Here is a 219,761-nt window from a genome sequence, read left to right on the forward strand (position 1 = left end):
AAAGTTTGATGCTCAATGAATTAAACTTCGTAATGAATTACGTGTTCACTCTTGAGACTTGGTATTCATTTTTCGTCCTAGGACGTCAAGAATCCGTATCTTCGAGTGCCCACACAGATTGTCTGATAAATTGTTAAAGAGCAGGTGCGACGCGGCTTTCAGCTCACCGTCGCGAGGTGGCGTATATTACGCTTTCCTCTTTCAGAGTCAACCCTGAATTTCAGGATTTTTCTCTTCAACCGACCGACTGTTTGTGTGAAGTGATTCACATCCGCCGTGTCGATGGAGGCGCATTATAGGGAGTCGGTTCAGGAAGACAAGCGGAAAAATGCATTTTTGTTTTAACCGCTCATCTTTTATCCATAACGCTTATTTTTGCTGCTTTTTTATCGCCGATGGCAGGTCAGCAAGGCTGTTTAACACCCAGTCCGCCGCGTTTTCTGCTTCTGCCGTGACCGGTTTGCCCGTACGCACCAGCACTTTTGTCCCGACATTTGCCGCCGCTGCCGCCTGCATATCTTCCAGCTTGTCTCCCACCATATAAGAAGCCGCCATATCGATATGCAGGAAATCACGCGCCGAGATAAGCATTCCTGGATGCGGCTTGCGGCAATCACATACCTGACGGAACTCTTCTATGCTGCCCTGCGGATGGTGAGGACAATAATAGATGCCGTCCAAATCAACATCGCGATCCGCCAACGACCAGTCCATCCATTCGGTTAACGTTTCAAACTGCGCCTCAGTGAATTTGCCGCGCGCGATTCCGGACTGGTTCGTCACCACCACCAACGCATAGCCCATTTTTTTTAGCTCGCGCATCGCGTCAATAACGCCGTCTATAAACTCAAATGCATCGATTTCATGTACGTAGCCGTGATCCACATTAATGGTGCCGTCACGGTCGAGAAAAATTGCGGGTACAGACTTTGCCACCTTTTATAGCTCCTGAGTAAAGCAAGTGGCGCTAGTATCGCATGTTTCAGCAGGCAAGAAAGTGCTCATCGTATAAAGCCTGATTGATTTAGACGTCTGGATGCCTTAACATCCATTCTGTTGACGGCGTTGACCGTATTAGGCAGACGAAAATGCCTCCGCTCATTTCATTACGATAATAAAGAATCAATGATTAAACTTTCGAATATTACCAAAGTGTTCCAGCAGGGGACGCGCACCATTCAGGCGCTAAATAATGTCAGCCTGCACGTGCCTGCCGGGCAGATTTATGGCGTCATTGGCGCCTCCGGCGCCGGTAAAAGTACGCTTATCCGCTGCGTTAACTTACTTGAACGTCCTACTGAAGGAAGCGTAATGGTCGGCGGTCAGGAGCTGACAACGCTTTCAGAGTCTGAGTTGACCAAAGCTCGCCGTCAAATCGGCATGATTTTCCAACATTTTAACCTGCTCTCTTCCCGTACCGTGTTTGGCAACGTCGCGTTGCCGCTGGAACTGGATAACACACCAAAGGAAGAGATCAAACGCCGTGTCACAGAGCTGCTGGATTTAGTCGGTCTTGGCGACAAGCACGACAGCTATCCGGCAAATCTTTCCGGCGGTCAGAAACAGCGTGTCGCGATTGCCCGCGCGTTAGCCAGTAATCCAAAAGTGTTGCTGTGCGATGAAGCCACCAGCGCGCTTGATCCCGCAACGACCCGTTCGATTCTGGAATTGCTGAAAGATATCAACCGTCGTCTGGGGTTGACGATTCTGCTTATCACTCATGAAATGGATGTCGTGAAACGTATCTGCGACTGCGTTGCCGTTATCAGTAATGGCGAGCTTATTGAGCAGGATACGGTCAGCGAAGTCTTCTCGCATCCTAAAACGCCGCTGGCGCAGAAGTTTATTCAGTCCACTCTGCACCTGGACATTCCGGAAGATTACCAGGCGCGTTTGAAAGCGTCGCCGGAAACTGACAGCGTGCCGATGCTGCGCATGGAATTCACCGGACAGTCTGTGGATGCCCCGCTGCTTTCTGAAACCGCGCGTCGTTTCAACGTGAACAATAATATTATCAGCGCGCAGATGGATTACGCGGGCGGTGTGAAGTTCGGCATTATGCTAACGGAAATGCACGGCACACAAGAAGAGACGCAAGCCGCAATTGCCTGGCTGCAGGATCACCATGTGAAAGTAGAGGTACTGGGTTATGTCTGAGGCAATGATGTGGTTACTGGTTCGTGGCGTCTGGGAAACGCTGGCGATGACCTTTGTCTCCGGTTTCTTCGGTTTCGTGATTGGCCTGCCGGTCGGCGTATTGCTGTATGTTACGCGCCCGGGGCAGATTATGGAGAACGCCAGGCTGTATCGCTCCCTCTCTGCGGTGGTCAATATTTTCCGCTCAATTCCCTTTATCATCCTGCTGGTGTGGATGATTCCTTTTACCCGAATAATTGTCGGCACCTCCATTGGTTTGCAGGCCGCGATTGTACCGCTGACCGTTGGCGCCGCGCCTTTTATCGCCCGTATGGTGGAAAATGCGTTGTTAGAGATCCCTGCCGGGCTGATTGAAGCCTCGCGAGCGATGGGCGCCACGCCGCTGCAAATTGTACGTAAAATCCTTTTACCGGAAGCGCTGCCTGGTCTGGTGAATGCGGCAACCATTACACTGATCACCCTGGTCGGTTACTCCGCAATGGGCGGCGCTGTCGGCGCAGGCGGCCTCGGTCAAATCGGCTATCAGTACGGTTATATTGGATACAATGCTACCGTGATGAATACGGTGCTGGTATTACTTGTCGTTCTGGTTTATTTAATTCAGTTATCCGGCGATCGCATCGTCAGGGCTGTCACGCATAAGTAACGTTAAACACAACACAAATACTCATTAAGGAAATAAGCATGGCGTTCAAATTCAAAACCTTTGCGGCAGTGGGTGCTCTGATTGGTTCTCTGGCACTTGCGGGTTGCGGTCAGGATGAAAAAGATCCGAATCATATTAAAGTCGGCGTAATCGTTGGCGCAGAGCAGCAAGTTGCCGAAGTCGCGCAGAAAGTCGCGAAAGAAAAATACGGCCTGGACGTGGAATTGGTGACCTTTAATGATTATGTTCTGCCTAATGAAGCGCTGAGCAAAGGCGATATCGATGCCAATGCCTTCCAGCACAAACCGTATCTGGATCAGCAAATCAAAGATCGCGGCTACAAACTGGTTTCTGTTGGTAAGACTTTTGTCTATCCCATTGCAGGATATTCCAAAAAAATCAAATCTCTGGATGAGCTCAAGGACGGTTCCCAGGTCGCTGTGCCTAACGACCCGACCAACCTTGGTCGTTCCCTGCTGCTGCTGCAAAAAGTAGGGCTAATTAAACTGAAAGACGGCGTCGGTCTGCTTCCTACCTCGCTGGATATCGTGGAAAACCCGAAAAATCTGAAAATTGTTGAGCTGGAAGCGCCGCAGTTGCCGCGTTCGCTGGATGACGCGCAGATCGCGTTAGCGGTCATCAATACGACATACGCCAGCCAGATTGGCCTGACGCCAGCGAAAGACGGTATCTTCGTTGAAGATAAAGATTCTCCGTACGTTAACCTGATCGTGACGCGTGAAGATAACAAAGACGCCGAGAATGTGAAAAAATTCGTTCAGGCTTACCAGTCTGATGAAGTGTACGAAGCCGCAAATAAAGTTTTTAATGGCGGTGCGGTGAAAGGCTGGTAAGTTTTAGGCTGATTCCACAATCTGTAATATTATTCAGGACGGGCTATTGCCCGTCTTGTCATTTATGCAAGCTCCTGATTCAATATCTGGCAATTAGAACATTCATTGAGGAAATATTATGCGTGCTTTACCGATCTGTTTATTGGCACTCATGCTGGGCGGTTGTTCCATGCTAAGCAGATCCCCTGTTGAACCCGTTCAAAGCACCGCAACCCCGCCAAAAGCGGAGCCGGAGAAACCTAAAGCGTCGCGTGCCGCTCCCGTCAGGATTTACACCAATGCTGAAGACTTAGTCGGCAAACCTTTCCGCGATCTTGGCGAGGTTAGCGGCGAATCCTGCCAGGCAACAAATCAAGACTCTCCGCCTAACATTCCAACTGCGCGCAAGCGTATGCAGATTAATGCCTCTAAAATGAAAGCCAACGCCGTCCTGCTGCACAGCTGTGAAATTACCAGCGGCACGCCAGGCTGCTACCGTCAGGCGGTTTGTATCGGGTCCGCCCTGAATATTTCGGCGAAATGAGCAGCTTTCAGTTTGAACAAATCGGCGTTATTCGCTCCCCCTATAAAGAAAAATTCGCCGTTCCGCGCCAGCCTGGTCTGGTCAAAAGCGCCTGCGGCGAACTGCATCTGATAGCGCCTTACAACCAGGCCGATGCCGTTCGCGGCCTGGAAGCTTTCAGCCATTTGTGGGTGCTTTTCGTTTTTCATCAGACGATGGACGGCGGCTGGCGGCCGACAGTTCGTCCGCCCCGTCTTGGCGGTAACGCCAGAATGGGCGTTTTTGCCACGCGCTCCACGTTCCGCCCCAATCCGATTGGCATGTCGCTCGTTGCGCTAAAAGGTATCGAGTGCCGGAAAGAGAGCGTAATTCTGAAATTAGGCAGTCTGGATCTGGTGGATGGCACGCCGGTGGTGGATATCAAACCGTATTTACCGTTTGCCGAGGCCTTACCGGACGCCGCCGCCAGCTATGCGCAACAGGCGCCGATAGCTGAAATGCCCGTGAGTTTTACCGCTGAGGTGGCTCAACAGCTTACGACGCTGGAAAGGCGTTATCCGCAGCTACGGACATTTATTTGCGATGTGCTGGCGCAAGATCCTCGCCCGGCTTATCGTAAGGGTGAAGAGACGGGCAAAACCTATGCCGTCTGGCTGCATGATTTTAACGTGCGCTGGCGTGTGGTTAACTCGGGATTTGAAGTGTTTGCGCTGGAACCACGGTAATTTCACGCCCTTCTCTTTTGACATCTCTTGCACGCTGGTAAACTAAATCACTTTTTTTGTATCAGGCTCACATTGAGCCTGTTCGATCGTTCAACTGGAACCGTAACAACATGCGTACTAGCCAATACCTGCTCTCCACTCTGAAGGAGACACCTGCCGACGCCGAGGTTATCAGCCACCAGCTGATGCTGCGCGCCGGGATGATCCGCAAGCTCGCCTCCGGGTTATATACCTGGCTGCCGACCGGCCTGCGCGTCCTGAAAAAAGTCGAAAACATCGTGCGTGAAGAGATGAACAACGCCGGTGCTATCGAGGTGTCGATGCCAGTCGTTCAGCCAGCCGACCTGTGGCAAGAGAGTGGTCGTTGGGAACAGTACGGTCCGGAACTGCTGCGTTTTGTCGACCGTGGCGAGCGTCCGTTCGTACTCGGCCCGACCCACGAAGAAGTTATCACTGATCTGGTGCATAATGAACTCAGCTCTTATAAGCAGTTGCCGCTGAACTTCTTCCAAATCCAGACCAAATTCCGTGATGAAGTGCGTCCGCGCTTTGGCGTGATGCGTTCGCGCGAATTCCTGATGAAAGATGCTTACTCTTTCCACACCTCTCAGGAGTCGTTGCAGGAAACCTATGACGCCATGTACGCCGCGTATAGCCGTATCTTCAGCCGTATGGGGCTGGATTTCCGCGCGGTACAGGCCGATACCGGTTCTATCGGCGGCAACGCCTCGCATGAATTCCAGGTGCTGGCGCAAAGCGGCGAAGACGATATCGTTTTCTCTGATGTTTCTGATTACGCGGCTAACATTGAACTGGCAGAAGCTATCGCGCCGCAAACGCCGCGCGCAGCGGCGACGCAGGAAATGACTCTGGTCGATACGCCAAATGCCAAAACCATCGCGGAGCTGGTGGAACAATTCAACCTGCCAATTGAAAAAACGGTAAAAACGCTGCTGGTGAAAGCGGTGAAAGACAGCAAGTCTCCGCTGGTGGCTCTGCTGGTTCGCGGCGATCATGAACTGAATGAAGTTAAAGCGGAAAAACTGCCGCACGTTGCCAGCCCGCTGACCTTCGCTACTGAAGAAGAGATTCGCGCCGTGATTAATGCCGGCCCTGGCTCCCTCGGCCCGGTCAATATGCCGATTCCGGTCATCATCGATCGTACCGTTGCCGCCATGAGCGATTTTGCCGCTGGCGCTAACATCGACGGTAAACACTACTTTGGTATTAACTGGGATCGCGATGTGGCGACGCCTGTTGTTGCCGACATCCGTAACGTAGTCGCCGGCGATCCGAGTCCGGACGGTCAGGGAACGTTGCTTATCAAACGCGGTATCGAAGTGGGTCACATCTTCCAGTTAGGTACCAAGTACTCAGAAGCGCTGAAAGCCTCCGTTCAGGGTGAAGATGGCCGTAACCAGATCCTGACAATGGGCTGCTACGGTATCGGCGTAACACGTGTCGTTGCCGCGGCTATCGAGCAGAACTTTGACGAGCGCGGCATTGTATGGCCTGACGCCATTGCGCCTTTCCAGGTCGCTATTCTGCCGATGAATATGCACAAATCCTTCCGTGTGCAGGAGCTGGCGGAAAAGCTGTACAGCGAATTGCGCGCGCAAGGCATTGAAGTGCTGATGGACGACCGTAAAGAGCGCCCGGGCGTGATGTTTGCCGATATGGAGCTGATTGGTATTCCACATACTATCGTGATTGGCGATCGCAACCTGGATAACGACGATATTGAGTATAAATACCGTCGTAGCGGTGAAAAATCGCTGATTAAAACCGGCGATATCGTTGATTATCTGGTCAAGGCGATTAAAGGCTAAACGACATTTTGTTGGGATTGCCCGGCGCCATCCGGCAGATATGTAAAGGCCTCGCACCCTGCGAGGCCTTTTATTAGTGAGTGCAATCTTTACCCGGCGCAAACTTCACATTTTTATCAGCTATTAGCGTTTTTACCGGCTCGCCCGTGTCCGGATTCGCGGCTAACACAAAATGCCCTTCTACCGTCAGCAGCACCGGTTTTTCCGCTTCACCTTTCGCCGCCAGATAGCCGCGCTCAAGCTGGGCGTTACTGGCGACCGGCAGCCGTTTTCCGGTCGCGCAATCGGTAAAGGTCGCCGCATCGGCCCTGTATACATACATACCACGCAACGGCATTGGCGTTACCGGCAGGCTGGCGGTAACAGGCACCAGCGTATAATTAAGCTGCGAAGCCACCGGATTGCCTTCTCTGTCGAGCATCTCCAGCGCATTGCCTTTCGCGCGATAATACGATTTCTCGCCATTGCTGTCGGTTAACACCAGTTTATCCGCCGTCCGCGCCCAGGTACCGTATGACGCAAAAGAGGAAGGTTCTTCGCGCACGCCCTGATAGCGCTCGTTCATCACCCATGTGCCGTCTTTTTCCAGAAACAGTGACGTTTCAATACCTTCACAATCCGCACAGGGCAGCACGCCGCGCCAGCTTTGCTGCATGGGTTTTAATTCCGCCGCCTGCGCAGGTTGCAGGGCGTCAACTTCCGCACGGTTATTACACCCTATCAATGCAAATAGCGTACAGGCTGCCGCTACTGACAATATTGCTGTTCTCACCATAAAATCCTTATGAAATTGCTATTCCTGCCCGTCAATCCAGTGGACGACGAACTTTGCCGCGAAGCGCCTTTACAGAAGATTTTTGCGCCTTTGAGGACAAGCGGCGCTCTTTCGAGGCACGCGTCGGACGTGTTGCGCGACGGCTTTTTTGCTCCGCGGTTAATTCTTTTATGACGGCAACCAGCCTGGCGATAGCCGCTTCCCGGTTGAGCTCCTGGCTCCGGAACTCCTGCGCCTTAATGATAATGACGCCATCATCGCTTATCAGATGGTGGCTGGCCGTCAGCAAACGCTGTTTATAATACTCTGGCAGGCCAGAGGCCCGAATGTCAAAGCGCAAATGAATCGCGCTAGAGGTCTTATTTACGTGCTGACCACCCGCGCCCTGCGCGCGAATGGCCGTAATTTCCAGCTCATTATCGGCTATGGAGACCGTCCGGGAGATGGCAATCATGAGGGCTGTTGCCAGGCGGTTAGCTGTATTTCCAGATTATTCCGAGCATCAGAAAGCCAGATTGCGCCGTCCTGAATCGTCGCCTGTAGCGTCATGGTACGATCGGCAAATTCACTGAGCTGCGCCAGCTGCCCGTCATCCAGATACCAGACGGACAGGTTAGCGAACTGCGCGCACTTGCTTTGATGCTGCTGCCACCAGATTTGCGCCGCCCGGGAGTTATAAGCAAAGAGCGCGACATCGCTCGCCTGAGTACAGGCTTTCTTAATACGGCGCTCATCCGGCAGCCCCAGCTCTATCCAGAGATCGATGCCCAGATGATCGTTGCGCAGCCAGGCCTCCGGCTCATCTTCCGCGCTGAGCCCACGTGTAAACTGCAACCGTTCATCAGCATATTTTATCCATGCCAACAGGCGCAGCATCATGCGCTCCTGCGTTTCAGAAGGGTGACGCGCCAGCGTCAATGCCGCATCCAGAAACCGGTTGCGATCAAGGTCAGCCACATTGACGACGGCTTTATAAATTGTCGCTTTAAGCGCCATGAGAAAACTCCTTTCGAATCAGGCGCCCATTGTAGCGAAAACCGCGCTAAAAGGCTGTTAACGAATCTTTTACCCACTCGCGTCAGGCGCTGATATTGCGCAAATGAGTATGGTATAGTCACCTTGCTAAACAAGATTTAACTTCGTAGGCTTAGACTTGCATCCACGGTTAAGTCAGAATGCTGACAGGAGGGCATGTGGAAAAATATTGTGAGTTAGTACGCAAGCGGTATGCGGAAATCGCCAGCGGAGACTTAGGGTATGTCCCGGATGCGCTGGGTTGTGTATTGAAAGTGCTTAATGAAGTGGCGGCAGATAGCGCCCTTTCAGAGTCGGTCAGGGAAAAGGCAGCTTATGCTGCCGCGAACTTACTGGTGAGCGATTATGTCAATGAATGAAACGTATCAACCCATTAATTGCGATGACTACGATAGTCTTGAGCTTGCCTGCATGCATCATTTAATACTGACGCTAACGTTAAAAGATGGCGAGGTTTTGCAGGCAAAAGCGAACGATTTGATCTTACGTAAAAACGTAGAATATCTGCTTGCCGAAGTTTCCGGCGAGTCTTGTGAGCTTCGTCTCGATAAAATCGCCAGTTTCAGCCACCCGGAAATTGGTACCGTGGTAGTTAGCGAATCCTGAGTATTTTGTTGCCGGATGGTGGTGCAAGCACCTTATCCGGCCTACGTTCCATGCGATACGTAGGCCTGATAAGCGCAGCGCCATCAGGCATGCCAAACCAGACTCACCCCTTCTTTATCTTCTGCTGCTCCCTCACGCGTCACAAAAACACCCGCAGCCGCAATCAGCGTTTCGCCGTAAAACAACAGCGGCGTGGTGTCTCGTCGCCAGGGCGGGATCCCCTGCTCCTGCCAGATTTTCTTTAATTTACGTCCACCGTTACGCCCGACAATATGTAACACGCCTGGCGCTTTAAAACGAATGCTGACGGATTCTTCCTCTCGCGGTCGGCGCAGTTCGCCGCCAGGAACGAGCTGTACCGTCCCTAAGCCGGCAGGCAGCGCCAGCGGTGTTTGCCAGACGGGCCAGGCGACCGTCGTTTCGTGTTGTCCGGCCACGGATTTAATCCACCACAGTTGCGACTGATAACGGCGAATCTCGTGATCGCCAAAACGTAAACAGGGAGAGGCATCGTCGCGCGCCAGCGCCACCTCCTGCCAGATACGTTCCAGCGCGTCGCGAGAGGGCATCGGCGCATTACGCATCGCCAGCCAGCGACGCAAAATCGCCGCCCGCCGCACATCGCTCATCGACATTAATGGAGAGAGCCGCAATGTTCCCTCCGTCGTGATACAGTCCGTAAGATCGCTGGCCAGAAGCTCGTCCAGCAGCCTTTCTTGCTCGGCGCAGAGCGTCGCGCTACGGGCTACCGCCGCAGGAAAATGCGGCCAGCGCTGCTGTAAGAGCGGAAGCGCGCGCAGGCGTAAAAAATTGCGATCGTAGGCGTCATCCTGATTGCTTTCATCTTCAATCCAGCATAAGCCATGCCGCACAGCCCACTGTTCCAGCGTCTTCCGCGTTTCTCTCAACAGCGGGCGAAGAAGCAGAGTTCCGGCAAAAGGCGAGCATTCTCCCATCGCGGAAAGTCCGGCCGGACCGCTGCCGCGCTTTAACGCCAGCAGGAATGTTTCACACTGATCGTCAAGGTGCTGCGCGGTTGCCAGCACTTCGCCAGGCAATAGCGTCTGTGCGAACGCCCGGTAGCGCGCTTCACGCGCATGGGCCTCGATACCCAGGCCATTATCTGCCAGCGTCACCCGCTCCACTACCAGCGGAACCTGCCAGCGTGCGCATACGGTTTCGCAATGCCGCACCCAGCTATCAGCATGAGGGCTTAAACCGTGATGAATATGGATAGCACGCAGCGTAACGTCAGGGTGGCGTTCTCGCCACAACACCAGTTGATGCAGAAGCACCGTAGAATCCAGGCCACCGCTAAAGGCAGCCAGAATACGGCGAGAAGAGAGTAACGAGGTATTCAACGTGAGAGTGGTCATGATCCATGCTTATAGTGACTTAGCCCGGCAACGTTACCTGGCGAGCGTCTTAATGACAAGCCTTACTGCTCATACAGCTCAAGCGGTAAACCGTCCGGATCGTTGAAAAAAGTAAAGCGCTTCCCGGTATACGGATCGATGCGTATCGGTTCGCACTTAACCTGATGCTTTTCCAGATGCGCAACGGCGTTTTCCACATTTTCCACGCTGAAAGCCAGATGGCGCAGGCCGCAGGCTTCAGGTCGGCTTGGACGCGCCGGAGGGAAGGGAAAAGAGAAAAGCTCAATCACATACTGCCCGTTTAGCGCCAAATCGCCCTTCCATGAGTCACGCTCTTCCCGCCAGGCTTCGCTTAGCAGATCGAACCCCAGAATATCGCAATAAAACGCCTTGCTCACCGCATAGTCTGTCGCAATGATCGCGATGTGATGAACCTGTTTTAATCCCAGCATAGCGTCTCCTTTATTGATTATCAGTACGTTACTCGTCACATTCCCGTCAGGCAAGCTAACAGGCGTGTTTTAAGACTCGTACCTGGTAAACCCCGTCTTCATTCCGTTTCGCGCCGTGAATATCCGTTTCAAAACCGGGATAATGCTGGCCAATCGAGCAGAGCATCAGCAGAAAATCGAGCACGGCCCGACTCTGTTGCGTGATCCTCTCGCCGGGCATCAACAGCGGAACGCCTGGCGGATAAGGCAGGAGCATATTCGCGGAAACGCGCCCTGGCAGTTGATCGAGCGCCACGGTTTCCACCTCGCCTTTGATCTGACGCTGCCAGGCCTGGTGCGGGGTCATGATCATCTCCGGTAAAACCTCGAACGCCCGCAGCATCAGCCCCGGAAGATCGTGCTGGCGGATCAGTTTATGGATCCCCTGCGCCAGATCCTGAATGCGCATATTGCGATAAAAATCCGGATCTTCCGCATACAGATCCGGCAACATATTTTTGACGCGCAGGTTAAGATCGTAGGCGCGTTTAAATTCCGTCAGTCCGCGCAGCAGCCCCATCGCACGGGTCTTATCAATCCCTATGCTGAACAAAAACAGCAGATTATACGGCCCGGTTTTTTCCACCACTACGCCTCGCTCATCGAGGAACTTCGCCACCAGCGCGGCGGGTATCCCCTCTTCGCTCATGTTGCCCTGTTCATCCATCCCCGGCGTCAGGATTGTCACCTTAACCGGATCGAGAAACATATGATCGTCATCAGCATCGGTGAAGCCATGCCAGGTTTCTCCCGGCGTGACCGGCCAGCATTCGGCCTCATCAACCTCTTCCGGCTGCCAGATATCAAAGAACCAGCTATCGGACTCTTCACGTAACCGCTGTACCTCTTTACGAAAATGGAGCGCCCGCTCCACCGAACGATTAATCAATCTTTTCCCTGGATTGCCGCGCAGCATCGCCGCCGCGGTCTCGATAGAGGCGACAATGGGATAGCTCGGCGATGTGGAAGTGTGCATCATAAACGCTTCGTTAAACGTCTCTTCGTCATATTCCCCTTTGATATGAATAAGCGACGCCTGCGAAAAAGCCGCCAGCATTTTATGGGTGGATTGCGTTTCGAAAATCACTTTTCCGGGCACCCGATCGCCGCTCATCCCGCTTTTCCCCTGGTAGATCGGATGGAAATGGGTATAGGGTACCCAGGCGGAATCAAAATGGATCGAGGGAACGTCCAGCATCTGCTTGATCCAGTTAGTGTTATACAGCAGACCATCGTAAGTAGAATTGGTGATAACCGCATGAACCGGCCATTGCGCCTGCGAGGTTTCCGCCACCTTACGCGCAATGCTGTCGCGGGTAAATTCACGCTTAGGAATACCGCCGAGAATACCGAGCGCATTGCGCGTCGGCTTCAACCAGAGAGGCACCACATCGCTCATCATCAGCAAATGCGCCAGCGATTTATGGCAATTACGATCAATAAGTAGCGTACTTCCCGCAGGCGCGGCATACATACCGACAATTTTATTCGAGGTCGACGTACCGTTCGTCACCATATAACTCTGCTCGGCGCCAAAAGTACGGGCGATATACTCTTCCGCTTCCAGATGCGGCCCGGTGTGATCCAGCAGCGATCCCAGTTCAGTCACCGAAATCGACACATCAGCTTTTAAGGTATTGCCGCCAAAAAAGTCATAAAACAGACAGCCTGGCGGGCTTTTCTGATACGCCGTTCCTGCCATATGACCCGGCGTACAAAAGGTATATTTTCCTTCTTTGGCGTAGGTAAACAGCGCTTTGGTAAACGGCGGCGTAATATTATCGAGATATTCGTTTGTATATTGATGAATGCGCGTCGCGATATCTTCAGCCAGCCCCAATGCATACTCAAAAAACCACAGCGCCATGCGCATATCGTGAACGCTAACGTCCAGCGTGGAGTTGGTATTGATAAAGGCGTAGAGAGGAAGGTATTCATTTAGCTGGTTGATTTCGCTACAAAGGTCGAGACTGTATTCATCCCAGTCAAAAATAACGCCGCAGATGCGCGGGTTATGTTCAATAAACTTCAACAAGTCAACGCTATTTTGCGGCCAGATAATTTGAAATCCCAGGGATTGTAATGCACGCTCAAGCTCCTTGATGGGTTCATCTTTATAATAAACCCCGTGCGGCCCCATAATGGCGATGATGTTCATGCTTTCTCCTGAAAAAACCTGAGATAAGCATAGTAACAATCCTGCCGATGCAAAGCACCGACAGGATTTATCTTATTACAATGCGTTCCATGCATCGGCCCAGGCAATCCCTACGCCGGGCTCATAGTAGGCAGGCGCAACATTACACCATGAGCCTTCCGGGAACGGTTTGCACTGGTACAATGCGCCATTATTGTTGACGATGTCGCCCGGATTCCATTTCTGGCTGCTGCTCCAGGCAGGGTAGCTGGTGGTCTTATCTTCGTCATCCGCAGCGGCGGCCTTCGCTTTCACATTCAGCGTATAAACCGCAGTGCTGGAGAGCGTACCGTCGCTAACGGTCAGATTCACCACATACTGGATGTTCTGAGTGACATCCGGCGCGTTGAAAATCACAACGGCTTTATCCTGGCCGCTCAGCGTTTTGCCATCCTGCGACATCCAGGTATAGGTGAGCTTGTCGCCATTCGCGTCGGTCGATCCTTCCGCGCTGAGTGAAACCGGGCTACCGGCTTCCACCGCCCCGACCGGCCCGGCAATACGCGCGACTGGCGCCACGTTTTCATCCGTCACTGGCGCCGGAGTTGGCGTGACATCCGGTTCAGTGGTTCCGTTATCATCGACGACATTAACGTTGAAATAATGCTGTACACATTTCGTGTAGTCACCCTCTTTAAAGGCGGTATACGGCGTCTGATATCCCACTAACTGGCAGGAATAGGTTTTACCGTCCGCAGTATCGGCGCTCCAGCCCCAGTCTTGTTCCCAATAGATCGGTAACGCGCCAGCGCCGCCTTCATCGAACTGCTTCATCTTTTTACAGCCCAACACTTCGTCCGCCGGCACCGGCACTTTCAGGTAGTTGGCAAACTCTTTGTAGTAGGCGATACGGTTAAGCGACTGCGCATTCTCATCTGCGCCGCCGCACTCCACGCCGCCATTGATGATTTGAATGGTGACGCCGAAACCTGATACCAGGCCGTTTGCTTTATCGCGATCGTTTGGCTGCCAGGTACCGTCAATCACATGTAGCATAGACGGCTTCGGCGGCTGCGGATACACAAAGAAGAAGACGGCGCTCGCCAGGTTCATCCAGGTATCCGCCACCAGCTCGGGTTTATCCAGCAGAGGGCGAACGTCACCATACATCGCGTCAGAGAAAGGCCCATAGTTGTAGTTATAAGAAAGCTGTTTTGCCCCGCGACCAAAATAGCTGAGGAAATCGCCGTCCTTATCTTTACCGCACGGCCAGGTCTGGCCCTGCCATACATCCGGGTTACATTCGCCGTTGTAGCCGCCTTTCTGCCCTTCTGTCCAGCCGACTTCGCGCAGATAGACCAGCGCCTGACGCCATTCCGGAATGTCACGCCAGCTTTCGTGACCGCCCGTCTCCTGGGCAAAATGCGCAAACATAGTAGCCAGGGTTTTACGGCAGATAGCGTCGCTATCGCGTCCATCGGTGTAGGTACCACAAACCGCCGGGAATTTACCTATCGCTTTCAGGAAGTTAGAGTAAGTGTATTCCGGTGCGCGCATCGGGAACAGATAATCCCAGTCGGCCTCTTTCAGAATACTTTCAACGCGTTTTACGTTTGCCGGGTTAGCGGCGCGCCCCGGTTCGATTTGTTCGACCGCGCTGTTATCTAACGTCTGGATAGAGGATTTCACTGCCTCCATTAACGGAAAATCCGTCAGCGCTTTCTCTTTCGCCGCCAGATCGCTGGCGTTAATGGTCATTGGCTCACTACTGCTAAGCAGCGGCGCGGCCTGCGCACCGGATAAGCTCAACATGATCCCTGCCGCTACGGCGCTGAGCGCCAGTGTTTTTTGCAATCCCATAATTTTCTCCTTGAAGGGTAGTTCACTGCCTGCCCTGGCCACACGCCTGGCAGTTGATACAGTGTCAGGGAGAACATGCCGTTGCGTTTAATCACATCAACTCATCGGCGTCTCATTTTTCCTCGTCCAAAAAAAAGAGGCCGGATTATCCGGCCTCCTGAGAAAAATGAGGTAAATGATTAGGCGTAACCGTAGCTCATCAAACGCTGGTAACGACGGTTTTTTAAATCATCGGTGCTTAACACATCGAGATCGGCTAAATCTTCCAGCAGCTGCGCTTTTAGCGATGCCGCCATCGCTTCCGGATTACGGTGCGCGCCGCCCAGCGGCTCCGGAATGATGGAATCGATTAGCTTCAGCTCTTTCAGACGCGGCGCGATGATGCCCATCGCTTCAGCAGCCAATGGCGCTTTGTCGGCGCTCTTCCACAAAATAGAGGCGCAACCTTCCGGGGAGATAACGGAATAGGTGCTGTATTGCAGCATATTCACTTTATCACCCACGCCAATCGCCAATGCGCCGCCGGAGCCGCCTTCGCCAATCACGGTGCAGATGACCGGTACGTTCAGACGAGACATCTCACGCAGGTTGCGGGCGATGGCTTCAGACTGACCACGCTCTTCCGCGCCCACGCCAGGGTAAGCGCCCGGGGTGTCGATGAAGGTGATAATCGGCATGTTGAAGCGTTCAGCCATTTCCATCAGGCGCAGCGCTTTGCGGTAGCCTTCCGGCGCAGGCATGCCAAAGTTACGACGAATTTTTTCTTTGGTTTCACGACCCTTCTGATGACCAATGATCATCACCGGTCGCCCTTCCAGACGCGCGATACCGCCGACGATGGCTTTGTCATCCGCATAGGCGCGATCGCCCGCCAGCTCATCAAACTCATCAAACGCCAGACGGACATAATCCAGGGTGTACGGACGCTGCGGATGGCGCGCCAGTTGGGCTACCTGCCATGCGCCGAGATCGGCGAAGATTTTGCGCGTCAGTTCTACGCTTTTTTCGCGCAGGCGATGGACTTCTTCATCGATATTAATATCCAGTTTCTCATCCTGGCGGCTTACCGCAGTCAGAGAATCGATTTTCGCTTCCAGCTCTGCTATCGGCTGTTCAAAATCAAGGAAATTCAGACTCATAGTATTCCTGTATTAGTCAAACTCCAGTTCCACCTGCTCCGAACCAATGAGGCCACGCAGATCGTTAAGTAAACGATCGCTCGGAGAGACACGCCACGTTGCGCCAAAACGCAGCCGCGCACGCGCATCCGCCCTCTGATAGTAGAGATGTACTGGAATGGTCCCCGAGCGGTGGGGTTCCAGAGACTGACGGAGTCGGTTTAAAAGCTGGTCATCAATTTGCCTGTCCGTCAGCGAGATAGCAAGCCCGCGAGCGTATTTTTCGCGAGCTTCGTCAATATCCATCACTTCGCGGGCGGTCATTTTAAGCCCCCCGCTGAAGTCATCAAAGCTGACCTGTCCGCTGACGATAAGTATGCGGTCTTTTTCCAGCAACTGCTGGTATTTATCCAGCGCGTCGGTAAATAACATCACTTCCAGACGCCCGGAACGGTCATCCAGCGTACAGATGCCGATACGATTGCCGCGCTTGGTGACCATAACCCTTGCGGCAATCACGAGCCCCGCAGCCGTGGTGACTTTACCACGTTCTGTCGGATGCATGTCTTTGAGCCTTACCCCGCCGACATAGCGCTCAATTTCTTTTAAATACTGATTGATAGGGTGGCCCGTCAGGTACAGCCCCAACGTTTCACGTTCCCCATCTAACACCACCTGCTCCGGCCACGGCTGGCAGCTGGCATAGGATTGCTCGATTTGCTCCGGCTCTTCCGCCAGTACGCCGAACATATCCGCCTGACCGATAGCTTCCGCTTTGGCGTGCTGGTCGGCGGCTTTCAGCGCATCGCCCAATGAGTTCATCAGCGCGGCGCGGTGCGGCCCCAGGCGGTCGAACGCCCCGGACATGATCAGCTTTTCCAGCACCCGGCGGTTGAGCTTTTTGGTGTCGGTCCGCGCGCACAGATCAAACAGCTCGCGGAAATAGCCGCCCTGATTACGCGCGTCGATGATCGCTTCGATCGGCCCTTCGCCGACGCCTTTGATCGCGCCGATGCCGTAGACGATCTCGCCCTCATCGTTAACGTGGAAATGGTACAATCCGGAGTTAATATCCGGCGGCAGAATTTTCAGTCCCATCCGCCAGCACTCGTCCACCAGGCCGACGACCTTCTCGGTGTTGTCCATATCGGCAGTCATCACCGCCGCCATAAATTCAGCCGGATAGTGCGCCTTTAGCCATAGCGTCTGGTAAGAAACCAGCGCATAAGCGGCGGAGTGCGATTTGTTAAACCCGTAACCGGCGAATTTCTCCACCAGGTCAAAGATTTTCATCGCCAGTTCGCCGTCGATACCGTTCTTTTTCGCGCCCTCTTCAAAAACGGAACGCTGTTTGGCCATCTCTTCCGGCTTTTTCTTACCCATCGCACGACGCAGCATATCCGCGCCGCCGAGAGTATACCCGGAAAGTACCTGGGCAATCTGCATCACCTGTTCCTGATACAGAATGATGCCGTAAGTCGGCTCCAGTACCGGCTTCAGGCTTTCATGCTGCCACTGAACGTCCGGGTAAGAGAGTTCTTCACGACCGTGCTTACGGTCGATAAAGTTATCTACCATCCCTGACTGCAACGGGCCGGGACGGAACAGGGCCACCAGTGCGATCATATCTTCAAAGCAGTCCGGCTGCAGACGTTTGATCAGATCTTTCATGCCGCGCGATTCAAGCTGGAAGACCGCCGTGGTTTCCGAGCGCTGCAGCATGTCGAAGCTTTTTTTATCGTCCAGCGGAATGGCGGCGATATCCAGCGGCGGCTCGCCGTTTTTCTCGCGCCGCTTGTTGATCATCTCCAGCGCCCAGTTGATGATGGTCAGCGTACGCAAACCGAGGAAGTCGAACTTCACCAGCCCGGCATATTCCACGTCGCTTTTATCAAACTGGGTAACCGGATGCTTGCCCTCTTCATCGCAGTACAGCGGCGCAAAGTCGGTAATTTTGGTCGGCGCAATGACCACGCCGCCAGCGTGTTTACCGGCGTTACGCGTGACGCCTTCAAGCTTACGCGCCATATCGATCAGCGCTCTGACCTCTTCGTCCGCCTCGTAAATTTCCGGCAGTTGCGGTTCCGCTTCAAAGGCTTTTGCCAGCGTCATGCCCGGATCGGGCGGCACCAGCTTCGAGATACGATCGACAAAACCGTACGGATGCCCCAGCACGCGGCCCACATCGCGGATAACGGCTTTCGCCGCCATCGTACCGAAGGTGATAATTTGCGATACCGCATCACGCCCGTACATGTCTGCGACGTGCTCAATCACCTGGTCGCGTTTCTCCATACAGAAGTCAACGTCGAAGTCAGGCATCGAGACACGTTCCGGGTTCAGGAAACGTTCGAACAGCAGGTCAAATTCCAGCGGATCAAGGTCGGTAATTTTCAGCGCGTAGGCCACCAGCGAACCGGCCCCGGAGCCACGTCCCGGCCCTACCGGCACGCCGTTATCTTTTGACCACTGGATAAACTCCATCACGATGAGGAAGTAGCCAGGGAACCCCATCTGGTTGATAACTTGTAGTTCAATATCCAGACGCTCGTCATATTCCGGGCGACGCTTTTTGCGCTCTTCTTCGTCCGGAAACAGGAAAGCCAGACGTTCTTCGAGCCCCTCTTTCGATTTTTTGACCAGATAATCTTCGGTGGTCATATCGCCGGTCGGGAACTGCGGCAGGAAATATTCACCCAGACGCACCGTTACGTTGCAGCGTTTGGCAATCTCCACCGTATTTTCCAGCGCCTCCGGAATATCGGCGAACAGTTCGCACATCTCATCGATGCTGCGCATATATTGCTGCGGCGAGTAATTGCGCGGACGCTTAGGATCGTCAAGCGTGAAACCGTCGTGGATCGCGACACGAATTTCATGGGCGTCAAAATCATCGCTTTCAAGAAAACGGACATCGTTTGTCGCGACAACCGGCAAACCACGTGCCTCAGCCAATTCAACCGCAGCATGGAGATAGGTCTCTTCATCCTGTCTGCCGGTACGGATCAGTTCCAGAAAGTAGCGATCGGGAAAATGCGCTTCATAGAAAGCAACGCACTCCTCCACCAGCGCCTGGTTGCCGCGTAGCAGACAGCGGCCTACGTCGCCCATGCGCCCGCCGGAAAGCAGGATCAAACCTTCTTTAAGCTCTACCAGCCAGTCGCGCTCGATAATCGGGCCTGCCGCGCCGTAGCCGCGCTGATACGCTTTCGAGATCAGCAACGTCAGGTTCTGGTATCCCGTATTATTCGCCGCCAGTACCGTCAGATGAGTCAGCTCATCTCCCAGCAGTTCGTTGTGAACGTTAAAGTCCGCCCCGACGATGGGTTTAATGCCCGCGCCATGACCCGCTCCGTAGAACTTCACCAGACCGCAGAGGTTGGTAAAATCGGTGATCGCCAGCGCAGGCATACCTAATGAGGCCGCCTTTTTCACCAGCGGCCCGGTCTTCGCCAGCCCATCGATCATAGAGTAGTCGCTGTGCACCCGCAGGTGAACGAAACGTGGTTCAGACATCTTCAGATTTCTCGATACAAGAATCAGGACACAAGTCCCAGAGCGCGTTTAACAGGCGCAAAACTGCGTCGGTGGTGCGCCGTCGCGCCATACTGTGCCAACTTTTCCAGATGAAAAGCGGTTGGATAGCCTTTGTGCTGCGCAAAGCCATACTGAGGAAAAACGATATCCAGCGCCGCCATTTCTGCGTCGCGGGTGACTTTCGCCAGAATAGACGCCGCGCTAATCTCCGCCACGCGGCTGTCGCCTTTCACCACGGCCATTGACGGCACAGGCAGCGCCGGACAGCGATTGCCGTCGATCAGCACATATTCTGGCGCAATATGCAGACCAGCGACAGCGCGCTGCATGGCGAGCATGGTGGCGTGCAAAATATTCAGCTCATCAATTTCATGCGCTTCCGCGCGTCCCAGACTCCAGCTTAACGCCTTTTCTTTAATCTCGTCATACAATGACAGACGACGCTTTTCAGACAATTTTTTGGAATCATTCAGACCGACGATCGGACGAGCCGGATCGAGGATCACGGCGGCGGTCACTACGGCGCCCACCAGCGGGCCACGGCCCACTTCATCCACACCCGCCACTAAATGGGTGTGTGGATAAACAAATTCGATCATTGTGCTAACTCCAGGACGGCATCTGCCGCCTGCTCATCGGCATTACAGCGGATCTGCTGATGCAATTCACGGAAGGTATCGTGCATCGCATGGCTGGTTTTACCGTTCGCCAGTAGCGGCAACAGCGCTTCGGCGAGTTTTTGCGGTTCGCACTCTTCCTGCAACAGCTCTTTGACTAATTCTCTTCCCGCCAGCAGGTTAGGCAAAGACACATACTCCGTTTTTACCAGACGTTTCGCCAGCCAGAAAGTGAAGGGCTTCATACGATATCCCACTACCATCGGGCATTTTGCCAGCATACACTCCAGCGCCGCCGTGCCTGAGGCCAGCAGAGCCGCGTCGCTGGCGATCATCGCCTCGCGCGCCATGCCGTCCAGCAAATGAACGGCGAGATCCGGTGCAACCTCCGCTTTAATTTTTTCAAACTGCTCGCGGCGTTTCGCGTTCACCAGCGGCACTACCACTTCCAGATCGGGATAGCGCTGTCGCAGCAATTGTGCGGTTTTCAGGAAGTCGGCGCTGAGCATTTCCACTTCCGCGCCACGGCTGCCTGGCAGTAGCGCCAGACAATGGGCGTCATGCGGGATACCCAGCACGTCGCGCGCCGCATTTTTATCCGGGTCCAGCGGCATGGCATCCGCCATGGTGTGACCGATAAAGCGGCACGGGACGTTAAATTTATCGTAAAACGCTTTTTCGAAAGGCAGAAAAGCCAACACCATATGAGTGGATCTGCCTATTTTGAAAACGCGTTTCTGTCGCCAGGCCCAAACGGACGGGCTGACATAATGAATGGTCTTAATCCCTTGTTTTTTCAGATTACCTTCGAGGGTAATGTTGAAGTCAGGGGCATCAATCCCGACAAAAACATCGGGCTTGAGTTCGGTAAAACGGCGGGTCAGATCGGCGCGGATATGCAACAAACGGCGTAAACGACCGAGCACTTCAACAATGCCCATGACCGCCAGCTCTTCCATTTCGTACCAGGCTTCACACCCTTCGGCCTGCATACGCGGCCCCGCAACGCCCACAAAGCGGGCGTTGGGTACGCGCGCTTTCAGCGCACGAATTAAGCCTGCGCCAAGAATATCGCCGGACGTTTCACCGGCGACCAGGGCAATCGTTAAAGGACGCTGTGCCGCCATTAACGAATCGGACCGCGCGTTGAACGCTCAAAGAACTCGGTAAACGCCTTCACTTCCGGATGCTTTTCAGCAAGTTCAGCGATTTCCAGCTTCGCTTCGTCGAGCGTTTTACCACTGCGGTACAACAGTTTGTAGGCATTACGAATCGCCACCAGCCCTTCACGGCTAAAGCCGCGACGCTTCAGCCCTTCGATATTTACCCCGAACGGCGTCGCATGGTTACCCTGCGCAATCACATACGGAGGGACATCCTGCGCCACGCCGGAGCAGCCGCCGACCATCACATGCGCACCGATAATGCAGAATTGATGAACTGCCGTCATACCGCCGATGATCGCAAAATCATCGACTGATACGTGCCCCGCCAGCGTGGCGTTGTTGGCGAGGATACAGCGATTACCTACCGTACAATCATGTGCGACATGCGCATTGATCATCAGCAGGTTATCGCTACCCACCTTCGTCAACCCACCGCCCTGCACTGTACCACGATGAATGGTGACGCTTTCGCGGATGCGGTTACGATCGCCAATTTCCACACGGGTCGGCTCACCCGCATATTTCAGATCCTGGTTCACTTCACCGATGGAGGCAAACTGATAAATCTCGTTGTCGCGGCCGATTTTGGTTTGACCATTCACGACCACATGAGACTTCAGTACGGTTCCCTCACCAATTTCGACCTGCGGCCCAACAATACAAAAGGGACCAATGTGGGCATTAGCGCCAATTACAGCGCCGTCCTCCACAATGGCGGTAGGATGAATAAAGGCGGATTTATCAATCACGAATCAGGCCTCCCGGCTACGAGCACACATCATGGTTGCTTCGCACACGACTTTACCGTCGACCAGCGCAACCCCTTTAAAGCGGGTCAGGCCACGGCGCGTTTTCTCGAAAGTGACTTCCATGATCATCTGATCGCCTGGCACAACCGGACGCTTAAAGCGCGCTTCATCAATACCCGCGAAATAATACAGTTCGCCAGGTTCCAGTTTACCAACGCTTTTAAACGCCAGAATACCGGTTGCCTGCGCCATCGCTTCCAGAATCAACACGCCTGGCAAAATCGGTTTGCCCGGGAAATGCCCCTGGAAAAACGGCTCGTTGACGGAGACATTTTTCACCGCACGCAGAAAACGACCTTCTTCAAAGTCCAGCACGCGATCGACCAGTAAAAACGGAAAACGGTGCGGCAGAAGCTCTAAAATCTCTTCAATCTGCAGAGTATGAGTGTTAGTAGTCAAAATACTCTTCCTGTCCAAATATACAAAAAGGCAATAATAACACGGCCTGCCGCAATCGTATGAATGTGACAGGCCGGAAAAGAATGGCAACTACAAGGCGGAACGTTAGTCTTGTTGATTAACCTTGCGCTCAATCGCTTTGAGACGCTTGCTCATATCATCAATGTTCATCACCAGTGCAGCAGTTTTACGCCATACTTTGTTGGGTTGCAGCGGAATGCCTGAGGAGTAGACGCCCGGTTCCGTGATGGGACGCATCACCATACCCATGCCAGTTACCGTGACTTTGTCGCATATTTCCATATGCCCATTGATCACGCTGGCGCCGCCAATCATGCAGTAACGGCCAATCTTCAGGCTACCCGCCATAATGACGCCACCGGCAACTGCCGTATTGTCGCCAATCACGACGTTATGTGCAATCTGGCACTGATTATCAATAATCACGCCATTGCCAATAACAGTATCATCCAACGCGCCACGGTCAATGGTGGTACAAGCGCCGATCTCGACACGATCGCCAATAATGACCCGGCCCAGTTGTGGGATCTTCACCCAGTTGCCACGATCGTTAGCGTAGCCAAAACCGTCCGCGCCGATCACCGTACTGGACTGGATCAGGCAATTCTCACCGATCTGAATGTCGTGGTAAATCGTTACGTTCGCCCACAAGCGTGAACCCGCCCCGATTTTGCTATTTTTTCCGACGAAACACCCTGCGCCGATAACCACGTTATCGCCCAGTTGTACGCCAGATTCAATCACCGCATTCGCGCCGACTGAAACATTGCTACCCAGCGTTGCCGTCGCATCAATCACGGCGCTTGGCGCGATATTCTGCGCGGGCTGCGGCGTAGTATCTAAAATTTGCGCCATGCGCGCGTAGGTCAGGTAGGGATTTTTAACTACCAGCGCCGCGCTCTTAGCAAAAGGAAGATCGTCCTGCGTCATGACAACCGCAGAAGCCTGGCATAAACCTAAGTGTTCACGGTACTTAGGATTTACCATAAACGTAATGTGGCCTGTTGTTGCAGATTGCATGGACGCAACGCCGGTGATGACGATATCGCCATCACCGTGTAATTCTGCATCCAACTGTTCTGCTAAGTCAGCCAGTCGAATTGAAGGCATTACTTATTTAACCTGTTTCAGTACGTCAGCGGTGATGTCTTTCACATCGCTGCTGTTGTAAGCAACGGTGTTTGCGTCTACCACCAGATCGATACTCTGGTCGTTAGCCACTTTTTTCACTGCAGTCTGGATACGAGTCACCAGTTTGTTGCGTTCTTCGTTGGAACGACGAGCGCGATCTTTCTCAAAAGCCTGCGCTTTTTGCGCGAAAGTCTGGCGCTGAGACATCACGTCTTTTTCCAGCTTAGTACGATCGCTACCTGCTTTCATGGATTGCAGACGCTGCATTTTAGATTGCAGATCAGTTTCCATTTTTTGCAGTTCAGCCGCACGGCCTTTAAATTCGTTTTCCAGTGTATTGGATACACCCGTCTTCTGCGCAACCTGTTGGAACAGATTACCCATGTTGACGATTGCAATTTTGTCAGCAGCCTGTGCGGACGTTACCATCGCCAAACCAAGACCTGCAGCTAATAACCACTTTTTCACAATAAACTCCTTACCATCCCATTTGCACCCGAAGGTACAGCTCTTTGCGTGGCCTGGCGATCCCTGGGGGCATCGCCAAAAGTCATCGCTACACTACCAATGCATTCCTTTGCAGTGAACAATTACCAAGTTTTACCAATGTTAAACTGGAACTGCTCGGCTTTGTCTCCATCGTACTTTTTAAACGGCTGGGCGTAGGAGAAGACCAACGGCCCCAATGGGGACATCCATTGTAATGCGATACCCGCGGACATACGGATGTTGCTCGGATCGCTGTAGTCCGGATAACCAGAATACTGGCTGGAATCCCAGTTAGTATCCCAGACGGTCCCCATATCCCAGAAGAAAGAAGTACGGACCGAATTAGCATATTTCTCGCTGATAAACGGCGTCGGCGTGATAAATTCCAGGCTGGCGACCGCCATCGCGTTACCCCCTACCGCATCATCCGACTTACACATATCTTTTGCGCCGTCCTGCGTCGCGCAATCGTAGTCTTCATCAGCATCGTAATTTTTAGGGTTATAGGGATAATAGACCGCCTTAGGACCAATGGTATTGGACTGGAAGCCACGAACGGTACTGGAACCACCGGCATAGAAGTTCTCATAGAACGGCATTTCTTTACCGCCTAAACCATCGCCATAACCAAAGCGGGTACGGCCCAGAATGACCCACTTATGATCGTTATCGATCGGTACATAGGTCGCGGTATCCAACGTCGCTTTATAGTATTCGTTATCCGATCCCGGAATCGTCACCTTACCCGTCAGGTTGATACGCGTACCTTCCGTCGGGAAGTAACCACGGTCTAGTTTGTTGTAGGTCCAGCCGTAGTTAAAGGTGAAGTCATCAGTGCTAAAACTATTATCCTGATCATTAGTACTCGGATACTGACCCATTGATGCCAGATAACGCCACATTGCAACCTGCGGTTCCATATTGGACAGGGAGTTATGCACATACCCTAAACCAGCACGCAACGTGTTGTACTCGTTGATGGGGAAGCCAAGCGTCACGTCCGTACCGTAACTCTTGTTGGTATAGTCGGACAGGTCTGCATCGTCCGCCTGGAAGTCGTTATAGAAGATACGACCACCGAGGCTCACGCCATCAACGGTAAAGTATGGGTTAGTAACGGACAGTTCGCTGTAGGTCTGGTAGTCGTTTTTGGTGCCGTTAATCCCCACGGAATAACCGGTACCTAACCAGTTGTCCTGCTGAACGCCGGCCTGGAAGCTCACGCCGCTTTCTGTACCGTAACCGATACCGAAGTTGAAGCTACCGGTGTTGCGCTCTTTCACCTTGTACACCACATCAACCTGATCCGGGCTACCCGGAACGCGCTGCGTGTCGGTGTCGACGGTTTCAAAGAAGCCGAGACGGTTCAAACGCTCTTTCCCCTGGTCAACCAGGTCGCTGCCCAGCCACGCCCCTTCCATCTGGCGCATTTCACGGCGCAGAACGGAATCTTTTGAGGTATCGTTGCCTTCAAAGCGGATCTTACGCACGTAGAAACGGTTGCCCGCATCGACGTTTACGCGCAGTTTTACGGTTTTGTCAGCATCGTTAATTTCAGGCTGTGACTGCACGCGCGGATAGGCGTAACCATAGCGACCCAGAAGCTTTTTGATGTCATCTTCCATTTTGGTCACTTTGGTGCCGTTATAGAGCTCGCCCGGTTCAATTTTCGTCAGTTTCTCAATTTCAGCGGAATGTCCGGCCAGGTTACCGCTCACCTGAACCCCGGAAAGCTTGTACTGATCGCCTTCGGTGATATTGACGGTGATGTAGATCCCTTTCTTATCCGGCGTCAGACTCACTTGCGTGGAGTCAATATTGAAACGCGCGTAGCCTCGATCCAGATAGTAGCTGCGCAAGGTTTCAAGGTCGCCCGCCAGCTTCTGTTTCTGGTATTTACGATCGCCGACGACGTTCCACCACGGCACTTCGTCACGCAACTGGAAATGAGAAATGAGTTCTTCGGTGCTAAAGGCATGGTTACCGACGATGTTGATCTGTTGGATCTTCGCCGATACGCCCTCCTGGAACACCAGTTTAAGATCAACACGGTTGCGCGGCAGCGGCGTGACGACCGCCTTAACGCTGGCGCTGTATTTACCTACGCTATAGTAAAAGTCTTCCAGACCTTTTTCGATATCAGACAGCGTGGTGCGATCCAGAGACTCGCCAACACGTACGCCAGACGCTTCGAGGTTTTGCTTGAGCATGTCATCTTTCACCGACTTGTTCCCGGAGAAAGTGATGCTGGCAATGGTCGGACGTTCTTTTACCTGAACCAGAAGGGTATTACCATCGCGCAGGACGCGGACGTCCTCAAAGTTGCCGGTGGCGAACAGAGCGCGAATGGTGTTACTGATATCTTCATCATTAACCGTGTCGCCTGTGCGCACCGGCATACTGAGGAGAGCCGCACCAACGGCGACTCGCTGCAGGCCTTCGAAATGAATGTCCTTCACTACGAACCCTTCAGCACCGTATACGGTGGCGCTGCTGAACAGCAGCGACGCTATGAGCAACTTTTTCATCGCCATCGTTATTATGCGTTCTTCCTAACTAACTCTCTTACAACCGAGAGAAATCATTGAAAAGTGCAAGCCCCATTAACAACACCAGCAAAATCGAGCCAATGCGATAACTAAAGTCTTGAACCCGCTCGGATACCGGCCCGCCCTTAAGCTTTTCAATCGCCAGGAACAGCAGATGACCCCCGTCAAGAACGGGCAGCGGAAACAGGTTAATTATCCCTAAGTTCACGCTGATTAGCGCAAGGAACATCAGGTAATAAATCACCCCGAACTCCGCTGACATCCCAGCCCCCTGAGCGATAGAAATCGGCCCACTGAGGTTGTTCAGTTTCACATCACCGGTTATCAATTTACCCAGCATACTGACCGTCAGCTTCATCAACTGCCACGTCTTATCCGTGGCTTCGAGGATGGCGCTAAAAGGCCCATACTGGCGTATAGTCTTGTACTCTTCCGGCAGAGGAATAATTTTAGGCACCACGCCTGCAAACCCTTCCGCCTTTCCGTTAACCGATTTCGTATCCGGCGTTAACGTCAACGACAAGGCGCTCCCCTGCCTTTCAATCTCTAACGCTAACGGCTTACCGGGATTATCGCGTACAAACGTCACGAATTTCATCCACTGCGTTAACGGCTGACCATCGACTTTAACGATCCTGTCGCCCGCTTGCAAACCCGCTTTACTGGCTGCGGAATTCGCCTGCACTTCTGACAGTACCGGTTCAATCTGTGGCCCGCGGGGCCGAATCCCTAAAGAAGATACAGGATCTTGCTTATCAGGCTCAAATGCCCAGTGACGTAAATCAAGCGTTTTGTCCTGCCGCTGGTCGCTGCCAAACGGCGCGACGCTCACCGTCGTCTGCTGATCGCCAATTTTGGACACCAGTTGTAAACGCACGGCATCCCAATCAGGGGTTTCGATACCATCAACGGCTTTAAGTTCCGTACCAGGCGCAATTTGCGCCTGCGCAGCAATCGAGTTGGGCGTTATTTCGCCAATGACCGGACGAACGCCAGGGACGCCGATGATAAAGACCAGCCAGTAAGCAAAGATAGCAAAAATGAAGTTCGCAACCGGACCTGCGGCAATAATTGCGGCGCGCTGGCCCACCGTTTTGTTATTGAAGGCGTGACGACGCAATTCCGGCGCTACCGGTTCGGCGCGCTCATCCAGCATTTTGACGTAGCCGCCCAGCGGGATCAGGGCGATGACATACTCGGTACCGTACCGATCGGTACGACGCCAGAGCGCTTTACCGAAGCCGATGGAAAAGCGCTCAACTCGCACACCGCAGCGCCGGGCAACCCAGAAATGACCAAATTCATGCACAGTGATCAGCACGCCCAGTGCGATGATGAATGCAGCCAGATTCCAGAGAATACTCAGCATAAAACCTTCCGTTAGAGCGTCCTGAACACCAGTAACAACAGGCAAGCAAAGACCGGTACGGCAGCCGTCAGGCTGTCAATTCGGTCCAGAATGCCGCCATGGCCTGGAATCAAGTGGCCGCTATCCTTAATTCCTGCTTCGCGCTTAAACATACTCTCGGTGAGGTCGCCCAGTACAGAAGCCAGAGCCGCCACCACAGAGCAAATCAGCAAGATAACAGGCGCAACATTCAGATTCGCCCACATACCGTAACCCCATGAGATCACGGCAGCCGTAGCAAGCCCGCCGATAAACCCTTGCCAGGTTTTACCCGGGGAAACCTTCGGCGCCAGCTTATGTTTGCCAAATAATTTACCAAACATATACGCGCCAGAGTCCGCTCCCCAGACCAGGATCATGACATAGAGTAGCCATATTGCGCCACTGTAATGATTCTCGTCATAGTGCCAGGCGCGCAGCGCCAGCATGCCCCAGAAAAATGGCACGATAGTTAACAAACCGAAAATGAGACGCAATGTTTTTGAGTTGCGCCAGATTGCCGCCGAACCGGGATAAAATAGCACCAGCAGTAGCGCGACAACCCACCATCCTAACGATGCCCAAAGCGACATCTCAACCAGCGGTTGACGAATGTTGTGATGATACTCAGGCAACAAAAATAGCATCAGCGCCAATAACAGACCACACAGCACCGCCAGCCAAACCCGCTGTGAACGCGCGGCGAAACCGCTTAACTGTCCCCATTCCCACGCGGCCAGCATACAGACAACCAGCGTAATAATGGCGAACCCCACCGGCGGCAATAAAAAAAGCGCAGCGATGACCGCGGGTATTAACACAAAAGCAGAAATCAGGCGATACTTCAGCAAAAGCAACCCCCATCAGGCTTTGTCATCACCAGGCTCGGTACCGCCGAAACGACGCTCTCGATTAGCAAAGGCATGCAGCGCACCTTCAAAGTCTTGTTCATCGAAATCGGGCCAAAGAACATCCGTAAAGTAAAGTTCGGCATAGGCAATTTGCCAAAGCAAAAAGTTACTAATGCGATGCTCTCCCCCAGTCCTAATTACTAAATCCACAGGCGCCAGCTCATGCATACAGATTTGCTGGCCTAGTCTCTCTTCATCAATCTGATCGGGGCGCAGCACTCCAGCCTGCACCTGTTCCGCCAGTTGTCGGACTCCCTGGACAATATCCCAACGTCCGCCGTAATTCGCAGCGATATTCAGCGTTAGACCCGTATTATGGGCGGTAAGCGCTTCTGATTTGCGAATACGTTCTTGTAAACGTGAGTTGAATCGGCTGATATCGCCGATAATACGCAGGCGAACGTTATGGCGGTGCAGGCTTTTGACTTCGCTATCCAGCGCCCACACAAACAGCTCCATTAACGCGCTCACTTCCTGCGCCGGTCGGTTCCAGTTTTCACTACTAAAGGCATACAGCGTTAACGCATCAATACCGTTATTGGCAGCAAAAGAGACCGCTCGCCGGACGGACTTCGCCCCGGCTTTATGCCCAAAGGCCCGGATCTTCCCTTGCTTTTTCGCCCAGCGACCATTGCCATCCATAATTATTGCAACATGACGGCAGCCATGCGCTGGCAAATTTTCGCTTACTGGTTGAGTTGCAGACAACATAACGCGTTTTTTGTCCCTGAAAGGATTTAGCGGTACTCAGGAATACTGAAGCCTTTATACACATTCTCTTCGGTCCGCTTCGCGGATGGCTGCGCGTCATCGCCCCTGTCGTGCGCTGTCTGCGCACGCCGGGAACGTATTCACCTGCCGTCCCGATGCGTCCTGAATGATTTTGTGTATCCACAAAAAAGCCGTGTAAAACCACGGCTAACCTGACCGAAAAAAGCCAAAAACCTGCGATCAGGTGGCGCAGACTATATCACCGAAGCCCAACGCTAACAAATAGCACGATCTTCTGTCGCGGGATAATCGTCAGCGTGAGAGCCGTATCACTTGTTTTCTGGCTACTTCACGCGCGATGGCGTCAACCTGCAATACGTCCTCAACGCTTGCCGGTTCCTGTAAATCCATCCTCTCCAGCACCGCTAAATTGAGCCCGGCGATATCGGTAAAACGAATCTGTTGCGCCAGAAACGCGGCAACGGTGATTTCGTTTGCCGCATTGAGCGCCGTCGTTGCCGCCTGACCTTGCTCAAACGCCTCCATCGCCAGCTTCAGGCATGGATAACGCTGATAATCTGGCGCGCTAAACGTCAGCGCGCTGAGTTTGCAAAAATCGAGCGGCTGCGCGCCGGACGCGACGCGATTCGGCCATGCCATCGTATGCGCAATAGGCGTACGCATGTCAGGTTCTCCAAGCTGCGCCAGGACGCTGCCGTCCTGATAACGCACCATCGAATGAATGACCGATTGCGGATGGATCAACACTTCCATCTGACGTGCGCTGGCATTAAATAACCAACGCGCTTCAATGTATTCCAGACCTTTATTCATCATGGTGGCGGAGTCGACGGAGATTTTCCGCCCCATCGACCAGTTCGGATGACGACATGCCTGATCTGGCGTCATCGCTGCCAGATCGCACATTGGCGTTTCACGAAACGGGCCACCAGACCCGGTAAGCAAAATCGACGTTACGCCATTTTGCTCAAGGTCAGCGTATCCCAGATTATGCTGAATAGATTGCGGCAAACTCTGAAAAATCGCGTTATGTTCGCTATCGACGGGTAAAAGCCGGGCGTTGCTGCGTTTTACTTCGTCCATAAACAGCCGCCCGCAGGTCACCAGCGATTCTTTATTCGCCAGCAGAATCGTCTTCCCTGCGCGGATCGCCGCCAGGGTCGGCAGTAAACCAGCCGCGCCCACAATGGCCGCCATCACATGCCCGACCTTATCAAGCGCCGCCATCTCACAGGCAGCCTGCTGACCGCTCAGAACCTCGGTGCGACTGCCATGCTGCTGAAGCATTATTTTGAGCTGTTCTGCGCTCGACGTATCGTCCATCACGGCATAACGCGGCGAGAACTCCAGGCACTGCTCCGCCATGCGGGCGACATTTTTACCCGCCACCAGCGCGATAACGCGGAAGCTATCAGGATTATGGCGCACCACGTCCAGTGTGCTGCAACCAATAGAGCCGGTCGAGCCCAGAATGGTTAATTGCTTCATGAAACGTCCAGAAGTGTTGAAACGGAATAAAAAGCAAAACGCCGCACAGGAGACCTGATAATGTCTTCTGCGCGGCGCTTTGTACACCACTCATCCGCCAGGTTTAGCGGTGGAATGAGTTTATATCTGCGTACAGATCAATCAGAACTGCATCAGTTCTGCTTCTTTATCTGCCAACGCCGCATCAACTTTCTTAATTGCCGCGTCGGTCATTTTCTGTACTTCTTCCTGAGAGCGACGATCGTCATCTTCACTGATCGCTTTATCTTTCAGCAGAGCTTTTACTTTATCGTTCGCATCACGGCGGACGTTACGAACGGCGACACGCGCCTGCTCCGCTTCGCCACGGACAATTTTCGTCAGATCTTTACGACGTTCTTCGGTCAGCGGCGGCAGCGGAACGCGAATGTCGGTGCCTGCAGAGCTTGGATTCAAACCGAGGTCTGACGCCATGATCGCTTTTTCAACGGCTGGCCCCATAGAACGGTCAAACACGTTAATTTTTAAGGTACGGGAGTCTTCTACCGTTACGCTTGCCAACTGGCGCAGCGGGGTCGGAGTGCCATAGTATTCTACGACAATACCATCCAGCAGGCTGGGAGAAGCACGACCCGTGCGCACTTTGCTGATTTGGGTTTTGAACGCTTCAACGCATTTTTCCATGCGTACTTCAGCATCTTTTCTGATATCGCTAATCACGTTACGAATCCTTGAAAACTAGTCTCAGTCAGACCAGACGGTCACACAATACAAAGATGTGCTAAGTATAGTCTCGTTTAATTTCTGCCAGGTAATAAGACCCGTCAATAGAACAGAATCTTACCCGTATTTGGCGCTCACGGGAATTATTCCGTGATTAACGTCCCTTCTTTTTCGCCCATCACCACACGACGCAGCGCGCCCGGTTTGTTCATGTTGAAAACACGAATCGGCAGTTTGTGGTCACGAGCCAGCGTGAACGCCGCCAGATCCATCACTTTCAGCTCTTTATCCAGCACTTCGCTGTAGGTCAGCTGATCGTACATGGTCGCGGAAGGATCTTTTGCCGGATCGGCAGTGAATACGCCATCCACTTTGGTCGCTTTCAGTACGACATCCGCTTCAATTTCGATCCCGCGCAGACAGGCCGCAGAGTCGGTAGTGAAGAACGGGTTACCCGTACCTGCAGACAGAATCACAACACGGTTATTACGCAGCAGGCTAATAGCCTCGGCCCAACTGTAGTTGTCGCATACGCCGTTTAAAGGAATTGCCGACATCAGGCGGGCGTTCACATAGGCGCGGTGAAGCGCATCACGCATTGCCAGGCCGTTCATGACGGTGGCCAACATGCCCATGTGGTCGCCCACAACGCGGTTCATCCCCGCTTTTGCCAGACCTGCGCCACGGAACAGGTTACCACCGCCAATCACCACACCAACCTGAATACCCAGTTCAACCAGTTCTTTGATCTCCTGAGCCATACGATCCAGTATGCTTGCATCAATACCGAAGCCTTCCGTACCCTGCAGAGCTTCGCCGCTTAATTTAAGCAGAATGCGTTTATAGACGGGTTTTGCATTGGTAGCCATGTTTCTTTCCTGAGACTGTCAACGATTGATATGAGTTAATTCCGGCGACATTGTACGTCGCATTTCAGCGCAGACGCCAGGCGTCGGCTGATTTTACAAGAGAGGCGCAAAAAGAAGCCGCCCTCAGGCGGCTCCTCAGGAAAATCAGGACTGCTTAGACATCGCAGCAACTTCTGCTGCAAAGTCAGTCTCGACTTTCTCAATGCCTTCGCCCACTTCAAAGCGGATGAAGCCAGTCACGTCAGCGTTGTGCTCTTTCAGCAGTTGGCCAACAGATTTGCTCGGTTCCATGACGAAAGGCTGACCAGTCAGAGAAACTTCGCCGGTGAATTTCTTCATGCGGCCTTCAACCATTTTCTCTGCGATTTCTTTCGGCTTACCGGACTGCATCGCGATGTCCAGCTGTACCTGGTACTCTTTCTCTACCACGTCAGCAGACACGTCTTCCGGCTTAACGAATTCCGGCTTGCTTGCCGCAACGTGCATCGCCAGCTGTTTAACCAGCTCTTCGTCAGCGCCTTTAGCGGCAACCAGAACGCCGATGCGCGCACCGTGCTGGTAAGAACCCAGAACGTCGCCTTCCAGGGAAGCTACGCGACGAATGTTGATGTTCTCGCCAATTTTCGCTACCAGAGCAACGCGCTCTTCTTCGAACTGCGCTTTCAGGACTTCTACGTCAGTGATTTTGCCAGCAACAGCGGCGTCCAGCACTTTGTCAGCAAATGCCTGGAAGCCAGCATCTTTAGCCACGAAGTCAGTCTGGCAGTTAACTTCCAGAATGAAAGCGACGTTACCGTCGATTTTGGTTTTGATTACGCCGTCAGCAGCCACGTTGCCTGCTTTTTTCGCCGCTTTGATAGCACCGGACTTACGCATGTTTTCGATTGCCAGCTCAATGTCGCCATTCGCTTCAGTCAGCGCTTTTTTGCAATCCATCATGCCTGCGCCAGTACGCTCACGCAGCTCTTTTACCAGGGATGCGGTAATTTCAGCCATTCTAAAATCCTCGAAAGATTTGATCTGCCCGGCATCAAACCGCACAGATATAAAAGTGAAAAAGGGGGCCATATACAGGCCCCCTAACCAAACGTGATACTACCTGGTCTATAAGGGCTCTCCCCTTCATATTTCGAGCCGCAGGTGCGTTGCCTTCACTCGCTCATCCCGGTCACTTACTGATGTAAGCTCCCGGGAATTCTCGAGCTTGCCGCCTTCCTGCAACTCGAACTATTTTAGGGAGTTATCAAGCCTTATTACTCGGCTTCTACGAAGCTTTCTTCCGCCTGGGAAGCCAGATCCTGAGAACGGCCTTCACGAACGGTTGCAGCGACAGCGCCCAGGTACAGGCTAACAGCACGGATTGCGTCATCGTTACCCGGGATAACGAAGTCAACGCCGTCCGGATCAGAGTTGGTATCAACGATAGCAAATACCGGGATACCCAGGTTGTTCGCTTCTTTGATAGCAATGTGCTCGTGGTCAGCATCGATAACGAACAGAGCGTCCGGCAGACCGCCCATGTCTTTGATACCGCCCAGGCTGTTTTCCAGTTTCTCAAGCTCACGAGTACGCATCAGCGCTTCTTTCTTGGTCAGCTTTTCGAAAGTACCGTCCTGAGACTGAGTTTCCAGGTCTTTCAGACGTTTGATGGACTGACGAACTGTTTTCCAGTTAGTCAGCATACCGCCCAGCCAGCGATGGTTCACGAAGAACTGGTCGCAGCTGTTAGCAGCTTCTTTCACCGCTTCGCTTGCAGCGCGTTTAGTACCAACGAAAAGGATTTTACCTTTACGAGCAGAGATCTTGTTCAGTTCAGCCAGAGCTTCGTTGAACATCGGTACAGTTTTCTCAAGGTTGATGATGTGAACTTTGTTACGCGCGCCGAAGATGAAAGGCTTCATTTTCGGGTTCCAGTAACGGGTCTGGTGACCAAAGTGAACACCAGCCTTGAGCATGTCGCGCATGGAAACAGTTGCCATGATTTAAAACCTCTATAGATTAAGTTGGGGTTATGCCTCCACGTATCCCATATTACCGACCCCAAAGGGCACCCCGGAATATGTGCCGATACGTGTGTGTTGTTACACAAAGTGAGATTTGTCGCTCCCGTCCATCGTGTGTAGTCTTCGAATGGATCGGAAGTCCGGCGCGCTTTATACCACAAATACGCCACCGACACCAATAATTGTTGGCACTCAATGCTGAATTGAACGATGAATTTCGTGTTACAAGCAGGCGGCAAATTTTTGCATCCCCTGGAGCTTACGGCTAATAAGTGACTGGGGTGAAAAAATGTCGCCAACGCACCTGTGGCACGAAAGGCGAAGTTCAGAATGATTCTCAATTTGGCAGGGTACACCCCTGACTGATACCATTGTCAGCACTTACACAATTATTGCCGAAATCATCGGCACTGATGGACAGAATTCATGGCTATCTCTATCAAGACATCTGAAGACATCGAAAAAATGCGCGTCGCGGGCCGTCTGGCAGCCGAAGTGCTGGAAATGATCGAACCGTATATCAAACCGGGCGTCACCACCGGCGAACTGGACCGTATCTGTAACGATTACATCGTTAACGAACAACACGCGATCTCCGCCTGCCTCGGCTACCACGGCTATCCGAAATCCGTCTGTATCTCTATTAATGAAGTGGTGTGCCACGGCATTCCGGATGACGCTAAACATTTGAAAGATGGTGATATCGTCAACATCGACGTGACCGTGATTAAAGATGAATTCCACGGCGATACCTCGAAGATGTTTATCGTCGGCAAACCGACCATTCTGGGCGAGCGTCTGTGCCGCGTCACGCAAGAGAGCCTGTATCTGGGCATCAAAATGGTGAAACCGGGCATCCGCCTGCGCACCATTGGCGCCGCCATCCAGAAATATGCCGAAGGCGAAGGTTTCTCCGTGGTACGTGAATACTGCGGACACGGTATTGGTCGCGGCTTCCATGAAGAACCGCAGGTGCTGCATTATGATGCAGACGATGGCGGCGTCGTGTTGCAGCCTGGCATGACCTTTACCATTGAACCGATGCTGAACGCCGGGGATTACCGTATCCGCACCATGAAAGACGGCTGGACGGTAAAAACCAAAGACCGCAGCTTGTCTGCTCAGTACGAGCATACTATTGTGGTAACGGAAAACGGCTGTGAAATTCTGACGCTGCGTAAAGATGACACCATCCCGGCGATCATCACACACGACGAATAATGTTTTGCCTGATGGCGATGCCTTCGCATCTTATCAGGCCTACAAATTACACCTTTACTCAAAATCATTCGAGTTGCCTCAAGGCGGCAAGAGAGTGAATCTTCAGGAGCGTACATAAGTACGTGACTGGAGTGAACGAGCGCAGCCAACGTAGAAGCAACTTGAAGGATGAAGAGTAAATACGTAGGCCGGATAAGGCGTTCACGCCATTATCCGGCTTTTTAATGGGTGGCGCATATGAATACTCTTCCTGAACAGCACGCGAATACCGCACTCCCCACCCTCCCTGACCAGCCGCAAAACCCTGGCGTCTGGCCGCGCGCTGAACTGACCGTCGCCGGTATCAAAGCCCGCATCGACATCTTTCAACACTGGCTGGGCGAGGCATTTGACAGCGGCATTTGTGCTGAACAGCTTATTGAAGCCCGAACCGAATTTATCGACCAGTTGTTGCAACGCCTGTGGATTGAGGCCGGTTTCGGTCAGATTGCCGATCTGGCGCTGGTCGCCGTCGGCGGCTATGGACGCGGCGAACTGCATCCGCTTTCCGATATTGATCTGCTCATTTTAAGCCGCAAAAAGCTGCCCGATGAACAGGCACAAAAGGTCGGCGAACTGCTGACTTTATTATGGGACGTCAAGCTGGATGTCGGACATAGCGTACGTACGCTGGAAGAGTGTCTGCTGGAAGGTCTGTCTGATTTAACCGTTGCGACAAACCTCATCGAAACGCGCCTGCTGATCGGTGATGTCGCTCTGTTTCTGGCACTGCAAAAACATATTTTCAGCGAAGGTTTTTGGCCGTCCGACAAATTTTACGCCGCCAAAGTAGAAGAGCAGAACCAGCGCCACCAGCGCTATCACGGCACCAGCTATAATCTGGAGCCGGATATTAAAAGCAGCCCCGGCGGCCTGCGCGATATCCATACATTGCAGTGGGTCGCCCGACGTCACTTCGGCGCTACCTCGCTCGATGAGATGGTGGGATTCGGCTTTTTAACCCCGGCTGAACGCGCGGAGCTCAACGAGTGCCTGCATATCCTGTGGCGCATTCGCTTTGCGCTACATCTGGTGGTCAGCCGCTACGATAACCGCCTGCTATTCGACCGCCAGTTAAGCGTCGCTCAACGCCTTAACTACAGCGGCGAGGGCAATGATCCGGTTGAGCGGATGATGAAAGACTACTTCCGGGTTACGCGCCGGGTGAGCGAACTTAATCAGATGCTGCTTCAGCTATTTGACGAGGCGATTCTGGCGCTGCCTGCGGATGAAAAACCACGTCCTGTTGACGATGAGTTTCAACTGCGCGGCACGCTCATTGATCTGCGTGACGACACGCTGTTTATCCGCGAACCGCAAGCGATCCTGCGCATGTTTTATATGATGGTGCGCAATAGCGCGATCACCGGCATCTACTCTACGACGTTACGCCATTTGCGCCACGCCCGCCGCCACCTGAGCCAACCGCTGTGTTACATCCCGGAGGCGCGCACTCTGTTTCTTAGTATGCTGCGCCATCCCGGCGCGGTCAGCCGCGGCCTGCTGCCTATGCATCGCCACAGCGTACTGTGGGCTTATATGCCGCAGTGGTCGCACATCGTCGGACAAATGCAGTTTGACCTGTTCCACGCATACACGGTGGATGAACACACCATCCGCGTAATGCTCAAACTGGAGAGCTTCGCGAAAGAAGAGACGCGCCAGCGCCATCCGCTATGCGTCGATCTCTGGCCGCGGCTTCCCCATCCGGAACTGATCCTGATCGCCGCGCTGTTCCACGATATTGCGAAAGGACGCGGCGGCGACCATTCGGTACTGGGCGCGCAGGATGTACTCACCTTCGCCGAACTGCACGGTTTGAACTCACGCGAAACGCAACTGGTCGCCTGGCTGGTGCGCCAACACCTGCTGATGTCAGTCACCGCCCAGCGCCGCGACATCCAGGATCCGGAAGTCATCAAGCAGTTCGCCGAAGAGGTGCAAACCGAAACACGGCTGCGTTTTCTGGTCTGCCTGACCGTCGCGGACATCTGCGCGACCAACGAAACCTTGTGGAATAGCTGGAAACAGAGCCTGCTGCGCGAGCTGTACTTCGCCACTGAAAAACAGCTCAGACGTGGAATGCAAAATACGCCGGATATGCGTGAGCGCGTGCGTCACCATCAGCTTCAGGCGCTGGCGCTGCTGCGAATGGACAATATTGATGAAGCCGCGCTGCACAAAATCTGGACCCGCTGTCGCGCTAACTATTTTGTTCGTCATAGTCCAAATCAGCTCGCCTGGCACGCACGCCATTTATTGCAGCACGATCTGAGCCAACCGTTAGTGTTGCTCAGTCCGCAGGCCACGCGCGGCGGAACCGAAATTTTTATCTGGAGTCCGGACAGACCCTATCTGTTTGCCGCCGTCTGCGCCGAGCTGGACAGGCGTAATTTAAGCGTCCATGACGCGCAGATCTTTACCACTCGCGACGGCATGGCAATGGATACGTTTATCGTTCTGGAACCAGACGGCAGCCCGCTGGCGGCGGATCGCCATGACGTTATTCGCACCGGTCTTGAACAGACCATTACGCAGCGTAGCTGGCAGCCGCCGCAGCCGCGTCGGCAACCGGCAAAGTTACGGCACTTTACGGTCGAAACGGAAGTCAATTTTTTGCCCACCCATACTGACAGAAAATCATTCATGGAATTGATCGCGCTCGATCAACCTGGTCTGCTGGCCAGGGTCGGACAAATTTTTGCCGATCTGGGAATTTCGCTTCATGGCGCCCGAATTACAACCATTGGTGAACGAGTAGAAGATTTATTCATAATCGCCACAGCGGATCGGCGCGCGCTTAATAATGTGCTGCAACTTGAGGTGCAACAACGGTTGACAGCGGCCCTCAATCCAAACGATAAAGGGTAGTGTGTTTATTTATATGAAAGAGTTTAACAATGCAGCAGTTACAGAACGTTATTGAGACCGCTTTTGAGCGCCGCGCCGATATTACGCCGGTTAATGTAGATACCGTGACCCGAGAGGCGGTAAACCAGGTCATTTCTCTACTTGATTCCGGCGCGCTGCGTGTCGCAGAAAAAATCGACGGTCAGTGGGTCACTCACCAGTGGTTGAAGAAAGCGGTTCTGCTCTCTTTCCGTATTAACGATAACCAGGTTATCGACGGTGCGGAAAGCCGCTACTTCGATAAAGTCCCGATGAAATTCGCTGATTACGACGAAGCGCGTTTTCAGAAAGAAGGCTTCCGCGTCGTTCCGCCTGCAGCCGTTCGTCAGGGCGCATTTATCGCCCGCAACACCGTGCTGATGCCGTCTTACGTTAACATCGGCGCCTACGTTGACGAAGGCACCATGGTTGATACCTGGGCGACGGTGGGTTCCTGCGCGCAGATTGGTAAAAATGTTCACCTTTCCGGCGGCGTGGGTATCGGCGGCGTACTGGAGCCTCTGCAGGCTAACCCGACCATCATTGAAGACAACTGCTTTATTGGCGCGCGTTCTGAAGTCGTGGAAGGCGTCATTGTCGAAGAAGGTTCCGTCATTTCCATGGGGGTATACCTCGGCCAGAGCACCAAAATCTACGATCGCGAAACCGGTGAAGTTCACTATGGCCGCGTACCGGCGGGCTCCGTGGTCGTTTCCGGCAACCTGCCGTCAAAAGACGGTAAGTACAGTTTGTACTGCGCGGTGATCGTGAAAAAAGTCGACGCCAAAACGCGTGGCAAAGTGGGCATTAACGAATTATTGCGCACTATTGATTAAGCGAGTGAAAAGCGGGGGCGACAGCCCCCCTTTGCATTACGGCGAATGCGGTAACACGGTTTCCGGCGCAATCTTTGCCGCAAATGCCGAAGCCAACGCAGTCAAAACGACATAACCGGCAACCAAAGTCCAACTGTTATCATAGACTGCGCTTAACGCTTTAGCGATAAACGGCGTGAATCCCCCTGCCACAACCGCCCCCAACTGAGCGCCAATTGATGAACCGCTGTAGCGTACAGGCGGATGAAACAGTCCGGCGAAAAAAGAAGGTTGCACGGCATTCAGTGAATTATGACCAATGTTAATAAGCAGAACGTAGCCCATTGTCATCAGTATGAGCGAACGGCTTTCCAGCAGCCAGAAAAAGGGAAAAGCCATTGCCGCGACAAAAAGCGCGCCGAAAATATACACCTGACGGCAGCCACGCCGATCCGACATGATGCCAAATAGCACGTGCATGGGATACGCCAGCAGACAGGTGAACATTACAATGTACAGAATAGTCAGGCTGGCAATCCCAAGCTGCGTCGTCGCCCAGGAAACCGCGAAGACGGTGGCAAGAAAAAAGGGAACGCTTTCCGCAAAACGTAGAATTATAATCAGCAAAATGCTGCGCCATTGTTCTCGTACCACTTTGACCACCGGCCTTTCTTCTTTTTGCTGCATATGCTTAATGGCCTGCTGCTTTTTAAACGCACGGAAGACAGGCGTCTCATCCAGACGATGACGCATATATAATCCAGGCAGCACCAAAAGCGCACTGAGCAGAAAAGGAATACGCCATCCCCACAATAACAACGCATCCTTCGGTAATTGGGTCACGACTATAAATGCGCCTGTCGCCAATAATTGTCCCGTGAGTCCTCCTGTTTGCGATAGCGCGCTTAACCGCCCCCGGTGCTTTCCAGCAGCATATTCCACGACCATTAACATGGCGCCTCCCCATTCGCCTCCAACCATAAATCCCTGCAGAAAACGCAGAATAACCAGTAAGGCAGGCGCCAGCGCGCCAATACTGGCGTAAGAAGGCAGGCAACCGATGAGAAACGTGACCGCGCCCATCCCACCTAACGTGATTAATAACGTGTTTTTACGCCCAAGCGTATCTCCCCTGTTGCCAAAAAATAGCGCGCCCAGCGGCCGGGAAATAAATCCCACGCCGAAACTGGCAAAAGAAGATAACGTTGCAGTCAATGGGCTGGCGCCAGGGAAAAAAAGCGGGCCAAATACCAGCGCGCTTGCCAGGCCGTATAATAGAAAATCATAATATTCAATGGAGTTTCCTATCCAGGCGGAAATCACCACCCGGCGAATAGTAGCATTATACGTTCCGGACATAGACTCCGCCTCTCAAGGTTATCGACCACTACCTCCGGTCAATTTTCCACACTGACCTCAAACGCTTTCTCTATAAACGGAATATCGCGTTGAATTACTTAAACTATCAATAACCACCGTCCTTTTACTCATGACGTTGCCGAGACGTCTTCTGCGATCAACCGCGCTTTTTTTGTATCCATTGGTGGCGAAAAACCAACTTTTCGTTAATTATTCAAAAGTTATAGTGTGATGAAGGATACCGCTATGTATGACAATCTAAAAAGTCTGGGCATTACCAATCCTGAGGAAATCGATCGTTACAGCCTGCGGCAAGAAGCCAATAACGATATCCTGAAAATCTATTTTCAAAAGGATAGAGGTGAATTCTTTGCTAAAAGCGTGAAGTTTAAGTATCCACGCCAGCGCAAAACGGTGGTCGCCGATGGCATCGGTCAGGGTTATAAAGAAGTACAGGAGATTAGCCCTAACCTACGCTATGTGATTGACGAGCTGGACCAAATCTGCCAGCGCGACCGCTCAGAACTCGATCTCAAACGTAAGATCCTCGACGACTTGCGCCACCTGGAAAGCGTCGTCGCGAATAAGATCAGTGAAATCGAAGCCGATCTGGACAAGCTTACCCGCAAATAAAAAAGCTGCCGGGGCTTCATTTCGGGCCCCTCTCACTCTGCTGCTCCCTCTCATCCGCCTCACGGCTACCACCATTTTTCATCACTATGCCTCACAGCGGCTCAATACATATCATTTCGTTATCCTGCTGTATTTATTAATAAAAATAAAAAGCTATGTTCATCCTCCCTATTTATGGAGGTTATATGACTCAGGAAATCACGCTAACATGTTATTCGCTGCCTGCGGCCCCCGGACTGGATAACATCAAATTTGAAAAGGGGCGCGAGCACGACCGCCAGGCGCTGGGATTTATTCTGCCAGCGAATACGCAGCTGCAAATCCGCCAGCCAAATAACAACGCCGGTAACGCCAGACTCCGTCTGCTGTGCAATGACTCAGCGTGTGAGAAATCGCTTACGCTGAACGGCAACTGGCAAACGATCAGCACAACGGTCGATTCCGTTCCCTTTATTGATACCCTCTTTTTTGCGCAGGGCGGCGAGTTTTCGGTGATCTACCGACAGCCAACCAGCAATAAAAATTTGCCACACTGGCGTAAGGGGCAATCCGAAGACACTTTTTTCCAGACCTGGGAAGAACAGGCGTCGCCTTTTGCCCTGCTGGAACTGGACCGCGTGCGTTTTCTGCTGCCCTGGGCGGATCGCGCTAATGTCATCAACGCCGGTATCACCGCGCTGGATGCGTACTATACGCGAGTGATCGACGCCTATAATGACTGGACTGGTCTCAGCGATAGCCCTGCTTCGCCGCTTAATCAAAATGTCGCTAACCGCTATTTTATTAAAGCGGATAAACACGGCGTCGGCGCGGCTTATTATCTCCCCTGGTGGTGCGCGCAAACGGCTGCAACATTAAGCCAGGGGTGGATCGATAATGTCGCCACGCAGTGGACGATTCTGCATGAAATCGGTCACGGCTATCAGGGCGTCTTTATGAATGACGTCGACCTGCCAGTCGGTGAGGTGTGGAACAACATTTACGCCGCGTTTTTCCAGCAGCTTAACCTGAACCAGGGGAACCATCTTTATACCGACGGCTGGCTCTATGATTACGGGCGGCAGTCTGAGCAGGAATTGCAATTCATTACCCATCTGCGGAATCGCACGCCGATTAGCGCCTGGGGCGTCCGACCCCGTCTGCAATTTCTGATGCTGATGTTATTTAAAGGCGGAACAGAAGCCTTCCGGGTGTTTAACCAGAACTACCGCGCGCTGGGTGCTGGCGAAAACTTTTTGCCCTGCGAGCATCGCCTGACCGATCTGCTGGCGGACGCCATCGCCACAGCCTCAGGTTATGACGTCGCGCCGTTTATTCAGCTGTGCGGCTTACCGGTCGATGCGTTCACCCGCGAGCAGATCGCCGCACAGGCGGTAAAACCCGTCTGGCCGCTTTACGATCTGCTGCCGGAGCGCGAATGGGAAAGCGTGCGCCAGCAGTTGGGACTGGACTCTTTTGTCTGGCTGGTTGAAAACGCCGAGCTGGCGGCGCTGAACAAAACGGGAACGCTCACGCTAACGCTGAATATCGATCAGCCGGAGCAACTTTATGGACGCGCCTTAACGCTACACGACAACGCCGGCAACACGTATACATTGCCCGTCAACGACAGTACGCTCACGTTAACTCCCCTGCCCATTGGCATTTACCATCTCACCCTGCCCAAAGGGCGATCGCAGAAATACCGCCCAGACACGGACTATGTGGTTATCCGCGAAGGGGAAAACGCGCTTACCGTTAATTTCACCGCCTTGCAGGACAGCGCCGCGCATAATGAGCAGTTGATTTTCCTCGGCTACGGCGACATGCCCTTCGCCCGTTTAGCCGTGGATCATGAGGCCAGACAATTAGTTCTGGACATCACGAAAGCCACGCCGCACAGCTACTTCGCGAATACGTTATACGCCAGCATAACGGTGTTAACCGCCAGCGGCGAAAAGGTTTTTGAACGTAAGATGAACGGAACAAACTGCGCCACCGAAAAAATTGTGGTACCGTTTAGCGACCACTACCACCTTTATCTTTATCATGCCGAGCCTGGCCGCCTGAAAGCCTCGCCGGGCTATCTGACATTGGTCTCGTCGACGAAATATCAGTTACTGCGTCTTGATAGCGAAGGGCTTTATCATTTTTCGCTCAACAACGATCCTGCCGCAGATCTCCAGGCTATGTTTATCCATCGCGCAGATGCTATCCGCGCCTGCCCTTCATTGATGGCGCAACCTTATGCCGCTTGCAAAAACGATCTCTGGCTGATGCTCTCCCACATTGAAGAGCCGACCCGTAGCGCGTTAATGCGCGACAGCGTTGATGTGCTGCCGACGGATAACAGCGAGCCGGGCGAAGGCATCGGTAAAGGCGTGACGTTGCAGTTACGCGGACAAGGCGACAGAACGTTTTGCCAGCTTGCTTACGATAATCGGCAACAGCGTATGACAATAGAAACACTGGCCGGGCAGCCTCATCCCTACTATACCGCGACATACAGCACGCTCACGGTGAAGGAGGAGTCCGGCGAGGTTATCTATAGCCGTCATTATGATGTCACCACCCACTATTCAGCCGATAGCGATACGGTTGTTTTGCAAGCGGGAATGTACATTGAGCTCTTCCATGACGAACCTTACCGTTGCAACGCCATCAATGAAACGACCGGGCAAAACGTCACGCTGAAAAAACACAACCGCTGGCGCGTGGTGAGCGATGGGCTGGAGGTCGACTCACCGGAACAAACGGAAGAGAAAAATACCTCCGATGCTGCCGCATTATATGGCGATAAATTCAGCTGGCAGCTTATTGGCAAGGAAGAAAATGGTTTTGCCAGTATGGAAATAGACATCCGTGCGCAACAATTTATCTTTACCGCATACCCAATTGTGCCGCATAGCGACTTCGCAACGGAATATGCGGCAGTGACGATTTATAATACGCGCGGTACGGTGGTTTACCGTCAGTCGATAAAAGGTTCAGTGCAGCTTGGCGGCTATACTGACGTCTGCGGGCTGGATGAGGATTATACGATTGAGGTCTTTCATGCCGAGGGCGCAGACCAGTCGGTTATCCGCAACCCGCTCAATGGCGAAAGCTGGCCGCAGCCGCAACACGTGATCTGGCAGGTCACGGCGCGGGGATTGCAGCGCCTGACCACGAATTAACCCCACCCCATCACAGCGTCTTCGGGCGCTGTGAGATTACGTTGTCGGATGACGGCTTTGCCTAATCCGGCCTACCTCTTCGCCCAATCTCCCTGCTCTGGTCAGCGAAGCGCTGCCGGACTTAACGCTGTTCATCCAGCTGTAGCGCCACATACAGCAACAGCCGATCGTCAAAATTTCCCAAATCCAGCCCGGTCAGTTCCGAAATACGATTTAGCCGATATTCCAGCGTGTTACGATGAATAAACAGTGCCTTAGAGGTCGCCAGCGGCTGGACATTATGGCGAAACCACGCCGTCAGCGTCCGACGTAATAATCCGTTGTTATCCATCGCTTTGAGTTTTACCAGCGGGCGCGCCAGCTCATTGGCCTGCCAGCCGCCACGCAGGCTATCTAACAGAACCGGCAGCATCAAATCCTGATAAAAATAGCTGCGGCTTTCTGGCATCCGCTGTTTGCCGACCATCATCGTGGTGCGCGCCGTGCGGTATGAGCGTGCAATACTGCCCGGCCCGGTAAAGTAATTGCCCAGCGCCACGCGAAAACGTAGCTGACCATTCTCTTTCATTCGCGAGATAAGCTGCTCTACGCGCTTACGATGATCTTCAGCATCCCAGCGACCAAACGAGTTTAAGGCGGGTTTGAGCACCACCATCTCGGTGAGAGACACAATGGCTATCAGGTTGTTACGCTCCGGCGTGGTAAGCGCATTCTGCAACTGCTGAAGTTCCGCCATTGCGCTATCGACGCCAAGCTGGCCGCTGTCGACTTCCACCACCGCCGCCACACGCGGTTGGTTCAAATCGATCCCCAAACGCTGCGCCCATTCCACCAGCGCCGGCGTATTTTCTTCGGCCTGAATCAGGTTCATCACCAGCTCTTCGCGCAAACGGCTATCCTGCGCCAAAAGGTGCATTAACCGCGACTGCTCCAGCATCATTTCGGCAGTCATACACACCAGTTCGCCATATTTACGCAGATGCTCTGGTTCGCCGGTGAGACCGATCACGCCGACAATTTCGCCCTCAAGGCGTAAGGGAAGATTAATCCCCTGACGTACCCCGTGCAGGTGTCGCGCCACGGCGTCGTCGATATCCACAACCCGGCCCTGCGACAGCACTAACAGCGCGCCTTCGTGCAATTCACCAATACGTTCCCGATCGCCGCTGCCGATAATACGCCCGCGGGCATCCATTACGTTGATATTGGTATCGATGATGCGCATAGTGCGCGCCACGATATCCTGCGCCATTTTGGTATCAAGATGCCAGCCAGCCATAAATCCCTCCTGTGAGCAGAGCACAAGCATAAGGAAGATGACAAGTCTCGACATTGTGCAAATGCACAAAACGGTGCAAATAAGTATGGAGTTGTGGGGGGTTTCACAGAAAAGTGTTGCCCCCTTCCATGGCGGAAGGGGGACAAAGGTGATTACTGCATCAGCAAATAAATAGAACTATCACCACGCTGAATATTCAGCGCCAGCACCGACGGCTTGCTGTCGAGAATTTTACGCAGCTCGGCGATATTTTTCACCGGCTGCTGGTTAGCGCCGATAATGACATCGCCTTTTTTGAGGCCAATTTGCGCGGCGGGTGAATTCGCTTTCACGCTGCTCACCACAACGCCTTTATCCTGGCCTTTATTGCTCATTTCAGCGCCTTCAATCCCGCTGAAGATGGTGCTGGAATCAACCTGACTCTGGCTGCTCTGCTGCAGTTCCAGATTAACCGTAATCGCTTTACCTTCACGCAGCAGACCGAGGCTGATTTTGCTGCCGACCGGCATAGTGCCGACCTGAGCGCGCAGCGCCGCAAAGCTGCTGATCGGTTTACCGTTCAGCGAGGTAATGACATCCCCGGCTTTGATACCCGCTTTCGCCGCGGACGAATTCGGCATCACCTGGCTGACGAACGCGCCACGCTGGGCGTCGACTTTCATCGCTTTCGCCAATTCGGAATTCAGCTCAGTCCCCATGATCCCCAGTTCGCCGCGTTTCACCTGGCCGTATTCCACCATCTGCGACGTCAGGTTTTTCACCATGTTACTGGGGATAGCGAAGCCGATACCGATGTTGCCGCCGTCCGGCGCCAGAATCGCGGTGTTAATACCGATCAGCTCACCGTTCAGGTTCACCAGCGCGCCGCCGGAGTTACCGCGGTTAATCGCGGCGTCGGTCTGAATAAAGTTCTCGTAATTTTCTACGTTCAGGCCGCTACGCCCCAGCGCCGAAACGATACCTGACGTCACCGTTTCGCCCAGACCAAACGGGTTACCAATAGCGACGGTATAATCCCCCACGCGCAGCGCGTCGGAGTCCGCCAGCTTAATCGCCGTCAGGTTCTTCGGATTCTGAATTTGAATCAGCGCGATATCAGAACGTGGATCTTTGCCCACCACTTTAGCATCGAATTTACGTCCATCGCTAAGCTGTACTTTAATCACGCTGGCGTTATCAACCACGTGGTTGTTGGTAACGACGTAGCCCTTCGCGGCGTCAATAATTACGCCGGAGCCCAGCGCCATGAATTTCTGTTGTTGACCGCCGTTGCCGCCGTTACCGCCGCCCTGGCAGAACGGAGAATTCTGGAACGGAGAACCGTCCTGGCAGAACGGGGAGTCATCGCCAAAGAACTGCTGGAAATTACGCGGCATACGCGGCGTATTCACCGTGGTGCTACCTTCTACATTAATACTGACCACCGATGGCATCACTTTTTCGAGCATCGGTGCCAGGCTTGGCATCTGCTGGGCAGTCATTGCTGAAGAGGACGTTTCAGCCGCCGTGGCAGACAGAGGCGACAATGCCAAACCTAAACTCAGAGCCAGTGCACTCATTGCTAATGTGGTTTTTTTCATGTGTTTCAATCTCGATTAACAGGTAACGCAAAATTGCTGTGTACGTCAGATTCATTTTATAACGCGAAGTTCCGGAACAAAGTTTCTGGAAAAAGTAAAAATTTATTGTCCATCTTTACAAAAGTCCATTTACTGTTCGACCGCCATCAAACGCCGATATTCATCCCATGCGTAAAGGTCAGTCATCCCGCTGATATAATCCTGAATCAACCGACAGCGATAATAATATTCCAGTACCGGGTACTCCGCCGAATCCGTAGGTAATTTACTGACGACTTCCACGTAGGCCAAACGATGGCGCGTAGAAAGTTTCTGAAATAAGCGCGATTCTATGGGGAAGCGTTTCAACCGTTCTTTTTCCACCAGCTCGCGAAAGTCGTTAAGCGACAAACTTAATAGCGGCTGATAGATATCTAATAACCCGCTGATCACCCGGTATCCCTGTAGTTCAAGCTGTTCTACATCCGGATGGCTAAACACATGTTCAACCGCCACATTCTTATAGAGTTCAAGCAGGCGGCTAAAACCGCTGGCATCTTCCAGTAACGCCTGATTGAAGGTACCGGCAAAAATCTGCGGCAAATTATCAATAAAACGCTGAGCGGCATAGGGCACCAGTTTATTTAATGTATTTACCCGTAAATACATAAAAAACTGATCTTCGGTACTGCGGCTTAATGTATTGGCGCGTGATTTTTCCCACGCATTTCCTACCACCAGCTCAAACAGCGAATCCTTCTCATGGTGGCCCCACGCGTGATATAAATGGTGGTAAAGCTGCTCAACGCTAAAGATTCTTTTCTCTACCGCATCTTCAAGATCGGCGACACAATAAGAAATATCATCTGCGGCTTCCATAATCCACGTTAATGGAAAGCGACTGTAAGGCGCTAACTGCAGTTCTTTACGTAACCTCGCAATATACTTCTCTTCAGAAAGATAATAGCCCGGTTTCTTCATTAAATAGCGATGGGAATCCGGCACCGGCCCTCGCCACCATGCCGGACGGGTATATTTTAAAATTCCGCCAACCTGCGCCCAGGTAAGATTCATCCGCATGAGCGTATGTACCAGACGAATTCCCTGTGCATTGCCTTCAAAATGGCAGATATCCTGACGTACCTTGCGGCGAATATCGTTCAGATTTTCTTCGCCTTCCTGTAACCGTAGCGAGGAAACCACACAGCGATCATGCGTGAGCGGCTGACTTTCCGCATCTTCCGGATGCAGCCGCTGACGAAACCAGTCATTGATCGCCGCCTCGCCAAAATGACCGAACGGCGGATTACCGATGTCGTGCATCAGGCAGGCCATTTCCACAATACTTTCAAAGGGACCGGTCAGCGCGTCCAGGCCGTACTCCTCCAGTCGGTTTTGCTCTTTCAGGCGGCTTAAAATCTCTTTCGCGATATAACGCCCCACCTGCTGCACCTCCATCGAATGCGTCAGGCGAGTACGTACTGCGGCATTGCGCTCCAGCGGGAAAACCTGCGTTTTTTGCTGCAAACGGCGTATAGCCGGAGAGTTGATAATCCGCCCGCGATCGCTTTCAAAAATCCGCAGGATCTCATGTTCCGTCTTTACGCCCTGCGGTGAACGATAACGACGATGCCAGTTAATTTTATTTCGGAAATCGATCGATGCCATATTCTCTCCCCGCCTGAGAAATGCGCTTCCCCATAAGCGCATGATAAACTATGCCCTCAAAACTGACTTATCGCGAGTAAATCTATGAAAATCGGCATCATTGGCGCAATGGAAGAAGAAGTTACGCTGCTGCGTGACAAAATTGACAACCGTCAGACGATTACGCTGGGCGGCTGCGAAATTTACACCGGCCAGTTGAACGGCACCGAAGTGGCGTTGCTGAAATCTGGTATCGGTAAAGTCGCGGCGGCGCTGGGCGCAACGTTGCTTCTGGAGCACTGCAAACCGGACGTGATCATCAATACCGGTTCCGCAGGCGGTCTGGCGTCCACGCTGAAGGTCGGCGATATCGTCGTCTCTGACGAAGCGCGTTACCACGACGCTGATGTGACCGCTTTCGGCTATGAATACGGGCAATTACCGGGCTGTCCGGCCGGATTTAAGGCCGATGATAAACTGATCGCCGCCGCAGAATCCTGCATCAGAGAGCTGAATCTGAACGCGGTACGCGGCCTTATTGTTAGCGGCGACGCGTTTATTAACGGCTCCGTCGGGCTGGCAAAAATTCGGCATAACTTCCCCGACGCGGTCGCCGTAGAGATGGAAGCCACCGCTATCGCACACGTCTGCTATAACTTCAACGTGCCGTTCGTGGTGGTACGCGCTATTTCTGACGTGGCCGATCAGCAATCGCACCTCAGCTTTGACGAATTCCTCGCGGTGGCGGCGAAACAGTCGACTCTGATGGTCGAGACGCTAGTACAGAAACTGGCGCATGGCTAAGCAAATGTTCAGGGCGCTGGTCGCCCTGCTGCTTACGCTCCCGGTGTGGCTTTACGCTGCGCCGCGCGTCATTACCCTCTCTCCCGCCAATACGGAGCTCGCTTTTGCCGCCGGGATTACGCCCGTTGGCGTCAGCAGCTATTCCGACTACCCGCCCGAAGCGCAAAAAATAGAACAGGTCTCTACCTGGCAGGGAATGAATCTGGAACGCATTGTGGCGCTGAAGCCGGATCTGGTCGTCGCCTGGCGCGGCGGTAATGCGGAACGCCAGGTAAACCAACTGACGTCATTAGGTATTAAGGTCATGTGGGTGGACGCGGTAACCATCGAACAGATCGCCGACACGCTCCGTCAACTGGCCGCCTGGAGCCCGCAGCCGGAAAAGGCTCAGCAGGCAGCGCAGACATTGCTAAACGAGTACGCCGCTCTCAACGCCGAGTATGCCGGTAAAGCTAAAAAGCGCGTCTTTCTTCAGTTTGGCATGAATCCTCTGTTTACCAGTGGTAAAGGGTCTATTCAACATCAGGTTTTGACGACCTGCGGCGGAGAAAACGTCTTTGCTGACAGCCGCGTGCCGTGGCCGCAAGTCAGCCGTGAGCAGGTGCTGGCAAGGCATCCCCAGGCCATTATCGTGGCCGGAAAAGCGGGCGAAATTCTCAAAATTGAACAATACTGGGGAAACCTGTTAAAAATTCCGGTTATTCCGCTTAACAGCGACTGGTTTGAACGCGCAAGCCCGCGTATTATCCTCGCCGCAAAACAACTCTGTAATGCGCTTTCACAGGTGAATTAGAGCCTGTCTTACCAGGCTCCCAGTGGGGATTCGACAATGCTCGTCTATTGGCTGGATATTGTAGGCACGGCTGTATTTGCTATCTCTGGCGTGTTGCTGGCCGGGAAATTACGTATGGACCCGTTCGGCGTCCTGGTGCTCGGCGTCGTTACTGCCGTCGGCGGCGGGACAATCCGCGATATGGCGCTGGATAACGGCCCGGTATTCTGGGTTAAAGATCCTACCGATTTGGTCGTCGCCATGGTCACCAGTATGCTGACCATCCTGCTGGTTCGCCAGCCAAGACGTCTGCCGAAATGGATGTTGCCGGTACTGGATGCGGTCGGGCTGGCGGTGTTTGTCGGCATTGGGGTGAATAAAGCCTTCCTCGCTGAAACGGGGCCATTAGTGGCAGTCTGTATGGGCGTGATTACCGGCGTCGGCGGCGGGATTATTCGCGATGTTCTGGCACGCGAGATTCCCATGATCCTACGCACCGAAATCTATGCCACGGCCTGTATTATCGGCGGGATTGTTCACGCCACCGCGTTTTATACGTTTTCAGTACCGCTGGAAAGCGCCAGCATGATGGGTATGGTCGTCACGCTGTTCATTCGGCTGGCGGCCATTCGTTGGCATTTGAAATTGCCGACGTTTGCACTGGATGAAAACGGACGTTGATATTGTTTTGCTCGATGGCGCTACGCTTATCGGGCCTACAGGAAAGATGTTGTAGGCCGGATAAGACGCTCGCGTCGCCATCCGGCACAACGAACAGCAATCAAATGCTGAAGGAAGAGCCACACCCGCAGGTACTTTTCGCATTCGGGTTGGTTACAATGAAGCGGGAACCTTCCAGACCTTCGGTATAATCCACCGAACCACCCACCAGATACTGCAAACTCATCGGGTCAACCACCAGGCCAACGCCCTGTTTTTCGATGGTCATATCCCCTTCGTTCACCTGATCGTCAAAGGTAAAACCATACTGGAAGCCGCTGCAACCGCCGCCGGTGATATACACGCGCAGTTTCAGATTCGGGTTATCTTCGTCAGCGATAAGACTTTTTACTTTATTCGCTGCTGCGTCGGTAAACTGCAGCGGCAGCGCTACGTCATCACTCATATTTTGCTCCAAACGACATCGGTAATTGGATAAATTTTCACCCAATATTGGCAGTCATTATCTAATACCCTGGTAATTCGTTCAAGTATTCTCGCCCGCAGGCGCATTCTGGTTTTTCGCCGCCTGTTCCGCATCCTGCTTCGCCAGAGTGCGCGCCAGGATGGTTGAGTATAACGGTTTCCCGCCCAAAAACTGGGCTAATAGTGTCGCGCCAAGACAGGTGATAATCATTGGCAAAATGAGCTGATAGTTATCGGTCATCTCCAGCACCAGCACAATCCCCGTCAACGGGGCGCGCACCGACGCCGCCATCAGCGCCCCCATCCCGGCAATCGCAAAGGTACCGGCCTCCAGGTGATACTGCGGGAAAAGCACTGCCGCCGCCATACCGAAGGCCGTACCAAGCAGCGTTCCCAGCGCCAGCATCGGGGCGAAAATGCCCCCCGGCGCGCCGGAAGAAAAGCAAAGCAGCGTCGTGACCACCCGGGTAATAAAGATGAACAGCAGTAGCCCGACGCTAAAATTACCTGCCGCGGCGATAGGAATAAGGTTAAATCCGCCGCCTGCCGCTTCCGGCTCAATCAACCCCAGAATACCGCACAGGCCGCCGATCGCGCCGCCCATAAGCACCCATTTTTTAATTTCGCCGCCATGAAAGCGCTGAAACATATCCTGGGTACGCAGCACCAACGAATTAAATACCGGCCCGACGCAACCAAAAATAATACCGAGGATAAGGTATAACCACAGCGTGTTAACCGGCGCATCAGACAGTTTGCCGACTTCAATAATCGGCGCTTCGCCGTTAAATATGCGGAACACAATGCTCGACATGATGACGCCGGTAAACACCGCTTTAATCGAAATCAGGTTGTAGCGAAACTGCGGGCGCATCTCTTCAATAATAAACAGGATACCCGCCAGCGGCGCGTTAAACGCCGCAGAGAGCCCCGCCGCCGCGCCGGTCGCCAGCAACGTATGCCGCGCTTCGGCGCTGCGCATACGAAAAACATCCAGCACCATGCGCCCCAGGTTGCCCCCGATTTGTACCGTTGGCCCTTCGCGCCCTAATACCATTCCTGCGCCCAACGTCCCCATCCCGCCGATAAACTTCACCGGCAACACGCGCCACCAGCGCACCGGACGTAACTCCTCCAGCGCGCCTTCAATTTCCGGGATACCCGAGCCGCCGGCTTCCGGCGCAAATTTTCGCACCAAAAAGTAGCCGACCATCGCCAGTAACGCCGAAAGGATAAAGGCCAGCGGCCAAAGCAAAAACGCATGGTCCGCGACCTGAACCAGCGCGCCAATGCGCATGTTTTGTACCCAGGAAACCGCCTTTTCAAAGGCGACGCCAACCAGTCCGGTAAGCGTGCCGACAACGGCCGCCATGAACAGGATGGCCAGCGGCGTTTTATCCCGCTGCATTAACCGGCGAATCTGATCTCTGCGCCGTAAGCGCACAATTTGCTGAGCTAAAAAGGTGGAAGTGTCTGTTTTCATCAGAAGATCATTAATTGGTAATACAAATCTAAAGTCGGCATTCTACTCGCCAACGCCGTGAAAATCCCCTGCAAATCGTATTGTTTCAAATGCGTAAAACTTTCATAACCTTCTCTGAATAACTTAGAATAGCGGGTATTCACTTTTTCTACGAACCAGGAATCTTTCCATGAGTAAGTCTGAAAATCTCTATAGCGCGGCCCGCGAGCTGATCCCCGGCGGTGTGAACTCCCCTGTTCGCGCCTTCACTGGCGTGGGCGGCACCCCGCTGTTTATCGAAAAAGCGGACGGCGCGTATCTGTACGATGTCGATGGCAAAGCGTATATCGACTATGTCGGTTCCTGGGGGCCAATGGTACTGGGGCATAACCACCCGGCTATCCGCAATGCGGTGATCGAAGCTGCGGAGCGCGGTTTAAGCTTCGGCGCGCCAACCGAAATGGAAGTGAAAATGGCGGAACTGGTCACCAACCTGGTGCCGACCATGGACATGGTGCGCATGGTGAACTCCGGTACCGAAGCGACGATGAGCGCTATTCGCCTGGCGCGTGGTTTTACTGGCCGCGATAAGATTATCAAATTCGAAGGCTGCTACCACGGCCACGCAGACTGTCTGCTGGTCAAAGCCGGTTCTGGCGCGCTGACGCTCGGTCAGCCGAACTCACCGGGCGTGCCGGCAGATTTCGCGAAACATACGCTGACCTGCACTTATAACGATCTGGCGTCAGTGCGCGCGGCGTTTGAACAATATCCGCAGGAAATCGCCTGTATCATCGTCGAGCCGGTGGCGGGCAATATGAACTGCGTCCCGCCGCTGCCGGAATTCCTGCCAGGTCTGCGCGCCTTGTGCGATGAGTTCGGCGCGCTGCTGATTATCGACGAAGTGATGACCGGTTTTCGCGTAGCGCTGGCCGGAGCCCAGGATTACTACGGCGTCGTGCCGGACCTGACCTGTCTGGGTAAAATCATCGGCGGCGGGATGCCGGTAGGCGCGTTTGGCGGTCGTCGCGATGTAATGGATGCGCTGGCGCCAACGGGCCCGGTTTACCAGGCGGGCACCCTTTCCGGCAACCCGATTGCGATGGCGGCCGGTTTCGCCTGCCTGAATGAAGTCGCCCAGCCCGGCATTCATGAAACGCTGGATGAGCTCACCACCCGTCTGGCGGAAGGGCTGTGCGAAGCGGCGCAGGAAGCGGGGATCCCACTGGTCGTCAACCATGTCGGCGGCATGTTCGGGATTTTCTTCACCGACGCTGAGAGCGTAACCTGCTATCAGGACGTGATGGCGTGCGACGTTGAACGCTTTAAGCGTTTCTTCCACCTGATGCTGGAGGAAGGCGTGTATCTGGCGCCATCGGCGTTTGAAGCGGGTTTTATGTCGGTCGCACACAGCATGGACGACATTAATAATACCATTGACGCCGCACGTCGGGTGTTTGCGAAATTGTAAAGGATGAATTGCCGGGTGACGATTACCCGGCCTACATTCTACGCCGTAGGCCGGATAAGGCATTTATGCCGCCATCCGGCAAACTCAGCGGCTCTGTTTACGTAGCAAATAGATAAAGTACGGCGCGCCAATAAAGCTTGAAAGCAGTCCCGCCGGGATCTGATACGGAAATAGCGCCATCCTGCCGCACCAGTCGGCAAAGACCAGTAAAACGCCCCCTGCCAGCGCCGAGATGACCATATGCGGCATCGTCCGGCGAAAACCGAGCATCCGCGCAATATGCGGCGCCATCAGTCCAACGAAACTCAGCGGCCCAATGGTCATCGTCGCAGTTGCCGTCAAACAAGCCGCCAACGCCAGCAGCGCGATACGCGACGGCGTAAGCGCCATGCCCACCGCGCGCGCGGCATCGCCGCCCAGTGGCAAAATCGTTAACCAGCGGCGACACAACGGCACAATTGCCAGCAAAATCACCATCACGATCGCGGTTCGCGTAACCTGCCCGCCAGTGGCGTTATAGGTAGATCCTGCGATCCAGGTCAACACTTCCGCCATCCGCGGGTCGCCGCTCGCCTGGAGCATCATTAGCAGCATGGTAAACGCGGTGCTGAGCGCCATCCCCGCCAGCAACATCCGTTGTGGCGAGAAACCGCCGCGTCCGGCGGCTAACATAATAATCAGCAGTGTCGCCGCCGCGCCCAGGCTTCCGGCGGGCAGTAGCCAACCGAAGGCATTCCCCGGCACCAAAAACAGCATCAACACCACGCCAAACGCGGCTCCGGAACTGATCCCCAGCACTTCCGGACTGGCCATTGGATTACCGGTCAGACGCTGAATAATGCAGCCCGCCACCGCCAGCATGACGCCCGCCATTAACGCCGCCAGTATCCGCGGCCAGCGCCACGGCATCAGTTCCTCAAGCAGCGTTCCGCTCGCCCACGTCCAGCCGTGCGCGTCGCGACCAAAAGAGAGCGCGACCCATGTTGCCAGTAGCAGGAGCGCGCCACCGGCAACGGCAAAAGCGAGGACATGCCGACGTTCCGCCGCCACACGATCGCTGGCGTTCATATCCGGCGCGCTCATGCTTTTAAGCCGCGGCAGCAGCCACAGGAGCAGCGGCGCGCCGATTAGCGCCGTCACTGAACCGGTGGAAACTTCCATCCATACGCGGGTGAGCCAAAGGATAATCTGATCGGATAGCCACAAAATAAGCGCCCCAATGAGCGGCGCCAGCATCAGGCGCGCCAGCAGACGTCTTGCGCCAAGCATTTTCGCCAGCAGCGGCGCAAACAGGCCGATAAAACCGATAATGCCCACCGCGTTGACCAGCAGCGCGCTCAACACAATCGCCAGCGACAGCGCCGCCAGACGCGCTAACGACAGCGCCAGACCCAGATTACGCGCAACGCCGTCATCCAGCCCCATCAGCGTCATAGGACGTAACAACAATAACGTGAGCATCACACCGCCCAGCAACTGCGGCCACAGACGCTGCACGCCGCTCCAGTCGGTTTGCGTCAGCGTTCCGGTGCTCCATAAAAACATGCTTTGCAACTGATCGTGGTGGAAAATCACCAATAGCTGGTTGATAGCCCCACAATAGAGGCTGACCACCAGCCCGGCGAGGATCAGGGTCACTGGCGACAGACGTTTGCCCCACGCCACGCCGAACACCAGCGCGCCGACGATACAGGCTCCCGTCAGGGCGGCAAACTGCGTCGCCAGCGCGCCGGGAATCGCCCATAGCGTAGTCACCGTGATCCCCAATTGCGCGCCGGTCGCCACGCCCAGCGTGGTCGGTTCCGCCAGCGGGTTACGCAATACTTGCTGGAACAGGACGCCTACCAGCCCAAGCCCCGCGCCCACCAGCAGCGAAATCGCCAGTCTTGGCAGCAGGCTGTAATGAAAAATCATCTGCTCAATGATGTCGATATCCGGTGACCAGATAGCCTGTTGCCACTGGCTGCGCGGTAGCGCAACGGAGAAGTTAACCCATGTCAGCCAGCAGGCGGCAACAAACAGCGCCAATAACAGCAACGCCGGATGGCGGCTTCGCCTTATCCGGCCTACAAAGCGCCCGAACCGTAGGTCGGATAAGGCGCTTTTCGCGCCGCCCTCCGGCATTTCACGTTTTCTGCTCACGCTTTGCCTCCCAACACGTTATCCAGGATGCGGACAAAATGCATCGTGGAGAGGGTCGCGCCATAGAACCAAACGGCGGGCACCCGGTGAAAGCGCCCGGCGCGGACAAACGGCATGGCCTGCCACAGCGGCGTTGCCATCAGCGCGTTCATATCGGTGCTATTCCCGTGATCGAAGCAGATCACATCCGCTTCTTTATACATCGCCAGCCGATCGATGCTGACCGCCGTACTGCCCCAAAAGTTGGTTTCACCCTGCCAGGCATTGACAATGCCATACTCGTCCAGCACCTCCTGGAACAGGCAATTCGGGCCGAGCACCAGCATATGCCGCGGATCGATAAGCGTCGTCATCAGTAACGGACGCCCCCCACGGCGGATAAAGTGCGGCTTCTGGCTGGCGATGAAGCGATCGTATTGCGCCAGATGTTTTTCTGCCGCAGTTTCCAGATTCAGCGTCTGCGCCAGTTCAACCAGCGAGCGTCGGGCCACCGCCAGCGGCTTTTTGCCGTCGCTAAAATTAAACCCGCGCCCCGGCGCGATCCGCGCCAGTTTCTCCGGCGAGGGTCCGTACCCTGCCGACCAGACCATAAACGACGGCTTCATCTCTGTCAGCAGTTCGAGATTGGGTTCAGTGCGAAGACCCACATCAATCACCGAATCCGGCAACGGCGGTTCGCTAACCCACAGCTTATAATTTGGCACGTCCGCCACGCCATAAGGCGTAATACCGAGCGCCAGCAGCAGCTCAACCGGCAGCCACTCCAGCGCCACAATCCGGCGGGGATCGATAGCGGCAGCCTGCGCCGTATTCATTTGCCACAGCAGCGGCGAGAGCGCCATCGCCGTTAATAAACGGCGGCGAGTAAGAGGATATAAATCACGCATTAATACACAAAACTCACAGGTGCCGCGCCCGCTGGATGCGGAAGGATACCCATCGGGATACCGTAAATCTGCTCCAGCGTGTCACTGCGCATCAGTTCCGCAGGCGTTCCTTGCGCAATCATTTCACCGCCGCGTAGCGCGACTAAATAATCACAGTAGCGGGCCGCCATGTTGATATCGTGCAGCACCGCAACCACCGTCAGCCCGCGCTGCTGGCTTAAACGATGCACCAGCGCCAGCACGTCAACCTGATGGGCGATATCCAGCGCTGACGTCGGCTCATCCAGCAGCAGACAACGGCTGTCCTGCGCGACCAGCATGGCAATCCACGCGCGCTGGCGCTCGCCGCCGGAAAGACTGTCTACCAGACGATGCGCCAGCGGTTTTAAGCCGACCAGCGTAATCGCCTCGTCTACTTTTTCCCGGTCCGCGACGCCAAAGCGCCCCAGCGCGCCGTGCCACGGATAGCGGCCAATCGCTACCAGTTCGCGCACCGTCATTCCTTCCGCCTGCGGCAATTGTTGAGGCAGATAGGCAACTTTGCGGGCAAACGCCTTGCTGCTCCAGCTCGCCAGCGGCTGATTGTCGAGCAGAATATCCCCTTCGGAAGGCGGCTGATGGCGGCCCAGCATTTTTAACAGCGTGGATTTACCGGAACCATTATGGCCGATAAGTCCGGTGACGCGACCTGCGGGAAACGTTAACGAGAGAGGGTGTAAAAGCGTGCGGCCCGGCACACGAAAGGCGACGCTTCGCAGCGCAAAGGTGGTATCGGAATGAATGTGGTTTTCCTGCATCGCAGCCAACTTGTAAAACGGGCACGGCAAGCCGTGCCCAAAAAGAAATTAGAAACGGAAGGTTGCCGTTGCAACGACCTGACGTTCTGCGCCCCAGAAACAGCCGTAGGTCTGGAAGCAGCTGGCGACGTATTCGCGGTCGAGCAGATTATTAACGTTAACCGCAATGCTGGAGCCCGCCATACCAAAACGCGCCAGATCGTACTTGACGACCGCATCCATCACCGCTGCGCTGCCTACCTTGAAGCTATTGGCCGGATCGCCGTAACTGGAACCAATAAAACGACCGCCTGTTCCCAGCGTTAAACCTGACAACGGACCGTCGTTGAAGGTGTAATCGCCCCACAACGACGCCATATGTTCAGGCACCTGCTCTGGCGTATTCCCTTTCAGATTAGTGTCTTTCGTGTATTCAGCATCAGTATAAGTGTAAGACGCCGTCATATTGATGTTAGCCGTCAATGCTGCTTTGGCTTCCAGCTCTACACCTCGCGCACGAATTTCGCCTGCCGGCACCTGCGCTAATGGGTTGGTTGGATCGGCGGTCAGGTTATTGGTTTTGGTCAGCTGATAAACGGCACCCGTAACAACAACCGGCATGTCTTTCGGTACATATTTCACCCCTGCTTCATATTGCTCGCCTTTTGACGGCTTGTAAGAAACGCGTGGGGTGCTCCACAAATCGAAGGCGCTTGGCTCGAAAGATTGGCTATAGCTGAAGTAAGGTGAAATTCCATTATCGAATACGTAGTTTACGCCACCGCGCCAGGTGAACTGGTGGTCATTACGTTCAATATATCCTTCTGTCGGCGTAGTGGAATTCTGACGCACCGTTGTCGCTTGTTTAGACCAGTCATAGCGGCCGCCGAGAGTAAATACCCACTTATTCCATTCCGCCTGATCCTGAACATAGAGGCCTGTTTGTTTACTTTCGTTCATCTGGTACGGCTCAGCGCCGCCGAAAGCAAAGTATTCAGGATGGTAATTGTTATAGAGATCGATTGACGGCGCGCTACCAAACGTCGCGTTAATATCATTACGCATACGCATGAAATCGACACCCGTCAGCAACGTATGATCAATATCGCCGGTCGCGAATTTACTTTGCAGTTGTGTATCTACGCTGAAATTCTGTAAACGCTCGTTGTCAACGATAGTACCGCGGTTAAGCGTATGGCCGTCCGCCGCAATCCCCGTGCCATAGACGCTTTTTTGCGCGGTTTTCATTTCGACAAAACGTAAATTCTGGCGCACGGTAAAAGTGTCGTTGAAGCCATGCTCGAAACTGTATCCCACCATTTTCTCGTTACGAGAATAGGTGTTGTTTGACGCCCCTTCGTTGAAATCCGTTGGCAGACGTTTACCATTCGGTAACGGTTCAACCGTTCCCTCTTTCGGCAGCCAGCCGTAGTAGCCGGTCTCTGGTTCGTTCTGGAAATAAGAAAGGAACGTAAAATTCGTTTTCTCATCCGGACGCCAGGTAAAAGAGGGCGCAATCGCATAGCGCTGCGACTCAGAGCTCTTTTGCTGTTCGTTTGTCGAACGCGCCAGTCCCGTCAGACGATATGAGAACTCACCGTTGTCATCCAGGGAATCACTAAAATCAAAACCGGTCTGGAACAAATTGTCCGTCCCCATTTTGAATTGAATTTCTTTCAGCGGCTCAGTAGTCGGCCGCTTGCTAACCATCGAAATGATACCACCCGGGTTGCTCTTACCGTAGAGAACGGACGTTGGGCCACGCATCAACTCAACACGCTCAAGCATGTAGGGATCAATAACCGCATCGTTGTAGAAGTTCCCCTGCAATTTCAGGCCATCCAGATAGTTGTTCTGGCTCAGGCCGACGGAAGAGAAGCCACGGATAATCACGAAGTCATAGGTATTGGAAGCGCCGCGACTGCTTACCGTTACGCCCGGCGTGTAACCCAACGCTTCTTTTACTGACTGGAATTGATGCATCTGCATCTCTTCGTTAGTGACCACCGAAACCGACTGTGGCGTTTTTTCGATAGGTGTATCAGTTTTGGTGGTAGTGGCGGAACGCTTCGCGGCGATGGTCGGAGCCGGTCCCCAGGCACTTTCCTGCGCGGCAGGCGCTGCGGTTACGGTAATGGTTTCTTCTTTCGGTTGAACCGCCGCCTGTGCATAGACAGACATGCCGCTAACCGCTGTGGCTACTACAACTGCGATTTTACGCAGTGAGGAGTTTGGCTGAGCAGTTTTAAGACGCGCCATTGGTATATCTCTGATGAAAGTGAATGATAACGTAAACGATAATTATTATTATAACCGCAGCATGATAGGCGAAATATCGTCGCAATGGCAAGCGATACGCGGCCCTACGAAAACTAAGGGGTTAAGAAATAACCAGATGAAAAGGAAGGGTTAATAAATTAGACTGAAATGTTATTTATGGAGGATTTGCCGGATGGCGACGTAAGCGTCTTATTCGGCCTACGTCGCACATAATGGGGTCGTAACGGTGTAGACCGGGTAAGCACAGCGCCACCCGGCACTATTACCGTGATTAATTGCCGCCGAACATCTCCTTAATCCAGCCGGCAACGCCGTCGCTCTTCTCTTCTTTCGGCGGCTGTTGCTGCGCAGGCTGCTGCGGCTGAGACGACTGATCGAACGGATTGCCTGACGGCTGCTGTTGCTGCTGCATCATCTCGCCCTGCTGGCACAGCGTATTTGGATCGTCCGTCCAGACCGGCAGAGTGCGCATACCGCCGCTACAGACAAAATTACCGTCGTAATCAACGCCCATATCCACCACATCTTCCGGCGGCGTCAGAACTAAAGGCGTCGGCGTCTGGTTCGCCAGATAGCGCTGGTAAATCGCCATCGCGCCGCTGGCACCGTACAATTTCGTCGGCTGGTTGTTATCACGGCCTACCCAGGTGATAGTCACCTGGCTGCCGTCAATCCCGGCAAACCAGGTATCGACATTGTTGTTTGTCGTCCCGGTTTTACCCGCCAGATGTAGACCCGGATATTTCGCGCCAAGCTGACGCCCCGTACCACGCTGGACGACCTGCTGCATTGTCCAGAGCGTCAGGTAAGCCGCCTGTGCCGGTACGGCGCGTTCAGCTTGCGGATAACTTTGGTACAGCACCTTACCATCTTCCGCAATAACCGAACGCAGCGCTGATAACGGCGCGCGATTTCCGCCGCTGGCGATAGTCTGGAACGCCTGCGCCACTTCGATCGGCGTCAGGTTCAGCGCCCCTAACAGCATCGCCGGAACCGGATTGAGCTGATCTTTCGGCACGCCGAGCTTCGTCCAGGTATCGGTTACCGCCGGTAAACCTAACGCCATCCCCAGATTGACCGTCGGTACGTTCATTGAGCGAGTTAACGCATCCACCAGCATCACTTTCCCGCTTTCGCTGTAGCGACGATCGTCGTTCTGCGGCGACCAGACCTGACCATTCGGCTGGCGCAGAGAAATCGGCGCATCGGCAATCCAGGTGTTCAGACGGTATAAGTTCGGCTGACTTAACGCGGTCAGATAGGTCGCCGGTTTCGCCAGCGACCCGATGGAACGGCGCGCCTGCATGGCACGGTTATAGCCGGCATACTGCGGCTCCGCCCCGCCAACCATCGCGCGCACCTCGCCGCTAAAGCGATCCACTACCACCATCGCGGTTTCCAGATCGCTCAATTTACGCTGCTTCTTCAACGCCGGAATGCCTTCGACAACGGCTTTTTCTGCGGCATCCTGCGCCACGGAGTCAAAGGTGGTGAAGATCTTCACGCCGGAGAGATCTTTAATTTTATCCCCCAGCTTCGCCTGCAGTTCCTGACGAACCATCTGCATAAACGCTGGCTGCGGTGAAATAACGCCGCCGCGCGGCTGTACGCCAAGCGGACGCGCGCTCAGCATGTCATAGAGTTCCTGATCGATGATTTTCTGCTGCTGTAACAGGCGTAACACCAGGTTACGACGCTCCAGCGCCAGTTTCGGGTTGCGCCACGGGTTATAAATCGACGCCCCTTTTACCATCCCCACCAGTAACGCCTGCTGATCGAGGCTCAGTTCCTCTACCGGACGACCAAAGTAATACAGGCTCGCCAGAGGAAAACCGCGAATTTCATTGTCCCCGCTTTGACCGAGGTAGACCTCATTCATGTACAGCTCAAGAATACGATCTTTACTGTAACGGGCATCCATGATCAGCGCCATGTAGGCTTCATTCGCTTTACGCCAGTATGATCTTTCGCTGGAGAGGAACAGGTTCTTCACCAGCTGCTGGGTCAGCGTACTGGCCCCCTGCACCGTACGTCCCGCCGTCAGGTTGGCCAGTACCGCACGCCCGATAGAGTAAAGACTAATGCCATCATGCTCATAGAAATGACGGTCTTCCGTCGCCAACAGCGTATCGACCAGCAGATCCGGGAAACCACTGCGCGGGACGAATAAACGCTGCTCGCCATTTGGCGAAGAAAGCATGGTGATAAGCCGCGGATCGAGACGGAAGAAGCCAAACTGGCGGTTGTTATCCAGATTGACGATGGTTTCCAGACGCCCGTCACTGAACGTCAGCCGCGCGCGCACCTGCCCTTCTTTGCTGTCCGGGAAGTCAAACGGACGACGGATCATCTCAATGCTATTGGCCTGCACGGTAAATTCGCCGGGACGGGTCATCTTCGTCACCAGACGATACTGCGTCGCTTCCAGCAATTTCACCATCTCGTTTTTGCTGACAGGCATGTCTGGCTCAAGGTTCACCATCCGGCCATATACCGCCGCCGGAAGCTGCCAGACCTTGCCATCAATACGGCTGCGGATTTTTTGATCCAGATAGACGCCGTAAATGGCGAACAGCACCACAAAAACGATAAACAGTTTTAGCAATAACCACAGCCAGCCGCGCTTGCCACGAGGCTTACGCCCTTTGCCCTTACCTTTACGCGGCATCGGTTCTTCATCCTCATAGTCATCATCATAATCGTCGTCATGCTGCCGACGACGGCTCACCTTTTGTTTCACAGGACGTGACGGTTTCCCCTTACGTCCAATCGGCTCGCGGTCATTCCCCGCCATGCTTTTTCTCCGCAACATACAGGCGCAAAGGCCCGATTCTCTATTCTTCAGCCAGACGACAGAAGAAGAAATCTCTCAATTATTACCGCTCTTTCGCCGGATGCGGCATAACGCCTTATCCGGCCTACAGTTACATTACGAATACTTCTTCGTGCGCCGCGTTGGGGCGGTATTCGCCGGATCGTCCGGCCAGACATGTTTGGGGTAACGGCCCTTCATCTCTTTTTGCACTTCGCGATACGCCCCCTGCCAGAAAGCGCTTAAATCGCGCGTAATCTGTAGCGGTCGCTGCGCTGGCGAAAGCAGTTCCAGCACCAGCGGCACGCGGCCCTGAGCGATGGTTGGGGTCTTCGCTTCGCCAAACATTTCCTGCATTCTGACCGCCAGTGCGGGCGGGTTATCTTCATGATAACGAATCGTTATTCGGCTTCCCGTCGGCACAGTGTAATGCCCAGGCAGTTCACTATCCAGACGTTGCAGCATGGCATAGTCAAGCAGTCCCCGTAACGCCTGAGCCACATTCAGAGATTTCAGACTCCGTAACGACTGTACGCCTGTCATGTGCGGCAGCAACCAGTTTTCCAGAGTCGCCAGCAGCGACGCCTCATCCACGGCAGGCCAGTCATATTCCGGCAGCCATTTCGCCGCACAGTGTAGACGCAGACGGAACTGCTCCGCTTCCGGCGTCCAGTTAAGGACGGCCAGACCTTTATCGCGGATGCCGTTCAGCATCGCCTGATGAAGCTCCTCTTCAGACGGCTTCGCCAGTGGCTGAACGTTAACCGTCAACTGTCCAATACGCATTCTGCGCCACGCTTTCAACGTTCCCTGCGCCTCGTCCCATTCAACGGTGTCAGACTGACGCAGTAAATCAGGACACGCCTGAATCAGCGAGGCAATATCCAGCGGCTGCGCCAACAATATTCGGGCGTCCGGCGAGGCGCTACCTTGCAGTAACAGCGGCGCGATCAGCCATTCATGACGTCCCAACGCGTCATCCGCATCTAGCATCGCGCCCATACCATTGGCTAACTGATAGCGCCCTTCCTGACCACGACGCCGCGCGATGCGGTCGCTAAACGCTCTGGCCAACAGCGGCATAATAAGCGCGCTATCCGGCTCGCCATTACGCACCTGCAGCCGTTTTAAAAGCTGCTGGCTACGCTGCTGCCAGCCCGGCTGTCGCCGCGAAAATAGCCCGCTTAAATCCGTACCACCGCCGCGCGGCGGGTCCTCAAGGATGGCCGCGAGCATGGCGGCGGTGGCGGCACTATCGCCCTCGCCGGCGTTGACTAACATCGCCGCCAGGCGCGGATCGTTACCTGTTGCCGCCATTTTCTGCCCGCGCGCGCTTAACCGCTCGCCCTCCAGCGCGCCTAACATCAATAATAAACGGCGGGCGGCCTGAAGATTCACCTCCGGCGGCCTGTCCAGCCAGAAAAGCGATGCCGGATCGTGACATCCCCACTGCAACACTTCCATCAACAAACCGGAGAGGTCGCTGTGTAAGATTTCCGGATCGCTTTGCGCCGCCGCCCGCTCCGCCTGTTCTTTGGCCAGCAGATGTAAACAGATTCCCGGCGCCAGTCGTCCGGCGCGCCCCGCGCGCTGCGTCATTGATGCCTGACTGATACGCTGCGTAACCAGCCGCGTCAGTCCCGTTCGCGCGTCGAATCGCGCCACGCGCTCCTGAGCGCTATCGACGACCAGACGAATCCCTTCAATCGTCAAACTGGTTTCGGCAATGTTAGTCGCCAACACCACTTTACGCATCCCGGCGGGGGCGGGAACAATCGCTTTGCGTTGCGCTTCCAGAGACAATGCGCCATACAGCGGACAAAGCAGGACATCGCTCCCTACCCGCGACGCCAGATGTTCATGAACGCGCTGTATTTCGCCTACGCCAGGTAAAAATAGCAGCAGCGAACCGTTTTCATTGCGCAGCAGTTCCGCTGTCGCCATCGCGACGGCTTCATCAAAACGCAAATGCGCCGCAAGCGGCTGATAACGTCGCTCCACGGGAAACGCGCGTCCCTCCGAGACGATCGTCGGCGCATCAGGCAGTCGCTGACAAAGCCTGTCGTTATCCAGCGTCGCAGACATGATTAACAGCCTGAGATCGTCACGGAGCCCTTGCTGGATATCCAGCAACAGCGCCAACGCTAAATCCGCCTGTAAACTGCGCTCATGAAATTCATCCAGTATCACCAGCCCCACGCCGCGTAATTCGGGATCGCGCTGAATCATTCTGGTCAATACGCCTTCGGTCACCACTTCCAGCCGGGTACGCGGCCCCACGCAGCTTTGCGCGCGCATCCGGTAACCTACCGTTTCGCCAGGCTTTTCATTCAACGCTTCCGCCAGACGCTGCGCGACATTACGCGCCGCCAGACGACGCGGTTCAAGCAGGAGAATTTTTCCAGCAACCGGACCTTGTTGCAGGAGTTGCAACGGCAGCCAGGTGGATTTCCCCGCCCCGGTAGGCGCGGACAACAAAACCTGCGGCGCGGTTTTTAGGGCTGTCAACAATTCAGGCAATACGGCGGCAACGGGCAATGACGTCACAAACGGCTCCACGGGGTTAACTTTCTTTGCGCCGCATTGTAGCATCGTGTTAATCCATAACCGAGTATCCCTATGTCTGAGCCAAAACGGCTGTTTTTTGCGATTGACTTACCCGACGACGCGCGCGCGCAAATTATCGCCTGGCGCGCCACCCATTTTGCCTCTGAAGACGGACGCCCCGTGGCAGCGGCGAACCTACACCTGACGCTGGCCTTTTTAGGCGACGTCAGTAACGATAAGCAGCGCGCGCTTGCGCAACTGGCCGGACGAATTCGCCAGCCGGGCTTTACGCTACATCTGGATGACGCCGGTCAGTGGCTGCGTTCGCGCGTGGTGTGGCTGGGGATGCGCCAGCCGCCGCGCGGGTTGTTGCAGTTGGCTAATATGCTGCGCGCGCAGGCCGCCCGCAGCGGTTGTTACCAAAGCCCGCAGCCTTTTCACCCGCATATTACGCTGCTGCGCGACGCCAGCCATGCGGTGGCTATCCCGCCGCCGGGCTTTTGCTGGTCATTTCCGGTCACGTCGTTTGCGCTTTACGCCTCTTCGTATGGGCAAGGCCGTACCCGCTATGACGAGCTGCAGCGCTGGACGCTGGGCGAACAATAATGAAGGAATGTCGATGCTATTCTCCCCCCCTTTACAACGCGCTACGTTGATTCAGCGCTATAAACGTTTTTTAGCCGATGTGATCACCCCTGACGGTACGACGCTTACGCTGCACTGTCCTAATACCGGCGCGATGACCGGCTGCGCCACGCCAGGCGATACCGTCTGGTATTCGACATCAGAAAATACTAAACGCAAATATCCGCATACCTGGGAATTAACTGAAACGCAATCCGGCGCATTCATTTGCGTGAATACGCTGCGGGCGAACCAGCTAACGAAAGAAGCGATTCAGGAGAATCGCCTGCCGGCGCTGGCGGGGTACAATATTCTGAAAAGTGAAGTCAAATATGGTGCCGAGCGCAGCCGTATAGATTTTATGTTACAGGCAGATTTCCGCCCGGACTGCTATATTGAAGTGAAATCGGTCACGTTAGCGGAAAAAGAAAACGGTTATTTTCCCGACGCCATCACCGAACGAGGGCAAAAACATCTTCGGGAGTTGATGGGCGTTGCGGCGGCAGGTCATCGCGCGGTGGTGGTGTTCGCGGTGCTGCACTCCGCCATTACACGTTTTTCACCCGCACGTCATATCGATATAAAATACGCGCAGCTATTGAGCGAGGCTCAGAATAAAGGCGTGGAAGTTTTAGCTTATAAAGCAGAACTTTCAGCCCAAAAAATGGAACTGAACGAACCAGTACCCATAACGTTGTAGTGGAATAACAGCCTGATTATTAAGTATTCTGGCCGCGTGCGTAAATACGCTTTTCCTCACAGGGTTGTCAAGTGTTACGTTTAGATAATTGCTATCCGGAAAAGCATCTGCTATTTATAGCGACCTGATTTTCCCCCGAACATGGGGATCGATAGTGCGTGTTAAGGAGAAGCAACATGCAAGAAGGGCAAAACCGTAAAACATCGTCCCTGAGTATTCTCGCCATCGCTGGGGTGGAGCCGTACCAGGAGAAACCGGGCGAAGAGTATATGAACGAAGCCCAGCTATCGCACTTCAAGCGTATTCTTGAAGCATGGCGTAATCAACTCCGGGATGAAGTCGATCGCACTGTGACGCACATGCAGGACGAAGCCGCCAACTTCCCCGATCCGGTCGATCGCGCCGCGCAGGAAGAGGAGTTTAGCCTGGAGTTACGTAATCGTGACCGTGAGCGCAAACTGATCAAAAAGATCGAGAAAACGCTGAAGAAAGTGGAAGATGAAGACTTCGGTTATTGCGAGTCCTGCGGGGTGGAGATTGGTATCCGCCGCCTGGAAGCGCGTCCAACAGCCGATCTGTGCATCGACTGCAAAACGCTGGCTGAAATTCGCGAAAAACAGATGGCGGGTTAATCCCGTTCGTTTCTACCCTATTTATGACAGGCGGGAGTTTTCCCGCCTTATTCTTTATTGCCCGCAGCATGACTGACTCACACTATATTGGCCGTTTCGCGCCGTCGCCATCCGGCGAACTGCATTTCGGCTCGTTAATCGCCGCCCTCGGCAGCTATCTACAAGCCCGTGCGCAACGCGGAATTTGGCGCGTTCGCATAGAGGATATCGACCCCCCACGTGAAGTTCCCGGTGCCGCAGCGACCATTCTGCGCCAGCTGGAACATTACGGCCTGCACTGGGATGGCGAGGTCTTATGGCAATCACAGCGTCATGAGGCTTATCGCGAGGCGCTGGCTTGGCTTCACGAGCAGGGGCTGAGCTACTACTGCACTTGCCCCCGCTCGCGCATTCAACGTCTGGGCGGTATTTACGACGGCCATTGCCGGACGTTATACCACGGGCCGGAGAATGCCGCCGTCAGAATTAAACAGCAGCATCCGGTGATGCGTTTCCATGATGCCTTGCGCGGCGACATCCAGGCTGACCCACAGCTGGCGAGCGAAGATTTTATTATCCACCGCCGCGACGGACTGTTTGCTTATAATCTGGCCGTGGTGGTCGACGATCATTTTCAGGGGGTGACGGAGATCGTCCGCGGCGCAGATTTAATCGAACCCACTGTCCGACAACTTTCGCTGTATAAACAGTTTGGCTGGCGTGCGCCAGGCTACGTGCACCTTCCGCTGGCGCTCAACGAACAAGGCGCTAAACTTTCCAAGCAAAATCATGCCCCTGCGCTTGCGACAGGCGATCCGCGCCCGGTACTGGTCCAGGCATTGCGCTTTTTAGGCCAACGCGACGTCGTAGCGTGGCAGGAGATGTCTGTTGAGGAGTTGCTGCGCTTTGCGGTGGCGCACTGGAGGCTTACAGCCGTACCCACATCGGCTAATGTAAATCCGGCATTCTCAAATGCGTCTCGCTGAGCTATGATTAGCCGCTATTTTTGCTCATCGTCTTTCGCATTGCTGCGGCGTTAATGATGCTTACAGCCCAGGTCGCGTTGCTCTCTTACGCCCGTCTGCCGTAATGCGAAAGACATAGAGTAAGTTGATCTTATTAATGTATGACACTACCGAGGTGCGCTATTTTTACCCGAGTCGCTAATTTTTGCCGTAAGGTGTTAAGCCGCGAGGAGAGCGAGGCAGAACAAGCCGTCGCCCGTCCACATATGACGATTATCCCGCGTGAACAGCACGCTATCTCCCGCAAAGATATCAGTGAAAATGCCCTCAAGGTACTGTACAGGCTGAACAAAGCGGGCTATGAAGCCTACCTGGTCGGCGGCGGCGTCCGCGATCTCCTGCTCGGCAAAAAGCCGAAGGATTTCGACGTGACCACCAACGCAACACCGGATCAGGTGCGGAAATTATTCCGCAATTGCCGTCTGGTGGGGCGTCGTTTCCGCCTGGCTCACGTGATGTTTGGCCCGGAAATTATCGAAGTGGCAACGTTTCGTGGTCATCATGAAGGCAGTGAAAGCGACCGTACGACCTCCCAGCGTGGGCAAAACGGTATGCTGCTGCGCGATAATATCTTCGGCTCTATCGAAGAAGATGCCCAGCGCCGCGATTTCACCATTAACAGCCTTTACTACAGCGTAGCGGATTTTACCGTGCGCGATTACGTCGGCGGGATGCAGGATCTGCAAGAAGGCGTGATTCGCCTGATCGGCAATCCGGAAACGCGCTACCGCGAAGATCCGGTTCGAATGCTGCGCGCCGTGCGTTTCGCTGCGAAGCTCAATATGCGTATCAGCCCTGAAACGGCTGAGCCAATCCCGCGTCTGGCAACCTTGCTAAACGACATTCCTCCCGCGCGCCTGTTCGAAGAGTCGCTGAAGCTGTTGCAGGCGGGGAACGGTTTTGAAACCTATCAACAACTGCGGGAATACCACCTCTTCCAGCCGTTGTTTCCTACCATTACGCGTTATTTCACCGAAAACGGCGACAGCGCAATGGAACGCATCATTGCGCTGGTGTTGAAGAATACGGATAACCGCATCCGTAACGAAATGCGCGTTAATCCGGCATTTTTGTTTGCCGCCATGTTCTGGTATCCGCTGCTGGAGATGGCGCAAAAAATCGCTCAGGAGAGCGGTCTGGCCTATTACGACGCTTTCGCGCTGGCCATGAATGACGTGCTGGATGAAGCCTGCCGTTCGCTGGCGATCCCGAAACGCCTTACCACGCTTACCCGTGATATTTGGCAGCTTCAGCTACGGATGTCGCGACGCCAGGGCAAACGCGCCTGGAAGCTGATGGAACATCCCAAATTCCGCGCCGCGTTTGATTTGCTGGAGCTGCGCGCTCAGGTGGAAAATAATACTGAGCTGCAACGTCTGGCGCAGTGGTGGGCCGAGTTTCAGGCTTCCGCGCCGCCGGAACAAAAAGGGATGCTCAACGAGCTGGACGACGATCCTGCTCCACGCCGCCGCCGTTCACGTCCGCGCAAACGCGCGCCGCGCCGCGAGGGAAGTGCGTGACTGTCGTTTATATCGCCATTGGCAGCAACCTCGCCTCCCCTTTGGAGCAGGTTAATGCTGCCGTGAAAGCGATCGGTGAAATCCCTGACAGCCGAATCGTGGCCGTTTCCTCGTTTTACCGCACACCGCCATTAGGCCCACAGGATCAACCCGATTACCTGAACGCCGCGGTGGCGCTGGATACCACTCTCGCCCCCGAAGAATTGCTTAACCATACCCAGCGCATTGAGCTGCAGCAGGGCCGTGTGCGTAAAGCTGAACGCTGGGGGCCGCGAACGCTGGATCTCGACATTATGCTGTTTGGCGATGAAGTCATTAACACTGAGCGCCTGACGGTTCCGCACTACGATATGGAAAACCGCGGCTTTATGCTGTGGCCGCTGTTTGAAATCGCCCCGGAATTGCTCTTCCCAGGCAATACTCCGTTAAAAAACTATCTTGCTGCTTACCATCCTCACTGTCCCGCCCTCTGGTAATTTCGCTGTTAAAATAGCCGTTAAAAACTGTAAAATTATTTATACTAAACTATGAACTTAAAACAATTAATCATTCAATCAATAAATTAAATTTCATTTAATTTAAAATTAAATATTATTTAATTAAAAAAACCACTTACAAACAAAAAACCCCAATCAATTGAAAAGTAAGGAAATAATACCATTCTAATTTAGTTAGTTAAACCTCTAAGTTTCCAGATTACATCAAAAACCAAAAAAAACAATATAAAAATAAAATATCATCTTTACGATGAATTTTTAATAAAAAACAATTCACTCAACGGATTTTACAATGGAAAATAATGTCTGTATAAATCCCCACGAGTTCATAATTTTATTATGAGCTCACAACTAATTTTTTATAAGGATATTTTATGAATACGAAGTTACTGGCCCTTTCTGTCATCTTGTCCGCAAGTGTGTCCACATCTGCATTTGCATTGGATGGCGGTCAACTGAACTTTGCGGGTCTGGTAAGTGATAATACTTGCGATATGCACGTTGACGGAGGCGCGCAGGATAAAGACATTCAGTTATCAACAGCCTCTGTTGCTGAAGTCAATACTGCAGGCGACGTGAACCTCGCAACCCTCGGCGCAAAACCGAAGCTGTTCTCAATTACTGTCGATTGCAGTAACTCAGGAATGGATCTCACAGCGAAGCCGAACGCCACCATGGTGATGAGTTCACTGTTCTACAGTAACAGCCGCGGCACCCTGAATAACGATACCAGCATTAACAACCCATCAAGCGGTGTAAATCTGGCAATCCATAATGTTAAGGCTGATGGTACCTTCAAGCAGGTAAAAGTAAATGATCCTGCTGATGAATATACCGCTACTTTTAATACTAGCGGTGTAGCAAGCTGGGACTTTGCTGCTTCCTATGTGACACAAAACAAGACACTGGTACCGGTTGTTGCTGGCTTTGTAAAAAGCAACGCCGCTTACACTATTACTTATCCGTAATATTTACTTGTTATAAAGCGTCAACGAAAGGAAATAGTAGATGCTATTTCCTTTAATATCTATTCCGTTCACGGAGGAACAATAATGATTAAAGCACACGCTTTTACACTCGGGTTAATCAGCGCGATAGGCATGTTAGGTAGCCAGTACGCGGCTGCTGATATCGTGCTTTCGGGTACGCGTATTGTATATAAAGAAGCACAAAAAGAAGCCGTCATTCGCATGGAAAATAAAGGCGAAAGGCCGCTGTTAGTACAAGCCTGGCTGGATACTGGCGATGATAACGCCGACCCTAGCACGCTAAATGTCCCCTTTACCGTTGTTCCTCCCGTTTCGCGTATTGAAGCAAAGCGTGGACAAACGGCAAAGATCACCTACACCGGCAACAAAGCTCTCGCTAAAGACCGAGAAACGGTTTACTGGTTTAACGCTCTGGAAATCCCCCCAAAAGTCAGTGAGCAAGATGCCAAAGGGAAAAACCTGCTACAGCTAGCATTTCGTACCAGAATTAAACTTTTTTACCGTCCGGACGGGCTGGAAGGCTCTGCGGCTGAAGCCCCCAGCAAATTAACATGGCGCGCACAGCAAAAAGACGGGCACCTGGTTATTCACATGAGTAACCCTACCCCTTATTTTGTCTCATTTAACTCTATCAATATTATCTCTGGCGGCAAAAAATATGAAGTACAGCCATCAATGTCAGAACCGAAGAGTGAAATGGATTTATTGGTAAAAGGGTTAAACAGCAAACCGACAGGCGCCACTCTGGAATATCATGCAATTAGCGATTTTGGCGGTGGAATAAAGGGCAAGGCCAATCTTTAATATTTTCAATTTTAATGTTTCACTGTGGAATTGTTATGTCGTATGCACCGAGTCATATTAAGTTTAAATACCTTGCTCAATTTGTTGCGTGCTGTACAACACTCGCGTGCAGTCATACAGTCCTGGCCGATGGGGAGAAGGTTGAATTTGACCAAAGCTTTCTAATGGGGCGCCAGGCAAATAGCATCGATTTAAGTCGTTATACACAAGGCAACGCTGCTCTACCTGGCACTTATGACGTCAGTATTTTTGTCAATGATAAATCCAACAGCAGTAAAAAAATTGAATTTATCGATATGGGTAAAGGCCAAAGCGCCCAGGCTTGTTTAACGCCGACCATGTTATTACAGCTTCATATTCGTCAACCCGAACGTAAAGATAACAATGAAGCCGTTTTGCGTAAAAGCACAGGGGATGGGGAAGACTGTCTTAATCTCTCCACCCTGATTCCCTTCTCATCTGTGCGTTACGATATGAGTGAACAACGCCTGGATATCACCGTACCGCAAGCGTTCGTTATGGCAGGGTATACCAATTATGTTGACCCTTCTCTGTGGGATGACGGTATCAATGCCGCCATGCTCTCATATAATCTCAATGCCTGGCGTAACGAGAACAACGGCATAAACAACGACAGCTTCTACGTGGGTTTAAATGGCGGAATTAATCTTGGCGGGTGGCATTTCCGTTCGCAGGGCAACTACTCGTGGGACAATAAAGGTAATAGATCCTTTGATTTCCAGAATCGCTATGTACAACATGATATTACCTCGCTTCGCTCACAGATTGTCTTAGGCGAAACAAGCACGTCAGGGGATGCATTTGACTCCGTTCGTTTTCGGGGCGCTCGCCTGTACAGTGAATCACGCATGTTGCCTAGCGCATTAGCCAGCTATGCGCCCGTTGTACGTGGTGTTGCGAAAAGTAACGCTAAAGTCACGATCACCCAAAATGGCTACAAGATATACGAAGCAACCGTCCCTCCTGGGCCATTTGAAATTAACAACCTGACGCCTTCGGGCTATGGTGCCGACCTGGACGTCACCGTCGAAGAAGCCGACGGTTCAAAACACACCTTCAGCCAGCCATTTTCATCGCTAGTGCAGATGATGCATCCCGGTGTAGGCAGTTGGGATATCAATATTGGACAGGTCAATCAGGATGAGTTAGTCGATAAACCCGGCCTCGCCCAGGGGACATTTTATTATGGGCTGAACAATACCTTTACAGGTTATACCGGCTTTCAGGCCACGGACAATGGCTTCTACGCTGGATTGCTAGGTGTCGGTATGAATACTGTTCTCGGGGCGGTTTCTATCGATATTACGCAATCACATGCCGACATTCCCGACGATAAAAGTTACGAGGGGCAGAGTTACCGTGTTGCATGGAATAAATTTTTCGCACCCACAAATACATCGCTCAATATTGCGGCATATCGCTATTCAACCAAAAACTACCTTAGCCTGAATGATGCGCTATTGCTGATTGATAACGCGAATAATCCGACGAATGGTGATTACCACAGCATGTTGAGTGACAGACGCCTGAAAAATCAGTTCAACGTCAGCCTCAACCAAAGTTTGCAGAACGGTGACACAAATTATGGTTCATTATATTTAACGGGTACATGGAGCGACTACTGGGTTTCCAATAACACACAGAGCAGCTTCTCTTTTGGTTATAGTAATTCATTCAACTGGGGCAGCTACAGCGTCAGTCTGCAACGCAGCTACAACGAAGATGGCGATGAAGACGATTCAGTCTATGTCAGCCTGTCGATTCCGTTGGATAGATTATTCGGCACTGAACCCGACGCAGGTGGATTCCGCACGCTCAATACCAGTATGAGTAATGATTTTGATGGCACGAGCCAATATAACGTCAGCGCTAATGGCAACAGTGCGGATAATAAATGGAACTACAGCGTAGGCACCGGATACAACCTGGCGAAAGAGAGCCAGGATATCGCCACGGTCAACACCTTTGTGGGTTACGAATCCCCCTGGGGCACACTCTCTGGTTCTGCCTATGCCAGTAACAATAGTTCTCGTCAGTATTCATTAAGCACCGATGGCGGCTTTGTCTTGCACCGCGGTGGGTTAACCTTTACCAGTGATAGCTTTACCTCCAATGACACGCTGGTTGTCGTTAACGCTCCGGGTGCGGAAGGTGCCAACCTTAACTATGGCAACAGTACCATTGACCGTTTTGGTTATGGCGTGAGTAATTCCCTTTCTCCTTACCGTGAAAACACGATTTCTCTCGGCATTAGCAATCTGGAAAACGATGTTGAGCTAAAGAGCACAAGTACAACGCTGGTGCCAAGGCAAGGGGCCGTTTTGTTCAGTAAATTTGAGACCGATCAGGGGCGTTCTGCCATCCTGAATCTGGTACGCAGCGACGGGTTACCCGTGCCTTTTGCCGCAGAATTGGTTACATCAAAAGGAACGGTCATCGGCGCAGTAGGGCAAGGTGGCGTCGCTTTTGTGCGTGGTATTGATGAGCAGGGGGAACTCACGGTGAATTGGATAGAGAAAAATCAATCGCGCGCCTGTCGGGTTCGCTACCAACTGCCTCAAACTATGCCGGAAAAAGGGAAGCCACTGGTCCTCAATACCGTGATGTGCTCAATGGAATAAATCTCAAGGAAAGATGATGAAACTGCATTTGTATAAGCTCTTTCCGCTTGCGGGAATATTGTTCTTAGGGAGTGGGCACACCGCTGTTCGGGAACAGCAGTTGAGCGTTGATTACACCGCCACCATTGAAGAAACGACTTGCGTGATAACGATAACCGCCGTAGGAAGTACAACACTAACCAGCAGTGGCAACGCCGCTTATATCCTGACCCTCCCGGAAATGGGGGTACTGGATATCAGCAACCGCACCAGTCTCTCGGAGGGCAATTTTCGGCTTTTGCCAACAGAGTGTAATAACAATATTAGTTCGCTAACAATGACCATCACTGGGACCACTAGCGTAAGCAGTTATTTAATTGACGGTGACACAGGGGTAGCAAATGCCGCCGAGAATATTGCTCTGGGATTTAAACCGATGGGCAGCGATGATGGAAGCCGCGTAAAGGTCGATGGCTCACAAAAAGTCACCTGGACTAACGATCAGGTTAAGAACGGCTATGATCTCAGCGCCATGATCCGCCGCTCGAACAGCAGCGCAGGTCCGCTTCCTGGAGAGTTTTCCGCCAAAGCCACCTTTGTATTTACCTATCAATGATGAGGGCGAACACAATGTTTAACCTGCGCTTTTCATGTTTGCCGCTATTATTTATCGCATTTATCGAAATGAGCATGGCGGGCAGTAATTCACTAGAGCTCACCGTAAAGACAACTGTGGCGCCAGGAACCTGCACCATGCAGCTTTATGACAATAACCACTCGCCAGGCTCAACGATTAATATTGGTGATGTTTATATTCCTGAGGTCATTAATAAATCCAAAGCGGTTCCCTTCTCGCTGGTATTTAGTGACTGTACCGGCCTGGCGAAAGAGCAGGCGATAGTCATCATGACCAGCACCACAGGTTGCGATGGCGTTGGTGGTAGCGGTAATAGTTATAAAAATGCTTTAAGCGGCGCAGGGGCGGCATCGGGCGTATCCGCAGAGGTATGGACCACGGAAACACCGCAGAGTACCGGGAGCAAGCAACTTACGTGTAAAGCAGCCCCACAAAATATCGTCGATGTCAGCGGTGCGAGAGATCAAAACACCGTCGTCTGGCCGCTCAGCACGCGCATCGTGCCTGAGACGGGCAAAACGACCAACGACCTACAGCCCGGTTCATTTGCGACCCAGGCCGTTTTCACGGTTCAATATGAGTAATATGCCAATGACACGATACCTCCCTTTTCTGATCGCTGGCGCGCTTGGCGTATCGACAAATAGTGTTGCAAACGAAAACGTCGAAATTAAGGCTAATATTCTTAATAGCAGCTGCGAAATCACACTTGAGAATAATGGGTCCATTGATTTAGGTACGGTAGATGGCAGCTATTTTGTCAACCAGGGCACGCCCGATGATATGCAAAGTGGTGGCCGCGCTTTTTATATCACACTAAAGTCATGTTATATGGTTGGTAGCACTACCCCGAGTAAAATTACTTTTCACTTTACACCGTTATCGGGAAATTTCTCCCGTTACTCTAATCAAATATTTGCTAATGAGACCGCCAGCGGCCCACAAAACGTAGGCGTCATAATATTGTCAACATATGACGCCCAGAATATTTTTAATGTTCTGAATACTGATGGCACGCCGCGCAGCATTTATGATGTTAGCGCAACAGAATATGAAAATACCCGTTACCCGTTTTATGCCAGGATGCAAAAAATTGTACCCGGCCAGTCAATCACCAGCGGAGCCGTATCCGCCAGCGTGCTTGTGGGAGTAACCTATGAATAAATATGTTATGCGATATACCATAACCGAGCATAAACAGTAACATATCATGGATGATAATAATATGAAGAAGATTCTTTACCTGTTTTTTTTACTGCTGTTTACACAAAACTGCGCAATAGCGCAAAATACGTTCGTTTACGGTGGTAATGTTGATGGTTCCGGGAAACGCGGCCCTGACAGGGATGGTTCGCAAACGTACACCTACAGCACCGGCAATACGCTGGTCTTTTCCAGAACATCAACGCTGGCCCCTGCCAATATTAAACTTGATTTAGGTGGCGCTTACTGGCGCGGCGCAACGGTTGGGTTGCTTTACTGTACGCGGAGTTCAAAAGGCTCAGGAGGCCCTCTTACGATTACATCTGGCATAGTGGATTCTGGTTATAGTTATGGCGGACATAAACTATTTAAAACCAATCTCACTGGGTTGTATTATACGTTTCACGTCACTGAGCTCCATGGATTTCACGTATCCTCAAATATTACTGAGTTTTATCTCGGCGAACAAAATTCGTTTAATGTTACCCTGACCGATGATTACGGCTGGTGTAACAATAGTTCTACCGGTAAAACCCCAGAATATGTTGATACCCAAGGCGCATTAAGTCTGATGGGACAAATTGAGTTCTTCACCGATGCTACTTTCGACCCTGCTGGTGGTGAATCCATCACGCTATTAACGACTGAAGATTATGTTTTTCGGGTTAAAAATGAAAACCCAGGCAGTGGCATTAGTAGTTATAATGATAAAATAATCACCAACCTGGTGGGGGTCAACGTAACGCTGCCTACCTGTATGACGACGCCGGTACTGAGCGGTTCAACCGTTAGCGGTTCCACCGTAAAACTGGGCTCATACAGCCCAAATAGCATTATAAATGGCGCTACCCCAGTCCAGTTTGCTATTGAGCTGCAAAACTGTATTCGTATTCATAATATTGAAGTCAAAATGGCTAGCTCAGTTACCGGGGTGGATACTTCTCTGTTAGGGAATACCATTGCCAGTAATGCCGCTCAGGGCGTTGGTGTAGAGATCAGCGGCCTGGCTAACGCGGTAAGCCCACAAATGGTATTAATCCCCAATGACAGCAACTCAATTTATAAAGATTATGAAGATGAAGAGGCTGGCTCCAATGGGATTTATGGTGATGGCGGTTCTGGAAGTACCACCTCACAAACCCTCCACTTCCAGGCATTATTAAAACGCGACGGTAACAGCACGATTACTTCTGGGGAGTTTAAAGCCACTAGCGTTTTCACCATCAGCTACCCATAACCTCTTTCTTCCCCGGCAGGCAAACTGCCGGGATTTCCCTACAAAAAGCTAACGTCTCCCCCTCTCTTCCCCTACAATGCGGCCATTCTATTCATCAATATTATGGCCGGAGAGGTTATGAGCAAACCCACTACTATCGCTGTGCTGCAGAAATGCAAACAAGAGAAAAAGCGCTTCGCGACGATTACCGCCTACGACTATAGCTTTGCCAAACTGTTCGCAGACGTTGGCATCAACGTGATGCTAGTCGGCGACTCGCTGGGCATGACCGTGCAGGGGCACGACTCCACCCTGCCGGTGACCATTGAAGATATCGCCTACCACACCCGTGCGGTACGCCGCGGCGCGCCCAACTGCCTGCTGCTGTCCGATCTGCCGTTTATGGCCTACGCTACGCCGGAACTGGCGTTTGAGCACTCTGCCACGGTGATGCGTGCCGGTGCCAACATGGTCAAAATCGAAGGCGGCGCCTGGCTGGTTGATACCGTGAAAATGCTCACCGATCGTGCCGTTCCGGTCTGCGGCCATCTGGGGCTGACGCCGCAGTCGGTCAATATTTTTGGCGGCTACAAGGTACAGGGCCGCGGCGACGCCGGACAAGTGCTGCTGGATGACGCGCTGGCCTTAGAAGCCGCTGGCGCACAGCTGCTGGTGCTGGAGTGCGTGCCGGTTGAGCTGGCAAAACGCGTGACCGAAGCACTGTCGATTCCGGTGATCGGCATCGGCGCGGGCAACGTCACCGACGGTCAGATCCTGGTGATGCACGATGCGTTTGGCATCACCGGCGGCCACATCCCGAAATTTGCGAAAAATTTCCTTGCCGAAGCTGGCGACATGCGCGCCGCCGTACGGCAGTATATGGCTGAAGTGGAGTCCGGCGTTTATCCGGGCGAAGAACACAGCTTTCACTAATTTTTCTAACCGTGCCGGATGGCGACGCGACGCGTCTTATCCAGCCTACAGATCCTCAATGGATGTAGGCCTGATAAGCGCAGCGCCATCGGGCAGGATCATCAAGCAACTCAAGGAGTCTTGTTGTGCTAATCATTGAAACCCTGCCGCTGCTGCGCCAGCATATTCGTCGTCTGCGTCAGGAAGGTAAACGCGTCGCACTGGTTCCCACCATGGGCAACCTGCACGACGGCCATATGAAGCTGGTCGATGAGGCAAAAGCCCGGGCTGATGTGGTGATCGTCAGCATTTTCGTCAATCCGATGCAGTTTGACCGGCCGGACGATCTGGTGCGTTATCCGCGCACGCTGCAGGAAGACTGTGAAAAGCTGAACAAACGCAAAGTCGATTATGTCTTTGCGCCAGCCGTTGAGGAAATTTACCCGCAGGGGCTGGAAGGCCATACGTACGTTGATGTTCCCGGCCTCTCCACCATGCTGGAAGGCGCCAGCCGTCCAGGTCATTTCCGCGGCGTCTCGACCATCGTCAGCAAGCTGTTCAACCTGATCCAGCCGGATATCGCCTGCTTTGGCGAGAAGGATTTCCAGCAACTGGCGCTGATCCGCAAAATGGTGGCGGATATGAGTTATGACATTGAGATCGTCGGCGTGCCGATTATTCGCGCCAAAGACGGTCTGGCGCTCAGCTCACGTAACAGTTATCTGACCGCAGAGCAGCGCAAAATTGCGCCAGGTCTACACAACGTGATGAATAGCATCGCTGAAAAACTGATTGCGGGTAATCGTGAGCTGCAAGAGATTATTGCCATTGCCGAACAGGAATTGAATGAAAAAGGCTTCCGTGCCGACGACATTCAAATCCGTGATGCCGACACGCTGCAGGAGCTGACGGAAACCAGCAAACGCGCAGTGATTCTGGCCGCCGCCTGGCTGGGTCAGGCGCGTCTGATCGATAATCAAAGCGTTACATTAGCCCAGTAGACAGGGGTTAAAAATCGGGCAATACTGCCTGAGAATTTCCAAAGCAGGCCACAAGCGCCTGCTTAGTCAAGATAAACGACAGGGTATAGATGTTATGATTCGCACCATGCTGCAAGGCAAGCTCCACCGCGTAAAAGTCACGCAGGCGGACCTGCACTACGAAGGTTCCTGTGCCATTGACCAGGATTTCCTCGATGCCTCCGGTATTCTGGAAAACGAAGCGATTGATATCTGGAACGTGACCAATGGGAAACGTTTCTCAACCTATGCGATTGCGGCTGAACGCGGCTCCAGAATTATCTCGGTGAACGGCGCGGCGGCGCACTGCGCTGAGGTTGGCGACATTGTGATTATCGCCAGCTTCGTCACCATGTCTGATGAAGAAGCGCGTACATGGCGGCCGAAAGTGGCCTATTTTGAAGGCGACAACGAAATGAAGCGTACCGCGAAAGCCATTCCGGTCCAGGTTGCCTGATAGTCCTTACCCCTGCGGCTGGTTGCTGATCAGCCGCGACATCGTTTCCAGCGAATCCGTGCGCAGAATATACAGCCTTTTGAGCAGCATCGGATTATCTCCCGGCTTCACCTTCCCTCTCACCGTGGTGACCGCCAGATGGAAACCGGCGTCTTTTGCTGCTTTGATCGCGGTCGCGTTATAGCCGCCAAAGGGATAAGAAAGATAAAATACGTGCGGAGTAAACTGTGCGAGCGCCCGCCGCGAGCGTTCAAAATCAAACAAAATATTATGGTAGCTGCGGCTATATAAAATCGGACGACGATGCCCGTCCACCCGATGTAAAAAGTGGGTATGTGACTGAAAATCAAAAACATCGCTTATCTTGCGCAATTCGGACACGCTCATAAATTGCAGCGACATGGGATTCCATTTTTGCGGATGGCGCTTAATACGCGATGAGATAATAAATGCCGTCGCTTTCATATCGTACTGCTTTAATACCGGATACGCATAGCGACTCACCGATTTAAGGCCATCGTCAAAGGTGATAGCCACCGCGCGCGCCGGGAAATTAGCGCGGTTATGGATGTAATCCTCCAGTTGGTACATCGTCAACGTGGCATAGCCGCGATCGCGAAGCCAGGTCATTTGATTGCTGAATGCCCGAACCGAAGTCGTGGTGGACGTATGGCGAAAACGGGTATTCTCTTCATCACGTAAGATGTGATGATAGGTCAAAATCGGAATGCCGTTGTCTTCCTGCGCATCCATGGCGCTGACATAAGCCAGCCTGTCGCCAATACGAATCTGATACCAGGTTTGATGTAGCCTGCCTTTCAGCTTGCTAATAATGGGGTAACGCAAATTATCCACTAATACGCCAAACGGGGCGCTACTGATGTCCGGCGCGTTATACACCGGCGTGTCCTTCCAGGTCACCAGATTCTGATTGCTGAGCGGCTTGTTAAGATCGCCCAGCCCATCTTCCACTTTTTGTTTTCCCTGCACGGATTCCAGATGGCCTTTATCGATAAACGCCACACCGAAGCCAAATTTAAAGGCATAATAATCAGCCGCAACAGGCGTTACGGAAAGAATTTGTCCGGCGCGGATATTCCCTACGGTCACCATTTTATCGCCAATCTGCGACCAGATGGCGGCGTCTTTCGTCGTTTGCATATAACGAGCGGGCAAGGCAGCCAACACATTACCGGAGAAAAAGAACAGCAAGATAAGGACAACGCGCATAACCATATATCATAACCGAGGCGAAAAAACGCCGTTATTGTAGCAAAAGCGTCGTCAATGGTATTGATCAAAACTCATACAAATCATGCAGCAATACAAAAGGCGGATTTTTCTGCTGCTGATGCCAGAGACTGGTGACATCCGGTGCGCCAAGCGCGACAATCTGGTCGCGAAATGCTGAACTGCTCATCGACTCTCGCAAAGGAAGCATTTCCTCTATCAATGAATAGCTGACACCTGAAATAACTTCACATTGAGAATGTTTATGGCTCATCAGCGACGCTACACGATAAGGCGCCGCGCCGGAAATGTCGGTTAAAAATATCACGCCTTCACCGGAGTCGGTGGCATGGAGGGCATCACACATCATACGGCTCAGCATGTTTGAGCTCAGGCCGCGCCAAAAATTGACCGCCCGGCATTGCGCCAACGGACCATTTTTTCTCTCCAGGCGATCAAGCATATCCTGTGCGCGATCGTCATGGCAGGTAATCACCCAACCTAACATAGCCTACCTCCTTAGCAGTCAAGTAGTTTATCAGGGTTACCAATCAGGAATGATGACAGCCGTCAAAAGTCTCCTCCTCCCTCCTGGAGAAGAGGAGAATCGTATCAGCTACGTAAACCGCGCCCACGCTGGATCAGCGACCAGCACAGCAGGTAGAAAGCGGCGATAAAGATCACCAGTACGCCAAATGTGGTGACCAGCGGCACATCATGGATACCCAGGAAGCCGTAGCGGAAGCCGCTGATCATGTAGACGATCGGGTTCAGGTGCGACAACCCTTGCCAGAACGGCGGCAGCAGCGTCAGCGAGTAAAATACCCCGCCGAGGTAGGTTAGCGGCGTCAGCACAAAGGTCGGGATCAGGCTGATATCGTCAAAGGTTTTCGCAAACACGGCGTTCAGCAGTCCGGCCAACGAGAACAGAATCGCGGTCAGAATCAGCGTTAGCGCGACAAATACCCAGGAATGCACCTGGAAAGGCACGAAAAAGAGCGAAATCGCCGTCACCAGAATCCCCACGCACAGCCCGCGCGCTACGCCGCCGCCGACAAATCCGGCGATGATCACGTGCGTTGGTACCGGCGCGACCAGCAGTTCCTCAATATTGCGCTGAAACTTGGCGCTAAAAAATGACGACGCGACATTCGCGTAGGAGTTAGTAATAACCGCCATCATAATCAGGCCCGGCACAATAAATTGCATATAACTAAAACCATGCATTTCGCCAATGCGCGAACCGATCAGGTTACCGAAAATAATAAAATAGAGCGTCATCGTGATGACAGGCGGCACCAGAGTTTGCACCCAGATCCGCATAAAGCGGTGGATCTCTTTCGCCCAGATGCTTTTAAGGGCAACCCAGTAAAGCTGCATCATGCGCGATCTCCTTGTTTTTCATGCACCAGAGACACAAACAGTTCTTCCAGACGGTTGGCTTTATTACGCATACTTAATACCTGAACCCCCTGCTCGCTCAGTTGGCTAAAAACGCTGTTAACTCCCTGCTCGCGTAACACTTCCACCTCCAGAGTCGAGGTATCCACCAGACGATATTGATAACCCGCAAGCTTAGGCAGCGGGCTTTTTGGCGCTAAATCCAGAATAAACGTCTCCGATTTCAGCTTTGAAAGCAGATTTTTCATGGAGGTATTTTCCACCAGCTCGCCGTGCTGAATAATACCGATATTGCGGCACAGCATTTCCGCCTCTTCCAGATAGTGGGTGGTGAGAATAATCGTGGTGCCTTTGGCGTTTAAGTCTTTCAGGAATCCCCACATCGAGCGACGCAATTCGATATCGACGCCCGCCGTCGGCTCGTCGAGAATCAATAGTTTAGGTTCATGCATCAATGCGCGGGCGATCATCAGGCGGCGTTTCATCCCACCGGACAGCATCCGCGCGCGTTCACTACGTTTTTCCCACAGATCGAGCTGTTTTAAATACTTTTCGCTACGTAAAACCGCCTCTTTATGTTCCACGCCGTAATAACCGGCCTGATTCACTACGATCTGTTGCACCGTTTCAAACGGGTTAAAGTTAAACTCCTGTGGCACCAGTCCAAGCTGTCGCTTAGCGTTAACCACGTCTTTTTCCAGGTCGTAACCAAAAACATTAACGCGCCCGGACGTTTTATTAACCAATGAGCTGATAATACCGATGGTGGTCGATTTCCCTGCTCCATTTGGCCCCAGAAGCGCGTAAAAATCCCCCGCTTCGACCTGCAAATCTATGCCGCGCAGCGCCTGAACGCCGCCGGGATAGGTTTTTTTAAGTTGTTGAAGTTCCAGCGCAATGGTCATAAATTCTCACTTACTTTACGTTCTTACACTTTATATATGGTTTAAATAACTACGGAGTTGCCCTATATTAGCCCAACGCACTTATTTGGTTACAGGTCGTTAACTTCCATGAAAGACATAGATACACTCATCAGCAACAATGCACTATGGTCAAAAATGCTGGTGGAAGAGGACCCCGGATTTTTTGAGAAACTGGCGCAAGCGCAAAAACCGCGCTTTCTATGGATTGGATGTTCCGACAGCCGCGTTCCCGCAGAGCGTTTAACCGGGCTTGAACCGGGCGAATTGTTTGTTCACCGTAATGTGGCTAACCTGGTTATTCACACCGATCTGAACTGTCTCTCCGTGGTTCAGTATGCGGTAGATGTTCTGGAAGTTGAGCATATTATCATTTGCGGCCACTCCGGTTGCGGCGGTATCAAGGCTGCGGTAGAAAACCCTGAGCTGGGCTTGATTAATAACTGGCTGCTGCATATCCGCGACATCTGGCTTAAACATAGCTCGCTGTTGGGAAAAATGCCCGAAGAGCAACGTCTGGACGCGCTCTATGAATTGAACGTCATGGAGCAGGTCTATAACCTGGGGCATTCCACCATTATGCAGTCAGCGTGGAAACGCGGGCAGAATGTGACCATTCACGGCTGGGCGTACAGTATCAATGATGGCCTGCTGCGCGATCTTGACGTCACCGCCACCAACAAAAAAACGCTGGAGAACGGCTATCATAAGGGTATCTCCGCCCTAAGTCTGAAATACATTCCCCACCAATAAGCCATTAGCTATAGGCCGGATAAGTCGCTTTAGCGACGCCATCCGGCATTTCTGCTCTTACTCGTCCAGCAGCACCACTTTACCAACATACGGTAGATGGCGATAACGCTGGGCGTAGTCGATACCGTAACCGACTACAAATTCGTCCGGAATCGAAAAGCCAACGAACTCAACCGGCACGTCCACTTCGCGACGAGACGGTTTATCCAGCAGCGTACAAATCGCCAGCGATTTCGGCTCGCGCAGGCCCAGGATTTCACGGACCTTCGACAGCGTATTACCGGAATCAATAATGTCTTCGACAATCAGCACGTCTTTACCGCGAATATCCTCATCCAGATCTTTGAGGATTTTCACGTCGCGGGTGGTGGACATGCCGCTACCATAACTGGAGGCGGTCATAAAATCGACTTCATGAGGAACCTGGACTTCACGGCACAGGTCCGCCATAAACATAAATGAGCCACGCAACAGACCTACCAGCACCATTTCACTGCCGCTGTCTTTATAACGTTCGGTAATCTGACGACCCAGCTCGGCAATACGTGCTTTGATCTCCGCTTCGGGGATCATGACTTCAACAGTATGTTTCATATTTATAACCATATGATTTAAAAACAAATCACTCAATGCCGGTGACTAATAACGCCGCATTGACGCGCAAGGCACGCAGTATAACAGCAAACGTATTCATTCGCGGCATTTGATAAGAAAGCTCATTTTGTGATGACGATCACACATGTTAATTCCTATACTTAATTGCTACTAAAAAATTAACAATTTGGGATGGTGTCTTTTTATGGCAGAAAATAACGCACGATCGCCACGATTACTCGTGACGCTGACGGCCCTCTTTGCAGCACTTTGCGGGCTGTATCTTCTTATCGGAGGTGTCTGGCTGGTTGCTATTGGCGGTTCCTGGTACTACCCCATCGCGGGCCTCGTGATGCTGGTTGTGGCCGGATTGCTATGGCGCAGTAAACGTGCCGCGCTGTGGCTGTATGCCGCCTTGCTGCTGGCGACAATGATTTGGGGCGTGTGGGAAGTCGGGTTCGACTTCTGGGCGCTCACGCCGCGTAGCGATATTTTGGTGTTTTTCGGCATCTGGCTAATATTGCCGTTTGTCTGGCATCGGCTGGTGGTTCCTTCCAGCGGCGCAGTGGCGGCGCTGGTCGTGGCGCTGCTGATTAGCGGCGGCATTCTGACCTGGGCTGGCTTCAACGACCCGCAGGAGATCAACGGTACGCTTCGCGCCGACGCCACGCCCGCCGCAACAAGCTCGTCGATCGCCGACGAAGACTGGCCGGCCTATGGACGTAATCAGGAAGGCCAACGCTATTCGCCGCTGAAACAGATCACTGCGGATAACGTTCACCAACTGAAAGAAGCGTGGGTCTTCCGCACCGGCGATCTGAAACAACCCAACGATCCGGGCGAAATCACCAACGAAGTGACCCCGATTAAAGTCGGCGATACGCTCTACCTGTGTACGGCTCACCAGCGTCTGTTCGCACTGGACGCCGCCAGCGGTAAAGAGAAGTGGCATTTTGATCCTCAGTTGAAGACCGATTCGTCTTTCCAGCATGTGACCTGCCGCGGCGTCTCTTATCATGAGGCCAAAGCGGATACCGCCTCGCCGGAGGTCATCGCCGACTGTCCGCGCCGCATTATCCTCCCGGTCAATGACGGTCGCCTTTTCGCGGTGAATGCCGAAACCGGCAAGCTGTGTGAAACCTTCGCCAATAAAGGCGTCCTGAATCTGCAAACCAATATGCCGGACACCACGCCGGGACTGTATGAACCGACGTCGCCGCCGATTATCACCGATAAAACGATCGTCATTGCCGGTTCGGTCACGGATAACTTCTCTACCCGCGAAACGTCCGGCGTTATCCGTGGTTTTGACGTTAATACCGGTAAGCTACTGTGGGCCTTCGATCCGGGGGCGAAAGATCCGAACGCGATTCCAGCCGATGAGCACGCTTTTACCTTTAACTCGCCGAACTCCTGGGCGCCTGCCGCCTATGATGCGAAACTGGATCTGGTCTATCTGCCGATGGGCGTGACCACGCCGGATATCTGGGGCGGTAACCGCACGCCGGAGCAGGAACGTTATGCCAGCTCCATCCTGGCGCTGAATGCCACTACCGGGAAACTGGCCTGGAGTTATCAGACCGTCCATCACGATCTGTGGGATATGGACCTGCCGGCACAGCCGACGCTGGCGGATATCACCGTTAACGGTACCACCGTTCCGGTTATCTATGCGCCAGCGAAAACCGGTAATATCTTTGTGCTCGACAGACGTAATGGCGAGCTGGTCGTGCCCGCTCCGGAAAAACCGGTCCCACAGGGCGCGGCAAAAGGCGATTACGTCGCCAAAACTCAGCCGTTCTCTGATTTAACCTTCCGCCCGAAAAAAGATCTCTCCGGCGCGGATATGTGGGGCGCGACCATGTTCGACCAACTGGTGTGCCGCGTTATGTTCCACCAGTTGCGCTATGAAGGTATCTTCACTCCACCGTCCGAGCAGGGGACATTGGTATTCCCTGGCAACCTGGGGATGTTTGAATGGGGCGGTATTTCCGTCGATCCAGACCGTCAGGTCGCTATCGCTAACCCGATGGCGCTGCCGTTTGTCTCGAAGCTGATCCCACGCGGCCCTGGCAATCCGATGGAGCCGCCGAAAGACGCGAAAGGTACCGGAACAGAAGCGGGTATTCAGCCACAGTACGGCGTACCGTTCGGCGTCACGCTGAATCCGTTCCTTTCGCCGTTTGGCCTGCCGTGTAAACAACCGGCCTGGGGCTATATTTCCGCGTTGGATCTGAAGACCAATGAAATCGTATGGAAGAAACGTATAGGGACGCCGCGCGACAGTATGCCGTTCCCGATGCCGGTTCCGGTGCCGTTCAACATGGGGATGCCCATGCTCGGCGGGCCAATCTCAACCGCCGGTAACGTACTGTTCATTGCCGCGACCGCCGACAACTACCTGCGCGCTTATAACATGAGCAACGGGGAAAAACTGTGGCAGGGACGTTTACCCGCCGGAGGCCAGGCAACGCCGATGACCTATGAGGTAAACGGTAAGCAGTACGTGGTCGTTTCTGCCGGAGGCCACGGTTCGTTTGGTACGAAGATGGGCGACTATATCGTGGCCTATGCTTTGCCTGACGACGCGAAATAACCATTAATGCCCGGCGTATGCCGGGCATTGTGCCGGGTGGCGGCTTCTCCTTACCCGGCCTGCGTCGGAGACAGCGATTAGACCGTAAATCCTAACATCATTCCCGTATCTTCATGTTCTAACAGATGACAGTGCGCCATATAGGCATGTTCCTTCGGCGCGTCGTGATCGAACTTGACCAACACTTCGCTGATACCGCCCTCAACGCGTACCGTATCCTTCCAGCCCGTTCTGTGCGCTGCTGGCGCTTTGCCGTTCTCTGACAGAATACGGAACTGCGTGCCGTGAATATGGAAAGGATGCAGCATCATGTCGCCCACGCCGGAAATCACCCAACGTTCATGTCGGCCTTTTTGCGCCGCGAACATCGGTTTGTTCATATCGAAGACCTGGCCGTTAATAAAGTTAGCGTTATGGAAGTCGAATTTTCCGCCGTGATTCATATTGCCCATCGCGCCATGATTCATCCCACTGTGATCCATGTTGCCATGATCCATCTCGCCATGCCCCATATTGCCGCCCTGCATATGCGCGTTCATGCTGTCATGATCCATGCCGCTCATCGCCTGAGCGCCATATTTCTTCATCAGCATTTGCATCCCCATCATATCAAGACGCGGGTCCATCGACAGTTTCAGGTTGCGCACCGTCAGCCCTTCCAGCAACGGCAACGCCGGCATCGTCGTCAACGTATCCGGCAGCGTACCGGAGGCGGTAATCCGCAGCGGCTGGATACGCATCACCGGATGCGGTTTATCAAACGGAGCGATCGCCATTCCCATCTGGCTGACCGGCAGGGTCACCAGATCAAAGGCTTTCCCGTCGCTGATATCCACCAGCACTTCAAAACGCTCGCCCATTAATAACGGCAGTTCGGTGACTTTCACCGGCTCCGCCAGCAGGCCGCCGTCGCTGGCGATCACATAAAGCGGGCGATTATCGCTGGCGGCGATATTCAGCGAACGCGCATTACAGCCATTTAGCAAGCGCAGACGTAGCCAGCCTTTCGGCGCGGAATGCTGCGGATAGATAGCGCCATTGGTCAGCAGCGTATCGCCAAACCAGCCGACGGCGGCGGTCATAATATCCAGTTGATAATCAATCTGACCATCGGCGGAGAAGCGTTTGTCCTGAATGATCACTGGCACATCGTCGATGCCCCACTGTTTCGGCAGGCGCAATTTGCGAATCTCGTCATCTTCAATCAGCACCAGCCCGGCAAGGCCCATCGCCACCTGGCGCCCGGTTTTGCCGTGTTTGTGCGGATGAATCCAGCAGGTCGCGGCGCGTTGCTGCGGCGTAAACGTCACCGTGCGGGTTCCGCCTGCGGGAATAATCCCCTGCGGGCCGCCGTCGACGATGCCCGGAATCTCCAGACCATGCCAGTGAAGCGTCGTGTCTTCGGCCAGTTGGTTATGGATATCAACGGTCACGCTTTTTCCTTTGTGAAGCTGTACCGCTGGCCCCAGCAAATTACCGTTGTAGCCCCAGGTTGTCGCGTTCTTACCGGCGAATGTCGACTGTCCGGCTTTAACAATTAACTGCATACGGTTGCTCGCATCTGCCGTTAACAGGTCAGGAATAGGCAACGCGGGACGTTCGGCGGCAAAAGCGGCGCGGCTCCACAGCGGCAGCGCTGATGCAACCCCCAGCGCCACTGAATATTTTAAGAAATCACGGCGTAACATAATCATTTCCTTATAATGAACAGGCGGGTGTCTAAGCTTAGACCCTGCCCTAACGGGAAGGTCAAGCCAGCAACACGTCTTTACCATTCCTGACAGCAATACAATAAGAATGAAAACGCCGCGACCAATCCTGATAATAAAAGTCGTCGCTACGTTCTCAGTATGCTAACGTTGACTTTCCCTGATGCCGTGGTAGAAGCAATGAAGACGTTTTTCAGACCCGTGTTGTTTGGCAGCCTGATGGCCTTATGCGCAAATAGCTATGCGCTTACTGAATCCGAAGCTGAAGATATGGCCGATTTAACGGCGGTTTTCGTTTTTCTGAAAAATGACTGTGGTTACCAAAATTTACCCAACAGTCAGATTCGCCGTGCGCTGGTCTTTTTTGCCCAGCAAAATCAGTGGGACCTGAGTAACTACGACACCTTCGATATGAAATCGTTGGGCGAAGACAGCTACCGCGATCTTAGCGGCATCGGTATTCCGGTCGCTAAAAAATGCAAAGCTCTGGCCCGCGATTCTCTGAGCCTGTTAGCCTACGTTAAATAATCCTCCGCGATCCTATTGCTGAAATAATGACCGTGCATCCACGGTCATTGTTAGCTATGATGTTGCGCCCTTTTTTTACGGGTGTTAACAATGGAGGTATCAGCCAATGGCCGAAAATACGATGTGGCATGAAACGCTACACGACCAGTTTGGTCAATACTTTGCCGTAGACAACGTTCTGTATCATGAAAAAACCGATCACCAGGATTTAATCATCTTTGAAAACGCCGCTTTTGGCCGCGTGATGGCGCTGGACGGCGTGGTACAGACCACCGAACGCGACGAGTTTATTTATCATGAAATGATGACCCACGTCCCGCTGCTGGCGCACGGTCATGCGAAACACGTTCTGATTATCGGCGGCGGCGACGGCGCAATGCTACGTGAAGTTACCCGGCATAAAAACGTCGAAACCATCACCATGGTGGAGATCGACGCTGGCGTAGTCTCGTTTTGCCGCCAGTATTTACCCAACCACAATGCCGGCAGCTACGACGATCCGCGCTTTACGCTAGTAATCGACGACGGCGTGAATTTCGTCAATCAGACCCATCAGACCTTTGATGTGATCATTTCCGACTGTACCGATCCGATAGGCCCCGGCGAAAGCCTGTTTACCTCCGCCTTTTATGAAGGCTGTAAGCGTTGCCTGAATCCGGGCGGCATTTTTGTCGCCCAGAACGGCGTGTGCTTCCTGCAACAGGATGAAGCGCTCGACAGCCACCGCAAGCTGAGTCATTACTTCAGCGATGTCGGCTTCTACCAGGCGGCGATTCCGACCTATTACGGCGGCATCATGACCTTCGCCTGGGCGACGGACAACGACGCTCTTCGTCACCTGTCGAGCGAAATTATTCAGGCGCGTTTTCATGCCGCCGGCCTCAAATGTCGCTATTACAACCCGGCTATTCATGCCGCTGCATTTGCGCTACCGCAATATCTACATGACGCACTGTCCGCACAGTGATGTTAAGGAGGTGATAAAAATTGAAAAAGCTGAAACTGCATGGCTTTAACAATCTGACGAAAAGCCTGAGTTTTTGTATTTACGATATCTGCTACGCCAAAACCGCAGAAGAGCGCGATGGCTATATCGCCTATATCGATGAACTCTATAACGCCAACCGACTGACCGAGATCCTGTCGGAGACCTGCTCCATTATCGGCGCGAACATCCTGAACATCGCCCGTCAGGATTATGAACCCCAGGGCGCCAGCGTCACGATTCTGGTGAGCGAAGAGCCGATCGACCCGAAACTTATCGATCAAACCGAACATCCCGGCCCGCTGCCGGAAACCGTGGTGGCGCACCTCGATAAGAGCCATATCTGCGTGCATACCTATCCGGAAAGCCATCCGGAAGGCGGGCTTTGTACCTTTCGCGCCGACATCGAAGTGTCAACCTGCGGGGTGATTTCACCGCTAAAAGCGCTCAATTACCTGATCCACCAGCTAGAGTCCGATATTGTCACCATCGATTACCGCGTGCGCGGCTTTACGCGCGACGTCAACGGTATGAAGCACTTTATCGATCATGAGATTAATTCTATTCAGAATTTTATGTCGGAAGATATGAAGTCGCTGTATGACATGGTGGATGTAAACGTGTATCAGGAAAATATTTTCCATACCAAGATGCTGCTTAAAGAGTTCGATCTTAAGCACTACATGTTTCACACCAAACCGGAAGATCTCACTGAAACCGAACGCCAGGAGATCACCGCCGCGCTGTGGAAAGAGATGCGCGAGATTTACTACGGCCGCAATATTTCTGCGGTCTGATTCACCACTGGCAGCGCCTGACGGCGCTGTCACTCCGGCTGCACCAGCGTTAGCGCAAAAGCGCGCCCTTTCAGTTCAACCTGCGCTGACGGCGGCAGATTGACGTCGGTAATCACATCATTAAAGCGCTCAAGCGGCACCACATTAAAGAGCGAATGCGCGCCATACTTACTGCTGTCCGCCAGCAACACTTTGCGCTGCGCATTAGCAATAATCTCCTGTTTAAGCCCGGCCTTATCTTCCGTTGGGGTCGTCACGCCCGTTTTTACCCCCCATGAATTACAGCTCATAAACGCGATGTTCGGATACACGCTACGCAACAGCTTACGCCCATGCTCACCGATACAGGACTGACTGCTGTCATCGATACGACCGCCGACAATCGTCACTTCAATTTGCCGGAACTCAGCTAAAAACAGCGCAATATGCAGATCGACGGTGATGACCCGCAGCGGAAGATGGGTTAAGCATTTCGCCAGCTCCATCATTGTCGTACCGGCATCCAGCACGACGGCATCGCCAGCATTCACCAGCGATGCGGCAACGCGTGCGATCGCCCGTTTTTCAGCAGGCGATCGCAGTTGTTTTTCATTGGTGGTGGGCTGGGCGGGTTCAAAACGCCGCAGCGCCACGCCGCCATGACTACGGCTGATCACGCCCTGCTCATCCAGCTTGATCAAATCGCGACGGATAGTGGCTGGCGATGCGTCAACCGCCTCAACCAGCTGTTCTACCGTAACCAGCGTATGGTTTTTCAGATACGCCACAATGAGATCCAGACGGTGTTGTCCTTTCATAACAGGGAATTATGCCAGTTGCATTGCCAGTTTGATCGATACGGCCATGCTCTCAGATTTTGCTTTTCCCGTCCAGGCGATATCAAATGCGGTGCCATGATCGGCAGAGGTCCGAATAAACGGCAGCCCCGCGGTGATATTCACGCCATCATAAAAGCCAAGCAATTTCAAAGGAATATGTCCCTGGTCATGATACATCGCCACCACCATATCATACTGCCCCTCATAAGCCTGGAGAAATACAGTATCCGGCGGGCACGGCCCATAAACGTCCATACCTTTTGCGCGGGCATCGGTAATGGCTGGCGTCAGGATACGCGTCTCTTCATCGCCAAACAGGCCATTCTCGCCCGCATGAGGATTCACGCCTGCCACGGCGATACGCGGTTTAACGTAACCCACACGCTTGAGGAAAGTATCAGCAATACCAATCACCGTTTCGACACGCGTGGTACTTAACGTATCAAGGAATTTACGCAGCGCGATATGCGTTGAAACGTGAATCACTTTTAGTTTATCGGTGTAAAGTACCATCGCGTAATCGCGGCTATGGGTCAGGGTCGCGAGCAGCTCGGTATGGCCCGGATAGTTGTGCCCCGCCAGGTGCAGCGCCTCTTTATTCAGCGGCGCGGTAGCAATAGCCTGTACGTCGCCCCGTAACGCTAACTCGGTGGCGCGCTTCACGCAGCGATACGCTAAATCCCCCGCCTGCACCTGAACTTTCCCGGCCTCCAGCGCCTCCGGCTGCGCCAGCGGCTCATCAATCACATGAATGATGCCGGGCGCAAAACGCGCTTCGGCGACCCGGTCAATGGCCCGTAACTCGACGTTCGGCGTGATGCCCTTCGCCTGTAAACGTTTCAACGTTGCGAGGCATCCAATAACCACCAGCGGCGCGCCGTTGAGACCGTCTTCGCTTAGCGCTTTAACAATAATTTCCGGCCCAATGCCCGCTGGATCGCCCATGGTAATGGCAACGGTTTTAGTCTCCACAATACATCTCCTCAATATAATAAAGCGCGTCACACAACGTACTGTCTGAACCGAATCCGCCCGCTTTGGTAATGACCGGCAGATCGTCAATTTCGCTGTTTACAAACGTTCCACAGGGAATACAGGGCGCCACCTCGCTCTGAATGCGATAACCTTCAGCGCCAAGTGCGCCGGCGACGGCGGTAGCGATATCGCCGCCGGTCAGAAACAGCCCGCCAATCCGCGCCTGCTCGATAATGTTTAACGTGACGACGCCAAGCCGCTGGCTCAGTCGCTCGCCCAATTGCTGACGGCTCATCGCGGATTTTTCGCACAACGCGTCGATTAACTGTCGATCTTCTGCGCGACGGCTGGTGCGTAAAATCGTATGTCGATGCTGACTTAACAGCGCGCAGGCCTGTTCTACGACAGACGCGATTTCCTGCTCCGCGCGATCCGACACCATGCGCGCGGCATCAATATCCACGACCTCCGCACGTCCCCGGCACAGCGCATTATCCACCTGACGTCGCGTGGCTTCGCTCATCGAACCGGCCACCACCAGCACCGGCAGCCGCTGCCGGTCTTGCATAAAAAGTTCAACCGGCAACGCATTCGCCAGACCAGCTGCGCCGACGAGCAGCGGCATCGACGGTTGTTCGCACGCCGCTTGCGCAATCAACGTCAGGTCCCGCTCTTCCACCGCATCCACGACGATAATCCCTTCGCCCTCAGCCGCATAAGCCGTAAGTAAGGCGCTTAACCCGCCGCGTCGGACATCCTGCAAAAAGACTTCATACACAGGGATCTCACTTTGCAACGCCACTATCTCGGCAATGCGGGAAGAGACAATGGGCGTTTTCGGATCGCTGGCAAATTCGGTTTCCAGTAGCGGGACGCCATTAACCAGACATTTTCCTTCAAGCGTCGTGCGTCCGGCCGCAGGGATCGCGGCGGCGATAACGGCCAGTTTTCGCTGACTGGCGCGCATGGCCGCCGTCACTTCGGCGCCGATATTGCCGCGAAATGTAGAGTCGATTTTTTTGTACACCAGCGGCGCTGACGATGTCTCACACCACGGGGAAAGCGCGGCATAAACGGCAGATGCCGCCTGATCTGCGGGCATCGCCCGGCTTTCGGTGTTAATGACTAACACATCGGCGCGGCGGGACGGTTTTTGCGACGCGCTCAACATGACTTCCGTTCTCGCCCCCTTCTTCGCCAACTGGACGCCGGTATCATTCGATCCGGTAAAATCATCGGCGATCACCATCATTTTCATGCGTTTTTCTCCAAAGAAGCCTGACGCGCCTGTTTTTTCGCAACCCAGGAGGTCAACACTGGCGTCAGGATTGCCGTGGTGATCACCGAGGCGGCAATCAGCGGAGCGGCAGCAGCGGCCACCTCGGCGAGCGAAGGGTCGGCCTGCGCAATAGCCAGCGGCGTCGCAACGGCATTACCCGCGGTGCTGGAGGCCGCCGCCCCGGCAATGCCAGTTCCGCCAACCAGACGATCTGCGCGAATATTAAAGAAACCGCCAACGAACGTTGTCAGCACGCCGAGCAGAATTCCGGCAAGTCCGCCTTGCAGTAACATTTCCAGATTGATGCCCGCCCCCAGCGCAAAAGCAAAGAAAGGAATGAGCAGCGGGCCGCCTTTGGTCAAAAAATCGCGCATATGAGGATCAAGATTGCCGAGGATCATGCCGACAACCAGCGGAACCAGCACCGCCACCAGCGCCATAATGGGAATGTTCGCCATCCCTGCCGCGCCCAGCGCAATCATCGTAAAGAAAGGGCCATCATTAAGAGACAAAATAGAGATAGCGCCGACGTCGCGCTCATTGCCGAATTCGCCTACCAGCGCAGCATAAAGTCCGCCATTCGAATTGCTCATCGCCGCGATAATCGCCACGCCGCTCAGGCCAAAAATACCCTCCGCGCCGAAAAGATGCTCCACGCCCAGGCCAATCCCGATGGCGACAAGCAACTTAGTGAGCGTAATCGTCCCGCCCTGCAATAACGCCTGGGGCGCGGCTTTCACACTGATACCGGCTCCCATACACAGCAGAAAAGCGCCAATCAGCGGCGCCGCGCCGTTTTTAAATAAGGCGGTGGTAAAACCGCCGATCTCAAGCGCCTGTGGAGCGAAGGTGTTAATGACTGCGCCAATAACGAGCGGTACGACCATCATGCCGCCGGGTACGCGCTCTATTGCTTTTTTGATGTTCATGGTCTTACCGCCTATTGCTTTTTGTGATTGAATAAAATCATAACGATTATATTCAATCAAATTAAGATCACAAACGCGTCAGATCACAGTTTTAAAATGATTAATAAAAATCAAAAAATCATTCTGTAATAAAAAAGCCGGGATACTCCCGGCTGGAATGTGTGGTGATTTCGTTTCCACTACCGCCCCCAACTGTCCGTCGACTGGCGTTACGGGACAATAACGAAGAGAGGGTCAGGCTTTACTGACGAATTCCCGATACGCGGCGACGACCCGCAGAAAATCCTCCATGCCGCACAGGGATAAACTCTCTTCATCGTAATAACTCATCCCCTCTTCCATCTCATCGCCGGAAAAATCCAGCTGATTGGCGCGAATCATCACTTCTTCGCCGTCCATCCAGATCGTGTATTCATGCCCTGCTCGTTGCCAGGAGCGTTCGCTGCCTTTGACCGTACGCGCGGCTTGTTCTACTTCATCCAGTAGCGATAGGTTGTCTTTAACCTCTTCATTAAACCAGTGACCGACCACCTCGTGGCCCATCGACATTCGTACTTTTACCCCTCCGGTAACGTCGCGCAGAAATTCGTAATCCATAATGTGTTCCTCTGCAAAGCCCTTACAGTCATTATCGCAGCAGCGGAGAAGAAAAAAAGCGGGAACAGCAGGCGGAATGAAAATAAAAACCCACCGCAGTTGCGATGGGTTTTGTAGGCCCGGTAAGCGTAGCCGCCACCGGGCAATAAGAGGCGTAGGCATGGTAAGCCTGACGCCGTCAGGCAAATTACACCGCAGTCTGGAAAATCACGCCGTCCGCTTTCTCAGTGTACTGAGAGAGCTGGTCGAAGTTCAGGTAACGGTAGGTATCCACCGCCGTCTTATCTACCTGCGCCACAAAGGTCTGGTACTCTTCCGGCGTCGGCAGTTTGCCGATCAGCGCCGCCACCGCCGCCAGCTCCGCAGAAGCCAGGAAGACGTTCGCACCGGTACCTAAACGGTTCGGGAAGTTACGGGTAGAGGTAGAGACCACCGTCGCGCCGTCGGCCACACGCGCCTGGTTACCCATACACAGGGAACACCCCGGAATTTCGATACGCGCGCCGCTCTTACCGAACACGCTGTAGTAACCTTCTTCGGTCAGCTGCGCGGCGTCCATACGGGTTGGCGGCGCTACCCACAGGCGGGTTGGCAACTGGCCTTTGTGGTTATCCAGCAGCTTACCAGCCGCGCGGAAGTGGCCGATGTTGGTCATGCAGGAACCGATGAACACTTCGTCGATCTTCTCGCCCTGCACATCGGACAGCAGGCGCGCGTCGTCCGGATCGTTCGGCGCGCACAGGATTGGCTCTTTGATATCCGCCAGATCGATGTCGATCACCGCCGCGTATTCCGCGTCAGCATCGGCTTCCAGCAGTTGCGGGTCCGCCAGCCATTTTTCCATACCCTGGATACGACGTTCCAGCGTACGACGGTCGCCGTAGCCTTCGGCAATCATCCACTTCAGCAGGACGATGTTGGAGGTCAGGTATTCAATGATAGGCTCTTTGTTCAGCTTGATGGTACAGCCCGCCGCGGAACGCTCGGCGGACGCATCGGTCAGCTCAAACGCCTGCTCAACTTTCAGATCCGGCAGACCTTCGATTTCCAGGATGCGGCCAGAGAAGATGTTTTTCTTGCCTTTCTTCTCAACGGTCAGCAGGCCCTGTTTGATGGCGTACAGCGGAATGGCGTGGACCAGATCGCGCAGGGTGATGCCCGGCTGCATTTTGCCTTTAAAACGCACCAGCACGGATTCCGGCATATCCAGCGGCATCACGCCAGTCGCGGCGGCAAACGCCACCAGGCCTGAGCCCGCCGGGAAAGAGATACCAATCGGGAAACGGGTATGGGAGTCACCGCCGGTACCGACGGTGTCCGGCAGCAGCATACGGTTCAGCCAGGAGTGGATCACGCCGTCGCCCGGACGCAGGGAGACACCGCCGCGGTTCATAATGAAGTCTGGCAGCGTGTGGTGCGTGGTGACGTCAACCGGCTTCGGATAGGCTGCGGTGTGACAGAACGACTGCATGACCAGATCGGCGGAGAATCCCAGACAGGCCAGGTCTTTCAGCTCATCGCGGGTCATCGGGCCAGTAGTATCCTGAGAACCGACGGAGGTCATTTTCGGTTCGCAGTACGCGCCCGGACGAATGCCTTTCACGCCGCAGGCGCGACCGACCATTTTCTGCGCCAGAGAGAAGCCACGGCTGCTTTCCGCCACGTCTTTTGCCTGACGGAAAACGTCTGAGTGCGGCAGCCCCAGCGCTTCACGCGCTTTGGTGGTCAGGCCACGGCCGATAATCAGCGGAATACGACCACCGGCACGCACTTCGTCGATCAGCACGTCGGTTTTCAGTTCGAAGGTTGCCAGTAGCTCGCCGGTTTCGTGGTTACGCACTTCGCCTTTGTACGGGTAGACGTCAATCACGTCGCCCATATTCAGCCTGGATACATCCACTTCCACAGGCAGCGCACCCGCATCTTCCATGGTGTTGAAGAAGATAGGTGCAATTTTGCCGCCGAGGCACAGACCGCCGCCGCGCTTGTTCGGCACGTTCGGGATGTCATCGCCCATGAACCACAGCACGGAGTTGGTCGCGGATTTACGGGAAGAACCGGTGCCCACCACGTCGCCCACGTAAGCCAGCGGGTAGCCTTTTTTCTGCAATGCTTCGATTTGTTTGATCGGGCCGACAACGCCTGGCTGATCCGGCTCAATGCCTTCACGGGCGTTTTTAAGCATCGCCTGCGCATGTAACGGGATATCCGGTCTCGACCACGCATCCGGTGCCGGAGAGAGATCGTCGGTATTCGTTTCGCCGGTCACTTTGAAAACGGTGACGGTGATTTTTTCCGCCAGCGGCGGACGGCTCAGGAACCATTCGGCGTCGGCCCAGGATTGCATCACCTGTTTGGCATATTCATTGCCCGCTTTGGCTTTCTCTTCTACGTCGTAGAAGTTATCGAACATCAGCAGGGTGTGGGACAGCGCTTTGGCAGCAATCGGCGCCAGTTTCGCATCGTCCAGCGCATCAATCAGCGGATGAATGTTGTAACCACCCTGCATGGTGCCCAGCAGTTCAATGGCTTTTTCTGGGGAGACCAGCGGGGAGGTGGTGTCGCCTTTCGCGACAGCAGCGAGAAAACCGGCTTTAACATAAGCGGCTTCATCTACGCCAGGAGGAACGCGGTTGATCAACAGGTCTAACAGGAATTCTTCTTCGCCCACAGGCGGGGTCTTCAGCAGCTCGACAAGCGCAGCCATTTGGGTTGCGTCTAAAGGTTTTGGCACAATCCCCTGGGCAGCACGCTCAGCTACGTGCTTACGGTATTCTTCTAGCACGACGATATCTCCTCGCTCTCATTGTCATAATGCGGCGCTTTTGTTGATGGGCGATTCTCTTCACGCTCCTGTGAGACAGTAGTTAGTAGGGTAAATGCCCGGTACCGCATACGGCACAATAACAGGATTTTCTTTAAGTGTTAATCTGTTTACAAAAAAGCAACATAAAAAAGTGGCTGAATCGTTAAGGATGGTCTAATGCTCTACTGAAACGGGAGCTACAGCCATAAATGCTTACCTCATTTCGTGCTTTGATCGTCACGTAACGTTATCGATCCCAACATTAGCTAAAAATTAAACTATCGTCCCTTTATACTCACGCGAAACTGCACCCCGTCGGCGGCAGGCATAATGACCATAGCGATTCTCTGGAATCGGGAGAGATAAAATGACGTTGCCCTTTAAACCCCATCTCATTGCCCTTGTGTGCAGTGCCGGGTTATTTGCCGCTTCGGGCGTACTGTATGTTAAAAGCCGCGCTCCCGAAGCGCCCGCGCAGGCGGCAGCTCCCGCCCCTGAGCCAACGCAGACCGCTGTGCCCGCGCCTGTCGCGAAAACGACCTTTACCACTGCGCAAATCGATCAATGGGTCGCGCCTGTCGCGCTTTATCCCGATGCCCTGCTTTCGCAGGTGCTCATGGCCTCCACCTACCCGGCGAACGTGGTTCAGGCCGTCCAGTGGTCGCGAGATAACCCCACGCTGCAGGGCGATGCCGCTATTCAGGCGGTGGCCAGCCAACCGTGGGACCCCAGCGTCAAATCGCTGGTCGCCTTTCCCCAGTTGATGGCGCTTATGGGCGAGAATCCGCAATGGGTGCAAAACCTGGGCGATGCGTTCTTAGCCCAGCCACAGGATGTGATGGATGCGGTGCAAAGGTTGCGTCTGCTCGCTCAACAAACCGGTTCGCTAAAATCAACGCCGCAGCAAACCGTCACCAGCGTGCCGAAGTCCAGCGCTTCTACCGCCGTCACGACGACAACAACCACCACCACATCCGCCAGTACGCCAGCGACACCGTCGACCGTCATCAAAATTGAACCCGCGAATCCGCAGGTGGTGTACGTGCCGAACTATAACCCCGCGACGGTGTATGGCGCCTGGCCCAATACCGCTTATCCGCCGGTGTATTTACCGCCCCCTCCGGGGCAGCAGTTTGCCGATAGTTTTGTTAAAGGTTTTGGTTATAGTCTGGGCGTCGCCACCACCTATGCGTTGTTCAGCAGCATAGACTGGGATGACGACGATCATCACCACCATGACGACGACCATCATGATGATGATTACCATCATGGTGGTAACGGTTATCAACATAATGGCGATAATATCAACATCAATGTCAATAATTTCAACCGGATATCCGGGAAAAACCTGCCGGGCCAAACGATGGGCTGGCAGCATAATCCCGCCTGGCGCAATGGCGTCCCCTATCCGAATAATACCGTTGCGCAACGGTTCCATCCCACCAATGTTAGCGGCGGGTTAAGCGCAACGCAGCAAGCGCCAGTGTCTCGCGACAGTCAGCGCCAGGCGGCCATGGCGCAATTCCAACAGCGCAGCCATACGGCGAACGCTTCTTTGCCAGCGCCAGGCACCCGCGATGCCCAGCGTAAGGTGGCCTCACAACAATTAAATCAAATTGCCCGGCGTAATAATTATCGCGGTTATGACAATCAGTATGACAGCGCGCGTCGACAGACGGCGCAGCAGCATAGCGCGACGCTGAAATCCCAGACGCAGCAGCATCCCTTATCGCAGCAACAGCGTAACGCGGCGCATCAGCGGATCGCGTCCTCTACGCCACAGCAGCGTCAGGCATTTCGCCAGAATATGCACGCCAATGTGTTTAGCGGGAACGACAGTCGATCGCCGTCATGGCAATCGCAACAGCTACGCGGCCTGGAAAGCCGTCGCGGCAGTCACTTAAACACCGAGCAACGCGCCGCCGCGCGGGAACATTTTTCTGAACATCATGAATTTCATCGCCGTTAACCGGAGCAGATAATGAAAAAGGTTATGTTAAGCGCTCTGTTACTGTCGTTACCCTTGCTGGGCTACGCGCAGGAACGGTTCCCCTCCCCGGAAGCGGCCGCCAGCGCCTTCGCCGCGGCGGTAGCCGGAAAAAACGAAACGCAGCTTACCGCGCTACTGGGCGATGACTGGCGGCAATTTCTGCCGCCGGAAGGTGCCGATCCCGAGGCCGTGGCCCGCTTCAATCGTGACTGGCGCGAAGGCCATCGCATTGTACAAAAAGACAATACGGCGCACCTGAATGTCGGACGAGAAGACTGGCAGCTCCCGGTGCCCATGGTGAAAGAGACTGGCGGCTGGCGCTTTGATATGGCGGCAGCCGGGAATGAGATCCTCACCCGTACTATTGGGCGAAATGAACTTTCTACCTTACAGGCCATGCATGCTTACGTTGATGCGCAGCAGGACTATTACTTACAAAACCATCGCTGGGCACACAGGATAATCAGTAGCGAAGGCCAAAAAGATGGCCTGTACTGGCCAACCAAAGCAGGCGACGTCCCCAGTCCGTTAGGCCCAAACTTTAGCCCCGCAGCGCCAGACGAGGGTTACCACGGCTACCATTTCCGTATTATCAGCGATAACGACGGTCACGGCGCGGCGCTTCTGGCCTGGCCGATGCATTACGGCGAAACCGGGGTGATGAGTTTTATGGTCAACCAGGACGATCGTATTTATCAGGCGGATTTAGGCAAGGAGACGGAGAGTAAAGTTCAGGCTATCACGCGTTTTGCGCCAGACGCGCAGTGGCAGGTCGCCGAATAACCCGTAAGCGCCTGGCGTTATCGCCAGGCCATGATCATTAGCCCTGATGCGGCATTAATTCCGGGTGGCCTTGTACCGGCGGCTTGTTGCTGGTCAGCGCGGCTTCATCAGCCTGAATGCTGCCGGAATTGGCCGCCCATACGCCTTCATGCGTGTGGGTGATCTGCTGATGCTGCGCATTTAAATCCTCGCCCATTGCCGCAATATGCGTACTTTCCGTACCGCCGCTGTTAGTCGCCCAGGGGATGACGGGATCGCTGGCAAATGCCATGCCGGAAATCAACGTCGCAGTTAGCGCTGCTGTTGTCAGAAAAAGTTTCATATATCAAACCTCATAATTAGCTCGCTATTATTTTATAGCGTTACTAATTTCAGGGTAATGACAAAGTAAGGAGAGGTATTTCTTATGAAACAATTAGTTGGTCGAAAATGACAGACAAAGGCACTACCGACGGCATAAGCTTTGAAAAGCGTACTGCTGCGGAAAAGATAAATTTTGCGCTTTCGTTATCCTTCGCCATCATTTGACACATCTGATTTGCCATGCATAAAAAAAGCGGCTGTAAAGCCGCTTTTCTGTGTCGGATGGCGCATTGCCACCTACAGAAGATTATTTCTTCTTCGCTTTCGGGTTCGGCAGGTCAGTAATGCTACCTTCGAAGATTTCCGCCGCCAGGCCCACGGACTCATGCAGAGTCGGGTGCGCATGAATGGTCAGCGCGATGTCTTCCGCGTCACAGCCCATTTCGATCGCCAGACCGATTTCACCCAGCAGCTCGCCGCCGTTGGTGCCGACAATCGCCCCGCCGATCACGCGGTGAGATTCTTTGTCGAAAATCAGTTTGGTCATACCGTCTGCGCAGTCAGAAGCGATAGCACGGCCAGAAGCTGCCCACGGGAAGGTGGCGGTTTCATAGCTGATGCCTTTTTCTTTCGCTTCTTTCTCGGTCAGGCCAACCCATGCCACTTCTGGCTCGGTGTACGCGATAGACGGGATAACCTTCGGATCGAAGTAGTGTTTCTTCCCGGCGATAACTTCAGCGGCAACGTGGCCTTCGTGAACGCCTTTATGCGCCAGCATCGGCTGACCGACGATATCGCCGATAGCGAAGATGTGCGGCACGTTGGTGCGCAGCTGTTTGTCCACGCGGATAAAGCCACGGTCGTCAACTTCCACGCCAGCTTTGCCCGCGTCGAGGTTTTTACCGTTCGGCACACGACCAATCGCCACCAGAACCGCATCATAACGCTGCGCTTCAGCCGGGGCTTTTTTGCCTTCCATCGAAACGTAGATACCGTCTTCTTTCGCTTCAACGGCAGTCACTTTGGTTTCCAGCATCAGGTTGAATTTCTTGCTGATGCGCTTGGTGAAGACTTTAACGATGTCTTTATCGGCAGCCGGGATAACCTGATCGAACATTTCAACCACGTCAATCTCTGAACCCAGCGCGTGGTATACGGTACCCATTTCCAGACCGATGATACCGCCGCCCATGACCAGCATACGCTTCGGCACTTCTTTCAGTTCCAGAGCGTCGGTAGAATCCCATACGCGCGGGTCTTCATGCGGAATAAACGGTAATTGGATCGGACGAGAACCTGCCGCGATGATCGCGTTGTCGAAGTTGATCACGGTTTTGCCGTTTTCGCCTTCAACTTCCAGGGTGTTCGCCCCGGTGAATTTACCCAGACCGTTGACCACTTTCACTTTACGGCCTTTGGCCATACCCGCCAGACCGCCGGTCAGCTGCGTGATCACTTTTTCTTTCCAGGTACGAATCTTGTCGATATCGGTTTTCGGCTCACCGAAGACGATACCGTGTTCAGCCAGCGCTTTGGCTTCTTCGATAACTTTTGCTACGTGCAGCAGCGCTTTAGAAGGGATACAGCCGACGTTCAGACAAACACCACCGAGGGTGCTGTAGCGTTCTACAATTACGGTTTCCAGACCTAAATCAGCGCAACGGAAAGCGGCAGAATAGCCTGCCGGGCCCGCCCCAAGTACCACGACCTGAGTTTTGATTTCAGTACTCATCATGACCTCTTTATTTGTATCCGGCGGTCTGGGGTACTTGATCGCCCATCATCCACCGGGTCGTTCTATCCGCCCGTATCTTACAAAATTGTTAACAATTTTGAAACAACAAACGGATCACGAATTATCGCTTTCGCTAATAACCTCACAAACTCCATGAGATTATCAAAAAAAAGCCGGCCGTCGGGCCGGCTTTTTCATTACATCACCAGACGGCGAATGTCAGACAACATATTGTTGATAATGGTAATGAAACGCGCACCATCAGCACCATCGATCACACGGTGGTCGAAGGAAAGAGAGATAGGCATCATCAGACGCGGCACAAACTCTTTCCCATTCCACACCGGTTCCATCGCCGACTTAGAAACGCCGAGGATAGCCACTTCCGGCGCGTTGACAATCGGCGCGAAGTGGGTAGTTCCCAGGCCGCCGATGCTGGAGATAGTGAAGCACCCCCCCTGCATTTCGCCAGCGGTCAGCTTACCATCACGCGCTTTTTTGGAGATGGTGGTCAGTTCACGAGACAGCTCGGTCACGCTCTTCTTATTCACGTCTTTAAAGACCGGAACCACCAGGCCATTCGGGGTATCAACCGCCACGCCGATGTTGATGTATTTCTTCAGGGTCAGACGCTGACCGTCTTCGGACAGAGAGCTGTTGAAGCGCGGCATCTGTTCCAGAGCAGCGGCAACCGCTTTCATGATGAAGACCACTGGCGTGTATTTCACGTCCAGTTTGCGCTTCTCAGCTTCGGCGTTCTGCTGTTTACGGAACGCTTCCAGATCGGTGATATCGGTTTTGTCGAAGTGCGTAACGTGCGGGATCATCACCCAGTTACGGCTTAGATTCGCGCCAGAGATTTTCTGGATACGGCCCAGTTCCACTTCTTCAACTTCACCAAACTTGCTGAAGTCCACTTTCGGCCACGGCAGCATACCCGGGATACCACCGCCCGTAGCAGCCGGCGCAGCTTCCGCGCGTTTGATAGCGTCTTTCACGTAAGCCTGAACGTCTTCGCGCAGAATACGGCCTTTACGACCGGTGCCTTTCACTTTCGCCAGGTTGACGCCAAACTCGCGCGCCAGACGGCGAATCAGTGGGGTAGCGTGAACGTAAGCGTCGTTTTCAGCGAACTCAGACTTGCCTTCCGCTTTGGCAGCCGGGGCAGCAGGCTTCTCAGCTTTCGCCGCCGGAGCCGGTGCCGCCGCTTCCTGTTTAGCCGGAGCGGCCGCAGGCGCTGCGCCTTCTACTTCGAAGACCATAATCAGAGAACCGGTTTTCACTTTATCGCCGGTGCTGATTTTGATTTCTTTCACGGTACCCGCGAACGGCGCAGGCACTTCCATGGAGGCTTTGTCGCCTTCCACGGTGATCAGCGACTGTTCAGCGGCAACTTTATCGCCGACTTTGACCATCACTTCGGTGACTTCAACTTCGTCGCCGCCGATATCCGGTACGTTAACGTCTTTCACGCCCGTCGCTGCCGCTGGAGCAGCCGCAGCCGGAGCGGCTTCCGCTTTCGCTGGTGCTGCGGCAGGCGCTGCGCCCGCCACTTCGAAGACCATAATCAGAGAGCCGGTAGACACTTTATCACCGGTGTTCACTTTGATCTCTTTCACGGTGCCCGCGAACGGCGCCGGCACTTCCATAGAGGCCTTGTCGCCTTCGACGGTGATCAGCGACTGTTCAGCTTCGACGGTGTCGCCCACTTTCACCATCACTTCAGTCACTTCAACTTCGTCACTGCCGATATCCGGAACGTGAACGTCTTTCGCCGCTGCCGCAGCAGGTGCTGCTGCCGGCGCCGCTTCTTTCTTCTCTTCTGCCTTAGCAGGTGCAGCGTCAGCTGCACCGTCGGCGGAATCGAAAATCATGATAAGTGCACCGGTCTCGGTTTTGTCGCCGACAGAGACTTTAATCTCTTTCACGACGCCAGCCTGCGGAGACGGGACTTCCATAGAGGCTTTGTCGCCTTCTACGGTGATCAGCGACTGTTCAGCTTCAACTTTGTCGCCCACTTTGACCAGAATCTCGGTGATTTCAACTTCATCTGTCCCGATGTCCGGTACTTTGATTTCGATAGCCATTATTCTTTTACCTCTTACGCCAGACGCGGGTTAACTTTATCTGCATCGATGTTGAATTTGGTAATCGCATCCGCTACCACTTTCTTGTCGATTTCGCCACGTTTAGCCAGTTCGCCCAGCGCTGCGACAACCACATAAGAAGCATCAACTTCGAAGTGGTGACGCAGGTTCTCACGGCTGTCGGAACGACCGAAGCCATCCGTACCCAGTACGCGATAGTCGTCAGCCGGTACGTAAGTACGAACCTGCTCGGCGAACAGTTTCATATAGTCAGTAGATGCCACTGCCGGAGCGTCGTTCATCACCTGAGCGATGTACGGAACGCGCGGGGTTTCCAGCGGGTGCAGCATGTTCCAGCGTTCACAATCCTGGCCATCACGCGCCAGTTCGGTGAAGGAGGTCACGCTGTACACGTCAGAACCTACGCCGTAGTCGTTCGCCAGAATCTGTGCCGCTTCACGCACGTGACGCAGGATAGAACCGGAGCCCAGCAGCTGAACTTTACCTTTGCTACCTTCAAGGGTTTCGAGTTTGTAGATACCTTTACGGATACCTTCCTCGGCACCTGCTGGCATGGCCGGCATGTGGTAGTTTTCGTTCAGGGTGGTGATGTAGTAGTAAACGTTCTCTTGTTTCTCACCGTACATACGCTCCAGACCATCATGCATGATGACAGCCACTTCGTAAGCGTAAGCCGGGTCGTAAGAGATACAGTTCGGGATAGTCAGCGACTGAATATGGCTGTGACCATCTTCGTGCTGCAGACCTTCGCCGTTCAGCGTTGTACGACCGGAAGTCCCGCCGATCAGGAAGCCGCGAGCCTGCTGGTCGCCAGCCTGCCAGCAGAGGTCGCCGATACGCTGGAACCCGAACATGGAGTAGTAGATATAGAACGGGATCATCGGCAGATCGTTGGTGCTATAAGAGGTCGCCGCAGCCAGCCAGGATGCGCCTGCGCCCAGCTCGTTGATACCTTCCTGCAGAATCTGGCCTTTCTCGTCTTCTTTGTAGTAAGCAACCTGCTCACGGTCCTGCGGGGTGTACTGCTGGCCGTTCGGGCTGTAGATACCAATCTGACGGAACAGACCTTCCATACCGAAAGTACGCGCTTCGTCGGCGATGATCGGAACCAGACGATCTTTGATCGACTTGTTCTTCAGCATCACGTTCAGGGCACGCACGAAAGCGATCGTAGTGGAAATCTCTTTACTTTGCTCTTCCAGCAGCGCGCCGAAATCTTCCAGGGTCGGCAGCTCTAACTTCTCGGTGAAGTTCGGCTGACGGCTTGGCAGGTAGCCATGCAGCGCCTGACGGCGTTCATGCAGGTATTTGTGTTCTTCAGAACCTTCCGGGAAGGTAATGTACGGCAGTTTTTCGAGATCAGCATCGGCAACCGGCACGTTGAAACGATCGCGGACGTAACGCACGCCGTCCATGTTCATTTTCTTCACCTGGTGGGCGATGTTTTTACCTTCCGCGGTGTCACCCATGCCGTAACCTTTAATGGTATGGGCCAGGATTACGGTCGCTTTGCCTTTGGTTTCCTGCGCTTTTTTCAGTGCCGCGTAGACTTTCTTCGGATCGTGACCACCGCGGTTCAGCGCCCAAATCTGCTCATCGGTCCAGTCGGCCACCAGGGCTGCGGTTTCCGGATATTTACCGAAGAAGTGCTCACGTACGTAAGCGCCGTCTTTGGATTTGAAGGTCTGGTAGTCGCCGTCAACGGTTTCGTTCATCAGCTGGATCAGTTTACCGCTGGTGTCTTTACGCAGCAGTTCATCCCAACGACCGCCCCACATGACTTTAATAACGTTCCAGCCAGCACCTGCAAAGATGCCTTCCAGTTCGTTAACAATCTTGCCGTTACCGGTGACCGGGCCGTCAAGACGCTGCAGGTTACAGTTGATAACAAAGACCAGGTTGTCCAGTTTTTCACGGGTGGCGATGGTGATCGCGCCTTTGGATTCCGGCTCATCCATCTCGCCATCGCCGAGGAAGGCGTAAACGGTCTGTTTAGAGGTATCTTTCAGGCCGCGGTGTTCCAGATATTTCAGGAATTTCGCCTGGTAGATAGCACCGATTGGGCCCAGACCCATAGAGACGGTCGGGAACTGCCAGAATTCCGGCATCAGTTTCGGGTGCGGATAGGAAGAGAGGCCATTACCGTGAACTTCCTGACGGAAGTTATCCATCTGTTCCTGGGTCAGACGACCTTCCAGGAACGCGCGAGCGTAGATGCCCGGAGAGATGTGGCCCTGGAAGTACACCAGATCGCCGCCATCCTGTTCGTTGCGCGCACGGAAGAAATGGTTGAAACAGACATCATAGATCGTGGCGGAAGACTGGAAGGACGCCATGTGGCCGCCCAACTCAAGGTCTTTTTTAGACGCGCGCAGCACGGTCATGATGGCGTTCCAGCGGATAGCAGAACGAATGCGACGTTCCAGCTCCAGATTGCCCGGGTATTCCGGTTCGTCTTCAACGGCAATAGTGTTGATGTAATTACTGGCCCCTGCGCCTGCCGCGACTTTCACGCCGCCTTTACGAGCTTCAGAAAGCAGTTGGTCAATCAGATACTGAGCGCGCTCAACACCTTCTTCACGGATGACCGATTCGATCGCCTGTAGCCAGTCGCGAGTTTCGATCGGATCCACGTCATTTTGGAAACGTTCTGACATGGGGGTATTCCTTATCTATCTAATACGTTGAGTTATCTGGAACCTGTCCCATTAAACTTTCGTCAGAAAGCTTAATAAGACAGGTTCTGCGTTTAGTTGCCGCGCACATTTTTGCGCGTTATTCACAACATCTTCTGGTTAACGTTCTGCCAGAAAAAACTAATTCTTGCGCTGCTCCAGACGGCGTAAGGCGCGTTCACGACGGCTCTCCTCACGGCTTCTGTCCAGCATAATCTCTTCGATAAACGCCAGATGGCGGTGTGACGCTTCACGCGCTTCTTCTGGTTTTCCGGCCATAATGGCTTCAAATATACGGGTGCGATGCGTACTCACCAGCGGCAGCATCTCCCGACGCGCATACAGCAATTCGAAGTTCTGCCGCACGTTTTGCGCCAGCATCGGCTCCATACACCTTAGCAGATGAAGCAATACCACGTTGTGCGCCGCTTCGGTGACGGCGATTTGATACTGGAGCACGGCTTCGGACTCGGCATCCAGATCGCCGGACTCTTGCGCCAGCTCAATAGCGTGGTGCAGCTCGCGAATACGGTCTTTATCTTCGTCGGTGCTGCGCAGCGCCGCGTAATAAGCCGCAATGCCTTCCAGCGCATGGCGCGTTTCGAGCAGGTCAAACTGGGATTCAGGGTGATCGGAGAGCAGTTCCACCAGCGGGTCGCTAAAGCTCTGCCACAGGCTGCTCTGCACGAAGGTTCCGCCGCCCTGGCGACGAAGCAACAATCCCTTCGCTTCGAGACGTTGAATCGCCTCGCGCAAGGAGGGACGGGAGACGTCGAACTGTTTTGCCAGTTCACGTTCCGGTGGGAGTTTTTCTCCGGGACGCAATGTTCCCTCAAGGATTAAAAACTCCAGCTGCTGCTCGATCACATCGGAGAGTTTTGGTTGGCGGATTTTGCTGTAGGCCATGATTTCCTGTCTTAAGCCATTTGCCCGGAGTCAATTGGTCTTACCAATTTCATGTCTGTGACGCTAAAGTAACAAAGTATTCACCTTCTGTCCATACAGGTTTTGATTGAAATCAGTAAAGGAGGCACATTTTAACAATTTTACAGAAATCATGTTTCAAAACTGTAACTGTGCACAAATGTTAAATTTACCCACCAGGAGGTAGATTTAACGTATTTGAAACGATAAAAAATCTCATCTGAACCGATTCAACAGCAGATTAAATGCGTTTTTATGCATAAATAATGAATAAAAACAAATCAACCTTTGTAAGGGAAAATAAAAGGAGGTATTTACAAGTGCTTTCTTTTTACGCAACTCGTCATCACCCCTGCACAAAGCAGGTGCATTCGCGGTCACATACCATTATTCTGATCAAGACGAAAGAGTTGAAGTGACATTTAAAAAAACGAACCTGTAAATAAATTAATACAAAAAGCGGAATTGCAAACTTACACACGCACTACTGCATCGTTCAAAATAAGCGCGTTATAAATAAACCGCGCCCGATACACGAGGTTTTATGATGGACAGTCAGCAGCACGGCGAGCAGCTCAAGCGCGGCCTGAAAAACCGCCATATTCAGCTTATCGCATTGGGCGGCGCGATAGGGACAGGCTTGTTCCTGGGAAGCGCCTCCGTTATTCAGTCGGCGGGGCCAGGAATTATCCTGGGCTATGCGGTTGCAGGCTTTATTGCCTTTCTGATTATGCGCCAGCTGGGGGAGATGGTGGTTGAAGAACCGGTCGCCGGCTCTTTTAGCCACTTCGCCTATAAATACTGGGGCGGCTTTGCCGGATTCGCTTCCGGCTGGAACTACTGGGTGCTGTACGTATTAGTTGCCATGGCGGAACTGACCGCAGTGGGTAAATATATCCAGTTCTGGTATCCGGAGATCCCCACCTGGGCTTCTGCGGCAGCCTTCTTTGTGATTATTAACGCCATCAACCTGACCAACGTTAAAGTGTTCGGTGAGATGGAGTTTTGGTTCGCCATTATTAAAGTGATCGCCGTCATCGCTATGATTCTGTTCGGCGCGTGGTTACTCTTCAGCGATACCGCTGGTCCGCAAGCCACCGTGCGCAACCTGTGGGAACAGGGCGGCTTTCTGCCGCATGGCTGGACCGGGCTGGTGATGATGATGGCCATTATTATGTTTTCGTTCGGCGGACTGGAGCTGGTAGGGATCACCGCCGCTGAAGCCGATAACCCGGAACAGAGCATCCCCAAAGCCACCAATCAGGTTATCTATCGCATCCTGATTTTTTATATCGGCTCGCTGGCGGTTCTGCTTTCGCTGCTGCCATGGACGCGCGTCACCGCCGATACCAGCCCGTTTGTCCTTATCTTCCATGAGCTGGGCGATACGTTTGTCGCCAATGCGCTGAATATCGTGGTTCTCACCGCCGCGCTATCGGTTTATAACAGCTGCGTTTACTGCAACAGCCGTATGCTGTTCGGTCTGGCCCAGCAGGGAAATGCGCCGAAAGCGCTGCTGAACGTCGACAAACGCGGCGTGCCGGTGAGCTCCATTTTGGTTTCCGCCGTCGTGACGGCGTTGTGCGTGCTGCTCAACTACCTGGCCCCAGAGTCCGCATTCGGACTGCTGATGGCGCTGGTGGTCTCCGCGCTGGTCATTAACTGGGCGATGATTAGCCTTGCCCATATGATGTTCCGTCGCGCGAAACAGCAGCAGGGCGTGAACACCCGCTTCCCGGCCCTGTTTTATCCGTTCGGCAACGTTCTCTGTCTGCTGTTTATGGCGGCGGTATTGATCATTATGCTGATGACGCCAGGTATGGCGATCTCCGTGTGGCTGATTCCGGTATGGCTGCTCATCCTGGGCGTCGGCTACCTGTGTAAAGAAAAAACGGCAAAAACGGTGAAAGCCCACTGATCGTGGCGTTACTTTTCCGCCCTCCCCGTCCGGGGAGGGTGTTATCTGCCTCACAGTTTCCCACGTATAACCATTTTATCCATATCAGCGGCGTGATCCTGCTACGCAAATAAAAGCTCGCAGGCGAATAATTACCGCCATCATCTGATGGGGAGAAGTCTCAATGGATAAGGGCAGACTTTCGGTAAGAGAGAAAATCGGGTATGGCATGGGCGACGCCGGATGTAACATTATTTTTGGCGCTATCATGCTGTTTGTGAATTATTTTTATACGGATATTTTTGGTCTTGCCCCGGCGTTAGTCGGTGTTTTACTCCTTTCAGTACGCGTTATCGATGCCGTTACCGATCCGGTGATGGGCGCGCTTGCCGATCGTACCCAAAGTAAATATGGTCGTTTCCGCCCCTGGCTACTGTGGATTGCATTTCCCTACGCGCTGTTCAGCGTTCTGATGTTCACGACGCCGGACTGGGGCTATAACAGCAAAGTTGTCTATGCTTTCGTCACCTATTTTCTGCTTTCCGTGACCTACACCGCCATCAATATTCCCTATTGCTCACTGGGCGGCGTGATCACCAATGATCCAAAAGAGCGCGTGGCCTGTCAGGCTTATCGCTTCGTGTTAGTCGGCATCGCGACGCTGTTGCTATCGTTAACGCTATTGCCGATGGTGGACTGGTTTGGCGGCGGCGACAAAGCCAAAGGCTATCAGTTGGCGATGACCGTGCTGGCGATTATCGGCATGGGTATGTTTCTGTTCTGCTTTGCCAGCGTCCGCGAACGCGTTCGCCCTGCCATTCCGACGCACGATGATATGAAGAATGATTTCAAAGACGTGTGGAAAAACGATCAATGGGTACGCATTCTGCTATTGACCTTATGTAACGTCTGCCCGGGGTTTATCCGTATGGCGGCGACCATGTATTACGTCACCTGGGTGATGGGACAAAGCACCCATTTCGCTACGCTTTTTATTAGCCTTGGCGTGGTCGGTATGATGATCGGCAGTATGCTGGCAAAAGTCTTAACCGATCGCTGGTGTAAATTGAAGGTATTTTTCTGGACCAATATCGCGCTGGCGATTTTCTCCTGCGCGTTCTATTTCTTTGATCCGAAAGCTACCGTGATGATAGTGGCGCTCTACTTCCTGCTCAATATTCTGCATCAGATCCCTTCCCCGTTGCACTGGTCGCTGATGGCGGACGTCGATGATTACGGCGAATGGAAAACCGGCAAACGCATTACCGGTATTAGCTTCTCCGGTAATCTGTTCTTCCTGAAACTGGGCCTGGCGATTGCCGGGGCGATGGTCGGCTTTTTGCTCTCCTGGTACGGTTATGACGCCAGCGCCAAAGCGCAAAGCGCCTCGGCGATGAACGGTATTATGCTGTTGTTTACCGTTATCCCCGGCGTTGGCTATCTGATTACCGCAGGCGTGGTACGTCTGCTGAAAGTTGACCGTGAACTGATGAAAAAAATCCAGGACGATTTGGAAAAACGTCGCACTAATTACCGCGAATTGAGTGAGTTGCAGGAGCTCAAAGCCGCTGAAAGCGTAAGGAAAGCCTGATGGCAAACTGGCCAAACCCGTTTATTGAACAACGTGCCGATCCGTTTATTTTACGCGACGGCAGCGATTACTACTTTATTGCCTCCGTACCGGAATATGACAGGCTGGAAATCCGCCGGGCTGATTCGCTGGAAGGGTTGCGCGCCGCCGACCCCGTTGTCGTCTGGCGCAAACCGGAAAGCGGCCCGATGAGCCAGCTCATCTGGGCACCGGAAATGCACCGCATCAACGGCAAGTGGTACATCTATTTTGCCGCTACCCATACTCAAGCGCTTGATAAGCTGGGAATGTTCCAGCACCGCATGTTTGCCCTGGAGTGCGCCGATGCCGACCCACTCACCGGCAAGTGGACGGAGAAAGGTCAAATTAAAACATCGTTTGATACCTTCGCCCTCGATGCCACCACTTTTTATCATCAGGGAAAGCAGTGGTATCTGTGGGCGCAAAAAGCGCCGGATATTGCCGGTAACTCAAATATTTATCTGGCTGAACTGGAAAATCCGTGGACGATTAAAGGCGAGCCGGTAAGGCTCAGTAAGCCAGAGTACGACTGGGAGTGTCGGGGTTTTTGGGTTAACGAAGGTCCGGCCGTCGTGGTGCATGGCGACAAGCTGTTTATCAGCTATTCGGCCAGCGCCACCGATGAAAACTACTGTATGGGATTACTGTGGATTAACGTAAACGACGATCCGCGCGATCCGGCCAACTGGCATAAATCACCGCGCCCGGTCTTTACCACCAGCTATGAAAATCGCCAGTATGGGCCGGGACACAACAGCTTTACGCAAACGCCGGAAGGTGAAGATGTACTGGTGTACCACGCGAGAAATTACACCGAAATTGAAGGCGATCCGTTGTACGATCCCAACCGCCATACGCGTCTGAAACGGGTGCACTGGGACGAAAACGGGATGCCTGATTTTGGCGTGCCGCCAGCCGATACGATCTAAGCCGTTGCACTGCCCGGTGGCGCTAACGCTTACCGGGCCTACAGATTTTTCCATTGTAGGCAGCATAAGCGTTAGCGCCATCGGCACAACGCTACACTAATGCCCCATAAATGGTGAGCAACGCAATAATCACCACCACCACAAACGAGGCCTTCTTCGCCATCGACACCGCCGCTTTGGGGGTTTCTACTTTGTCAGTATGCGGTTCACGCGCCAGTGAGAACTGCGCCAGACGTGTGAGCACCTGATACTGCGAAGTATGCAGATCCGCCAGCGAGGCAAACCAGGCCGGCAACGCTTTCTCGCCATGCCCCAGTAATGCATACACTACGCCCGCCAGACGTACCGGAATCCAGTCCAGCACATGAAGAATAGCGTCAATGCCGGATTGCAAACGTTGGTGCGGCGTCTGATAGCGCGCCAGCCAGGTCTGCCAGGCCCGTAAAAACGCATAGCCCACCAGCGTTACCGGCCCCCATGGACCGCCAACGATAAACCAAAATAGCGGTGCGAGGTAAAAACGGAAATTTATCCATAACAACGCATTTTGCAGCTCACGCAAAAATTCACGCTCATTACAATCCGGCGGCACGCCGTGAATCAGCGTAAGCTCGCTGGCCATCGCCTCGCAAGGATGCGGATCGTTACGGGACGCCGCTTTCAGCCAGGCGTGATAATGTACTCGCACTTTGCCCGCGCCGATACACAGCACGCCCAGGAGAATCCACACCACCAGCGTCGGTACGTTAAATAGCAGCCCTTTTAACGCCTGGAGCAGTAGAAAAGTCACCACCATCGCGATCGCCGTCATTCCCATCGTGCGCAACATCGAAAAATGCGTAATCCGACGGAATAGCGCCTCCAGCCGATGATCGAGCTGCCAGTGCTCGCCCAGCTTAAACAGGCGCTCGACAATCAGCACCAGTAATGTCGTAAACAGCGTCATTTCATCTCCTTGTGCGACGAGAGGGCTACCAAAGCGCGAAAACGCGGCCAGTCAAAGGCAGGGCCAGGGTCCGTTTTGCGGTCAGGCGCAATGTTGCAGTGTCCGGTCATATTGTCGGCGATCGCCGGATAGCAAGCGATAAGCGTGCGCGTCACGGCGGCTAGCTGCTGATACTGCGCATCGGTATAAGCCAGCGTATCCGTCCCCTCCAGCTCAATACCAATGGAGAAATCATTACAACGTTCCCGCCCCTGATAGTTTGATACGCCCGCATGCCACGCACGCTTATCAAAAGGCACATACTGGACGATTTCACCGTCGCGACGAATCAGACAATGGGCCGAAACACGAAGATGAGCGATTTCTGCAAAAAAAAGATGGGCGTCTGGATCTATCGTTCCGGTGAATAATGCATCGATCCACGGACCGCCAAATTCGCCGGGGGGCAGGCTAATATTATGCACCACCAGCAAGGACGGTTTTTCGTCATCCGGACGGCAATCATAATGCGGAGAAGGGACGCGTCGCGCCTCTACCAACCAACCCTTATCTGGCAACATGCGGAGTCTCCTTTTGAGTGGTGCTTATAGCTGCTTCAGAGTAGCATGTTTCTACCTTATGATTCGTTAGCAATTTGGAGTTTTATCATGCCGCCTCGCCGTTATAACCCAGACGACCGACGTGACGCGCTACTGGAACGCATTAATCTCGATATCCCTGCCACCGTTGCTCAGGCGCTGCGTGAAGATTTAGGTGGAGAAGTCGATGCTGGCAACGATATCACCGCGCAACTTTTGCCGGCAGATACGCAAGCCCATGCCACGGTGATCACTCGTGAAGACGGCGTTTTCTGCGGCAAGCGCTGGGTTGAAGAGGTCTTCATCCAACTGGCGGGCGATGATGTGCGCCTCACCTGGCATGTCGATGACGGCGACGCCATTCACGCTAACCAAACAGTGTTTGAACTGAACGGCCCCGCTCGCGTATTGCTGACCGGCGAGCGCACGGCGCTAAACTTTGTCCAGACCCTTTCCGGCGTCGCCAGTGAAGTACGCCGCTACGTTGGACTGCTGGCTGGCACCCAAACCCAGTTGCTCGACACGCGTAAAACGCTGCCGGGTCTGCGCACCGCGCTCAAATATGCAGTTTTATGCGGCGGCGGCGCCAATCATCGTCTGGGCCTCACTGACGCGTTCCTGATTAAAGAAAACCATATCATCGCCTCCGGTTCTGTTCGTCAGGCGGTGGAAAAAGCGTTCTGGCTCCATCCGGACGTGCCGGTAGAAGTCGAGGTCGAAAATCTGGATGAACTGGACGATGCGCTGAAAGCAGGCGCGGATATTATCATGCTGGATAATTTCAACACCGACCAGATGCGCGAGGCGGTGAAACGCGTCAACGGCCAGGCGCGGCTGGAAGTATCCGGCAACGTCACCGCGGAAACCTTACGCGAATTTGCTGAAACCGGGGTGGATTTCATCTCCGTTGGCGCGCTGACCAAGCACGTACGCGCGCTCGATCTCTCCATGCGTTTTCGCTGATCCTCTCCACCCGATGGCGCTGCGCCGTCGGGTCTATAAATCACCTGTCCGTAGATCCGCGTCGTGATTCGGTAAAATATTCGTAGCGCCTCGCAATAACGTTGCCGTGTCATGTAACGCAGCGAAAATCTTCAGAATCCGCCTTCCCGTTTTACCTTTTGCCGCTCGCCCGCTCTTCCCGCGTTTGCCACAGTAGCGCCAGCTAACTCAAGGAGCGAACAATGGAAAAACAACGCGGTTTCACGCTTATCGAACTGATGGTCGTTATTGGCATCATCGCCATTTTAAGCGCCATTGGCATTCCGGCTTACCAGAACTATCTGCGTAAAGCGGCGCTGACGGATATGTTGCAAACGTTTGTCCCCTACCGTACCGCCGTCGAACTCTGCGCTCTGGAACATGGTGGGACGAGCACATGCGATGCGGGCGTCAACGGTATCCCCTCGCCCATCATCACCCGTTATGTTTCGGGCATGAGCGTGGAAAAAGGCGTCATCACGCTTACCGGCCAAGAGAGTCTGAGCGGGCTTAGCGTCATCATGACGCCCGCCTGGGACAATGCTAACGGCATTACCGGCTGGACGCGTAACTGCAATATTCAAAGCGACAGCGCGTTACAACAGGCTTGTGAAGATGTCTTCCGTTTTGACGCCAACTAAGGAGACAAGATGAAAGACGCTCAGCTCAACACCTTGTGTCAACGTCATCAGGCTGTACTGATCAATAGCGCCAGCAACAGTATCACTGTTGCGGTGGTCGACGCGCCCTCTAATGCGTTACTGGACGCTCTGCATTTCGCCACGCAAAAACAGATTGATATTGTGTGCTGGACTCGCCAGCAAATGGAAAATCATCGGCATAAGCCGGATCAGGCCCCCTCGGCAAACGCCGCGAAAGGCGGAGAAACCGCGGCCCAGCTTCTCAATCAGACATTACGCTCGGCGATGGCGAAACGCGCCTCTGATATCCATCTCGAACCAGGCGCCAGCCGCTACCGGATAAGGCTCCGCATCGATGGCGTTCTTCATATTCTGCAGGACATCGCCAAAGAGACGGGGCTTGCGCTGACGGCCAGATTGAAAGTCCTGGGAAATTTGGACATCGCTGAACATCGGCTGCCGCAGGACGGGCAATTTACCGTTGACCTGGCGGGCGACAGCATCTCTTTTCGTATCGCCACGCTTCCCTGTAAAGAAGGCGAAAAAGTCGTCTTACGGTTGTTGCATCAGGTTGAACAAACGCTGGATCTGGACACGCTGGGCATGTACGGGGCACAACTTACCGCTTTTAGACAAGCCCTACAGCAACCTCAGGGGCTGGTACTGGTGACTGGCCCCACCGGTAGCGGAAAAACAGTCACGCTATACAGCGCGCTACAAACCCGGAATATGCCGGGTATCAACCTCTGTAGCGTTGAGGATCCGATAGAAATTCCACTGGATGGGATTAACCAAACGCAGATCCATCCCCGCGCCGGGCTCACCTTTCAAAATGTGCTGCGCGCGCTTTTACGCCAGGATCCTGACATCATCATGGTAGGTGAAATTCGTGACGGCGACACCGCAGAAATCACCATTAAGGCGGCACAAACGGGCCATCTGGTACTTTCCACGCTCCATACGAACTCCACCAGCGAAACCCTGATACGTTTGCAGCAAATGGGCGTAGCACGCTGGATGATCTCATCGGCGCTTACGCTGGTGGTAGCGCAACGCCTGGTAAGGAAGCTTTGCCCGCACTGCAAACAGCGTCTGAGCGATCCCGTGGTGCTATCGCCCAATCTTTGGCCCAGCGCGCTACCGCGCTGGCAGGCAAGCGGCTGTCAGCATTGCTACCACGGCTTTTATGGCCGAACCGCGTTATTCGAAGTGTTAACCGTTACCCCGGCATTACGTCAGTTAATTGCGAGCGGCGCATCGGCGCAAGCACTGGAAGCCCACCTCCAACAGACCGGTACAGGGACGCTTTTTGAAAATGGCTGTCGCGCCGTTGAGCAAGGCATGACGTCCTTTGAAGAGATACTGCGCGTTCTGGGAATGCCCCATGAGCGTTAAACAGCTCTGGCGCTGGCAAGGCGTTAACGATAAAGGTCAACTGGAACAAGACGTTGTATGGGTGGACAATCGTCTGGCGCTGATCATCACCCTGCAACATCAGCGCATTATGCCGCTTCGCATCAAGCGCATGGGCGTTAACGCCGCACTGTGGAAAGAAGAGCAAAGCGCTGAAATTATTCATCAGTTGGCCACGCTCATTCATGCCGGGCTGACGCTTTCTGAAGGGCTGGAACTCCTTGCGCAACAGCATCCCCACCGACAATGGCAAGCGCTGTTGCGCACGCTGGCTCACGAGCTTGAACAGGGCGTCCCTTTTTCCAGCGCATTAGTCTCCTGGCCGCAGGTATTTCCGCCGCTCTACCAGACGATGATCCGCACCGGAGAACTGACCGGCAAACTGGCCGACTGCTGCTTTGAACTGGCTCGTCAGCAAAAAGCGCAACGGCAGATTACGGTTAGCGTGAAAAAGGCGCTACGCTATCCCGTCATTATTCTGACAATGGCCGCCCTGGTCGTTTTCGCCATGCTGCACTTTGTCCTGCCGGAATTTGCCGCCATTTACCGTAGCTTCAATACCCCGCTCCCTCTTCTGACGCGCGGTATTATCGCGATAGCGCAATGGGGGGCGGCATGGGGTTGGCTCATCTTGTTCCTGACGATGCTCATTGCTATCGCTCACCGCAGGGTAAAACAAAAACCGTCCTGGCAAGCGCAGCGGCAGCGTCTTCTGCTACGGCTTCCCGTTATGGGTCGCCTGATAAGAGGCCAGAAACTAGCGCAAATATTCACCGTACTGGCATTAACCCAAAGCGCAGGCATTCCTTTTCTTCAGGGACTGGAAAGCGCTATCGAGAGTCTCGGCTGCCCTTACTGGTCACAGCGTTTAACTCAGGTACATCAGGAGATCGCCGCGGGCAATCCGGTCTGGTTGGCGCTAAAAAATACCCAGGAATTTAGTCCGCTATGCCTGCAACTGGTCAGAACGGGCGAAGCGTCCGGTTCACTCGATATCATGCTGCATAACCTTGCCCGTCACCACAGTGAAACTACGCTGGCGCTGGCCGATAATCTGGCGTCGCTGTTGGAACCGGCGTTATTGATCATCACCGGTTTAATTATCGGTACGCTGGTGGTGGCGATGTATTTGCCGATTTTTCATCTGGGAGACGCGATGAGCGGGATGGGATAAGGCTGGCGCACATTTACGCCAGCCAGAATATTAGAGGCTATTGAAAATGCGGTTTTCTTGTTCCTGCACCCGAATAAAGGTGGTGCGTTTGGTCAACTCTTTCAGGCGAGACGCGCCGACATAAGTGCAGGCTGAGCGCAAACCGCCCAGGATATCGCGGGCGGTATTGCCCACCGGCCCACGCAGCGGCAATTTAACCGTTTTACCTTCTGCCGCGCGGTATTTCGCGACGCCGCCGACATGACGGTTCATCGCAGATTCCGAACTCATGCCATAGAACAGCATAAACTTCTCGCCGTTCTCTTCTACCACGCTGCCGCCGCTCTCTTCGTGACCCGCCAGCATACCGCCCAACATAACGAAATCCGCGCCGCCGCCGAAGGCTTTTGCTACGTCGCCTGGCATGGTGCAGCCGCCATCGCTGACGATCATGCCGCCCAGGCCATGCGCCGCGTCAGCACATTCGATAACCGCCGACAGTTGCGGATAACCGACGCCGGTTTTTACGCGCGTCGTGCATACGGAACCGGGACCAATTCCCACTTTCACGATATCGGCGCCGGAGAGGATAAGCTCTTCGCACATCTCGCCCGTTACCACATTGCCTGCGCAGATTGTTTTTGTCGGCCATGCTTCACGCGCTTTCGCGACGAACTGCACAAAATGTTCTGAATAGCCATTGGCCACATCAATACAGACAAAGTTCAGCGCAGGATCCAGCGCCAGAATCTGCACGGTTTTTTCGAAATCAGCATCAGAGGTCCCGGTGGAAACCATCACATGCTTCAGAACATCAGCCGAAGCCGTGTTGATAAAAGCTGCCCACTCTTCAACGGTATAATGTTTATGTACAGCAGTCAGAATATCAAACCCGGCCAATGCTTGCGCCATTTCAAACGTCCCGACGGTATCCATATTGGCCGCAATAATCGGTACGCCAGACCAGGTCTGACCTGAGTGTTTAAAGGTGAATTGACGTTCCAGTTCGACATCGGAACGGCTTTTGAGGGTAGAACGTTTAGGACGGATAAGAACGTCTTTGAAACCTAACTTCAGATCTTCTTCAATACGCATGTGCGGATTCCTGGGGTTAATGGCGAAAAATCGAAACTCACAACTCCAGTGACGCTATCATACGCACTAATCATGGCCGTACAAGACTGCGAAATTCTCTTTTTTTACGTTACAATCCCATAAATTTACCTGGCGAATAGTAGGTTAATGCTCAGAGCGCATCGTCTTTGTATGTTTAAAATTTAACCTTTTGATTATCAAACTAAAATTCCGGAAGCTGGAGATATGAGGTATACCGTAGCCTTAACCGGCGGTATTGGCAGCGGTAAAAGTACCGTCGCTGATGCCTTCGCTGACCTCGGAATAACCGTCATCGACGCGGATATTATCGCGCGCCAGATGGTTGAGCCAGGGCAGCCCGCCCTGAACGCAATAGCGGAACATTTTGGTTCTGAACTTATCGCCGCCGACGGCACGTTACGTCGCCGGGCGCTGCGTGAGCGTATTTTTTCGCATCCGGAAGAAAAAGCCTGGCTTAACGCTCTGCTTCATCCCTTAATTCAGCAGGAAACCCAACGACAGTTTCAACAGGCTACGTCGCCCTATGTGTTATGGGTTGTGCCTCTGCTGGTTGAAAACAAGCTGTATCAAAAAGCCAACCGCGTACTGGTGGTTGACGTGACGCCTGAAACGCAGCTTATGCGCACAATGCAGCGTGATGATGTTACGCGCGAGCATGTTGAACACATTCTCGCTGCGCAGGCGACGCGTGAAGCGCGCCTTGCCGTGGCGGACGATGTTATTGATAATAACGGCGCACCGGATGCTATCGCATCAGATGTGGCCCGCCTGCACGCCAGTTATCTTAAGCTCGCGTCGCAGTTTGTCTCACAGGAAAAACCGTAATGCACACCCAGGTCCTATTTGAACACCCTCTCAATGAGAAGATGCGTACGTGGCTGCGCATAGAGTTTTTGATCCAACAGCTCTCCATCAACCTGCCAATTGCAGACCATGCTGGCGCACTGCATTTTTTCCGTAACATCAGCGATCTACTGGATGTGTTCGAACGGGGCGAAGTCCGTACCGAACTGCTGAAAGAACTGGAGCGCCAGCAGCGTAAATTACAGGCCTGGGTTGAGGTTCCCGGCGTCGATCAAGACCGTATTGAAGCCCTGCGCCAGCAGTTAAAATCCGCGGGCAGCGTGCTGATCTCCGCCCCGAGGATTGGCCAGCAGCTACGCGAAGATCGCTTGATTGCCCTTGTGCGTCAACGCCTAAGTATTCCTGGCGGCTGTTGCAGTTTCGATTTACCCACTCTGCATATCTGGTTGCACCTACAACAGGCGCAGCGCGACGCCCAGATTGAAAGCTGGCTTGCCAGCCTGAATCCCCTCACCCAGGCGCTGACTTTGGTACTTGATCTGATCCGAAATTCAGCGCCTTTCCGTAAGCAAACCAGCCTGAACGGTTTTTATCAGGATAACGGGGACGACGCCGATTTGCTGCGTCTTATGCTGACGCTCGATTCACAACTTTATCCGCAAATTTCCGGCCATAAGAGCCGTTTTGCCATTCGCTTTATGCCGCTGGATAGTGAAAATGGTCTGGTGCCGGAGCGTCTTGATTTTGAACTGGCCTGTTGCTAAGGAGTAAAAATGTCTGACGTGACCGTCGTAAACTGTCCGACCTGCGGTAAACCGGTCGTCTGGGGGGAAATTAGCCCCTTCCGTCCATTTTGTTCTAAACGCTGTCAGTTAATTGATTTGGGCGAATGGGCCGCCGAAGAGAAACGAATCGCCAGCAGCGGCGACCAGTCTGATAGCGACGACTGGAGCGAAGAGCGCTAACAGTGATGGCTCTGTTGAGACGGCAATATCGCCTTATGACAAAAATAATCAATAAATACGCGTAGTTTTGGCGCCATATGCGCGCGGCCGGGATAATACCAATAAAATCGGCGAGATTAGGCTATAACAGAAACGTAGCCGCCACTGCGCCAGAAAACCCTGGCGCGTTATCACTGACCCTAAGCCCGCAGGAGCTGACGGCAATTGAGGCGGTTTTTCCTCACGACGCCGCGGCCGGCCCCCGCTACTGGCCGGAAATTATGTCGACATTAAATCGCTAATAAGATCGATGGGGATCGTGTTGCGATCCCCCACTAAGGCGCAAATTGGCGTAATTTACGAATAATCGGTTCATTGGCCGGTGGAAAATCGTCCGTATTCAACGCGTTTTGCGCGATCCACCGTCCCGGCTGTCCTTCTTTCCCCCACGGTTCGCCCTCCCAGCGTTCAACCAGCCAAAACCACAGCGTAATGTGTCTATCCGGGAATTGATATTCCAGAGTGTCGAATAATGTCACCTGTGTTGGCGTAATCCCCACCTCTTCCTGTAGCTCCCGGATCAACGCCTGCTCAGGTGTTTCGTCGGCTTCAATTTTTCCGCCGGGAAATTCCAGCTTGTTCGCCATATGCGCATCCGCGGCGCGTCGGGTAATAAAAATTTCGTCGTTCGGGTTGCGGATAATCCCAACCGCGATTTGCAGTTTTTTCATCTTGTTGCATCCATAAAAAAGGCGCAGTCGCCTGCGCCTTTTTATCTGTGTTCAATGCCAGGCCGAATAAGCGTAGCGCCCTTCGGCAATAATGCCAGCACCGGCCTGATGGCAACACATCATGTCTTATCAGGCCGGTAAGTTTATCGCATTAGCTCAGGCGACCGTGACACTGTTTGTATTTCTTACCGGAACCACAAGGGCAAGGATCGTTACGTCCAATCTTACGTTCGCCGGTTTGGGCGGCCAGATCGGCAGCCACGGCGGCATCGTCATCCTGATGGCTTAACTGCTGCATCTGCGCCAGGCGCTCCGCCTCTTCGCGACGCTGCATTTCCATCGCTTCGACCTCTTCCGGCATACGTACCTGGACTTTGCTCAGGGTACTGATCACTTCATATTTCAGCGATTCCAGCATCGCGGCGAACATAGCGAAGGATTCGCGCTTGTATTCCTGCTTCGGATCTTTTTGCGCATAGCCGCGCAGATGAATACCCTGACGCAGGTAATCCATCGCCGCCAGGTGCTCTTTCCACAGGGAATCGAGCGTTTGCAGCATCACGCCTTTTTCGAAATGACGCATCATTTCAGCGCCAACCACCTCTTCTTTACGCTGATACAATTCGATAGACTGCGCCAGGATGCGCTCACGCAGCGTCTCCTCATGCAGCTCCGGCTCTTTATCCAGCCATTCGGCAATCGGCAGCTCCAGGTCGAAGTCGTTTTTCAGGCGTTCCTGCAAACCCGGGATGTCCCACATCTCTTCCAGCGACTGCGGCGGAATGTAGGCGTCGATAGTCGCCTTAAAGACATCTTCGCGAATGCTGTTAATGGTGTCGCTCACGTCAGACACATCCAGCAGTTCGTTACGCTGGGTATAAATTGCACGGCGCTGATCGTTCGCCACATCATCATATTCCAGCAGTTGCTTACGAATATCGAAGTTACGGCTTTCTACTTTACGCTGCGCGTTAGCGATAGCTTTCGTCACCCACGGGTGCTCAATCGCTTCGCCCGGCTTCATCCCCAGTTTACGCATCATACCGGAGACACGATCGGAGGCGAAAATACGCATCAGCGCATCTTCCATCGACAGGTAGAAACGGGAAGAACCCGGATCGCCCTGGCGACCGGAACGGCCACGCAGCTGGTTGTCGATACGGCGGGATTCATGGCGCTCGGTGCCAATGATATGCAGACCGCCGGCAGCCAGAACCGCGTCATGGCGTACCTGCCAGTCCGCTTTAATCTGCGCAATCTGTTCTTCCGTCGGCGCTTCCAGCGCGGCGACTTCCGCCTGCCAGCTACCGCCCAGCATAATATCGGTACCACGCCCCGCCATGTTGGTAGCGATAGTGACCGCCGCTGGATAACCAGCCTGCGCAACGATGCCTGCTTCGTTGGCGTGGAATTTTGCGTTCAGGACGTTATGTTTGATGCCCGCTTTGGTCAGCTCTCTGGAAACCACTTCAGATTTCTCGATAGAAATCGTCCCGACCAGCACTGGCTGACCGTTCGCGGTACGCTCTTTAATATCTTCGATAATGGCCTGGATTTTTTCCGCTTCGGTCATGTACACCAGATCCGGCAAATCTTTACGGATCATCGGACGGTTGGTCGGAACAACGACGGTGTCCAGCTTATAGATAGAGCTAAATTCGAAGGCTTCAGTATCCGCCGTACCGGTCATACCGGCCAGCTTTTCATACAGACGGAAGTAGTTCTGGAAGGTGATAGACGCCAGCGTCTGGTTTTCATTCTGAATTTCAACGCCTTCTTTCGCTTCTACCGCCTGGTGCAGACCGTCAGACCAGCGACGCCCCTGCATGGTACGACCGGTATGTTCATCAACAATGATGACTTCACCGTCTTTCACAATGTAATCCACGTCACGGGTAAACAGCGCGTGCGCGCGCAGCGCGGCGGTGACGTGATGCATCAACATAATATTGCCAGGCGAGTAGAGCGACTCGCCTTCATCCATAATGCCTTCTTGCACCAGTAGCTCTTCAATCAGCACCAGACCGCGTTCGGTCAGGTTAACCTGGCGCGCTTTCTCATCAACGGAGAAGTGGCCTTCGCCCTGGAAAGTGTCAGAATCTTCTTTCTCCTGACGAATCAGGTGCGGAATGATTTTGTTCACTTTTTTGTACATTTCCGAGCTATCTTCCGCCGGGCCGGAAATAATCAGCGGCGTACGCGCTTCATCGATCAGGATGGAGTCGACCTCATCCACCAGCGCATAATGCAGTTTACGCTGCACGCGCTCTTCCGGGCTGAATGCCATGTTGTCGCGCAGGTAGTCAAAACCGTATTCGTTGTTAGTGCCGTAAGTGATGTCAGCAGCGTAAGCTTCACGTTTGGCTGGCGCAGGCATACCTGGCAGGTTGATACCAACGGACATGCCGAGGAATTCGAATAGCGGACGGTTGTTTTCGGCGTCACGCTGCGCCAGATAGTCGTTCACGGTTACCACATGAACGCCTTTACCGGACAGCGCGTTCAGGTAGGCTGGCAGCGTTGCGGTCAGCGTTTTACCTTCACCAGTACGCATTTCGGCGATACAGCGATCGTTGAGCACCATACCACCCAATAGCTGAACGTCGAAGTGACGCATCCCAAAGACGCGTTTACTGGCTTCACGCACTACCGCGAACGCTTCCGGAATCAGGCTCTCTACGCTTTCGCCTTTTTCAATACGGGCGCGAAATTCGTTGGTTTTCGCTTTCAGTTCGTCATCGGAGAGTTTTTCCATCTCCGGTTCCATCGCATTAATAAGGCTGACGGCCTTACGCATACGACGCAGCGTACGATCGTTACGGCTACCGAATACTTTGGTTAATAATTTGATTAGCATAATAAAGTCTCAAATGCCCCGCGCCGCGGAGCTACAAATAAAGTAAAAGGGTCTTTTTTCGTTAGCTGAGACGTTGCGGACCGGCGCGGATACCCTGCGCCTGACTTATCCAGGCCGGGATGCTAAATGCGGTTTGTGGCGCAAAATACGCCAGGGAGAGGCGGCGAACAATCGCCGGCGGCGTGCCCTCCTGCGTGAGCATCGCGCTGAGCGTATTCAGTAAGGCGATATGATGCGCCTGTAATGGCGACGGCGCGTCGGCAACGGGCAGCGTTTGCGGCGCCATTGCAAAAGAAAGGTGGCGAATCACCGTGCGAATAGCGTGCTGATGCCAGTAATCTACGGTGAAATTGGGACGACGGTTAGAGGCTTCTAACAGCGCAAGATGGCTAAAGTTAACTTTAGACGCGGTGCTGGCGGTCGTCCTTGCAGGCGTATTGGTTTCGGCGGCGTTACTGAGCGCGGGCAAACCAAAACTCGCCGCGACCATCCCTAATAAGAGATGCGGCCAGAAGTATCGTCTGCCTAACTGTCGCCAGCGCGTCAGTATTCCACTCACGTCATTGCCACCTGATATGCCCCTCATGGGCTTACGGAATCAAAACAATTTGCGCACAAATCTTATCATTAAAGCGTACGCGCTACAGCAGTAATGACGAGAAGCTAAGGTGAAAATCGGCTAAGAAAACAGCGAACGCGCCGTGTTTCCATTTAACCCTGTCAAAATGGCTGTATTAAGGAAAGCGCAGATAAAGGATAGTAAAAAAAACGACTGGCTCGCCTGGCCGGAGAGAGTGCCAGGTTAACCAGTCGAATTTTATACGACAGCGTATGTCGTTATGCCAGTACCGTCGAAGGCGCTTTGAAAGCCAACGGCAGTTCTGCGTCGTCCTGGAAGGTCACAAATTCCCAGGCTTCCTGTTTTGCCAGGACTGCCTGTAACAATTTGTTATTCAATGCGTGACCGGATTTATACGCGGTAAACGCACCAATAATATTGTGACCACACATGAACAAGTCACCGATCGCGTCGAGCATTTTGTGACGAACGAATTCATCTTCAAAACGCAGGCCGTCTTCGTTCAATACGCGATAATCGTCAACAACGATGGCACAATCGAAGCTGCCGCCCAGGCACAGGCCGCGGGACTGCAGATATTCAATATCGCGCATAAAACCGAAGGTACGCGCACGGCTGATCTGGCGCATGAACGCATCCGCAGAGAAGTTCATCGCGTAGCGCTGGCTGCTGGAATCGATCGCCGGATGGTTAAAGTCGATGGTGAAATCCAACGTAAAACCATTGTACGGTCTGAATTCAGCCCATTTATCGCCATCTTCAACCCGAACAGTCTCTTTGATGCGTACGAATTTTTTGGCGCAGTTCAGTTCATCAATACCGGCATCAAGCAGCAGGTAGACAAACGGAGCGGCACTGCCATCCATGATCGGGATTTCCGGGGCATTAACCTCAATAACGATGTTATCGATACCTAAGCCCGCCAGAGCAGCGTTCAGGTGCTCAACGGTTGAAATCCGTACATCATGCTCATTCACCAGACACGTACAGAGCATGGTATCACGCACAGATTTGGCATCGGCCGGGAAATCTACCGGTGGATTCAAGTCGGTGCGACGATAGATGACCCCGGTATTGGCCGGCGCAGGGCGTAATGTCAGGGTGACTTTTTTGCCGGTGTGTAAACCGACGCCAGTCGCCTGAACGATACGTTTAAGTGTCCTTTGTTTGATCATCGTATAATCTCGCCAAATTACCTATCCAACCGAAGTGTACTATACATTCGGCGGGCCAGTTTAGCACAAAGAGCCCAGAATCCCAAATTCCAGCTAATTCTTAATCAGCTTGCTTACGCAGGAATGCGGGGATATCCAGATAATCCGGCTCTTTCGCCGCCTGTGGTGTATTGTCGTTAACCACTTTCGCGACCGTTTTTTGCTCCTGCGTCAGCGGCGCCATACCGTGCTGCTGATAACGATCCAACACCGGCTGCTGCACCTGTTTATTGGTGACCAGAGTGATTTCCGGACGCTTGTCCATACCAATTCCAGTGGCAACAACGGTCACGCGCAGTTCGTCGTTCATATCCGGGTCCAGAGAGGTACCGATAACCACGGTGGCGTTATCCGACGCAAACGCGCGAATGGTGTTACCGACGGTTTCGAACTCATCCAGACGCAGGTCGAAGCCCGCCGTAATGTTGACCAACACGCCGCGCGCGCCGGACAGGTCGATATCTTCCAGCAGCGGAGAAGAAATAGCCATTTCAGCCGCTTCTTCCGCACGGTCTTCACCGCTCGCCACGCCGGAGCCCATCATTGCGTAGCCCATTTCAGACATCACGGTACGCACGTCAGCAAAGTCGACGTTCATCAGGCCCGGGCGGGTGATCAGCTCTGCGATGCCCTGAACCGCGCCTTTCAGCACGTCGTTAGCCGCGCCGAACGCGTCGAGCAGGGAGATACCACGGCCCAGCACTTTCAGCAGCTTGTCGTTCGGGATGGTGATCAACGAGTCCACATGCTTGGACAGCTCGGTGATACCCTGCTCCGCAAATGCCATGCGCTTTTTGCCTTCAAAATTGAAAGGCTTAGTCACCACGGCAACGGTCAGAATACCTAAATCTTTTGCCACTTCAGCAACCACTGGCGCCGCGCCGGTTCCGGTACCGCCGCCCATGCCTGCCGCGATAAATACCATGTCTGCGCCTTCAAGCGCCGCACGCAGCGCTTCACGGTCTTCGTCCGCCGCGTTACGACCGACTTCCGGGTTAGCGCCGGCGCCCAGACCTTTGGTAATGCCGCTACCAATTTGAATGGTCTGGCCAACCGCCGTTTTACGCAACGCCTGAGCGTCGGTATTCACCGCGAAGAATTCAACACCTTCGATGCGCTCGCGCACCATGTGTTCAACAGCGTTACCGCCGCCACCACCGACGCCGATGACTTTAATCACCGCGTCGTTGGTTAGTTCCATAGGTTCAAACATAATCTCTCTCCGTCATGTGCCTGTCGCCTGAGGCCGTAATATCTGGCGGCCTCATAAAAATTAAAACTCTTTTCGCAGCCAGCTATTAAGTCGCTTGATCCACGAGCCAACTGATGCCGTAACACGTTTTTCCACTTCTGCTTCACCGTTTAAGTGGGACTCTTTCCCGTAGTGAAGCAAGCCCACCGCCGTTGAGTAATACGGCTCCTGGGCATAATCCGTCAGACCGGTAATATTCAGCGGCGCGCCGATACGCACCTGCGTATGAAACACGCGCTGAGCGCAAGCAGCAAGCCCTTCGATTTGCGCCGCGCCGCCGGTTAACACAATCCCCGCCGCCAGGTGATGTTTTACCCCTTGTTGGCGAAGCTGTTCCTGTAATTGCAATATCTCTTCGTTGACCAGATTGAGCAGCTCGGTGTAACGCGGCTCAATCACTTCCGCCAGCGTCTGACGTTGCAGGCTGCGCGGCGGACGCCCGCCTACGCTCGGTACTTCAACGCTCTCGTCTTTACCGACGATGGAACCCAGCGCGCAACCGTGGCGGACTTTAATGGCTTCAGCATCGCTCGGCGGCGTACCAAAGGCATAAGCGATATCGCTGGTCACCACGTTCCCCGCGTAAGGGATCACTTTGGTATGACGCAGCGCGCCGCCAGTATAAACGGCGATATCCATTGTACCACCGCCGATATCCACGACACAGACGCCCAGTTCACGTTCATCTTCCGTTAACACGGAATAACTGGCCGCCAGTCCGGCAAATATCAGTTGGTCAACTTTCAGACCACAACGTTCAACAGCTTTGACAATGTTTTTTGCCATATCGTTGTGGCAGGTAATCAAATGTACTTTCGCCTGCATACGCACGCCGGAAAGACCGACCGGATTTTTAATGCCTTCCTGGTAGTCAATGGCGTACTCCTGAGGAATCACATGCAGCACGCGATGTTCATCGCGCACGCGCACTGACTTCGCAGTATGCACGACGTTTTCCACATCTTCTTGCGTCACTTCCTCTTCGGAAATGGGTACCATACCAATTTCATTCTGACAGCTAATATGTTTGCCGGAAAGCGCCAGATATACCGAGGAGATCTGGCAATCAGCCATCAATTCCGCCTGGTCAATGGCGCGCTGAACGCATTTCACCACTGACTCAAGGTCATTCACCCCGCCTTTATCCATACCCCGCGATGGGCAACTGCCCACGCCAATGATATTGACCATACCGTCGGGCAGAACTTCCCCTACTAAAGCGGCAACCTTCGCGGTGCCAATCTCCAGTCCTACTACCAGTTTTCTGTCCGTCGCCTTGATCATTGTTGTTCTGCCTGTGCCTGATTCTGTTGCTGATTAGATTCCTCAGGGGGGAGCGGCGCCCAGCCAACTGCCGCACCTGAGTCATAACGCAAATCAACGTAGCTAATCCGTTTGCCATCGGTTTGCGCCTGCTGCTGTAAAACCGGATAGAGTTCTACAAAGCGAGCCAACCTTTTCATCGTATCGCCCCTGCCGAGATTGAGCTTAATGCCGTTATTAAGCGTCAATTGCCAGGAGCGACGTGCGGTCATCGCCGCTTCCTTTAGAGTGAATTTATCCTTAGCCAGCACCTGCCCCATCTCGCGGTATCCCTGCAACACTTCACTCGCGCTGCCTTCCGGGCCATACAACATGGGTAAAACCTGTTTGCCGATGCGGTCTGACGGCACGCTGAAGGTGTTCCCTTCAGCATCGACCATATGTTGATCATTCCAACGCGCAATCGGCACATATTCAACCAGATGAATCTTCAATTCATCAGGCCACTGTTTTCTGACGCTGGCCTGTTTAATCCACGGCAAACGCTCAATCTGGCTCTGGATAATGTTCACATCCTGCGTCATGAAGGTTCCCGGCGCGCCCAGAGCCAGTATCGCCTGACGGATATCATCGTTACGCGTGTAGTGACGCTCGCCGGTTAATACCAGCTTTGATAACGGTAAACGCTGCGCATCTTCCATCCACCCTAACACGACCCACCCGCTAACAAACACGGTGCACAGTACCGTCAGCAGGAACAGTATTCCTGCAAGACGCGTTCCATTGTTACGGCGTGAAGAAGGCGTCTCTTCATCACTGTTTCGCGTGTTCAGCGCAGCCTGCGACATATCAGTCCGCCAACTCCAGAATTCGTACCACTAACTGCGAGAAGCTCATTCCCGCCTGACGCGCCGCCATCGGCACCAGACTATGGCTGGTCATCCCTGGAGATGTATTGGCTTCCAGCAGATAAAACTGACCATCGCTGTCCAGCATGACGTCAATACGCCCCCATCCCGTGCAGCCTAAAGCTTTCCATGCCTGCAGGACGAGAGACTGTAGCGCGGCTTCCTGGGACGCTTCTAAACCAGCAGGGCAGAAATACTGAGTCTCATCAGAGAGATACTTCGCCTCATAATCATAGAAGGTTCCTGCCGGTTGGATACGAATTGACGGTAAAATTTCTTCGCCAACTATCGCCACCGTAAATTCCGGACCGCACAGCCATTTCTCAACCAGTACTTCGTCATCATGCTGAAAAGCCAATGATAACGCACCCTGTAAAGCATTTTCTTCTACTACTTTCGTCATACCGACGCTGGAGCCTTCACGGCTGGGTTTGACGATCAGCGGTAAACCCAGCACCGAAATTCGCGCTTTTTGTTCTTCGCTAAGGCCTTTTTCAAACTCAGCGCGCGTCAGCGCGACCCACGGCGCAACCGGTAAGCCTGCGCCCTGCCACAGCAATTTACTGCGCAGTTTATCCATGGAAAGCGCCGAGGCCATCACGCCGCTGCCGGTATAAGGCAGGCCGAGCAGTTCAAGCATTCCCTGTAAGGTGCCATCTTCACCGCCGCGGCCATGCAACGCAATAAAGACCTTCTGAAAGCCCATTGCTTTAAGCTGCGCGACATCGACCTCTTGCGGATCGACAGGATGCGCATCAATGCCGCCTTCACGTAACCCGGCCAACACTGCCGCGCCGGAATTTAACGAAACGTCCCGCTCCGCAGAGGTTCCGCCCAACAGGACCGCGATTTTATCAGCCATGTTGCTCTTCCTCCTGGATTTGCGGCTTCAGCTTGATTTCAGATAAGTAACGCGCAATTTTGCCAACATTTCCTGCGCCTTGCACTAATATCAAGTCGTTACCCGTCAGCACCGGCGCTAACATTGTCGCAACCTGAGCCGGATCGGAAACCAGAATCGGGTCAATTTTTCCCCGATTACGAATCGTACGACATAAAGAACGGCTATCCGCGCCCGGAATCGGCGCTTCGCCCGCCGGGTAAACGTCCAGCATCAGCAGCGCATCGACCTGGGTCAGCACATTGGCGAAATCGTCATACAGATCGCGCGTGCGCGTGTAACGGTGCGGCTGAAACAGCATCACCAGGTTTTTATCCGGCCACCCTGCTCGCGCCGCTTTAATGGTGGCGTCTACTTCGGTCGGATGATGGCCATAGTCATCCACCAGCATCGCCGTCCCGGCTTTACCATTCACCGGCTCAAGCGGGAACTCGCCGAGGAAGTCAAAACGACGCCCGGTCCCCTGGAAGCTTTCCAGCGCGCGCAGGATAGCGTCATCGTCGATGCCTTCTTCGGTCGCTACCGCCACTGCCGCAGCGGCATTCAGGGCATTGTGGCGACCCGGCGCATTCAACGTGACATGCAGATCCTGCATTCCCTGGCGCAACAGCGTAAAGTGCCCCTGCGGCCCTATCTGCTGATAATCTTCTACGCGGACGTCAGCATCCTCGCTAAAGCCATACGTCGTGGTCTGACGCCCCACCCGCGGCAGCAGCTCGCGGATGACCGGATCGTCGACGCACATTACCGCGCGACCGTAGAACGGCAGGTTATGCAGGAAGTTAATAAACGTCTGCTTTAAATTTTCAAAGTCGCCATGATAGGTATCCATATGGTCGGCTTCGATATTGGTGACGATCGCGACCATCGGCTGCAAATGCAGGAAGGATGCGTCGCTCTCATCTGCCTCGGCAATCAGGTAACGACTATGGCCCAGACGCGCATGAACGCCTGCGGCTTTCACCAGTCCGCCATTCACGAAAGTCGGGTCCAGCCCCGCTTCGGCATAAATACTGGACACCATCGCGGTCGTTGTGGTTTTTCCGTGCGTCCCGGCAATGGCGATGCCGTGGCGAAAACGCATCAGTTCCGCCAGCATTTCCGCACGGCGAATAACCGGAATACGCGCTTCATGCGCCGCGACAATTTCCGGGTTATCCGCGGAAATTGCGCTGGAAACGACGACCACGCTGGCATCACGCACATTTTCCGGACGATGGTTAAAGAAAATCGTCGCCCCCAGGCTCGTCAACTGCTGGGTCACCGGATTCGGCGCTAAATCGGAACCACTGATCTGATACCCTTCATTGGCCAGAACTTCGGCAATACCGCCCATACCAGCACCACCGATGCCGACAAAGTGAATGTGCCGAACGCGACGCATTTCGGGCACGATGGAACGCAGTTTTGCCAGTTGTTGTGTATTCATTCTTTACGCCATTAACTCCAATACCCGCCATACTTCAAATTGCAGATGCGTTGGCTTGCCTGCAACCCAAATTATTGAGGGTAGAAAAACCCTGCGATGCAAAAGGCACCGCCACAAATTATGTCCGGGCACCCCGGCTGACTTCACTGGCGACGCGTTCGGTAGCATCCGGAATGGATACCGCGCGGGCACGCTCCGCCATGGTTAACAACGCCTCGCGCGACCACCCCGCCAGGGTGTCGGCGACAGCCTCTACAGTAAACTGCGGCTGCTCAAAAATCTTAGCTGCGCCGGCGTTTTCTAACGGCAGCGCATTCCAGTACTGCTGCCTGTCTTTATGCTGAAACGGCACGAATATCGCCGGTAACCCGGCGGCGGCGATCTCGCTCACCGTTAAAGCGCCGGAACGGCACACCACCACATCCGCCCACGCATAGGCGGCGGCCATGTCATCGATAAATTCCGTTACCTTATGCTGCGGTTGTCCCGCCCCGGCATATGCCTGCTCTACCGTGAGCTGAGCGCCTTTTCCGCTTTGATGCCAGATTGTAACCGTATCGCCCAGTCTGGCGGCAACCTGCGGCATCGTCTGGTTCAGGACTCGCGCCCCCTGAGAACCGCCGACCACCAACACGCGAATCGGGCCGTCACGACCGGCCAGACGCACCTGCGGCAACGGCAACGCCAGTACGTCGGTACGCACCGGGTTACCCACCACTTCCGCGTTCGGAAATGCACCGGGAAACGCCTGCATCACCGTGGTCGCGATTTTGGCCAGCCACTGATTGGTTAGCCCGGCGATACCGTTTTGCTCATGCAAGACGACCGGAATACCCAATGACCAGGCGGCAAGACCGCCGGGGCCGGAAACATAACCGCCCATTCCCAGCACGACATCCGGCTTAAACCGCTTCATGATCGCCCGCGCCTGCCGCCAGGCGTTAAAAATCCGCAACGGCGCCGCCAGAAGCGCTTTTACGCCTTTACCGCGCAGACCGGAGATCCGAATAAAGTCAATATCGATGCCATGCTTCGGCACTAAATCCGCTTCCATACGATCGGCGGTACCCAGCCAGCGAACCTGCCAGCCCTGGGCCATTAAATGATGCGCAACGGCCAGTCCCGGGAACACGTGCCCGCCGGTACCGCCCGCCATCACCATTAACCGCTTCGGTTGACCACTCATCGAGAACCTCGTGTAAACGCCTGCGCTTTTTCCAGACGCGTTTCATAATCAATACGTAATAAAAACATAATGGCCGTCGACATAATCAGCAGACTCGACCCGCCATAACTGATCAGCGGCAGCGTAAGACCTTTGGTCGGCAGCATCCCCGCGGCCGCGCCAACGTTTACCAGCGCCTGGAAACTAAACCAGATACCGATAGAACACGCTAAAAATCCGGAAAAACGGTGGTCAATCTCCAATGCCTTACGGCCAATCGACATCGCGCGAAAAGCGACGAAGAATACCATTAAAAGCGCCAATACCACACCGATATAACCCAGTTCTTCCCCAATAATGGCGAAGATGAAATCGGTGTGCGCCTCCGGCAAATACTCCAGTTTCTGCACCGAATTCCCCAGCCCTTGCCCCCATATCTCACCGCGACCAAAAGCCATCAGCGACTGCGTCAGCTGATAACCGCTGCCGAACGGATCTTCCCAGGGATTCCAGAACGAGGTAACGCGGCGAATACGATACGGTTCGGCGAGGATTAACAGAATCACCGCCGAGATGCCCATCCCGATAATGGCGATGAACTGCCATAATTTCGCCCCGGCGAGAAACAGCATCGCCAGCGTGGTGACAAACAGTACGACCACTGTCCCGAGGTCAGGTTGCGCCAGCAGTAACACCGCCAGCACCAGAATCACGCCCATTGGTTTTAAAAAGCCGCGCAGGTTATTTCGCACCTCATCAACCTTACGCACCAGATAGTTCGCGAGGTAGCAGAACAGCGACAGCTTGGTAAACTCCGCAGGCTGAATACGCAGCGGCCCCAGCGCAATCCAGCGCGACGCCCCGTTGACCGAGCTCCCGACGACCAGCACGATAAGCAGCATAATGATCGACGCTATCAGCATCGTCGTGCTGTATTTTTGCCAGAAGGTCATGGGCAAACGTAGCGTGACCATCGCCAGACAAAATGCCAGGAAGATATAGAGCGCATCACGTTTGGCAAACAAAAACGGATCGTTCGCCAGGCGCTGCCCGACTGGCATGGAGGCCGACGTCACCATGACAAAACCAATCGCCGCCAGCCCGAAGGTCAGCCATAGCAGCGTGCGGTCATACATGATCAGACTGTCGGCGTCTTTATCGCGCGAAGCCATCACCCAGCCTTTAAGCGCCGCAAACAGCCAGGCCAGGAGGCCAAAGCCTGGTACGCGCGGCATTCTCAGACGGGGGAGAGATAAACGCATCAACCTAACTCCTTCGCCAGACGGGTAAAGACATCGCCCCGTTGCTCAAAATTTTTAAACTGATCGAGACTGGCGCAGGCGGGCGACAACAGCACCATATCACCCGGCTGAACGCGCGGCGCCAGCAAACGCATCGCCTCTTCCATCGTCTCAGTCTGTTGGGCGATTTCCGGACGCAGTGCGGCAAGCTGCGCGCCATCGCGCCCAAAGCAATACAGGCGGATACGATCGCCGGTCAGATAGCGCGCCAGCGGAGAAAAGTCTGCCGACTTACCGTCGCCGCCCAGCAGCAGATGTAGCGTACCGTCCACATGCAAACCGTTTAGCGCCGCTTCGGTACTGCCGACGTTGGTCGCTTTCGAGTCATTGATCCAACGTACGCCGTTATGCTCCAACGCCAGCTGGAAGCGATGCGCCAGACCGGTAAATGTCGTCAACGCCTTCAAACTGCTGGCGCGCGGCAGACCTACGGCATCCGCCAGCGCCAGCGCCGCTAACGCATTGGTATAGTTATGCTGACCGGAAAGCTTCATCTCTTTCACGTTCAGCACCTTCTCGCCTTTGACTCGTAGCCAGGTTTCGCCCTGCTGACGATTAAGGTGATAATCACCCATATTGACGCCAAAGCTGACGCAGCGCTCATCGGCCCCGCGTACCGGCATCGTCAACGCGTCATCGGCATTCACCACGCACACTTTCGCCTTCTCGTAGACGCGCAGTTTCGCCGCCCGGTACTGTTGCAAACCAAACGGATACCGGTCCATATGATCTTCAGTGACGTTGAGCACCGTTGCCGCCGCCGCTTGCAAACTTGAGGTAGTTTCCAGTTGGAAACTGGATAATTCCAGCACGTACAATTCGCGATCGGCATCCAACAGCATCAGCGCCGGAAGACCGATATTGCCGCCAACGCCGACATTGACGCCCGCCGCTTTCGCCATCTCGCCCACTAAGGTGGTCACGGTGCTTTTGCCGTTCGAGCCGGTGATGGCCACAATCGGCGCTTGCGCTTCGCGGCAAAACAGTTCGATATCGCCGACAATTTCCACTCCAGCGCTGGCGGCAGCGCTAAGAGAGGGATGCGCCAGGGCGATGCCAGGGCTGGCGACGATTAAATCCGCCGCTAAGAGCCACTCGTCGTTCAGGCCGCCAACGTGACGCTCAACCTCTTGCGGCAGCTTATCCAGACCCGGCGGCGTCACGCGAGTATCCATCACCCGAGGCGTCACGCCGCGGGCAAGGAAAAAGTCCACGCAAGAGAGTCCGGTTAAGCCCAGACCAATAATGACGACGTTTTTGTCCTGGTAATCAGCCATGATTAACGTACCTTCAGCGTTGCCAGGCCAATCAGCACCAGCATCAGCGAAATAATCCAGAAGCGCACAATCACGCGCGGTTCCGGCCAGCCTTTCAGTTCATAGTGGTGATGGATAGGCGCCATACGGAAAATACGCTGTCCGCGTAGTTTAAAGGAACCCACCTGCAGGATGACCGACAGAGTTTCCACCACAAAGACGCCGCCCATGATCACCAGCAGAAATTCCTGACGCAGCAGCACGGCGATAATGCCCAACGCGCCGCCCAACGCCAGCGATCCGACATCGCCCATAAAAACCTGCGCCGGATAAGTGTTAAACCACAAGAATCCTAATCCCGCGCCGACAATCGCCGTACAGACAATCACCAGCTCCCCCGCATGGCGTAAATACGGAATATGCAGGTAATTGGCGAAGTTCATGTTCCCGGTCGCCCAGGCCACCAGCGCAAAGCCGGCGGCAACGAAAACAGTCGGCATAATCGCCAGACCATCAAGCCCGTCGGTCAGGTTTACGGCGTTACCCGTACCGACGATGACAAAGTAGGACAGCAAAATGTAAAACAGCCCCAATTGCGGCATAACATCTTTAAAGAACGGCACCACCAGTTGGGTCGCGGGCGTGTCTTTCCCGACGAGATAAAGCGCAAAGGCCACGCCGAGCGCGATAACCGACATCCAGAAATATTTCCAGCGCGCAATCAGCCCTTTGGTATCTTTCCGCACCACTTTGCGGTAGTCATCGACAAAACCGATAATGCCGTAGCCGATCAATACCACCAGCACGCACCAGACGTACGGGTTAGACGGGTAAGCCCATAACAGAACGGAAATCACAATCGCCGTCAGGATCATGATGCCGCCCATCGTCGGCGTACCGCGTTTACTGAAGTGCGATTCCGGGCCATCGTTACGTACCACCTGGCCAAAAGAGAGTTTTTGCAGACGAGCGATCATACGCGGGCCCATCCATAAAGAGATGAACAGCGCGGTCAACAGGCTGACGATGGCGCGAAACGTCAGATAAGAAAAGACGTTAAAGCCGGAATAATATTTGACCAAATGCTCGGCCAGCCAAACTAACATGAACCTTTCTCCTGTAACGCATGAACCACATCTTCCATCGCGGCGCTGCGTGATCCTTTCACTAAAATAGTCATCATTGGTTGCTCCTGAAGCAGAGCGTGTAAACGCGCAATGAGCGCGGCTTTATCGGCAAAATGTTCGCCGACGCCGCTGGCGTGGCTGATAGCCTGACTGAGTTTTCCGGTGCTTAACACGCGATCAATACCCGCCGCTTTTGCGGCCTCGCCAACCTGGAGGTGGCACGCTTCGCTTTCTGCGCCCAGCTCGGCCATATCGCCTACCACCAGCACGCGGTAGCCGGGCATTTCAGAAAGGACCTGCACTGCGGCGGTCATCGAACCGACGTTGGCGTTATAAGCATCATCGAGTACCAGTTGGTTTTCACTTAGCTGAATCGGGAACAGACGCCCGGGTACAGCTTTTAACGCCGCCAACCCTGCTTTAACCGCCATCAGCGTCGCCCCCACCGCCATTGATAAAGCAGCGGCCGCCAGCGCGTTGGCAATATTGTGCCGCCCTGGCAACGGCAGCAGCACATCAATGCTGCCCATCGGCGTTTGCAGAGTAAATTCGGTACCGTGTGACGTCACGTGGATATTCGCAGCGGTAAAGTCGCTGTTTGCCGCATTCGGCGAAAAACGCCACACCTGACGATCGCCAATAATGCTTTGCCAGTTCAGCCAGTCATTATTATCGGCATTCATAATCGCGATACCGTTCTCAGGCAAACCGGTATAGATTTCGCCTTTCGCTTTCGCCACGCCAGCCAACGAGCCGAAGCCTTCCAGATGCGCCGCCGCCAGGTTATTGACCAGCGCCGCTTCCGGGCGTGTCAGGCTAACGGTCCAGGCGATTTCTCCCTGGTGGTTAGCGCCTAACTCGATTACCGCATAGTCATAATCATGGTTTAAGCGCAGCAGCGTTATCGGCACGCCGATGTCGTTGTTAAAATTGCCTGCGGTATACAGAGTGTTTCCGCACTGGCTAAGAATCGCGGCGGTCATCTCTTTGACCGAAGTTTTGCCGGACGAACCGGTTAACGCCACCACCCGCGCCGGTACCTGCATACGTACCCAGGCGGCCAGTTGGCCAAATGCCTGACGCGTGTCTTTTACAATCACCTGCGGAAGATCGATATCCAGAGGACGACTGACCAACAGGGCGCCAGCGCCGTTCGCTTTTGCTTTATCAGCAAAATCATGCGCATCAAAGCGTTCCCCTTTCAGCGCCACGAACAGGCATCCCGGCGTCACTTTCCGTGTGTCGGTAATGACCGTATCGAGCGTGAGATCCGCCCCGCGGTGTTCGGCGCCAAGGACATCGGCAATTTTGCTGAGCGTTACGCTAATCATGCGATCACCCCCAGCAAACGCGCTGCGGTCACGCGGTCTGAATAATCAAGACGCTGCGTGCCGACAATCTGGTAATCCTCGTGCCCTTTACCTGCAATCAGCACAACGTCATTGTCTTTTGCCTGCATAATGGCATTGGTTACCGCCTCAGCGCGGCCTTCCATTACCCTGACCTGCCCGGCGTCCAGCATTCCGGCCAGAATATCGTTGATAATGGCGCGCGGCTCCTCGGTACGCGGGTTATCGTCAGTCACCACGACGATATCAGCGAATTCTTCGGCAATGGCCCCCATGAGTGGGCGCTTACCTTTGTCACGATCCCCGCCACAGCCAAAGACGCACCACAATTTTCCGGCGCAGTGCAGACGCGCCGCCTGCAACGCTTTTTCCAGCGCATCCGGCGTGTGCGCGTAATCCACCACCACCGTCGGTTTGCCTGGCGCAGTGAACACTTCCATACGCCCGCAAACCGGCTGCAAACGCGCGGCGGTTTTCAGCAAATCCGTTAACGGATAGCCCAGCGCCAGTAGCGTCGCTAATGCCAGCAGTAAGTTGCTGACGTTAAACGCGCCCATCAAGCGGCTTTCGATTTCGCCTTCACCCCAGCTTGAAGCAAAACGAATCGTCGCTCCGCGGTCGTGGTAGTCCACCGCCTCCGCTTTCAGCCAACGACCGTGACAGTTAGGGTTGATATGCCCTTCCATCGATACTGCGACTGCATCGGGTAGCGACGCCAGCCAGCGGCGTCCAACTTCATCATCGGCGTTGACGATTGCCTGACCATGATGGTGGGTGGAATAAAGCATCCATTTTGCCGCCTCGTAATGCGCCATATCGCCATGATAGTCGAGATGGTCGCGGCTCAAATTAGTAAACACGGAGGCGGCAAATTTCAGCGCCGCCACGCGATGCTGCACCAGGCCGTGAGAAGAGACTTCCATCGCGCCGAAGGTCGCGCCCTGCGCAACCAGACTGGCCAGCACATGCTGAACATCCACAGCGGAACCGGTTGTGTTCTCCGTCGGGATCACTTTACCCAACAGTCCGTTGCCTACCGTTCCCATCACTGCGCTGGTTTCGCCGAGCAACTGGCTCCACTGCGCCAGTAGTTGAGTAGTGGTGGTCTTGCCATTGGTGCCGGTCACCGCCACCAGACGCATGTTTTCAGATGGCTCATGGTAAAAGCGGCCCGCCAGCGCAGATAAACGCTCATTGAGCTGGCTGAGATAGACGACCGGTACGCCGTGCATTTCGCGAATCTCACCGTCGGCCGCCTCGTCTTTCGCCTCTGCAATAATGGCAGCTACGCCTTGCGCTATCGCCTGCGGGATATATCGACGCCCGTCCGCCTGATGACCCACTACTGCCACAAAGAGATCGCCCGCCGCAGCCACACGGCTGTCGAGCGTCATCTCTCGCAGTTCTCGCGCGGGTAGTCCAGCCACCCACGGAGCAAGAAGGTCGCGCAAATTACGATCTGCCACCTGTTCCCTCGCCTTGATTAATTACGAATTCATTTTTTTCGCCCGTTGCCAGCGCGTCCGGTTCGATGTTCATGGTGCGCAGAACGCCGCCCATGATGGCACCAAATACCGGCGCGGAAACGGCCCCGCCGTAGTATTTACCCGCCTGCGGATCGTTGATGACAACCACCAGCGCGAAGCGCGGCTGACTCGCAGGCGCGACGCCTGCGGTGTAAGCAATGTATTTGTTGATGTAGCGACCGTCCGGCCCCACTTTTTTCGCCGTACCGGTTTTAATCGCGATACGGTAGCCTTTAATTGCCGCCTTCACGCCGCCGCCGCCCGGCAGCGCCACACTTTCCATCATATGCACCACGGTGCGTACGGTGGATTCAGGGAAGATGCGTTCGCCGGGTACAGGCGGATCAACTTTGGTAATCGACAGCGGGCGATAAATGCCATAGCTGCCGATCGTTGCATAGACTCGCGCTAACTGTAACGGCGTTACCATTAGCCCGTAGCCGAAAGAGAAGGTGGCCCTCTCTATGTCGGACCACCGTTGTTTTTGAGGATATAAGCCACTGCGTTCTCCGACCAACCCCAAATTGGTCGCCTTTCCTAGCCCAAAACGTGAGTAAGTATCTACTAACGCTGAGGACGGCATCGCTAACGCCAGTTTGGATACGCCGACGTTACTCGACTTCTGTAGAACCCCGGTCAGGGTTAATTCGCTGTAGCGCGCCACGTCTTTAATTTCGTGGCCGTTAATTCGGTATGGAACGGTATTCAACACCGTATTTTCGTTGACGATACCGCGCTGAAGCGCGGTCATCACCACCATCGGCTTAACCGTAGAACCCGGTTCAAACACGTCGGTGATGGTACGGTTACGCATCGCGTCTTTCGGCGTACCGGCAAGGTTGTTGGGGTTATAGGAAGGGCTATTCGCCATCGCCAGTACTTCACCGGTATTGACATCGACCAGCACCGCGCTACCGGATTCCGCCTTGTTAAACGCCACCGCGTTGTTCAGTTCGCGGTAAACCAGCGCCTGTAAGCGTTCATCAATGCTTAACGCCAGGTTGTGCGCTGCCTGACTGTCAGTGGAGGAGATATCCTCAATCACGCGACCATAGCGGTCTTTACGCACGATTCGCTCGCCAGGCTGACCGGTAAGCCACTTATCAAAGCTCTTTTCAACGCCTTCAATCCCCTGACTGTCGACGTTGGTAAAACCGATGAGGTGAGCGGTTACTTCTCCTGACGGGTAGTAGCGGCGTGATTCTTCACGCAAATGAATACCCGGCAGTTTGAGTTTTTTGATGTAGTCCGCCATGTCAGGATTTACCTGGCGCGCCAGATAAATAAAACGCCCTTTCGGGTTGGCGTTGATACGGGCAGAGAGCTGATCGAGCGGAATATTGAGCGCAGTAGAAAGCGCTTTCCAGCGATCGCCGACGCTGATGCCGCCGGCGTCATGAACTTCTTTCGGGTCGGCCCAAATAGCCTTAACCGGTACGCTGACCGCCAGTGGACGCCCGGAACGGTCGGTAATCATACCGCGTGAGGTGGAGACTTCCTGAACACGCAGCGAACGCATATCGCCCTGACGCACCAGCATATCCGGGGCGATAATCTGTAGCCACGCCGCGCGTCCAAGTAAAAAAACCAGCGCCAGTAAAATACAGCCGCACAGCAACGCAAAACGCCAACTGATGAAGTTGGTCTGTTCTTCCTGGCGTTTCGATTTTTGCGTTTTTGCCGCTGCTTTCATGCGTCGCGTTTATCCTTATTTTTGCACTACGATATTTTCTTGGGACGGGTCAACATGCTGCATTTGCAGCTTTTCCGTTGCGATCCGCTCCACCCGGCTGTGATCGCCGAGCGCATTTTCTTCAAGGATCAGGTTGCGCCATTCAATGTCCAATGCATCGCGCTCCAGAACCAGTTGTTCACGCTGCGCGGTGAGTAAACGAGTATGGTGCGCCGTCGTGACCACCGTCACCGCCGTTAAAATGATGCAAATGAACAAGCAGAGTGGCAGCTTCCCGAACCGCAAAAGATCGTCACCGATCACGCCAGGCAAGGCATGGCGCTCGTTGCTTCCTATCGATCCCTTCACTTTGCTTAGGGCTTCTGTCACTCTGCTGATCATGCGTTCGTCCTCTCTGCGATACGCAGAACTGAACTACGGGCCCGAGGATTTTCAGCTACCTCTTTTTCACCCGGCATCAACTTGCCTAACGCTCGTAACTCACGACCGCCCAGTTTTTTGAGCTGCGCTTCCGTCATCGGTAATCCCGCCGGTACCTGCGGACCGCGGCTTTGCTCACGCATAAAGCGTTTCACAATACGGTCTTCCAGCGAGTGGAAACTGATGATTGAAAGCCGCCCGCCTGGGGCCAGTACGCTGAGCGAGCTTTTTAGCGCCTGCTCTATCTCCTCCAGTTCACTGTTTACCCAGATGCGCACCGCCTGGAAGGTACGGGTCGCGGGATGTTTGAATTTGTCTTTTACCGGGGTCGCCGCCGCAACCACTTCCGCCAGCTCTTTGGTGCGGGTCATCGGCTGTTCGCGATTGCGCTCAACAATGGCGCGAGCAATACGTTTGGCAAAACGCTCCTCGCCGAATGTTTTCAGCACCCAGGCGATATCCGCCTCCTCCGCCGTTTGTAACCACTCGGCGGCAGACTGGCCGCGCGTGGGGTCCATTCGCATATCCAGCGGACCGTCGCGCATAAATGAAAAACCGCGCTCCGCATCGTCAAGCTGCGGAGAAGAGACGCCAAGATCGAGAAGGATCCCGTCAATCTTGCCGGTAAGCTCGCGCTCGGCTACATAATCAGCCAACGCGGAAAAAGGTCCATGAATGATGGAGAAGCGAGGATCATTAATGGTCTGCGCAACGGCGATCGCCTGCGGATCGCGATCGATCGCCAGCAAGCGCCCCTCTTCGCCCAGTTGCGAGAGGATCAGGCGCGAGTGGCCGCCGCGACCAAATGTGCCATCAATATAGATACCATCCGGACGAATATTCAGCCCATTAACGGCTTCATCCAACAGTACCGTAGTGTGTTTAAAATTTTCCATCATCTTATAGAGACAAGTCCTGCAGCCGCTCCGATAACGTTTCGGTAGCTGACTGTTCAGCGTCGATATCTTCCTTGACCTGTTGATACCAGGTCGTTTCATCCCACAGCTCAAATTTGTTGAACTGTCCAACCAGCATCACTTCTTTCGTCAGTCCGGCATGTTGCCGCAGAACTGGCGCGATCAGTAATCGACCTGCACCATCCATCTGACATTCACTGGCATGGCCCAACAGTAAACGCTGTACGCGACGTTCTACCGGGTTCATGCTCGACAGACGAGATAACTTTTGCTCAATAATTTCCCATTCAGGCAGGGGGTAAAGCAGCAGGCATGGGTGATGGATGTCAATGGTACATACCATTTGACCGGTAGCGCTCTCGATCAGTTGCTCCCGATAACGGGTCGGCACGGTCAGGCGCCCTTTACTGTCGAGATTGACTAACGTTGCCCCCCGGAACATGCCAGTCTCACCCCTTCTTACCACTTTATCCCACAAATTCCCACTCGAAGGAGTTTACGGAGCGGAGGAAAAGCTTGTCAAGCAAGTCACAACGCTTACCTAAGTAAAAAAGCCAATGTTTACGGCGAATATCTGCGTTGATTAATTTCCACCCAGCGTGCAAGCCAAATTAACGTTATGAATATTTGTAAGAAAAAAACCAAAGACCCACCGCCGTTTAAAACGGACTCAATATAATCCGAGAAAAATATAAAGTGTCAGTTTGCGACGCGAGCGGCATTTTAGGACATATTGCACCGTGTTAACAGTGCCTGTTTAACGTGTGCAGCGCCTGCTATACCAGCGCCTACGAGCGACTGTCGCGCCAAAGACAAAAAGTGGCTGTTAATTCGACGATTTCTTGCCTGCTTGTAACAAAACAAGACAAAGGAAAAGACTCGTTACGTCTTAATTAGTGGAATATGGACGATTTCGGACAAAAGAAAGGTAATAAAAAAGAATTTTCGGATAATTTTAAGGAATAATCTTAATTATTTAAGGGATATTTTTACTGATACGCATTTGTTTGACGGCGGCAGAAGAGAGAGTCTTTCACCGCCGGTCCTTTAGCTACGGCTCAGAATGCCGCGACGATACAGGTTTCGCCGAATACGCGTTAAGCCGGGTTTCGGTTTACGCGGTTCATCAAGACTTGCCAGCACAATCTCCAGCACGCGTTCCGCGACATCACGATGACGCTGCGCCACCGCCAGTACCGGGCATTGCAGAAAATCCAGCAGCTCATGATCGCCGAAGGTCGCAATCGCTAAATCCGAAGGCAGTTTTCCATCGCGCCGCAGCGTAACGTCCATCACGCCCTGTAATAGCGCGAACGATGTCGTAAAGAGCGCCTGCGGCATAGGATGCGTTTCCAGCCATTTCTCAAACAACTGCGCGGCGGCTTCGCGCTCATAGCTATTGGCATATAAGAAACTCACCTCCCGCGGATCGTCTTTCCATGCGGTGCGGAACCCCTGCTCGCGCAGGAAACTGACGGACAACTCCGGCAGCGCGCCCAAATAAAGCACCGTTTCCGCCGGGAATTTACGCAGCTCTTCCGCCAACATCTCGGCATCATCCTGATCGGCGCCGACCACGCTGGTGAAATGTTCGCGATCCAGCGCGCGGTCGAGCGCGACGATGGGGAACGGATCGTTGGCCCAGCGCTGATAGAAGGGATGCTCCGGCGGTAACGAAGTTGAAACAATGATTGCATCCACCTGGCGTTGCAAAAGGTGCTCAATGCAGCGCATTTCGTTATCCGGCTGATCTTCAGAACAGGCGATCAGCAGTTGGTAGCCACGCTGGCGTGCCTGGCGCTCAAGATAGTTTGCGATACGGGTGTAGCTCGTGTTTTCAAGGTCCGGGATCACCAGACCAATGGAACGTGTGCGTCCAGCACGCAGCCCGGCAGCCACAGCGTTAGGATGGTAATTGTGCTCACGCACTACCGCCATGACTTTTTCTACGGTTTTGTCGCTCACGCGGTATTGCTTTGCTTTACCGTTTATAACGTAGCTTGCAGTTGTGCGCGAGACACCGGCCAGCCGAGCGATTTCATCCAGTTTCACAATTGCCCCTTGTGTAAATTGTACAAACCATAACCTTTATGTCGGCATGGGTTAAAATCGTTAACATCTAAGCGCAGTTTGATCACTCCGGCAACCGCTTTTATTCCGGGTTACCACGGATTTCGCAAAAAAAAGCCCAACCGGTGATATTGGGTTGGGCGATAATTCCTGTTGGCTGATATCCGGCAAACCTGCCTGATGGCGCTACGCTTATCGGACCTGGGCCAGATATCAGCCTGTAGACCGGATAAAACGCACGCGCGTCGTCATCCGGCGAATCTGCTCAGCGCATAATCTTATCGCCGCGCGAAAGCCCGACGACGCCTGAACGCGCCACTTCAACAATTTTCGCCACGTCGCGCAGCGAGGCCAGAAAAGCATCCAGTTTATCGCTGGTACCCGCCAGTTGAACGGTATACAGCGTTGGCGTAACGTCAATAATCTGACCACGGAAAATTTCCGTATTACGCTTCACCTCTTCCCGTCCGTAGCCGCTGGCCTGGATTTTCACCAGCATGATTTCCCGCTCAACGTGCGCTCCCTGTCCCAGCTCGCTGACGCGCAGCACATCAACCAGCTTGTGCAGTTGCTTTTCAATTTGCTCAAGCACTTTTTCATCGCCTACCGTCTGGATAGTCATGCGCGACAACGTCGGATCGTCCGTCGGCGCGACGGTCAGGCTTTCAATATTATATCCGCGTTGCGAAAAGAGGCCGATAACCCGCGATAACGCCCCAGATTCGTTTTCCAGTAATACCGATAAAATCCGGCGCATCATCAGGTCCTCTCCGTTTTGCTTAACCACATTTCGTCCATCCCGCCCCCGCGAATCTGCATCGGATAGACATGCTCGCTGCCATCAACGGTGACATCGACGAACACCAGTCGGTTATTACGCACATGCTCAAGGGCTTCGCTGAGTTTACTTTCCAGCTCATCCGGACGGTTAATCTGCAGCCCGACATGGCCATATGCTTCCGCCAGGCGCACAAAATCCGGTAACGACTGCATATAAGACTGAGAATGGCGACCGGAATAGATCATATCCTGCCACTGTTTCACCATCCCCAGATAACGGTTGTTCAGGTTCAGAACCAGTACCGGCAGTTCATACTGTAAGGCTGTCGACAGCTCCTGAATGTTCATCTGTATACTGCCATCGCCGGTCACGCAGACCACCATTTCTTTCGGCAGGGCCATTTTAACGCCCAGCGCAGCCGGTAGGCCAAAACCCATCGTGCCGAGCCCGCCGGAATTAATCCAGCGACGTGGTTTATCGAACGGGTAATAGAGAGCGGCAAACATCTGATGTTGTCCTACATCGGACGTCACGTAAGCGTCGCCCTTCGTCAGACGCCAGAGGGTTTCAATCACCGCCTGGGGTTTAATGCTTTCGCTTTCCGCGTCATATTTCAGGCACTGACGGGCGCGCCAGATCTCTATCTGCTGCCACCAGTCGCGAATATCATCCTGCGGCTGAGACGGCGCATCCTGCGCCAGTAGCTCCAGCATTTGTTCCAGTACCAGGCGGGCATCGCCCACCACCGGGATATCAGCGTTAACCGTTTTGGATATGGACGTCGGGTCAATGTCGATGTGTAATACCGTCGCGTTCGGACAATATTTAGCGAGATTATTCGTCGTGCGGTCGTCAAATCGTACGCCAACAGCGAAAATCACGTCGGCGTTATGCATGGTCATATTGGCTTCATAAGTGCCATGCATTCCCAGCATTCCTAACGACTGGCGATGAGTAGCAGGAAACGCGCCCAGTCCCATTAATGAAGAGACCACCGGCAGGTTAAAGGTTTCAATGATGTGGCGCAGCGGCGCATAGCAGGCCGCGCTTATCGCCCCTCCCCCAACGTAGACCACCGGCTTTTTTGCCGACGCCAGTGTGTGCAAGGCACGCTTAATTTGTCCTTTATGTCCTGATGTTGTGGGATTGTAAGAGCGCATACTGACCGTTTCCGGCCAGGCATACGGCATTTTTTTCGCCGGATTCAAAATATCTTTCGGCAAATCCACGACCACCGGCCCAGGACGTCCGCTTGCCGCCAGCCAGAAGGCCTTTTTAAGCACCAGGGGAATATCTTCCGTCTGTTTGACCAGGAAGCTATGTTTGACCACCGGTCGGGAAATCCCCACCATGTCGCACTCCTGAAAGGCATCATAGCCAATCAATGAGGTGGCGACCTGGCCGGAAAGAATCACCAGCGGAATGGAATCCATATAGGCCGTAGCAATCCCGGTAATCGCATTGGTCGCTCCCGGTCCGGAAGTCACCAGCACCACGCCAACGTCGCCAGTGGCTCGCGCCAGGCCATCCGCCATATGCACCGCGGCCTGCTCATGACGCACCAGCACATGATCGATCCCTCCAACGGTATGTAGCGCATCATAAATATCAAGCACTGCGCCTCCAGGATAGCCGAACACCTGCTTTACGCCTTGATCGATAAGCGATCGGACGACCATCTCGGCTCCAGACAACATCTCCACGGCTTGCCTCCACTTTATACCTGTCATCACGGTTTGACGGACACCTTAACCGCTCGCTATCACGCCTGGCAATTGGGTGGAATGACGTAAAGATGGGGAAGGTTAGAATAATCAGGAGGCAAGAAGAGAAGAAATGGAGAAATACTCCGTCTGAATCACACCAGGTAATAAATAATCGCTTATAAATGCAGACTTACAGCAATTCATCTATTTTTCACAGCGACGAAAAGAATCGCTCACCGTTAATTCAGCATAAAATTTTTGATATACGCTAAAAAGCAGAATAAACCAGAATTTGTTTCTGATTTATTCTGCCCGGTTTTATCGCTTACAAACAGAAACTAATAAATCTTCCATCCATTGGTGCCCTTTATCACGCCCAGCCGCTTCATGCCAGGAAAGGTAGCATGTCCGACTATTCAGTTTTAAAGGCAACGGCAATATTTGCAGCTCCAGCGACTCCGCAAACTCTTCCACCAGCCAGCGCGGGGCAATAGCGACCAAATGCGTCTGCGAGACCACATTCAGAACGCTGATAAGCGCCATGCCCTGATAAGCCACGCTTGACTGTTTATCCGACGTGTCATACCACGGCTGGCTAAATGACGCATAACGTTCGAGAGAAACAACCGCATGTTGTTCATTATAAACATCGCCTTCCAGTAGCGGGCCGCTAATACGCGGGTGTTTTCGGCTGGCGACTAAAACCATTTCATCTTTAAATAGCGGTACGCTGGTAAACTCAGGACGACGGAATTCTTCATAACTAATAACGAACTCGGTTTCCTGATAGCGTAGCTGATGCTCAGTATTCTGATTCAACGACGCTTTAAAAACGACATGAATATTTGGCGCAATTTGTTCTACACGATTATAAATCTGTGACGTCAGGATATTATCCAGCGGACTGCACACGCAAAGATTGAATACACGTTCGCTGCTGGTCGGCTCAAACCCCGATCCCGGCAATTCATTTTGCACCAATTGCAACGCCTGACGGACTGAACCAAATAACTGAAATGCACGGGCAGTCGGCTGAATTCCTCGTCCATATCGAACAAAAAGTTCGTCATTAAACATAACCTTCAGACGCGCTACGGCGTTACTGACCGCAGGCTGCGACATTCCCAGCGTGTGGGCGGCGCGCGTAATATTCTGCTCTTGCATTACCGCATCGAACACGGTCAATAGGTTCAAATCAACCATGCGAAGCTGTGGTTTGCCCATATCTAAAAGATGCGGCTTTTCGGTTTTGACCTCTGGCATATTTAACTCCACTGTCACGCTTAACTCCCTTTTTCTGGCTGAAGGCAGAAATAATTCCTGAAAATATGATTTACCATGCATATAAAATAAGAAAAAGGGAAAGCGTTAAAATTCGGAAAACATAAAGACGCTGACAGAGACAAATAGAATGCCAGCGTAAACGTAATGTGTCCTGAGTCACACCATTGCGATTCATAATGTTTAAATTACGCAAGCAATATAACCATAACTATGGCGAATACACAATCATACACCAAGTGAATGATCATTTAAGTTTCAATTAAATGTTTATATTATTAATAGCTAAAAAGTTAACATTAATTTATCAATAACTTTATCCTTATCCATTAAGTAAACAAGGTTATTTGTTAAAATATAAAATAAATCAAAAAGATAAACCAAACCTTTAGCATACCTTTAACAGGCCACTGCCCTAACCAATTTGCAAACAAAAATGCCTAAATATTTCAAACAATGAAAAGTATGAATGTCCACTCGTTCTTTTATCCTTTATTGGACGCGCAGCCCAGCACAATTAGCTAAAGTACGTATCCGGATATCGTCAACAAAATGCAATGGCGACAGAAAATAGAGTTGACAGTAAACGGCATATCCAGTACCACTAAAAGCATAACGCATTCGCTGGAGCTGAATTAATGTCACATATCGTTCGTTTCACTGGGCTACTACTACTCAACGCATTTATTGTGCGCGGTAGACCGGTGGGCGGCATTCAACATTAAGTCAGCTCGAAGTCAAACAAAACCCGCGCCGTTGCGCGGGTTTTTTTATGCCTGACGCAAGGCGCCCTGGAGACAAGGACCACATCATGAGCCAGCAAGTCATTATTTTTGATACGACCTTACGCGACGGCGAACAAGCGTTACAGGCCAGCCTGAGCGCGAAAGAGAAGCTGCAGATTGCCCTGGCCCTTGAGCGCATGGGTGTTGATGTCATGGAAGTAGGCTTCCCGGTCTCTTCTCCGGGTGATTTTGAATCCGTCCAAACCATCGCCCGCACCATCAAAAACAGCCGCGTTTGCGCCCTGGCACGTTGTGTAGAAAAAGACATCGACGTCGCGGCACAGGCGCTGAAGGTCGCCGACGCGTTTCGTATCCATACTTTTATCGCCACCTCGCCAATGCACATCGCCACCAAGCTGCGCAGCACACTGGATGAGGTCATCGAACGCGCGGTATACATGGTTAAGCGGGCGCGTAATTACACTGATGACGTGGAGTTCTCCTGCGAAGATGCTGGCCGGACGCCTGTTGACGATCTGGCGCGCGTGGTGGAAGCCGCTATAAACGCCGGCGCGAGAACCATTAATATTCCCGATACCGTGGGCTATACCATGCCGTTTGAGTTCGCGGGAATCATTTCCGGCCTGTATGAACGTGTCCCCAATATCGACAAAGCTATCATCTCCGTTCATACCCACGACGATTTAGGGATAGCGGTAGGCAACTCGCTGGCGGCAGTACATGCGGGCGCGCGTCAGGTTGAAGGCGCGATGAACGGTATCGGAGAACGTGCCGGTAACTGCGCACTGGAAGAAGTGATCATGGCGATTAAAGTGCGCAAAGACATCATGAACGTACACACCAACATCAATCACAACGAAATCTGGCGCACCAGCCAGACCGTCAGCCAGATCTGTAACATGCCGATCCCGGCCAACAAAGCAATTGTCGGCAGCGGCGCTTTCGCCCACTCTTCCGGCATCCACCAGGATGGCGTCCTCAAGAACCGCGAAAACTATGAAATCATGACGCCAGAGTCCATCGGTCTGAACCAGATACAGCTGAACCTGACCTCCCGCTCTGGCCGTGCCGCCGTGAAACATCGCATGGAAGAGATGGGTTACAAAGACACAGACTACAACATGGACCACCTGTACGACGCGTTCCTGAAGTTGGCAGACAAAAAAGGCCAGGTGTTCGACTATGACCTGGAAGCGCTGGCGTTTATTAATAAACAGCAAGAAGAACCAGAGCATTTCCGTCTGGATTACTTCAGCGTGCAGTCCGGCTCCAGCGATATCGCCACTGCTTCCGTGAAGCTGGCCTGTGGTGAAGAGATCAAGGCCGAGGCGGCGAACGGCAACGGCCCGGTCGACGCCATCTATCAGGCGATTAACCGTATCACTGGCTACGACGTTGAGTTGGTTAAATACGACCTGAACGCCAAAGGCCAGGGCAAAGACGCGCTGGGTCAGGTCGATATCGTCGTGAACCATCATGGTCGCCGCTTCCACGGCGTCGGGCTGGCGACGGATATCGTCGAATCCTCCGCCAAAGCGATGGTGCACGTACTGAACAATATCTGGCGCGCCGCCGAAGTTGAAAAAGAATTGCAACGCAAAGCTCAAAATAAAGAGAACAACAAGGAAACCGTGTAATGTCGAAGAACTATCATATTGCCGTACTGCCGGGCGACGGTATCGGCCCGGAAGTCATGGCGCAAGCCCTGAAAGTTATGGATGCGGTACGCAGCCGTTTTGATATGCGTATCACCACCAGCCACTATGACGTCGGCGGTATTGCTATCGACAATCATGGTCATCCACTGCCGAAAGCCACCGTTGAAGGGTGCGAGCAGGCGGATGCCATTCTGTTTGGCTCCGTCGGCGGCCCGAAATGGGAAAATTTGCCCCCGGAAAGCCAGCCGGAGCGCGGCGCCCTGCTGCCGCTGCGCAAACATTTCAAATTATTCAGTAACCTGCGTCCGGCGAAACTGTATCAGGGACTGGAAGCATTTTGCCCGTTGCGCGCCGATATCGCCGCTAACGGTTTCGATATCCTGTGCGTGCGCGAGCTGACCGGCGGGATCTATTTCGGACAGCCAAAAGGCCGCGAAGGCAGCGGTCAGTACGAAAAAGCCTTTGATACCGAAGTTTATCACCTCTTTGAGATCGAGCGCATTGCCCGTATCGCCTTTGAATCGGCGCGTAAACGCCGCCGTAAAGTCACCTCTATAGATAAAGCCAACGTACTGCAAAGCTCTATCCTGTGGCGTGAGATCGTCAATGATGTCGCGAAAACGTATCCCGATGTGGAACTCGCGCACATGTATATCGATAACGCCACCATGCAGTTGATTAAAGACCCGTCGCAGTTTGACGTACTGCTGTGTTCTAACCTGTTCGGCGACATTCTGTCCGACGAATGCGCCATGATCACCGGCTCAATGGGGATGTTGCCCTCCGCCAGCCTGAACGAGCAAGGGTTTGGCCTGTATGAACCGGCTGGCGGCTCCGCGCCGGATATCGCCGGGAAAAATATCGCCAATCCAATTGCGCAGATCCTGTCGCTGGCGCTGCTGCTGCGCTACAGCCTGGATGCCAACGATGCGGCAACGGCCATTGAACAGGCGATCAATCGCGCATTAGAAGAGGGCGTTCGCACCGGCGATTTAGCCAGGGGCGCTGCCGCAGTCAGTACCGATGAGATGGGCGATATTATCGCCCGCTATGTCGCAGAAGGGGTGTAATCATGGCCAAAACGTTATACGAAAAATTATTTGATGCCCACGTGGTCTTTGAGGCGCCAAACGAAACGCCGCTGCTGTACATCGACCGCCACCTGGTGCATGAAGTCACCTCTCCGCAGGCGTTTGACGGTCTGCGCGCGCACCATCGTCCGGTACGTCAGCCAGGGAAAACCTTCGCCACGATGGATCACAACGTCTCGACGCAGACTAAAGACATTAATGCCTCCGGTGAAATGGCGCGTATCCAGATGCAGGAGCTGATTAAGAACTGTAACGAGTTCGGCGTCGAGCTGTATGACCTGAATCACCCATATCAGGGCATCGTCCATGTGATGGGGCCGGAACAGGGCGTCACCCTGCCGGGCATGACCATCGTCTGCGGCGACTCCCACACCGCCACCCACGGCGCGTTTGGCGCGCTGGCCTTCGGCATCGGCACTTCTGAGGTAGAACATGTACTGGCGACGCAAACTCTGAAACAGGGGCGCGCTAAAACCATGAAGATTGAAGTCACGGGCAACGCCGCACCGGGCATTACCGCCAAAGACATCGTGCTGGCGATCATCGGTAAAACCGGCAGCGCCGGCGGCACCGGGCACGTGGTTGAATTTTGCGGCGACGCTATCCGCGCGCTGAGTATGGAAGGCCGCATGACGCTGTGCAATATGGCGATTGAGATGGGCGCCAAAGCCGGTCTGGTCGCCCCGGATGAAACCACTTTTAACTACGTAAAAGGGCGTTTGCACGCGCCGAAGGGCCGCGATTTTGACGAAGCCGTCGAGTACTGGAAAACGCTGAAAACCGATGACGGCGCGACCTTTGATACTGTCGTCACCCTGCGAGCAGAAGAGATCGCGCCGCAGGTGACCTGGGGCACGAATCCGGGCCAGGTGATTTCCGTCACCGACATCATCCCCGATCCCGCCTCTTTTAGCGATCCGGTTGAGCGCGCCAGCGCCGAAAAAGCGCTGGCTTATATGGGCTTACAGCCGGGCGTACCGTTAACGGACGTTGCTATTGATAAAGTCTTTATCGGCTCTTGTACCAATTCGCGTATTGAAGATTTGCGCGCGGCGGCGGAAGTCGCCAAAGGGCGCAAAGTCGCGCCTGGCGTGCAGGCGCTGGTAGTGCCGGGTTCAGGTCCGGTGAAAGCGCAGGCGGAAGCGGAAGGTCTGGACAAGATCTTTATCGAAGCAGGATTTGAATGGCGCTTACCGGGCTGTTCCATGTGCCTGGCCATGAATAATGACCGCCTGAACCCGGGCGAGCGCTGCGCATCCACCAGCAACCGTAACTTTGAAGGCCGTCAGGGCCGCGGGGGTCGCACGCATTTAGTCAGCCCGGCGATGGCCGCCGCTGCCGCCGTTACCGGCCACTTCGCCGACATTCGCAGCATCAAATAAGGAAACTACCATGGCAGAGAAATTTACCCAGCATACCGGCCTGGTTGTCCCACTGGATGCCGCCAACGTCGATACCGATGCAATTATCCCTAAACAGTTTTTGCAAAAGGTTACGCGCACCGGTTTTGGCGCCCATCTGTTTAACGACTGGCGTTTCCTGGACGAAAAGGGCCAACAGCCAAATCCGGAATTCGTGTTGAACTTTCCGGAATATCAAGGCGCGTCGATACTGTTGGCGCGGGAAAACTTTGGCTGCGGCTCGTCACGCGAGCACGCGCCGTGGGCGTTGACCGATTACGGCTTTAAAGTGGTGATCGCGCCAAGCTTCGCCGACATCTTCTACGGCAACAGTTTCAATAATCAACTGCTGCCGGTAACCCTGAGCGACGCACAGGTCGATGAGCTGTTTGCCCTGGTGAAAGCCAATCCGGGCATTAAATTTGAAGTGGATCTGGAAGCACAGGTGGTGAAAGCAGGCGATAAGACCTACAGCTTTAAAATCGACGACTTCCGCCGCCACTGCATGTTGAACGGTCTGGACAGCATTGGGCTGACGCTGCAGCACGAAGACGCGATTGCCGCCTACGAAAATAAACAACCGGCATTTATGCGGTAACCCTTGACGCCTTACCGGGCCTACAGGTTATGCAATATCACCAGGTTGCCACTATATCCTGTAGGCCTGATAAGCGTAGCGCCATCAAGCTCCGGGTTACTCATCAGTCGCTCATGCCGGGGATATTCCGGCATTTTTTATACGATTTTTACTCGCCCGGTCACCACCTGCGTGACCACAGAAACCGCCGAAATAAAAAAAGCCAGCAGGTATTATCTGCTGGCGGGTGATTTTAGGCTATCGCCTACACCAATACTCAGTCACACATGATGTCTGCAATTGGCTTCAATCGGTCGCCTCCCACTGCATCAGTTCCGCGAGCATTTTTAAGCGCTGCGGTGCGCTCAGGCAAGCCAGCCAGGACGTTTTTTCCGTCGCGGCAAAATATCTCAACCAGAACTGGTGCATAGTGACCTCTTCCTCTTGCTTCATCGAAAGATATTATTGGCCTAATATAGGGATAATAAAATTGCTGAGTTTTTCATCGGAGTTCCCCTTTTATGCCCTCAGGTCGCCTGCAACAACAATTTATCCGTCTCTGGCAATGTTGTGACGGTAAAACGCAAGACACCACGCTTAATGAGCTGGCGGATCTGCTGAACTGTTCGCGTCGCCATATGCGTACGCTGCTAAATACGATGCAGGCGCGCGGTTGGCTAACATGGGAAGCCGAAGTTGGGCGCGGAAAGCGTTCGCGTCTGACGTTCCTGTATACCGGACTGGCGCTGCAACAGCAGCGGGCGGAAGACCTGCTGGAACAAGATCGAATCGATCAACTGGTACAACTGGTCGGCGATAAAAGCGCTGTCAGGCAAATGCTGATTTCCCATCTGGGACGCAGCTTCCGCCAGGGGCGGCATATTCTGCGGGTTCTTTACTATCGTCCGATGCATAATCTCCTGCCGGGAACCGCATTACGTCGCTCGGAAACCCATATTGCCCGGCAAATTTTCAGTTCGCTCACGCGGGTAAATGAGGAAAACGGGGAACTGGAAGCGGACATTGCGCACCACTGGCAGCAAATTTCCCCTTTACTGTGGCGCTTCTACCTGCGCCCCGGCATTCATTTTCATCATGGCCGCGAGCTGGAGATGGAAGATGTCATCGCCTCGCTGACGCGTATCAATACGCTTCCGCTTTACTCGCACATCACAAAGATAGACTCCCCTACCGCGTGGACGCTGGATATTCATCTTTCCCAGCCGGATCGCTGGTTGCCGTGGCTGCTGGGCCAGGTCCCGGCGATGATTTTGCCGCGGGAGTGGGAAACGCTGGCTAATTTCGCCAGCCACCCTATCGGCACCGGGCCTTATGCCGTGCGGCGTAATACGCCGAACCAGCTCAAGATACTCGCCTTTGATGACTACTTCGGCTATCGGGCGTTGATAGACGAAGTGAACGTCTGGGTACTGCCGGATATCAGTGAAGAACCGGCCTGCGGCTTGATGCTGGAAGGGCCGATACAAGGCGGTGAAAAAGCGATAGAAAGCCGACTGGAAGAGGGGTGCTATTACCTGCTATTCGACGCCAGAACGCCGCGCGGCGCGCATCCGCAGGTCAGAGAATGGGTAAGCCACGTCCTCTCCCCCACCAATTTACTCTATCATGCCGATGAACCGCTACAGCAGCTCTGGTTCCCGGCCTATGGGCTTTTACCGCGCTGGCATCACGCCCGTCCAGGCCCGGGCGAAAAACCCGCCGGGCTGGAAACCCTCACGCTGACCTTCTATCGCGAACACATTGAGCACCGGGTTATCGCCCGTATCATGAGCGCGCTTCTGGCTGAACATCAGGTGCATCTGCATATTCAGGAGATCGACTACGATCAATGGCACGCCGGCGAGATCGAAAGCGATATCTGGCTCAATAGCGCTAACTTTACGCTGCCGCTGGATTTCTCGCTGTTCGCGCACCTGTGCGAAGTACCGCTCTTGCAGAACTGCATTCCGCGCGACTGGCAGGGCGACGCCGCGCAGTGGCGCGCTGGCGAGATGAACCTGGCGAACTGGTGCCAGCAGCTGCTGACCAACAAAGCGATTGTGCCGTTGATCCACCACTGGCTGATTATCCAGGGACAACGCAGTATGCGCGGGCTGCGCATGAATACCCTCGGCTGGTTTGATTTTAAATCGGCGTGGTTTGCGCCGCCAGATCCTTAACGCCAGCTCTTGATTGCTGCCCGGCAACAAAATCACTACACTAACGCCGAACTCAACGGGGTGCCGCGCTCATGCGCGCGCTGAGAAAATACCCGTCGAACCTGATCCGGATAATGCCGGCGAAGGGATTTGAGGCTACCTCTCAAGTCCTTTGCCACTCTTTAACTGAGGTGCAAAGTGTTAAAAAAATATCTTCCGCTTTTACTCCTGTGCGCGGCGCCTGCTTTCGCCAACCCCGTTCTCACCGTCTATACCTACGACTCGTTCGCCGCCGATTGGGGGCCAGGCCCGGCGGTGAAAAAAGCGTTTGAAGCCGATTGCAACTGCGAGCTGAAACTGGTGGCGCTGGAGGATGGCGTTTCACTGCTCAACCGCCTGCGGATGGAGGGGAAGAACAGCAAAGCCGATGTGGTGTTGGGGCTGGACAACAATCTGCTGGAAGCGGCCACGCAAACTAAACTCTTTGCCAAAAGCGGCGTGGCGAATGAGGCGGTCAAGGTGCCCGGCGGCTGGAAAAACGACACATTTGTGCCGTTCGATTACGGCTATTTCGCCTTTGTCTACGATAAAAGCAAGCTGAAAAATCCGCCGAAAAGCCTGAAAGAACTGGTCGAGAGCGATCAAAAATGGCGGGTGATTTATCAGGATCCGCGTACCAGTACGCCAGGGCTGGGACTGTTACTGTGGATGCGCAAAGTCTATGGCGATAACGCGCCGCAGGCCTGGCAAAAACTGGCGGCCAAAACGGTGACGGTGACGAAAGGCTGGAGCGAGGCCTACGGTTTATTTCTGAAAGGTGAAAGCGATTTGGTGCTCAGTTACACCACCTCTCCGGCGTATCACATTATTGAAGAGAAGAAGGACAATTACGCCGCCGCGAACTTCAGCGAAGGCCATTACTTACAGGTAGAAGTCGCGGCGCGTACCGTCGCCAGTAAGCAGCCGGAACTGGCGGAGAAATTCCTCAAATTTATGGTTTCTCCGGCGTTTCAGAACGCCATACCCACCGGCAACTGGATGTACCCGGTAGCGGACGTCGCCTTACCCGCAGGGTTTGAATCATTGGCAAAACCCTCCACAACGCTGGAATTCACGCCGCAACAAGTGGCAGCACAACGCCAGGCATGGATTAGCGAATGGCAACGCGCCGTCAGCCGTTAATTCCCGGCTGGCTGATTCCGGGGCTGTGCGCCGCCGCGCTGATGATAACCGTCTCGCTGGCGGCCTTTCTGGCGCTTTGGCTGAACGCGCCGGCGGGCGCGTGGTCGACAATCTGGCGGGATAGCTACCTGTGGCATGTGGTGCGCTTCTCATTCTGGCAGGCGTTTCTGTCCGCAGTGCTGTCTGTGGTCCCGGCGGTTTTTCTCGCTCGCGCGCTTTATCGACGCCGTTTTCCTGGACGTCTGGCGCTGCTGCGTCTGTGCGCCATGACGCTGATTCTGCCGGTACTGGTTGCCGTGTTCGGTATTCTTAGCGTGTATGGCCGTCAGGGCTGGCTGGCCTCGCTGTGGCAGATGCTGGGGCTTCAGTGGACATTCTCCCCCTACGGCTTGCAGGGCATTTTACTGGCGCACGTCTTTTTTAATCTGCCGATGGCGAGCCGTTTGTTGCTGCAATCGTTGGAAAGCATTCCCGGCGAGCAGCGCCAGCTCGCCGCCCAGCTCGGTATGCGCGGCTGGCATTTTTTTCGTTTTGTCGAATGGCCGTGGCTGCGCCGCCAAATTCCGCCCGTCGCGGCGCTGATTTTTATGCTCTGCTTCGCCAGTTTCGCAACGGTCCTGTCGCTCGGCGGCGGCCCACAGGCCACCACTATCGAACTGGCTATCTTTCAGGCGCTCAGTTATGACTACGATCCTGCCCGCGCGGCGATGCTGGCATTAATCCAGATGGTCTGCTGCCTGGCGCTGGTACTGCTAAGCCAACGGTTGAGCAAAGCGATTGCGCCGGGGATGACGCTGACGCAGGGCTGGCGCGATCCTGACGATCGTCTCCACAGCCGTCTGACGGACGCCTTATTAATCGTGCTGGCGCTGCTGCTGCTGCTTCCGCCGCTGGTCGCCGTGGTGGTCGATGGCGTCAACCGCAGCCTGCCGGAGGTGCTGGCGCAACCCATTCTGTGGCAGGCTGTCTGGACATCGCTACGCATTGCGCTGGCGGCGGGCGTTCTGTGTGTGGTGCTGACCATGATGCTGCTGTGGAGTAGCCGCGAGCTACGCCAACGCCAGCAACTATTCGCCGGACAAACGCTGGAACTCAGCGGGATGTTGATCCTCGCGATGCCGGGGATCGTGCTGGCGACAGGCTTCTTTTTACTGCTCAATAATAGCGTTGGCTTACCGGAGTCCGCCGACGGCATCGTGATTTTCACCAATGCGCTGATGGCAATCCCCTACGCGCTAAAAGTCCTGGAAAACCCAATGCGCGATATTACCGCCCGTTATGGAATGCTGTGCCAGTCATTAGGAATTGAAGGCTGGTCGCGGTTAAAGGTCGTGGAACTTCGGGCGCTGAAACGTCCGCTGGCGCAGGCGCTGGCGTTTGCCTGCGTACTTTCTATCGGTGATTTTGGCGTCGTCGCGCTTTTCGGCAATGACAATTTCCGCACGCTGCCGTTTTATCTGTATCAGCAGATCGGCTCCTACCGCAGCCAGGACGGCGCGGTGACCGCGCTGATACTATTGCTGCTCTGCTTTACGTTATTTACCCTCATAGAGAAACTACCGGGCCGACATGCTAAAACTGATTGATATCACCTGGCTTTACCATCATTTGCCGATGCGTTTTACGCTGGCGGTAGAACGCGGCGAGCAGGTGGCGATTCTTGGCCCCAGCGGCGCGGGGAAAAGCACGTTGTTGAATTTAATTGCCGGTTTTCTTGCACCTGCCAGCGGTACGCTACTGATTGCCGGCGAAGATCATACGCTTACGCCGCCCTCACGCCGTCCGGTCTCAATGCTGTTTCAGGAGAATAATTTATTCAGCCATCTGAATGTGCAGCAAAATATCGGTCTGGGGCTAAACCCTGGGTTAACGCTAAATGCCAGCCAGCGGGAAAAACGGGACGCTATCGCACGTCAGATGGGCATTGAGAGTCTGATGGCGCGTTTGCCGGGCGAACTGTCCGGCGGCCAGCGTCAGCGGGTAGCGCTGGCGCGCTGCCTGGTACGTGAACAGCCGGTACTGTTGCTGGATGAACCGTTCTCCGCGCTCGATCCCGCGCTACGCCAGGAGATGCTGACGCTGGTCAGCGATATCTGCCGCGAGCGACAGCTCACGCTGTTGATGGTCTCGCACAGCGTGGAAGATGCGGCGCGAATTGCGCCCCGGTCAATCGTCGTGGCCGACGGACGCATTGCGTGGCAAGGCAAAACAGACGAGCTACTAAGCGGTCAAGCCAGCGCCTCAGCGCTATTGGGCATCAAATCCCATATTTTGTAGGCCGGATAAGGCGAAGCCGCCATCCGGCAAAGGAATCGTTAGTAACCCACAACTTTGCGCAGAATATCGATATATACCGGCATCAGCGGGTGGCGAACCAGCACCACCAGTGCGACCACGCCGATCCCGAGCGTCAACGGCGCCAGATACAGCAAACGGCTGCGGGGGAAATACGCGGTTAAACGATCGACTGCCGCTTTGCCGCTGCGCCACAGCCGCCAGCATAGCCAGCCTCCGACCCACAGCAGCAACGCCGTCGCCAGCAGCAGCCATTTGAAATCTCCGCTCTGCATATCGGAAGGAATATCGATTGCCGCTCCCGCCAGAATGCCCGGCAGGAAATAAAACGGCGGCCACAGCAAACAGCCAATCAAGTTCGGCCCAATAAATTTCGCCACGGGAAGATCCAGCATCCCTGCCACCATCGGCACCAGAGGCCTCGTCGGACCGACAAAACGTCCGACCAGGATCGTGAACATACTGTGCTGATGCAGCGCGTGTTCGGTTTTATCCAGCAGCGACTTGTTCTTTTTCATAAAAGACCAGCGGTGTAGCGGCTTTTTAAAGCGCCACCCCAGCCAGAACGAAATCCAGTCGCCCATCAGACAGCCGATAATACCCACCAGCCAGGCATGCCAAAAATTGAGCTCGCCGCTGCCGATAAGCGCGCCCAGCCCCGCCATCAGTACCGTACCGGGTAAAATCAACCCCACCAGCGCCAGAGATTCCAGGAAGGCGACCAGCAACACGGCGATAAGCGAATACAGAGTGGATTGGGTGATAAAGTGTTCCAGCAGTGCTTGCATAGTGTGTCCGTCAGCGTGATGAAGCAGGGATTCTGCTTACCCCGTCCCCCTTCGTCAAGCCGTCAATTATCCGAATAGTTACGGCTTATGACATCTTTGTGGACACATCATTCACTTTTTATTCACATCCGGCCCTGAACTCGCTAGGACTTGCCCCGGTGCATTTTTTAAATACCCGCGAAAAATAGAGCTGATCGTCAAATCCAACATTGCGCCCAACGGACGCTATCGGCATTCGCGTAGTGCTAAGCAGAAGTTTCGCCTGGCTGATACGCTGATCTTCGCGCCAGCTCAATACGCTAATGCCTAACTGCTGGCGGAACAGATGCGATAACCGGGAGGGCGACAGGCAGACATGCTGGGCGACGCTGGCGATATCAAAATGACTGTCTGCCAGATGGTCGCTGATATACTGGCAGGCATCGCGCACACGGCTATCCATCGGCGGATGCAACGACTCATTAATTACCGCCATACGTCTGAGCAACAACTGCTCCAGCAGATTGATCGCCAGTAGCTCAGAATAGCGACCTTCCCCTTGCCCGGCGCTGATGATCTGCCCGAACAGTTCGCTGAAATGCGGCTGGCGCGCCTCGTCCGGGCGGAAAAATCCTGTCTGGGCAAAGATTGTCGGCCAGGTCAGCCACTCCTGCCAGTAGGCGCGAGGCCGGAAATAAACCCACTGGTGATACCACTCGCTGGCGTCCGGATGCCGTCCATAGTGATGAATCTCGCCCGGCGGAAACAATAATATATCGCCAGGCCGACAGACAAACTGCTCGCCATTATTATTAATGACGCCTTCTCCGCGGATGGTCAGGTTAAGAATATATCCCTTCATGCCCAACGGACGATCGATAAAAAAATCCAGATATCCATTCGCTTCAATCGGCGTCAGCCCGGCGACCAGATGGGCATTAAATGAATATCCCGGCAATAGCGGATCATTTTGCGTTTCAGCCATGATTTATCTACCCCCCGATGTTCAGAGAAGAAACAAATTGTCCATATTGACCAGGACGACAGTGCTTACGTCTCCGCAAGACTTTGCGCTTGATGAAAGCACGTATCAACCCCGCTTGTGAAAAGCGCTTTGTAACAAAAGCGTACAGTTCAGGCGATAAAATTAAGTAACAGAAGTGTCTATAACTATGGCTGGAATGTCCACATTGAATATTTGCACAGCGTCACACTTTGCAAAGCATTAGCATTTTTGTCCATAAGATTAGCGGATCCTGCCTGACGGTTTTTGCCGCGACTCTCTACTGTTTCTCCATACCTGTTTTTCTGGATGGAGTAAGACGATGGCAATTGCAATTGGCCTCGATTTTGGCAGTGATTCAGTGCGCGCTCTGGCAGTGGACTGCGCCACCGGCGACGAGATCGCCACCAGCGTAGAGTGGTATCCGCGCTGGCAAGAAGGCCGTTATTGCGACGGCCCGAACAACCAGTTCCGTCATCATCCGCGCGACTACATGGAGTCAATGGAGGCCGCGCTGAAAGCCGTTTTGGCACAATTAAGCGCCGCGCAACGCGCAAATGTCGTTGGCATTGGCGTTGACAGCACCGGTTCTACGCCAGCGCCGATTGACGCCGACGGTAACGTCCTGGCGCTGCGTCCGGAGTTCGCCGAGAACCCGAATGCGATGTTTGTGCTGTGGAAAGATCACACCGCCGTGGAAGAGGCCGACGAAATCACTCGTCTGTGCCATAAGCCAGGCAAGGTCGACTACTCGCGCTATATTGGCGGCATTTACTCCAGCGAATGGTTCTGGGCGAAGATTCTGCACGTCACCCGTCAGGATAGCGCCGTCGCGCAGGCCGCCGTCTCGTGGATTGAACTGTGTGACTGGGTGCCGGCGCTGCTTTCCGGCACCACTCGCCCGCAGGATATCCGCCGTGGCCGCTGCAGCGCCGGGCACAAAACGCTGTGGCATGAAAGCTGGGGCGGCCTGCCGCCCGCGAGCTTCTTTGATGAACTCGATCCGTGCATTAACCGTCATCTGCGCTACCCGTTATTTAGCGAAACCTTCACCGCCGATCTGCCCGTGGGCACCCTGTGCGCCGAATGGGCGCAGCGCCTCGGCTTGCCGGAAAGCGTAGTGATTTCCGGCGGCGCGTTCGACTGTCATATGGGCGCGGTCGGCGCGGGCGCGCAGCCCAATACGCTGGTAAAAGTCATCGGCACGTCTACCTGCGACATTCTGATTGCGGATAAACAGAGCGTCGGGGATCGCGCCGTGAAAGGCATTTGCGGTCAGGTTGACGGCAGCGTGGTGCCGAACTTTATCGGTCTGGAAGCGGGCCAATCTGCTTTCGGCGATATCTACGCCTGGTTTAGCCGCGTGTTGAGCTGGCCGCTGGAACAACTTGCCGCGCAGCACCCGGAACTGAAAACCCAGATTAACGCCAGCCAGAAGCAGCTACTGCCAGCGCTCACCGACGCCTGGGCGAAAAATCCGTCCCTGGATCACCTGCCGGTGGTGCTCGACTGGTTTAACGGTCGCCGCACGCCATACGCTAATCAGCGTCTGAAAGGCGTCATTACCGATCTCAATCTCGCCACCGACGCGCCAGCGCTGTTTGGTGGTCTGGTCGCCTCGACCGCCTTCGGCGCGCGCGCCATTCAGGAGTGTTTTACCGATCAGGGTATCGCGGTCAATAACGTGATGGCGCTTGGCGGCATCGCCCGTAAAAATCAGGTCATTATGCAGGTCTGCTGCGACGTACTGAATCGTCCGTTGCAGATCGTCGCTTCCGACCAGTGTTGCGCATTAGGCGCCGCTATCTTTGCCGCCGTTGCCGCGAAGGTCCATGCCGATATTCCTGCCGCCCAGCAAAGCATGGCGAGCGCGGTAGAACGCACTCTGCGCTCCCGCTCTGAACAGGCGCAACGCCTCGAACAGCTTTACCGCCGCTACCAGCAGTGGGCGCTAAGCGCAGAACAACATTATCTTCCGACTGCCGCGCCGGCGCCAACGACCCCGGCCAATCAGGCAATCCTGACTCATTAAGGACACGACAATGACGATTTTTGATAATTATGAAGTATGGTTTGTGATTGGCAGCCAGCATTTGTATGGCGCAGAAACCCTGCGTCAGGTCACTCAACATGCCGAGCATGTGGTCAACGCGCTGAATACCGAAGCAAAACTGCCATGTAAACTGGTATTAAAACCGCTGGGCACCTCGCCGGATGAGATTACCGCCATTTGTCGTGACGCAAATTATGACGATCGCTGCGCAGGGCTGGTGGTCTGGTTGCACACCTTCTCCCCGGCCAAAATGTGGATCAACGGGCTGAGTATCCTTAACAAACCACTACTGCAATTCCATACCCAATTTAACGCCGCCCTGCCGTGGGACAGCATCGATATGGACTTTATGAACCTGAACCAGACTGCGCACGGCGGCCGCGAGTTCGGCTTCATCGGTGCGCGGATGCGCCAGCAGCACGCGGTCGTCACTGGCCACTGGCAGGATAAAGAGGCCCATACGCGTATCGGCGCCTGGATGCGCCAGGCGGTCTCTAAACAGGATACCCGCCAGCTAAAAGTCTGCCGCTTCGGCGACAATATGCGTGAAGTCGCAGTGACTGACGGTGATAAAGTGGCCGCGCAAATCAAATTTGGCTTCTCGGTCAATACCTGGGCGGTCGGCGATCTGGTGCAGGTGGTGAACTCCATCAGCGACGGCGATATCAACGCTCTGATTGACGAATATGAAAGCAGCTATACCCTGACGCCCGCCACCCAGATCCACGGCGATAAACGCCAGAACGTGCGGGAAGCGGCGCGCATTGAACTCGGTATGAAGCGTTTCCTGGAACAGGGCGGCTTCCACGCATTCACTACTACCTTTGAAGATTTACACGGTCTGAAACAGCTTCCGGGTCTGGCCGTACAGCGTCTTATGCAACAGGGCTACGGCTTTGCGGGCGAAGGCGACTGGAAAACCGCCGCTCTGCTTCGCATTATGAAAGTGATGTCAACCGGTCTGCAGGGCGGCACCTCATTTATGGAGGATTACACCTACCACTTCGAGAAAGGCAACGATCTGGTGCTCGGCTCGCACATGCTGGAGGTGTGTCCCTCCATCGCGGTGGAAGAGAAACCGATCCTCGACGTCCAGCACCTCGGCATTGGCGGCAAGGAAGATCCGGCGCGTTTGATTTTCAATACCCAAACCGGCCCGGCGATCGTCGCCAGCCTGATCGACCTCGGCGATCGTTATCGCCTGCTGGTCAACTGCATTGACACCGTAAAAACGCCGCACTCCCTGCCGAAACTGCCGGTGGCTAACGCGCTGTGGAAGGCGCAGCCGGATCTGCCGACCGCCTCCGAAGCGTGGATTCTGGCTGGCGGCGCGCACCATACCGTCTTCAGCCACGCGCTGGATCTGAACGATATGCGCCAGTTCGCAGAAATACACGATATCGAAATCGCGGTAATTGATAATGATACCCGTCTGCCGGCCTTTAAGGACGCGCTGCGCTGGAACGAGGTGTATTACGGGTTCAAACGTTAATTGGTGAAACGGATTGCCCGGCGGCACTGCATTTACCGGGCCTACGGTCCTGTAGGCCGAATAAGGCATTTGTGTCGCCATCCGGCACACCGTCGCTCGTAGGCCGGATAAGCGAAGCGCCATCCGGCAGGGAGAAAACAATGTTAGAAGATCTCAAACGCCAGGTACTGGAAGCTAATCTGGCGCTGCCAAAACACAACCTGGTCACCCTCACCTGGGGTAACGTTAGCGCCGTCGATCGCGAACGCGGCGTACTGGTGATTAAGCCGTCCGGCGTCGATTATAGCGTCATGACCGCTGACGATATGGTGGTGGTCAGCCTGGAGAGCGGTGAAGTCGTTGAAGGTCATAAGAAACCGTCGTCCGATACGCCAACCCACCGTCTGTTGTACCAGGCATTTCCGACTATCGGCGGCATCGTACACACCCATTCGCGCCACGCGACTATCTGGGCGCAGGCGGGTCAGCCGATTCCGGCGACGGGAACCACCCATGCCGACTATTTCTACGGTACGATTCCCTGCACTCGCAAAATGACCGAGGCGGAAATTAATGGCGAGTATGAATGGGAAACGGGCAATGTCATTGTTGAAACCTTTGAAAAACAAGGTATTGACGCTGCTCAAATGCCCGGCGTGCTTGTCCATTCGCACGGCCCGTTTGCCTGGGGTAAAAATGCCGAGGATGCAGTGCATAACGCCATCGTGCTGGAAGAAGTGGCCTATATGGGGATCTTCTGCCGCCAGCTTGCGCCGCAGTTGCCCGACATGCAGCAATCCCTGCTGGATAAACACTATCTACGCAAACACGGCGCAAAAGCCTATTACGGGCAGTAATGCCTCTAAAAACGCGTCCCATGGGGGGCGCGTTGATGAGTCTGGTCGGTGATATATTCAGCAAATGCGCTTTGATAGACGTAATTATCAGAACTCACATATTCAATAATATTATCATAATGTCCCTGCAACACTTTTCCTTCCAGCGCATGGAAGAAAATATAATCTTCGATTGTTGACTGCCAGCGTTGCCCATTTAACAGATAGTTAATAATGGTATCCCGATGTCCGTTTTTTCTGTCGTGTCCTTGCCAGTGAAAAAAAGCATTGCCGTTTTCAATAATTTCGGTACGCCAAATCTGATCTGTCCATGTTTTATACTCAAAAAATCGACTCACGGTTTTTATGGAAGGGTTAGCGCGTTGAGTATTGACGAAAAGATAATGGTCGTTCCCTACCGGACACGCCTGCATATTCACATTCATAAAAGATAATTCCCGAACACCACACATTTTGATAAAAACACCCGCACCTGAAAGTCAAAATAAAATTATATTCTAAAATAAAAATTAAATTATGCAGAGAGTTCCCGACGAATTCGCACTGTAATCCATTTTTATTTAACCATAGCGGCCAATTGGAATATTATATTTCTACCTGACGGTGCGGATGTTTCAAATGAAATTCTTACACTTTTCATTAATTAAAACAAACAAAAAATATCGCTTTTTTGTTAATCCGAGAAATAAGTAACAGATTCGAGCAAGCACTATTCTGAAAAATACTTAATGTATGGAAACAGACTTGACACAAAACAGCCAACCTATGGATAAAAATTGTAAATAAACATGATTCAAAATTAGCAGTTATAGGATAATTATATCAGCTGTCTACACCAGCGTCATTATACCCTTCATACTTCGAGTTGCTTATGTGTTGGCTACGGATTACTCGGCCCATCCATGGGCCTCGCCCTGACGGGCCGTCGCACGCGACGTTCAAATCTGCTCCCGGCAGATTTGTCGATCACCCCAGTCACATAGTTATCTATGCTCCTGGGGCCTCACTCCCTTGCCGCCTTTAAGCAACTCGAATTATTTTGGGTATATATTGATAAATATACGTCAGCAAAAATATCTGACGCTAAAAATCCTTTTATCGTTAAAATATCCATTACACCCGTCACGGGGAACGAACTCATTCATGAAATATCGCTACATCACCAGAATCGCGGCAGGCATAATTCTCATTATGGCCACGGTGTTTATCAATAACGCTATCGCTATTTATCAGTTCAGTCAGCAAGACCAGACGCGCGTAGCTGACTGCGCGATTGTCGCAGGAGCAGGCGTTAGCGGAAAAACGCCTTCTCCCGTTTTTCAGGCCCGACTGGATCATGCCATCTGGCTTTACCAACAACACATTGTCCGCGCGTTGGTATTAACCGGCGGCTACGGCGCTGGCGCAACGGTTTCCGACGCGGCGATAGCCCGTCAATACGTTCTGGAAAAAGGCATTCCGGCTAAGGCGATTTTTATTGAAGAGCGCTCTACCGTGACGCGCGAAAATATTCGTTACGCAAAACAGATACAGCGGCAACAACAATGGCGCACAGCGTTACTGGTCAGCGATCCGCTGCATATGCTGCGTCTGAAAACTATCGCTCAGGATAATGGTATCGATAGCCGCTCATCACCCACGCGATCCACCCGCTATAAATCCTGGTGGGCGAAAACCCGCTTCTTACTGCGAGAAACTTTTTATTACAGCGGATATCGGCTTTTACGTTATATGCCTGTACAAAATAACAGTATTACCCCCTAAAACAGGTTATAATTAGCGTGAATTTTTTAGACAGGTAATCATCGTGGCGCAGGCAGGTTTCATTTTAACCCGGCACTGGCGGGATACGCCGCAAGGAACGGAGGTCTCTTTCTGGCTGGCGACAGACAACGGCCCTGTGCAGGCGACGCTGGCGCCGCAAGAGTCCGTGGCGTTTATTCCGACCAGCCAGACCTCCCGCGCCGCCTCGCTGCTACAGGCGGAAAAAGACTATCGCCTGACGCCGCTCCAGCTGCGAGACTTTCATCGTCAGCCGGTCTCCGGTCTGTATTGCCGTACTCACCGCCAGCTTATGCGGATGGAGAAACTGCTGCGCGAAAACGGCGTCACCGTTTATGAAGCGGATGTACGCCCGCCGGAACGTTACCTGATGGAGCGTTTTATTACGTCGCCCGTTTGGGTAGACGGCGAGATGCGCAACGGCGTTATCCGCAATGCGCGTCTTAAACCCCACCCCGACTATCGACCGCCGCTAAAATGGGTCTCGCTGGATATCGAAACCACGCGACACGGCGAACTGTATTGCATTGGTCTGGAAGGCTGCGGCCAGCGTACCGTTTATATGCTGGGCCCGGCGAATGGCGATGACCGCCAACTGGACTTCGAGCTTGTGTATGTCGCCAGCCGCCCGCAGTTGCTGGAAAAACTCAACGCCTGGTTTGCCGAGCATGATCCTGACGTCATCATCGGCTGGAACGTGGTGCAGTTCGACCTGCGTATGCTGCAAAAACATGCCGAACGCTACCGTATCCCTTTACGGCTGGGGCGAGACAATAGCGAACTGGAGTGGCGCGAACATGGCTTCAAAAACGGCGTTTTTTTCGCCCAGGCCAGAGGGCGAGTCATTATCGATGGTATCGACGCGCTTAAATCCGCGTTCTGGAATTTTTCGTCTTTTTCGCTGGAAGCCGTCTCGCAGGAACTGCTCGGCGAAGGAAAATCCATTGATAATCCCTGGGATCGTATGGATGAGATCGATCGTCGCTTTGCCCAGGATAAACCCGCCCTCGCCACCTACAACCTGAAAGACTGCGAGCTGGTCACGCGCATTTTCCATAAAACCGAGATCATGCCGTTTTTGCTGGAACGCGCGACGATCAACGGCCTGCCGGTCGATCGCCACGGCGGTTCAGTCGCCGCATTCGGGCATCTTTACTTTCCGCGAATGCACCGCGCCGGCTATGTCGCGCCCAATCTCGGCGAAGTGCCGCCGCTGGCAAGTCCCGGCGGCTACGTAATGGATTCACAACCCGGATTATACGATTCAGTACTGGTGCTGGATTATAAAAGCCTGTACCCGTCGATTATCCGCACGTTTTTGATTGATCCCGTCGGGCTGGTCGAAGGCATGGCGCAGCCGGATCCGGAACACAGTACCGAAGGTTTCCTTGACGCCTGGTTTTCACGAGAAAAGCACTGCCTGCCGGAAATTGTTAGCCAAATCTGGCACGGGCGCGATGAAGCCAAACGTCAGGGTAATAAACCGCTCTCGCAGGCGCTTAAAATCATTATGAACGCCTTTTATGGCGTACTCGGCACCACGGCCTGTCGCTTTTTCGATCCCCGTCTGGCGTCGTCAATCACCATGCGCGGCCATGCGATTATGCGCCAGACCAAAGCGCTGATTGAGGCGCAGGGTTATAACGTAATTTATGGCGATACCGATTCCACTTTCGTCTGGCTCCGGCGCGCGCATTCAGAAGCCGACGCGGCGGAAATCGGGCACAGGCTGGTGCGTCACGTGAACGAATGGTGGGCGCAGACGTTACAACAGCAAAATTTGACCAGCGCGCTGGAGCTGGAGTTTGAAACCCACTTTTGCCGTTTTCTGATGCCGACCATCCGCGGCGCGGATACTGGCAGTAAAAAACGCTACGCGGGCCTGATTCAGGAAGGCGACAGCCAGCGCATGGTATTTAAAGGTCTGGAAACGGTGCGGACCGACTGGACGCCGCTGGCGCAGCGCTTTCAACAGGAGCTGTATCTGCGCGTTTTTCGCAATGAACCTTATCAAGACTATGTGCGTGAGACTATCGATAAACTGATGGCGGGCGAACTGGACGCGCAGTTGGTTTATCGTAAGCGTCTGCGTCGCCCTTTACATGAGTACCAACGTAACGTTCCGCCGCACGTTCGCGCCGCCCGGCTGGCGGATGAACAAAACCTGAAGCAGGGTCGTCCGGCGCAGTATCAGAATCGCGGCGCCATAAAATATGTCTGGACTGTTAACGGCCCCGAGCCCGTGGATTACCAGCAGTCGCCGCTGGATTACGAACACTATCTTACCCGCCAGCTACAACCCGTGGCGGAAGGAATTCTTCCCTTCGTTGAAGATAATTTTGCTACACTACTGACCGGGCAACTGGGGTTATTTTGACGCGTGACGAAAGCGCCGCCTTCCAGTACCATAGCGCCCTTTCCATTCCTGGACCTAATTAACGCCACTACCACATTAGCCTGGTAGCGGGGTCGTATACTCGCAATTATCCAGTGCTGTCGCCTGGGAATGGCGAGTAATGCCTGCAATTAAAGATATAGAGCCGAACACATATGCCTTTTACACTTGGTCAACGCTGGATCAGCGATACAGAAAGCGAGCTGGGACTTGGAACCGTTGTTGCGATGGATGCGCGAACCGTCACCTTACTTTTCCCGTCCACGGGGGAAAACCGCCTGTATGCGCGCAGTGATTCTCCCGTGACCCGCGTCATGTTCAACCCTGGCGATACGATTACAAGCCATGAAGGCTGGCAGCTACATATCGATGAAGTAAAAGAAGAAAATGGCCTGCTTGTTTATGTCGGCACCCGCCTGGATACCGAAGAGACCAATGTGACGTTGCGCGAAGTTCTGCTCGACAGCAAGTTGGTTTTCAGTAAGCCCCAGGATCGTCTGTTCGCCGGTCAAATCGATCGAATGGATCGGTTCGCGCTGCGCTATCGCGCCCGTAAATTTCAGAGCGAGCAGTACCGGATGCCATACAGCGGCCTGCGCGGTCAGCGGACCAATCTGATCCCGCATCAGCTTAATATCGCTCATGATGTGGGTCGTCGCCACGCGCCGCGCGTACTGCTGGCGGATGAAGTGGGCTTAGGTAAAACCATTGAAGCCGGGATGATTCTGCATCAACAGTTATTATCCGGCGCGGCGGAACGCGTATTGATCATCGTTCCGGAAACCCTGCAACACCAGTGGCTGGTAGAAATGCTGCGCCGTTTCAACCTGCGCTTCGCGCTGTTCGATGACGAACGCTATACCGAAGCGCAACACGACGCGTATAACCCGTTTGAAACCGAACAACTGGTGATCTGCTCGCTGGATTTCGCCCGCCGTAATAAGCAGCGTCTGGAACATTTGTGCGACGCCGAGTGGGATTTGCTGGTGGTCGACGAAGCGCATCATCTGGTGTGGAGTACCGATGCGCCGAGCCGTGAATATATGGCCATCGAACAGTTAGCTGAACGCGTACCGGGCGTGCTGCTGCTGACCGCCACGCCAGAACAGCTGGGGATGGAAAGCCATTTCGCCCGTCTGCGCCTGCTCGATCCGAACCGTTTCCACGATTTCGAACAGTTTGTCGAAGAACAGAAAAACTACCGCCCTGTCGCCGATGCGGTGGCCATGCTGCTGGCGGGCAATAAACTCAGCAACGACGAACTGAACAGGCTGGGCGATCTGATCGGCGAACAGGATATTGAACCGCTGTTGCAGGCCGCTAATAGCGATCGCGACGACGCGCAGGCCGCCCGTGATGAGCTGGTGTCGATGCTGATGGATCGCCACGGCACCAGCCGCGTTCTGTTCCGCAACACCCGTAACGGCGTCAAGGGGTTCCCGAAACGTGAACTGCATACGGTAAAACTGCCGCTGCCGACCCAGTATCAGACCGCCATTAAGGTCTCCGGCATTATGGGCGCGCGTAAAAGCGCGGAAGATCGCGCCCGCGATATGCTCTATCCGGAACAAATTTATCAGGAGTTCGAAGGCGATACCGGCACCTGGTGGAACTTCGACCCACGCGTTGAGTGGCTGATGGGCTATCTGACCAGCCATCGTTCGCAAAAAGTGCTGGTGATCTGCGCTAAGGCGACCACCGCGTTACAGCTGGAGCAGGTGCTGCGCGAACGCGAAGGCATCCGCGCCGCCGTGTTCCATGAGGGCATGTCGATTATCGAACGCGATCGCGCCGCCGCCTGGTTCGCCGAAGAAGATACCGGCGCGCAGGTGCTGTTATGTTCCGAAATCGGCTCCGAAGGACGTAACTTCCAGTTTGCCAGCAATCTGGTGATGTTCGACTTGCCGTTTAACCCGGATCTGCTGGAACAGCGTATTGGTCGTCTGGATCGTATCGGCCAGGCGCATGATATCCAGATCCACGTCCCGTACCTGGAAAAAACCGCCCAGTCGGTGCTGGTTCGCTGGTATCACGAAGGGCTGGACGCCTTTGAGCACACCTGCCCGACCGGTCGCGCGATTTATGATTCAGCCTACGCCAGTCTGATTAACTATCTGGCCGCGCCTGAAGAAACCGACGGGTTTGACGATCTGATCAAATCCTGCCGCGAACAGCATGAAGCGCTAAAAGCCCAGTTAGAACAGGGCCGCGACCGCCTGCTGGAGATCCACTCCAACGGCGGAGAAAAAGCCCAACAGCTCGCACAAAGCATTGAAGAACAGGACGACGACACCAACCTGATCGCGTTCGCCATGAACCTGTTCGATATCGTCGGCATTAACCAGGACGATCGCGGCGACAATCTGATCGTGCTGACGCCGTCTGACCACATGTTGGTGCCGGATTTCCCCGGCCTGCCGGAAGACGGCTGTACTATCACGTTTGAACGTGACGTAGCCCTGTCTCGCGAAGATGCGCAGTTTATTACCTGGGAACATCCGCTCATCCGTAACGGACTGGATCTGATCCTCTCCGGCGATACCGGCAGCAGCACCATTTCGCTGTTGAAAAATAAAGCGCTGCCAGTCGGCACGCTGCTGGTCGAACTGGTTTACGTCGTGGAAGCGCAGGCGCCGAAACAGCTACAACTGAACCGCTTCCTGCCGCCGACGCCGGTACGTATGCTGTTAGATAAAAACGGCAACAATCTGGCCGCCCAGGTCGAGTTTGAAACCTTCAACCGTCAACTCAGCGCCGTGAATCGCCACACCGGCAGCAAACTGGTGAACGCCGTGCAACAGGACGTCCACGCCATTTTGCAACTGGGCGAGACGCAGATTGAAAAGTCCGCCAGAGCGCTGATTGATAACGCGCGTCGCGAGGCGGATGAAAAACTGTCCGGGGAACTGTCGCGTCTGGAAGCGCTGCGCGCCGTCAACCCGAACATCCGCGACGACGAACTTGCCGCTATCGACAGCAACCGTCAGCAGGTGCTGGAAAGCCTGAATCAGGCAGGCTGGCGTCTGGACGCGCTGCGTCTTATCGTCGTCACGCACCAATAACGGAGCCGTACATGGGGATGGAAAACTACAATCCGCCGCAGGAACCCTGGCTGGTTATCCTGTATCAGGATGAGCACATTATGGTGGTCAATAAGCCCAGCGGCCTGTTGTCCGTGCCGGGGCGTCTGGAAGCGCACAAAGACAGCATTATGACGCGTATCCAGCGCGACTACCCGCAGGCAGAGTCGGTGCATCGTCTGGATATGGCCACCAGCGGCGTGATTGTAGTGGCGCTGACCAAAGCCGCGGAGCGGGAGCTAAAACGCCAGTTCCGCGAACGTGAGCCGAAAAAGCAGTATATGGCGCGCGTATGGGGGCATCCCTCCCCGGCGGAAGGACTGGTCGACTTACCGCTCATCTGCGACTGGCCGAACCGGCCAAAGCAGAAAGTATGTTATGAAACCGGCAAACCGGCGCAAACGGAATATAACGTGGTGGAGTTTGCGGCGGATAATACCGCCCGCGTGGTGCTCAAACCGATCACCGGACGTTCACATCAGCTTCGTGTGCATATGCTGGCGTTAGGCCACCCGATTTTAGGCGATCGGTTTTACGCCTCGCCGGAAGCGTTGTCGCTGGCGCCGCGTTTGCAGTTACACGCCGAAATGCTGACCATTACCCATCCCGCTTACGGTAACAGCATGACGTTTAAAGTCCCGGCAGATTTTTAAATTCTGAGCCAATTTATGCCGGGGCGCTTCGCTTGCCCGGCCTACATTCATTAACGTAGGCCGGATAAGGCGCTAGTCGCATCCGGCAATTCAATCACTTGAAGCCTTTCTGTTCTTTGATTAGCTCATACGCTTTCTGAATTTCCTGCGCTTTTTGCTTCGCCATTTCCATCATTTCCGGCGGTAAACCTTTCGCGACCAGTTTGTCCGGATGATGCTCGCTCATCAGTTTGCGATAAGCGCGTTTAATGGTGGTTGCATCGTCGGTGGTTTTAACCCCCAGCACATTACAGGCATCTTCCAGCGTCGGGCCGCGCTGCGCCTGCTGCCAGCCGCCGCCGGACTGTTGATGATAACCGCCGCCAAACTGCGCGCCGCCCTGCATCATGCGCAGAAACTGATCGAACTGTACGCGGGAAATACCTAACTCTTCCGCAATCACATACAGCACTTCCCGCTCATTAGGGTGTAACGAGCCATCGGCAAACGCCGCCTGGATCTGAATTTCCAGAAACATCCGGATCAGATCAAAACGCCCGAAGCAGACGCTACGAAACTGCCGCATCTTTTCACGTAATGGGTAATTATCCGCTTTTCCGACCCGAAAGGCGTTCTGCGCGGCAGTACGTGAATCGCCGTGTAAATTCATGCGATCCATCAACTGACTGGCGATATGAATATCTGCTTCCGTCACCCGTCCTTTTGATTTGGTTAAGTGGCCCATCACCTCAAAGGTGGTGGCAAAAAACAGCGCCTGCCGTTCCCGCTGGTTGGCAAACCACGCCATTTTTCGGCTGCGGGCTTTGTCGAACATATGGCCCACCAGCAGACCCAGGACCACGCCCCAAAAGCCGCCGCCCATCATCAGGGCTACGGCGACGCCAATTATCTTTCCCCAGTACTGCATAGACTCCCCAAAACGTTACGCTATCGGTGAGGCTATCTCCCACAAAATAAGGTGCTTTTCTGCGAATGAAGGCTACGGTCAATTGTGGGACATCGCCTATAATTTGCATTATCATACCTGTCATTCAATGCCGTGCCTAACACCACAGACGCTAAACGGCAGGATTAACACTGGCGCAGCGAAGATGAGTAAGTTAGGCTGTGACCGTTTGTCACGCGCAACGCTACCGATGATGGAACAATAAATACAACGTATGAAAAAACGTATTCCCACTCTTCTGGCCACCATGATCGCCAGCGCCCTTTATAGTCATCAGGGGCTGGCAGCCGATCTCGCCTCACAGTGTATGTTGGGCGTGCCGAGCTACGATCGTCCTCTGGTAAAAGGCGATACCAACGATCTGCCGGTTACTATCAATGCCGATAACGCTAAAGGTAACTACCCGGACGATGCCGTTTTTACCGGCAACGTGGACATTATGCAGGGGAATAGCCGCCTGCAAGCGGATGAAGTGCAGCTTCATCAGAAGCAGGCGGAAGGTCAGCCGGAACCTGTACGCACCGTCGATGCGCTGGGTAATGTGCATTATGATGACAATCAGGTCATCCTTAAAGGGCCGAAGGGCTGGGCGAACCTGAACACCAAAGACACGAACGTCTGGGAAGGCGATTACCAGATGGTGGGCCGTCAGGGGCGCGGTAAAGCCGATCTCATGAAGCAGCGCGGCGAAAACCGTTATACCATTCTGGAAAACGGCAGCTTTACCTCCTGTCTGCCTGGCTCCGATACCTGGAGCGTGGTGGGGAGTGAAGTCATCCATGACCGTGAAGAACAGGTTGCGGAGATCTGGAACGCCCGGTTTAAAGTAGGTCCGGTTCCGATCTTTTATAGCCCCTATTTACAGCTACCCGTCGGTGACAAACGTCGCTCAGGTTTCCTGATCCCGAACGCGAAATACACGACCAAGAACTATTTCGAGTTCTACTTACCGTATTACTGGAACATCGCGCCCAATATGGACGCCACCATCACCCCGCACTATATGCACCGCCGCGGCAATATTATGTGGGAGAACGAATTCCGTTATCTCACGCAGGCAGGCGCCGGGTTGATGGAATTAGATTATCTGCCTTCTGATAAAGTCTACGAGGACGAACATCCCAAAGAGGGCGATAAGCACCGCTGGTTATTCTACTGGCAGCACTCAGGCGTGATGGATCAGGTGTGGCGTTTTAACGTCGATTACACCAAAGTCAGCGACTCCAGCTACTTTAATGATTTCGACAGTAAGTACGGTTCCAGTACCGACGGCTACGCAACGCAGAAATTCAGCGTCGGCTACGCCGTACAAAACTTTGACGCTACGGTGTCGACCAAACAATTCCAGGTCTTTAACGATCAAAACACCAGCAGCTACTCTGCGGAGCCGCAGTTAGACGTTAACTACTACCATAACGATCTCGGGCCGTTTGATACCCGGATTTACGGCCAGGCGGTACATTTCGTCAACACAAAAGACAATATGCCGGAAGCGACCCGCGTCCACCTGGAGCCAACCATTAATTTGCCGCTCTCCAACCGATGGGGCAGCCTGAACACCGAAGCGAAGCTGATGGCGACGCACTATCAGCAAACGAATCTGGACAGCTATAACAGCGATCCAAACAATAAAAATAAGCTGGAAGATTCGGTTAACCGCGTCATGCCGCAGTTTAAAGTCGACGGTAAGCTCATCTTCGAACGCGATATGGCGATGCTGGCGCCGGGGTATACCCAGACGCTGGAACCACGCGTGCAGTACCTGTATGTGCCGTACCGCGACCAGAGCGGCATCTATAACTACGATTCTTCTTTGCTGCAATCCGACTATAACGGCCTGTTCCGCGACCGCACTTATGGCGGTCTCGACCGTATTGCTTCCGCCAACCAGGTCACGACCGGCGTCACAACACGCATTTATGATGATGCCGCCGTTGAACGTTTTAACGTTTCTGTTGGTCAAATCTACTATTTCACGGAGTCTCGCACCGGCGATGACAACATTAAATGGGAGAATGACGACAAAACCGGTTCGCTGGTTTGGGCAGGCGACACTTACTGGCGTATTTCAGAACGCTGGGGGCTGCGTAGCGGAGTGCAGTACGATACCCGTCTGGATAGCGTCGCTACCAGCAGCAGCAGCCTCGAATACCGTCGGGATCAGGATCGTCTGGTACAGTTGAACTACCGCTATGCCAGCCCGGAATATATTCAGGCTACGTTGCCTTCGTATTATTCCACGGCAGAGCAGTATAAAAACGGCATCAACCAGGTGGGCGCGGTGGCAAGTTGGCCGATTGCCGATCGCTGGTCGATTGTCGGCGCGTACTACTTCGATACCAATTCGAGCAAACCTGCAGACCAGATGCTCGGCTTGCAGTACAACTCTTGCTGCTATGCGATCCGCGTCGGATACGAACGTAAGCTGAACGGTTGGGATAACGATAAACAACACGCGATTTATGATAACGCGATTGGCTTCAACATTGAGCTGCGCGGTTTGAGCTCTAACTACGGCCTCGGCACGCAAGAAATGTTGCGTTCGAACATTCTGCCGTACCAAAGCTCTATGTAATCTGATTGATTTACAACGTAATCCGCATTGCGGTTAATTGAAATGGAAAAAGTATGAAGAACTGGAAAACGCTGCTTCTCGGTATCGCCATGATCGCGAATACCAGTTTCGCTGCCCCCCAGGTAGTCGATAAAGTCGCAGCCGTCGTCAATAATGGCGTCGTGCTGGAAAGCGACGTTGATGGCTTAATGCAATCAGTCAAACTCAACGCGGGTCAGGCAGGTCAGCAGCTTCCGGACGACGCCACGCTGCGTCACCAGATCCTGGAACGTTTGATTATGGATCAAATTATCCTGCAGATGGGTCAGAAGATGGGGGTGAAGATCACTGATGAGCAGTTGGATCAGGCCATCGCCAACATCGCCAAACAAAACAATATGACGATGGATCAGATGCGCAGCCGTCTGGCTTACGATGGGCTGAACTATTCAACCTACCGTAACCAGATTCGTAAAGAGATGATTATCTCTGAAGTGCGCAACAACGAGGTTCGTCGCCGTATCACCGTTTTGCCGCAAGAAGTTGACGCGCTGGCAAAACAGATTGGCACCCAAAACGACGCCAGCACCGAGCTGAACCTGAGCCATATCTTGATTGCTCTGCCGGAAAACCCAACCTCCGAGCAGGTTAACGATGCACAGCGCCAGGCGGAAAGCATTGTTGAAGAAGCGCGTAACGGCGCAGATTTTGGCAAACTGGCGATTACCTACTCTGCCGACCAGCAGGCGCTAAAAGGCGGTCAGATGGGCTGGGGCCGCATCCAGGAGCTGCCGGGGATTTTCGCCCAGGCGCTGAGCACTGCGAAGAAAGGCGACATTGTCGGCCCGATTCGCTCCGGCGTCGGCTTCCACATTCTGAAAGTAAATGACCTGCGCGGTCAGAGCCAGAGTATCTCCGTGACCGAAGTTCACGCTCGTCACATTCTGCTTAAGCCGTCGCCGATCATGACCGATCAGCAGGCGCGCCTGAAGCTGGAAGAAATCGCGGCTGACATTAAGAGTGGTAAAACCACATTTGCCGCTGCGGCGAAAGAGTACTCTCAGGACCCAGGCTCCGCTAACCAGGGCGGTGATTTGGGTTGGGCTACGCCAGATATTTTCGATCCGGCGTTCCGTGACGCGCTGACGAAGCTGCATAAAGGCCAAATAAGCGCGCCGGTACACTCCTCTTTCGGCTGGCATCTAATCGAATTGCTGGATACGCGTAAGGTAGACAAAACCGATGCGGCGCAGAAAGATCGCGCTTATCGTATGCTGATGAACCGTAAATTCTCAGAAGAAGCGGCGACCTGGATGCAAGAACAGCGCGCCAGCGCTTACGTTAAGATTTTGAGTAACTAATGAGCAGTGCGCAACGCGTTGTTATCACTCCCGGCGAACCCGCCGGGATTGGCCCCGACCTTGTTGTCCAACTGGCGCAACGCGCGTGGCCGATTGAACTGGTCGTCTGTGCGGACGGCGCGCTCCTGACGGAGCGGGCCGCCATGCTCGGCCTGCCCCTCTCGCTTCTCCCTTACTCGCCTGATATCCCCGCTGCGCCGCAGCCCGCAGGAACGCTGACCCTATTGCCGGTCTCGCTGCGCGCGCCTGTCATCCCCGGTCAGTTGACGGTAGAAAATGGCCCCTATGTGGTAGAGACGCTGGCGCGAGCGTGTGATGGCTGTCTGAACGGTGAATTTGCCGCGCTGATCACAGGCCCCGTGCACAAAGGCGTTATTAACGACGCAGGCATTCCGTTTACCGGTCATACCGAGTTTTTCGAAGAGCGTTCGCAGGCGAAAAAAGTCGTGATGATGCTGGCAACCGAAGAACTTCGCGTTGCGCTGGCGACCACGCATCTGCCGCTACGGGCGATTGCAGACGCCATCACCCCTGCGCTTTTGCACGAAGTGATTGCTATTTTGCATCACGATTTGCGGACCAAATTTGGTATTGCCGAACCGCGCATTCTTGTCTGTGGCCTGAATCCGCACGCGGGCGAAGGCGGTCATATGGGCACGGAAGAGATAGACACCATCATTCCGGTGCTCGACGAGCTGCGGGCGCAGGGGATGAAACTCAACGGGCCGCTACCTGCTGATACGCTGTTTCAGCCCAAATATCTCGATAATGCCGACGCGGTGCTGGCGATGTACCACGATCAGGGCCTGCCCGTGCTAAAATACCAGGGATTCGGTCGGGGAGTGAATATTACGCTCGGCCTACCTTTTATTCGAACCTCCGTTGACCACGGCACCGCGCTTGAACTGGCAGGTCGTGGAAAAGCGGATGTCGGCAGTTTTATTACGGCGCTTAATCTCGCCATCAAAATGATTGTTAATACCCAATGAATAATCGAGTCCATCAGGGCCATTTAGCCCGTAAACGCTTCGGGCAAAACTTTCTCAACGATCGGTTTGTGATCGACAGTATTGTTTCTGCTATTAATCCGCAAAAAGGCCAGGCGATGGTTGAAATCGGCCCCGGTCTGGCGGCGCTGACGGAGCCGGTCGGCGAACGACTGGATAAGCTCACGGTCATTGAACTTGACCGCGATCTGGCGGCGCGTTTGCAAACCCATCCGTTCTTAGGGCCGAAGCTGACTATTTATCAGCAGGACGCCATGACCATGAACTTTGGCGAACTGTCTGCGCAGTTGGGCCAACCGCTGCGTGTGTTCGGCAATCTGCCCTATAATATCTCCACCCCGCTGATGTTCCATCTCTTTAGCTATACTGATGCCATTGCCGACATGCACTTTATGTTGCAAAAAGAAGTGGTAAATCGTCTGGTTGCAGGGCCGAACAGCAAAGCGTATGGTCGTTTAAGCGTGATGGCGCAATATTACTGTCAGGTGATCCCGGTGCTTGAAGTGCCGCCATCCGCCTTCACGCCGCCGCCCAAAGTGGACTCCGCCGTGGTGCGTCTGGTTCCACACGCAACAATGCCTTACCCGGTTAAAGATATTCGCGTGTTGAGCCGTATTACCACCGAGGCTTTTAACCAGCGCCGTAAAACGATCCGTAACAGTCTCGGCAACCTTTTTAGCGTTGAGACGTTGACGGAAATGGGTATTGACCCGGCAATGCGCGCGGAAAATATCTCTGTCGCGCAGTACTGCCAGATGGCCAATTATCTGTCGGAAAACGCGCCTTTGAAGGAGAGTTAAACATGATCAATTCGCCCAGAGTGTGTATTCAGGTGCAAAGCGTCTACATTGAGGCGCAATCCTCACCTGACGATGAACGTTACGTTTTTGCCTATACCGTAACCATCCGCAATCTGGGCCGGGCGCCAGTGCAGCTATTGGGCCGCTACTGGCTGATTACCAATGGCCATGGCCGTGAAACTGAAGTCCAGGGCGAAGGTGTGGTTGGCGTCCAGCCGCGCATTGCGCCTGGCGAAGAGTATCAGTACACCAGCGGCGCGGTAATTGAAACGCCGCTGGGCACCATGCAGGGTCATTACGAAATGATCGATGAAAATGGCGATGCCTTTACCATCGACATTCCCGTGTTTCGACTCGCCGTCCCTACACTCATTCACTAAAATTATAACAATGGCAACTTATCTCATCGGCGACGTTCACGGTTGCTACGACGAACTGATCGCCTTATTACAGCAAGTGGAATTTACGCCAGATACAGACACTCTATGGCTGACTGGCGATTTGGTCGCCCGCGGTCCCGGTTCGCTGGACGTGTTACGCTACGTCAAATCGCTTGGCAATAGCGTGCGTTTGGTGCTGGGGAATCACGATTTACACCTGTTGGCCGTATTCGCCGGGATTAGCCGCAACAAACCTAAAGACCGGCTGACCCCGCTTCTTGAAGCGCCGGATGCCGATGAGCTGTTGAATTGGTTACGCCGTCAGCCGCTGTTGCAGGTAGATGAAGAGAAAAAGCTGGTCATGGCGCATGCAGGTATTACCCCGCAGTGGGATTTGCAGACGGCAAAAGAGTGCGCCCGCGATGTTGAAGCGGTGCTGTCGAGCGACTCGTACCCGTTTTTCCTCGACGCGATGTATGGCGATATGCCGAATAACTGGTCGCCGGAGTTAAGCGGTCTGGCGCGGCTACGCTTTATTACTAATGCCTTTACCCGTATGCGTTACTGCTTTCCTAACGGTCAACTGGATATGTACAGCAAAGCGTCGCCGGAAAACGCCCCTGCGCCGCTGAAGCCGTGGTTCGCCATTCCGGGGCCGGTGAGCGAGGCTTACAGTATTGCGTTCGGGCACTGGGCGTCGCTGGAAGGGAAAGGGACGCCGGAAGGTATTTACGCGCTGGATACCGGCTGCTGCTGGGGCGGGGAGTTGACCTGTTTACGCTGGGAAGATAAACAGTATTTTGTGCAGCCGTCAAACCGCCAGATGGATATGGGCGAAGGCGAAGCGGTCAACGCCTGATAGGTTTATGCCTGATGGCGCTACGCTTATCAGGCCTACATCTGGCTCAAGAATTGGTTTATGCCTGATGACGCTACGCTTTTCAGGCCCACATCTGGCTCAAGGATTGGTTTATGCCTGATGACGCTACGCTTTTCAGGCCTACATCTGGCTCAAGGATTGGTTTATGCCTGATGGCGCTACGCTTATCAGGCCTACATCTGTCTACATCTGGCTCAAGAGTAGGCCGGATAAGGCGTTTCGCCGCCATCCGGCACTACAGCGTTAACGACGTTCCAGAATCTCGAAACAATAGCTGTGAGAATTCTGCGCGTCGGCATCGTGAAACTCACTGAATACCGATTCCCAGTCATCCGGTTCATAATCCGGAAAATGGGTATCGCCTTCGACTTCCGCATCAATATGCGTCAGATAAAGCTTCTGCGCCTTTGGCAGGAACTGCTCGTACACGCGCCCGCCGCCAATGACCATAATTTCCGGCGCATCGCCGCAAGCGGCAATCGCCTCATCGACAGACTTCACCCACTGCACGCGATCGTCGGTGCCCGGCTGGCTGCTGATAACAATATTTTTACGTCCCGGTAAGGGGCGTCCGATGGACTCCCAGGTGTGACGTCCCATGACGACAGGTTTATTTAACGTGTTACGTTTAAACCAGGCGAGATCGGCAGGCAGGTTCCACGGCATGGCGTTTTCCATACCGATGACGCGATCCACCGCTAACGCCGCAATCAGACTGATCATTAATTATTTCCTGATACAAAAAAAATTGCCGCCACTATACGTAAAGCGCAATCTTTCGTCGACTGACGAAAAGAGGATGAGCACGAAAATTTTTCGTTCTGCTGGCGACGCCACTCATTTGATGTGGAGCGCCAGCATTACAGTAGTTCAAAAACAGCCAATTAGCAGTAAAGTTTGCAGAACATCACATTTTTTACTTTAGATTGACGGTTTGACCTCGGGTTCATCAGCGGCCTCTCCGGAATGTTTGCCCTCAGCCGTTCCCTGCCAGCCGTGGCGCTGAATCAACGACAGATGCTCCCGGTCCTCGGTAATAATTTCGCTCAACATCGCACTGGTACGTTTATAGGCGGCGGCGCGAGATAACGGATCGTTTTCCCCTTTCGCCATCTCTTCCACCATCCGGGTATTAAAATGGCGGAACAGATCCGCGCGCTCGCGGGCTTCATAACGCCCCAGTCCCAGCGCCTCCAGCGCCTGTCGCCCGCTTTTGAGCGCGCCTTCGAAGGTTTCACGTTCGGGCATCGCCACACCAGCCTGGCGCAGGCGAATGTAATGATCGACATCACGGGCGCGGGCGATAATCTGCAGATGCGGGAAATGCGACTTCACCAGTTCACTCAGTTGCAAATTGGTTTGCGGATCGTCAATGGCGTTAATCAATACCTCCGCTTTCGCCGCTCCGGCAGATTCCAGTAAATCCATACGCGTCGCGTCGCCATAAAAAACCTTCATGCCGAATTTACGCAGCGTTTCGATATGATCGGGGTCGTGATCGAGCACCACCATCTTCACCCCGCTCGACAGCAGCAGACGCCCGGCTATCTGCCCAAATCGTCCAAACCCGGCCACAATAACCCGCGGCTGCTCTTCGTCGATTTCATCCGCCTCGCGCGCTTCCCCCGTCGCGGTCTTCTCCATGCGCGTCAGCAGCACCAGAAAAATCGGCGTTGCCGCCATCGACAGCGCGACCGCCAGCGTCAGCGCTTTTGCCCATTCCGGCTCAAGTACATCCGCCATTTGCGCCGCGCCAAAAACCACAAACGCAAACTCACTTCCCTGGCCTAATAAGACGGCAAACCAGCGACGCTGTTTTGCCGGTACACCCAGCGGCCTCGCGACCAGCCACAGCATGACGATTTTGATTGCCAGAAAACCGGCCAACAACAGCAGAATGCGCAGCGGATTCTCCACCAGCGTGCCGAAATCAATCGACATGCCGACGCCAATAAAGAACAGCCCCAGCAGCAACCCCTTAAAGGGTTCAATATCGCTTTCCAGCGCATGACGATATTCTGAACTCGCCAGCAGAACGCCCGCCAGGAACGCGCCCATCGCCATTGACAGCCCAACCTCTTCCAGCAACAGGCCGAAACCAAACACCAGAAATAGCGCCACGGCGCTGAACACTTCCCGCAAACCAGAACGCGCGACAAAGCGCAGCGCCGGGCGCGTAACGTAGCGTCCCAGCAGCACCACCAGCGCCAACGCGCCTGCGACTTTCAACGCCGATAGCGCAAACGCGCCAAGCGTGGTGGATGCGCCGCTGGCGGCCAGCAGCGGGATCATCGCCACCAGCGGGATCGCCGCGATATCCTGGAACAAGAGCACTGCGAATGCGCTACGTCCTACTTGTGAAACGGTCAGGTTACGCTCATTCATTGCCTGCATGGCGATAGCCGTGGACGAAAGCGCCAGCGTCATGCCAATCAGTTCCGCCACCTGCCAACGCAGGCCAAGAAACATGCAGAACAGACCAATCAGTCCGCCGCAGACCACCATCTGTAACGCGCCGCCGCCAAATACCGAGGCGCGCAGCTTCCATAACCGTTGCGGGTCCAGCTCAAGCCCAATAACAAACAACATCAGCACGACGCCGATTTCCGCAAAATGCAGAATAGATTCGGCGTCCGTCACCAGCCGTAGCCCCCAGGGGCCGATAATACACCCCGCAATCAGATACCCCAGCACCGATCCTAAGCCCAAACGTACCGCAATCGGCACAATCAGCGCCGCCGAACCAAGATAGATCAGCGCCTGCAGTAGAGTATGGCTATCCATGATTCACCTCCTTCCATGTCAGTAAACGCTGTTTATACTGACGCGCCTGCGCCTGTAAGGTGTCATCATCACAAATGAACGTGCAGTGCATGGCAAACGGCGGCAGCCATTTGAGGCCGCAATAGAGCGCCGTCGCCTGTAGCGGCTGAGAAAGGACGTCAAATCCCGGATGGGAGCCGATAGCAAAGTGGTTTTCACCACCGCCAGTCGTTACCGCCCACAGCAGATGTTTACCATGCAATGCCGTACCGCCATGACCGTAAGCCCAGCCGTGGGTGAGGACTTTATCCATCCATAATTTGAGTAAAGGAGGGACGCTGTACCACTGCATCGGATGCTGCCAGACGATAAGACTCGCGCGCGACAGCGCCTCCTGCTCGGCGGCAACGTCAATATTGAAATCGGGATAGAGGTGATAAAGCGAACGTATTTCGACGTTTTCCAGCGTCCCTGCCTGTTCAAGCATCCGTTTATTCGCATGAGAATGATGCGGATACGGATGCGCATAAATAATGAGGATCATGATTAGCCTGTGATGATCTGTTTTTTATCACAAAGTGTAGTGACAAATTCGCCAGGCTAATAGTGAATATTATTGAGCGGCTAACCAGAAAAAATTGAATTAACGCCAGCAAGGGTTGACGCCATCCTCCCCCAGAAGATGCCCTTGAAGGGCCGCAGGCGTTTGCAGAAAAGCGCGATCCGGTGTGGAAGGGTTGGTGATGATGGCAGCCTTAAATTGCTGACCAATCGGTTTAAGGCCTTCTTGTCGGGCGGCGCTGCGCTAAATTTTCCTGTAATGACTGTAATATCAATCCATTACATGATGACACAGGCCCAATAAGCGCAGCGCCAACAGCATCTGAACCTCCAGACACGCTGGATGCCAGATCGCCGACGCATAAATTAACCTAATGGGTCAGGTACTTAGAGCATGGCCCAGTAGGCGTAATTGTTGAAGCCAGTTTGGGGCCGATCAGCGCGCAGAAACCGGAGCGTACACGTAGTACGTGAGGATTTTGAGCACTGCCCGGTCCCAAAATGGCGAGTAAAATAGCCTAATGGGTCAGGCTCTTAATCTTTCGCCATGCGGTTAAACTGCTCAATAGTAAGATCCCACGGCTCATGGGCCGCATCCGGCATAAAACTGCCGTCATCCACGCCAATTTCGTCCTTGATAATTTTATTCAGTTTTTCATTCATCGTAAGAATGAGATCCTGATATTTCTGTTTATCAGCAGCAAGGTTATGGTTCTCATCGGGATCATTTTTAAGATCGTAAAGTTCAAGATCGTTGTACTTAATAAGATCCTCCCAGGTTTCCGGCGTATTATGCTCCCTTAGCGAGAAATAGCGTGCAAACTTATAACGGCCATCGTTAATCATCCGCGTCCCTGAACGATGGCTGAAATCAGGATGCAAATGGGATATTTCCTGCTTGATTTGCGCCACCGTTTTTTGTTTATCTCTTTGTAGCGCGATAACGCGGTGGAGATAATGGGCATCGGTATACAAGATCATGCCATAGCAATATAAGCTGGCATTTCTCACCGCATTAACCGCAACGCCTTCCGGGTTTTTTAGCAATCCGCTAAAATTAACGCCTTTGCGGTTGCCTAACGCCTGGTGCTGTTTTTCTTCCGGCAAACCGGTCAGCCCAACTAATGTCGGCGCGATATCAAGATGACAGGTCAACGCCTGACATTTCTTATTACCGGGGTACGCCGGGTGGGAAATAATCATCGGTACATGGATCTGTTCTTTATAAACGGAAGCGCCTTTACCGTGCATCTGATGGCTTCCGCCTAATTCGCCATGATCGGCAGTAAATACAACAATCGTTTTATCAGTTAACTTGAGGGCATCCAGTTCATTTAATATCCGGTCAAGGTGAGTATCACAATCGCGGATACAGTTGAAATAGTAGTCAAGCAGTTTACGCCAACGACGATCTTCATCAGGAAACTGCCCTTCCAGCGCAGCGCGCGCCGTCTGGTATTCAAGATGCGCCGGCGGTCTTCCCTGCTCATTGAATGATTGATGCCTGTTTGCCGGTAGCGGATAGTTCGGCCAGCTTGCCTGATAAAGCTCGTTTTCCGGCGGCTGCGTGGGCGCCAGGGTATTATCATCCTGATCCAACTCGCCACGCCACTGTACCTTTTCTCCCTCTTTATCGGTATCAATAAACATGACGTCATGAGGATTAACGAGGTTAACGGCCAGGAACCAGGGCTTGTGTTGGTCATTCAAGGGCTGCCCCTTGCATCTTAACCAATTTATAGTCTGAGCCGTGGTGGTTGAATCATAAAAATAGCCGCCTTTACTATGGCCTATAATATCGCCGATGCCGTGATAGTCAGCAAAACCATATTTTTCCATAATTTTATGTAATTCTGGTTCAGGAATATCCCCGACATCAATATCCTCATCTTTTTCGTCAGGCAAAGGCTTCTCCAGTTTTTCTGTAAGATGCCACTTACCTTTATAGGCCGTATAGTATCCCAGTTCCCGCATCATATGGCCTGTGGTTCCAAGAGCGGGGTCAAGGTCATAAGGCATCCAGGGTAATCCCAGATTATCAAACATCTTTGTCTGGGGCATATGTAAGCCGGTATACAATACGGAGCGGGAAGGCGTGCAGACATTACTGGTATTCTGATGATTACAGAATGTCACCCCCGTTTTCATGAGCCGCTCTCTGCCGGGTACCGGGAAAGGAAACGTAGGAAAAAAACGCTCCTGGTCGGTCACGACTAACAGAATATTATATCCTTCTGGCAATTTTTCCGGGATTTCGCCAGTAAACGGTTTATCCCACGCCGGTTTCGCCTTGACGGCACATTTTTCATCAGCCTTTACCGCGCCGGATAGCATACCGCCGGCGGCAAGAATACCGGCACTGGTTAACAGTTTCCTACGCGTAAGATCCGTCTCTTCTGCGGACAGATTTTTTTTATTACTCATATTATTATACCTGTAGTCAGTAACTTTATCACATATTCATTTATTACTGTACGAGGAAGCGTGGATATGTATCAATGCCTTCCGGGTAAGAATATGTGTTATAAATTGATTTGTATTTCAAATTAGAAATATATTAATAAATAACCATAATTCATTGAAAAATTATTTAGATGAAAAGTTCATTGTTTTTATTTTAGAGATACAACTGCAGACATTACTTCATAAAAAAATACATTGTTAAACATACTCTATAGCGCTGTGTTCGTGCCTTTTCCCTTCAGCTACGGTGATTACCCTATGCCGCTACAATAAAATCGCCCCGAAAGAAACACTATCAGTAACAGGCCGCACAACCATAGACATACAACCGGTAATATCACTCTGGGAAATTAAAACATAACTCAATTCTGTTATGTTACTTATGAATAAAACTAGCGTATTGCCGCGTGATTCAATAAAAATTCCGTCATTACAAGAAATAATATAAAAACTATTATTTACAGGGGGTTAAGTTTCTTTTTAACTGACAGTGCATTATTTTACATTGACAACAACATAAAGAGGTGACTATAACAAGATATAAGACGGTCACACCAAATAAGGCTATTTTCAGATAATCAACCGAGGTTATATACCCAAAATAATTCGAGTTGCTTAAAGGCGGCAAGGGAGTGAGTCCCCTGGAGCATAGATAATTATGTGACTGGGGTGAGCGGCAAATCTGCCGGGAGCAGATTTGAACGTCGCGTGCGACGGCCCGTCAGGGCGAGGCCCATGGATGGGCCGGGTAATCCGTAGCCAACACATAAGCAACTTGAAGTATGAAGGGTATAAATAATTTCGTTACGGATTACTGATATTGCGCAAACCTTATCATCAATGCAACAGGAACAGAACCATGAAAAAACGCATTATTGCCGCCGCATTACTGGCAACGGTTGCTTCATTCAGCACGCTTGCGGCAGAGCAGGTCTCTAAGCAAGAAATCAGCCACTTCAAACTGGTTAAGGTCGGCACAATAAATGTGTCCCAGAGTGGCGGGCAGATTTCCTCACCCTCTGATCTACGCGAAAAACTGTCAGCATTAGCCGATGCGAAAGGCGGAAAATATTACCATATTATCGCTGCACGTGAGCATGGTCCGAATTTTGAAGCCGTTGCCGAAGTTTATAACGATGCGACGAAATAAAGCTCTGATTGCGCCATAACGATGGCACTGGCATGAAATAATAAGAGAGCGCCAGCAAGGTGCCATGTTACGTCACAATCCACTCAGGGCCGTCTGGAAACAGATGCTGGCCCTCTTTTTTATCAACAGTTCATCCGGGGCAGGCAAGCCGTTGGAATGGGCGCGCGCAGACAGTAAGCCCTTCGTGAGTAAGACGGTTTTGCGGGCTGTTTTAAGATGATGTTTAGTGCGCTTTTACCTGCCTGAACCAGTAACTTTCCATTTTCGTTATCCATTTCCCCTTTTTATTTTTCGGTATTACGCCAGCCCACAGTAATTGCAGCTGTCGGTTATAGGTTCCAATAGCGTGTCCACCATACGCCCCTTCAAATGCTATCACCATGGGTCCCTGCCCTTTTACCCCCTCTTGTCCTTCATGGCAATAAAGCGCGTTGCGGTGAGTCACGTCAAGTTCATACTGCACGTTCAGTTTCACACATTTTTCCCCGCAGCCCTCTACTGGCGGCAATATTGTCATGGTATAAGGCGGGTTATCTGCCGTGGTTTTCCATGTTCCGATCAGGTCTTTGCAGGCGTTTATCTCCGTAGCCCCGGAGGCGGCAGAAAATAGCGCAAGCAAATAAAAAGGTATTAGTTTCAGTTTCATTACAGACTCCTGTTCCTTATACCTCATCATTTATACCTAATCATAAGGATAAATGCCCTGCGATATGTTTTTTTCCGGGAAATGTTGAGCCGCTGTTCAGAGAAATGTCGATGAGTGTAACCTCATGTAAGCGGACAGCGCGGTGGGGAAAGCGGGAACACGGGCGAACGTATTTCGACGTTTTCCGGCGTCCCTGCCTGTTCAGACATCCGTTTATTCGCATGGGAATAAATGGATGCGCATAAAGAGAGAATATTATTGCGCGGCTAACCAGAAAAAAATGAATTAATTATCCAGCTCACTCATATTTTTCAGCTGATCGCGGTTAATCTGTTCGGTTTTCCCGGTGGCGGCGTTTTTGTAAGACACCATACCGGTATCGTTATCGACCTCGGGTTTCCCGTCGGTGACAATAGTTTTGCCATCCGTGGTTTCAACCGCCTGGTTAGAAGAGCATCCTGCTACGGTGAATAGTGTTGCTGCGGTAAACAGTGCGGTCATAAGACGTTTTTGCATGGTGTTCTCCCTGCTTTTCAGTTGTTTTAGCATGTGACTGTTAACTGTAGCGTTATTGGCGAAAAGCAGGGAGAAATGCAGAACACTCTTAACGAGGGTTATCCGATGGCGTTCCGCGCAAAGTCATGTTTCCGGTCTGTGTTAGCGTCAAGCCGCGGGTTTCCGGGGCAAACATCACCGATACGCCAAGCCCGACTAACGAAATCAACGCGCCAATCAGCATGACGTTATTAATACCGTAACGAGTAATGAAAATCGGTAATGCCCAGGTGGAGACAATGGTTCCGATGCGGCTTAATGACATGATGACCCCCACGGCCGAAGCGCGAATATCCGTCGGGAAGAGTTCATTAGGATAAAGCCATTGCAGTATGCCCGGCCCGCCGGAAAAGAAGGCGTATACCGCAAACGCCACCACGACCAGTATGATGCCCAGATTTGACACCAGCCCCAGCAGCGCCAGCGCGATAGTCATCATGGCGAAGCTGCCAATAAGCAGAGGGCGACGGCCAATACTGTTTAGCCAGAACATCGCCGGGATACAGCCCAGCATAAAAAAGAGGCTAATCACCACATTGCCGAGCGCCGCGTTGCGCCCCTGTTCCCAGCCGAGTAACCCGACGATCTGCGGCCCAAAGGTATAGATAGCGAACATCGGGATTACCTGACAGGTCCAGATAGCCGCAACGAACAGTACAAACGGGAAATGACGGCGGTTAAACAGTTGCAGGAAGCGGGTCTCCTGCGGCGGCTCATCGTCAAAGCAGACCGGTTCACCGAACAGTTTGATCATCATTTGTTCGCACTCTTTTACCCGTCCTTTTCGCAATAGCCAGCGTGGCGATTCCGGCAGGTCAAAGCGGCCAATCAAAATGATTAAGCACGGGATAAAGGCGCTGCCAAGCATCCAGCGCCAGCCGCCTTCCATGTCATACAGCCAGTAACCCACCAGGTTGGCGCAGGTCGCGCCGACGTACCACATCGCGGCGATAAAACCGATGGAGAACGCGCGCTGGCGGGTGTTGGAAAACTCCGTAATCATGGAAGTGGCGATAGGGTAATCCGCGCCGATAACAATGCCAATTAAAACGCGCATCACCAGCAATTCAAGCGGCGTGGAAACAAACATGGTCGCCACGGAGATAACGCCGATAGCGATAATATCAAGCAGGAACATTTTACGCCGCCCGACTTTATCGCAAATATAGCCAAACAACGAGGTGCCGATAAACAGTCCGGCAAGCGTAGCCGCGCCGAGCGCGCCAATCCATTCAGCATCAAGGTGCAATAGCGGCGTCAGTTGTTCCAGCGCCACGCCAATGATCACCAGCACGTAGCCATCAAGGAACGGGCCGCCGCTTCCCCACAGCATAATTCTGCGATGAATGGAGGAGAATTTAAGGTCATCAAAGTTCCTGGGCTGCTGCATGGTGATGTCCTGTTTCAACACGGGCAAAGCGCATCTGTAGGCCGGATAAGGCGTTTCCGCCGCCATCCGGCATTGGCGCCACATGATTGCCGGATGGCGACGCTACCGCATCTTATCCGGCCTACGGGGGCACAACTTCGTACTTATTAGCCGTAGCGGAACTCCACGCCAAACGTCCCGCGCGGGTATTCCCATTTTTCCAGCGCCGTATCAAGGCCGAGGATCCGGCACGTTCCGCACTCCAGGCACCCGGCGTAATCAAAACGAACGCTGCCGTCGTCCTGCTTTTTATACAGTCCCGCCGGACAGGCCTTAATCAGCACCTCCAGCGCCTGTTTATCAGGATCGGTTTTGAGAATGATGTGCGGGCTGTCTTCATCCACATTGAACTTATTGACGCCCAGTTTGACGTCCACATTAACGGGAGATGTCATAATACGGTCACTCCTTTCAGGCCATCTTTCATCAGGTTGATGAAGCCCACTTTCTTCGCATGGCGCAGGATTTTTTTACGCATGGGCACCGGCGCGGAGCCATCCACGGTGAACAGGTCGCGCGCGATATTGACCGCCATTTCGGGATAAGCGGTAAACATGCGGGGATTATCAAGAAAAGCCGGCAGTTTCTGATACATACGCATATCGCGCATCGGACCTTCGTCCAGATGCTGACGGTATTCCCCCAGCGATTGCTTGCTAAAATCGTCGCGCTTCATCGCCGAAAGCACCGTCTTCGCCGCCGCTTCGCCTGCGGATATGGCGAGATCCATACCCCGGATGGTAAAGCCGAGGTTCATACACATGCCGGCGGCGTCTCCGGCAATCAGTACGCCATCGCCCACCAGTTCAGGCTGCATATTCATTCCCGCCTCGGGTACAACGTGCGCGGCATATTCCACCAGCTTGCCACCGGCGATCAGCGGCGCAACGGCCGGATGCTGTTTGAAATCTTCCAGCATTTGCGGGACCGATTTTTTCGCGTCTTTCAGATGATGAAGACCGCAGACCAGCCCCAGGGAAAGGGTTGTTTCATTCGTATACAGGAAGCCACCGCCCATCAGACCATCGGTTGGCGCCCCGGCAAACAGACAGGCGGCACCTTCGTTGCCCTGAAACTGGAAACGATCTTCAATGACCGACTTCGGCAATTCGATCAGTTCCTTCACACCGACGGCAACATGCGATGCCTCAACACGCTTGGCCATGCCCAGCTTTTCAGCCAGCAGAGAATTCACCCCGTCAGCGAGGATCACGACTTTGGCTTCCAGAATATCGCCATCGGCTTCCACGCCCACGACTTTGCCATCACGCTGAACGACGTTATCGACGCGAATACCGGTGATCAGTTGCGCCCCCGCCTCTTCGGCCTGCTCCATCAGCCAGGCGTCAAATTTACTGCGTAAGACGGAATAGGAAACCTGCGACGCTGAAGCATCTTCACCATTGCAGTAGTCGATAGTCATCGCCCCGTTGTCGGTCATAAAGGCGAGTTTTTCGTGGGTGATCATGCGTTCAATGGGGGCCTGATCCGCAAAGCCGGGAATGATGCGTTCCAGGCTATGTGCATACAAACGCCCACCGGTGACATTCTTCGCGCCAGCAGAATTGCCGCGCTCGATAACCAGCACCTGTGCACCTTCGCGAGCAAGCACCAGCGCCGCAACCGAACCGGCCAGACCTGCACCCACGATGATGGCATCAAAGATATCTTCGGACATACGTACTCCTGTCAGCGGCAGGATACCTTCGCATCCTGCCCGAAATGGTTTATCGCGCTAAGGCAGCCGTCAGCGCAGGCAGGATCTTCAGCGCATCGCCAACGATGCCAAAATCCGCATACTGGAAGATTGGCGCGTTTTTATCTTTGTTGATGGCGAAAATCGTCTGCGCGCCGTTGGCGCCGACCATGTGTTGGATCTGCCCGGAGATCCCCACTGCCAGATACAGTTCAGGTTTGAGCATCAGGTTGGAGATACCGACGTAGCGCTCGTGCTCCATCCACTTCTCGTTTTCCGCCACCGGGCGGGAACAGGCCAGCTCGGCGCCGATGGTCTGGCACAGCGCTTCGGCCAGCGAGATATTCTCTTTGCTGCCGATGCCGCGTCCCACGCTGACCACCAGACGCGCTTTGTCGAGGTCAACGCTGTTGCTCTGACGCGCCTGGGTTGCGGTGCGGGTCACGGCAGTGGCCGGAGCCTGCCACTGCACGGTGTGCATCTCGCCGCTGCGGGAAGCATCCGGTTGTTGTGCGTCAAACGTTCCGCTGCTGAGTGTGATCACGGCAAACGGCGAAGCGATGGTTTCTGCCCCTATCGCCAGACCGCCGTAGACCATATGTTTAACCGCCGCTTTTCCATCCTGCAGGGCGACTTCGCTGGCATCGTTGGAAACCGCAGCCGACAAGCGATAGCCCAGCTTTGCCGCCAACAGCTTGCCCCGACGCGTATTCGGCAGCAGCACCGCGCCGCCCTCGCTATGCTGACGAATAGTCTCAGCCATCGCAGCAGCGTAGTCTTCGATCATGCGGTCTTCTGGTTTGCCGCTGAGCAGCCAGACATGATCCGCGCCCAAATGACATGCTGTCGCGCTGTCCGCTTCGTTCAGTACGAACGCGTTAACTTTTTCACCTACAGCCTGCGCGCCACTCATCAGTTCGGGCAGACGAGAAGGGGTATCGCTGAATACCCAGACACTGGAAAATTTGTTCATAACATCCCCTGATAATTAAATGATTTTGCGCAGATTCTCGACAAACGCGGCGATTTGTTCTTCACCGTCACCTTCAATCACCACACGCTGACGCTCGCGCTGCTTCGGTGCGGCAACCTGTTGTGCGGAATACGCGGGTACGCTGTTCAGCCCGATATCCGCAGGCGACCAGACCTGAACCGGTTTTTTCGCCGCGCCAAGAATGGCTTTCATCGAAGGAATTTGTGGGGTGTTAATGTCGGTGGAAACCGCGATCACCGCCGGGAGCGGGATGCTCAGCGTTTCAACTTCATCTTCCAGTTCGCGTTCTACCGTCAATGTGCTGTCGGTAAGAGAGAGGATTTTACTCACGCCGTTAATCGCCGGAATGTTCAGCGCTTCGCCCACCAGCAAACCAACCTGCTGAGCATAAAGATCGGAAGAACCGTCGCCGCAGATAAGTAGATCGAAACCTGATTTTTGCGCGGCAGCGGCCAGCGCGGTAGCGGTGTGTTGCGGCAGCGCCTGCTCAAATTGATCGTCAATGACCACAATCAGTTCATCAGGGCCACGAGAGAGGACATCTTTGCGCCCTTTTGCATTAGTCAGCGCTTTGCCGCCAACGCTCATGGCGACAACCTGAGCGTCTCCCAACTGCTGTTTTAACTGGCAAGCAGCTTCAATTGCATTCAGATCATATTGGCTGATTTTGCTATCCGCTTTGCTGAAATCGAGTGTTCCGTCAGCATTATTAATCGCAATATCCTGCTCATCAGGTACGCATTTGTAGCAAGTAATTATCTTCATTGCATCTCCAGAAATCATGAAGGAAACGTATTTATATCGGCGGTGTTAAATACAGATATCACGCTCTTTAATTCGGAAATAAAACCTTAATCACCAATATTCAAAATGTCACACATTGATATTCGTAACTTTCAATAGTGTTACGCACCTCACCAATATTGAAAGAAATATGCCAAATATGAAAATTTTCAATATTGTTTGCTGGCTCAACAATATTGAACGCCAGACACTTAAAAAACTTAAAAAATCACAATAAACAAATTGATAAATAAAGGAAAAATCAAAATTTAGACACAAAATAATCAACGCAAAAAAGTGTGACAAAGATAACAGAATCACCCGAAGTGAATACCCATCATGAGTTACTCATTGAGGCGTCCCAGAGGTTAAAAACTTATCAACAAATCATTAATAATAAATAAACAAACGTTCATGGACTGGCACGCTAAATAAATTTCGTTTTCACACTGGAATTCACTTATGAAAAATGAAAAGAAAAAATCGGGAATTGAACCGAAGGTTTTTTTTCCGCCATTAATAATTGTCGGGATACTTTGCTGGCTAACAGTCAGAGATCTTGATGCCGCTAACGTCGTTATTAATGCGGTATTCAGTTATGTCACCAACGTCTGGGGTTGGGCATTTGAATGGTATATGGTCGTCATGCTCTTCGGCTGGTTCTGGCTGGTTTTTGGCCCCTATGCCAAAAAGAGATTAGGTGACGAAAAACCGGAGTTTAGCACCGCCAGCTGGATTTTCATGATGTTCGCCTCCTGTACATCCGCTGCGGTTCTGTTCTGGGGCTCTATTGAGATCTACTACTATATCTCCACCCCGCCGTTCGGCCTGGAACCAAACTCCACCGGCGCGAAAGAGATAGGTCTGGCGTACAGCCTGTTCCACTGGGGGCCGCTACCGTGGGCAACCTATAGCTTCCTTTCCGTGGCCTTCGCCTACTTCTTCTTTGTACGCAAGATGGATGTCATCCGCCCCAGCTCCACGCTAGTACCGCTCGTCGGTGAAAAGCATGCGAAAGGGTTGTTCGGTACCATCGTCGATAACTTCTACCTGGTGGCGCTGATCTTCGCGATGGGCACCAGCCTCGGTCTGGCTACCCCGCTGGTCACCGAGTGTATGCAATGGCTGTTCGGTATTCCGCATACGCTGCAATTGGATGCCATCATCATTACCTGCTGGATCATTCTGAACGCGATTTGCGTGGCCTGCGGCCTGCAAAAAGGGGTCAGAATCGCCAGCGATGTGCGTAGTTACCTGAGCTTCCTGATGCTCGGCTGGGTGTTTATCGTCAGCGGCGCCAGCTTCATCATGAACTACTTCACCGACTCCGTCGGGATGCTGTTAATGCACCTGCCACGGATGCTGTTCTATACCGACGCCATCGGTAAAGGCGGCTTCCCGCAGGGCTGGACCGTTTTCTACTGGGCGTGGTGGGTTATTTACGCCATCCAGATGAGTATCTTCCTGGCCCGTATTTCCCGTGGTCGTACCGTACGTGAACTGTGCTTCGGGATGGTGATGGGTCTGACCGCGTCTACCTGGATCCTGTGGACAGTGCTGGGCAGCAACACGCTGCTGCTGATGGATAAAAACATCCTCAACATTCCGCAGTTGATTGAACAACACGGCGTGGCGCGCGCCATTATCGAAACCTGGGCCGCCTTGCCGCTCAGCACCGCCACCATGTGGGGCTTCTTCATCCTCTGCTTTATTGCCACCGTCACGCTGATTAACGCCTGCTCTTACACCCTGGCGATGTCGACCTGTCGCGAAGTTCGCGATGGTGAAGAGCCGCCTCTGTTAGTGCGTATCGGCTGGTCAGTGCTGGTCGGCATCATCGGTATCGTTCTGCTGGCGCTGGGTGGGTTGAAGCCGATTCAGACCGCGATTATCGCCGGAGGATGTCCGCTGTTCTTCGTCAACATTATGGTGACGCTGTCCTTTATTAAAGACGCCAAAGTGCACTGGAAAGACAAGTAATTCTTATTAACCCAATTGATCAAGAGGCTGAAAGATGGATTTCAACTTAAATGACGAACAGGAGCTGTTTGTCGCCGGTATTCGCGAACTGATGGCCAGTGAGAACTGGGAAGCTTATTTTGCCGAGTGCGATCGTGACAGCGTCTACCCTGAGCGTTTTGTAAAAGCGCTGGCGGATATGGGTATTGATAGCCTGCTGATCCCGGAAGAACACGGCGGTCTGGAAGCGGGTTTTGTTACCGTCGCCGCCGTCTGGATGGAACTGGGACGTCTTGGCGCGCCAACTTACGTGTTGTACCAATTGCCGGGAGGTTTTAACACTTTCCTGCGTGAAGGGACTCAGGAGCAAATTGATAAAATCATGGCGTTCCGGGGCACCGGTAAGCAGATGTGGAACTCTGCTATCACCGAACCGGGAGCGGGATCGGATGTTGGTAGTCTGAAAACCACTTATACACGCAAAAATGGTAAGGTTTATCTCAATGGCAGTAAGTGCTTTATCACCAGTAGCGCCTATACCCCGTACATCGTGGTCATGGCGAGAGACGGTGCATCGCCGGATAAACCGGTTTACACCGAGTGGTTTGTGGACATGAGCAAAGCGGGTATCAAGGTCAACAAACTGGAGAAACTCGGTCTGCGCATGGATAGCTGCTGTGAAATCACCTTTGATGACGTTGAACTGGACGAAAAAGACATGTTCGGTCGGGAAGGTAACGGCTTCAACCGCGTGAAAGAAGAGTTTGACCATGAGCGCTTCCTCGTCGCGCTGACCAACTACGGTACCGCAATGTGCGCTTTTGAAGACGCTGCGCGTTACGCTAATCAGCGCGTGCAGTTTGGTGAAGCTATTGGTCGTTTCCAGCTGATTCAGGAGAAGTTTGCGCATATGGCGATCAAACTGAACTCCATGAAAAATATGCTGCTGGAAGCCGCGTGGAAAGCAGATAACGGCACGATTACCTCCGGCGACGCGGCAATGTGCAAATACTTCTGCGCCAACGCCGCGTTTGAAGTGGTAGACACCGCCATGCAGGTACTGGGAGGTGTTGGTATCGCGGGCAACCACCGCATCACGCGTTTCTGGCGTGACCTGCGCGTTGACCGTGTTTCTGGTGGTTCTGACGAAATGCAGATCCTGACGTTGGGTCGTGCGGTACTCAAGCAATACCGCTAATCGATCCCTTGTAGGCCTGATAAGACGCGGGGCGTCGCCATCAGGCAATCATGCCGGATGGCGCTGTGCTTATCCGGCCTACATACCGCAAAAAATGCCAGGAGAAAAATGATGAATCATTTACCAATGCCAACCTTTGGCCCGCTTGCTGGGGTACGCGTTGTTTTTTCAGGAATCGAAATCGCCGGTCCATTCGCCGGACAGATGTTCGCCGAATGGGGCGCCGAGGTTATCTGGATTGAAAACGTCGCATGGGCCGATACCATTCGCGTACAGCCTAACTACCCGCAGCTCTCACGCCGCAACCTGCACGCCCTGTCGCTGAATATTTTCAAAGATGAAGGTCGGGAAGCGTTTCTGAAACTGATGGAAACCACCGATATTTTCATTGAAGCCAGTAAAGGCCCGGCCTTTGCCCGCCGTGGTATTACTGATGAAGTGCTGTGGGAGCATAACCCGAAACTGGTCATTGCCCACCTTTCCGGCTTCGGCCAGTATGGTACCGAGGAGTACACCAATCTTCCGGCGTATAACACCATCGCGCAGGCATTCAGTGGTTATCTGATCCAAAACGGCGACGTTGATCAGCCGATGCCAGCCTTCCCCTATACCGCCGATTACTTCTCCGGGATGACCGCGACGACAGCCGCGCTGGCGGCCCTGCACAAAGTACGCGAAACGGGTAAAGGTGAAAGCATCGATATCGCCATGTACGAAGTGATGCTGCGCATGGGTCAGTATTTCATGATGGACTACTTCAACGGCGGCGAAATCTGTCCACGTATGACGAAAGGGAAAGACCCCTACTACGCCGGTTGCGGCCTGTATAAATGCGCCGATGGTTACATCGTCATGGAGTTGGTCGGCATCACGCAAATCAACGAGTGTTTTAAAGATATTGGCCTGGCCCACATTCTCGGTACGCCAGAAGTTCCGGAAGGCACGCAGCTCATCCATCGCGTGGAATGCCCTTACGGCCCGCTCGTCGAAGAGAAACTGGACGCCTGGCTGGCAGCACATACCATCGCCGACGTTCAGGCGCGTTTTGCTGAGCTGAATATCGCCTGTGCGAAGGTGCTCACCATTCCGGAACTGGAAGGTAACCCGCAGTACGTTGCCCGCGAATCGATTACTCAGTGGCAAACAATGGACGGTCGCACCTGTAAAGGGCCGAACATCATGCCGAAATTTAAAAACAACCCGGGGAAAATCTGGCGTGGCATGCCATCACACGGCATGGATACCGCCGCCATTCTGAAAAACATTGGTTATAGCGAAGCAGATATTAAGGAACTGGTCGGCAAAGGCCTGGCCAAAGTTGAGGATTAAACGCGATGCGCTAATCGGTTTTCCGGTTAGCGCTCACGCCTGATTTCAGTGGATAAAGCAATATGGATATCGTTGGCGGACAAAACTTACGTCAGATGTGGGACGACCTGGCCGGGGTGTACGGAGATAAAACGGCGTTAATTTTCGAATCCTGTGAGGGAATCGTTCGGCAGTTTAGCTATGCTTCGCTCAATGAAGAGATTAACCGCACGGCGAACCTTTTTTATGCCTTAGGGATCCGCAAGGGTGATAGGGTCGCGCTGCATCTGGATAACTGTCCGGAATTCATCTTTTGCTGGTTTGGACTGGCAAAAATCGGCGCCATTATGGTGCCGATTAATGCCCGCTTACTGGGAGAAGAAAGCGCCTGGATCCTGCAAAACAGCCAGGTGAGTCTGCTGGTTACCAGCGCCCAGTTTTATCCTATGTACCGTGAAATACGCCAGGACAATAGCACTCCGCTTAATCATATCTGTCTGATTGGCGAGCAGCTTCCGGCTGACGACGGCGTGAGCCACTTTACCCAACTACAAGCACGCCAGTCGGCCACGCTGTGCTATACGCCCGCGTTATCCACTGACGATACGGCGGAAATTCTGTTTACCTCCGGTACCACCTCGCGTCCAAAAGGGGTGGTGATTACCCACTATAACCTGCGTTTTGCAGGCTACTACTCTGCCTGGCAAATCGCCCTGCGCGATGATGACGTGTACATGACGGTGATGCCCGCTTTTCATATCGACTGCCAGTGTACCGCCGCAATGCCAGCCTTTTCCGCCGGCAGCACCTTTGTGCTCCTGGAGAAGTACAGCGCCAGGGCCTTCTGGGATCAGGTACGTAAATATCAGGCGACGGTGACCGAGTGCATTCCGATGATGATCCGCACGCTGATGGTCCAGCCCGCCGCACCAACGGACAGGCAGCATCATCTGCGCGAAGTGATGTTCTATCTCAATCTATCCGCGCAGGAAAAAGACGCCTTTACCGAACGCTTTGGCGTCAGGCTGCTGACCTCCTACGGTATGACTGAAACCATTGTCGGAATTATTGGCGACCGTCCCGGAGACAAACGGCGCTGGCCTTCCATTGGTCGCGTGGGTTTTAGCTATGAAGCTGAAATTCGCGACGATCAAAATCGCCCGCTGCCCGCCGGAGAAATTGGCGAAATCTGTATTAAAGGCATCCCCGGCAAGACTATCTTCAAAGAGTATTACATGCAGCCGGAAGCAACCGCCAGGGCGCTGGAACCAGAGGGCTGGTTACATACCGGTGATTCGGGTTACCAGGATGAGGATGGCTATTTCTATTTTGTCGACAGACGCTGCAACATGATTAAACGTGGCGGAGAAAATGTCTCCTGCGTCGAGCTGGAAAATATTATTTCTGCACATCCGAAAATTCAGGACATTGTGGTGGTCGGTATTAAAGATGCGATCCGTGATGAAGCCATTAAAGCGTTTATCGTCCTTAATGAAGGTGAAACATTAAGCGAGGCCGAGTTTTTCAGCTTCTGCGAAAACAATATGGCGAAATTCAAGGTTCCCTCTTTTATGGAGATCAGAACTGACCTGCCGCGCAACTGTTCAGGAAAAATAATCAAAAAAAATCTGAAATAAACCTTCCGGCAGGAATCCCTCCCGCCGGGAAACTATTTATCTGGAGATGAACTATGAGTGAGTCATTACATCTGACCCGTAACGGCCCGATCCTGGAAATTACCCTCGACCGACCTAAAGCGAATGCCATTGATGCCAAAACCAGCTTTGCAATGGGTGAAGCTTTTCTTAATTTCCGTGACGATCCGGAATTACGCGTAGCAATCATTACCGGCGGCGGGGAGAAATTCTTTTCTGCTGGCTGGGACTTAAAAGCGGCAGCGGAAGGTGAAGCGCCGGATGCCGATTTTGGTCCCGGCGGCTTTGCTGGTTTAACCGAAATATTTGACCTCGATAAGCCGGTTATCGCCGCGGTGAACGGCTACGCGTTTGGCGGCGGTTTTGAGCTGGCGCTGGCGGCGGACTTTATTGTCTGCGCCGAAAACGCCAGCTTCGCGCTGCCGGAAGCAAAGCTCGGCATCGTGCCTGACAGCGGCGGCGTATTGCGTCTGCCTAAGCTGCTGCCACCGGCTATCGTCAACGAAATGGTAATGACCGGCAGACGAATGAGCGCCGAAGAAGCGCTGCGTTGGGGGATCGTGAACCGCGTTGTCAGCCAGAGCGAACTGATGGATAGCGCGCGCGAACTCGCGCAACAACTGGTCAATAGCGCCCCGCTGGCTATCGCGGCGCTGAAAGAGATTTATCGCGCGACCAGCGAAATGCCGGTAGAAGAAGGCTACCGCTACATCCGCAGCGGCGTGCTGAAGCATTATCCGTCGGTACTGCATTCAGAAGATGCGCTCGAAGGACCGCAGGCATTTGCCGAAAAACGCGATCCGGTGTGGAAAGGTCGTTAATGTGACTATGCCGGATGGCGCTTCGCTTATCCGGCCTACAGCACATGCGCAACCGTAGGCCGGATAAGGTGTTTACGCCGCCATCCGGCAAAAAAACCGAGGTACAACTATGAGCTATTACGCCTTTGAAGGACTGATCCCGGTGGTGCATCCGGACGCGTTTGTCCATCCCAGCGCCGTGCTGATTGGCGATGTCATCGTGGGCGCCGGTGTTTATATTGGCCCACTCGCGTCATTGCGTGGGGATTATGGTCGCCTGATCCTGGAGGCCGGCTCTAATCTGCAGGATGGCTGCATTATGCATGGCTACTGCGATACCGATACCATCGTGCATGAAAACGGCCATATCGGCCACGGCGCTATTCTACATGGCTGCGTGGTGGGACGGGACGCCCTGGTCGGCATGAACAGCGTCATTATGGACGGCGCAGTGATTGGCGAAGAGAGCATTGTCGCCGCCATGAGTTTTATCAAAGCCGGATTTCAGGGTGAGGCAAGGCAACTGCTGGTGGGTTCACCGGTGCGCGTACTACGCCAGGTTACGGACCAGGAGCTGCACTGGAAACGCCTCAATACCAAAGAATATCAGGATCTTGCGATCCGTTGTCGAACGGGGTTATCTGAAACGAAGCCGTTAACGCAGGTCGAAGAAAACCGACCGCGCCTGAAAGGCACGACGGACGTGAAGCCAAAATCAGCACAGTAATTGATGCCGGATGCGCTCACGCTTATCCGGCCTACGCGTCAATTACCGTTTACCCCGCCATCAGGTAAACAGACAATTAGCGACGCATACTCTTGGAGAGCATCATCTGCCATTTCTGCTCACGGTTTAGCTCTGTGGGGGGAACGGCAGACAGCCGCGGCGCTTTCGCCACGCTCACTTTTCTTTCCTGCAAATTATGATTCAATCGGCGATAGAGATGAGAGTCGATACTCACGACTTTCACCAGACGCTGGCACTGGCAGCCTCGTCCTGCAATCTGGTTAGGGATCATCTTCACTTCACAAACAATTTCCCCCACTTCTGACAGAATATAGGAGAGCGTATTAATTGCTTTGCAGTGTTCAATATCAAATTGACGGGAAATCTCCCTGGCCGTGATCCATCGGTTCTCTGCCATCATCCAGTCAGCAATTAACAAATAAAGCGGTCTTTCAACATATTTTTCACACATAAGCACACCATTTCACAAATTAAAAATCTGGCTACGGCCTGTCCAAACTAATAAAAACTAAGCCATATTAAAATTGTGGATATGAAAGATAGTATGCGACTTAAATATTGATTAGTGTGAGCAATATCGTGCTTATTACATAGAAAATGTGGTTACGGAAACGGACTTCTCCAGGAATGACCTTACGCAAGATAAAAAAAGGGTTTCTTTACAGAAACCCTTTCAGAATTATATTACAGGTCCGGTTAGAGCAATATCCGTCGGACCCTTTGTTTACGACTTTTTGATCTGCGCGTGCATCTCCTGCACCGAGGTTACCTTCTCGGTGGCATCGGCATTGAGCGCCATCGTCGTGGCAAAACCGCCGTTCAGCGTGGTGTCATAATGCACTTTATACTGCAGCGCGCTACGACGAATCACCCTGGAGTCTTCAATCGCGCGGCGGCCTGCGGTGGTATTGATGATATAGGTGTATTCTCCATTCTTGATGCGGTCCTGAATGTGCGGACGACCTTCGTGCACCTTGTTCACCAGACGCGGGTTGATACCAGCTTCACCCAGCACAATCGCCGTACCGTGGGTGGCATCCAGCTCAAAGCCCTGTTTCAGCAGCTTAGCGGCGAGATCCACCACGCGCTCTTTGTCGCCTTCGCGAACGGAGAGCAGCGCACGGCCCTGTTTCTTCATGGTGGAGCTACTGCCCAATTGTGCCTTGGCGAACGCTTCCGCGAAGGTACGACCCACGCCCATCACTTCCCCGGTGGAGCGCATTTCTGGCCCTAACAGCGGGTCAACGCCGGGGAATTTGTTGAACGGCAGCACCACTTCTTTCACCGAGTAGTACGGCGGGATAATTTCTTGGGTCACGCCCTGCTCGGTCAGCGATTTACCGGCCATCACGCGCGCCGCCACTTTCGCCAGCGGTACGCCGGTGGCTTTGGAGACAAACGGTACGGTACGCGCCGCGCGCGGGTTGACCTCAATCAGGTAGACTTCGTTGTCCTTGACCGCAAACTGTACGTTCATCAGGCCGCGCACCTGCAACTCGAAAGCCAGCTTCTGCACCTGCTGGCGCATCACGTCCTGAATTTCCTGGCTCAGCGTGTAGGCCGGCAGGGAACAGGCGGAGTCGCCGGAGTGTACGCCAGCCTGCTCGATGTGTTCCATGATGCCGCCAATCAGCACCATTTCGCCGTCGCAGATAGCGTCCACGTCCACTTCAACCGCGTCATCAAGGAAGCGGTCCAGCAGCACCGGCGCATCGTTAGAGACGCTGACCGCGGTCTGGAAGTAGCGACGCAGATCGGCTTCGTCATAGACAATTTCCATCGCCCGGCCGCCCAGCACGTAAGAAGGACGCACCACCAGCGGGTAGCCGATCTCTTTCGCCTTCTCAACCGCTTGTTCAATGGCGGTGACGGTGGCGTTGGCCGGTTGCTTCAGTTTCAGACGGTCAACCGCGTGCTGGAAGCGCTCGCGGTCTTCCGCGCGGTCGATGGCGTCCGGGCTGGTGCCGATAACCGGCACGCCTGCCGCTTCCAGCGCGCGCGCCAGCTTCAGTGGGGTCTGGCCGCCGTACTGCACGATAACGCCTTTCGGCTTCTCGATACGCACGATTTCCAGTACGTCTTCCAGCGTCACCGGCTCGAAGTACAGGCGGTCGGAGGTGTCGTAGTCGGTGGAGACGGTTTCCGGGTTACAGTTGACCATAATGGTTTCGTAACCGTCTTCGCGCAGCGCCAGCGAGGCGTGTACGCAGCAGTAGTCAAATTCGATACCCTGGCCGATACGGTTCGGGCCACCGCCGAGGACCATGATTTTGTCGCGATCAACGGACGGGTTCGCTTCGCACTCATCTTCATAAGTGGAGTACATGTAGGCGGTATCGGTGGCGAATTCCGCCGCGCAGGTATCCACACGCTTGTAGACCGGATGCAGGTCATACTGGTCACGCAGCTTGCGGATTTCCGCTTCACGCACGCCCGCCAGTTTCGCCAGACGCGCATCGGCAAAACCTTTACGCTTGAGCTGACGCAGGAAGTCGGCGTTGAGACCAGTAATCCCGACTTCAGCGACTTTCTCTTCCAGACGCACCAGCTCTTCAATTTGCACCAGGAACCAGCGGTCGATGTTGGTCAGGTTGAACACGCCATCCACAGACAAGCCTGCGCGGAAAGCATCGGCGATGTACCAGATACGATCAGCGCCCGCATCTTTCAGCTCGCGGCGGATTTTGGTCAGCGCTTCCGGGTCGTCGAGGCTGACTTTCGGGTCGAAGCCGGTAGCGCCCACTTCCAGGCCGCGCAGCGCTTTTTGCAGGGATTCCTGCTGCGTGCGGCCAATCGCCATCACTTCACCAACCGATTTCATCTGGGTGGTCAGACGGTCGTTAGCACCGGCGAATTTCTCAAAGTTAAAGCGCGGAATTTTAGTAACCACATAGTCAATAGACGGCTCAAACGACGCCGGCGTACGGCCACCGGTGATGTCGTTCATCAGCTCGTCGAGGGTATAACCCACCGCCAGTTTGGCGGCTACCTTGGCAATCGGGAAACCGGTGGCTTTCGACGCCAGCGCCGAGGAGCGGGATACGCGCGGGTTCATTTCGATAACGATCAGACGACCGTTTTTCGGGTTCACTGCGAACTGGACGTTAGAACCGCCGGTTTCGACGCCGATTTCACGCAGTACCGCCATCGAGGCGTTACGCATGATTTGATATTCTTTGTCGGTCAGCGTCTGTGCCGGGGCCACGGTGATGGAGTCGCCGGTATGGATGCCCATCGCATCGAAGTTTTCGATGGAGCAGACGATGATGCAGTTGTCGTTTTTATCACGCACCACTTCCATCTCGTACTCTTTCCAGCCGATCAGCGATTCATCAATCAGCAGCTCGTTGGTTGGCGAGAGGTCCAGACCGCGTTCGCAGATTTCTTCGAACTCTTCACGGTTGTAAGCGATACCGCCGCCGGTGCCGCCCATGGTAAAGCTAGGCCGGATGATGCACGGGAAGCCCACGTCAGCGGCAACCGCCAGCGCTTCTTCCATGGTGTGCGCGATACCGGAACGCGCGGTGTCGAGACCAATTTTCTTCATCGCGATATCGAAGCGACGACGGTCTTCGGCTTTATCAATGGCGTCGGCGGTGGCGCCAATCATGGTGACGCCGAACTCTTCGAGCACGCCCTGCCGCTCCAGCTCCAGCGCGCAGTTCAGCGCTGTCTGGCCGCCCATGGTCGGCAGCACCGCATCCGGACGCTCTTTTTCAATGATTTTGCGCACCACTTCCCAGTGAATCGGCTCGATGTAGGTGGCATCGGCCATTTCCGGGTCGGTCATGATGGTGGCCGGGTTGGAGTTCACCAGAATGACGCGGTAACCCTCTTCGCGCAGCGCTTTACACGCCTGAGCGCCGGAGTAGTCAAACTCACACGCCTGACCGATAACAATCGGGCCCGCGCCCAGAATCAGGATGCTTTTTATATCTGTACGTTTTGGCATGGCTCTTATTACTCCTGATTATTTCGCGGACTGACGGTATTGCTCAATAAGCTCGATAAAGTGGTCGAACAGCGGTGCAGCATCGTGCGGGCCGGGGCTGGCTTCCGGGTGGCCCTGGAAGCTGAACGCCGGTTTATCGGTACGGTGAATGCCCTGCAGGGTGCCGTCGAACAGCGACTTGTGGGTCACGCGCAGGTTGGCTGGCAGCGAGTCTTCATCCACCGCAAAGCCGTGATTCTGCGCGGTAATCATCACCACGTTTCGGTCCATATCTTTTACCGGATGGTTGCCGCCGTGATGGCCGAACTTCATCTTAACGGTCTTCGCACCGCTCGCCAGCGCCAGCAGCTGATGGCCGAGGCAGATGCCAAATAGCGGAATGTCGGTCTGGAGGAATTTCTTAATCGCCTCGATGGCGTAGTCGCACGGGGCCGGGTCGCCAGGGCCGTTCGACAGGAAGATGCCGTCCGGGTTCATTTTCAGCACCTCTTCAGCAGAGGTCTGCGCTGGCACCACCGTCAGGCGGCAGCCGCGATCCACCAGCATACGCAGGATGTTGCGCTTGGCGCCAAAATCGTAGGCCACCACGTGGAACGGCAGGTCATCCTCAGATTTCGCTTCCGGTAAACCGTCTTTCAGCGTCCAGCTCCCCTGCGTCCAGCGGTAGGTTTCCGCCGTGGTCACTTCTTTCGCCAGATCCATACCGTTCAGTCCAGGAAATGCTTTCGCTTTTTCCAGCGCCAGCTTCGCATCCGGGCTATCGCCTGCAATGATACAGCCGTTCTGTGCACCTTTCTCACGCAGCAGACGCGTCAGCTTGCGGGTATCGATATCAGCAATCGCCACAATGTTATGCCGTTTGAGGTAAGAAGAGAGGTCTTCTGTGTTACGGAAGTTGCTGGCAATCAACGGCAGATCGCGAATCACTAAACCTTGCGCATGAATCTGAGAAGATTCTTCATCGGCTTCATTGGTGCCGACATTACCAATATGGGGATAAGTAAGAGTGACGATTTGGCGGGAATAGGAAGGATCAGTGAGGATTTCTTGATAACCGGTCATTGAAGTATTGAAAACGACTTCCCCAACCGCCGAACCCGTTGCCCCAATGGCCCGACCGTGAAACTGGGTTCCGTCTTCCAGAACCAATAGCGCTGACTTAATCAAAACACCCTCCAGAGAATATTCACTCACTTTATTTGCATATTAATTCATTCAGTCAGTATGAAGCAATGCAAATTTGCTTACCCGTGGATTTCTGGCAAACGGCGGCATTCTGAAGTTAAGCCGGATAAAAGTCAACTTAAAGAGGGTATTTTTTATGTTATTTTGCACATTATAAGTAAGTTATTCTGTTTAAGAGTCAAAAAGATCAACTAAGTGACGATAGAAAACGCTTGCGCTTCCTTGAGTTCGAAAAAAGCTGACTGGAACGATAAAAAGTGGACCAAATGGTCAAATTTCACATTAAAACAACAAAAAACAACGATAAAAATTCATTTAATAGTCATCAACACCATTAAATGCATAAAAATTCAAAATTAAGCAAATTAACAACAAAAACATTTTAAAAATCAATATGTTAAAAATATAAAAAAACAAATCAAATGCATTATAAAATCAACAAAAACAGCAAATTAAGACAATGTAATAACAATTACAATCGCGATATGAAGATCCAGCTTCTTTTTCTTTAAGACTAGCGCATACGATTGGACCACAACCAGCCTCACTACAGCATAAAAAAGCTAACCTATTGAAACAAAAGAGATAAAACGCCCCCGAGGAACAGCGCTAACCCCACGATGGATATCAGTCTTATCAGTCTGGTCGAGGTGCCTTTTGCATACGGTAAGCCACTGCGGCTGAATATGACTAACATCAGTTCAGGCAGTATTTTTCCCGTTGAACGTAATGGCCCGTACCGATGCGCCTGAAGGACTAATTAACCGCATTTATCGTAATGGCAATTATGTCACGCAAATGGATGCCGTTGGCCCGGATGTCTTTAAACTGACTATTCTTAACGCGAAAACAACGGCAGAACATATCGTGGGCGAAGAAACTGTCGAAACATGAATGGTGAAAGGCGTTATTTATCTGACCGAATAACCGGGGGGCAAAAAACAAAAGGGCAATAATATATTGCCCTTTGTAATCAATTAATCTTGATTACCACAACCACATCACGAAGGTATTTAGTCGTTATAGTACATCCAGTCCCAGCACATCCCGCATGTCAAATAGCCCATTTTTCTTCGTTTTTAGCCATAATGCCGATCGCAACGCGCCATTTGCAAACGTCATGCGGCTGGAAGCTTTATGCGTAATCTCTACGCGCTCGCCAATATCGGCAAACATCGCGGTATGTTCGCCGACGATGTCGCCCGCCCGAACGGTTGCAAAGCCAATCGTTCCCGGTACGCGCTCGCCGGTATAACCTTCACGCGAGTAGACCGCGCAGTCCTTCAGATCTTTATCCAGCGCCCCGGCGATTGCCTCGCCCATTGCCAGCGCCGTACCCGACGGTGCATCCACTTTATGGCGGTGGTGCGCTTCAATAATTTCAATATCGGTGTAGTCGCCCATTACCTTCGCGGCTTTCTCCAGCAGCTTGAGCATGACGTTAACGCCGACGCTAAAGTTTGCGGCGAAAACGATCGCAATCTCTTGCGACGCCTCGCGAATGGCCTGTTTACCGGCGTCGTCAAAGCCGGTAGTACCAATCACCATCCCTTTACCATGTTTACGGCAGAATGCCAGATGCGCCAGTGTGCCTTCAGGACGGGTAAAATCGACCAGAACATCGAAATCATCTTTGACCGACGCCAGATCGCTTTGAATGATGACGTCCGTTTTCCCCACGCCTGCCAGTTCGCCCGCATCGCTACCCAGCAATGAAGAGCCTTCGCGCTCCAGCGCGGCACCCAGCTGAACACCTTCCATCGCCATGGCGGCCTGGATTAACTGCCGTCCCATGCGGCCACCGGCGCCGACAATCGCAACGCGGATCTGTGCTTCATGCATAGCTATTCTCTTTTGTAAAAATTGCGTAAACCGTTTTCAGAGTAACCAGCGCGCCCGGAGGCCGCCATCTAAAATCGCCGATAATTAGAAATTAATGATAAACAGGGAGCGATATCAGTAAAAGACATGATTCATCCCGCAGGATGAATCATTGCTGGAGAGAATGAAAGAAGAGAAACTTACTCAGGATAGAGGGAACCGGCAGGAAAATGACTTAAAAACCAGGTCACTGCCAGTAAATCCGCGCTACCGCCAGGGCTTAAGTTACGCAGGATGAGTTCATCATCGAGGGACTGCATCGCTTCAATGCCCCCCTCAACCAATACGCCCCCTTGCCACAACAATTTTTGTGCCTGCTGCTGCACGTAGTAAAGCCCTTCCAGGCCTCCCCGTGACACCAGATTGGTATCATCATTCCACGCCATCAGATGCAACAATGTTTGCAGCAGGGCAAGATGGGTATCGTCATGCTCCTGCACGACCCGGTTAAACACCGGCAAAGCCTGCGTTCTGACGGTTCGAAAACCGCTTTCCGCTTCTCCCCGCGCGCCCGACAGGCCATAGCACTGGAAATGGGTTTCACTCTTTGTCAGTTTTCCCGCTTTTTTTGCTGAGAGCTCGTGGGCAACAATATTCCGACTCAGGCGGGCAACCTGGTCGCAGATACGATTTTGCTCCAACGGTTCTCCCCGCGCGAGAAGTCGGCCAATCGCTGCGCTCAGCAGGCCAAAAGCGAAAATCGCCCCGCGATGGGTATTCACACCATTGGTCGCCTGTAGCATATCGTTCTCACAGGCCATCCCCAGCGGACGCAGCATCACCAGGACATTTTCTGCCGCCAGCGCCGCCGTGTTGTTGCCCATGATAAAAAACTTTTCCATCCACGGAGCAATGGCGGTAGTGCTACGTTCAAATACCGCCAGATCCATATCCCTATGCGCTCCCGAATTACGAATATCGACCAGACCGGGTTTTGGTGTCAGCCTGACTTCCGTCAGCAGCGCTCTTGCAACCAACCCGTTAAGATCGCCAGCCGCCAGCGATGAGTACGCTGGCGTACGCCGTTCAGTCACAACGCTCACGCTCATAACATTCAATCCTTCGTGCAATTTCATCCAACAAAAGGTCAAGGGTGTGATGCTTGCCCCGGGCACAGAGATGAGCATCCTGCTGGCATATCAAACATGGCCGGGCAGGATGCCCGAGTTCACGGCGTGATAGCGACTTACCGTCGCTATCAATAATGTCAATGTCCCAAAGCCGCCCTAACGGATGGCTCATCTCTAGTGTCGACATGTGCTGTTTCAACGCCATTGCCGGCGCACAGACCGCTGCCATCCATTCCGGGCCGCTGCGTTCATTTACCTGCATTTCCCAGACGTTGACCCACTCCTTCTGTTCGCAAAGCGCCAGTATTTCGGCAATTGCGTAATCGGCGACACGCCGCCAGACCGCTGAGTTTTTAACGGCGCCCGGTGCAACCAGCGTGAGGGAAATCAACGGTAGCCGATAGCAGTTCAACGCCTGACGCTGCCTGGCGGCACGTTTATCGCGCGCTTGTAGCATCTCCTCCAGCGTAACTGCCTGGCCCTGGTACAGCAGGTCTGTGCCCTTCATCAGCCTTTAACCTGGCGAATCACGTCAATCACTGAACCGTCGCGATAACGCACCACAGCCACCACCCGATCGGTAAACTCAATCGGCTGCGGTTTACCGGTCAGTTGCTCAGCGCGCTGTTGCAGTTGTTCGATGGTCATCAGCGCCACGCCCGCAGCACGCAGGTTATCAAGCAGATCCTGACGCGCAGGGTTCACTGCAATACCATGGTCGGTAACCAGCACATCAACACTTGCCCCAGGCGTGACGGTAGTCAGCACTTTTTCCACCACACATGGGATTCGGCCACGGACCAGCGGTGCGGTAATAATGGTGAGATCGGCCCCTGCTGCCGTATCGCTATGGCCGCCCGATGCGCCACGCAGTACGCCGTTTGAACCGGTCATCACGTTAACGTTGAAATTCACGTCAATTTCCAGTGCGCTCAGCATCACCACGTTCAGGCGTTCGCATGCCGCGCCTTTAGAGGCGGGGTTCGCGTATTGATTGGTTGAGATTTCAATATGATGCGGGTTCTGCGCCAGCGAACGGGCGGCATCGCCATCGAATGATTGCGTATCCAGCAACGCTTTGATCAACCCTTTCTCATGCAGATCCACCATGGTGCCGGTGATCCCGCCCAGGCCAAAACTCGCCGTAATGTTGTGGCGACGCATTTTGTCTTCCAGGAAACGGGTGACCGCCAGAGAAGCGCCACCGGTGCCGGTTTGCAGCGAGAAACCGTCATAAAAATAACCTGAGTGTTCGATCACATTGGCCGCCTGCTGGGCGATCAACAGTTCACGCGGGTTGCTGGACAGACGAATCGCGCCCGCGGTGATTTTTTCCGGATCCCCTACTTCGTCCACCTGTACGATCAAATCAACCTGATCCTGCGCAATACTGGCCGGATAATTGGGGAATTCAACCCACTCTTCAGTCAGGAGCACCACGCATTTAGCGTACTGCGCGTCAACCTGCGCATACCCCAAAGAGCCGCAGCGTGACTTGCCGCTAAAACCGTTCGCATTACCAAATTCGTCGCAGCACGGCACGCCGAGGAAAGCGACATCAATATTCAGCTCACCGCTCTGAATCAGTTTTACGCGGCCGCCGTGAGAGTGGATCTGTACCGGGTTTTCCATCAGGCCAGCGGAGATCTCTTCCCCTAACTTGCCGCGCAGCCCGGAGGTGTAAATCTGCCGCACCACGCCATTTTTAATGTGTTCGATAAGCGGCCAGTGGGCATCGATTAATGAGCTGGAGGCAAGCGTCAGATCGCGGAATCCCATTTCCGCCAGTTTCGCCATCACCATATTGACAACTTTGTCGCCACCACGAAACGCATGGTGGAAGGATATCGTCATGCCATTTTTAAGCCCGGAACGACGGATAGCCTCTTCAAGCGAGTCACAAATTTTACGCCGACGCTTTTCCGTTTCACTGGCAAGCCACGGGCTGTTCGCTGTTACCCCCTGGTAGGGCTGTAATCCTTCCGGTACGACATATTGCTGGTTGAGCATGGTTACAGTCTCTTTCATGGTTCCTTCCTTAATCACGAATACCGGAAGCCGACAGCGCCACCACTTTGCGCGCGTGGTCGATAATCGGGCCGTCAATCATTTTGCCGTTGAGTGAAACGACGCCCAGACCGCGAGACTCAGCCTCTTCAGCGGCGGCAATCACCTCATACGCATGCTCAACTTCTTTACGTGTCGGAGAATAAGCCTGATGTAACAGCTCAATCTGACGTGGGTTCACTAAGGACTTACCGTTAAAACCAAGTCCTTTCGCCAACTGCACTTCCTTCAGGAAGCCTTCTTCATTATTGATATCCGACCAAACGACATCATAGGCGGCAATACCCGCAACGCGCGCCGCATGCAGCACTGCGCAGCGGGCGTAGAACAGCTCGGTGCCATCGCCCCGGCAGGTGCCCATATCCATCACGTAATCAAATGCCGCCAGCGCAATTGCCACCATGCGCGGGCTGGAGGTGGCGATGTCGACGGCATTGACCACGCCTTTCGCTGATTCGATCGCCGCCATCAGCCTGGTACTGCCGACTTCACGTCCACATTCACGTTCGATCCGTTCAACCTGCGCTTCCAGCTCCAGCACATCGTTTTTGCTGTCGGTTTTCGGCAGACGCACAATATCCGCGCCACCACGCACGACGGCCTCAAGATCGGCCAGACCAAACGGCGTGTTCAGTGGATTAATGCGCACCACTTTTTCAACATCCTGATAGAACGGATGTTGAAGCGCGTGATGAACCAAAAGACGGGCGGTATCTTTCTCACGTAACGCTACGGCGTCTTCTAAGTCGAACATCACCGCGTCCGCACCATAGACAAACGAGGTGCTCAACATGGCCGCATTTGCGCCGGGGATAAACAACATACTGCGACGTGGTCTCATAACGCACTCCATTGAATTTCCGTTTGTTCTGCAGCGCGTAACGCCGCCGCCTGCACTCGGGCGCGTAAAATACACTCCAGTGCGCCTTTGTCATCGACGCTAACCAGCGCGCGTTCAACGCCCAGCTTCGCCAGCGTTTCGCGCACGACTTGCTCAATCGCCGCGCCAAACTGCTGCTTCACCAGACTCTCTAGCTCCAGCCGAATTCCTGGCTCGCTGGATGGACCTATCCTGATCATCACATCGCTGGATTCCAGCGTGCCTGCCAGGGCATCTTTAATGATTTTCATTAGTTATGTTCCTTGTTAACGGTGTTACGTCATATGGTTTCAGTGTGTCTGGCGGCATGCCGCTGCAGATATGCCAGGGTACCAGCAGGCACCAGCGCGCTTAGCGCCGGCCAATTACGTTCGGTATACAGTTTTCTGACGCGAGAGGCGGAAATAGCCGTGCCGTTTTTCTCCACCCGCGCCAGCTCGACGACCTCAATAACCGGGCCGCTGCGCTTCGGATCGTGTAAAATGTCGTGCATTCGCTGGTTATAGGCACAGGTCAGAGGACAAAACGGTTCACTGCCGACAAAACGATGGGTAATCCCCAGCGCTGGAGCCAGATGTTCACGGAAGAGTTGCAGATCGATCTGGCAATGGCAGTCGTCCACAACCCCTTTTTCTTTGAGGAAATAGCCGGGAAACGTCGCACGCGAGATCATATAAGCGGAGCCGGAATGCAGCGTGACATTGTCAATACCCGCGATTCCTTGTTCGATCAGCGCCCAACGGTCGGTATAGGAAAAAAATGAAGCATCTTCTTTGACCACAAACAGATGCAACCAGTCACAGGCCGCAGCCGCTTGTTCCACCAGATAACGGTGGCCCAATGTAAACGGATTGGCGTTCATGACGATGGCGCCGATCGTTTTTCCCGGTTGACGATAAAGCGCCAGTTGGCGACAAAAGCGCGCTAACCGTTCACTGCTGTTCTCCATTAACACCGCCAGCTGACCTGCCTGCGCAATGGGCCAAAACCCCGCGCCAGAAAACAGCAACCGATTTTGCGGCTTAGTGAACAGGAAAAGCTCGCTGCGGTTTAACTCGTAGGCCAATGTAAGCAACTCAGTCAGCAGTTTGAGGCTGAGCCCTTCCCCTTGTAAAACCGGGGAAACGGCGATGCATTTCAGTACGTTCCCGGCCAGAGAACCGCACCCGACTATCTCACCCCGCCAATATGCGCATACCGCGATTTCACAATCGTCTTCCAGGGCGAGTCCCTCGCCCTCCAGAAACATGGCGACCGACTCGCGACGCAATACATCCTTTTGCAAATAAATGCGTTTAAATATCAGATTCACTCTATTCAGCATCCGTCAGCAAATAACGCCGCATATTTCGCCAGTGTTTATATTATTCGTCTGGAATAGACATCACACTTTCCCCGCTGCCTTTATGACCTTTATAGTTTTTATTTCCTTAATTAATCAGAGTTAATAAAAACAATTAAATTAATTAAAAACACAACCATTCAGTGAAGATAGTCACATCTCACGGTTCATTGAATTTATTAGTATGCGCAGGTCTTGTTACCCATCAATACACAGGAAAATGTTTATGACCAACATGACCCAGGCTTCGGCTACGGAGAGAAAGGGGGCTAGCGATTTACTCAGATTCAAAATCTTTGGTATGCCGCTACCGCTTTATGCTTTTGCATTAATTACTTTATTACTTTCTCATTTTTATAATGCTATACCTACTGACTTAGTCGGTGGTTTTGCCCTTATGTTTGTGATGGGGGCCATTTTTGGTGAAATCGGCAAACGTTTACCGATCTTCAATAAATATATTGGCGGCGCACCGGTTATGATATTTCTGGTTGCAGCTTATTTTGTCTATGCTGGCATATTTACGCAGAAAGAAATTGATGCGATCAGCAACGTAATGGATAAAAGCAACTTCCTTAACCTGTTTATCGCGGTGTTGATCACAGGCGCTATCCTGTCGGTAAACCGTAAGCTGCTATTAAAATCACTGCTGGGCTATATCCCAACCATCCTCGCCGGGATTGTCGGCGCGTCCCTTTTCGGTATCGTCATTGGTCTGTGCTTCGGTATCCCGGTCGACCGTATCATGATGCTGTACGTTCTGCCGATTATGGGCGGTGGTAACGGCGCGGGCGCCGTGCCTCTGTCTGAAATTTATCACTCGGTTACCGGACGTTCTCGCGAAGAGTACTACTCAACGGCTATCGCCATTCTGACCATCGCAAACATCTTCGCCATTATTTTCGCCGCCCTCCTCGATATGATAGGCAAAAAATACACCTGGCTTAGCGGTGAAGGTGAGTTGGTTCGTAAGGCTTCCTTCAAAACCGAAGATGATGAAAAGGCCGGTCAGATTACCCATCGTGAAACGGCGGTTGGCATGGTGTTATCCACCACTTGCTTCCTGCTGGCCTATGTTGTTGCCAAGAAAATTCTGCCAAGCATCGGCGGCGTCTCTATTCACTACTTCGCCTGGATGGTTCTGATTGTTGCTGCGCTGAACGCATCAGGTCTTTGCTCACCGGAGATTAAAGCCGGGGCGAAACGTCTTTCTGACTTCTTCTCCAAACAACTGCTGTGGGTGCTGATGGTAGGTGTAGGTGTTTGCTACACCGATCTGCAAGAGATCATCGACGCCCTGACGTTCGCGAACGTCGTTATCGCCGCGATCATCGTGGTCGGCGCAGTCGTTGGCGCAGCTATCGGGGGCTGGTTGATTGGCTTCTACCCGATTGAATCATCCATTACTGCGGGTCTTTGTATGGCCAACCGCGGCGGCTCCGGCGATCTAGAAGTGCTCTCCGCCTGTAACCGTATGAATCTCATTTCATATGCACAAATTTCCTCTCGTCTGGGCGGCGGTATTGTGCTGGTTATCGCCAGCATCGTGTTCAGCATGATGGTGTAAAAAAACGCACGGCGGTGTCTTTGCCGCAAATGACCTGGAGAAAAGTAGAGGCCAAAGCCAGAGGTGGCCAAGGGAAATCCACTCTACTCCTTAGCCGGATTCACCAGGAAGGTTGTCGTCAAGGCCACCGTCGTGCCTCTCATTATGGAAAATGATTCATGAATGAAGCTGTACTACTGGGTGAAGGTTTCACCCTGATGTTTTTAGGGATGGGGTTCGTACTGAGCTTTCTGTTCCTGCTCATCTTTGCCATTCGCGGCATGTCTGCCGTGATTACTCGCTTCTTCCCGGAACCCGTCGCCGCGCCCGCACCGCGCGCCGTTCCCGTCGTGGACGACTTCACCCGCTTAAAGCCGGTGATTGCCGCCGCCATTCACCATCA

General features: G+C 53.6%; 188 protein-coding genes, 4 pseudogenes and 1 riboswitch. Of the genes and pseudogenes, 84 read left to right on the top strand and 108 right to left on the bottom strand.

Features of this window, described 5'->3' with window-relative positions; genetic code table 11:
* Window positions 1-369: 369 nt before the first annotated feature.
* Entirely contained in the window at window positions 370-936 is a 567-nt protein-coding gene (gmhB, locus tag NAZ64_RS16625; protein ID WP_001140158.1) for a D-glycero-beta-D-manno-heptose 1,7-bisphosphate 7-phosphatase, read from the bottom strand.
* Between the two features lie 189 nt (window positions 937-1,125).
* Between gmhB and metN the strand changes: the two genes are divergently transcribed.
* From metN to proS, 6 genes are all read left to right on the top strand, one after another.
* Window positions 1,126-2,157: a methionine ABC transporter ATP-binding protein MetN gene (gene metN, locus NAZ64_RS16630; protein WP_000594018.1), complete on the top strand. Its 1,032-nt coding sequence runs from the start codon at window positions 1,126-1,128 to the stop codon at window positions 2,155-2,157.
* Complete coding sequence (locus NAZ64_RS16635) at window positions 2,150-2,803, top strand: methionine ABC transporter permease MetI (protein ID WP_001287486.1); 654 nt, start codon at window positions 2,150-2,152, stop codon at window positions 2,801-2,803. Before metN ends, NAZ64_RS16635 begins: the two co-directional genes overlap by 8 nt.
* A 38-nt stretch (window positions 2,804-2,841) precedes the next feature.
* Window positions 2,842-3,657, top strand: coding sequence for a methionine ABC transporter substrate-binding lipoprotein MetQ (gene metQ / locus NAZ64_RS16640; protein WP_000874215.1), 816 nt, complete (start codon window positions 2,842-2,844; stop codon window positions 3,655-3,657).
* A gap of 118 nt (window positions 3,658-3,775) precedes the next feature.
* Window positions 3,776-4,180, top strand: coding sequence for an Rcs stress response system protein RcsF (gene rcsF / locus NAZ64_RS16645; protein ID WP_001202317.1), 405 nt, complete (start codon window positions 3,776-3,778; stop codon window positions 4,178-4,180).
* Window positions 4,177-4,884 (top strand): tRNA (N6-threonylcarbamoyladenosine(37)-N6)-methyltransferase TrmO, encoded by a 708-nt coding sequence (tsaA, locus tag NAZ64_RS16650; protein WP_000093986.1) that lies wholly within the window; start codon window positions 4,177-4,179, stop codon window positions 4,882-4,884. Before rcsF ends, tsaA begins: the two co-directional genes overlap by 4 nt.
* A 110-nt stretch (window positions 4,885-4,994) precedes the next feature.
* Window positions 4,995-6,713 (top strand): proline--tRNA ligase, encoded by a 1,719-nt coding sequence (proS, locus tag NAZ64_RS16655; RefSeq protein ID WP_483640991.1) that lies wholly within the window; start codon window positions 4,995-4,997, stop codon window positions 6,711-6,713.
* Between the two features lie 73 nt (window positions 6,714-6,786).
* Here proS and nlpE read toward each other — a convergent pair whose 3' ends face one another.
* Genes nlpE through NAZ64_RS16670 form a run of 3 tightly spaced genes read right to left on the bottom strand, consistent with a single transcriptional unit; the run spans window position 6,787 to window position 8,484 of the window.
* Window positions 6,787-7,488, bottom strand: a complete 702-nt coding sequence (gene nlpE, locus NAZ64_RS16660; RefSeq protein WP_000252575.1) for an envelope stress response activation lipoprotein NlpE — start codon at window positions 7,486-7,488, stop codon at window positions 6,787-6,789.
* Between the two features lie 31 nt (window positions 7,489-7,519).
* Window positions 7,520-7,942 carry an alternative ribosome rescue aminoacyl-tRNA hydrolase ArfB gene (gene arfB, locus NAZ64_RS16665; RefSeq protein ID WP_000560527.1) on the bottom strand — a complete coding sequence of 141 codons (423 nt, stop codon included), beginning with the start codon at window positions 7,940-7,942 and terminating at the stop codon, window positions 7,520-7,522.
* Complete coding sequence (locus tag NAZ64_RS16670) at window positions 7,939-8,484, bottom strand: YaeQ family protein (RefSeq protein WP_001185319.1); 546 nt, start codon at window positions 8,482-8,484, stop codon at window positions 7,939-7,941. Before NAZ64_RS16670 ends, arfB begins: the two co-directional genes overlap by 4 nt.
* 197 nt (window positions 8,485-8,681) lie before the next feature.
* Between NAZ64_RS16670 and NAZ64_RS16675 the strand changes: the two genes are divergently transcribed.
* Window positions 8,682-8,882 (top strand): YaeP family protein, encoded by a 201-nt coding sequence (locus tag NAZ64_RS16675; RefSeq protein WP_001518678.1) that lies wholly within the window; start codon window positions 8,682-8,684, stop codon window positions 8,880-8,882.
* Window positions 8,869-9,129, top strand: a complete 261-nt coding sequence (gene rof, locus NAZ64_RS16680; RefSeq protein WP_000062330.1) for a Rho-binding antiterminator — start codon at window positions 8,869-8,871, stop codon at window positions 9,127-9,129. Before NAZ64_RS16675 ends, rof begins: the two co-directional genes overlap by 14 nt.
* 83 nt (window positions 9,130-9,212) lie before the next feature.
* Here the strand turns inward: rof and tilS are convergent, their stop codons facing one another.
* The 21 genes from tilS to rpsB all read right to left on the bottom strand — a co-directional run bounded on the left by tilS (window position 9,213) and on the right by rpsB (window position 34,897).
* A complete protein-coding gene (tilS, locus tag NAZ64_RS16685; RefSeq protein WP_000210045.1) occupies window positions 9,213-10,505 on the bottom strand; it encodes a tRNA lysidine(34) synthetase TilS in 1,293 nt (430 codons plus the stop codon).
* Window positions 10,506-10,567: 62 nt separating this feature from the next.
* Complete coding sequence (locus NAZ64_RS16690; protein ID WP_000901086.1) at window positions 10,568-10,957, bottom strand: VOC family protein; 390 nt, start codon at window positions 10,955-10,957, stop codon at window positions 10,568-10,570.
* A gap of 55 nt (window positions 10,958-11,012) precedes the next feature.
* Entirely contained in the window at window positions 11,013-13,154 is a 2,142-nt protein-coding gene (gene ldcC, locus NAZ64_RS16695) for a lysine decarboxylase LdcC (protein ID WP_001021049.1), read from the bottom strand.
* Between the two features lie 75 nt (window positions 13,155-13,229).
* Complete coding sequence (locus NAZ64_RS16700) at window positions 13,230-14,993, bottom strand: chitinase (RefSeq protein ID WP_000524165.1); 1,764 nt, start codon at window positions 14,991-14,993, stop codon at window positions 13,230-13,232.
* 179 nt (window positions 14,994-15,172) lie between these two features.
* Entirely contained in the window at window positions 15,173-16,132 is a 960-nt protein-coding gene (gene accA / locus NAZ64_RS16705) for an acetyl-CoA carboxylase carboxyl transferase subunit alpha (protein WP_000055753.1), read from the bottom strand.
* A gap of 12 nt (window positions 16,133-16,144) precedes the next feature.
* Complete coding sequence (gene dnaE, locus NAZ64_RS16710; RefSeq protein WP_001294832.1) at window positions 16,145-19,627, bottom strand: DNA polymerase III subunit alpha; 3,483 nt, start codon at window positions 19,625-19,627, stop codon at window positions 16,145-16,147.
* Window positions 19,628-19,650: 23 nt separating this feature from the next.
* Entirely contained in the window at window positions 19,651-20,247 is a 597-nt protein-coding gene (rnhB, locus tag NAZ64_RS16715; protein WP_000569411.1) for a ribonuclease HII, read from the bottom strand.
* The gene (lpxB, locus tag NAZ64_RS16720; RefSeq protein WP_000741216.1) at window positions 20,244-21,392 is read right to left on the bottom strand and encodes a lipid-A-disaccharide synthase; all 1,149 of its coding nucleotides are present in this window, start codon (window positions 21,390-21,392) and stop codon (window positions 20,244-20,246) included. The genes rnhB and lpxB overlap by 4 nt, the downstream gene beginning before the upstream one ends.
* The gene (lpxA, locus tag NAZ64_RS16725) at window positions 21,392-22,180 is read right to left on the bottom strand and encodes an acyl-ACP--UDP-N-acetylglucosamine O-acyltransferase (protein ID WP_000565950.1); all 789 of its coding nucleotides are present in this window, start codon (window positions 22,178-22,180) and stop codon (window positions 21,392-21,394) included. The genes lpxB and lpxA overlap by 1 nt, the downstream gene beginning before the upstream one ends.
* Before the next feature lie 3 nt (window positions 22,181-22,183).
* A complete protein-coding gene (gene fabZ, locus NAZ64_RS16730) occupies window positions 22,184-22,639 on the bottom strand; it encodes a 3-hydroxyacyl-ACP dehydratase FabZ (RefSeq protein WP_000210741.1) in 456 nt (151 codons plus the stop codon).
* A gap of 105 nt (window positions 22,640-22,744) precedes the next feature.
* Window positions 22,745-23,770 carry a UDP-3-O-(3-hydroxymyristoyl)glucosamine N-acyltransferase gene (lpxD, locus tag NAZ64_RS16735; RefSeq protein WP_001139265.1) on the bottom strand — a complete coding sequence of 342 codons (1,026 nt, stop codon included), beginning with the start codon at window positions 23,768-23,770 and terminating at the stop codon, window positions 22,745-22,747.
* A gap of 3 nt (window positions 23,771-23,773) precedes the next feature.
* Window positions 23,774-24,259 (bottom strand): molecular chaperone Skp, encoded by a 486-nt coding sequence (skp, locus tag NAZ64_RS16740; RefSeq protein ID WP_000758966.1) that lies wholly within the window; start codon window positions 24,257-24,259, stop codon window positions 23,774-23,776.
* Window positions 24,260-24,381: 122 nt separating this feature from the next.
* The gene (bamA, locus tag NAZ64_RS16745; protein ID WP_001240931.1) at window positions 24,382-26,814 is read right to left on the bottom strand and encodes an outer membrane protein assembly factor BamA; all 2,433 of its coding nucleotides are present in this window, start codon (window positions 26,812-26,814) and stop codon (window positions 24,382-24,384) included.
* A 31-nt stretch (window positions 26,815-26,845) separates the two neighbouring features.
* Window positions 26,846-28,198, bottom strand: coding sequence for a sigma E protease regulator RseP (gene rseP / locus NAZ64_RS16750; protein WP_000949017.1), 1,353 nt, complete (start codon window positions 28,196-28,198; stop codon window positions 26,846-26,848).
* 11 nt (window positions 28,199-28,209) lie between these two features.
* Entirely contained in the window at window positions 28,210-29,067 is an 858-nt protein-coding gene (gene cdsA, locus NAZ64_RS16755) for a phosphatidate cytidylyltransferase (protein ID WP_000922422.1), read from the bottom strand.
* A gap of 12 nt (window positions 29,068-29,079) precedes the next feature.
* Entirely contained in the window at window positions 29,080-29,838 is a 759-nt protein-coding gene (gene ispU / locus NAZ64_RS16760; protein ID WP_000947413.1) for a (2E,6E)-farnesyl-diphosphate-specific ditrans,polycis-undecaprenyl-diphosphate synthase, read from the bottom strand.
* 312 nt (window positions 29,839-30,150) lie between these two features.
* Entirely contained in the window at window positions 30,151-31,347 is a 1,197-nt protein-coding gene (gene ispC, locus NAZ64_RS16765; protein WP_023229589.1) for a 1-deoxy-D-xylulose-5-phosphate reductoisomerase, read from the bottom strand.
* A gap of 141 nt (window positions 31,348-31,488) precedes the next feature.
* Window positions 31,489-32,046 carry a ribosome recycling factor gene (gene frr, locus NAZ64_RS16770; protein WP_000622423.1) on the bottom strand — a complete coding sequence of 186 codons (558 nt, stop codon included), beginning with the start codon at window positions 32,044-32,046 and terminating at the stop codon, window positions 31,489-31,491.
* Between the two features lie 146 nt (window positions 32,047-32,192).
* Window positions 32,193-32,918: a UMP kinase gene (gene pyrH, locus NAZ64_RS16775; RefSeq protein WP_000224567.1), complete on the bottom strand. Its 726-nt coding sequence runs from the start codon at window positions 32,916-32,918 to the stop codon at window positions 32,193-32,195.
* A 144-nt stretch (window positions 32,919-33,062) separates the two neighbouring features.
* Window positions 33,063-33,914, bottom strand: coding sequence for a translation elongation factor Ts (tsf, locus tag NAZ64_RS16780; RefSeq protein ID WP_000808106.1), 852 nt, complete (start codon window positions 33,912-33,914; stop codon window positions 33,063-33,065).
* 257 nt (window positions 33,915-34,171) lie between these two features.
* Window positions 34,172-34,897 carry a 30S ribosomal protein S2 gene (rpsB, locus tag NAZ64_RS16785; RefSeq protein ID WP_000246886.1) on the bottom strand — a complete coding sequence of 242 codons (726 nt, stop codon included), beginning with the start codon at window positions 34,895-34,897 and terminating at the stop codon, window positions 34,172-34,174.
* 450 nt (window positions 34,898-35,347) lie between these two features.
* On the opposite strand from rpsB, the gene map reads away from it, so the two are divergent.
* The 3 genes from map to dapD all read left to right on the top strand — a co-directional run bounded on the left by map (window position 35,348) and on the right by dapD (window position 39,906).
* Window positions 35,348-36,142, top strand: a complete 795-nt coding sequence (gene map / locus NAZ64_RS16790) for a type I methionyl aminopeptidase (RefSeq protein ID WP_001018214.1) — start codon at window positions 35,348-35,350, stop codon at window positions 36,140-36,142.
* Between the two features lie 237 nt (window positions 36,143-36,379).
* The gene (gene glnD / locus NAZ64_RS16795) at window positions 36,380-39,052 is read left to right on the top strand and encodes a bifunctional uridylyltransferase/uridylyl-removing protein GlnD (RefSeq protein WP_001094523.1); all 2,673 of its coding nucleotides are present in this window, start codon (window positions 36,380-36,382) and stop codon (window positions 39,050-39,052) included.
* Window positions 39,053-39,081: 29 nt separating this feature from the next.
* Entirely contained in the window at window positions 39,082-39,906 is an 825-nt protein-coding gene (dapD, locus tag NAZ64_RS16800) for a 2,3,4,5-tetrahydropyridine-2,6-dicarboxylate N-succinyltransferase (protein ID WP_001186676.1), read from the top strand.
* A 36-nt stretch (window positions 39,907-39,942) separates the two neighbouring features.
* Here the strand turns inward: dapD and NAZ64_RS16805 are convergent, their stop codons facing one another.
* Complete coding sequence (locus tag NAZ64_RS16805) at window positions 39,943-41,244, bottom strand: MFS transporter (RefSeq protein WP_000017175.1); 1,302 nt, start codon at window positions 41,242-41,244, stop codon at window positions 39,943-39,945.
* Window positions 41,245-41,490: 246 nt separating this feature from the next.
* On the opposite strand from NAZ64_RS16805, the gene NAZ64_RS16810 reads away from it, so the two are divergent.
* A complete protein-coding gene (locus NAZ64_RS16810) occupies window positions 41,491-41,877 on the top strand; it encodes a DUF3461 family protein (protein ID WP_000272193.1) in 387 nt (128 codons plus the stop codon).
* A gap of 185 nt (window positions 41,878-42,062) precedes the next feature.
* Window positions 42,063-45,032, top strand: coding sequence for a putative mucin/carbohydrate-binding domain-containing protein (locus tag NAZ64_RS16815; RefSeq protein WP_483640992.1), 2,970 nt, complete (start codon window positions 42,063-42,065; stop codon window positions 45,030-45,032).
* Between the two features lie 121 nt (window positions 45,033-45,153).
* Here NAZ64_RS16815 and cdaR read toward each other — a convergent pair whose 3' ends face one another.
* The 3 genes from cdaR to dgt form a co-directional block, all read right to left on the bottom strand.
* Complete coding sequence (gene cdaR, locus NAZ64_RS16820) at window positions 45,154-46,311, bottom strand: DNA-binding transcriptional regulator CdaR (RefSeq protein WP_000929420.1); 1,158 nt, start codon at window positions 46,309-46,311, stop codon at window positions 45,154-45,156.
* A gap of 152 nt (window positions 46,312-46,463) precedes the next feature.
* Window positions 46,464-47,891: a serine endoprotease DegP gene (gene degP / locus NAZ64_RS16825; RefSeq protein ID WP_000753958.1), complete on the bottom strand. Its 1,428-nt coding sequence runs from the start codon at window positions 47,889-47,891 to the stop codon at window positions 46,464-46,466.
* A 129-nt stretch (window positions 47,892-48,020) separates the two neighbouring features.
* Complete coding sequence (gene dgt / locus NAZ64_RS16830; protein WP_000146450.1) at window positions 48,021-49,538, bottom strand: dGTPase; 1,518 nt, start codon at window positions 49,536-49,538, stop codon at window positions 48,021-48,023.
* 84 nt (window positions 49,539-49,622) lie between these two features.
* Here dgt and mtnN point away from each other — a divergent pair, with 84 nt between their 5' ends.
* Genes mtnN through NAZ64_RS16845 form a run of 3 tightly spaced genes read left to right on the top strand, consistent with a single transcriptional unit; the run spans window position 49,623 to window position 51,774 of the window.
* Entirely contained in the window at window positions 49,623-50,321 is a 699-nt protein-coding gene (mtnN, locus tag NAZ64_RS16835) for a 5'-methylthioadenosine/S-adenosylhomocysteine nucleosidase (RefSeq protein ID WP_000689822.1), read from the top strand.
* Window positions 50,314-51,114: a vitamin B12 ABC transporter substrate-binding protein BtuF gene (gene btuF, locus NAZ64_RS16840; protein WP_001118843.1), complete on the top strand. Its 801-nt coding sequence runs from the start codon at window positions 50,314-50,316 to the stop codon at window positions 51,112-51,114. Before mtnN ends, btuF begins: the two co-directional genes overlap by 8 nt.
* 36 nt (window positions 51,115-51,150) lie before the next feature.
* The gene (locus NAZ64_RS16845; RefSeq protein WP_000964234.1) at window positions 51,151-51,774 is read left to right on the top strand and encodes a TRIC cation channel family protein; all 624 of its coding nucleotides are present in this window, start codon (window positions 51,151-51,153) and stop codon (window positions 51,772-51,774) included.
* Window positions 51,775-51,874: 100 nt separating this feature from the next.
* On the opposite strand, the gene erpA is transcribed toward NAZ64_RS16845, so the two are convergent.
* Window positions 51,875-52,219, bottom strand: coding sequence for an iron-sulfur cluster insertion protein ErpA (gene erpA / locus NAZ64_RS16850; protein ID WP_001278668.1), 345 nt, complete (start codon window positions 52,217-52,219; stop codon window positions 51,875-51,877).
* A gap of 81 nt (window positions 52,220-52,300) precedes the next feature.
* Complete coding sequence (clcA, locus tag NAZ64_RS16855) at window positions 52,301-53,722, bottom strand: H(+)/Cl(-) exchange transporter ClcA (protein ID WP_000845430.1); 1,422 nt, start codon at window positions 53,720-53,722, stop codon at window positions 52,301-52,303.
* Window positions 53,723-53,891: 169 nt separating this feature from the next.
* Between clcA and hemL the strand changes: the two genes are divergently transcribed.
* Window positions 53,892-55,172, top strand: a complete 1,281-nt coding sequence (gene hemL / locus NAZ64_RS16860) for a glutamate-1-semialdehyde 2,1-aminomutase (RefSeq protein ID WP_001602163.1) — start codon at window positions 53,892-53,894, stop codon at window positions 55,170-55,172.
* 84 nt (window positions 55,173-55,256) lie between these two features.
* Here hemL and fhuB read toward each other — a convergent pair whose 3' ends face one another.
* From fhuB to hrpB, 6 genes are all read right to left on the bottom strand, one after another.
* Window positions 55,257-57,296, bottom strand: coding sequence for a Fe(3+)-hydroxamate ABC transporter permease FhuB (fhuB, locus tag NAZ64_RS16865; protein ID WP_023230320.1), 2,040 nt, complete (start codon window positions 57,294-57,296; stop codon window positions 55,257-55,259).
* 14 nt (window positions 57,297-57,310) lie between these two features.
* Complete coding sequence (gene fhuD, locus NAZ64_RS16870; RefSeq protein ID WP_001602130.1) at window positions 57,311-58,201, bottom strand: Fe(3+)-hydroxamate ABC transporter substrate-binding protein FhuD; 891 nt, start codon at window positions 58,199-58,201, stop codon at window positions 57,311-57,313.
* Window positions 58,201-58,998 (bottom strand): Fe3+-hydroxamate ABC transporter ATP-binding protein FhuC, encoded by a 798-nt coding sequence (gene fhuC, locus NAZ64_RS16875; protein ID WP_001157204.1) that lies wholly within the window; start codon window positions 58,996-58,998, stop codon window positions 58,201-58,203. Before fhuC ends, fhuD begins: the two co-directional genes overlap by 1 nt.
* A gap of 48 nt (window positions 58,999-59,046) precedes the next feature.
* Window positions 59,047-61,236 carry a ferrichrome porin FhuA gene (gene fhuA, locus NAZ64_RS16880; RefSeq protein ID WP_115286328.1) on the bottom strand — a complete coding sequence of 730 codons (2,190 nt, stop codon included), beginning with the start codon at window positions 61,234-61,236 and terminating at the stop codon, window positions 59,047-59,049.
* A 292-nt stretch (window positions 61,237-61,528) separates the two neighbouring features.
* A complete protein-coding gene (gene mrcB / locus NAZ64_RS16885; RefSeq protein ID WP_000918127.1) occupies window positions 61,529-64,051 on the bottom strand; it encodes a bifunctional glycosyl transferase/transpeptidase in 2,523 nt (840 codons plus the stop codon).
* Window positions 64,052-64,186: 135 nt separating this feature from the next.
* Complete coding sequence (gene hrpB, locus NAZ64_RS16890; RefSeq protein ID WP_483640999.1) at window positions 64,187-66,616, bottom strand: ATP-dependent helicase HrpB; 2,430 nt, start codon at window positions 66,614-66,616, stop codon at window positions 64,187-64,189.
* A gap of 72 nt (window positions 66,617-66,688) precedes the next feature.
* Here hrpB and thpR point away from each other — a divergent pair, with 72 nt between their 5' ends.
* The 16 genes from thpR to panD all read left to right on the top strand — a co-directional run bounded on the left by thpR (window position 66,689) and on the right by panD (window position 81,451).
* Entirely contained in the window at window positions 66,689-67,222 is a 534-nt protein-coding gene (gene thpR, locus NAZ64_RS16895) for an RNA 2',3'-cyclic phosphodiesterase (RefSeq protein WP_023225513.1), read from the top strand.
* Between the two features lie 13 nt (window positions 67,223-67,235).
* Entirely contained in the window at window positions 67,236-67,940 is a 705-nt protein-coding gene (gene sfsA, locus NAZ64_RS16900; protein ID WP_000899412.1) for a DNA/RNA nuclease SfsA, read from the top strand.
* A gap of 176 nt (window positions 67,941-68,116) precedes the next feature.
* Window positions 68,117-68,572 carry an RNA polymerase-binding protein DksA gene (dksA, locus tag NAZ64_RS16905; RefSeq protein ID WP_001155232.1) on the top strand — a complete coding sequence of 152 codons (456 nt, stop codon included), beginning with the start codon at window positions 68,117-68,119 and terminating at the stop codon, window positions 68,570-68,572.
* Window positions 68,573-68,640: 68 nt separating this feature from the next.
* Window positions 68,641-69,537, top strand: coding sequence for a tRNA glutamyl-Q(34) synthetase GluQRS (gene gluQRS / locus NAZ64_RS16910; protein ID WP_023206079.1), 897 nt, complete (start codon window positions 68,641-68,643; stop codon window positions 69,535-69,537).
* Window positions 69,538-69,698: 161 nt separating this feature from the next.
* Entirely contained in the window at window positions 69,699-71,096 is a 1,398-nt protein-coding gene (gene pcnB, locus NAZ64_RS16915; RefSeq protein WP_220569921.1) for a polynucleotide adenylyltransferase PcnB, read from the top strand.
* On the top strand, window positions 71,093-71,572 hold the full coding sequence (folK, locus tag NAZ64_RS16920; protein ID WP_253777115.1) for a 2-amino-4-hydroxy-6-hydroxymethyldihydropteridine diphosphokinase: 480 nt from the start codon (window positions 71,093-71,095) through the stop codon (window positions 71,570-71,572). Before pcnB ends, folK begins: the two co-directional genes overlap by 4 nt.
* A 395-nt stretch (window positions 71,573-71,967) precedes the next feature.
* Window positions 71,968-72,561 (top strand): fimbrial protein, encoded by a 594-nt coding sequence (locus tag NAZ64_RS16925; RefSeq protein WP_115286330.1) that lies wholly within the window; start codon window positions 71,968-71,970, stop codon window positions 72,559-72,561.
* 84 nt (window positions 72,562-72,645) lie between these two features.
* Entirely contained in the window at window positions 72,646-73,386 is a 741-nt protein-coding gene (locus NAZ64_RS16930) for a fimbrial chaperone (RefSeq protein WP_115286331.1), read from the top strand.
* 35 nt (window positions 73,387-73,421) lie between these two features.
* Entirely contained in the window at window positions 73,422-76,028 is a 2,607-nt protein-coding gene (locus NAZ64_RS16935) for an outer membrane usher protein (RefSeq protein WP_115286332.1), read from the top strand.
* A gap of 13 nt (window positions 76,029-76,041) precedes the next feature.
* Window positions 76,042-76,623, top strand: a complete 582-nt coding sequence (locus tag NAZ64_RS16940; RefSeq protein ID WP_078057564.1) for a fimbrial protein — start codon at window positions 76,042-76,044, stop codon at window positions 76,621-76,623.
* Between the two features lie 14 nt (window positions 76,624-76,637).
* On the top strand, window positions 76,638-77,228 hold the full coding sequence (locus NAZ64_RS16945; RefSeq protein ID WP_076934766.1) for a fimbrial protein: 591 nt from the start codon (window positions 76,638-76,640) through the stop codon (window positions 77,226-77,228).
* A complete protein-coding gene (locus NAZ64_RS16950; RefSeq protein WP_223228848.1) occupies window positions 77,221-77,808 on the top strand; it encodes a fimbrial-like protein in 588 nt (195 codons plus the stop codon). Before NAZ64_RS16945 ends, NAZ64_RS16950 begins: the two co-directional genes overlap by 8 nt.
* A 61-nt stretch (window positions 77,809-77,869) precedes the next feature.
* The gene (locus NAZ64_RS16955; RefSeq protein WP_483640993.1) at window positions 77,870-79,084 is read left to right on the top strand and encodes a fimbrial protein; all 1,215 of its coding nucleotides are present in this window, start codon (window positions 77,870-77,872) and stop codon (window positions 79,082-79,084) included.
* A gap of 117 nt (window positions 79,085-79,201) precedes the next feature.
* Window positions 79,202-79,996 (top strand): 3-methyl-2-oxobutanoate hydroxymethyltransferase, encoded by a 795-nt coding sequence (panB, locus tag NAZ64_RS16960; RefSeq protein ID WP_076934765.1) that lies wholly within the window; start codon window positions 79,202-79,204, stop codon window positions 79,994-79,996.
* Between the two features lie 125 nt (window positions 79,997-80,121).
* On the top strand, window positions 80,122-80,976 hold the full coding sequence (gene panC, locus NAZ64_RS16965; RefSeq protein WP_024797611.1) for a pantoate--beta-alanine ligase: 855 nt from the start codon (window positions 80,122-80,124) through the stop codon (window positions 80,974-80,976).
* A 94-nt stretch (window positions 80,977-81,070) separates the two neighbouring features.
* Window positions 81,071-81,451, top strand: coding sequence for an aspartate 1-decarboxylase (gene panD / locus NAZ64_RS16970; RefSeq protein WP_000621526.1), 381 nt, complete (start codon window positions 81,071-81,073; stop codon window positions 81,449-81,451).
* A gap of 6 nt (window positions 81,452-81,457) precedes the next feature.
* Here the strand turns inward: panD and NAZ64_RS16975 are convergent, their stop codons facing one another.
* The 4 genes from NAZ64_RS16975 to NAZ64_RS16990 all read right to left on the bottom strand — a co-directional run bounded on the left by NAZ64_RS16975 (window position 81,458) and on the right by NAZ64_RS16990 (window position 84,987).
* Entirely contained in the window at window positions 81,458-82,687 is a 1,230-nt protein-coding gene (locus NAZ64_RS16975) for a polysaccharide deacetylase family protein (protein WP_078057562.1), read from the bottom strand.
* 61 nt (window positions 82,688-82,748) lie between these two features.
* Complete coding sequence (locus NAZ64_RS16980; RefSeq protein WP_000901967.1) at window positions 82,749-83,189, bottom strand: PTS sugar transporter subunit IIA; 441 nt, start codon at window positions 83,187-83,189, stop codon at window positions 82,749-82,751.
* Window positions 83,190-83,293: 104 nt separating this feature from the next.
* Window positions 83,294-84,064 carry an ABC transporter permease gene (locus tag NAZ64_RS16985; RefSeq protein ID WP_000983418.1) on the bottom strand — a complete coding sequence of 257 codons (771 nt, stop codon included), beginning with the start codon at window positions 84,062-84,064 and terminating at the stop codon, window positions 83,294-83,296.
* Window positions 84,061-84,987: an ABC transporter ATP-binding protein gene (locus NAZ64_RS16990; protein ID WP_001523220.1), complete on the bottom strand. Its 927-nt coding sequence runs from the start codon at window positions 84,985-84,987 to the stop codon at window positions 84,061-84,063. The genes NAZ64_RS16985 and NAZ64_RS16990 overlap by 4 nt, the downstream gene beginning before the upstream one ends.
* Window positions 84,988-85,095: 108 nt before the next feature.
* On the opposite strand from NAZ64_RS16990, the gene can reads away from it, so the two are divergent.
* Window positions 85,096-85,758 (top strand): carbonate dehydratase, encoded by a 663-nt coding sequence (gene can, locus NAZ64_RS16995; RefSeq protein WP_000651590.1) that lies wholly within the window; start codon window positions 85,096-85,098, stop codon window positions 85,756-85,758.
* Between the two features lie 57 nt (window positions 85,759-85,815).
* Here can and hpt read toward each other — a convergent pair whose 3' ends face one another.
* Window positions 85,816-86,352, bottom strand: a complete 537-nt coding sequence (gene hpt / locus NAZ64_RS17000; protein ID WP_000683342.1) for a hypoxanthine phosphoribosyltransferase — start codon at window positions 86,350-86,352, stop codon at window positions 85,816-85,818.
* 205 nt (window positions 86,353-86,557) lie between these two features.
* Here hpt and NAZ64_RS17005 point away from each other — a divergent pair, with 205 nt between their 5' ends.
* Window positions 86,558-88,948 carry a glucose/quinate/shikimate family membrane-bound PQQ-dependent dehydrogenase gene (locus tag NAZ64_RS17005; RefSeq protein ID WP_000829733.1) on the top strand — a complete coding sequence of 797 codons (2,391 nt, stop codon included), beginning with the start codon at window positions 86,558-86,560 and terminating at the stop codon, window positions 88,946-88,948.
* A 77-nt stretch (window positions 88,949-89,025) separates the two neighbouring features.
* On the opposite strand, the gene cueO is transcribed toward NAZ64_RS17005, so the two are convergent.
* Window positions 89,026-90,636: a multicopper oxidase CueO gene (cueO, locus tag NAZ64_RS17010; RefSeq protein ID WP_000946054.1), complete on the bottom strand. Its 1,611-nt coding sequence runs from the start codon at window positions 90,634-90,636 to the stop codon at window positions 89,026-89,028.
* Between the two features lie 201 nt (window positions 90,637-90,837).
* On the opposite strand from cueO, the gene NAZ64_RS17015 reads away from it, so the two are divergent.
* The 3 genes from NAZ64_RS17015 to speD all read left to right on the top strand — a co-directional run bounded on the left by NAZ64_RS17015 (window position 90,838) and on the right by speD (window position 92,967).
* Window positions 90,838-91,185: a YacC family pilotin-like protein gene (locus NAZ64_RS17015; protein WP_000846613.1), complete on the top strand. Its 348-nt coding sequence runs from the start codon at window positions 90,838-90,840 to the stop codon at window positions 91,183-91,185.
* A gap of 106 nt (window positions 91,186-91,291) precedes the next feature.
* The gene (gene speE, locus NAZ64_RS17020; RefSeq protein WP_000829968.1) at window positions 91,292-92,152 is read left to right on the top strand and encodes a polyamine aminopropyltransferase; all 861 of its coding nucleotides are present in this window, start codon (window positions 91,292-91,294) and stop codon (window positions 92,150-92,152) included.
* A gap of 20 nt (window positions 92,153-92,172) precedes the next feature.
* A complete protein-coding gene (speD, locus tag NAZ64_RS17025) occupies window positions 92,173-92,967 on the top strand; it encodes an adenosylmethionine decarboxylase (protein ID WP_000734276.1) in 795 nt (264 codons plus the stop codon).
* A 29-nt stretch (window positions 92,968-92,996) separates the two neighbouring features.
* Here the strand turns inward: speD and NAZ64_RS17030 are convergent, their stop codons facing one another.
* The 6 genes from NAZ64_RS17030 to acnB all read right to left on the bottom strand — a co-directional run bounded on the left by NAZ64_RS17030 (window position 92,997) and on the right by acnB (window position 100,350).
* Window positions 92,997-93,764, bottom strand: a complete 768-nt coding sequence (locus NAZ64_RS17030) for a DeoR/GlpR family DNA-binding transcription regulator (protein WP_000678254.1) — start codon at window positions 93,762-93,764, stop codon at window positions 92,997-92,999.
* A gap of 9 nt (window positions 93,765-93,773) precedes the next feature.
* Entirely contained in the window at window positions 93,774-94,757 is a 984-nt protein-coding gene (locus NAZ64_RS17035; protein WP_115286335.1) for a D-threonate 4-phosphate dehydrogenase, read from the bottom strand.
* Complete coding sequence (gene dtnK, locus NAZ64_RS17040) at window positions 94,747-96,018, bottom strand: D-threonate kinase (protein ID WP_115286336.1); 1,272 nt, start codon at window positions 96,016-96,018, stop codon at window positions 94,747-94,749. The genes NAZ64_RS17035 and dtnK overlap by 11 nt, the downstream gene beginning before the upstream one ends.
* Window positions 96,015-96,968: a 2-keto-3-deoxygluconate permease 1 gene (locus NAZ64_RS17045; protein ID WP_001022089.1), complete on the bottom strand. Its 954-nt coding sequence runs from the start codon at window positions 96,966-96,968 to the stop codon at window positions 96,015-96,017. The genes dtnK and NAZ64_RS17045 overlap by 4 nt, the downstream gene beginning before the upstream one ends.
* A 234-nt stretch (window positions 96,969-97,202) precedes the next feature.
* On the bottom strand, window positions 97,203-97,565 hold the full coding sequence (gene yacL, locus NAZ64_RS17050) for a protein YacL (RefSeq protein ID WP_000384308.1): 363 nt from the start codon (window positions 97,563-97,565) through the stop codon (window positions 97,203-97,205).
* 187 nt (window positions 97,566-97,752) lie between these two features.
* Window positions 97,753-100,350 carry a bifunctional aconitate hydratase 2/2-methylisocitrate dehydratase gene (gene acnB / locus NAZ64_RS17055; RefSeq protein ID WP_483640994.1) on the bottom strand — a complete coding sequence of 866 codons (2,598 nt, stop codon included), beginning with the start codon at window positions 100,348-100,350 and terminating at the stop codon, window positions 97,753-97,755.
* Window positions 100,351-100,738: 388 nt separating this feature from the next.
* On the opposite strand from acnB, the gene NAZ64_RS17060 reads away from it, so the two are divergent.
* Together NAZ64_RS17060 and NAZ64_RS17065 are read left to right on the top strand one after the other, a co-directional pair.
* Window positions 100,739-102,340, top strand: coding sequence for a DUF3300 domain-containing protein (locus NAZ64_RS17060; protein WP_483640995.1), 1,602 nt, complete (start codon window positions 100,739-100,741; stop codon window positions 102,338-102,340).
* Between the two features lie 12 nt (window positions 102,341-102,352).
* Window positions 102,353-103,144: a DUF2950 family protein gene (locus tag NAZ64_RS17065; protein WP_000757452.1), complete on the top strand. Its 792-nt coding sequence runs from the start codon at window positions 102,353-102,355 to the stop codon at window positions 103,142-103,144.
* Window positions 103,145-103,181: 37 nt separating this feature from the next.
* Here NAZ64_RS17065 and NAZ64_RS17070 read toward each other — a convergent pair whose 3' ends face one another.
* From NAZ64_RS17070 to pdhR, 5 genes are all read right to left on the bottom strand, one after another.
* Complete coding sequence (locus NAZ64_RS17070) at window positions 103,182-103,466, bottom strand: outer membrane protein (RefSeq protein WP_000765363.1); 285 nt, start codon at window positions 103,464-103,466, stop codon at window positions 103,182-103,184.
* Between the two features lie 288 nt (window positions 103,467-103,754).
* Window positions 103,755-105,179 (bottom strand): dihydrolipoyl dehydrogenase, encoded by a 1,425-nt coding sequence (gene lpdA, locus NAZ64_RS17075; protein ID WP_001529952.1) that lies wholly within the window; start codon window positions 105,177-105,179, stop codon window positions 103,755-103,757.
* 200 nt (window positions 105,180-105,379) lie between these two features.
* On the bottom strand, window positions 105,380-107,269 hold the full coding sequence (gene aceF / locus NAZ64_RS17080) for a pyruvate dehydrogenase complex dihydrolipoyllysine-residue acetyltransferase (protein ID WP_000963591.1): 1,890 nt from the start codon (window positions 107,267-107,269) through the stop codon (window positions 105,380-105,382).
* 14 nt (window positions 107,270-107,283) lie between these two features.
* Entirely contained in the window at window positions 107,284-109,947 is a 2,664-nt protein-coding gene (gene aceE / locus NAZ64_RS17085; protein WP_017441556.1) for a pyruvate dehydrogenase (acetyl-transferring), homodimeric type, read from the bottom strand.
* A 159-nt stretch (window positions 109,948-110,106) separates the two neighbouring features.
* Window positions 110,107-110,871 (bottom strand): pyruvate dehydrogenase complex transcriptional repressor PdhR, encoded by a 765-nt coding sequence (gene pdhR / locus NAZ64_RS17090; RefSeq protein ID WP_000331771.1) that lies wholly within the window; start codon window positions 110,869-110,871, stop codon window positions 110,107-110,109.
* 562 nt (window positions 110,872-111,433) lie between these two features.
* Between pdhR and aroP the strand changes: the two genes are divergently transcribed.
* The 3 genes from aroP to NAZ64_RS17105 all read left to right on the top strand — a co-directional run bounded on the left by aroP (window position 111,434) and on the right by NAZ64_RS17105 (window position 115,327).
* On the top strand, window positions 111,434-112,807 hold the full coding sequence (gene aroP / locus NAZ64_RS17095; RefSeq protein WP_115400776.1) for an aromatic amino acid transporter AroP: 1,374 nt from the start codon (window positions 111,434-111,436) through the stop codon (window positions 112,805-112,807).
* Between the two features lie 163 nt (window positions 112,808-112,970).
* Window positions 112,971-114,377 carry a glycoside-pentoside-hexuronide (GPH):cation symporter gene (locus NAZ64_RS17100; protein ID WP_023137246.1) on the top strand — a complete coding sequence of 469 codons (1,407 nt, stop codon included), beginning with the start codon at window positions 112,971-112,973 and terminating at the stop codon, window positions 114,375-114,377.
* The gene (locus NAZ64_RS17105) at window positions 114,377-115,327 is read left to right on the top strand and encodes a glycoside hydrolase family 43 protein (protein ID WP_220569399.1); all 951 of its coding nucleotides are present in this window, start codon (window positions 114,377-114,379) and stop codon (window positions 115,325-115,327) included. The genes NAZ64_RS17100 and NAZ64_RS17105 overlap by 1 nt, the downstream gene beginning before the upstream one ends.
* Before the next feature lie 91 nt (window positions 115,328-115,418).
* Here NAZ64_RS17105 and ampE read toward each other — a convergent pair whose 3' ends face one another.
* Both ampE and ampD read right to left on the bottom strand, forming a co-directional pair.
* Entirely contained in the window at window positions 115,419-116,273 is an 855-nt protein-coding gene (gene ampE / locus NAZ64_RS17110; RefSeq protein ID WP_000172039.1) for a beta-lactamase regulator AmpE, read from the bottom strand.
* Window positions 116,270-116,833: a 1,6-anhydro-N-acetylmuramyl-L-alanine amidase AmpD gene (ampD, locus tag NAZ64_RS17115; protein ID WP_220569400.1), complete on the bottom strand. Its 564-nt coding sequence runs from the start codon at window positions 116,831-116,833 to the stop codon at window positions 116,270-116,272. The genes ampE and ampD overlap by 4 nt, the downstream gene beginning before the upstream one ends.
* A gap of 87 nt (window positions 116,834-116,920) precedes the next feature.
* Here ampD and nadC point away from each other — a divergent pair, with 87 nt between their 5' ends.
* From nadC to hofC, 4 genes are all read left to right on the top strand, one after another.
* Window positions 116,921-117,814, top strand: coding sequence for a carboxylating nicotinate-nucleotide diphosphorylase (gene nadC, locus NAZ64_RS17120; protein WP_076934753.1), 894 nt, complete (start codon window positions 116,921-116,923; stop codon window positions 117,812-117,814).
* 221 nt (window positions 117,815-118,035) lie between these two features.
* Window positions 118,036-118,473, top strand: coding sequence for a prepilin peptidase-dependent pilin (ppdD, locus tag NAZ64_RS17125; protein ID WP_076934752.1), 438 nt, complete (start codon window positions 118,036-118,038; stop codon window positions 118,471-118,473).
* Between the two features lie 9 nt (window positions 118,474-118,482).
* Window positions 118,483-119,868, top strand: coding sequence for a type II secretion system protein GspE (gene gspE, locus NAZ64_RS17130; RefSeq protein WP_220569401.1), 1,386 nt, complete (start codon window positions 118,483-118,485; stop codon window positions 119,866-119,868).
* Window positions 119,858-121,060 (top strand): protein transport protein HofC, encoded by a 1,203-nt coding sequence (hofC, locus tag NAZ64_RS17135; RefSeq protein WP_115286341.1) that lies wholly within the window; start codon window positions 119,858-119,860, stop codon window positions 121,058-121,060. Before gspE ends, hofC begins: the two co-directional genes overlap by 11 nt.
* 30 nt (window positions 121,061-121,090) lie before the next feature.
* Here the strand turns inward: hofC and NAZ64_RS17140 are convergent, their stop codons facing one another.
* Entirely contained in the window at window positions 121,091-122,134 is a 1,044-nt protein-coding gene (locus tag NAZ64_RS17140) for a GMP reductase (RefSeq protein WP_001217363.1), read from the bottom strand.
* Window positions 122,135-122,359: 225 nt separating this feature from the next.
* On the opposite strand from NAZ64_RS17140, the gene coaE reads away from it, so the two are divergent.
* Genes coaE through yacG form a run of 3 tightly spaced genes read left to right on the top strand, consistent with a single transcriptional unit; the run spans window position 122,360 to window position 123,924 of the window.
* On the top strand, window positions 122,360-122,980 hold the full coding sequence (coaE, locus tag NAZ64_RS17145) for a dephospho-CoA kinase (RefSeq protein WP_115286342.1): 621 nt from the start codon (window positions 122,360-122,362) through the stop codon (window positions 122,978-122,980).
* Window positions 122,980-123,723, top strand: coding sequence for a cell division protein ZapD (gene zapD, locus NAZ64_RS17150; protein WP_000557441.1), 744 nt, complete (start codon window positions 122,980-122,982; stop codon window positions 123,721-123,723). Before coaE ends, zapD begins: the two co-directional genes overlap by 1 nt.
* A gap of 9 nt (window positions 123,724-123,732) precedes the next feature.
* Window positions 123,733-123,924 (top strand): DNA gyrase inhibitor YacG, encoded by a 192-nt coding sequence (gene yacG / locus NAZ64_RS17155; RefSeq protein ID WP_001286419.1) that lies wholly within the window; start codon window positions 123,733-123,735, stop codon window positions 123,922-123,924.
* Here the strand turns inward: yacG and NAZ64_RS17160 are convergent.
* Window positions 123,921-124,034 (bottom strand): annotated as a pseudogene (locus tag NAZ64_RS17160) (LysR family transcriptional regulator); the annotation flags it as partial. The gene yacG and the pseudogene NAZ64_RS17160 sit on opposite strands and share 4 nt — an antisense overlap.
* Here NAZ64_RS17160 and NAZ64_RS17165 point away from each other — a divergent pair.
* Window positions 123,993-124,205 (top strand): annotated as a pseudogene (locus NAZ64_RS17165) (aldo/keto reductase); the annotation flags it as partial. The pseudogenes NAZ64_RS17160 and NAZ64_RS17165 overlap by 42 nt on opposite strands.
* A gap of 33 nt (window positions 124,206-124,238) precedes the next feature.
* On the opposite strand, the gene mutT reads toward NAZ64_RS17165, so the two are convergent.
* From mutT to leuO, 23 genes are all read right to left on the bottom strand, one after another.
* Window positions 124,239-124,634: an 8-oxo-dGTP diphosphatase MutT gene (gene mutT, locus NAZ64_RS17170; RefSeq protein WP_000736058.1), complete on the bottom strand. Its 396-nt coding sequence runs from the start codon at window positions 124,632-124,634 to the stop codon at window positions 124,239-124,241.
* 151 nt (window positions 124,635-124,785) lie between these two features.
* Window positions 124,786-127,491: a preprotein translocase subunit SecA gene (gene secA / locus NAZ64_RS17175; RefSeq protein WP_103132970.1), complete on the bottom strand. Its 2,706-nt coding sequence runs from the start codon at window positions 127,489-127,491 to the stop codon at window positions 124,786-124,788.
* Window positions 127,492-127,552: 61 nt separating this feature from the next.
* The gene (gene secM / locus NAZ64_RS17180; RefSeq protein WP_000014336.1) at window positions 127,553-128,050 is read right to left on the bottom strand and encodes a secA translation cis-regulator SecM; all 498 of its coding nucleotides are present in this window, start codon (window positions 128,048-128,050) and stop codon (window positions 127,553-127,555) included.
* A 278-nt stretch (window positions 128,051-128,328) separates the two neighbouring features.
* Window positions 128,329-129,246: a UDP-3-O-acyl-N-acetylglucosamine deacetylase gene (lpxC, locus tag NAZ64_RS17185; protein ID WP_000595487.1), complete on the bottom strand. Its 918-nt coding sequence runs from the start codon at window positions 129,244-129,246 to the stop codon at window positions 128,329-128,331.
* Window positions 129,247-129,346: 100 nt separating this feature from the next.
* Window positions 129,347-130,498, bottom strand: coding sequence for a cell division protein FtsZ (ftsZ, locus tag NAZ64_RS17190; RefSeq protein ID WP_000462785.1), 1,152 nt, complete (start codon window positions 130,496-130,498; stop codon window positions 129,347-129,349).
* A gap of 60 nt (window positions 130,499-130,558) precedes the next feature.
* Window positions 130,559-131,821, bottom strand: a complete 1,263-nt coding sequence (gene ftsA / locus NAZ64_RS17195) for a cell division protein FtsA (protein ID WP_000588463.1) — start codon at window positions 131,819-131,821, stop codon at window positions 130,559-130,561.
* Window positions 131,818-132,648, bottom strand: a complete 831-nt coding sequence (ftsQ, locus tag NAZ64_RS17200) for a cell division protein FtsQ (protein ID WP_000075728.1) — start codon at window positions 132,646-132,648, stop codon at window positions 131,818-131,820. Before ftsQ ends, ftsA begins: the two co-directional genes overlap by 4 nt.
* 1 nt (window position 132,649) lies before the next feature.
* Entirely contained in the window at window positions 132,650-133,570 is a 921-nt protein-coding gene (locus NAZ64_RS17205) for a D-alanine--D-alanine ligase (RefSeq protein WP_220569402.1), read from the bottom strand.
* Window positions 133,563-135,038 carry a UDP-N-acetylmuramate--L-alanine ligase gene (gene murC, locus NAZ64_RS17210; protein ID WP_020437944.1) on the bottom strand — a complete coding sequence of 492 codons (1,476 nt, stop codon included), beginning with the start codon at window positions 135,036-135,038 and terminating at the stop codon, window positions 133,563-133,565. The genes NAZ64_RS17205 and murC overlap by 8 nt, the downstream gene beginning before the upstream one ends.
* Before the next feature lie 118 nt (window positions 135,039-135,156).
* Window positions 135,157-136,224, bottom strand: a complete 1,068-nt coding sequence (murG, locus tag NAZ64_RS17215) for an undecaprenyldiphospho-muramoylpentapeptide beta-N-acetylglucosaminyltransferase (protein ID WP_483640996.1) — start codon at window positions 136,222-136,224, stop codon at window positions 135,157-135,159.
* On the bottom strand, window positions 136,221-137,465 hold the full coding sequence (ftsW, locus tag NAZ64_RS17220) for a cell division protein FtsW (protein ID WP_001239803.1): 1,245 nt from the start codon (window positions 137,463-137,465) through the stop codon (window positions 136,221-136,223). Before ftsW ends, murG begins: the two co-directional genes overlap by 4 nt.
* Window positions 137,465-138,781, bottom strand: a complete 1,317-nt coding sequence (gene murD, locus NAZ64_RS17225; RefSeq protein WP_000796443.1) for a UDP-N-acetylmuramoyl-L-alanine--D-glutamate ligase — start codon at window positions 138,779-138,781, stop codon at window positions 137,465-137,467. Before murD ends, ftsW begins: the two co-directional genes overlap by 1 nt.
* 2 nt (window positions 138,782-138,783) lie before the next feature.
* Window positions 138,784-139,866: a phospho-N-acetylmuramoyl-pentapeptide-transferase gene (gene mraY / locus NAZ64_RS17230; protein ID WP_000964138.1), complete on the bottom strand. Its 1,083-nt coding sequence runs from the start codon at window positions 139,864-139,866 to the stop codon at window positions 138,784-138,786.
* Window positions 139,860-141,218, bottom strand: coding sequence for a UDP-N-acetylmuramoyl-tripeptide--D-alanyl-D-alanine ligase (murF, locus tag NAZ64_RS17235; protein WP_024797377.1), 1,359 nt, complete (start codon window positions 141,216-141,218; stop codon window positions 139,860-139,862). Before murF ends, mraY begins: the two co-directional genes overlap by 7 nt.
* Window positions 141,215-142,702 carry a UDP-N-acetylmuramoyl-L-alanyl-D-glutamate--2,6-diaminopimelate ligase gene (murE, locus tag NAZ64_RS17240; RefSeq protein WP_024797378.1) on the bottom strand — a complete coding sequence of 496 codons (1,488 nt, stop codon included), beginning with the start codon at window positions 142,700-142,702 and terminating at the stop codon, window positions 141,215-141,217. Before murE ends, murF begins: the two co-directional genes overlap by 4 nt.
* Window positions 142,689-144,455: a peptidoglycan glycosyltransferase FtsI gene (gene ftsI / locus NAZ64_RS17245; RefSeq protein ID WP_000642235.1), complete on the bottom strand. Its 1,767-nt coding sequence runs from the start codon at window positions 144,453-144,455 to the stop codon at window positions 142,689-142,691. Before ftsI ends, murE begins: the two co-directional genes overlap by 14 nt.
* A gap of 15 nt (window positions 144,456-144,470) precedes the next feature.
* Window positions 144,471-144,836, bottom strand: coding sequence for a cell division protein FtsL (gene ftsL, locus NAZ64_RS17250; protein ID WP_000625651.1), 366 nt, complete (start codon window positions 144,834-144,836; stop codon window positions 144,471-144,473).
* Window positions 144,833-145,774, bottom strand: coding sequence for a 16S rRNA (cytosine(1402)-N(4))-methyltransferase RsmH (gene rsmH, locus NAZ64_RS17255; protein ID WP_000970444.1), 942 nt, complete (start codon window positions 145,772-145,774; stop codon window positions 144,833-144,835). Before rsmH ends, ftsL begins: the two co-directional genes overlap by 4 nt.
* A 1-nt stretch (window position 145,775) precedes the next feature.
* Window positions 145,776-146,234 (bottom strand): division/cell wall cluster transcriptional repressor MraZ, encoded by a 459-nt coding sequence (mraZ, locus tag NAZ64_RS17260; RefSeq protein ID WP_000488294.1) that lies wholly within the window; start codon window positions 146,232-146,234, stop codon window positions 145,776-145,778.
* A 605-nt stretch (window positions 146,235-146,839) separates the two neighbouring features.
* Entirely contained in the window at window positions 146,840-147,844 is a 1,005-nt protein-coding gene (gene cra / locus NAZ64_RS17265; RefSeq protein WP_000762407.1) for a catabolite repressor/activator, read from the bottom strand.
* Window positions 147,845-148,127: 283 nt separating this feature from the next.
* Window positions 148,128-148,619, bottom strand: a complete 492-nt coding sequence (gene ilvN / locus NAZ64_RS17270) for an acetolactate synthase small subunit (protein ID WP_001563086.1) — start codon at window positions 148,617-148,619, stop codon at window positions 148,128-148,130.
* Window positions 148,620-148,621: 2 nt separating this feature from the next.
* Entirely contained in the window at window positions 148,622-150,346 is a 1,725-nt protein-coding gene (gene ilvI / locus NAZ64_RS17275; protein ID WP_220569403.1) for an acetolactate synthase 3 large subunit, read from the bottom strand.
* A gap of 321 nt (window positions 150,347-150,667) precedes the next feature.
* On the bottom strand, window positions 150,668-151,612 hold the full coding sequence (leuO, locus tag NAZ64_RS17280; RefSeq protein WP_483640997.1) for a transcriptional regulator LeuO: 945 nt from the start codon (window positions 151,610-151,612) through the stop codon (window positions 150,668-150,670).
* Window positions 151,613-152,268: 656 nt separating this feature from the next.
* Between leuO and leuL the strand changes: the two genes are divergently transcribed.
* The 5 genes from leuL (at window position 152,269) to leuD (ending at window position 157,123) form a co-directional block, all read left to right on the top strand.
* A complete protein-coding gene (leuL, locus tag NAZ64_RS17285; RefSeq protein WP_001575587.1) occupies window positions 152,269-152,355 on the top strand; it encodes a leu operon leader peptide in 87 nt (28 codons plus the stop codon).
* A gap of 86 nt (window positions 152,356-152,441) precedes the next feature.
* On the top strand, window positions 152,442-154,013 hold the full coding sequence (leuA, locus tag NAZ64_RS17290) for a 2-isopropylmalate synthase (RefSeq protein WP_183058109.1): 1,572 nt from the start codon (window positions 152,442-152,444) through the stop codon (window positions 154,011-154,013).
* Window positions 154,013-155,104, top strand: a complete 1,092-nt coding sequence (leuB, locus tag NAZ64_RS17295; protein WP_483640998.1) for a 3-isopropylmalate dehydrogenase — start codon at window positions 154,013-154,015, stop codon at window positions 155,102-155,104. Before leuA ends, leuB begins: the two co-directional genes overlap by 1 nt.
* Before the next feature lie 2 nt (window positions 155,105-155,106).
* Window positions 155,107-156,507 carry a 3-isopropylmalate dehydratase large subunit gene (gene leuC, locus NAZ64_RS17300; RefSeq protein ID WP_001140632.1) on the top strand — a complete coding sequence of 467 codons (1,401 nt, stop codon included), beginning with the start codon at window positions 155,107-155,109 and terminating at the stop codon, window positions 156,505-156,507.
* A gap of 10 nt (window positions 156,508-156,517) precedes the next feature.
* On the top strand, window positions 156,518-157,123 hold the full coding sequence (gene leuD / locus NAZ64_RS17305; RefSeq protein ID WP_000818267.1) for a 3-isopropylmalate dehydratase small subunit: 606 nt from the start codon (window positions 156,518-156,520) through the stop codon (window positions 157,121-157,123).
* Window positions 157,124-157,408: 285 nt separating this feature from the next.
* Here leuD and sgrT read toward each other — a convergent pair whose 3' ends face one another.
* Entirely contained in the window at window positions 157,409-157,531 is a 123-nt protein-coding gene (sgrT, locus tag NAZ64_RS17310) for a glucose uptake inhibitor SgrT (protein WP_000553886.1), read from the bottom strand.
* A 92-nt stretch (window positions 157,532-157,623) separates the two neighbouring features.
* Between sgrT and sgrR the strand changes: the two genes are divergently transcribed.
* The 4 genes from sgrR (at window position 157,624) to thiQ (ending at window position 162,720) form a co-directional block, all read left to right on the top strand.
* Window positions 157,624-159,282 carry an HTH-type transcriptional regulator SgrR gene (gene sgrR / locus NAZ64_RS17315; protein WP_023232756.1) on the top strand — a complete coding sequence of 553 codons (1,659 nt, stop codon included), beginning with the start codon at window positions 157,624-157,626 and terminating at the stop codon, window positions 159,280-159,282.
* 46 nt (window positions 159,283-159,328) lie between these two features.
* Window positions 159,329-159,428: riboswitch (TPP riboswitch) on the top strand.
* A gap of 31 nt (window positions 159,429-159,459) precedes the next feature.
* A complete protein-coding gene (gene thiB / locus NAZ64_RS17320; protein WP_220569404.1) occupies window positions 159,460-160,443 on the top strand; it encodes a thiamine ABC transporter substrate binding subunit in 984 nt (327 codons plus the stop codon).
* Window positions 160,419-162,029 (top strand): thiamine/thiamine pyrophosphate ABC transporter permease ThiP, encoded by a 1,611-nt coding sequence (gene thiP / locus NAZ64_RS17325; RefSeq protein WP_079900451.1) that lies wholly within the window; start codon window positions 160,419-160,421, stop codon window positions 162,027-162,029. Before thiB ends, thiP begins: the two co-directional genes overlap by 25 nt.
* Window positions 162,013-162,720 carry a thiamine ABC transporter ATP-binding protein ThiQ gene (gene thiQ / locus NAZ64_RS17330; RefSeq protein WP_000915973.1) on the top strand — a complete coding sequence of 236 codons (708 nt, stop codon included), beginning with the start codon at window positions 162,013-162,015 and terminating at the stop codon, window positions 162,718-162,720. The genes thiP and thiQ overlap by 17 nt, the downstream gene beginning before the upstream one ends.
* A gap of 38 nt (window positions 162,721-162,758) precedes the next feature.
* Here thiQ and NAZ64_RS17335 read toward each other — a convergent pair whose 3' ends face one another.
* Window positions 162,759-163,526 (bottom strand): DedA family protein, encoded by a 768-nt coding sequence (locus NAZ64_RS17335; protein WP_001148369.1) that lies wholly within the window; start codon window positions 163,524-163,526, stop codon window positions 162,759-162,761.
* Between the two features lie 118 nt (window positions 163,527-163,644).
* Entirely contained in the window at window positions 163,645-164,490 is an 846-nt protein-coding gene (gene araC, locus NAZ64_RS17340; protein ID WP_000852385.1) for an arabinose operon transcriptional regulator AraC, read from the bottom strand.
* 340 nt (window positions 164,491-164,830) lie between these two features.
* Here araC and araB point away from each other — a divergent pair, with 340 nt between their 5' ends.
* The 3 genes from araB (at window position 164,831) to araD (ending at window position 168,889) form a co-directional block, all read left to right on the top strand.
* Entirely contained in the window at window positions 164,831-166,540 is a 1,710-nt protein-coding gene (gene araB, locus NAZ64_RS17345) for a ribulokinase (protein ID WP_220569406.1), read from the top strand.
* A gap of 10 nt (window positions 166,541-166,550) precedes the next feature.
* Entirely contained in the window at window positions 166,551-168,053 is a 1,503-nt protein-coding gene (gene araA, locus NAZ64_RS17350) for an L-arabinose isomerase (RefSeq protein ID WP_061380318.1), read from the top strand.
* Window positions 168,054-168,193: 140 nt separating this feature from the next.
* Window positions 168,194-168,889 (top strand): L-ribulose-5-phosphate 4-epimerase, encoded by a 696-nt coding sequence (gene araD / locus NAZ64_RS17355; RefSeq protein WP_000888683.1) that lies wholly within the window; start codon window positions 168,194-168,196, stop codon window positions 168,887-168,889.
* A gap of 5 nt (window positions 168,890-168,894) precedes the next feature.
* On the opposite strand, the gene NAZ64_RS17360 is transcribed toward araD, so the two are convergent.
* Window positions 168,895-169,314, bottom strand: coding sequence for a DUF4751 family protein (locus tag NAZ64_RS17360; protein ID WP_220569407.1), 420 nt, complete (start codon window positions 169,312-169,314; stop codon window positions 168,895-168,897).
* Window positions 169,315-170,032: 718 nt separating this feature from the next.
* Between NAZ64_RS17360 and NAZ64_RS17365 the strand changes: the two genes are divergently transcribed.
* The 4 genes from NAZ64_RS17365 (at window position 170,033) to rluA (ending at window position 176,799) form a co-directional block, all read left to right on the top strand.
* Entirely contained in the window at window positions 170,033-170,653 is a 621-nt protein-coding gene (locus NAZ64_RS17365) for a YdcF family protein (protein ID WP_001628131.1), read from the top strand.
* Between the two features lie 43 nt (window positions 170,654-170,696).
* On the top strand, window positions 170,697-173,048 hold the full coding sequence (gene polB, locus NAZ64_RS17370) for a DNA polymerase II (RefSeq protein WP_023228074.1): 2,352 nt from the start codon (window positions 170,697-170,699) through the stop codon (window positions 173,046-173,048).
* Window positions 173,049-173,221: 173 nt separating this feature from the next.
* Window positions 173,222-176,128, top strand: coding sequence for an RNA polymerase-associated protein RapA (gene rapA / locus NAZ64_RS17375; protein WP_001116966.1), 2,907 nt, complete (start codon window positions 173,222-173,224; stop codon window positions 176,126-176,128).
* A gap of 11 nt (window positions 176,129-176,139) precedes the next feature.
* Window positions 176,140-176,799 carry a bifunctional tRNA pseudouridine(32) synthase/23S rRNA pseudouridine(746) synthase RluA gene (gene rluA / locus NAZ64_RS17380; protein WP_131046609.1) on the top strand — a complete coding sequence of 220 codons (660 nt, stop codon included), beginning with the start codon at window positions 176,140-176,142 and terminating at the stop codon, window positions 176,797-176,799.
* 94 nt (window positions 176,800-176,893) lie between these two features.
* Here rluA and djlA read toward each other — a convergent pair whose 3' ends face one another.
* Complete coding sequence (djlA, locus tag NAZ64_RS17385) at window positions 176,894-177,706, bottom strand: co-chaperone DjlA (protein ID WP_001200595.1); 813 nt, start codon at window positions 177,704-177,706, stop codon at window positions 176,894-176,896.
* Between the two features lie 253 nt (window positions 177,707-177,959).
* Here djlA and lptD point away from each other — a divergent pair, with 253 nt between their 5' ends.
* From lptD to apaH, 6 genes are read left to right on the top strand one after another with little or no spacing between them, the layout of a single operon-like run.
* A complete protein-coding gene (gene lptD / locus NAZ64_RS17390) occupies window positions 177,960-180,320 on the top strand; it encodes an LPS assembly protein LptD (RefSeq protein ID WP_000746119.1) in 2,361 nt (786 codons plus the stop codon).
* A 53-nt stretch (window positions 180,321-180,373) separates the two neighbouring features.
* Window positions 180,374-181,660: a peptidylprolyl isomerase SurA gene (surA, locus tag NAZ64_RS17395; protein ID WP_023182424.1), complete on the top strand. Its 1,287-nt coding sequence runs from the start codon at window positions 180,374-180,376 to the stop codon at window positions 181,658-181,660.
* The gene (pdxA, locus tag NAZ64_RS17400) at window positions 181,660-182,649 is read left to right on the top strand and encodes a 4-hydroxythreonine-4-phosphate dehydrogenase PdxA (RefSeq protein ID WP_220569408.1); all 990 of its coding nucleotides are present in this window, start codon (window positions 181,660-181,662) and stop codon (window positions 182,647-182,649) included. Before surA ends, pdxA begins: the two co-directional genes overlap by 1 nt.
* The gene (gene rsmA / locus NAZ64_RS17405) at window positions 182,646-183,467 is read left to right on the top strand and encodes a 16S rRNA (adenine(1518)-N(6)/adenine(1519)-N(6))-dimethyltransferase RsmA (RefSeq protein ID WP_001065397.1); all 822 of its coding nucleotides are present in this window, start codon (window positions 182,646-182,648) and stop codon (window positions 183,465-183,467) included. Before pdxA ends, rsmA begins: the two co-directional genes overlap by 4 nt.
* A 2-nt stretch (window positions 183,468-183,469) precedes the next feature.
* Window positions 183,470-183,847 carry a Co2+/Mg2+ efflux protein ApaG gene (gene apaG / locus NAZ64_RS17410; RefSeq protein WP_000610894.1) on the top strand — a complete coding sequence of 126 codons (378 nt, stop codon included), beginning with the start codon at window positions 183,470-183,472 and terminating at the stop codon, window positions 183,845-183,847.
* A 10-nt stretch (window positions 183,848-183,857) separates the two neighbouring features.
* Entirely contained in the window at window positions 183,858-184,706 is an 849-nt protein-coding gene (gene apaH / locus NAZ64_RS17415; protein WP_000257211.1) for a bis(5'-nucleosyl)-tetraphosphatase (symmetrical) ApaH, read from the top strand.
* A 264-nt stretch (window positions 184,707-184,970) separates the two neighbouring features.
* On the opposite strand, the gene folA is transcribed toward apaH, so the two are convergent.
* The 3 genes from folA to kefF form a co-directional block, all read right to left on the bottom strand.
* Entirely contained in the window at window positions 184,971-185,450 is a 480-nt protein-coding gene (folA, locus tag NAZ64_RS17420; RefSeq protein WP_000624379.1) for a type 3 dihydrofolate reductase, read from the bottom strand.
* Between the two features lie 198 nt (window positions 185,451-185,648).
* On the bottom strand, window positions 185,649-187,511 hold the full coding sequence (kefC, locus tag NAZ64_RS17425; protein ID WP_000377163.1) for a glutathione-regulated potassium-efflux system protein KefC: 1,863 nt from the start codon (window positions 187,509-187,511) through the stop codon (window positions 185,649-185,651).
* A complete protein-coding gene (gene kefF / locus NAZ64_RS17430) occupies window positions 187,504-188,034 on the bottom strand; it encodes a glutathione-regulated potassium-efflux system oxidoreductase KefF (RefSeq protein ID WP_039590292.1) in 531 nt (176 codons plus the stop codon). Before kefF ends, kefC begins: the two co-directional genes overlap by 8 nt.
* Before the next feature lie 134 nt (window positions 188,035-188,168).
* Between kefF and NAZ64_RS17435 the strand changes: the two are divergent.
* Window positions 188,169-188,234: pseudogene (locus tag NAZ64_RS17435) on the top strand (hypothetical protein); the annotation flags it as partial.
* Between the two features lie 351 nt (window positions 188,235-188,585).
* Here NAZ64_RS17435 and NAZ64_RS17440 read toward each other — a convergent pair.
* Window positions 188,586-190,475, bottom strand: a complete 1,890-nt coding sequence (locus tag NAZ64_RS17440) for a sulfatase family protein (RefSeq protein WP_000066315.1) — start codon at window positions 190,473-190,475, stop codon at window positions 188,586-188,588.
* 898 nt (window positions 190,476-191,373) lie between these two features.
* Here NAZ64_RS17440 and srfN point away from each other — a divergent pair.
* The gene (srfN, locus tag NAZ64_RS17445; RefSeq protein WP_000745957.1) at window positions 191,374-191,664 is read left to right on the top strand and encodes a DUF1471 family virulence protein SrfN; all 291 of its coding nucleotides are present in this window, start codon (window positions 191,374-191,376) and stop codon (window positions 191,662-191,664) included.
* A 223-nt stretch (window positions 191,665-191,887) separates the two neighbouring features.
* On the opposite strand, the gene NAZ64_RS17450 is transcribed toward srfN, so the two are convergent.
* From NAZ64_RS17450 to NAZ64_RS17485, 8 genes and pseudogenes are all read right to left on the bottom strand, one after another.
* Entirely contained in the window at window positions 191,888-192,304 is a 417-nt protein-coding gene (locus NAZ64_RS17450; protein ID WP_161976238.1) for a hypothetical protein, read from the bottom strand.
* Between the two features lie 170 nt (window positions 192,305-192,474).
* Window positions 192,475-192,569 (bottom strand): annotated as a pseudogene (locus NAZ64_RS17455) (glutathione-regulated potassium-efflux system oxidoreductase KefF); the annotation flags it as partial.
* A 26-nt stretch (window positions 192,570-192,595) separates the two neighbouring features.
* Window positions 192,596-192,826 (bottom strand): YgdI/YgdR family lipoprotein, encoded by a 231-nt coding sequence (locus NAZ64_RS17460; protein WP_001172089.1) that lies wholly within the window; start codon window positions 192,824-192,826, stop codon window positions 192,596-192,598.
* An 88-nt stretch (window positions 192,827-192,914) separates the two neighbouring features.
* Window positions 192,915-194,255: an MFS transporter gene (locus NAZ64_RS17465; RefSeq protein WP_001187057.1), complete on the bottom strand. Its 1,341-nt coding sequence runs from the start codon at window positions 194,253-194,255 to the stop codon at window positions 192,915-192,917.
* Window positions 194,256-194,401: 146 nt separating this feature from the next.
* Window positions 194,402-194,689, bottom strand: a complete 288-nt coding sequence (gene fixX / locus NAZ64_RS17470) for a ferredoxin-like protein FixX (protein WP_000203736.1) — start codon at window positions 194,687-194,689, stop codon at window positions 194,402-194,404.
* Window positions 194,686-195,972 (bottom strand): FAD-dependent oxidoreductase, encoded by a 1,287-nt coding sequence (locus tag NAZ64_RS17475; protein ID WP_220569409.1) that lies wholly within the window; start codon window positions 195,970-195,972, stop codon window positions 194,686-194,688. The genes fixX and NAZ64_RS17475 overlap by 4 nt, the downstream gene beginning before the upstream one ends.
* A 49-nt stretch (window positions 195,973-196,021) precedes the next feature.
* Window positions 196,022-196,963, bottom strand: coding sequence for an electron transfer flavoprotein subunit alpha/FixB family protein (locus tag NAZ64_RS17480; RefSeq protein WP_001032198.1), 942 nt, complete (start codon window positions 196,961-196,963; stop codon window positions 196,022-196,024).
* Window positions 196,964-196,978: 15 nt separating this feature from the next.
* Window positions 196,979-197,749: an electron transfer flavoprotein FixA gene (locus tag NAZ64_RS17485; protein WP_000692185.1), complete on the bottom strand. Its 771-nt coding sequence runs from the start codon at window positions 197,747-197,749 to the stop codon at window positions 196,979-196,981.
* Window positions 197,750-198,229: 480 nt separating this feature from the next.
* Between NAZ64_RS17485 and caiT the strand changes: the two genes are divergently transcribed.
* From caiT to caiE, 6 genes are all read left to right on the top strand, one after another.
* Complete coding sequence (caiT, locus tag NAZ64_RS17490) at window positions 198,230-199,747, top strand: L-carnitine/gamma-butyrobetaine antiporter (RefSeq protein WP_000787073.1); 1,518 nt, start codon at window positions 198,230-198,232, stop codon at window positions 199,745-199,747.
* Between the two features lie 34 nt (window positions 199,748-199,781).
* On the top strand, window positions 199,782-200,924 hold the full coding sequence (caiA, locus tag NAZ64_RS17495) for a crotonobetainyl-CoA dehydrogenase (RefSeq protein ID WP_000347134.1): 1,143 nt from the start codon (window positions 199,782-199,784) through the stop codon (window positions 200,922-200,924).
* A 111-nt stretch (window positions 200,925-201,035) separates the two neighbouring features.
* Window positions 201,036-202,253 carry an L-carnitine CoA-transferase gene (caiB, locus tag NAZ64_RS17500; protein ID WP_001016209.1) on the top strand — a complete coding sequence of 406 codons (1,218 nt, stop codon included), beginning with the start codon at window positions 201,036-201,038 and terminating at the stop codon, window positions 202,251-202,253.
* Window positions 202,254-202,315: 62 nt separating this feature from the next.
* A complete protein-coding gene (gene caiC, locus NAZ64_RS17505) occupies window positions 202,316-203,869 on the top strand; it encodes a crotonobetaine/carnitine-CoA ligase (protein ID WP_023207360.1) in 1,554 nt (517 codons plus the stop codon).
* A 53-nt stretch (window positions 203,870-203,922) separates the two neighbouring features.
* On the top strand, window positions 203,923-204,708 hold the full coding sequence (caiD, locus tag NAZ64_RS17510; RefSeq protein ID WP_000004376.1) for a crotonobetainyl-CoA hydratase: 786 nt from the start codon (window positions 203,923-203,925) through the stop codon (window positions 204,706-204,708).
* 109 nt (window positions 204,709-204,817) lie between these two features.
* Window positions 204,818-205,414 (top strand): carnitine operon protein CaiE, encoded by a 597-nt coding sequence (gene caiE / locus NAZ64_RS17515; RefSeq protein WP_024797389.1) that lies wholly within the window; start codon window positions 204,818-204,820, stop codon window positions 205,412-205,414.
* Window positions 205,415-205,490: 76 nt separating this feature from the next.
* Here caiE and caiF read toward each other — a convergent pair whose 3' ends face one another.
* The 3 genes from caiF to carA form a co-directional block, all read right to left on the bottom strand.
* Window positions 205,491-205,886, bottom strand: coding sequence for a carnitine metabolism transcriptional regulator CaiF (gene caiF, locus NAZ64_RS17520; protein ID WP_024797390.1), 396 nt, complete (start codon window positions 205,884-205,886; stop codon window positions 205,491-205,493).
* A gap of 273 nt (window positions 205,887-206,159) precedes the next feature.
* The gene (gene carB / locus NAZ64_RS17525; RefSeq protein ID WP_024797391.1) at window positions 206,160-209,387 is read right to left on the bottom strand and encodes a carbamoyl-phosphate synthase large subunit; all 3,228 of its coding nucleotides are present in this window, start codon (window positions 209,385-209,387) and stop codon (window positions 206,160-206,162) included.
* Window positions 209,388-209,405: 18 nt separating this feature from the next.
* A complete protein-coding gene (carA, locus tag NAZ64_RS17530) occupies window positions 209,406-210,554 on the bottom strand; it encodes a glutamine-hydrolyzing carbamoyl-phosphate synthase small subunit (RefSeq protein ID WP_024798627.1) in 1,149 nt (382 codons plus the stop codon).
* Between the two features lie 747 nt (window positions 210,555-211,301).
* On the opposite strand from carA, the gene NAZ64_RS17535 reads away from it, so the two are divergent.
* Window positions 211,302-211,466, top strand: coding sequence for a hypothetical protein (locus tag NAZ64_RS17535; RefSeq protein ID WP_001529894.1), 165 nt, complete (start codon window positions 211,302-211,304; stop codon window positions 211,464-211,466).
* Window positions 211,467-211,592: 126 nt separating this feature from the next.
* Here the strand turns inward: NAZ64_RS17535 and dapB are convergent, their stop codons facing one another.
* The 7 genes from dapB to citC form a co-directional block, all read right to left on the bottom strand.
* Complete coding sequence (gene dapB / locus NAZ64_RS17540; RefSeq protein WP_000544044.1) at window positions 211,593-212,414, bottom strand: 4-hydroxy-tetrahydrodipicolinate reductase; 822 nt, start codon at window positions 212,412-212,414, stop codon at window positions 211,593-211,595.
* Window positions 212,415-212,593: 179 nt separating this feature from the next.
* Window positions 212,594-213,502, bottom strand: coding sequence for a triphosphoribosyl-dephospho-CoA synthase CitG (gene citG / locus NAZ64_RS17545; protein ID WP_079965353.1), 909 nt, complete (start codon window positions 213,500-213,502; stop codon window positions 212,594-212,596).
* Entirely contained in the window at window positions 213,480-214,031 is a 552-nt protein-coding gene (gene citX, locus NAZ64_RS17550; RefSeq protein ID WP_000679050.1) for a citrate lyase holo-[acyl-carrier protein] synthase, read from the bottom strand. Before citX ends, citG begins: the two co-directional genes overlap by 23 nt.
* Window positions 214,031-215,551, bottom strand: a complete 1,521-nt coding sequence (gene citF / locus NAZ64_RS17555) for a citrate lyase subunit alpha (protein WP_220569410.1) — start codon at window positions 215,549-215,551, stop codon at window positions 214,031-214,033. Before citF ends, citX begins: the two co-directional genes overlap by 1 nt.
* A 10-nt stretch (window positions 215,552-215,561) precedes the next feature.
* Entirely contained in the window at window positions 215,562-216,431 is an 870-nt protein-coding gene (gene citE, locus NAZ64_RS17560) for a citrate (pro-3S)-lyase subunit beta (protein WP_001247809.1), read from the bottom strand.
* The gene (gene citD / locus NAZ64_RS17565; protein ID WP_000691461.1) at window positions 216,428-216,721 is read right to left on the bottom strand and encodes a citrate lyase acyl carrier protein; all 294 of its coding nucleotides are present in this window, start codon (window positions 216,719-216,721) and stop codon (window positions 216,428-216,430) included. The genes citE and citD overlap by 4 nt, the downstream gene beginning before the upstream one ends.
* 29 nt (window positions 216,722-216,750) lie before the next feature.
* On the bottom strand, window positions 216,751-217,794 hold the full coding sequence (citC, locus tag NAZ64_RS17570) for a [citrate (pro-3S)-lyase] ligase (protein ID WP_076725975.1): 1,044 nt from the start codon (window positions 217,792-217,794) through the stop codon (window positions 216,751-216,753).
* Between the two features lie 244 nt (window positions 217,795-218,038).
* Between citC and citS the strand changes: the two genes are divergently transcribed.
* Together citS and NAZ64_RS17580 are read left to right on the top strand one after the other, a co-directional pair.
* Window positions 218,039-219,379 carry a citrate/sodium symporter CitS gene (citS, locus tag NAZ64_RS17575; protein WP_024797394.1) on the top strand — a complete coding sequence of 447 codons (1,341 nt, stop codon included), beginning with the start codon at window positions 218,039-218,041 and terminating at the stop codon, window positions 219,377-219,379.
* A gap of 158 nt (window positions 219,380-219,537) precedes the next feature.
* Window positions 219,538-219,761 (top strand): oxaloacetate decarboxylase subunit gamma (locus NAZ64_RS17580; RefSeq protein ID WP_060759734.1); only part of this gene is annotated, 224 nt, incomplete at its 3' end.

This window comes from Salmonella sp. A1325, assembly GCF_056991255.1.

What these genes read in the sequence shown, in the direction of transcription:
- NAZ64_RS17005 (WP_000829733.1), top strand. Translation starts at nt 86,558, where the DNA reads ATGGCAGAAAATAACGCACGATCGCCACGATTACTCGTGACGCTGACG.
- rcsF (WP_001202317.1), top strand. Translation starts at nt 3,776, where the DNA reads ATGCGTGCTTTACCGATCTGTTTATTGGCACTCATGCTGGGCGGTTGT.
- rof (WP_000062330.1), top strand. Translation starts at nt 8,869, where the DNA reads ATGTCAATGAATGAAACGTATCAACCCATTAATTGCGATGACTACGAT.
- NAZ64_RS16945 (WP_076934766.1), top strand. Translation starts at nt 76,638, where the DNA reads ATGTTTAACCTGCGCTTTTCATGTTTGCCGCTATTATTTATCGCATTT.
- dksA (WP_001155232.1), top strand. Translation starts at nt 68,117, where the DNA reads ATGCAAGAAGGGCAAAACCGTAAAACATCGTCCCTGAGTATTCTCGCC.
- leuD (WP_000818267.1), top strand. Translation starts at nt 156,518, where the DNA reads ATGGCAGAGAAATTTACCCAGCATACCGGCCTGGTTGTCCCACTGGAT.
- ilvN (WP_001563086.1), bottom strand. Translation starts at nt 148,619, where the DNA reads ATGCGCCGGATTTTATCGGTATTACTGGAAAACGAATCTGGGGCGTTA.
- rnhB (WP_000569411.1), bottom strand. Translation starts at nt 20,247, where the DNA reads ATGATCGAATTTGTTTATCCACACACCCATTTAGTGGCGGGTGTGGAT.
- folA (WP_000624379.1), bottom strand. Translation starts at nt 185,450, where the DNA reads ATGATCAGTCTGATTGCGGCGTTAGCGGTGGATCGCGTCATCGGTATG.
- NAZ64_RS17105 (WP_220569399.1), top strand. Translation starts at nt 114,377, where the DNA reads ATGGCAAACTGGCCAAACCCGTTTATTGAACAACGTGCCGATCCGTTT.
- ftsL (WP_000625651.1), bottom strand. Translation starts at nt 144,836, where the DNA reads ATGATCAGCAGAGTGACAGAAGCCCTAAGCAAAGTGAAGGGATCGATA.
- yacG (WP_001286419.1), top strand. Translation starts at nt 123,733, where the DNA reads ATGTCTGACGTGACCGTCGTAAACTGTCCGACCTGCGGTAAACCGGTC.
- caiB (WP_001016209.1), top strand. Translation starts at nt 201,036, where the DNA reads ATGAATCATTTACCAATGCCAACCTTTGGCCCGCTTGCTGGGGTACGC.
- rsmA (WP_001065397.1), top strand. Translation starts at nt 182,646, where the DNA reads ATGAATAATCGAGTCCATCAGGGCCATTTAGCCCGTAAACGCTTCGGG.
- leuA (WP_183058109.1), top strand. Translation starts at nt 152,442, where the DNA reads ATGAGCCAGCAAGTCATTATTTTTGATACGACCTTACGCGACGGCGAA.
- caiC (WP_023207360.1), top strand. Translation starts at nt 202,316, where the DNA reads ATGGATATCGTTGGCGGACAAAACTTACGTCAGATGTGGGACGACCTG.
- srfN (WP_000745957.1), top strand. Translation starts at nt 191,374, where the DNA reads ATGAAAAAACGCATTATTGCCGCCGCATTACTGGCAACGGTTGCTTCA.
- NAZ64_RS17365 (WP_001628131.1), top strand. Translation starts at nt 170,033, where the DNA reads ATGAAATATCGCTACATCACCAGAATCGCGGCAGGCATAATTCTCATT.
- NAZ64_RS17465 (WP_001187057.1), bottom strand. Translation starts at nt 194,255, where the DNA reads ATGCAGCAGCCCAGGAACTTTGATGACCTTAAATTCTCCTCCATTCAT.
- can (WP_000651590.1), top strand. Translation starts at nt 85,096, where the DNA reads ATGAAAGACATAGATACACTCATCAGCAACAATGCACTATGGTCAAAA.
- lpdA (WP_001529952.1), bottom strand. Translation starts at nt 105,179, where the DNA reads ATGAGTACTGAAATCAAAACTCAGGTCGTGGTACTTGGGGCGGGCCCG.
- hemL (WP_001602163.1), top strand. Translation starts at nt 53,892, where the DNA reads ATGAGTAAGTCTGAAAATCTCTATAGCGCGGCCCGCGAGCTGATCCCC.
- NAZ64_RS16980 (WP_000901967.1), bottom strand. Translation starts at nt 83,189, where the DNA reads ATGTTAGGTTGGGTGATTACCTGCCATGACGATCGCGCACAGGATATG.
- NAZ64_RS17440 (WP_000066315.1), bottom strand. Translation starts at nt 190,475, where the DNA reads ATGAGTAATAAAAAAAATCTGTCCGCAGAAGAGACGGATCTTACGCGT.
- leuL (WP_001575587.1), top strand. Translation starts at nt 152,269, where the DNA reads ATGTCACATATCGTTCGTTTCACTGGGCTACTACTACTCAACGCATTT.
- erpA (WP_001278668.1), bottom strand. Translation starts at nt 52,219, where the DNA reads ATGAGTGATGACGTAGCGCTGCCGCTGCAGTTTACCGACGCAGCAGCG.
- dapD (WP_001186676.1), top strand. Translation starts at nt 39,082, where the DNA reads ATGCAGCAGTTACAGAACGTTATTGAGACCGCTTTTGAGCGCCGCGCC.
- NAZ64_RS17015 (WP_000846613.1), top strand. Translation starts at nt 90,838, where the DNA reads ATGAAGACGTTTTTCAGACCCGTGTTGTTTGGCAGCCTGATGGCCTTA.
- NAZ64_RS16690 (WP_000901086.1), bottom strand. Translation starts at nt 10,957, where the DNA reads ATGCTGGGATTAAAACAGGTTCATCACATCGCGATCATTGCGACAGAC.
- ftsW (WP_001239803.1), bottom strand. Translation starts at nt 137,465, where the DNA reads ATGCGTTTATCTCTCCCCCGTCTGAGAATGCCGCGCGTACCAGGCTTT.
- pyrH (WP_000224567.1), bottom strand. Translation starts at nt 32,918, where the DNA reads ATGGCTACCAATGCAAAACCCGTCTATAAACGCATTCTGCTTAAATTA.
- NAZ64_RS17360 (WP_220569407.1), bottom strand. Translation starts at nt 169,314, where the DNA reads ATGAATGTGAATATGCAGGCGTGTCCGGTAGGGAACGACCATTATCTT.
- sfsA (WP_000899412.1), top strand. Translation starts at nt 67,236, where the DNA reads ATGCTATTCTCCCCCCCTTTACAACGCGCTACGTTGATTCAGCGCTAT.
- NAZ64_RS16845 (WP_000964234.1), top strand. Translation starts at nt 51,151, where the DNA reads ATGCTCGTCTATTGGCTGGATATTGTAGGCACGGCTGTATTTGCTATC.
- nadC (WP_076934753.1), top strand. Translation starts at nt 116,921, where the DNA reads ATGCCGCCTCGCCGTTATAACCCAGACGACCGACGTGACGCGCTACTG.
- bamA (WP_001240931.1), bottom strand. Translation starts at nt 26,814, where the DNA reads ATGGCGATGAAAAAGTTGCTCATAGCGTCGCTGCTGTTCAGCAGCGCC.
- surA (WP_023182424.1), top strand. Translation starts at nt 180,374, where the DNA reads ATGAAGAACTGGAAAACGCTGCTTCTCGGTATCGCCATGATCGCGAAT.
- accA (WP_000055753.1), bottom strand. Translation starts at nt 16,132, where the DNA reads ATGAGTCTGAATTTCCTTGATTTTGAACAGCCGATAGCAGAGCTGGAA.
- ispC (WP_023229589.1), bottom strand. Translation starts at nt 31,347, where the DNA reads ATGAAGCAATTAACCATTCTGGGCTCGACCGGCTCTATTGGTTGCAGC.
- fhuA (WP_115286328.1), bottom strand. Translation starts at nt 61,236, where the DNA reads ATGGCGCGTCTTAAAACTGCTCAGCCAAACTCCTCACTGCGTAAAATC.
- aceE (WP_017441556.1), bottom strand. Translation starts at nt 109,947, where the DNA reads ATGTCAGAACGTTTCCAAAATGACGTGGATCCGATCGAAACTCGCGAC.
- tilS (WP_000210045.1), bottom strand. Translation starts at nt 10,505, where the DNA reads ATGACCACTCTCACGTTGAATACCTCGTTACTCTCTTCTCGCCGTATT.
- thpR (WP_023225513.1), top strand. Translation starts at nt 66,689, where the DNA reads ATGTCTGAGCCAAAACGGCTGTTTTTTGCGATTGACTTACCCGACGAC.
- kefC (WP_000377163.1), bottom strand. Translation starts at nt 187,511, where the DNA reads ATGGATAGCCATACTCTACTGCAGGCGCTGATCTATCTTGGTTCGGCG.
- ftsZ (WP_000462785.1), bottom strand. Translation starts at nt 130,498, where the DNA reads ATGTTTGAACCTATGGAACTAACCAACGACGCGGTGATTAAAGTCATC.
- ftsA (WP_000588463.1), bottom strand. Translation starts at nt 131,821, where the DNA reads ATGATCAAGGCGACGGACAGAAAACTGGTAGTAGGACTGGAGATTGGC.
- araC (WP_000852385.1), bottom strand. Translation starts at nt 164,490, where the DNA reads ATGGCTGAAACGCAAAATGATCCGCTATTGCCGGGATATTCATTTAAT.
- proS (WP_483640991.1), top strand. Translation starts at nt 4,995, where the DNA reads ATGCGTACTAGCCAATACCTGCTCTCCACTCTGAAGGAGACACCTGCC.
- NAZ64_RS17480 (WP_001032198.1), bottom strand. Translation starts at nt 196,963, where the DNA reads ATGAACAAATTTTCCAGTGTCTGGGTATTCAGCGATACCCCTTCTCGT.
- citS (WP_024797394.1), top strand. Translation starts at nt 218,039, where the DNA reads ATGACCAACATGACCCAGGCTTCGGCTACGGAGAGAAAGGGGGCTAGC.
- leuB (WP_483640998.1), top strand. Translation starts at nt 154,013, where the DNA reads ATGTCGAAGAACTATCATATTGCCGTACTGCCGGGCGACGGTATCGGC.
- lpxC (WP_000595487.1), bottom strand. Translation starts at nt 129,246, where the DNA reads ATGATCAAACAAAGGACACTTAAACGTATCGTTCAGGCGACTGGCGTC.
- clcA (WP_000845430.1), bottom strand. Translation starts at nt 53,722, where the DNA reads ATGAAAACAGACACTTCCACCTTTTTAGCTCAGCAAATTGTGCGCTTA.
- mraY (WP_000964138.1), bottom strand. Translation starts at nt 139,866, where the DNA reads ATGTTAGTTTGGCTGGCCGAGCATTTGGTCAAATATTATTCCGGCTTT.
- citE (WP_001247809.1), bottom strand. Translation starts at nt 216,431, where the DNA reads ATGAGACCACGTCGCAGTATGTTGTTTATCCCCGGCGCAAATGCGGCC.
- citC (WP_076725975.1), bottom strand. Translation starts at nt 217,794, where the DNA reads ATGCTGAATAGAGTGAATCTGATATTTAAACGCATTTATTTGCAAAAG.
- gluQRS (WP_023206079.1), top strand. Translation starts at nt 68,641, where the DNA reads ATGACTGACTCACACTATATTGGCCGTTTCGCGCCGTCGCCATCCGGC.
- caiA (WP_000347134.1), top strand. Translation starts at nt 199,782, where the DNA reads ATGGATTTCAACTTAAATGACGAACAGGAGCTGTTTGTCGCCGGTATT.
- NAZ64_RS16810 (WP_000272193.1), top strand. Translation starts at nt 41,491, where the DNA reads ATGTATGACAATCTAAAAAGTCTGGGCATTACCAATCCTGAGGAAATC.
- ampE (WP_000172039.1), bottom strand. Translation starts at nt 116,273, where the DNA reads ATGACGCTGTTTACGACATTACTGGTGCTGATTGTCGAGCGCCTGTTT.
- NAZ64_RS16700 (WP_000524165.1), bottom strand. Translation starts at nt 14,993, where the DNA reads ATGGGATTGCAAAAAACACTGGCGCTCAGCGCCGTAGCGGCAGGGATC.
- nlpE (WP_000252575.1), bottom strand. Translation starts at nt 7,488, where the DNA reads ATGGTGAGAACAGCAATATTGTCAGTAGCGGCAGCCTGTACGCTATTT.
- thiP (WP_079900451.1), top strand. Translation starts at nt 160,419, where the DNA reads ATGGCAACGCGCCGTCAGCCGTTAATTCCCGGCTGGCTGATTCCGGGG.
- araA (WP_061380318.1), top strand. Translation starts at nt 166,551, where the DNA reads ATGACGATTTTTGATAATTATGAAGTATGGTTTGTGATTGGCAGCCAG.
- dgt (WP_000146450.1), bottom strand. Translation starts at nt 49,538, where the DNA reads ATGGCATCGATCGATTTCCGAAATAAAATTAACTGGCATCGTCGTTAT.
- metQ (WP_000874215.1), top strand. Translation starts at nt 2,842, where the DNA reads ATGGCGTTCAAATTCAAAACCTTTGCGGCAGTGGGTGCTCTGATTGGT.
- citD (WP_000691461.1), bottom strand. Translation starts at nt 216,721, where the DNA reads ATGAAAATCATTAAAGATGCCCTGGCAGGCACGCTGGAATCCAGCGAT.
- murD (WP_000796443.1), bottom strand. Translation starts at nt 138,781, where the DNA reads ATGGCTGATTACCAGGACAAAAACGTCGTCATTATTGGTCTGGGCTTA.
- ldcC (WP_001021049.1), bottom strand. Translation starts at nt 13,154, where the DNA reads ATGAACATCATCGCCATTATGGGGCCGCACGGGGTTTATTATAAAGAT.
- mrcB (WP_000918127.1), bottom strand. Translation starts at nt 64,051, where the DNA reads ATGGCGGGGAATGACCGCGAGCCGATTGGACGTAAGGGGAAACCGTCA.
- fhuB (WP_023230320.1), bottom strand. Translation starts at nt 57,296, where the DNA reads ATGCCGGAGGGCGGCGCGAAAAGCGCCTTATCCGACCTACGGTTCGGG.
- NAZ64_RS17060 (WP_483640995.1), top strand. Translation starts at nt 100,739, where the DNA reads ATGACGTTGCCCTTTAAACCCCATCTCATTGCCCTTGTGTGCAGTGCC.
- mutT (WP_000736058.1), bottom strand. Translation starts at nt 124,634, where the DNA reads ATGAAAAAACTGCAAATCGCGGTTGGGATTATCCGCAACCCGAACGAC.
- metN (WP_000594018.1), top strand. Translation starts at nt 1,126, where the DNA reads ATGATTAAACTTTCGAATATTACCAAAGTGTTCCAGCAGGGGACGCGC.
- sgrT (WP_000553886.1), bottom strand. Translation starts at nt 157,531, where the DNA reads ATGCACCAGTTCTGGTTGAGATATTTTGCCGCGACGGAAAAAACGTCC.
- djlA (WP_001200595.1), bottom strand. Translation starts at nt 177,706, where the DNA reads ATGCAGTACTGGGGAAAGATAATTGGCGTCGCCGTAGCCCTGATGATG.
- panD (WP_000621526.1), top strand. Translation starts at nt 81,071, where the DNA reads ATGATTCGCACCATGCTGCAAGGCAAGCTCCACCGCGTAAAAGTCACG.
- NAZ64_RS16975 (WP_078057562.1), bottom strand. Translation starts at nt 82,687, where the DNA reads ATGGTTATGCGCGTTGTCCTTATCTTGCTGTTCTTTTTCTCCGGTAAT.
- NAZ64_RS17535 (WP_001529894.1), top strand. Translation starts at nt 211,302, where the DNA reads ATGGCCCGTACCGATGCGCCTGAAGGACTAATTAACCGCATTTATCGT.
- leuO (WP_483640997.1), bottom strand. Translation starts at nt 151,612, where the DNA reads ATGCCAGAGGTCAAAACCGAAAAGCCGCATCTTTTAGATATGGGCAAA.
- zapD (WP_000557441.1), top strand. Translation starts at nt 122,980, where the DNA reads ATGCACACCCAGGTCCTATTTGAACACCCTCTCAATGAGAAGATGCGT.
- caiD (WP_000004376.1), top strand. Translation starts at nt 203,923, where the DNA reads ATGAGTGAGTCATTACATCTGACCCGTAACGGCCCGATCCTGGAAATT.
- NAZ64_RS17045 (WP_001022089.1), bottom strand. Translation starts at nt 96,968, where the DNA reads ATGAACATCAAAAAAGCAATAGAGCGCGTACCCGGCGGCATGATGGTC.
- NAZ64_RS17335 (WP_001148369.1), bottom strand. Translation starts at nt 163,526, where the DNA reads ATGCAAGCACTGCTGGAACACTTTATCACCCAATCCACTCTGTATTCG.
- lptD (WP_000746119.1), top strand. Translation starts at nt 177,960, where the DNA reads ATGAAAAAACGTATTCCCACTCTTCTGGCCACCATGATCGCCAGCGCC.
- dapB (WP_000544044.1), bottom strand. Translation starts at nt 212,414, where the DNA reads ATGCATGAAGCACAGATCCGCGTTGCGATTGTCGGCGCCGGTGGCCGC.
- rapA (WP_001116966.1), top strand. Translation starts at nt 173,222, where the DNA reads ATGCCTTTTACACTTGGTCAACGCTGGATCAGCGATACAGAAAGCGAG.
- dtnK (WP_115286336.1), bottom strand. Translation starts at nt 96,018, where the DNA reads ATGAAAATGATGGTGATCGCCGATGATTTTACCGGATCGAATGATACC.
- NAZ64_RS16925 (WP_115286330.1), top strand. Translation starts at nt 71,968, where the DNA reads ATGAATACGAAGTTACTGGCCCTTTCTGTCATCTTGTCCGCAAGTGTG.
- speE (WP_000829968.1), top strand. Translation starts at nt 91,292, where the DNA reads ATGGCCGAAAATACGATGTGGCATGAAACGCTACACGACCAGTTTGGT.
- pdxA (WP_220569408.1), top strand. Translation starts at nt 181,660, where the DNA reads ATGAGCAGTGCGCAACGCGTTGTTATCACTCCCGGCGAACCCGCCGGG.
- aroP (WP_115400776.1), top strand. Translation starts at nt 111,434, where the DNA reads ATGATGGACAGTCAGCAGCACGGCGAGCAGCTCAAGCGCGGCCTGAAA.
- NAZ64_RS16930 (WP_115286331.1), top strand. Translation starts at nt 72,646, where the DNA reads ATGATTAAAGCACACGCTTTTACACTCGGGTTAATCAGCGCGATAGGC.
- gspE (WP_220569401.1), top strand. Translation starts at nt 118,483, where the DNA reads ATGAAAGACGCTCAGCTCAACACCTTGTGTCAACGTCATCAGGCTGTA.
- citX (WP_000679050.1), bottom strand. Translation starts at nt 214,031, where the DNA reads ATGAAGGGCACAGACCTGCTGTACCAGGGCCAGGCAGTTACGCTGGAG.
- NAZ64_RS16805 (WP_000017175.1), bottom strand. Translation starts at nt 41,244, where the DNA reads ATGTCCGGAACGTATAATGCTACTATTCGCCGGGTGGTGATTTCCGCC.
- btuF (WP_001118843.1), top strand. Translation starts at nt 50,314, where the DNA reads ATGGCTAAGCAAATGTTCAGGGCGCTGGTCGCCCTGCTGCTTACGCTC.
- NAZ64_RS16670 (WP_001185319.1), bottom strand. Translation starts at nt 8,484, where the DNA reads ATGGCGCTTAAAGCGACAATTTATAAAGCCGTCGTCAATGTGGCTGAC.
- rluA (WP_131046609.1), top strand. Translation starts at nt 176,140, where the DNA reads ATGGGGATGGAAAACTACAATCCGCCGCAGGAACCCTGGCTGGTTATC.
- mtnN (WP_000689822.1), top strand. Translation starts at nt 49,623, where the DNA reads ATGAAAATCGGCATCATTGGCGCAATGGAAGAAGAAGTTACGCTGCTG.
- glnD (WP_001094523.1), top strand. Translation starts at nt 36,380, where the DNA reads ATGAATACTCTTCCTGAACAGCACGCGAATACCGCACTCCCCACCCTC.
- NAZ64_RS17205 (WP_220569402.1), bottom strand. Translation starts at nt 133,570, where the DNA reads ATGGCTGATAAAATCGCGGTCCTGTTGGGCGGAACCTCTGCGGAGCGG.
- araD (WP_000888683.1), top strand. Translation starts at nt 168,194, where the DNA reads ATGTTAGAAGATCTCAAACGCCAGGTACTGGAAGCTAATCTGGCGCTG.
- rsmH (WP_000970444.1), bottom strand. Translation starts at nt 145,774, where the DNA reads ATGATGGAAAATTTTAAACACACTACGGTACTGTTGGATGAAGCCGTT.
- tsf (WP_000808106.1), bottom strand. Translation starts at nt 33,914, where the DNA reads ATGGCTGAAATTACCGCATCCCTGGTAAAAGAGCTGCGTGAGCGTACT.
- murF (WP_024797377.1), bottom strand. Translation starts at nt 141,218, where the DNA reads ATGATTAGCGTAACGCTCAGCAAAATTGCCGATGTCCTTGGCGCCGAA.
- panB (WP_076934765.1), top strand. Translation starts at nt 79,202, where the DNA reads ATGAGCAAACCCACTACTATCGCTGTGCTGCAGAAATGCAAACAAGAG.
- kefF (WP_039590292.1), bottom strand. Translation starts at nt 188,034, where the DNA reads ATGATCCTCATTATTTATGCGCATCCGTATCCGCATCATTCTCATGCG.
- citF (WP_220569410.1), bottom strand. Translation starts at nt 215,551, where the DNA reads ATGAAAGAGACTGTAACCATGCTCAACCAGCAATATGTCGTACCGGAA.
- citG (WP_079965353.1), bottom strand. Translation starts at nt 213,502, where the DNA reads ATGAGCGTGAGCGTTGTGACTGAACGGCGTACGCCAGCGTACTCATCG.
- cdaR (WP_000929420.1), bottom strand. Translation starts at nt 46,311, where the DNA reads ATGGCTGGCTGGCATCTTGATACCAAAATGGCGCAGGATATCGTGGCG.
- hpt (WP_000683342.1), bottom strand. Translation starts at nt 86,352, where the DNA reads ATGAAACATACTGTTGAAGTCATGATCCCCGAAGCGGAGATCAAAGCA.
- lpxD (WP_001139265.1), bottom strand. Translation starts at nt 23,770, where the DNA reads ATGCCTTCAATTCGACTGGCTGACTTAGCAGAACAGTTGGATGCAGAA.
- fhuD (WP_001602130.1), bottom strand. Translation starts at nt 58,201, where the DNA reads ATGCGTGATTTATATCCTCTTACTCGCCGCCGTTTATTAACGGCGATG.
- apaG (WP_000610894.1), top strand. Translation starts at nt 183,470, where the DNA reads ATGATCAATTCGCCCAGAGTGTGTATTCAGGTGCAAAGCGTCTACATT.
- fhuC (WP_001157204.1), bottom strand. Translation starts at nt 58,998, where the DNA reads ATGCAGGAAAACCACATTCATTCCGATACCACCTTTGCGCTGCGAAGC.
- NAZ64_RS16815 (WP_483640992.1), top strand. Translation starts at nt 42,063, where the DNA reads ATGACTCAGGAAATCACGCTAACATGTTATTCGCTGCCTGCGGCCCCC.
- aceF (WP_000963591.1), bottom strand. Translation starts at nt 107,269, where the DNA reads ATGGCTATCGAAATCAAAGTACCGGACATCGGGACAGATGAAGTTGAA.
- NAZ64_RS17100 (WP_023137246.1), top strand. Translation starts at nt 112,971, where the DNA reads ATGGATAAGGGCAGACTTTCGGTAAGAGAGAAAATCGGGTATGGCATG.
- ftsQ (WP_000075728.1), bottom strand. Translation starts at nt 132,648, where the DNA reads ATGTCGCAGGCTGCGCTGAACACGCGAAACAGTGATGAAGAGACGCCT.
- sgrR (WP_023232756.1), top strand. Translation starts at nt 157,624, where the DNA reads ATGCCCTCAGGTCGCCTGCAACAACAATTTATCCGTCTCTGGCAATGT.
- NAZ64_RS16635 (WP_001287486.1), top strand. Translation starts at nt 2,150, where the DNA reads ATGTCTGAGGCAATGATGTGGTTACTGGTTCGTGGCGTCTGGGAAACG.
- yacL (WP_000384308.1), bottom strand. Translation starts at nt 97,565, where the DNA reads ATGGATTACGAATTTCTGCGCGACGTTACCGGAGGGGTAAAAGTACGA.
- dnaE (WP_001294832.1), bottom strand. Translation starts at nt 19,627, where the DNA reads ATGTCTGAACCACGTTTCGTTCACCTGCGGGTGCACAGCGACTACTCT.
- NAZ64_RS16985 (WP_000983418.1), bottom strand. Translation starts at nt 84,064, where the DNA reads ATGATGCAGCTTTACTGGGTTGCCCTTAAAAGCATCTGGGCGAAAGAG.
- ampD (WP_220569400.1), bottom strand. Translation starts at nt 116,833, where the DNA reads ATGTTGCCAGATAAGGGTTGGTTGGTAGAGGCGCGACGCGTCCCTTCT.
- carB (WP_024797391.1), bottom strand. Translation starts at nt 209,387, where the DNA reads ATGCCAAAACGTACAGATATAAAAAGCATCCTGATTCTGGGCGCGGGC.
- caiF (WP_024797390.1), bottom strand. Translation starts at nt 205,886, where the DNA reads ATGTGTGAAAAATATGTTGAAAGACCGCTTTATTTGTTAATTGCTGAC.
- cueO (WP_000946054.1), bottom strand. Translation starts at nt 90,636, where the DNA reads ATGTTACGCCGTGATTTCTTAAAATATTCAGTGGCGCTGGGGGTTGCA.
- rseP (WP_000949017.1), bottom strand. Translation starts at nt 28,198, where the DNA reads ATGCTGAGTATTCTCTGGAATCTGGCTGCATTCATCATCGCACTGGGC.
- caiT (WP_000787073.1), top strand. Translation starts at nt 198,230, where the DNA reads ATGAAAAATGAAAAGAAAAAATCGGGAATTGAACCGAAGGTTTTTTTT.
- rpsB (WP_000246886.1), bottom strand. Translation starts at nt 34,897, where the DNA reads ATGGCAACTGTTTCCATGCGCGACATGCTCAAGGCTGGTGTTCACTTT.
- NAZ64_RS17475 (WP_220569409.1), bottom strand. Translation starts at nt 195,972, where the DNA reads ATGTCCGAAGATATCTTTGATGCCATCATCGTGGGTGCAGGTCTGGCC.
- pdhR (WP_000331771.1), bottom strand. Translation starts at nt 110,871, where the DNA reads ATGGCCTACAGCAAAATCCGCCAACCAAAACTCTCCGATGTGATCGAG.
- NAZ64_RS16955 (WP_483640993.1), top strand. Translation starts at nt 77,870, where the DNA reads ATGAAGAAGATTCTTTACCTGTTTTTTTTACTGCTGTTTACACAAAAC.
- coaE (WP_115286342.1), top strand. Translation starts at nt 122,360, where the DNA reads ATGAGGTATACCGTAGCCTTAACCGGCGGTATTGGCAGCGGTAAAAGT.
- map (WP_001018214.1), top strand. Translation starts at nt 35,348, where the DNA reads ATGGCTATCTCTATCAAGACATCTGAAGACATCGAAAAAATGCGCGTC.
- apaH (WP_000257211.1), top strand. Translation starts at nt 183,858, where the DNA reads ATGGCAACTTATCTCATCGGCGACGTTCACGGTTGCTACGACGAACTG.
- ispU (WP_000947413.1), bottom strand. Translation starts at nt 29,838, where the DNA reads ATGTTGTCTGCAACTCAACCAGTAAGCGAAAATTTGCCAGCGCATGGC.
- thiQ (WP_000915973.1), top strand. Translation starts at nt 162,013, where the DNA reads ATGCTAAAACTGATTGATATCACCTGGCTTTACCATCATTTGCCGATG.
- mraZ (WP_000488294.1), bottom strand. Translation starts at nt 146,234, where the DNA reads ATGTTCCGGGGGGCAACGTTAGTCAATCTCGACAGTAAAGGGCGCCTG.
- NAZ64_RS16935 (WP_115286332.1), top strand. Translation starts at nt 73,422, where the DNA reads ATGTCGTATGCACCGAGTCATATTAAGTTTAAATACCTTGCTCAATTT.
- NAZ64_RS17485 (WP_000692185.1), bottom strand. Translation starts at nt 197,749, where the DNA reads ATGAAGATAATTACTTGCTACAAATGCGTACCTGATGAGCAGGATATT.
- hofC (WP_115286341.1), top strand. Translation starts at nt 119,858, where the DNA reads ATGAGCGTTAAACAGCTCTGGCGCTGGCAAGGCGTTAACGATAAAGGT.
- murC (WP_020437944.1), bottom strand. Translation starts at nt 135,038, where the DNA reads ATGAATACACAACAACTGGCAAAACTGCGTTCCATCGTGCCCGAAATG.
- arfB (WP_000560527.1), bottom strand. Translation starts at nt 7,942, where the DNA reads ATGATTGCCATCTCCCGGACGGTCTCCATAGCCGATAATGAGCTGGAA.
- fixX (WP_000203736.1), bottom strand. Translation starts at nt 194,689, where the DNA reads ATGACATCTCCCGTTAATGTGGACGTCAAACTGGGCGTCAATAAGTTC.
- NAZ64_RS17070 (WP_000765363.1), bottom strand. Translation starts at nt 103,466, where the DNA reads ATGAAACTTTTTCTGACAACAGCAGCGCTAACTGCGACGTTGATTTCC.
- ftsI (WP_000642235.1), bottom strand. Translation starts at nt 144,455, where the DNA reads ATGAAAGCAGCGGCAAAAACGCAAAAATCGAAACGCCAGGAAGAACAG.
- NAZ64_RS17460 (WP_001172089.1), bottom strand. Translation starts at nt 192,826, where the DNA reads ATGCAAAAACGTCTTATGACCGCACTGTTTACCGCAGCAACACTATTC.
- NAZ64_RS16940 (WP_078057564.1), top strand. Translation starts at nt 76,042, where the DNA reads ATGATGAAACTGCATTTGTATAAGCTCTTTCCGCTTGCGGGAATATTG.
- secA (WP_103132970.1), bottom strand. Translation starts at nt 127,491, where the DNA reads ATGCTAATCAAATTATTAACCAAAGTATTCGGTAGCCGTAACGATCGT.
- degP (WP_000753958.1), bottom strand. Translation starts at nt 47,891, where the DNA reads ATGAAAAAAACCACATTAGCAATGAGTGCACTGGCTCTGAGTTTAGGT.
- araB (WP_220569406.1), top strand. Translation starts at nt 164,831, where the DNA reads ATGGCAATTGCAATTGGCCTCGATTTTGGCAGTGATTCAGTGCGCGCT.
- ppdD (WP_076934752.1), top strand. Translation starts at nt 118,036, where the DNA reads ATGGAAAAACAACGCGGTTTCACGCTTATCGAACTGATGGTCGTTATT.
- NAZ64_RS17140 (WP_001217363.1), bottom strand. Translation starts at nt 122,134, where the DNA reads ATGCGTATTGAAGAAGATCTGAAGTTAGGTTTCAAAGACGTTCTTATC.
- leuC (WP_001140632.1), top strand. Translation starts at nt 155,107, where the DNA reads ATGGCCAAAACGTTATACGAAAAATTATTTGATGCCCACGTGGTCTTT.
- lpxB (WP_000741216.1), bottom strand. Translation starts at nt 21,392, where the DNA reads ATGGCGGCACAGCGTCCTTTAACGATTGCCCTGGTCGCCGGTGAAACG.
- caiE (WP_024797389.1), top strand. Translation starts at nt 204,818, where the DNA reads ATGAGCTATTACGCCTTTGAAGGACTGATCCCGGTGGTGCATCCGGAC.
- NAZ64_RS16950 (WP_223228848.1), top strand. Translation starts at nt 77,221, where the DNA reads ATGAGTAATATGCCAATGACACGATACCTCCCTTTTCTGATCGCTGGC.
- murG (WP_483640996.1), bottom strand. Translation starts at nt 136,224, where the DNA reads ATGAGTGGTCAACCGAAGCGGTTAATGGTGATGGCGGGCGGTACCGGC.
- NAZ64_RS17030 (WP_000678254.1), bottom strand. Translation starts at nt 93,764, where the DNA reads ATGAAAGGACAACACCGTCTGGATCTCATTGTGGCGTATCTGAAAAAC.
- NAZ64_RS16990 (WP_001523220.1), bottom strand. Translation starts at nt 84,987, where the DNA reads ATGACCATTGCGCTGGAACTTCAACAACTTAAAAAAACCTATCCCGGC.
- NAZ64_RS17065 (WP_000757452.1), top strand. Translation starts at nt 102,353, where the DNA reads ATGAAAAAGGTTATGTTAAGCGCTCTGTTACTGTCGTTACCCTTGCTG.
- tsaA (WP_000093986.1), top strand. Translation starts at nt 4,177, where the DNA reads ATGAGCAGCTTTCAGTTTGAACAAATCGGCGTTATTCGCTCCCCCTAT.